Origin of the sequence: Kangiella sediminilitoris (genome assembly GCF_001708405.1) — a bacterium.
GTDB lineage: Bacteria > Pseudomonadota > Gammaproteobacteria > Enterobacterales > Kangiellaceae > Kangiella > Kangiella sediminilitoris.
Genome location: NZ_CP012418.1, coordinates 230,686 through 461,371, shown reverse-complemented (window position 1 = coordinate 461,371; position 230,686 = coordinate 230,686). Strand labels below are relative to the sequence as shown.

General features: G+C 43.8%; 217 protein-coding genes, 2 tRNA genes and 1 pseudogene. 100 read left to right on the top strand and 120 right to left on the bottom strand.

The window, feature by feature from the left end:
* Nucleotides 1-119 precede the first annotated feature (119 nt).
* Nucleotides 120-698: a Fe-S biogenesis protein NfuA gene (gene nfuA, locus KS2013_RS02225; RefSeq protein WP_068989096.1), complete on the top strand. Its 579-nt coding sequence runs from the start codon at nucleotides 120-122 to the stop codon at nucleotides 696-698.
* Nucleotides 699-775: 77 nt separating this feature from the next.
* Here the strand turns inward: nfuA and KS2013_RS02220 are convergent, their stop codons facing one another.
* The 3 genes from KS2013_RS02220 to glnE are packed head-to-tail and all read right to left on the bottom strand — an operon-like array spanning nucleotide 776 to nucleotide 5,308.
* Entirely contained in the window at nucleotides 776-2,164 is a 1,389-nt protein-coding gene (locus tag KS2013_RS02220; protein ID WP_068989091.1) for an aspartate kinase, read from the bottom strand.
* 18 nt (nucleotides 2,165-2,182) lie between these two features.
* Nucleotides 2,183-2,395, bottom strand: coding sequence for a zinc-finger domain-containing protein (locus KS2013_RS12040; RefSeq protein WP_228703704.1), 213 nt, complete (start codon nucleotides 2,393-2,395; stop codon nucleotides 2,183-2,185).
* Nucleotides 2,396-2,422: 27 nt separating this feature from the next.
* The gene (gene glnE, locus KS2013_RS02210; RefSeq protein WP_068989087.1) at nucleotides 2,423-5,308 is read right to left on the bottom strand and encodes a bifunctional [glutamate--ammonia ligase]-adenylyl-L-tyrosine phosphorylase/[glutamate--ammonia-ligase] adenylyltransferase; all 2,886 of its coding nucleotides are present in this window, start codon (nucleotides 5,306-5,308) and stop codon (nucleotides 2,423-2,425) included.
* 210 nt (nucleotides 5,309-5,518) lie between these two features.
* On the opposite strand from glnE, the gene KS2013_RS02205 reads away from it, so the two are divergent.
* Together KS2013_RS02205 and KS2013_RS02200 are read left to right on the top strand one after the other, a co-directional pair.
* Complete coding sequence (locus KS2013_RS02205) at nucleotides 5,519-6,106, top strand: LemA family protein (protein WP_068994309.1); 588 nt, start codon at nucleotides 5,519-5,521, stop codon at nucleotides 6,104-6,106.
* A gap of 22 nt (nucleotides 6,107-6,128) precedes the next feature.
* A complete protein-coding gene (locus tag KS2013_RS02200) occupies nucleotides 6,129-8,093 on the top strand; it encodes a M48 family metallopeptidase (RefSeq protein ID WP_068989084.1) in 1,965 nt (654 codons plus the stop codon).
* Nucleotides 8,094-8,120: 27 nt separating this feature from the next.
* Here KS2013_RS02200 and KS2013_RS02195 read toward each other — a convergent pair whose 3' ends face one another.
* A complete protein-coding gene (locus KS2013_RS02195) occupies nucleotides 8,121-9,650 on the bottom strand; it encodes a CYTH and CHAD domain-containing protein (RefSeq protein WP_068989082.1) in 1,530 nt (509 codons plus the stop codon).
* Nucleotides 9,651-9,873: 223 nt separating this feature from the next.
* Here KS2013_RS02195 and KS2013_RS02190 point away from each other — a divergent pair, with 223 nt between their 5' ends.
* The 5 genes from KS2013_RS02190 to rsmF all read left to right on the top strand — a co-directional run bounded on the left by KS2013_RS02190 (nucleotide 9,874) and on the right by rsmF (nucleotide 17,370).
* Nucleotides 9,874-10,548: a TIGR00153 family protein gene (locus KS2013_RS02190; protein ID WP_068989078.1), complete on the top strand. Its 675-nt coding sequence runs from the start codon at nucleotides 9,874-9,876 to the stop codon at nucleotides 10,546-10,548.
* 31 nt (nucleotides 10,549-10,579) lie between these two features.
* On the top strand, nucleotides 10,580-11,857 hold the full coding sequence (locus KS2013_RS02185; protein WP_068989074.1) for an inorganic phosphate transporter: 1,278 nt from the start codon (nucleotides 10,580-10,582) through the stop codon (nucleotides 11,855-11,857).
* Nucleotides 11,858-11,980: 123 nt separating this feature from the next.
* On the top strand, nucleotides 11,981-12,589 hold the full coding sequence (locus tag KS2013_RS02180) for a TIGR04211 family SH3 domain-containing protein (protein WP_068989069.1): 609 nt from the start codon (nucleotides 11,981-11,983) through the stop codon (nucleotides 12,587-12,589).
* A gap of 34 nt (nucleotides 12,590-12,623) precedes the next feature.
* A complete protein-coding gene (gene putA / locus KS2013_RS02175) occupies nucleotides 12,624-15,836 on the top strand; it encodes a bifunctional proline dehydrogenase/L-glutamate gamma-semialdehyde dehydrogenase PutA (protein ID WP_068989067.1) in 3,213 nt (1,070 codons plus the stop codon).
* An 88-nt stretch (nucleotides 15,837-15,924) separates the two neighbouring features.
* Complete coding sequence (gene rsmF / locus KS2013_RS02170; protein ID WP_068989063.1) at nucleotides 15,925-17,370, top strand: 16S rRNA (cytosine(1407)-C(5))-methyltransferase RsmF; 1,446 nt, start codon at nucleotides 15,925-15,927, stop codon at nucleotides 17,368-17,370.
* Here the strand turns inward: rsmF and KS2013_RS02165 are convergent.
* Both KS2013_RS02165 and KS2013_RS02160 read right to left on the bottom strand, forming a co-directional pair.
* Nucleotides 17,367-18,086: a general secretion pathway protein GspB gene (locus tag KS2013_RS02165; RefSeq protein WP_068989055.1), complete on the bottom strand. Its 720-nt coding sequence runs from the start codon at nucleotides 18,084-18,086 to the stop codon at nucleotides 17,367-17,369. The two genes, rsmF and KS2013_RS02165, sit on opposite strands and share 4 nt — an antisense overlap.
* A complete protein-coding gene (locus KS2013_RS02160; protein ID WP_068989051.1) occupies nucleotides 18,086-19,804 on the bottom strand; it encodes an ExeA family protein in 1,719 nt (572 codons plus the stop codon). The genes KS2013_RS02165 and KS2013_RS02160 overlap by 1 nt, the downstream gene beginning before the upstream one ends.
* Before the next feature lie 98 nt (nucleotides 19,805-19,902).
* Here KS2013_RS02160 and KS2013_RS02155 point away from each other — a divergent pair, with 98 nt between their 5' ends.
* Nucleotides 19,903-20,355, top strand: a complete 453-nt coding sequence (locus KS2013_RS02155; protein WP_068989046.1) for a DUF4124 domain-containing protein — start codon at nucleotides 19,903-19,905, stop codon at nucleotides 20,353-20,355.
* Nucleotides 20,356-20,358: 3 nt separating this feature from the next.
* Nucleotides 20,359-21,594: a multifunctional CCA addition/repair protein gene (locus KS2013_RS02150; RefSeq protein ID WP_068989043.1), complete on the top strand. Its 1,236-nt coding sequence runs from the start codon at nucleotides 20,359-20,361 to the stop codon at nucleotides 21,592-21,594.
* Nucleotides 21,595-21,603: 9 nt separating this feature from the next.
* Here KS2013_RS02150 and KS2013_RS02145 read toward each other — a convergent pair whose 3' ends face one another.
* The 6 genes from KS2013_RS02145 to folB all read right to left on the bottom strand — a co-directional run bounded on the left by KS2013_RS02145 (nucleotide 21,604) and on the right by folB (nucleotide 25,640).
* Nucleotides 21,604-22,425: an undecaprenyl-diphosphate phosphatase gene (locus tag KS2013_RS02145; protein ID WP_068989040.1), complete on the bottom strand. Its 822-nt coding sequence runs from the start codon at nucleotides 22,423-22,425 to the stop codon at nucleotides 21,604-21,606.
* 141 nt (nucleotides 22,426-22,566) lie between these two features.
* Nucleotides 22,567-22,824 (bottom strand): hypothetical protein, encoded by a 258-nt coding sequence (locus tag KS2013_RS02140; protein ID WP_068989037.1) that lies wholly within the window; start codon nucleotides 22,822-22,824, stop codon nucleotides 22,567-22,569.
* Complete coding sequence (locus KS2013_RS02135) at nucleotides 22,821-24,044, bottom strand: class I SAM-dependent methyltransferase (RefSeq protein ID WP_083217760.1); 1,224 nt, start codon at nucleotides 24,042-24,044, stop codon at nucleotides 22,821-22,823. Before KS2013_RS02135 ends, KS2013_RS02140 begins: the two co-directional genes overlap by 4 nt.
* Nucleotides 24,044-24,757 (bottom strand): SDR family oxidoreductase, encoded by a 714-nt coding sequence (locus tag KS2013_RS02130; protein ID WP_083217759.1) that lies wholly within the window; start codon nucleotides 24,755-24,757, stop codon nucleotides 24,044-24,046. Before KS2013_RS02130 ends, KS2013_RS02135 begins: the two co-directional genes overlap by 1 nt.
* A 1-nt stretch (nucleotide 24,758) precedes the next feature.
* Nucleotides 24,759-25,259, bottom strand: a complete 501-nt coding sequence (gene folK, locus KS2013_RS02125; protein WP_068989034.1) for a 2-amino-4-hydroxy-6-hydroxymethyldihydropteridine diphosphokinase — start codon at nucleotides 25,257-25,259, stop codon at nucleotides 24,759-24,761.
* Nucleotides 25,260-25,283: 24 nt separating this feature from the next.
* Nucleotides 25,284-25,640, bottom strand: coding sequence for a dihydroneopterin aldolase (gene folB, locus KS2013_RS02120; protein WP_068994303.1), 357 nt, complete (start codon nucleotides 25,638-25,640; stop codon nucleotides 25,284-25,286).
* Between the two features lie 246 nt (nucleotides 25,641-25,886).
* On the opposite strand from folB, the gene plsY reads away from it, so the two are divergent.
* On the top strand, nucleotides 25,887-26,501 hold the full coding sequence (gene plsY, locus KS2013_RS02115) for a glycerol-3-phosphate 1-O-acyltransferase PlsY (RefSeq protein ID WP_068989031.1): 615 nt from the start codon (nucleotides 25,887-25,889) through the stop codon (nucleotides 26,499-26,501).
* Nucleotides 26,498-27,685: a multidrug effflux MFS transporter gene (locus KS2013_RS02110; RefSeq protein WP_068989023.1), complete on the top strand. Its 1,188-nt coding sequence runs from the start codon at nucleotides 26,498-26,500 to the stop codon at nucleotides 27,683-27,685. Before plsY ends, KS2013_RS02110 begins: the two co-directional genes overlap by 4 nt.
* Nucleotide 27,686: 1 nt before the next feature.
* Here the strand turns inward: KS2013_RS02110 and tsaD are convergent, their stop codons facing one another.
* The gene (tsaD, locus tag KS2013_RS02105) at nucleotides 27,687-28,709 is read right to left on the bottom strand and encodes a tRNA (adenosine(37)-N6)-threonylcarbamoyltransferase complex transferase subunit TsaD (protein WP_068989019.1); all 1,023 of its coding nucleotides are present in this window, start codon (nucleotides 28,707-28,709) and stop codon (nucleotides 27,687-27,689) included.
* A gap of 203 nt (nucleotides 28,710-28,912) precedes the next feature.
* Between tsaD and KS2013_RS02100 the strand changes: the two genes are divergently transcribed.
* The 7 genes from KS2013_RS02100 (at nucleotide 28,913) to KS2013_RS02070 (ending at nucleotide 38,292) form a co-directional block, all read left to right on the top strand.
* On the top strand, nucleotides 28,913-31,465 hold the full coding sequence (locus KS2013_RS02100) for a TonB-dependent receptor plug domain-containing protein (RefSeq protein WP_068989015.1): 2,553 nt from the start codon (nucleotides 28,913-28,915) through the stop codon (nucleotides 31,463-31,465).
* 159 nt (nucleotides 31,466-31,624) lie between these two features.
* Nucleotides 31,625-31,840 carry a 30S ribosomal protein S21 gene (rpsU, locus tag KS2013_RS02095; protein ID WP_068989009.1) on the top strand — a complete coding sequence of 72 codons (216 nt, stop codon included), beginning with the start codon at nucleotides 31,625-31,627 and terminating at the stop codon, nucleotides 31,838-31,840.
* A 44-nt stretch (nucleotides 31,841-31,884) separates the two neighbouring features.
* Nucleotides 31,885-32,331, top strand: a complete 447-nt coding sequence (locus KS2013_RS02090) for a GatB/YqeY domain-containing protein (protein WP_068989006.1) — start codon at nucleotides 31,885-31,887, stop codon at nucleotides 32,329-32,331.
* A gap of 85 nt (nucleotides 32,332-32,416) precedes the next feature.
* On the top strand, nucleotides 32,417-34,195 hold the full coding sequence (gene dnaG, locus KS2013_RS02085) for a DNA primase (protein ID WP_068989002.1): 1,779 nt from the start codon (nucleotides 32,417-32,419) through the stop codon (nucleotides 34,193-34,195).
* Between the two features lie 139 nt (nucleotides 34,196-34,334).
* Entirely contained in the window at nucleotides 34,335-36,206 is a 1,872-nt protein-coding gene (gene rpoD / locus KS2013_RS02080) for an RNA polymerase sigma factor RpoD (RefSeq protein WP_068988999.1), read from the top strand.
* Nucleotides 36,207-36,327: 121 nt separating this feature from the next.
* Nucleotides 36,328-36,404: transfer RNA gene (locus KS2013_RS02075), tRNA-Ile, on the top strand.
* 118 nt (nucleotides 36,405-36,522) lie between these two features.
* Complete coding sequence (locus KS2013_RS02070; protein WP_068988996.1) at nucleotides 36,523-38,292, top strand: right-handed parallel beta-helix repeat-containing protein; 1,770 nt, start codon at nucleotides 36,523-36,525, stop codon at nucleotides 38,290-38,292.
* A 163-nt stretch (nucleotides 38,293-38,455) separates the two neighbouring features.
* Here KS2013_RS02070 and KS2013_RS02065 read toward each other — a convergent pair whose 3' ends face one another.
* From KS2013_RS02065 to KS2013_RS02050, 4 genes are read right to left on the bottom strand one after another with little or no spacing between them, the layout of a single operon-like run.
* Entirely contained in the window at nucleotides 38,456-38,815 is a 360-nt protein-coding gene (locus KS2013_RS02065) for a hypothetical protein (protein ID WP_068988993.1), read from the bottom strand.
* A gap of 39 nt (nucleotides 38,816-38,854) precedes the next feature.
* The gene (locus tag KS2013_RS02060) at nucleotides 38,855-39,232 is read right to left on the bottom strand and encodes a roadblock/LC7 domain-containing protein (protein WP_068988990.1); all 378 of its coding nucleotides are present in this window, start codon (nucleotides 39,230-39,232) and stop codon (nucleotides 38,855-38,857) included.
* Nucleotides 39,225-39,770, bottom strand: coding sequence for a GTP-binding protein (locus KS2013_RS02055; protein WP_068988987.1), 546 nt, complete (start codon nucleotides 39,768-39,770; stop codon nucleotides 39,225-39,227). The genes KS2013_RS02060 and KS2013_RS02055 overlap by 8 nt, the downstream gene beginning before the upstream one ends.
* Nucleotides 39,770-40,168 (bottom strand): hypothetical protein, encoded by a 399-nt coding sequence (locus KS2013_RS02050; protein WP_068988982.1) that lies wholly within the window; start codon nucleotides 40,166-40,168, stop codon nucleotides 39,770-39,772. The genes KS2013_RS02055 and KS2013_RS02050 overlap by 1 nt, the downstream gene beginning before the upstream one ends.
* 308 nt (nucleotides 40,169-40,476) lie before the next feature.
* On the opposite strand from KS2013_RS02050, the gene KS2013_RS02045 reads away from it, so the two are divergent.
* Nucleotides 40,477-41,313 (top strand): hypothetical protein, encoded by an 837-nt coding sequence (locus tag KS2013_RS02045; RefSeq protein ID WP_068988980.1) that lies wholly within the window; start codon nucleotides 40,477-40,479, stop codon nucleotides 41,311-41,313.
* A gap of 52 nt (nucleotides 41,314-41,365) precedes the next feature.
* Here the strand turns inward: KS2013_RS02045 and KS2013_RS02040 are convergent, their stop codons facing one another.
* Both KS2013_RS02040 and KS2013_RS02035 read right to left on the bottom strand, forming a co-directional pair.
* On the bottom strand, nucleotides 41,366-44,476 hold the full coding sequence (locus KS2013_RS02040; protein WP_068988977.1) for an efflux RND transporter permease subunit: 3,111 nt from the start codon (nucleotides 44,474-44,476) through the stop codon (nucleotides 41,366-41,368).
* A 4-nt stretch (nucleotides 44,477-44,480) separates the two neighbouring features.
* Entirely contained in the window at nucleotides 44,481-45,698 is a 1,218-nt protein-coding gene (locus KS2013_RS02035; protein WP_068988973.1) for an efflux RND transporter periplasmic adaptor subunit, read from the bottom strand.
* 219 nt (nucleotides 45,699-45,917) lie between these two features.
* On the opposite strand from KS2013_RS02035, the gene KS2013_RS02030 reads away from it, so the two are divergent.
* A complete protein-coding gene (locus KS2013_RS02030) occupies nucleotides 45,918-48,731 on the top strand; it encodes a M1 family metallopeptidase (protein WP_068988969.1) in 2,814 nt (937 codons plus the stop codon).
* A 49-nt stretch (nucleotides 48,732-48,780) separates the two neighbouring features.
* Here the strand turns inward: KS2013_RS02030 and KS2013_RS02025 are convergent, their stop codons facing one another.
* The 3 genes from KS2013_RS02025 to acnA form a co-directional block, all read right to left on the bottom strand.
* Entirely contained in the window at nucleotides 48,781-49,980 is a 1,200-nt protein-coding gene (locus KS2013_RS02025) for an MFS transporter (RefSeq protein ID WP_068988965.1), read from the bottom strand.
* Nucleotides 49,981-50,063: 83 nt separating this feature from the next.
* Entirely contained in the window at nucleotides 50,064-51,383 is a 1,320-nt protein-coding gene (locus KS2013_RS02020; RefSeq protein WP_068988963.1) for an MFS transporter, read from the bottom strand.
* A 9-nt stretch (nucleotides 51,384-51,392) separates the two neighbouring features.
* On the bottom strand, nucleotides 51,393-54,104 hold the full coding sequence (acnA, locus tag KS2013_RS02015; protein ID WP_068988959.1) for an aconitate hydratase AcnA: 2,712 nt from the start codon (nucleotides 54,102-54,104) through the stop codon (nucleotides 51,393-51,395).
* A 246-nt stretch (nucleotides 54,105-54,350) separates the two neighbouring features.
* On the opposite strand from acnA, the gene KS2013_RS02010 reads away from it, so the two are divergent.
* A complete protein-coding gene (locus tag KS2013_RS02010; RefSeq protein WP_068988956.1) occupies nucleotides 54,351-55,457 on the top strand; it encodes a phosphoribosylaminoimidazolesuccinocarboxamide synthase in 1,107 nt (368 codons plus the stop codon).
* Between the two features lie 46 nt (nucleotides 55,458-55,503).
* On the opposite strand, the gene KS2013_RS02005 is transcribed toward KS2013_RS02010, so the two are convergent.
* Nucleotides 55,504-56,679: a YncE family protein gene (locus KS2013_RS02005; RefSeq protein ID WP_068988953.1), complete on the bottom strand. Its 1,176-nt coding sequence runs from the start codon at nucleotides 56,677-56,679 to the stop codon at nucleotides 55,504-55,506.
* Nucleotides 56,680-56,794: 115 nt separating this feature from the next.
* On the opposite strand from KS2013_RS02005, the gene KS2013_RS02000 reads away from it, so the two are divergent.
* Nucleotides 56,795-57,166: a hypothetical protein gene (locus KS2013_RS02000; protein ID WP_068988950.1), complete on the top strand. Its 372-nt coding sequence runs from the start codon at nucleotides 56,795-56,797 to the stop codon at nucleotides 57,164-57,166.
* Nucleotides 57,167-57,288: 122 nt separating this feature from the next.
* Nucleotides 57,289-58,614: a hypothetical protein gene (locus KS2013_RS01995; protein ID WP_169816851.1), complete on the top strand. Its 1,326-nt coding sequence runs from the start codon at nucleotides 57,289-57,291 to the stop codon at nucleotides 58,612-58,614.
* Between the two features lie 117 nt (nucleotides 58,615-58,731).
* Here the strand turns inward: KS2013_RS01995 and KS2013_RS01990 are convergent, their stop codons facing one another.
* From KS2013_RS01990 to KS2013_RS01965, 6 genes are all read right to left on the bottom strand, one after another.
* Nucleotides 58,732-59,463: an SIR2 family NAD-dependent protein deacylase gene (locus KS2013_RS01990; RefSeq protein WP_068988944.1), complete on the bottom strand. Its 732-nt coding sequence runs from the start codon at nucleotides 59,461-59,463 to the stop codon at nucleotides 58,732-58,734.
* Between the two features lie 11 nt (nucleotides 59,464-59,474).
* Nucleotides 59,475-59,747: a hypothetical protein gene (locus tag KS2013_RS01985; RefSeq protein ID WP_068988941.1), complete on the bottom strand. Its 273-nt coding sequence runs from the start codon at nucleotides 59,745-59,747 to the stop codon at nucleotides 59,475-59,477.
* Nucleotides 59,748-59,761: 14 nt separating this feature from the next.
* Complete coding sequence (locus tag KS2013_RS01980) at nucleotides 59,762-60,394, bottom strand: dUTP diphosphatase (RefSeq protein ID WP_211267779.1); 633 nt, start codon at nucleotides 60,392-60,394, stop codon at nucleotides 59,762-59,764.
* Nucleotides 60,395-60,462: 68 nt separating this feature from the next.
* Nucleotides 60,463-61,296 carry a co-chaperone DjlA gene (gene djlA, locus KS2013_RS01975; RefSeq protein ID WP_068988938.1) on the bottom strand — a complete coding sequence of 278 codons (834 nt, stop codon included), beginning with the start codon at nucleotides 61,294-61,296 and terminating at the stop codon, nucleotides 60,463-60,465.
* Between the two features lie 2 nt (nucleotides 61,297-61,298).
* Nucleotides 61,299-61,997, bottom strand: coding sequence for an N-acetylmuramate alpha-1-phosphate uridylyltransferase MurU (murU, locus tag KS2013_RS01970; RefSeq protein ID WP_068988935.1), 699 nt, complete (start codon nucleotides 61,995-61,997; stop codon nucleotides 61,299-61,301).
* Nucleotides 61,994-63,037 carry an aminoglycoside phosphotransferase family protein gene (locus KS2013_RS01965; protein ID WP_068988930.1) on the bottom strand — a complete coding sequence of 348 codons (1,044 nt, stop codon included), beginning with the start codon at nucleotides 63,035-63,037 and terminating at the stop codon, nucleotides 61,994-61,996. Before KS2013_RS01965 ends, murU begins: the two co-directional genes overlap by 4 nt.
* Nucleotides 63,038-63,137: 100 nt before the next feature.
* Between KS2013_RS01965 and KS2013_RS01960 the strand changes: the two genes are divergently transcribed.
* The 7 genes from KS2013_RS01960 to KS2013_RS01930 all read left to right on the top strand — a co-directional run bounded on the left by KS2013_RS01960 (nucleotide 63,138) and on the right by KS2013_RS01930 (nucleotide 71,062).
* Nucleotides 63,138-65,543 (top strand): LPS-assembly protein LptD, encoded by a 2,406-nt coding sequence (locus KS2013_RS01960; RefSeq protein WP_228703700.1) that lies wholly within the window; start codon nucleotides 63,138-63,140, stop codon nucleotides 65,541-65,543.
* Nucleotide 65,544: 1 nt separating this feature from the next.
* The gene (locus KS2013_RS01955; RefSeq protein ID WP_068988928.1) at nucleotides 65,545-66,846 is read left to right on the top strand and encodes a peptidylprolyl isomerase; all 1,302 of its coding nucleotides are present in this window, start codon (nucleotides 65,545-65,547) and stop codon (nucleotides 66,844-66,846) included.
* Between the two features lie 34 nt (nucleotides 66,847-66,880).
* Nucleotides 66,881-67,885 (top strand): 4-hydroxythreonine-4-phosphate dehydrogenase PdxA, encoded by a 1,005-nt coding sequence (gene pdxA / locus KS2013_RS01950; RefSeq protein WP_068994293.1) that lies wholly within the window; start codon nucleotides 66,881-66,883, stop codon nucleotides 67,883-67,885.
* Nucleotides 67,872-68,681, top strand: a complete 810-nt coding sequence (rsmA, locus tag KS2013_RS01945) for a 16S rRNA (adenine(1518)-N(6)/adenine(1519)-N(6))-dimethyltransferase RsmA (protein ID WP_068988924.1) — start codon at nucleotides 67,872-67,874, stop codon at nucleotides 68,679-68,681. Before pdxA ends, rsmA begins: the two co-directional genes overlap by 14 nt.
* Nucleotides 68,682-68,758: 77 nt before the next feature.
* The gene (locus KS2013_RS01940) at nucleotides 68,759-69,091 is read left to right on the top strand and encodes a PilZ domain-containing protein (protein ID WP_083217758.1); all 333 of its coding nucleotides are present in this window, start codon (nucleotides 68,759-68,761) and stop codon (nucleotides 69,089-69,091) included.
* A gap of 348 nt (nucleotides 69,092-69,439) precedes the next feature.
* Nucleotides 69,440-70,084, top strand: coding sequence for an orotate phosphoribosyltransferase (pyrE, locus tag KS2013_RS01935; protein ID WP_068988923.1), 645 nt, complete (start codon nucleotides 69,440-69,442; stop codon nucleotides 70,082-70,084).
* Between the two features lie 15 nt (nucleotides 70,085-70,099).
* Complete coding sequence (locus KS2013_RS01930; RefSeq protein ID WP_068988919.1) at nucleotides 70,100-71,062, top strand: hypothetical protein; 963 nt, start codon at nucleotides 70,100-70,102, stop codon at nucleotides 71,060-71,062.
* A 1-nt stretch (nucleotide 71,063) separates the two neighbouring features.
* Here the strand turns inward: KS2013_RS01930 and slmA are convergent, their stop codons facing one another.
* From slmA to coaBC, 3 genes are read right to left on the bottom strand one after another with little or no spacing between them, the layout of a single operon-like run.
* A complete protein-coding gene (slmA, locus tag KS2013_RS01925) occupies nucleotides 71,064-71,660 on the bottom strand; it encodes a nucleoid occlusion factor SlmA (protein ID WP_068988914.1) in 597 nt (198 codons plus the stop codon).
* Nucleotides 71,661-71,680: 20 nt separating this feature from the next.
* Nucleotides 71,681-74,155 (bottom strand): phosphomannomutase/phosphoglucomutase, encoded by a 2,475-nt coding sequence (locus tag KS2013_RS01920; protein ID WP_068988910.1) that lies wholly within the window; start codon nucleotides 74,153-74,155, stop codon nucleotides 71,681-71,683.
* 39 nt (nucleotides 74,156-74,194) lie between these two features.
* On the bottom strand, nucleotides 74,195-75,406 hold the full coding sequence (coaBC, locus tag KS2013_RS01915; RefSeq protein WP_068988907.1) for a bifunctional phosphopantothenoylcysteine decarboxylase/phosphopantothenate--cysteine ligase CoaBC: 1,212 nt from the start codon (nucleotides 75,404-75,406) through the stop codon (nucleotides 74,195-74,197).
* Between the two features lie 160 nt (nucleotides 75,407-75,566).
* Here coaBC and radC point away from each other — a divergent pair, with 160 nt between their 5' ends.
* The 7 genes from radC (at nucleotide 75,567) to KS2013_RS01880 (ending at nucleotide 79,329) form a co-directional block, all read left to right on the top strand.
* Complete coding sequence (gene radC / locus KS2013_RS01910; RefSeq protein ID WP_068988905.1) at nucleotides 75,567-76,241, top strand: RadC family protein; 675 nt, start codon at nucleotides 75,567-75,569, stop codon at nucleotides 76,239-76,241.
* Nucleotides 76,242-76,406: 165 nt separating this feature from the next.
* On the top strand, nucleotides 76,407-76,643 hold the full coding sequence (rpmB, locus tag KS2013_RS01905; RefSeq protein ID WP_068988904.1) for a 50S ribosomal protein L28: 237 nt from the start codon (nucleotides 76,407-76,409) through the stop codon (nucleotides 76,641-76,643).
* A gap of 11 nt (nucleotides 76,644-76,654) precedes the next feature.
* Nucleotides 76,655-76,810, top strand: coding sequence for a 50S ribosomal protein L33 (gene rpmG / locus KS2013_RS01900; protein WP_068988900.1), 156 nt, complete (start codon nucleotides 76,655-76,657; stop codon nucleotides 76,808-76,810).
* 127 nt (nucleotides 76,811-76,937) lie between these two features.
* A complete protein-coding gene (gene mutM, locus KS2013_RS01895; protein WP_068988895.1) occupies nucleotides 76,938-77,747 on the top strand; it encodes a bifunctional DNA-formamidopyrimidine glycosylase/DNA-(apurinic or apyrimidinic site) lyase in 810 nt (269 codons plus the stop codon).
* 123 nt (nucleotides 77,748-77,870) lie between these two features.
* Nucleotides 77,871-78,284 carry an ExbD/TolR family protein gene (locus KS2013_RS01890; RefSeq protein ID WP_068988893.1) on the top strand — a complete coding sequence of 138 codons (414 nt, stop codon included), beginning with the start codon at nucleotides 77,871-77,873 and terminating at the stop codon, nucleotides 78,282-78,284.
* A 201-nt stretch (nucleotides 78,285-78,485) separates the two neighbouring features.
* Entirely contained in the window at nucleotides 78,486-78,902 is a 417-nt protein-coding gene (locus tag KS2013_RS01885) for an ExbD/TolR family protein (protein ID WP_068988890.1), read from the top strand.
* 127 nt (nucleotides 78,903-79,029) lie between these two features.
* Nucleotides 79,030-79,329, top strand: a complete 300-nt coding sequence (locus tag KS2013_RS01880; protein WP_068988887.1) for a DUF3301 domain-containing protein — start codon at nucleotides 79,030-79,032, stop codon at nucleotides 79,327-79,329.
* Here the strand turns inward: KS2013_RS01880 and KS2013_RS01875 are convergent.
* The 14 genes from KS2013_RS01875 to KS2013_RS01810 all read right to left on the bottom strand — a co-directional run bounded on the left by KS2013_RS01875 (nucleotide 79,304) and on the right by KS2013_RS01810 (nucleotide 92,762).
* Nucleotides 79,304-80,077, bottom strand: a complete 774-nt coding sequence (locus KS2013_RS01875) for a patatin-like phospholipase family protein (protein WP_068988886.1) — start codon at nucleotides 80,075-80,077, stop codon at nucleotides 79,304-79,306. The two genes, KS2013_RS01880 and KS2013_RS01875, sit on opposite strands and share 26 nt — an antisense overlap.
* A 47-nt stretch (nucleotides 80,078-80,124) precedes the next feature.
* Entirely contained in the window at nucleotides 80,125-80,388 is a 264-nt protein-coding gene (locus tag KS2013_RS01870) for a YfhL family 4Fe-4S dicluster ferredoxin (protein WP_068988885.1), read from the bottom strand.
* 67 nt (nucleotides 80,389-80,455) lie between these two features.
* Nucleotides 80,456-80,938, bottom strand: coding sequence for a pantetheine-phosphate adenylyltransferase (gene coaD / locus KS2013_RS01865; protein WP_068988881.1), 483 nt, complete (start codon nucleotides 80,936-80,938; stop codon nucleotides 80,456-80,458).
* A 92-nt stretch (nucleotides 80,939-81,030) separates the two neighbouring features.
* Nucleotides 81,031-82,431 (bottom strand): coniferyl aldehyde dehydrogenase, encoded by a 1,401-nt coding sequence (locus tag KS2013_RS01860; RefSeq protein WP_068988877.1) that lies wholly within the window; start codon nucleotides 82,429-82,431, stop codon nucleotides 81,031-81,033.
* Nucleotides 82,432-82,517: 86 nt separating this feature from the next.
* Complete coding sequence (locus KS2013_RS01855; RefSeq protein WP_068988875.1) at nucleotides 82,518-83,492, bottom strand: hydrolase; 975 nt, start codon at nucleotides 83,490-83,492, stop codon at nucleotides 82,518-82,520.
* 17 nt (nucleotides 83,493-83,509) lie between these two features.
* Nucleotides 83,510-84,580 (bottom strand): uroporphyrinogen decarboxylase, encoded by a 1,071-nt coding sequence (gene hemE, locus KS2013_RS01850; protein WP_068988872.1) that lies wholly within the window; start codon nucleotides 84,578-84,580, stop codon nucleotides 83,510-83,512.
* 84 nt (nucleotides 84,581-84,664) lie between these two features.
* On the bottom strand, nucleotides 84,665-85,912 hold the full coding sequence (locus KS2013_RS01845; RefSeq protein ID WP_228703699.1) for an SPOR domain-containing protein: 1,248 nt from the start codon (nucleotides 85,910-85,912) through the stop codon (nucleotides 84,665-84,667).
* 97 nt (nucleotides 85,913-86,009) lie between these two features.
* Nucleotides 86,010-87,104, bottom strand: a complete 1,095-nt coding sequence (gene aroB, locus KS2013_RS01840; protein WP_068988866.1) for a 3-dehydroquinate synthase — start codon at nucleotides 87,102-87,104, stop codon at nucleotides 86,010-86,012.
* A 10-nt stretch (nucleotides 87,105-87,114) separates the two neighbouring features.
* On the bottom strand, nucleotides 87,115-87,639 hold the full coding sequence (gene aroK / locus KS2013_RS01835) for a shikimate kinase AroK (protein ID WP_068988862.1): 525 nt from the start codon (nucleotides 87,637-87,639) through the stop codon (nucleotides 87,115-87,117).
* A gap of 94 nt (nucleotides 87,640-87,733) precedes the next feature.
* Complete coding sequence (gene pilQ, locus KS2013_RS01830) at nucleotides 87,734-89,908, bottom strand: type IV pilus secretin PilQ (RefSeq protein WP_228703698.1); 2,175 nt, start codon at nucleotides 89,906-89,908, stop codon at nucleotides 87,734-87,736.
* 7 nt (nucleotides 89,909-89,915) lie between these two features.
* On the bottom strand, nucleotides 89,916-90,473 hold the full coding sequence (locus tag KS2013_RS01825) for a pilus assembly protein PilP (RefSeq protein ID WP_068988858.1): 558 nt from the start codon (nucleotides 90,471-90,473) through the stop codon (nucleotides 89,916-89,918).
* A 2-nt stretch (nucleotides 90,474-90,475) separates the two neighbouring features.
* Complete coding sequence (locus tag KS2013_RS01820) at nucleotides 90,476-91,093, bottom strand: type IV pilus inner membrane component PilO (protein WP_068988855.1); 618 nt, start codon at nucleotides 91,091-91,093, stop codon at nucleotides 90,476-90,478.
* Nucleotides 91,093-91,695, bottom strand: a complete 603-nt coding sequence (locus tag KS2013_RS01815) for a PilN domain-containing protein (protein WP_068988853.1) — start codon at nucleotides 91,693-91,695, stop codon at nucleotides 91,093-91,095. The genes KS2013_RS01820 and KS2013_RS01815 overlap by 1 nt, the downstream gene beginning before the upstream one ends.
* On the bottom strand, nucleotides 91,695-92,762 hold the full coding sequence (locus KS2013_RS01810) for a pilus assembly protein PilM (RefSeq protein WP_068988849.1): 1,068 nt from the start codon (nucleotides 92,760-92,762) through the stop codon (nucleotides 91,695-91,697). The genes KS2013_RS01815 and KS2013_RS01810 overlap by 1 nt, the downstream gene beginning before the upstream one ends.
* A 291-nt stretch (nucleotides 92,763-93,053) precedes the next feature.
* Between KS2013_RS01810 and KS2013_RS01805 the strand changes: the two genes are divergently transcribed.
* Nucleotides 93,054-95,621, top strand: a complete 2,568-nt coding sequence (locus tag KS2013_RS01805) for a penicillin-binding protein 1A (RefSeq protein WP_228703697.1) — start codon at nucleotides 93,054-93,056, stop codon at nucleotides 95,619-95,621.
* Nucleotides 95,622-95,691: 70 nt separating this feature from the next.
* On the opposite strand, the gene rpmE is transcribed toward KS2013_RS01805, so the two are convergent.
* The 6 genes from rpmE to KS2013_RS01775 form a co-directional block, all read right to left on the bottom strand.
* On the bottom strand, nucleotides 95,692-95,901 hold the full coding sequence (gene rpmE / locus KS2013_RS01800) for a 50S ribosomal protein L31 (protein ID WP_068988843.1): 210 nt from the start codon (nucleotides 95,899-95,901) through the stop codon (nucleotides 95,692-95,694).
* Between the two features lie 155 nt (nucleotides 95,902-96,056).
* On the bottom strand, nucleotides 96,057-98,732 hold the full coding sequence (locus tag KS2013_RS01795) for a carboxypeptidase-like regulatory domain-containing protein (RefSeq protein WP_068988842.1): 2,676 nt from the start codon (nucleotides 98,730-98,732) through the stop codon (nucleotides 96,057-96,059).
* A gap of 5 nt (nucleotides 98,733-98,737) precedes the next feature.
* Nucleotides 98,738-99,583, bottom strand: coding sequence for a fimbrial biogenesis chaperone (locus KS2013_RS01790; RefSeq protein ID WP_228703696.1), 846 nt, complete (start codon nucleotides 99,581-99,583; stop codon nucleotides 98,738-98,740).
* Between the two features lie 8 nt (nucleotides 99,584-99,591).
* Complete coding sequence (locus KS2013_RS01785; protein ID WP_068988837.1) at nucleotides 99,592-100,158, bottom strand: hypothetical protein; 567 nt, start codon at nucleotides 100,156-100,158, stop codon at nucleotides 99,592-99,594.
* 66 nt (nucleotides 100,159-100,224) lie between these two features.
* The gene (locus tag KS2013_RS01780; RefSeq protein ID WP_068988835.1) at nucleotides 100,225-100,770 is read right to left on the bottom strand and encodes a hypothetical protein; all 546 of its coding nucleotides are present in this window, start codon (nucleotides 100,768-100,770) and stop codon (nucleotides 100,225-100,227) included.
* Nucleotides 100,771-101,253: 483 nt separating this feature from the next.
* A complete protein-coding gene (locus KS2013_RS01775) occupies nucleotides 101,254-101,586 on the bottom strand; it encodes a hypothetical protein (RefSeq protein WP_068988833.1) in 333 nt (110 codons plus the stop codon).
* A 235-nt stretch (nucleotides 101,587-101,821) separates the two neighbouring features.
* Between KS2013_RS01775 and KS2013_RS01770 the strand changes: the two genes are divergently transcribed.
* The 15 genes from KS2013_RS01770 (at nucleotide 101,822) to KS2013_RS01700 (ending at nucleotide 115,500) form a co-directional block, all read left to right on the top strand.
* Nucleotides 101,822-104,017 carry a primosomal protein N' gene (locus KS2013_RS01770; RefSeq protein ID WP_068988830.1) on the top strand — a complete coding sequence of 732 codons (2,196 nt, stop codon included), beginning with the start codon at nucleotides 101,822-101,824 and terminating at the stop codon, nucleotides 104,015-104,017.
* 150 nt (nucleotides 104,018-104,167) lie between these two features.
* Nucleotides 104,168-104,749, top strand: a complete 582-nt coding sequence (locus tag KS2013_RS01765) for an SPOR domain-containing protein (protein WP_068988826.1) — start codon at nucleotides 104,168-104,170, stop codon at nucleotides 104,747-104,749.
* A 27-nt stretch (nucleotides 104,750-104,776) separates the two neighbouring features.
* Nucleotides 104,777-105,364 carry a hypothetical protein gene (locus KS2013_RS01760; protein ID WP_068988824.1) on the top strand — a complete coding sequence of 196 codons (588 nt, stop codon included), beginning with the start codon at nucleotides 104,777-104,779 and terminating at the stop codon, nucleotides 105,362-105,364.
* A 164-nt stretch (nucleotides 105,365-105,528) separates the two neighbouring features.
* Nucleotides 105,529-106,071: an ATP-dependent protease subunit HslV gene (gene hslV, locus KS2013_RS01755; RefSeq protein ID WP_068988823.1), complete on the top strand. Its 543-nt coding sequence runs from the start codon at nucleotides 105,529-105,531 to the stop codon at nucleotides 106,069-106,071.
* A gap of 64 nt (nucleotides 106,072-106,135) precedes the next feature.
* Nucleotides 106,136-107,473 (top strand): ATP-dependent protease ATPase subunit HslU, encoded by a 1,338-nt coding sequence (gene hslU, locus KS2013_RS01750; protein WP_068988820.1) that lies wholly within the window; start codon nucleotides 106,136-106,138, stop codon nucleotides 107,471-107,473.
* Nucleotides 107,474-107,842: 369 nt separating this feature from the next.
* Entirely contained in the window at nucleotides 107,843-109,693 is a 1,851-nt protein-coding gene (locus KS2013_RS01745; protein WP_068988817.1) for a S8 family peptidase, read from the top strand.
* A gap of 142 nt (nucleotides 109,694-109,835) precedes the next feature.
* Nucleotides 109,836-110,225, top strand: a complete 390-nt coding sequence (locus tag KS2013_RS01740) for a gamma-butyrobetaine hydroxylase-like domain-containing protein (protein WP_068988815.1) — start codon at nucleotides 109,836-109,838, stop codon at nucleotides 110,223-110,225.
* A gap of 17 nt (nucleotides 110,226-110,242) precedes the next feature.
* Nucleotides 110,243-111,007, top strand: a complete 765-nt coding sequence (gene ubiE / locus KS2013_RS01735; protein WP_068988812.1) for a bifunctional demethylmenaquinone methyltransferase/2-methoxy-6-polyprenyl-1,4-benzoquinol methylase UbiE — start codon at nucleotides 110,243-110,245, stop codon at nucleotides 111,005-111,007.
* Entirely contained in the window at nucleotides 111,007-111,627 is a 621-nt protein-coding gene (locus KS2013_RS01730; protein ID WP_068988808.1) for a ubiquinone biosynthesis accessory factor UbiJ, read from the top strand. Before ubiE ends, KS2013_RS01730 begins: the two co-directional genes overlap by 1 nt.
* On the top strand, nucleotides 111,624-113,273 hold the full coding sequence (gene ubiB / locus KS2013_RS01725; protein ID WP_068988806.1) for a ubiquinone biosynthesis regulatory protein kinase UbiB: 1,650 nt from the start codon (nucleotides 111,624-111,626) through the stop codon (nucleotides 113,271-113,273). The genes KS2013_RS01730 and ubiB overlap by 4 nt, the downstream gene beginning before the upstream one ends.
* Nucleotides 113,274-113,302: 29 nt before the next feature.
* Nucleotides 113,303-113,641 (top strand): histidine triad nucleotide-binding protein, encoded by a 339-nt coding sequence (locus KS2013_RS01720; protein WP_068988803.1) that lies wholly within the window; start codon nucleotides 113,303-113,305, stop codon nucleotides 113,639-113,641.
* Nucleotides 113,642-113,663: 22 nt separating this feature from the next.
* Nucleotides 113,664-113,906 carry a twin-arginine translocase TatA/TatE family subunit gene (gene tatA / locus KS2013_RS01715; protein WP_068988800.1) on the top strand — a complete coding sequence of 81 codons (243 nt, stop codon included), beginning with the start codon at nucleotides 113,664-113,666 and terminating at the stop codon, nucleotides 113,904-113,906.
* A 10-nt stretch (nucleotides 113,907-113,916) separates the two neighbouring features.
* On the top strand, nucleotides 113,917-114,282 hold the full coding sequence (gene tatB, locus KS2013_RS01710; protein WP_068988797.1) for a Sec-independent protein translocase protein TatB: 366 nt from the start codon (nucleotides 113,917-113,919) through the stop codon (nucleotides 114,280-114,282).
* A gap of 8 nt (nucleotides 114,283-114,290) precedes the next feature.
* Nucleotides 114,291-115,064 carry a twin-arginine translocase subunit TatC gene (gene tatC / locus KS2013_RS01705; RefSeq protein WP_068988794.1) on the top strand — a complete coding sequence of 258 codons (774 nt, stop codon included), beginning with the start codon at nucleotides 114,291-114,293 and terminating at the stop codon, nucleotides 115,062-115,064.
* Nucleotides 115,036-115,500 (top strand): DUF4442 domain-containing protein, encoded by a 465-nt coding sequence (locus KS2013_RS01700; RefSeq protein WP_068988791.1) that lies wholly within the window; start codon nucleotides 115,036-115,038, stop codon nucleotides 115,498-115,500. The genes tatC and KS2013_RS01700 overlap by 29 nt, the downstream gene beginning before the upstream one ends.
* Before the next feature lie 26 nt (nucleotides 115,501-115,526).
* On the opposite strand, the gene KS2013_RS01695 is transcribed toward KS2013_RS01700, so the two are convergent.
* On the bottom strand, nucleotides 115,527-116,882 hold the full coding sequence (locus tag KS2013_RS01695) for a M24 family metallopeptidase (RefSeq protein ID WP_068988788.1): 1,356 nt from the start codon (nucleotides 116,880-116,882) through the stop codon (nucleotides 115,527-115,529).
* A gap of 233 nt (nucleotides 116,883-117,115) precedes the next feature.
* On the opposite strand from KS2013_RS01695, the gene KS2013_RS01690 reads away from it, so the two are divergent.
* Genes KS2013_RS01690 through KS2013_RS01675 form a run of 4 tightly spaced genes read left to right on the top strand, consistent with a single transcriptional unit; the run spans nucleotide 117,116 to nucleotide 123,451 of the window.
* A complete protein-coding gene (locus KS2013_RS01690) occupies nucleotides 117,116-117,694 on the top strand; it encodes a TetR/AcrR family transcriptional regulator (protein ID WP_068988783.1) in 579 nt (192 codons plus the stop codon).
* 4 nt (nucleotides 117,695-117,698) lie between these two features.
* Nucleotides 117,699-118,829 (top strand): efflux RND transporter periplasmic adaptor subunit, encoded by a 1,131-nt coding sequence (locus tag KS2013_RS01685; RefSeq protein WP_068988781.1) that lies wholly within the window; start codon nucleotides 117,699-117,701, stop codon nucleotides 118,827-118,829.
* A gap of 10 nt (nucleotides 118,830-118,839) precedes the next feature.
* A complete protein-coding gene (locus KS2013_RS01680) occupies nucleotides 118,840-121,980 on the top strand; it encodes a multidrug efflux RND transporter permease subunit (RefSeq protein ID WP_068988779.1) in 3,141 nt (1,046 codons plus the stop codon).
* Nucleotides 121,973-123,451 carry an efflux transporter outer membrane subunit gene (locus KS2013_RS01675; RefSeq protein ID WP_068988776.1) on the top strand — a complete coding sequence of 493 codons (1,479 nt, stop codon included), beginning with the start codon at nucleotides 121,973-121,975 and terminating at the stop codon, nucleotides 123,449-123,451. Before KS2013_RS01680 ends, KS2013_RS01675 begins: the two co-directional genes overlap by 8 nt.
* A 100-nt stretch (nucleotides 123,452-123,551) precedes the next feature.
* Here the strand turns inward: KS2013_RS01675 and KS2013_RS01670 are convergent, their stop codons facing one another.
* Nucleotides 123,552-124,598, bottom strand: coding sequence for an AI-2E family transporter (locus KS2013_RS01670; RefSeq protein ID WP_068988775.1), 1,047 nt, complete (start codon nucleotides 124,596-124,598; stop codon nucleotides 123,552-123,554).
* Nucleotides 124,599-124,694: 96 nt separating this feature from the next.
* Here KS2013_RS01670 and KS2013_RS01665 point away from each other — a divergent pair, with 96 nt between their 5' ends.
* From KS2013_RS01665 to KS2013_RS01655, 3 genes are read left to right on the top strand one after another with little or no spacing between them, the layout of a single operon-like run.
* Nucleotides 124,695-125,504: a TatD family hydrolase gene (locus tag KS2013_RS01665; protein ID WP_068988772.1), complete on the top strand. Its 810-nt coding sequence runs from the start codon at nucleotides 124,695-124,697 to the stop codon at nucleotides 125,502-125,504.
* 16 nt (nucleotides 125,505-125,520) lie between these two features.
* Complete coding sequence (locus tag KS2013_RS01660) at nucleotides 125,521-127,401, top strand: MFS transporter (protein ID WP_068988771.1); 1,881 nt, start codon at nucleotides 125,521-125,523, stop codon at nucleotides 127,399-127,401.
* A 7-nt stretch (nucleotides 127,402-127,408) separates the two neighbouring features.
* A complete protein-coding gene (locus KS2013_RS01655) occupies nucleotides 127,409-127,972 on the top strand; it encodes an SRPBCC family protein (protein WP_068988769.1) in 564 nt (187 codons plus the stop codon).
* On the opposite strand, the gene dtd is transcribed toward KS2013_RS01655, so the two are convergent.
* The 4 genes from dtd to KS2013_RS01635 all read right to left on the bottom strand — a co-directional run bounded on the left by dtd (nucleotide 127,956) and on the right by KS2013_RS01635 (nucleotide 132,721).
* Nucleotides 127,956-128,393 carry a D-aminoacyl-tRNA deacylase gene (gene dtd / locus KS2013_RS01650; protein ID WP_068988767.1) on the bottom strand — a complete coding sequence of 146 codons (438 nt, stop codon included), beginning with the start codon at nucleotides 128,391-128,393 and terminating at the stop codon, nucleotides 127,956-127,958. The genes KS2013_RS01655 and dtd overlap by 17 nt on opposite strands.
* 1 nt (nucleotide 128,394) lies before the next feature.
* The gene (locus tag KS2013_RS01645) at nucleotides 128,395-128,667 is read right to left on the bottom strand and encodes a hypothetical protein (protein WP_169816850.1); all 273 of its coding nucleotides are present in this window, start codon (nucleotides 128,665-128,667) and stop codon (nucleotides 128,395-128,397) included.
* A gap of 195 nt (nucleotides 128,668-128,862) precedes the next feature.
* On the bottom strand, nucleotides 128,863-130,683 hold the full coding sequence (typA, locus tag KS2013_RS01640; protein ID WP_068988762.1) for a translational GTPase TypA: 1,821 nt from the start codon (nucleotides 130,681-130,683) through the stop codon (nucleotides 128,863-128,865).
* 91 nt (nucleotides 130,684-130,774) lie between these two features.
* Nucleotides 130,775-132,721, bottom strand: coding sequence for a sensor domain-containing diguanylate cyclase (locus tag KS2013_RS01635; protein ID WP_169816849.1), 1,947 nt, complete (start codon nucleotides 132,719-132,721; stop codon nucleotides 130,775-130,777).
* A gap of 347 nt (nucleotides 132,722-133,068) precedes the next feature.
* Between KS2013_RS01635 and KS2013_RS01630 the strand changes: the two genes are divergently transcribed.
* A complete protein-coding gene (locus KS2013_RS01630) occupies nucleotides 133,069-134,154 on the top strand; it encodes a tRNA (5-methylaminomethyl-2-thiouridylate)-methyltransferase (RefSeq protein WP_068988759.1) in 1,086 nt (361 codons plus the stop codon).
* Entirely contained in the window at nucleotides 134,151-134,372 is a 222-nt protein-coding gene (locus KS2013_RS01625) for a sulfurtransferase TusA family protein (protein ID WP_068988758.1), read from the top strand. Before KS2013_RS01630 ends, KS2013_RS01625 begins: the two co-directional genes overlap by 4 nt.
* A 43-nt stretch (nucleotides 134,373-134,415) precedes the next feature.
* Here KS2013_RS01625 and KS2013_RS01620 read toward each other — a convergent pair whose 3' ends face one another.
* Complete coding sequence (locus KS2013_RS01620) at nucleotides 134,416-135,393, bottom strand: class I SAM-dependent methyltransferase (protein ID WP_068988757.1); 978 nt, start codon at nucleotides 135,391-135,393, stop codon at nucleotides 134,416-134,418.
* Nucleotides 135,394-135,463: 70 nt separating this feature from the next.
* Entirely contained in the window at nucleotides 135,464-138,061 is a 2,598-nt protein-coding gene (locus KS2013_RS01615) for a TonB-dependent receptor (protein ID WP_068988755.1), read from the bottom strand.
* A 435-nt stretch (nucleotides 138,062-138,496) separates the two neighbouring features.
* On the opposite strand from KS2013_RS01615, the gene glnA reads away from it, so the two are divergent.
* The 5 genes from glnA (at nucleotide 138,497) to trmL (ending at nucleotide 142,842) form a co-directional block, all read left to right on the top strand.
* Nucleotides 138,497-139,906, top strand: coding sequence for a glutamate--ammonia ligase (gene glnA / locus KS2013_RS01610; protein ID WP_068988753.1), 1,410 nt, complete (start codon nucleotides 138,497-138,499; stop codon nucleotides 139,904-139,906).
* 116 nt (nucleotides 139,907-140,022) lie between these two features.
* Nucleotides 140,023-140,562, top strand: a complete 540-nt coding sequence (locus KS2013_RS01605) for a DUF4124 domain-containing protein (RefSeq protein WP_068988750.1) — start codon at nucleotides 140,023-140,025, stop codon at nucleotides 140,560-140,562.
* A 79-nt stretch (nucleotides 140,563-140,641) separates the two neighbouring features.
* Nucleotides 140,642-141,748 carry a nitrogen regulation protein NR(II) gene (gene glnL, locus KS2013_RS01600; RefSeq protein WP_068988748.1) on the top strand — a complete coding sequence of 369 codons (1,107 nt, stop codon included), beginning with the start codon at nucleotides 140,642-140,644 and terminating at the stop codon, nucleotides 141,746-141,748.
* A complete protein-coding gene (locus KS2013_RS01595; protein ID WP_068988747.1) occupies nucleotides 141,745-142,377 on the top strand; it encodes a response regulator in 633 nt (210 codons plus the stop codon). Before glnL ends, KS2013_RS01595 begins: the two co-directional genes overlap by 4 nt.
* A 3-nt stretch (nucleotides 142,378-142,380) precedes the next feature.
* The gene (gene trmL / locus KS2013_RS01590) at nucleotides 142,381-142,842 is read left to right on the top strand and encodes a tRNA (uridine(34)/cytosine(34)/5-carboxymethylaminomethyluridine(34)-2'-O)-methyltransferase TrmL (RefSeq protein ID WP_068988745.1); all 462 of its coding nucleotides are present in this window, start codon (nucleotides 142,381-142,383) and stop codon (nucleotides 142,840-142,842) included.
* 22 nt (nucleotides 142,843-142,864) lie between these two features.
* Here the strand turns inward: trmL and gpsA are convergent, their stop codons facing one another.
* The 5 genes from gpsA to KS2013_RS01565 all read right to left on the bottom strand — a co-directional run bounded on the left by gpsA (nucleotide 142,865) and on the right by KS2013_RS01565 (nucleotide 146,145).
* The gene (gpsA, locus tag KS2013_RS01585) at nucleotides 142,865-143,869 is read right to left on the bottom strand and encodes an NAD(P)H-dependent glycerol-3-phosphate dehydrogenase (protein WP_068988743.1); all 1,005 of its coding nucleotides are present in this window, start codon (nucleotides 143,867-143,869) and stop codon (nucleotides 142,865-142,867) included.
* The gene (secB, locus tag KS2013_RS01580; RefSeq protein ID WP_071890098.1) at nucleotides 143,869-144,366 is read right to left on the bottom strand and encodes a protein-export chaperone SecB; all 498 of its coding nucleotides are present in this window, start codon (nucleotides 144,364-144,366) and stop codon (nucleotides 143,869-143,871) included. The genes gpsA and secB overlap by 1 nt, the downstream gene beginning before the upstream one ends.
* Before the next feature lie 59 nt (nucleotides 144,367-144,425).
* Entirely contained in the window at nucleotides 144,426-144,680 is a 255-nt protein-coding gene (gene grxC, locus KS2013_RS01575; protein WP_068988741.1) for a glutaredoxin 3, read from the bottom strand.
* A gap of 12 nt (nucleotides 144,681-144,692) precedes the next feature.
* Complete coding sequence (locus tag KS2013_RS01570) at nucleotides 144,693-145,118, bottom strand: rhodanese-like domain-containing protein (RefSeq protein WP_068988738.1); 426 nt, start codon at nucleotides 145,116-145,118, stop codon at nucleotides 144,693-144,695.
* A 130-nt stretch (nucleotides 145,119-145,248) separates the two neighbouring features.
* Nucleotides 145,249-146,145, bottom strand: coding sequence for a hydrogen peroxide-inducible genes activator (locus KS2013_RS01565; protein WP_068988737.1), 897 nt, complete (start codon nucleotides 146,143-146,145; stop codon nucleotides 145,249-145,251).
* A gap of 153 nt (nucleotides 146,146-146,298) precedes the next feature.
* Between KS2013_RS01565 and ahpC the strand changes: the two genes are divergently transcribed.
* Both ahpC and ahpF read left to right on the top strand, forming a co-directional pair.
* Nucleotides 146,299-146,862, top strand: coding sequence for an alkyl hydroperoxide reductase subunit C (gene ahpC, locus KS2013_RS01560; protein WP_068988735.1), 564 nt, complete (start codon nucleotides 146,299-146,301; stop codon nucleotides 146,860-146,862).
* Between the two features lie 122 nt (nucleotides 146,863-146,984).
* Nucleotides 146,985-148,601, top strand: coding sequence for an alkyl hydroperoxide reductase subunit F (gene ahpF, locus KS2013_RS01555; RefSeq protein WP_068988733.1), 1,617 nt, complete (start codon nucleotides 146,985-146,987; stop codon nucleotides 148,599-148,601).
* 57 nt (nucleotides 148,602-148,658) lie between these two features.
* On the opposite strand, the gene KS2013_RS01550 is transcribed toward ahpF, so the two are convergent.
* Both KS2013_RS01550 and KS2013_RS01545 read right to left on the bottom strand, forming a co-directional pair.
* Nucleotides 148,659-149,114 carry an NfeD family protein gene (locus KS2013_RS01550; RefSeq protein WP_068988731.1) on the bottom strand — a complete coding sequence of 152 codons (456 nt, stop codon included), beginning with the start codon at nucleotides 149,112-149,114 and terminating at the stop codon, nucleotides 148,659-148,661.
* A 12-nt stretch (nucleotides 149,115-149,126) separates the two neighbouring features.
* Nucleotides 149,127-150,032, bottom strand: a complete 906-nt coding sequence (locus KS2013_RS01545) for an SPFH domain-containing protein (RefSeq protein ID WP_068988729.1) — start codon at nucleotides 150,030-150,032, stop codon at nucleotides 149,127-149,129.
* A gap of 202 nt (nucleotides 150,033-150,234) precedes the next feature.
* Between KS2013_RS01545 and gpmI the strand changes: the two genes are divergently transcribed.
* From gpmI to KS2013_RS01515, 6 genes are all read left to right on the top strand, one after another.
* Nucleotides 150,235-151,767: a 2,3-bisphosphoglycerate-independent phosphoglycerate mutase gene (gene gpmI, locus KS2013_RS01540; RefSeq protein ID WP_068988727.1), complete on the top strand. Its 1,533-nt coding sequence runs from the start codon at nucleotides 150,235-150,237 to the stop codon at nucleotides 151,765-151,767.
* 60 nt (nucleotides 151,768-151,827) lie between these two features.
* On the top strand, nucleotides 151,828-152,952 hold the full coding sequence (locus tag KS2013_RS01535) for a murein hydrolase activator EnvC family protein (RefSeq protein ID WP_228703695.1): 1,125 nt from the start codon (nucleotides 151,828-151,830) through the stop codon (nucleotides 152,950-152,952).
* Nucleotides 152,953-152,992: 40 nt separating this feature from the next.
* Nucleotides 152,993-154,270 carry a S41 family peptidase gene (locus KS2013_RS01530; RefSeq protein WP_068988725.1) on the top strand — a complete coding sequence of 426 codons (1,278 nt, stop codon included), beginning with the start codon at nucleotides 152,993-152,995 and terminating at the stop codon, nucleotides 154,268-154,270.
* 114 nt (nucleotides 154,271-154,384) lie between these two features.
* On the top strand, nucleotides 154,385-155,923 hold the full coding sequence (locus KS2013_RS01525; RefSeq protein WP_156768946.1) for a hypothetical protein: 1,539 nt from the start codon (nucleotides 154,385-154,387) through the stop codon (nucleotides 155,921-155,923).
* A 28-nt stretch (nucleotides 155,924-155,951) separates the two neighbouring features.
* Nucleotides 155,952-157,559, top strand: a complete 1,608-nt coding sequence (locus KS2013_RS01520; protein WP_068988722.1) for a carboxypeptidase-like regulatory domain-containing protein — start codon at nucleotides 155,952-155,954, stop codon at nucleotides 157,557-157,559.
* Between the two features lie 21 nt (nucleotides 157,560-157,580).
* Nucleotides 157,581-158,087 carry a hypothetical protein gene (locus KS2013_RS01515; protein WP_068988721.1) on the top strand — a complete coding sequence of 169 codons (507 nt, stop codon included), beginning with the start codon at nucleotides 157,581-157,583 and terminating at the stop codon, nucleotides 158,085-158,087.
* 47 nt (nucleotides 158,088-158,134) lie between these two features.
* Here the strand turns inward: KS2013_RS01515 and nudE are convergent, their stop codons facing one another.
* From nudE to gspC, 14 genes are read right to left on the bottom strand one after another with little or no spacing between them, the layout of a single operon-like run.
* Nucleotides 158,135-158,680 carry an ADP compounds hydrolase NudE gene (gene nudE, locus KS2013_RS01510; RefSeq protein ID WP_068988718.1) on the bottom strand — a complete coding sequence of 182 codons (546 nt, stop codon included), beginning with the start codon at nucleotides 158,678-158,680 and terminating at the stop codon, nucleotides 158,135-158,137.
* Between the two features lie 3 nt (nucleotides 158,681-158,683).
* Nucleotides 158,684-159,358: a GMP/IMP nucleotidase gene (yrfG, locus tag KS2013_RS01505; RefSeq protein ID WP_068988716.1), complete on the bottom strand. Its 675-nt coding sequence runs from the start codon at nucleotides 159,356-159,358 to the stop codon at nucleotides 158,684-158,686.
* Nucleotides 159,337-160,089: a type II secretion system protein N gene (gspN, locus tag KS2013_RS01500; RefSeq protein WP_068988713.1), complete on the bottom strand. Its 753-nt coding sequence runs from the start codon at nucleotides 160,087-160,089 to the stop codon at nucleotides 159,337-159,339. The genes yrfG and gspN overlap by 22 nt, the downstream gene beginning before the upstream one ends.
* 20 nt (nucleotides 160,090-160,109) lie before the next feature.
* On the bottom strand, nucleotides 160,110-160,592 hold the full coding sequence (gene gspM / locus KS2013_RS01495) for a type II secretion system protein GspM (RefSeq protein WP_068988711.1): 483 nt from the start codon (nucleotides 160,590-160,592) through the stop codon (nucleotides 160,110-160,112).
* A complete protein-coding gene (gene gspL, locus KS2013_RS01490; protein ID WP_068988708.1) occupies nucleotides 160,589-161,812 on the bottom strand; it encodes a type II secretion system protein GspL in 1,224 nt (407 codons plus the stop codon). Before gspL ends, gspM begins: the two co-directional genes overlap by 4 nt.
* 3 nt (nucleotides 161,813-161,815) lie before the next feature.
* Entirely contained in the window at nucleotides 161,816-162,877 is a 1,062-nt protein-coding gene (gene gspK, locus KS2013_RS01485) for a type II secretion system minor pseudopilin GspK (protein ID WP_068988707.1), read from the bottom strand.
* 5 nt (nucleotides 162,878-162,882) lie between these two features.
* On the bottom strand, nucleotides 162,883-163,590 hold the full coding sequence (gene gspJ, locus KS2013_RS01480; RefSeq protein WP_083217754.1) for a type II secretion system minor pseudopilin GspJ: 708 nt from the start codon (nucleotides 163,588-163,590) through the stop codon (nucleotides 162,883-162,885).
* Nucleotides 163,591-163,592: 2 nt separating this feature from the next.
* Nucleotides 163,593-163,994, bottom strand: coding sequence for a type II secretion system minor pseudopilin GspI (gene gspI / locus KS2013_RS01475; protein ID WP_068988704.1), 402 nt, complete (start codon nucleotides 163,992-163,994; stop codon nucleotides 163,593-163,595).
* Nucleotides 163,984-164,634: a type II secretion system minor pseudopilin GspH gene (gene gspH, locus KS2013_RS01470; protein WP_068988702.1), complete on the bottom strand. Its 651-nt coding sequence runs from the start codon at nucleotides 164,632-164,634 to the stop codon at nucleotides 163,984-163,986. Before gspH ends, gspI begins: the two co-directional genes overlap by 11 nt.
* Nucleotides 164,603-165,088, bottom strand: a complete 486-nt coding sequence (gspG, locus tag KS2013_RS01465; RefSeq protein ID WP_083217753.1) for a type II secretion system major pseudopilin GspG — start codon at nucleotides 165,086-165,088, stop codon at nucleotides 164,603-164,605. Before gspG ends, gspH begins: the two co-directional genes overlap by 32 nt.
* 18 nt (nucleotides 165,089-165,106) lie before the next feature.
* The gene (gspF, locus tag KS2013_RS01460; protein WP_068988701.1) at nucleotides 165,107-166,327 is read right to left on the bottom strand and encodes a type II secretion system inner membrane protein GspF; all 1,221 of its coding nucleotides are present in this window, start codon (nucleotides 166,325-166,327) and stop codon (nucleotides 165,107-165,109) included.
* Nucleotides 166,327-167,859, bottom strand: coding sequence for a type II secretion system ATPase GspE (gspE, locus tag KS2013_RS01455; RefSeq protein ID WP_083217752.1), 1,533 nt, complete (start codon nucleotides 167,857-167,859; stop codon nucleotides 166,327-166,329). The genes gspF and gspE overlap by 1 nt, the downstream gene beginning before the upstream one ends.
* The gene (gspD, locus tag KS2013_RS01450; protein WP_083217850.1) at nucleotides 167,859-170,030 is read right to left on the bottom strand and encodes a type II secretion system secretin GspD; all 2,172 of its coding nucleotides are present in this window, start codon (nucleotides 170,028-170,030) and stop codon (nucleotides 167,859-167,861) included. The genes gspE and gspD overlap by 1 nt, the downstream gene beginning before the upstream one ends.
* Nucleotides 170,011-170,970, bottom strand: coding sequence for a type II secretion system protein GspC (gspC, locus tag KS2013_RS01445; protein WP_068988696.1), 960 nt, complete (start codon nucleotides 170,968-170,970; stop codon nucleotides 170,011-170,013). Before gspC ends, gspD begins: the two co-directional genes overlap by 20 nt.
* Nucleotides 170,971-171,120: 150 nt before the next feature.
* Here gspC and KS2013_RS01440 point away from each other — a divergent pair, with 150 nt between their 5' ends.
* Together KS2013_RS01440 and hslO are read left to right on the top strand one after the other, a co-directional pair.
* On the top strand, nucleotides 171,121-171,501 hold the full coding sequence (locus tag KS2013_RS01440) for an RNA-binding S4 domain-containing protein (protein WP_068988694.1): 381 nt from the start codon (nucleotides 171,121-171,123) through the stop codon (nucleotides 171,499-171,501).
* 30 nt (nucleotides 171,502-171,531) lie between these two features.
* Entirely contained in the window at nucleotides 171,532-172,416 is an 885-nt protein-coding gene (gene hslO, locus KS2013_RS01435) for an Hsp33 family molecular chaperone HslO (protein WP_068988692.1), read from the top strand.
* Between the two features lie 2 nt (nucleotides 172,417-172,418).
* Here the strand turns inward: hslO and envZ are convergent, their stop codons facing one another.
* Entirely contained in the window at nucleotides 172,419-173,726 is a 1,308-nt protein-coding gene (gene envZ / locus KS2013_RS01430) for a two-component system sensor histidine kinase EnvZ (protein WP_068988690.1), read from the bottom strand.
* A 22-nt stretch (nucleotides 173,727-173,748) separates the two neighbouring features.
* The gene (ompR, locus tag KS2013_RS01425; RefSeq protein ID WP_068988688.1) at nucleotides 173,749-174,471 is read right to left on the bottom strand and encodes an osmolarity response regulator transcription factor OmpR; all 723 of its coding nucleotides are present in this window, start codon (nucleotides 174,469-174,471) and stop codon (nucleotides 173,749-173,751) included.
* A gap of 158 nt (nucleotides 174,472-174,629) precedes the next feature.
* Between ompR and KS2013_RS01420 the strand changes: the two genes are divergently transcribed.
* The 5 genes from KS2013_RS01420 (at nucleotide 174,630) to KS2013_RS01400 (ending at nucleotide 178,773) form a co-directional block, all read left to right on the top strand.
* Nucleotides 174,630-176,954, top strand: a complete 2,325-nt coding sequence (locus KS2013_RS01420; protein ID WP_068988685.1) for a Tex family protein — start codon at nucleotides 174,630-174,632, stop codon at nucleotides 176,952-176,954.
* A 172-nt stretch (nucleotides 176,955-177,126) separates the two neighbouring features.
* Entirely contained in the window at nucleotides 177,127-177,639 is a 513-nt protein-coding gene (locus KS2013_RS01415; protein ID WP_068988681.1) for a disulfide bond formation protein B, read from the top strand.
* Nucleotides 177,640-177,663: 24 nt separating this feature from the next.
* A complete protein-coding gene (locus KS2013_RS01410) occupies nucleotides 177,664-177,963 on the top strand; it encodes an antibiotic biosynthesis monooxygenase family protein (protein WP_068988680.1) in 300 nt (99 codons plus the stop codon).
* A 142-nt stretch (nucleotides 177,964-178,105) separates the two neighbouring features.
* A complete protein-coding gene (locus KS2013_RS01405) occupies nucleotides 178,106-178,540 on the top strand; it encodes a hypothetical protein (RefSeq protein ID WP_068988677.1) in 435 nt (144 codons plus the stop codon).
* A gap of 2 nt (nucleotides 178,541-178,542) precedes the next feature.
* Entirely contained in the window at nucleotides 178,543-178,773 is a 231-nt protein-coding gene (locus KS2013_RS01400) for a helix-turn-helix transcriptional regulator (protein WP_068988675.1), read from the top strand.
* Here the strand turns inward: KS2013_RS01400 and KS2013_RS01395 are convergent.
* From KS2013_RS01395 to KS2013_RS01380, 4 genes are all read right to left on the bottom strand, one after another.
* Nucleotides 178,770-179,096: a DUF962 domain-containing protein gene (locus KS2013_RS01395; protein ID WP_068988673.1), complete on the bottom strand. Its 327-nt coding sequence runs from the start codon at nucleotides 179,094-179,096 to the stop codon at nucleotides 178,770-178,772. The genes KS2013_RS01400 and KS2013_RS01395 overlap by 4 nt on opposite strands.
* A 6-nt stretch (nucleotides 179,097-179,102) precedes the next feature.
* The gene (locus KS2013_RS01390) at nucleotides 179,103-180,209 is read right to left on the bottom strand and encodes an FKBP-type peptidyl-prolyl cis-trans isomerase (protein WP_068988672.1); all 1,107 of its coding nucleotides are present in this window, start codon (nucleotides 180,207-180,209) and stop codon (nucleotides 179,103-179,105) included.
* Between the two features lie 72 nt (nucleotides 180,210-180,281).
* Nucleotides 180,282-180,797: a TIGR02444 family protein gene (locus tag KS2013_RS01385; protein ID WP_068988669.1), complete on the bottom strand. Its 516-nt coding sequence runs from the start codon at nucleotides 180,795-180,797 to the stop codon at nucleotides 180,282-180,284.
* Nucleotides 180,790-181,176 (bottom strand): DUF423 domain-containing protein, encoded by a 387-nt coding sequence (locus tag KS2013_RS01380; protein ID WP_068988666.1) that lies wholly within the window; start codon nucleotides 181,174-181,176, stop codon nucleotides 180,790-180,792. The genes KS2013_RS01385 and KS2013_RS01380 overlap by 8 nt, the downstream gene beginning before the upstream one ends.
* A gap of 102 nt (nucleotides 181,177-181,278) precedes the next feature.
* On the opposite strand from KS2013_RS01380, the gene KS2013_RS01375 reads away from it, so the two are divergent.
* Nucleotides 181,279-182,829, top strand: a complete 1,551-nt coding sequence (locus KS2013_RS01375; protein WP_228703694.1) for a lysophospholipid acyltransferase family protein — start codon at nucleotides 181,279-181,281, stop codon at nucleotides 182,827-182,829.
* Here the strand turns inward: KS2013_RS01375 and KS2013_RS12035 are convergent.
* The 7 genes and pseudogenes from KS2013_RS12035 to KS2013_RS01335 form a co-directional block, all read right to left on the bottom strand.
* Nucleotides 182,783-183,802, bottom strand: a pseudogene (locus tag KS2013_RS12035) (glycosyltransferase family 9 protein). The gene KS2013_RS01375 and the pseudogene KS2013_RS12035 overlap by 47 nt on opposite strands.
* 9 nt (nucleotides 183,803-183,811) lie before the next feature.
* A complete protein-coding gene (locus KS2013_RS01360; protein WP_068988661.1) occupies nucleotides 183,812-185,188 on the bottom strand; it encodes an MATE family efflux transporter in 1,377 nt (458 codons plus the stop codon).
* Nucleotides 185,189-185,191: 3 nt separating this feature from the next.
* On the bottom strand, nucleotides 185,192-185,860 hold the full coding sequence (locus KS2013_RS01355; protein WP_068988654.1) for an SCO family protein: 669 nt from the start codon (nucleotides 185,858-185,860) through the stop codon (nucleotides 185,192-185,194).
* A 36-nt stretch (nucleotides 185,861-185,896) separates the two neighbouring features.
* Nucleotides 185,897-186,811 carry a heme o synthase gene (gene cyoE, locus KS2013_RS01350; protein ID WP_068988653.1) on the bottom strand — a complete coding sequence of 305 codons (915 nt, stop codon included), beginning with the start codon at nucleotides 186,809-186,811 and terminating at the stop codon, nucleotides 185,897-185,899.
* On the bottom strand, nucleotides 186,801-187,895 hold the full coding sequence (locus tag KS2013_RS01345) for a COX15/CtaA family protein (RefSeq protein WP_068988652.1): 1,095 nt from the start codon (nucleotides 187,893-187,895) through the stop codon (nucleotides 186,801-186,803). The genes cyoE and KS2013_RS01345 overlap by 11 nt, the downstream gene beginning before the upstream one ends.
* A 10-nt stretch (nucleotides 187,896-187,905) precedes the next feature.
* Nucleotides 187,906-188,508 carry a hypothetical protein gene (locus KS2013_RS01340; protein ID WP_068988651.1) on the bottom strand — a complete coding sequence of 201 codons (603 nt, stop codon included), beginning with the start codon at nucleotides 188,506-188,508 and terminating at the stop codon, nucleotides 187,906-187,908.
* Nucleotides 188,489-189,346 (bottom strand): SURF1 family protein, encoded by an 858-nt coding sequence (locus KS2013_RS01335; protein WP_228703693.1) that lies wholly within the window; start codon nucleotides 189,344-189,346, stop codon nucleotides 188,489-188,491. Before KS2013_RS01335 ends, KS2013_RS01340 begins: the two co-directional genes overlap by 20 nt.
* A 58-nt stretch (nucleotides 189,347-189,404) precedes the next feature.
* Here KS2013_RS01335 and KS2013_RS01330 point away from each other — a divergent pair, with 58 nt between their 5' ends.
* Both KS2013_RS01330 and KS2013_RS01325 read left to right on the top strand, forming a co-directional pair.
* On the top strand, nucleotides 189,405-189,665 hold the full coding sequence (locus KS2013_RS01330) for a twin transmembrane helix small protein (RefSeq protein WP_068988649.1): 261 nt from the start codon (nucleotides 189,405-189,407) through the stop codon (nucleotides 189,663-189,665).
* Entirely contained in the window at nucleotides 189,646-190,653 is a 1,008-nt protein-coding gene (locus KS2013_RS01325; protein ID WP_068988648.1) for a DUF3667 domain-containing protein, read from the top strand. Before KS2013_RS01330 ends, KS2013_RS01325 begins: the two co-directional genes overlap by 20 nt.
* A gap of 8 nt (nucleotides 190,654-190,661) precedes the next feature.
* On the opposite strand, the gene KS2013_RS01320 is transcribed toward KS2013_RS01325, so the two are convergent.
* Nucleotides 190,662-191,381 (bottom strand): 3-deoxy-D-manno-octulosonic acid kinase, encoded by a 720-nt coding sequence (locus KS2013_RS01320; protein ID WP_083217749.1) that lies wholly within the window; start codon nucleotides 191,379-191,381, stop codon nucleotides 190,662-190,664.
* Nucleotides 191,382-191,462: 81 nt separating this feature from the next.
* Here KS2013_RS01320 and KS2013_RS01315 point away from each other — a divergent pair, with 81 nt between their 5' ends.
* Nucleotides 191,463-192,542 carry a glycosyltransferase family 9 protein gene (locus KS2013_RS01315; protein WP_211267777.1) on the top strand — a complete coding sequence of 360 codons (1,080 nt, stop codon included), beginning with the start codon at nucleotides 191,463-191,465 and terminating at the stop codon, nucleotides 192,540-192,542.
* Here KS2013_RS01315 and KS2013_RS12100 read toward each other — a convergent pair.
* The 6 genes from KS2013_RS12100 to tpiA all read right to left on the bottom strand — a co-directional run bounded on the left by KS2013_RS12100 (nucleotide 192,539) and on the right by tpiA (nucleotide 196,977).
* A complete protein-coding gene (locus tag KS2013_RS12100) occupies nucleotides 192,539-192,670 on the bottom strand; it encodes a hypothetical protein (protein ID WP_267283743.1) in 132 nt (43 codons plus the stop codon). The two genes, KS2013_RS01315 and KS2013_RS12100, sit on opposite strands and share 4 nt — an antisense overlap.
* A gap of 200 nt (nucleotides 192,671-192,870) precedes the next feature.
* Nucleotides 192,871-194,460 carry a ShlB/FhaC/HecB family hemolysin secretion/activation protein gene (locus tag KS2013_RS01310; RefSeq protein ID WP_068988645.1) on the bottom strand — a complete coding sequence of 530 codons (1,590 nt, stop codon included), beginning with the start codon at nucleotides 194,458-194,460 and terminating at the stop codon, nucleotides 192,871-192,873.
* Between the two features lie 576 nt (nucleotides 194,461-195,036).
* Nucleotides 195,037-195,162, bottom strand: coding sequence for a hypothetical protein (locus tag KS2013_RS12095; protein WP_267283742.1), 126 nt, complete (start codon nucleotides 195,160-195,162; stop codon nucleotides 195,037-195,039).
* A gap of 430 nt (nucleotides 195,163-195,592) precedes the next feature.
* Nucleotides 195,593-195,678: transfer RNA gene (locus tag KS2013_RS01305), tRNA-Leu, on the bottom strand.
* An 11-nt stretch (nucleotides 195,679-195,689) separates the two neighbouring features.
* Nucleotides 195,690-196,205 (bottom strand): preprotein translocase subunit SecG, encoded by a 516-nt coding sequence (gene secG / locus KS2013_RS12130; RefSeq protein WP_068988643.1) that lies wholly within the window; start codon nucleotides 196,203-196,205, stop codon nucleotides 195,690-195,692.
* A gap of 4 nt (nucleotides 196,206-196,209) precedes the next feature.
* Nucleotides 196,210-196,977 (bottom strand): triose-phosphate isomerase, encoded by a 768-nt coding sequence (gene tpiA, locus KS2013_RS01295; protein WP_068988640.1) that lies wholly within the window; start codon nucleotides 196,975-196,977, stop codon nucleotides 196,210-196,212.
* A gap of 419 nt (nucleotides 196,978-197,396) precedes the next feature.
* Here tpiA and KS2013_RS01290 point away from each other — a divergent pair, with 419 nt between their 5' ends.
* The 8 genes from KS2013_RS01290 to nqrM all read left to right on the top strand — a co-directional run bounded on the left by KS2013_RS01290 (nucleotide 197,397) and on the right by nqrM (nucleotide 204,672).
* On the top strand, nucleotides 197,397-198,743 hold the full coding sequence (locus KS2013_RS01290) for a Na(+)-translocating NADH-quinone reductase subunit A (protein ID WP_068988638.1): 1,347 nt from the start codon (nucleotides 197,397-197,399) through the stop codon (nucleotides 198,741-198,743).
* A gap of 1 nt (nucleotide 198,744) precedes the next feature.
* Nucleotides 198,745-199,950: an NADH:ubiquinone reductase (Na(+)-transporting) subunit B gene (locus tag KS2013_RS01285; protein ID WP_068988637.1), complete on the top strand. Its 1,206-nt coding sequence runs from the start codon at nucleotides 198,745-198,747 to the stop codon at nucleotides 199,948-199,950.
* Nucleotides 199,943-200,704: a Na(+)-translocating NADH-quinone reductase subunit C gene (locus tag KS2013_RS01280; RefSeq protein ID WP_068988635.1), complete on the top strand. Its 762-nt coding sequence runs from the start codon at nucleotides 199,943-199,945 to the stop codon at nucleotides 200,702-200,704. The genes KS2013_RS01285 and KS2013_RS01280 overlap by 8 nt, the downstream gene beginning before the upstream one ends.
* 1 nt (nucleotide 200,705) lies before the next feature.
* Nucleotides 200,706-201,341, top strand: coding sequence for an NADH:ubiquinone reductase (Na(+)-transporting) subunit D (locus KS2013_RS01275; protein WP_068988633.1), 636 nt, complete (start codon nucleotides 200,706-200,708; stop codon nucleotides 201,339-201,341).
* Nucleotides 201,341-201,949, top strand: coding sequence for an NADH:ubiquinone reductase (Na(+)-transporting) subunit E (gene nqrE / locus KS2013_RS01270; protein WP_046560429.1), 609 nt, complete (start codon nucleotides 201,341-201,343; stop codon nucleotides 201,947-201,949). The genes KS2013_RS01275 and nqrE overlap by 1 nt, the downstream gene beginning before the upstream one ends.
* A gap of 18 nt (nucleotides 201,950-201,967) precedes the next feature.
* Nucleotides 201,968-203,194: an NADH:ubiquinone reductase (Na(+)-transporting) subunit F gene (nqrF, locus tag KS2013_RS01265; protein ID WP_068988628.1), complete on the top strand. Its 1,227-nt coding sequence runs from the start codon at nucleotides 201,968-201,970 to the stop codon at nucleotides 203,192-203,194.
* 74 nt (nucleotides 203,195-203,268) lie between these two features.
* Nucleotides 203,269-204,282 (top strand): FAD:protein FMN transferase, encoded by a 1,014-nt coding sequence (locus KS2013_RS01260; protein ID WP_068988627.1) that lies wholly within the window; start codon nucleotides 203,269-203,271, stop codon nucleotides 204,280-204,282.
* A gap of 165 nt (nucleotides 204,283-204,447) precedes the next feature.
* Nucleotides 204,448-204,672 (top strand): (Na+)-NQR maturation NqrM, encoded by a 225-nt coding sequence (gene nqrM, locus KS2013_RS11810; RefSeq protein WP_071890095.1) that lies wholly within the window; start codon nucleotides 204,448-204,450, stop codon nucleotides 204,670-204,672.
* A gap of 28 nt (nucleotides 204,673-204,700) precedes the next feature.
* On the opposite strand, the gene KS2013_RS01255 is transcribed toward nqrM, so the two are convergent.
* From KS2013_RS01255 to rlmE, 6 genes are all read right to left on the bottom strand, one after another.
* Nucleotides 204,701-205,096, bottom strand: a complete 396-nt coding sequence (locus KS2013_RS01255) for a CBS domain-containing protein (protein ID WP_068988623.1) — start codon at nucleotides 205,094-205,096, stop codon at nucleotides 204,701-204,703.
* 114 nt (nucleotides 205,097-205,210) lie between these two features.
* Nucleotides 205,211-206,347 (bottom strand): OmpA family protein, encoded by a 1,137-nt coding sequence (locus tag KS2013_RS01250; RefSeq protein ID WP_068988621.1) that lies wholly within the window; start codon nucleotides 206,345-206,347, stop codon nucleotides 205,211-205,213.
* A gap of 115 nt (nucleotides 206,348-206,462) precedes the next feature.
* Nucleotides 206,463-207,788, bottom strand: a complete 1,326-nt coding sequence (gene glmM, locus KS2013_RS01245; protein ID WP_068988620.1) for a phosphoglucosamine mutase — start codon at nucleotides 207,786-207,788, stop codon at nucleotides 206,463-206,465.
* 11 nt (nucleotides 207,789-207,799) lie between these two features.
* Nucleotides 207,800-208,618, bottom strand: coding sequence for a dihydropteroate synthase (folP, locus tag KS2013_RS01240; RefSeq protein ID WP_068988618.1), 819 nt, complete (start codon nucleotides 208,616-208,618; stop codon nucleotides 207,800-207,802).
* A 52-nt stretch (nucleotides 208,619-208,670) separates the two neighbouring features.
* Nucleotides 208,671-210,596, bottom strand: a complete 1,926-nt coding sequence (gene ftsH, locus KS2013_RS01235; RefSeq protein ID WP_068988617.1) for an ATP-dependent zinc metalloprotease FtsH — start codon at nucleotides 210,594-210,596, stop codon at nucleotides 208,671-208,673.
* A gap of 131 nt (nucleotides 210,597-210,727) precedes the next feature.
* Complete coding sequence (rlmE, locus tag KS2013_RS01230; protein WP_068988616.1) at nucleotides 210,728-211,351, bottom strand: 23S rRNA (uridine(2552)-2'-O)-methyltransferase RlmE; 624 nt, start codon at nucleotides 211,349-211,351, stop codon at nucleotides 210,728-210,730.
* A gap of 94 nt (nucleotides 211,352-211,445) precedes the next feature.
* On the opposite strand from rlmE, the gene yhbY reads away from it, so the two are divergent.
* Nucleotides 211,446-211,742, top strand: a complete 297-nt coding sequence (yhbY, locus tag KS2013_RS01225) for a ribosome assembly RNA-binding protein YhbY (RefSeq protein WP_068988613.1) — start codon at nucleotides 211,446-211,448, stop codon at nucleotides 211,740-211,742.
* A 16-nt stretch (nucleotides 211,743-211,758) separates the two neighbouring features.
* The gene (locus KS2013_RS01220) at nucleotides 211,759-212,451 is read left to right on the top strand and encodes a response regulator transcription factor (protein WP_068988610.1); all 693 of its coding nucleotides are present in this window, start codon (nucleotides 211,759-211,761) and stop codon (nucleotides 212,449-212,451) included.
* Here the strand turns inward: KS2013_RS01220 and KS2013_RS01215 are convergent.
* From KS2013_RS01215 to KS2013_RS01180, 8 genes are read right to left on the bottom strand one after another with little or no spacing between them, the layout of a single operon-like run.
* Nucleotides 212,448-213,725, bottom strand: a complete 1,278-nt coding sequence (locus tag KS2013_RS01215; protein ID WP_068988608.1) for a sensor histidine kinase — start codon at nucleotides 213,723-213,725, stop codon at nucleotides 212,448-212,450. The genes KS2013_RS01220 and KS2013_RS01215 overlap by 4 nt on opposite strands.
* A gap of 9 nt (nucleotides 213,726-213,734) precedes the next feature.
* A complete protein-coding gene (locus KS2013_RS01210) occupies nucleotides 213,735-214,748 on the bottom strand; it encodes an SAM-dependent methyltransferase (protein ID WP_068988607.1) in 1,014 nt (337 codons plus the stop codon).
* A 24-nt stretch (nucleotides 214,749-214,772) separates the two neighbouring features.
* On the bottom strand, nucleotides 214,773-215,561 hold the full coding sequence (locus KS2013_RS01205) for a DUF1295 domain-containing protein (RefSeq protein ID WP_068988606.1): 789 nt from the start codon (nucleotides 215,559-215,561) through the stop codon (nucleotides 214,773-214,775).
* The gene (locus tag KS2013_RS01200) at nucleotides 215,551-216,105 is read right to left on the bottom strand and encodes a DUF2878 domain-containing protein (RefSeq protein WP_068988604.1); all 555 of its coding nucleotides are present in this window, start codon (nucleotides 216,103-216,105) and stop codon (nucleotides 215,551-215,553) included. Before KS2013_RS01200 ends, KS2013_RS01205 begins: the two co-directional genes overlap by 11 nt.
* Entirely contained in the window at nucleotides 216,087-217,370 is a 1,284-nt protein-coding gene (locus tag KS2013_RS01195) for an SAM-dependent methyltransferase (RefSeq protein WP_228703692.1), read from the bottom strand. Before KS2013_RS01195 ends, KS2013_RS01200 begins: the two co-directional genes overlap by 19 nt.
* 9 nt (nucleotides 217,371-217,379) lie before the next feature.
* The gene (locus tag KS2013_RS01190) at nucleotides 217,380-218,174 is read right to left on the bottom strand and encodes a DUF1365 domain-containing protein (protein ID WP_068988603.1); all 795 of its coding nucleotides are present in this window, start codon (nucleotides 218,172-218,174) and stop codon (nucleotides 217,380-217,382) included.
* Nucleotides 218,161-219,423 carry an NAD(P)/FAD-dependent oxidoreductase gene (locus tag KS2013_RS01185; RefSeq protein WP_068988602.1) on the bottom strand — a complete coding sequence of 421 codons (1,263 nt, stop codon included), beginning with the start codon at nucleotides 219,421-219,423 and terminating at the stop codon, nucleotides 218,161-218,163. The genes KS2013_RS01190 and KS2013_RS01185 overlap by 14 nt, the downstream gene beginning before the upstream one ends.
* Before the next feature lie 2 nt (nucleotides 219,424-219,425).
* The gene (locus KS2013_RS01180) at nucleotides 219,426-220,271 is read right to left on the bottom strand and encodes an acyl-CoA desaturase (RefSeq protein ID WP_068994266.1); all 846 of its coding nucleotides are present in this window, start codon (nucleotides 220,269-220,271) and stop codon (nucleotides 219,426-219,428) included.
* A 173-nt stretch (nucleotides 220,272-220,444) separates the two neighbouring features.
* Between KS2013_RS01180 and KS2013_RS01175 the strand changes: the two genes are divergently transcribed.
* Nucleotides 220,445-221,008 carry a nuclear transport factor 2 family protein gene (locus KS2013_RS01175; protein WP_228703690.1) on the top strand — a complete coding sequence of 188 codons (564 nt, stop codon included), beginning with the start codon at nucleotides 220,445-220,447 and terminating at the stop codon, nucleotides 221,006-221,008.
* Complete coding sequence (locus tag KS2013_RS01170) at nucleotides 221,005-221,562, top strand: chalcone isomerase family protein (RefSeq protein ID WP_068988599.1); 558 nt, start codon at nucleotides 221,005-221,007, stop codon at nucleotides 221,560-221,562. The genes KS2013_RS01175 and KS2013_RS01170 overlap by 4 nt, the downstream gene beginning before the upstream one ends.
* Before the next feature lie 5 nt (nucleotides 221,563-221,567).
* On the opposite strand, the gene KS2013_RS01165 is transcribed toward KS2013_RS01170, so the two are convergent.
* Both KS2013_RS01165 and KS2013_RS01160 read right to left on the bottom strand, forming a co-directional pair.
* Complete coding sequence (locus KS2013_RS01165; RefSeq protein WP_068988598.1) at nucleotides 221,568-222,941, bottom strand: cryptochrome/photolyase family protein; 1,374 nt, start codon at nucleotides 222,939-222,941, stop codon at nucleotides 221,568-221,570.
* Nucleotides 222,938-223,885, bottom strand: a complete 948-nt coding sequence (locus KS2013_RS01160; protein ID WP_068988597.1) for a DUF523 and DUF1722 domain-containing protein — start codon at nucleotides 223,883-223,885, stop codon at nucleotides 222,938-222,940. Before KS2013_RS01160 ends, KS2013_RS01165 begins: the two co-directional genes overlap by 4 nt.
* A gap of 114 nt (nucleotides 223,886-223,999) precedes the next feature.
* Here KS2013_RS01160 and KS2013_RS01155 point away from each other — a divergent pair, with 114 nt between their 5' ends.
* A complete protein-coding gene (locus KS2013_RS01155) occupies nucleotides 224,000-225,358 on the top strand; it encodes a DUF4397 domain-containing protein (protein ID WP_068988594.1) in 1,359 nt (452 codons plus the stop codon).
* A gap of 58 nt (nucleotides 225,359-225,416) precedes the next feature.
* On the opposite strand, the gene greA is transcribed toward KS2013_RS01155, so the two are convergent.
* Genes greA through carA form a run of 3 tightly spaced genes read right to left on the bottom strand, consistent with a single transcriptional unit; the run spans nucleotide 225,417 to nucleotide 230,302 of the window.
* A complete protein-coding gene (gene greA, locus KS2013_RS01150; protein ID WP_068988591.1) occupies nucleotides 225,417-225,899 on the bottom strand; it encodes a transcription elongation factor GreA in 483 nt (160 codons plus the stop codon).
* Entirely contained in the window at nucleotides 225,896-229,126 is a 3,231-nt protein-coding gene (gene carB / locus KS2013_RS01145; RefSeq protein WP_068988588.1) for a carbamoyl-phosphate synthase large subunit, read from the bottom strand. Before carB ends, greA begins: the two co-directional genes overlap by 4 nt.
* A gap of 15 nt (nucleotides 229,127-229,141) precedes the next feature.
* A complete protein-coding gene (carA, locus tag KS2013_RS01140; protein WP_071890091.1) occupies nucleotides 229,142-230,302 on the bottom strand; it encodes a glutamine-hydrolyzing carbamoyl-phosphate synthase small subunit in 1,161 nt (386 codons plus the stop codon).
* Nucleotides 230,303-230,686: the final 384 nt, after the last annotated feature.

Sequence of the window (230,686 nt, the reverse complement as noted above, 5' to 3'; positions counted from 1 at the left end):
ACTGAAGTCATCGCCAATTGTTTTTTCGTCGTTTTCTCCATTCTAAGGCTTGTAAACTTCGCTGCAAGCCCTAACATCAGTTATAATAGTGATAACTGAACAGAAACGGTTTTATTTTTATGATTAGTATTTCAGACGCAGCACAAGAACACTTCCGCCGTCTATTGGCTGGGCAGGAAGAGCCAGACACCGGCATTCGCGTGTTTGTAGTCAATCCAGGTACCGCTCACGCTGAGTGTGGTGTATCTTATTGTCCGCCCGATGCCGTTGAAGAAAACGATACCGAGTTGGAGTTTGAAGGATTTTCGGCATTTATAGACGAAGATAGTGCTCCATACCTGGAAGAAGCCGAAATCGACTACCAGAAAGAACAAACAGGTGGCCAGCTTACGTTGAAGGCGCCAAACGCCAAAGCTCGTAAAGTTGATGACGATGCGCCGGCAGTTGATCGCATTCGCTACTACCTCGAGTCAGAAATTAATCCGGAGCTTGCCAACCATGGCGGTCAGGTAGCATTGATGGAGTTTACCGAAAAGGGTATTGCGGTTCTGCAGTTTGGCGGTGGTTGCCAAGGTTGCGGCATGGTCGACGTCACTTTGAAAGAAGGTATTGAGAAAACCTTAAAAGAGCGTGTACCAGAAGTTAACGGTGTTCAGGATGTTACCGAACACGCAGCTGGAGAGAATCCATACTACTAAGAACTACTTGCTAGTACTTTTATCAAAAAGGCGCTTTTTAGCGCCTTTTTTTACTCATACCATGACATTTGAATCTATTATTGAATTAGATGCTCATGAAGTAATTTCAAAATATCTAACGCATCGTCATCATTGACCAGGAAAGATAAATGGTGATCGCTTGAAGTGTGACTCAGTAATAGCCACTGCTCAGGCAGCTCGGCATCAATCTGCATCATGTGCCATAGCGCCTGGCTGGACTGGCAACCGACCAGCGTGATGATCGCGCTATGTGACAACAAAACACTTCGACAAGTTTCGGCTAACTTAACCGACAATTCATTGAGGATTTCATTGCTGTAAATACTGTTACTGGTTTCCACAGCAACGACTAAAGACTCCTTAGTCGACGCCAATAATTCACAGCCCAAAGCAAAATCATTAAAAATTCCAAAAACTTTCTGTAAGGTTTCTGGTTGTTGGCCACGCCTCCCGAGCAGCAAGGTCATGACCGGCACCTGTTGTTTCAGTGCAATGGCTTTAACCCACTTTGAATCACCGTCATCTTTGTTGATCAATGTGCCTGATTCTTGGGGCTGATGTGTGCTCTTAATTTCAATTGGAATGTTATAAGGCATTACGGTACTGAGACAACGCGGATGCAATATTTTTGCGCCAGCTTCAGCCATCTCGAACGCCTGGTCATAATTGATCTGTTGAATCTTTTTTGCTTCTGGCAATTTATTGGGATCCGTTGTGAACATGCCCGCAACGTCGGTCCATATTTCCAGTTTTTCCGCTTCCAGCAAAGCTGCCAGATAGGAAGCGGAGGTGTCTGACCCTTCTCTTCCCAGCAAAATCGTTTCGCCACTTTTATTGCTGGCGATAAACCCCTGAGTCAGCACAACATCAAATTGTTCTGCCCATTGGTTAGCGAGCTTCTCATCGGGTCTAGGATGACAAACTGCGTTCAAAAAACGATCATTGATATTGTTATGAACTTCATCTTCAGCAACAAATAATTGTCGGGCATCCAGCCACTCAACCCGTTGATGGTCTTTAAACAATTTTCTCAAGAAGGCAGCGCCAAGCGTCGATGATAATAACTCACCATGAGCAACCAGTCTGGCTCTTAACGGTGATGTCAGTTCACCACTTTGATGAATATTTTGCAGGACGCTCTGAACCGATTCAATCCATGGAGTCAACAAAGTATCATCAACCCCCATCTGTTGTGCCATGTCTAAATGGTAGGAGATTAACTCATTCAGTGGCTCCTGATAGTGGCCACTTACTGCGGTTTGAGCCAATGCTTCCAGCTGATTAGTGATATTCTTAAATGCTGAGTGCACAAGGGCAACTTTAAAGCCTTGTTGAAGATACTCAGATACAATGCTTCCGATGTTATTCCAGTCGTCCAGGCTAGAAACGCTGGAACCTCCAAACTTTAGTACGACCCAGGCCGGGTTATTATTTTTATTCGACATGCTCACTACTTGTTGATTTTAGGATTTAACAATAAAGTGATTACCACAATATGGGCAGTGGCCTTCACCGTTCTCTACTGGGATAAATACCCTTGGGTGCTGACTCCATAAGGTTTTCCCCGGCATAGGGCAACTTATGGGAAGATCATCAGCAGTAACTTCAATCCTTTGCTGAGGTGATGACTCAGCCTGGTTTGAATTCGCTTGCTGGTTAGATATTTTTTCACTCACTTTCAGCTCCCTTTAAGGTCTTTAAATTCATTGTACATTGACCGCTTCAAATGTCGAATCCCACAAATTCAAAACCTGTTCTCTTTCACTGTTGAGTTCTGCTTTATCAATTAACGATGGCTGATTCTGTAAAGCATTATGATTACTGATCTGGCGAAATACACGGTAGCAGTCAACCAGCAGATCTCTGCTCTTATTATCAATAAACCCAAACTTTGCCAAAAGTTGTAACCAGTCAACATTATTAAACGGCAGTTGATGAAAAGAGCTTAATTTATTAACCAGTTCTCTCGAATGTTTTAAAGCCCAGTACTGTACGAGGAACTCAATATCAACCAAGCCACCCAAGCCTTGTTTTATGTCCCATAATTTACTGTCAGTCTTATCCAGATTCTTACGCATTTTTTGTCTCATCTTAACCACGTCTTTCGCCAGGTCATCATGCTCAGACTGGGGTGGTTTAGATTTTGACAAAATATCTCCACGCAATTGCATATACTCATTCTTTAGAGGTTCATCCCCTGTTACAGGACGAGCTCGAACCAGAGCCTGATGTTCCCAGGTCCAGGCTTCATTATGCTGATATTTTTTGAAGGCATCGATATGACTGACCAGCATCCCAGAGCGGCCTGATGGACGCAATCGAGTGTCTACCTCATACATGATACCTTGCTGAGTTCTAGTACTGAGATAATGGACTAACCTTTGTGCCAGCCGCGTATAAAACTGATGCAGTTCAAGCGCCTTGTCTCCGCTGTTGTCTCTTCCTGAGGTCTGAGTTTGAGGGTCACCCTGATACAAAAACACCAAATCAAGATCAGAGCCATACCCCAGCTCATCACCGCCCAACTTGCCATAGCCCAGGACTAAAAAGCCTGAGGCAAAACCCTCCTCACAACCAGGAGGGGCTCCAAACTTCGCTACTGTTTCTCGCCAGGCTAACTGTAATAGATAGTCAACAATCACTTCCGCCAAGTCAGTTAACTGCTGGGAAACAGCACTGATATCAAAGCGACCAGTCAAGTCTCCCGCAGCGATTTTGAATTGGCTGGCTTGTTTAAACCCGCCGAGAGCTATCAACTGCTCCTCAATATCATCCAGCTCGATGCGAATTAGAGCCTGTCTCAACTGATTAGCCAGATCATCTTTGCTCAACTGCTTTCCCAGATTACTTGGAAATAAGAGTTCATCAAGCAAAGAAGGATAGATCGACATTTGCTTGGCAAGCCAACGCGACTGAGAAACCAGCTGAACCAGATATTCCAGCACAGGCAAATTTTCTGCAAGCATTTCAAAGTAGGCTGTACGGCGACCAATTCCTCTCAATAACTCGGTACAGCGCTGCAAAGTCATGTTAGGCTCTGGCTGACTAGCAGTCTCGATGAGAAGGTGGGGCAATAACTGATCCAGTCGAGTCAGTCCCCGGCTACCAATCTTTCGATCGGAAAATTCCGAGCGGAAACTTTTTATATCCTCAACCATATCTTCGGTGATCTTAAACTGCTCTAGCAAATCCTGTTTATCAGCATCTTTTACATCACCTTCTATCCAGCTAGACAGCTTTTCATATTCTGCATCCATTCCTTCTTCTTCGTGGGGGTCGTGAAACAGTCCTTTAAAGAATTGTGCAACCCTGCTTTGATGCTGCTCCAGCTCCTGAGTTAAATCGTCCCAGCTGGTTGCTCCCATCATTATACTGATCTGAGCTCTTACGTTCTTATCCACGGGTAATTCTTGTGTCTGCTTTTCATCATGTATTTGAAGAGCATTTTCCAACACACGCAAAAATTCATAAGCCTTTTTAAGATGGTGACTTTCTTTTACAGGCAGCAGCTCTTTAACCTTTAACACATCCAGACTATTCCACCAGTTTTTTGTCTGCAACACCGGGTAGCGTCCGCCACTGATGAGCTGTAACGACTGTACGATAAACTCCAGTTCGCGGATACCTCCATCACCCAGCTTGATATTTCCTTGTGTATCTTTACGAAGTAACTCACTTGCGATTTTCTGTTTTAGCTGACGAATGGATTCGAGCACACTGAAATCAATGTATCGACGATAACTGAATGGACGAATAATACTTTCTAACTCAGCTCGATTATCATCATGACCGTTCAAAACGCGCGCCTTGATCATAGCGAAGCGTTCCCATTCTCGGCCCTGCTCGACATAGTAATCCTGCAATGCATTGAAGTTTGCCACCAAAGCGCCGCTCTGACCGTATGGTCGTAGTCGCATATCTACCCGATATACAAAACCATCATAAGTGATATCCGATAGTAGACTGATTAGCTTCTGGCCCAGACGAACGAAAAATTTTTGATTTTCAATGGGTCGGCTCTCATGATCGGTTTCTCCATCCTCTGGAAAGGTGAAAATTAAATCAATGTCCGACGAAAAGTTCAACTCACGTCCACCCAGCTTCCCCATAGCCAGAATTAAAAGTTCCTGTTGTGCACCGCCTTTACCTCTAGGAACTCCATATTGCTGGTGAAGCTGATGCTCAGACCACCGATAAGCGGCCTGAATTAAAATATCGGCTAACGTTGACTGATAAAAGGTAATAGATTTGATATCTATTCGATCAAGAATATCCTGAACCGCAATAATCACTGACCAATAATGTCGCTTCTGTCGAAGCCGTTGTTTCATATCAAACTCTGTGAGTGACAGTTCAAACTCTTCCGGGAGCTTGCTCAATCCCTGCTCGATAGATACTGCTTCTATCGCATCCAACAGCCACTGCGGATATTTAATGGCCCACCGATATATATAATCACTGGCGGTTAATAACCAGGTCACCAGCACAGCATCATATAAACTGTCATCCGATACGGCTTGCTGCCACTCAGAAAAACGTTGTTCTGAGGTAGTCTCTAATTTTGCTGGTATTTTTAAATTCTTTTTCATAGAGCTTCAAGGCTTATCACATGTTCAAGGAACAAACAGTACGACCATACGTCGATACCATTCATAATTCAATCTGGCGATTCATTTTTGGCATTATAACTTATTGAAAATCAGATAATTACAGTTGTTTACAAAATCAATCTAGTTTAAATTATGGCACACTGCTAGGATTAAATAGCTAATTATTATAAGGAGTCAGTTGTTATGGGTATGGGCACCATCATCACATTAGTGATCATCGTAGCTTTAGTGCTGTTTTTTATCGGCATCTACAACAAACTGGTTACACTTCGTAACCGCTTCAAAAATGCCTTTGCACAAATCGATGTTCAACTAAACCGTCGCTACGATCTTATTCCTAACCTGGTCGAAACTGCGAAAGGTTACATGAAGCATGAAAAAGAAACTTTGGAAGCTGTAATCAGTGCGCGCAACAGTGCCGTATCTGCCAACCAGGAGGCAGCAGCCCACCCTGACGATCCAGATGCTATCAAGCACCTAAACCAGGCTGAAGGACAGTTAACCGGTGCGTTAGGACGTCTGTTCGCTCTATCCGAGTCTTATCCCGATCTCAAGGCGAATCAAACCATGGAACAGCTGATGGAAGAGCTGAGCACCACCGAGAACAAAATTGCTTTTGCACGCCAGGCCTATAACGATGCCGTGATGCAATACAACACCTACCGAGAACAGGTTCCTAATAACTTTATTGCTAACCCTTTTGGCTTTGTGGAAGCAGAGTTATTTGAAGTTGAAGACGAGCAGGTTCGCGAGTCGGTTAAAGTCTCTTTCGACTAAAATCTTGTAGCCACAATAAACTATGGATTTCTTTGAACATCAGGAAGCAGCTCGGCGTAAAACCAAGCTGCTTGTTTTCTACTTCCTGAGTGCCGTCATATTAATCGTCGTTGCACTGAACTTCGCGCTATGGGGATTGTTCAATCTCAGTGGTTTCAGCTCCAATGCCGAGGGCCAGGGTATCCCTCTCAGCCAATGGTTTACCGAAAGCTGGTTTTATATCATTACTTTTGGCTCCCTTGCGCTAATAATCCTGGGTAGCCTCTACCGTTGGATTACCTTGAGGGGCGGTGGTAGATCCGTAGCTCAGATGGTTAATGCCCGTGAAATTTTACCTGACACAAACGACCTCCAGGAAAGACAGCTACTGAACGTAGTTGAGGAAATGTCTATTGCATCAGGCACAGCTGTACCCACCGTTTATGTCATGGATCAGGAAGATGCCATCAATGCTTTTGTCGCTGGAATAGAGACTGCTGATACGGTCATGGTGGTGACTCGAGGGGCTTTGGAGCAACTCTCTCGACAGGAGCTCCAGGGTGTGGTCGCTCATGAGTTCAGTCATATTTTTAATGCTGATATGCGGATTAATGTTCGACTGATCAGCATACTCGCAGGCATATTAATTCTCGGTCAGGCCGGTTACTTCATCATGCGGGCCTTTCGCTATGGAGGAAGGACCCGTAGCAGCAAGGAAAGTGGCGGCATAGTAGTAGCCATAATCCTCATCGGTGTGTCGATTTACGCAATAGGATCAATCGGACTGTTTTTCGGTCGATTAATCAAGGCGGCTATCTCCCGACAGCGTGAATATCTGGCCGATGCTTCAGCCGTTCAATACTCCAGAGATAACGAAGGTCTAGCCGGGGCTTTTATCAAAATAAAACATCAGGGCTCGTTGCTCAGCAACTCGCATGCTGAAGAAACTAGCCACATGTGTATTTCAGAACCTATCAAGCTGAGCTTTAACAGTCTGGCCACACATCCGCCGATTGAAAACCGTCTGGAAGCTATTATGCCTGGATGGGAAAACATGGAAACACAATTTATAGAAGAACAGCAACGCAAGAAGGAGCAGGCGACAGCGCCGAAAGAAGAAGCTTCCAGTAATAACAAAAATGGCGTATTTGATATTGGAGGGTTAGCAGACACCATTGGCAAGCCGACTAATTTGCACATGCACGCAGCAGGTGCCTTACTACTGGCTCTTCCAGATCTAATTAAAAATGCTGCTCACGGCTCTCACTCAAGTAACAGCGCCATAAACCTGGTGTTCGCTTTACTTCTGAGTGATCACGGACAGGTTGAACAGAACTCTCTGGACTCAATATCACAGGTATATGGCGAACAAAGTAGCGATAAAATATTGGAGCTTGCCAGTTCGATCACCAGAGATCAGCGCCAACTCCGTCTCGCTATTCTCGATTTGGCGATGCCCAGCTTACGCAGACTGTCAAAAGCCGAGAGCCAGCAATTTTTCAGATTACTCAGAAAATTGATTCATCAGGATCAGCACGTCAGTCCTTTCGAGTATGTTCTTTACTGTCTCATCCACAAAAATTTAATCGGAAGAGAGCAGCAAGGCAGCAAATCCATCACCCGCTTTAATAAAGTTGATGAAGAGTTACAGGTATTACTATCAACCGTTATTCACTCAAGCGGCCAAGAAATGGAAAATAAAAAGGCCGTATTCCGTCAGGTCTTTGATGGTATGATTTCGAGCGAACGCGAACTTCTGGAAAAAGATTTTAACGCAGAACAGTTCCATCAGGCGTTGAACAAATTACGTCGCCTGTCCCCTATGCTGAAAAAACCTCTGCTTAATGGGCTTGAAGAAGCAATCAAACAGGATGGAGTGATTCGACATCAGGAACTAGAGCTACTTAGAGCGATTGCGGAATGTCTCGACTGCCCTATTCCACCGATTATTGAAGAAAGTCAAAAAGAGGCGATTGAGTCAGCAAATAAACATCTAAACAAAGCTTAAATGCGGGCACCGCCCGCTAATTACCGCCTAATTCCAGTACGGATTACGCGCTAACGCTTCTTCACGCATGCCCTTTAGCACGACCAAGGTTTCTGTTTCCGTCTCTTCCAACAATGGGTCTTCAACCCCTTCAGCTTCCAGTGCCTTTTCTAAATACACCAGCTGTTGCAATAGTTGAATATTAGCCACTATATCGGCCCAGCCTCGTCGATAATCTCTACGCGCGCGATCATCGAATAAGCTTCCAAAAAATAAGCCAATATCCAGCGTTCGTAACATTTTAGGAAGATAGTGAATATATTCTTTTTTACTGAGAGTGACCTTATCCGACAAATGACGTTTCAAGTCTCTCAGTAGGTGCTGCAATTGCTTGATTGCATATGGAAATACTTCTTTTTTAAGAATTTTTTTCTGCTCGCTATCACTCAAGGCTTCGCGCCACTCTTTCATATAAAGCCATCGAGAAAAGGTTAGAAGCTTCAGATTATAGGATGGCGTATTCAGATACTCTACAAAGTGCTTATGCTCTTCTATAAAAGACTTTTCAAGCCCCTCTTCCAGTGTCGCCAGTTCAGCATAATGAAAACCATACAGCTTACTGCTTTTCAACCAGTTAATTTCTTCTGCAATGGTGTAGAGCTTAGAAAACCTCTGTGTTATTTCACGCCAGTCACGACGCAAGTGAATCAAACTATGTCTTGGAATAACTGCAGCGAAAACCGAATACATGGTCTGCATAAACATCAGGGCTCTATTGAGCTGTAGCACGGCTTCAATACTCGGCTCACGCTTAATTCTTTTAATATAATGCTGCCAATGCCCCAGTCCTTTGTGAGCAATACTTTCAAAAGCACCTTCTGCCGAAGTTTTAGAGGTCAGGTTCACCAGATCGAGTCGTTTCGTATGCTCTGGAGCAGAACGACACATTCGATAGCCACGTTCGGCCTTGCTCTCGCTATCCAATACCAGGCCAAATTCACCGATCAGCTTCTCTCCAAGTTCGAATAAAATACTCGCATCTTCGCCTTCCTTTAGCTCAAGCTCAACCTCACACAGATCTCTTGGCTTTTCATCTATGCCCTCCACACAACTAATCTGCCCCTGATCCAGTGCAGCCTCGATAACAGCCCCATCAACATTTATGATGGCAACATCTCGATAAAAATTAGTGCTGAAGATGGGCGCCAATGGTCCGTCTTCTTCCTCTGCCTCTTCCAGCAGAATCATCAGGTAGGGTTCCGTTACCAGGTCAAGCTGTAGCTCATCATCCGGCAAGTCGTTCTCAGCTTCATTACGCTGATACAATCCGCCTACTACACGCCCAGCGGATTTCACGGATTGAATAAAGCGATCGCCATCCTTGCGAACACGTAAACCAATATTAGTCGCTCTTAGACGGTGATTTTTTGTATCATAATAGGTGTTATGGAGATATTTCTGCTCCCACTCAAGTTCAGCGGAACTTCCTTCTGAGGCTCCCATTTCCGCTAACCATCGCTTGACCAGCTGAATTGTCTCGGTGCTTGCTGATAGCTTTAATTCTATTTCGATCGACATTGTTTTTACTTGCTTTATAGCAAACTCATTTCTTCAGTTTACAGTGCGAAAAGTTTATTGCCAAACTCTAATTAGGTTGCATAACAGGCACCTTCCGCTTCCACCTCTTTCATCCACTAATAATTTCTGGATATACCTTAAACGGTAGTTGTAGCCAGCACGGCTCATCTAAACTATAATATTGCCCTAAAATTCATTCATTTTTAACCGTTCTGGGGTAGATATGGCCAATTCGATACTCGATATGTTTGCGTCATCACCGATCCGTCCAATGCAGGACCATATGGGCAAAGTACACGAGTGTGCTAAACAGCTTATACCGTTCTTCAAAGCGACGATCGCCAAAGACTGGCAGGAAGCCGAAAAAATCAAAGATAATATTCGCCAGCTAGAAAACGACGCTGATGATCTAAAGCATGACCTTCGTATGCACCTACCAAAGGGACTTTTCTTGCCAGTAGCAAGAACAGACCTGCTATCTCTACTGAGCAAGCAAGACAAAATCGCCAATATCTCTCGAGATATTGCGGGTGTTGTCTTCGCTCGAAAAATGGAATTTCCTGAAAATGTACACGCAGACCTTCTAGGATTACTGCAACGCTCCATAGACGCCTCTAAGCAGGCTTACAAGGCTATCAATGAGCTTGACGAGCTGCTTGCTACCGGTTTCCGTGGTCGTGAAGCAGCACTGGTTGAAGAGCTTATTGAACAGCTTGACCTCATTGAGAACGATACAGATGACCTACAGCGAGCTTTACTGTTCAAAATTTTCGAGCAGGAAGAAGAACTACCACCTGTCGCGGTGATGTTCATGTATAAGGTTATACGTTACATCGGCGATTTAGCGGACAGCGCACAAAGCGTTGGCTCTCGCCTTGAAATGACTATTGCACGTTAATTGATACACGAGTTCATCGTAGGGGGAACTTTTGGATTTTTTATTACAGAACGCAGACACCATAATCTGGATCGCAGTCGCTTTCGGCTTTCTAATGGCATTCGGTATTGGTGCAAACGACGTTGCAAACGCAATGGGTACATCAGTTGGTGCAAAGGCACTGACACTGAAGCAGGCTATTATCGTTGCAGCTATTTTTGAGTTCGCCGGTGCTTACCTTGCGGGTGGCGAAGTCACAAAAACCATTCGTAAAGGCATGATCGATGCCAATTACTTTACTGGACAGCCTGAGCTATTGGTCTATGGTATGATGGCCGCCCTTTTGGCTGCCGGCATATGGCTTCTGATAGCGTCACGACTGGGCTGGCCCGTGTCTACGACTCACTCTATCGTTGGTGCTATTGTTGGTTTCGCAGCCGTTGGTGTGACTACTCAGGCAGTTAACTGGGGTAAAGTTGGTTCAATCGTTGGTAGCTGGATCATCACACCAGTTCTAGCGGGCGTCATTGCATTCCTGATAGTTCTTAGCGTACAAAAATTGATTCTTAACGCTTCGGATCCATTCGAAAAAGCAAAACGCTATGTGCCTTTCTATATGTTCCTGGCTGGTTTCGTTATTGCTCTGGTAACGATCCTTAAAGGACTCAAGCACTTGTTTAAAGACAAGAGCATCGAGCTAAGCCTAGTCGAAGTTTATCTGATTGCAGCTGGTGTCGGCCTACTTATTGCCGTTATTGGTGCCATCTTTATCAGCCGTATCAAGGTTGATAAAAAAGAAAACAAAGAGTACCAGTTCGCCAGTGTTGAGAAGGTTTTCGCAGTATTAATGATTGTTACCGCCTGTGGTATGGCCTTTGCCCATGGCTCAAATGACGTTGCAAACGCAATTGGTCCTCTGGCAGCGGTCGTTAGCGTAATCCAGAACAGTGGTGAAATTGGCGCTAAAGCAGCCGTAGACCCACGAATTCTTCTGGTTGGTGCTATCGGTATCGTTATCGGTCTTATCGTACTTGGTAGCCGCGTAATGAAAACCATCGGTCAGAAAATCACTCACTTAACACCAAGCCGAGGCTTCGCAGCTGAATTAGCAGCAGCTTCAACGGTAATTATTGCCAGTGGTGCAGGTCTTCCAATCTCAACCACTCAAACATTGGTGGGTGCGGTACTGGGTGTGGGTATGGCCCGTGGTATTGCGGCACTGAATCTTGGTGTTGTTCGAAATATCTTTGTTTCCTGGGTAGTTACCCTACCTGCAGGCGCAATTCTTTCGATTATATTCTTCTATATTTTCAAGGCTATCTTCCAGTAATATAGCTACTGGTTCTAAAGCCTGTAAGAAAAGGTGGTCGCATCAGTCGATCACCTCTTCCCCCCCTCAAAAACCTACTATATACTTGCCCACTTAAACCGTTTCAATTTTACAGGATTTTACATGTTTCGTATCCTGACTATATGGGCTATCCTATTCACTTCTGGACTGTTTAGCAGCGCTGTGTTTGCTGCCGATGAAGCGTCCACTCCATCACCAGACTCTGAGTCACAGTATTACGTTTCAGACGATCTTGGCGTGATACTTAGAAGTGGCCCAACCAACCGCTACCGAGTTATCGGTAAAATTACTGCGGGCACCCCTATTACCATCCTGCAAAGCGATACCGCAAATGAAAGCTCTGAAGTGAGAGTGGCTAATGGCGACTCTGGCTGGATTCGCTCAGAGTACATTACTGTTCAACCCACCGTTCAGGCCAAGTATCAACAACTTATAACTGAAAATCAGCAGTTAAAACAGAAAGTTGCAGAGCTCACCCAAGAGATCGCTGACAAAGGTAACGTTATTCAGCTTAACGATAAGCTTCAACAGGAAGTGTCGCAGTTAGAAAATGAAGCAGCCACACTTCGACAACAAGCCGCCCTACAGAAAGATCGTTTCCATAAAGATGTTTTCTATGCCGGCGCTATAGTGTTATTGTTTGGTATGTTTTTAAGCTGGATTCTTTCAAGATTTAGCCAAAAGAAACGTCATCGCTCCGGCTGGCGTTAAGGTTTACAGGCATATGTTTTAGGTATTAAAAAGAATGTTACGAGCTAGTCAAATATTTTCAGATAATTACAAAGACCTGCCCTTGGATCAGTGGCAGACGTTGATCACCCAAAATTATGCAGTTGACGAGTCAGATTATCTGAATGAACTGCTGGCGCTAGCCACACCTGATAAGGACACCATTGAAAAAGTCACGCGCCAAGCCAGCGATCTGGTCGAAGCCATTCGACAGGATGAGCGCTCTAAAGAAGGTGTAGAAGCGTTTCTTCAGCAATACAGTCTGAGCACTAAAGAAGGCATTATTCTAATGTGCCTGGCTGAGGCATTGCTACGTATTCCCGATGCAAAAGTTGCCAACGATCTGATTCGTGACAAACTGACATCTGCTGACTGGGAAAAGCATACGGGGCAAAGTAGCTCGTATTTTGTTAATGCCTCTACCTGGGGCTTGATGCTAACTGGTAAAATCATTGATGTTGATCAGGATGGTGACGGTAAGCCCGACACCATGTTGCGTGGTTTAATCGCTAAATTCGGTGAGCCCGTGATCAGACAGGCAATGAACCAGGCGATGCGCATCATGGGCCGTCAGTTCGTTTTAGGACGTACAATCAAAGAAGCACTGAAGCGTGGTGCTAAAAGTGTCCAGAAGGGTTATACCCACTCTTTTGATATGCTTGGGGAAGCAGCTTATACCGCTAAGGACGCTCAGCGCTACTATGAAGCTTACAGTAATGCCATCGCTGAAATTGGTGCAGTTAAAGTTCAGGAAGGAAATGAAGCTCCCAGTATTTCAATTAAACTTTCCGCACTTCACCCACGTTATGAAGAAGGACAGCGAGATCGTATTCTGACTGAGATGGTGGGAACTGTCAGTAAACTGGTAAAACAGGCGCGAGATCTTGATGTGGCAGTTACGATTGATGCTGAAGAAGCCGACCGTCTGGAGATATCGCTGGATGTGTTTGAAGCTGTTTATGACTCAACAGTCTGTGATGATTGGGAAGGGTTCGGTATGGTGGTTCAAGCCTACTCAAAGCGCGCCTTACCGGTTCTCGGCTGGCTTAATGCCTTATCCAAAAAACACGGCCGCAGAATTCCTCTGCGACTGGTTAAAGGTGCTTACTGGGACTCAGAGATTAAATGGTCGCAACAAGGTGGTTACAGCAGCTACCCAGTATTTACTCGTAAGTGTGGTACTGACGTTTCCTATTTAGCTTGCGCTAATTACCTGCTAAACGCTGATGGTAAATTTTACCCTCAGTTTGCTACCCACAACGCACAAACCGTGTTCAGCATCATGAATATGGCTGGCACCAGTCGAGACTTTGAGTTCCAACGCCTGCACGGAATGGGCGAAGCATTATATGATATGGTACTTAACCAGTATCCTGATCTTCATTGCCGTATATATGCTCCAGTAGGTAACCATAAGGACCTGCTACCCTACTTAGTCCGACGACTGCTTGAGAATGGTGCTAATACATCATTCGTGCACCAGTTAGTTGATGAGAAGACTCCTGTTATGGAGTTGGCTGAACACCCATCTACTGTGCTTAAGAGTTTTGAAACCTTACACAATGATCGAATTCCATTACCGCCACATATTTATGAAGATTTTGGCGAGATGCGTTTGAATTCGAGTGGTACTAATTTACATATTCAAAGTGAGACAGAGCCGTTTATGAACCAGGTCAAACATTACTTAGATAACCAGTGGCACGCTAAGCCAATTATCGATGGTCAAGAATTTACCAGTGAAGAAGAGCAAGTGATTTGTCCTTACGACCATAGCCATACCGTAGGTACAGTTCATAAGGCAACTGAAGAACAAGCTCTTAAAGCGTTGGATGTGGCGCATCAGAACTTTATTGGGTGGGATGTTACTCCTGTTCAGCAACGTTCAGCATTACTGGATAAAGTTGCTGACACACTGGAGTCCCATAAGCATGAACTGATTGCTTTATGCAGTCGTGACGGCGGAAAAAGCATTCAGGATGGTATTGATGAGGTTCGCGAGGCCATCGATTTCTGCCGCTACTATGCCTACAACGCACGTAACCAGTTCGGCCATGAGATTCACCTGCCAGGTCCAACGGGCGAAAGTAATGACTTATATCTGCAGGGTCGCGGGGTCTTTGCCTGCATTAGCCCATGGAACTTCCCGCTGGCTATCTTCATCGGTCAGGTTGCGGCAGCATTGGTTGCTGGTAATACCGTTATCGCTAAACCAGCAGATCAAACCACATTAGTCGCATATCGCGCCGTGCAATTGATGCATGAGGCAGGCATTCCAACCAGCGTGCTACAGTTTGTACCAATCCGAGGCTCAGTCCTGGGTAAAGTTATTCTGTCCGACAACCGTATTGGCGGCGTCGCCTTCACCGGTTCAACCAGCACAGCTCATACGATTAACCGCACTTTGGCTTCTCGCGATGCCATGCTATCACCACTGATTGCTGAAACAGGTGGTCAGAATGCCATGATCGTAGACAGCTCGGCATTGCCAGAGCAGGTAGTTGAAGATGTGATCCACTCAGCCTTTACCAGTGCCGGTCAGCGTTGTTCAGCGCTACGTGTACTTTATTTACAGGAAGAAATCGCAGACAAAATTATTGAAGTTCTATCAGGTGCAATGCAGGAACTTCGCCTGGGCAATCCTACCGATTTATCGACAGATGTTGGCCCTGTAATTGATATGGCGGCGCGCGAAGAGCTGCAGGAACATATTGATGAACTTAAAGCGGCCGGTAAGTTAATTGCCGAGACACCAATGCCAGAAGGGTTGGAAGGACATGGTAGCTTCCTTTCTCCTGTTGCATTCGAAATCAACCATATCAACGATTTGGAACAAGAGTGGTTCGGCCCTATCGTACATATCGTGCGCTATAAAGCGAAAGACTTAGACAAAGTCATTGACCAGATTAACAATTACGGCTTTGGCCTGACGCTTGGCGTTCACTCACGTAACGAATCCACGGCTCTTTACATTGATAAACGCGCCCGAGTGGGTAACGTCTACATCAACCGTAACATGATCGGTGCAACCGTTGGTGTACAACCATTCGGTGGTCAGGGGCTGTCGGGCACAGGTCCAAAAGCAGGCGGTCCTTTTTACCTATATCGCTTTGCTACTGAGCATACACGTACCAATAACACTGCAGCCATTGGTGGTAACGCTTCATTGTTATCACTGGGTGATGAAGATGTTTCACCTGAGTTCCTGCAACAGGAACAGGACTCATAAAAAGACTTTTCATAAGCTGGGTGTTAAAATAAACAGCGAAAGGCACAGCACGTCTGTGCCTTTTCTGTATCAGCCACATAAATAAATCATGCCTAAAATTTCCGAAGACTTTATACAACATATGAGCGAGCAGCTACAGGATAGAGAGCAGCTTGATAATCTGCTGGTGTCCTGCCAGAAACCATTACGTAAAAGTATTCGCGCTAATCGGCTCAAAATCACACCTCAACACCTCCGACAGCTGCTTGAAAGCCAGGGATATCGGTTTAACCCTATTCCTTGGTGCGAAGAAGGCGTCTGGCTGGAAGACTCAGCTCAAACTAATGATCTTGGAAACTGGGTACCTCACTTGCAGGGACAGTTTTATATCCAGGAAGCTAGCTCAATGCTACCGGTAGTTGCGCTGCTACATGAACTGGAACTGGATAAACCCATCTCCGTATTGGACATGGCGGCAGCTCCTGGTTCTAAGACGACACAGTTAGCAGCAGCCTTAGGGAACAAAGGATTAATTGTCGCAAACGAGTTATCTTCTTCAAGGCTAAAAGGGCTCCACTACAATATCCAGCGCTGTGGTGTCAGCAATACCTGTTTAACGCATACTGACGGCAGAACCTTTGGCGTACAAACGCCACAATTCTTTGATGCTATTCTACTTGATGCTCCTTGCGGCGGAGAAGGGACTGTTCGTAAAGATGAACAGGCATTGGCTGACTGGAATATCAATAACGTGCGTTCAATGGCGACACTACAAAAAGAGTTAATTGTCAGTGCGTTCAAGGCACTGAAGCCTGGAGGCCGACTGGTTTACTCCACCTGCACCCTGTCCAAAGAAGAAAACCAGGAAGTTTGCCAGCACCTGTTGAGAGAATATCCGGAGTCAGCATCCCCATACTCTCTTAAAAATTTATTTGAACAAGCAGGAGCAGCTTTAACAAAAGAAGGTTATCTTCAGGTCTATCCAAATATTTTTGATAGTGAGGGCTTTTTTGTCGCCTGTTTTGAAAAAAGTTCCGATGTCCTTCCAATGGAATCTCTAAAATCGTCATCATTAAAACCTTTTAACTTTCAGCCGCTGAGCCGAAAACAGGTCCAGCAATTTATTGAATATGCCAACCTATTTGCCTGGGATATAGCTGATTTTGCAGATAGCCTCTGGCTGAAAGAAGGTAAGTCTCGTGGTCAGGAAATATGGTTGCTACCAAAGGGTTGTGAAGAGCTGGCTCAAAAAATGAAGCTCAACCGTTACGGTATTAAACTGGCAGAAGTTATTAAGCAGGGCTACAAGCTCCACCACCAGGCTGCCATTTGCTTCGGTCAACTCTTTAGTCGGCAAGTGATTGAATTAACTTCTGAACAAGCGCAGGACTACCTCAGAGGAAAAGATATCTATCTGGAAAATAGTAGCAAGCAGAAACACAAAGAATTCCTGGTTACATATCAGGATATCCCTTTGGGTCTGGTCAAACACCTGGGAAGCCGGTTAAAAAACTCTTTACCACGAGATCTTGTTAGAGATAATGCGTTCGCCTAAGGTGAGCTGACATTAACGTCTTCAAGACTTGGAAGAACAAACTCCTTGCCTTTATAAGTCACAACCAGATCGTTTTCCAAAATTTCTTTTACATATAAGTTATCATCAATCCTATCGCCTTGGGCATAGGGTCTACCGTTAAGCATGACAAAACGATCTTTGGGTAACGTTGCGTAGATATGAGTAGTGTAGATCAGTGAGGGTAAATCAGCCTTGGTTAAACCACTGCTGCTTGCTGTGCCTTTATTTTGTGTTGACCGTGGAGGTGATGAATAAGATGAGCCAGGCGGTCTTGCCACTACTTTTTTCTCAACTCGCTGAACCACCGGCGATGCAACTTCTAACGGTTTAGAAACTACCATCGAGTTTTTATCGACAGCTTGTTCTGTGTTCTCAAGTTTTGTTTCTGGTAGCGCCTCATTTTTCTCTGACAAGCTCTCACTGCTTTCTCTATTGTCTACATTCTGCTGCTGTAGCGGCTGCTGTTTCAAGTACTGAGCAAACTGCTGTGAAGAAGGATTAAACAACATAAAAAGCAGCACAAAAATGGTTAGCACCAGTACCATAACTACCAGTGGCCATAACCAGCGTGACAAAGGCTTCTCCTCTTCCAGCTCGTAGATAGCATGCTCGCTGGACAAGTCTGGGATATTGTCATGCTCCTTTGAGGAGTTATTATTCTTATCTTTTTTTAACGCATCAAGAATATAAGACATTAACGTCCCCCTGGCTGGCTGCCACCAGTTTCAGAGTCTATAAGTTTGGGAATGTTATCTACAACCTGATTATTAATCATAATTACAGAGTGCTTACCCAAAATTCCATCTGCAACCAGGCCATGTGCCTGTTGAAATCCCAATAACCAGTTCTTCACCTCTGCACTAAAACGATCGGCCGGAGTTATATTAATATTGTCTATGGTATAAATTGCATCCGTAAGCCATCTAACAACAGGGCCTGAGTCTCCCACCATAGTCTGCTCCACAAATCCGTCCGGGATCTTCCAGAATAACTGATACTCCCCGAGCCATAATGGATTGAGCTCTGCTTGCTTCATTCGAACTTCGTTATTACCAAACTGAAGAACAAAATTATCACCCTCTATGGATTTCAAAGTACCCCAGAAGATACCCGATGTTTCTGTACCAAACTTTAAGTTTATTGGGCGATTTAGCTGTTTAATGTAATTCCAGTCTGCCATTCCAGAGTCACAGCTTAAATTATAATTTGCTGCATACTCGCAAGGTCTACTTGATTGATATGGGTAATAGGTTACACCCCAAAGCGCAAACAAGTTACGTGCAGACGTAACCCCCGTTCTGTCCCAGCTTTGTTCTCCCCAGAACTCTTGAGCAACTTCACCATTGGATCGATAGTTGCTGGTTCCATTTTCCGAGATACTTTGAGCGTTTTTGTCTACTTGCTCTGTATTATTCTCATGACTACTATCCTGCGAGATTTGCGCCTGGTTTTGCGTTATGGACTGCTTGTTTTGTGACGACACTTTGTCTTGAAACAAATAGTAATAAGGAGCGATGAGATAATAACCGATAGCCAGTAGTAATACTCCTGCAACGGCATACCATAGGTATCTCCCCTTCCCTTTTGGTAGTTTTTCAGGCTCTTCTTCACCTAATACTTCTTTAATGGCACGCCTGACAACAGGAACCGTGACCATGCTCATTTTTTCAACGGATGCACCAAGCAGAGCCCTGTCAGAAATAACATTGATCAGTCTTGGTACACCACCGCTGGCTTTATGTATTTCTTTAATTGCAGCCGGTTTAAACAGTGATCGTTGAAGGCCAGCAACTCGCAAACGATGCTCGATATAGGAAGATGTTTCATTCAAATTAAGAGGTTTTAGGTGATATCGTGCTGTGACACGTTGAGCCAGCTGCCTTAACTCTTTTTTTGCAAGCAACTCCTGCAATTCGGGCTGACCAATTAAAATAATTTGAAGCAGTTTTTTTTCATTGGTTTCCAGGTTTGTCAGCAACCGGATTTGCTCCATGACTTCGACACTGAGATTTTGCGCCTCGTCAATCATCAGAACGGTATTCAGTCCCTGAGCATGATTGCTCAACAAGTAGTCGCGGAGCAAGTCAGTAAACGCTTTTAAGCTATTCTCTCCAGGCCGGTATTCGATCCCTAGCTCATCACACATCGTCGCCATCAACTCAATGGCGTTCAATTTAGGGTTAAGGATGTATGCCAGTCTGACGTTATCAGAGAGCTGTTCAAGAAGACAACGGCAAACTGTAGTCTTACCAGTCCCAACTTCTCCGGTCAGCATGACAAATCCACCACCAGAACCAATACCATATAATAGGTGTGCCAGTGCATCCCTATGCCGCTCGCTCATGAATAAAAAGCGAGGATCTGGTGCTATTGTAAAAGGAGTATTTTTAAACCCAAAAAAATCGTTATACATAACGCAGCTCACAACCCTGTTGAGCAGATATTGTCTAACTTATCCGCTTTGCATATTATGAACAATATAGAGCAAAAGTCCTCATTGGTGCAATTTTTATGTTTAAAGGAAGTCGCTTATTTCTATTATTGTTAGCAGCCAGCATTGTTTCATCAGCTGATGCAAAAATCTACAAGTGGGTTGATGAGCAAGGTAATACCCATTTTTCAGACAAGCCCCCAAAAAATAAAAATATTAAGGCCACAGAGCAGAGTCTGGATAATATGAATGTGACTAATATGCCTCGTCCCGTTAAAACCAATCCTCTAACCGATTCTGAGTGCCAAAAGGCAGTGGATAATTTTAATAACAGCTACCAGAATCACCGAAAAAAAATTGAACAGCAGCTTGAAAATAAGTCCATTAATGATGTCCAGTTTGCCGATAAACTGACCGAACTGGAGCAGCTCAAAAAACAAATCACGCTTGAAAACTGTGGTAAAGCTGATCCTAAGCTCAATACCCTGCTACACTGTATGGCAAAGAATCCAAATACGCAGGTTTGTAGTTAATCTATGCAAATATATCTTGTTGGGGGCGCCGTTCGCGATAAACTTCTAGGTTTGCCGGTCAAAGACCGAGATTATGTGGTTGTGGGCGCGACTCCTGAGGAGATAGAAGCAAAAGGTTTTAAAGCTGTAGGAAGGGATTTTCCAGTTTATTTGCACCCTGATACGGGGGAAGAGTATGCCCTTGCTCGAACTGAGCGTAAATCTGGCCGAGGTTACAAAGGCTTTAAGGTTGAGTTCTCAAAGGATATAACCCTTGAGGATGACCTGATTCGTCGCGACTTAACGATTAACGCGCTGGCCCAGTCGGAAGATGGCAGTATCATTGATCCTTTCGGTGGACAGGACGATATAAAACGAAAAAAACTACGGCATATTTCTCCCGCGTTTGCCGAAGATCCATTGCGAGTTCTTCGGGTGGCCCGCTTTGCGGCAAGATTTCATTACCTGGGATTTGAGGTTGCCCCGGACACTTTGGCCCTTATGACAGAGCTTATCAACCAAGGTGAAATGGAATATTTAACTCCAGAGCGAGTGTGGACAGAAACTCATAAAGCATTATCCACACCCTCACCCCAGCTATACTTTGAAGTTTTAAGAGAATGTGGCGCCCTAAAAGTCATCTTTCCTGAATTGGATTGCTTATGGGGTATCCCTAATCCCGAGAAGTGGCACCCTGAGATCGATACCGGTGTTCACACCATGATGGTGCTGGAACAGGCAGCAAAAAAAAGTGAGCAGCCTATGGTTCGCTTTGCTGCGGTATTGCATGATCTGGGTAAAGGCGTTACTCCCTCAGAGCAGTGGCCTCAGCATCGAGGGCATGAAGAGTCAGGCGTTCCTCTGATTAAATCTTTATGCCGACGAATAAAGGCACCCAAAGATTACGAGAACCTTGCAATACAAGTGTCTCGATTCCACCTGCACAGCCATAAAATGTTCGAGCTCAAGGCTAAGACCGTATATAAAGTCTTAAAGTCTATAGGCGCCTATAGACAGGGTACCATTCTGGAACAGTTTATTATTGCCTGTGAGGCGGACTTTAATGGCCGCCTGGGGCTTGAGCAGGATCCCTACCCCCAAGCTCAACTCCTTCGTCAAAGCTATGAAGCTTCAAAAAACATTGATGCAAAACCTTTAATGGATAAGGGCCTTGAAGGTGCCAAACTTGGACAGGCAATAGAACGTGAGAGGATCAGTCGAATAAAGGAAACGCTGGAATCCATTAAGGCCGCAAACTAATAGCCATGCTTAGCTGAAGACAAAAAACAGCAAAACGACTCCGAGTATCAGTCGATACCAGACGAATGGCATAAAACCAATTTTTTCCAGCCACTTTAGGAAAAAGTGAATACAGGTAAAAGCGCTGACGGCAGAAACGATAACGCCAAGTACCAAAAAGCTCCAATCAAATTTCGCTCCCTCTTCTACTAGCTGATATCCTTTCAACCCTCCTGGAAGCAGGATTGCCGGTATGGATAACAGGAAAGAATAACGGGCTGCTGCCGTTCGAGAAAAACCCAACATAGCCGCTGCGGTCATGGTAATGCCGGAACGAGAAGTGCCGGGTATCAAAGCCAGTGCCTGAGCAACACCAATGACGAGAATATCCTTCCAACGCAGTTCATGCTCATTTTTAAACTCGGTTCTCTTTTTCCCGTTGTATTGAGTTTCAGCAAAAGCCAGTAATAAACCAAATACAATAGTTGTGGCTGCAATAACGGATACTGAGCGCAAATAGGTATCAACAATATCAAAGGCTTCTAGAAAGAGTCCAAACAACCCTACCGGAATCGTACCCCAGATAACCGCCCAGGCTAACCTTGAATTAGGTGTTGAACCCTTTCCAGAAACAGAGCCGAACCAGGCAGTAATCATTTCAACTACTTCCCTTCGGAAATACACCAGCACGGCTGTTAGCGTACCGACATGCACAGCAACATCAAATGCCAGCCCCTGATCTTGCCAGCCCAGAACCTTTGATGTCAGAATCAAGTGTGCTGAGCTAGAAATTGGTAAGAATTCCGTTAGGCCCTGAATCAGGGCTAAAAATAATGCCTGTAACCAATCCATATTTTTCTCGTTTTATTGTTAACCGTAGCGCTGAAGCCTTATACGGTAGTTATATTAATTTTTTAATCGACTGCTTTTTCATATCTCATATCAGTACCAGATATGCAGATGTTGTGAGGGTAGCAGGTTGTATACGGTTCACTATTTTGTCAGGCCAACATAAAAGCCATAACACATCACTTCAATAAATATAATAAACCAGAACCAGGCACCAAAGCCGACAGCCTTCAAGGTAAAAGTATCAAGCTTCTTACTTCTCCATACCAAAAAGGTGGATAGGCCCGCAGATACCACAACTGCAAGAGCTAATAGCCAGTACCAACTATCATCTTTCCCTGCCGCAGCAAAGGACAGCGGTGGAAATAAAGTGATAAAACAAGCAAGCAAAACTTTTTTCATAGTGCTCTGAAACCAGTAAGTATTCCTGTAAAATTTTTAGATAGACCGAGAACCTTAATATTCTGGCCCATTTCAGTTGGCATCAGCAGCGTCTGTAACTGTTGCGCTACTGAGAAGGTGGTAATTGTACCAGAATCCTGCTCCTGAGCCACAAACTGCTCAATACCACTGAGCGTTAAAAACAACGATTGTGATGTAAACCCTAAAACATCAGCCCCCTGCTCCTTTGCCGCTTCCGCCAGCCGTGTAAAGTTTACCGAAGCAGTAATATCCTGCAGACCAACCAACGCCATTGGTGTCGAGTGTTTACGTTGGCGATAATAACACTGTAAGGTTCCCTGTGGCCGATAAGGAGAGTAAAGTTCTTCTTGTTCATAGCCATAGTCCAATAACAAAATACAGCCTTGCTCAAGGCAATCGAGTATAGCCCTTAACCAATCACTTCTTAACTCCGAGGTCTCTGCTAGATAACCTTCAGGCCACTGAGAGCAAAGTTCACTATGATTCTTGTGCCAGCCACGACTAAAGTCGGTCGGTTTGAAAACCAGCGAAAAACCCTCGTCATCCTGTTTGACGAATCCCTGAGCTAGCCCCTGTTCTGTTTTCATTAACAGCTCAAAAGGTATTGCATCAATGACTTCGTTACCCAGAATAACCCCATTAAAATTATCCGGTAATGAATCTAGCCACACGACTTTGCTGGTTAAATGCGGAAGTTCTTCCTGAAGGAGCAGTTGTTGCCGTTGTCGCAGTTCAGCTGAAACTTCCAATACGAAATAAGAATCGGGAAGTTTATTTTCTTTTTCCAGCTGCATTAAAAGATCACACATCAGCCGCCCTGAACCAGCACCAAGCTCTAGGATTGTTGCTTTAGTGTGCTCAAAAGCTTGACCAACACTCTTAGCTAAAGTTTTGCCAAAGAGTGTGGATACTTCAGGAGCTGTAACAAAGTCCCCTTCTGCCCCCAGCTTGTAACTTCCCGCACTGTAATAACCCAGTCCTGGTGCATAGAGTGCCTGCTGTACAAACTCAGCGAAACTGATTTCCTGTTTTAAGCTGATGAGTTCTGATATCTTCTGTGACAGCTCAAAGCTGGTATCAATAGCAAAAGGTTCGGGCTGCGGAACGTCTAACAATTGGCACTGCTTTTTTATCAGTTGCTGATAAGAGCTTCTATCACGACAGAAAGCTGGAAAACGGTAATTATCCACCATCGACATTATAAAAATTCACCACCATCAATGGGTAAAACAGTACCTGTAATAAAGTCCTGCCCAACCAGAAACTTAACGGCATCGCCAATTGCTTTAGGAGAGCCCGTTCTTGCCAGAGGGATATGCTCGGCCATCCGCTCGAAATGGTCCTGACTCGCTCCCGGTGGCGGCATGATTGCTCCTAGTGCCAGACCATTTACCTGAACGTTCGGTGCCAGCTCTCTGGCCAGAGATTCTGTCATATGCCATAGACCTGACTTAGAGAGTCGATAAACCATATGATCGCCTGCAGGGTGATTAATTCGAGCATCGAGAATGTTTATGATATGAGCTGAGACAGGAGCATGTTCAACGAAAGCTTGTGACAGTAATAAGGGTGCTCTTAGGTTCAATCCCATAATTGAGTCCCAGTCACCAAGCGACTCCATGATCGAGTCGGCTTCTGGAAAAATCGCCGCACTGTTGACCAGAACCGATAAATGATTATCAGCGAATACTCTATTAATCAGTTCATGACAATGCTCGGGGTCGATTAGATTGGCCTGATATAGTTTAACTTCTACACCGTATTTTTTAAGCTCTTCTGCTGTTTGCACAGCTGCCTGCGACGAATGGTTATAATGCAGCGCGATATCGTACCCCTGCTCAGCCAAAGAAAATGCAATTGCTTTACCAACACGAATCGCACCACCCGTCACTAATGCTGTTTTTCTTGTCATATTAATTCCCGTTACCCCAGTCAAAATCGATCGCCCACAATTTTTGCTCTTCTTTTTTACGGAATGCCTGCCATAACGTCTCGTACGTTTTACCTTCAACTGGATGCACTAAATTTGGCGCTATTTCCGCCAAAGGCTGCAAAACAAATGCGTGATACAACACTTCATCCCGTGGCAAACGAATGGGCTTCTCACAGACAATATCGTCATACAGCAACAAATCGATATCCAGAGTCCGATTACTGAATTTCTCACCACCGCGAACCCGGCCAGCCTGCTTTTCAATTCGCTTGAAGGCGTGGTCGACTTGAGAAATGGTCATTTGCGTTCTAGCTGATGCAACCAAGTTGAGAAAGTTGTCCCCCTCAAACCCAACGGCTTCACTCTCGTATACGTGCGAGACATGCAGGTCAGAAAAGAAATAACTCAACTGTTTCAGGCCATACCGAACCTGACGCTCTGCGTCCTGATTACTGCCAATGCTGATATAAATGGTAGGCATATAACTAACCTTTTAATGAGCCCGTTACGCTTTTTCACCACGCTCAATTAAAACACCGACGTTTTTTGAGCCCCGAACTGCTCCAGGCTTACTCAGTTTGAGCTTTAACCAAGGCACTCCAAATTCACTACGAATAATGTGAGCAATTTTTTCTGCCAGGGTTTCCACTAACTGAAACTCGGACTCCTCTACAAAGCTTATCACACGCTTAGCCACCGACTTATAGTCCAGACATTGATCAATAGTATCTTCCTGAGCGGCTGGGCGAATATCATGCGCCATTTCCAAATCGATACTAATGGTCTGGCGAATTTGCCTTTCCCAGTCATAAATACCAATCACTGTATCGACCTTTAAATCTTCAATAAAAACGATATCCACGGCTTTTCTCTGTTTATTCATGTTGTTAGTCCGATAGAATATCAAATTCCTGTCAATTTGTTATCAATCCTCGAATTTTTTGTATACACTAGACTCCACAAGAGCTGCGAAGCAGCCTATCTGTAAACTTAGAGATAATGACATGGTTAACAACAGTCGACATACGCGATTACTAACCAGCGCTAATTCCATGGCGCTACTGTGTCCTTCTCAAAGTCAGAACGCTGAGAGATAAGGAATTCGTTCATGGAATGGGAAGTCATTGGATTATGGATTTTAGCTTACCTAACTGGCTCTATATCCAGTGCGGTCATTGTATGTCGTATCATGCAATTGCCCGATCCTCGTGACTTCGGGTCTCACAACCCAGGCGCGACAAACGTTCTTCGTCTTGGCGGTAAAAAGGCCGCGCTATTCACTTTGCTCGGTGACATGCTCAAAGCAGTCATCCCTATCTTGATAGGCTACGCTCTTGAGCTGCATAATCGAAACCTGGGCTGGATTGGTTTCATGGCCTTTATAGGTCACCTTTATCCTCTGTACTTTAATTTTAAAGGTGGAAAGGGTATGGCAACCTACTTTGGCGCGCTGGTCGCTCTCTCGCCTTTACTGTTAGCCTACTGCATAGTCACCTGGCTTGTAACAGCTTTCTTTACCCGTTATTCATCTCTTGCATCACTGCTATCCAGCTTTGCTGTTGCAGCGTTTGGCTTTTACATGGATCATAAGTACTTCTTCCCGTTATTTGCTATGTTCCTGATCATGATGTGGCGTCATCGAAAAAATATCAAAAGTCTATGGCACGGTACTGAGAGTAAAATTACCGACAAAAAGTTTTCTAAACGTAAGAGCACTGAATGAGTCACCCGCACAACCCAAATCCTTTAAGACTGTTGCCACTTCTAGCCTCAATTGTTGCCATATCCCCGTTGGCTATTGATATGTACCTGCCAGCGATGCCAACTATTGCTGAAGACTTATCAACTACTACAACCGCCGTTCAAAACTCTTTGAGTATCTACCTTGCCGGGTACGCTGTCGGCATGCTGATTTTTGGCCCTTTGGCTGATCGAATTGGTCGACGAAAAGTTGTCATTATGGGACTGATTGGATTTGCTGCTTTTTCTATAGCCTTAGCCTTTGCTGAGAGTATAGAAAGTTTTTTAACGATGCGTTTTTTTCAGGCAGCCATTAGCAGCGGTGCGACGGTTGTCGTTCCCGGCGTAATCCGGGATATGTACGGCAGACATACAGCAAAGGGACTGTCTTACGTCAGCATGATTATGATGGTAGCCCCCATGATCGCTCCAAGCATTGGCAGTGGCATACTGCACTTCGCCAGCTGGCGTACAATTTTCGTCGTACTCGCAATATACAGCCTAATAATACTGGGCTTATCGTTGTGGAAACTCCCCAGCAGTATGCCATCAAAGAAAAACCGTCGCTGGTTACATGAGTTTGCACATAATTACAAAACCGTTTTTACTCACCGAACGGCACGCCTTGATATTTTTAGTGCCATGTTTGCTACGTTCGCTTTTTTCTGTTACCTAACGTCCATCTCATATGTCTACATCGAACATTTCGGTGCCAGTGAGACCCTTTTCAGTATACTGTTCGGTCTTAACGTCGTCAGCCTTTTAGCCAGCAACTTAATCAATAGCCGTCTGGTTGAGAAACTTGGCTCGCGTAAACTGCTTCGCTTCGGTACGGTCTACGCTCTATTTACAGGAAGTTTTTTCTTTGCCGTGATACAACTGGATTTGGGGATTTACTGGGTAGCAACCGCACTATTTTTCTTGCTGGGCTCCCTTGCTTTTATTGCTACCAATTCTGATGGTCTAGTGCTGAATACTTTCGCTGAGAAGAGTGGCACAGCGACCGCAGTTATTGGAACCTTACGCTTTGGCTCCGGTGCGGTAGCGGGCCCATTGCTCGCGCTACTTTTCGATGGTACGCCTCACAACTTTGCATGGCTGGTAATGACGGCTTTGGTCATGGTTTTTATTGTTCAGTTAATGAACCTAAGACGACCTGAACAATAATCTAATCCAGTTCGGCAATAGGCCAGCGAGGCTTTGCTCTTACAGCGGGCTCTTCAAACTCACCCTGTCCCTTCTTTATCGCTTGATATCGACAATAACCGGCGTAGGCAATCATAGCGCCATTGTCGGTACAGAACTTAGGTCGTGGGTAGTAAGCTTTGCCGCCTTTAGACTCGAGCAAGTCACTCAATTTAGCTCTCAGCGCGACATTTGCACTAACGCCTCCGGCTACAACTAATCGCTTATGACCCGTCTGCTCCAGCGAACGACGGCATTTAATAAAAATGGTGTCGACCACGGCCTCCTGAAAGGCATAGGCAATATCTGCCAACGACTGTTGCGACTTATCAGAATCCTTATATAAATTAGCAACTGCCGTTTTGAGGCCACTGAAACTGAAGTCTAGACCGGGGCGATCAGTCATGGGGCGTGGCAGCTTATAAATACTGGCTCGACCCTGCTCCGCCAACTTAGCCAGGGCTGGTCCTCCGGGATATCCTAAACCCATAATCTTAGCGGTTTTATCGAATGCTTCTCCGGCCGCATCATCAATCGACTCTCCTAAAATGTCATACTGTCCTAAGCCTTTAACATCCACTAACAGAGTATGCCCCCCTGATACTAACAATGCTACAAAGGGAAAATCAGGCTTATTGTCTTCCAACATAGGTGCCAGCAGATGTCCTTCCATGTGATGAACCCCAATCGCGGGAATATCCCAGGCGAAAGCGAGACTCCGACCAACACCAACCCCCACAAAAAGTGCACCAATCAGACCAGGGCCTTTGGTATAAGCAATAGCATCAATATCATCTTTTGTGCAATTTGCCTGCTGTAGTACTTCTTTGACCAGCGGAATGGTTTTTCTAACGTGATCACGAGAAGCAAGCTCGGGCACAACGCCACCATACTCTGCGTGCAATTTCACTTGACTGTAAAGAGCGTCACCAACAATCCCCTGTTCAGAGTCATAAATGGCAATACCCGTTTCATCGCAAGAGGTTTCAATTCCAAGAATCTTCAATGATTAGCCTCAACTTCATAAAAAATTTATCAGCCTTGAACTAGGCCGACTGGTTGCAGAAATTATATAGAAATCAATGTAATTTAGCGAGTACACTCGAGTCAGCAAAAGTTCGGCGATTACATAACAATAAATAGAACCAGTTCATAGCTATAAGTATCAGTTCTCGTTAACTTTAAACTACCAAAGGTAAGGGGGATGATATGAAAAAAACCATAATATACGCTGCTGTCGTTACTGCGATTGCCAGCACACACACACAACTTGCTAAAGCAGCTGAAAATAATTCAGCTGAAGATGCAGAAGCTAAGAAAATCATTGTAACTGGTACACGCGTGAGTGGCCGAACCATAGAAGATACGGCTGTACCCGTAGACATTATCACGAACGAAATAATCGAAGAATCAGGAGCCAGCGAAGTTGGCGAGCTATTACAAAAACTGGCACCATCCTTTAACTTTTCGCGTACCACAGTCAGTGATGGTACCGATATCATCCGCCCAGCAACACTGCGCGGTCTAGGTCCTGATCAGGTATTAATTCTGGTCAACGGAAAGCGCCGCCACAGTCAAGCATGGGTAAATATCCAACAAACTATTGGTCGCGGCTCTGCCGGTACCGATATCAACTCTATTCCAGTTTCCGCCATCGAACACATCGAAGTTTTGCGTGACGGCGCAGCGGCACAATATGGTTCTGATGCCATTGCAGGAGTAATTAATATTATCCTCAAAGGTGGTAGCGCTGGCACTAGCCTTTCTGGAAAATGGGGTAAAACCAAAGAAGGTGACGGTGAAGTAAAGCAAGTATCAGCGAACAGCACCGTCGAACTTGGTGACACGGGTTTTTTAAATTTAACAGCTGAGTTTCGTGATCGCGGTGCAACTAATCGAGCCGGAATCAGTAACCGTAAAGATCGTGTCATTATGCGTCTTGGCGACTCATCTTCAAAAAATAAATATTTATTCTTCAATGGCGAAGCCGGCTTGACCTATTTCTTTGGCGGCGTTTCCTCTCGTACAGGTGAGTCCGGGGGTTTCTATCGTTTTGAAGACCGCGCTGACCGTAACGTCCCCCAGGTTTATCCTGATGGCTTCCTTCCTCTGCAAAATACTGAGGTAGATGATACATCGCTAGCGTTTGGTGTGCGAGACTTCATAGGTGAGTCGTGGGAATACGATTTAAGCGCAGTCTATGGTAAAAATGAATTTGGCTTTGCCGCCTCAAACTCCATTAATGCCTCAATTGCAGCCGAGTACCTATTTAATAACCCAGGTGCTACTGATGCAGACATTGCAGCCAATTCTGGCCCTACTTCTGCAGACAGCGGCGGTATTAAATTTACTCAGCTTACCTATAACTTCGACCTCAGCAGCCCATTAGATTGGGGGCTATATAATGATGTGTATTTTTCAACAGGTCTTGAATATCGTGAAGAGGAATATGGCATTAATGCAGGTGAATTAGCTTCGTACTCTTGCGGGTATACAGGGAGCACCAACAACCCATTCCCATCAGTTATTGATCCTAGCGTTGCCGCCGCCTGCGGCATGCAGGGCTTTCCTGGCTACAGTCCAGAAATTGCAGCATCGAGTCAACGTGAACGAGATAACTATGCTTTTTACGTAGATCTGGAAACTAACTTGACCGATGATTTTCTACTAGGTATTGCTGCCAGGTATGAAGATTTTAGTGATGCTGGCGACACAACGACAGGAAAAATTTCTGCCCGCTGGGATATTACCGGTTCCTTCGGTCTGCGAGGTGCCGTGTCTACGGGTTTCCGTGCACCAAGCCTTGCTCAGCGTGCCTTTACTACCGTTTTTACCGATGTTGATGGCACAGAATTATCTCAAACCTTCCATGCCCCTGAAGGCAGTGAGTTTGCCGCAGCTTATGGTGTTGAACAACTTGAACATGAATCTTCTGAGAATGCCAGTATCGGTATGGTTTACAGCCCGGGAGATGGTTTAAGTATTTCACTGGACGCTTATCAAATTGATATTGAAGATCGGATTGTTCTCGGTGGTGGCCTGAACGGACAGGATCTTGATGCCAATGGCGACCCTGTTATCAACCAGACTGCTTTGGATTTTTTGAATGCCAACGGCTACAACAAAGGTCAGTTCTTCTCGAATGCGATCGATACAGAAACGTTTGGTGCGGATTTAGTGCTTACATATGATTGGGGCACCGATGCATGGGGTGACTTCACTTTCACTTGGTTAACACATTATAACCGAACCGAAATTAAGGAAATTAATGCTCCAGAAGGGGTACTACCGGAAACGCTCTTCTCACAGGCTCAGGTTGACAACGTTGAAACGGGGCAGCCACGGCAGCGATTGTTACTTGGTTTAGACTGGGATATCAATGACTGGTCGACCTCACTGAAGATAAACCGCTACGGTAAGGTAAAAACCTCTTTTTTTACCTGTCAGGGACTGGGTATCCCAACGGAAAACCCAGATGTCTGTAATGGTGACCTTGGCATAGACCCATCACCAGCGGTTCGTTCCAGCGCCAAATGGTTAGCCGATTTGGAATTCCGTTACAACTTTGATAACGGCGTAATGTTTACCATCGGTGGCAACAATATTACTGATGAGTATCCTGATAAACTGCCACAAAACTCCGCTCATCGTTTCATTAGTGATGCACCGGAATTTGGTAATTACATCTATCCATGGGAGTCAACGCCATTTGGCATTAATGGTGCTTTTTACTACATAAAACTGGATTACAGTCCTGAGTAAATAACAAAAATCAAAAAAAAAGGCCCCGAAAGGGGTCTTTTCTTTGCTTTTTCGGATGAAAATGTTTAAAATTTGCGCCCTTCTTGTGGTAATAGCTTGCCACAAGGAATATAACTTTCTGATTTTATTAACATTAACTTAAAGGTTAGGTGATTTTTAATGCCAAGCGTAAGAGTAAAAGATAACGAGCCATTTGACGTTGCATTGCGTCGCTTCAAGCGCTCATGCGAGAAAGCAGGTATTTTGGCTGAAGTTCGTAAGCGTGAACATTACGAGAAGCCAACAGCTGTTCGCAAGCGTCAAAAAGCAGCGGCAGTAAAGCGTGCAGCGAAAAAAGTAGCTCGCGAAAACGCTCGTCGCATTCGCTTGTATTAAGAGCTTATTTAAGCATTTAGCACTAAATAAGTGAGGGAATAGCCGTGTCTGAATTACATGAACGTCTTAAAGAGGCAATGAAAGACGCTATGCGTGCCAAAGAAAAGGAACGCCTTAGCACCATTCGCCTGGCTTTATCCGCTATTAAGCAGGTTGAAGTCGACACTCGTGAAACTCTTGATGACACGGCCATTCTTGCTATCTTAGACAAGCTGGTGAAACAGCGTAGAGATTCTATTAAGCAGTATGAAGATGCTGGCCGTCAGGAGCTGGCTGATGTCGAAAAAGCAGAAATCGACATTCTTCAAGAATTCCTCCCACAACCTCTGACTGATGACGAGATAGATGCACTTATCGAAGAAGCTGTTGCAAAAACAGGCGCTGAATCGATGAAAGACATGGGCAAAGTCATGGGTTCTCTAAAACCACAACTACAAGGCCGTGCCGATATGGGCGCTGTTAGTGGTAAAATTAAGGCACGTCTGTCTTAATCTGACTTTTCGTTTTACAAGCTAGGTAAAATTTCAGGGCTCTGCTATTATTGAGCTAACTGACTATATTCTATAATTAAAATTAATGGCACTAATTCCGCAGCAGTTTATTCAGGAACTACTGACTCGAGTCGATATTGTCGATTTGATTGATTCGCGTATTCCCCTAAAAAAAGCCGGAACCAATTTCAAAGCTTGCTGCCCGTTTCATGGTGAAAAGACCCCATCCTTTACTGTCAGTCAGGACAAACAGTTTTATCACTGCTTCGGATGTGGTGCTCACGGAAACGCCATCAGTTTCGTTATGGAGTATGACCGACTGGAATTTCCAGATGCTGTAGAAGAATTAGCGTCTAGTTTAGGCATGGAAGTACCACGCGATGAGAATGCTCCAAGCAGACCGAAGGTGGATGTTACACTTTATGACCTGATGGAGAAAATCGCAAAATTCTACCAGCGAAAACTAAGTTCTCCACAGGGAAAGCCTGCGGTTAACTATCTAAAGAAAAGAGGCCTCAGTGGGGAAATAGCAAAACGCTTCGCCATTGGATATGTCCCTGGAGAGTGGCGCAACCTGGAATCAATCTTTCCTCAGCTTAAAACTGATAAAAAGCTACAACAGCAACTCATCGACTGCGGGATGCTGATAAAGAAAGATAATTCGCTCTACGATCGCTTTCGCGATCGCATCATGTTCCCAATCAAGGACAAGCGTGGTCGGGTGATTGCCTTTGGTGGCAGAATTATTGATCAGGGCGAACCTAAATACCTAAACTCGCCTGAAACTCCAATCTTCCACAAGAGTAACGAACTCTATGGTTTATATCAGGCCCGTCAGGCAAACCGAAAATTGGAGCGCTTGCTGATTGTTGAGGGTTACATGGATGTCGTCGCTCTTGCTCAATTTAATATTAATAATGCAGTGGCAACATTGGGTACGGCTACAACCGAGAGTCATCTACAGCAACTGTTCCGCACTACTCGCGAGCTGGTGTTGTGTTTTGATGGTGACAGAGCCGGGCGTGATGCAGCGTTACGGGCTTTGGAGCATGGTCTTTCACAATTACGCGATGGTCGTGATATTAAATTGATGTTCCTGCCGGATGGTGAAGATCCTGACTCTATGGTCCGAAAAGTGGGTAAAGATGAGTTTCTGCGGCAGGTATCTGAGTCAACACCGCTATTTGAATTTTTATTGAAGCACCTGGCATCCCAGGTGGATTTAAATTCAGTTTCTGGTCGCGGCCAGTTAGTCCATCTGGCAAAACCTTACCTTGATAAAATCACTGACCCGATTTATCACGAATTTTTCAGTAACGCACTGGCCGACAAGGCCCAGCTCTCTGTAGAAAAGTTAGAAAAAATTATCGAGCAACCTCAACAAACCGCCAAACCCAGCAAACGCCCCAAGAAAGTGACTAATAATCAAAAGGTGGACAAAACAATCCAGCTTGCTCTGACCTTGCTCCTGCAAAAACCGCAGCTGGGGTTGACCGTGAACAACGTAACATGGTTGAAAACGCTACCCGAAAAGGGTCCGAAACTATTGCACCAACTCCTTGAAATTATTCACAGCAACCCCAATATCACTACAGGTACGTTGCTCGAATTCTGGCGCGACCACGAAAAACTATACAACCGCCTGGCCCAACTTGCGGTTACTGAGCGTGAAGAGCGAATGAAGGGTAATGAGCAAGCTGAGTTGAATGACTGTATAAAACGGTTGTTAAGGCAGGCCCAGACACAGCGTCTGGATTACTTGCGCTTGAAAGATGAACAATCCGGCCAGAAGTTAACAACGGCAGAAAAGTCTGAATACCAGCAATTACTATTGTTGGCCAAACAAAAGCCCGAAAAGCGATAGCGAAGCTAGCGCTTGCTGAAATGGGGGCTTATTCTGTATAATTTGCGGTTCGCCATGCGCTAACCGCATGGGATTTGTACGGTTGCAGATCCCTGGTTATTAATCGCTAAATGGTGTGATCACTACAAAGGTATTCTAGATGTCAGAGAATTCGCAACAATCACAGCAGTCACAATTAAAGTTACTCATCGCGCGAGGAAAAGAGCAAGGTTTCTTAACTTACGCAGAAGTTAACGATCACCTACCGCCAGATATCGTCGATCCTGAACAGATCGAAGATATTATTCGCATGATTAACGACATGGGTATCCAGGTTTATGAAACGACTCCTGATGCTGATGAACTGCTGATCAATGATGAATCCGTTACCGACGAGGAAGCTGCAGAAGAAGCTGCTGCTGCTCTTGCCAGCGTCGACGGAGAATTTGGCCGCACAACAGACCCTGTCCGTATGTACATGCGCGAAATGGGTAGCGTTGAGCTGCTAACACGTGAAGGCGAAATCGACATCGCTAAACGTATTGAAGAAGGTATTCGTCAGGTACTTACCGCCATAGGTAATTACCCAGATACTATCCGTATCCTGCTTGACGAATATGAGCAATATAAAAATGAATTTATTCGTTTAACTGACATCGTCACAGGTTTCCTTGATGGCGAAGAAGCTGAGTTCGTTCAAGAAGAGTCGGAAGCAGCCCAGATTGCAAACGCTAATGCAGACTCTGATGACGAAGATGAAGACATTGATTCGGATACTGACGACGATGAAGATGATGACGATTCAGAAGAAGTCGATACAGGTCCTGATCCTGAGGAAGCTGAGGAACGCTTCTCTGAATTAGCAAAACAGTACGATAAAACTGTTAAAGCAATCAAACGTTATGGCCGTGAACATAAGTCTGCACAAAAGCAGATCGAAGCCATGCGCGAGCACTTCATGAACCTGAAGTTGTCTCCACGTATGTTTGAATATCTGGTACAAAACCTACGTACCAAGATGGATGGTATCCGTGAGCAAGAGCGCTACATTATGCACCTTGCGGTACGTAAAGCTCGTATGCCACGTAAAACATTTATCACAACCTTCTCAGGTGCGGAGACCAATTCTGAGTGGTTGGACGGCCATTTAGCTAAGAAGAGTAAGTACTCAGAAGTACTAGCCGAGCACGCAGAAGAGATCCGTAAAGCCCAGCGTAAAATGCAGCTGGTCGAAGAAAGCTGCGATCTAAGCGTGCTGGAAATTAAAGAAGCCAACCGCGAAATGTCGATTGGTGAAGCAAAAGCACGTCGTGCGAAAAAAGAGATGGTTGAAGCAAACTTGCGTCTGGTTATCTCTATCGCCAAGAAATACACCAACCGAGGCTTACAGTTCCTGGATCTGATTCAGGAAGGTAATATCGGTTTGATGAAAGCTGTCGATAAGTTCGAATACCGCCGTGGTTATAAATTCTCGACCTATGCTACCTGGTGGATTCGTCAGGCGATTACTCGCTCCATCGCTGACCAGGCACGAACCATTCGTATTCCGGTTCACATGATCGAAACGATTAACAAGTTGAACCGGATTTCTCGCCAGATGCTTCAGGAAATGGGGCGTGAGCCGCAGCCGGAAGAATTGGCAGAACGTATGGACATGCCGGAAGATAAAATTCGTAAAGTTCTTAAGATTGCTAAAGAGCCGATCTCCATGGAGACGCCAATTGGCGATGATGAAGATTCGCATCTGGGCGACTTTATTGAGGACTCTACGATCGATTCACCGGTCGATGCGGCTACTGGCGAAAGCTTGAAAGAAGTAACCGATGAAATTCTGGCTGGCTTAACGGCTCGCGAGGCTAAAGTTCTACGGATGCGTTTCGGTATCGATATGAATACCGACCATACCCTGGAAGAAGTCGGTAAACAGTTTGATGTAACCCGTGAGCGTATTCGTCAGATCGAAGCTAAAGCGCTACGTAAACTACGTCATCCAAGTCGTTCTGAGAAGCTACGTACTTATATCGACGAGTAGTTATAAAACAAAAACTTATAATAGATCGGAATTTTCCAGATTTATTATTGCACGGGCAGGCGTTTTCTCGTAAACTCCTGCCCGTTAGTACTTTTAGCACTGCTTTAGTGCATCCTAATTAGGGCCCGTAGCTCAGTTGGTTAGAGCATCCGACTCATAATCGGCAGGTCCCCCGTTCAAGTCGGGGCGGGCCCACCATCTCATAACAATCAAATTAAAAGAATAGCCTCCAGAAAGCAGGAGTCGCGTCATTTGCTTGATGTGCGCCGGAATTTTCCGTACACTGATCTGTCCCGAATGGATTCAGGAGACAGTTATGAGAACCTTTACCACTTTATGCAGGACGCTTCATATAGGTTCCTATTATCTCAAGCACCGCCTCCTTAAGGCTTTTGCACCAACCATTATCTTACTCCTATTACTAACACCTTCGTTAGGTATAGCAGCAACTTTTGTCGTTAACTCAACCAGTAATGAACAGGAATCGTTCGACACCATTGGGGATGGAGAGTGCCTAACAACCTCTGGAGTTTGTACTTTCGTGGCAGCTATTGTTGAGGCCGAGTTTAGCCCAACATTCGACATCATTGATCTGACCAACATCAATGGCACCATAGAAGTCTCCTCATTTGAATTTGAACAACCGTTAGAGTTGCGCGGAGCAGGAGTAACCATTCAAAGTGGCAACGATAATCTTCGGTGGCGTGGGGATGGCTCCATCATTTCAGGGATTGAGTTTATTGGGTTCAGAAGTTTAGTACTTGAGGGAGAAAACCAGACGTTTAGCAATAACATAGTACGAGATGGGGCCGGTGTTAGCTCAAGAAATAGTTATAGCATTATTGAAGATAATAGGGTCTACAACACCTCATCCTTCGTTGCTATTGACGTAGCAGGATCATCTACAGGTGATACGAACATTGGAAGTATTGTTCGTAATAACATCATTGGCTTTGATGAGAATGATTCAGCGGCTACAGGGACAAGTAGCGTGGGAATTAGGGCTGCTGGCTCCGAAGTATTGGTTGAGGGTAATACCAGTCATGGCTTTTATGCAGGTTTCTATCTAGTTGCTCTCTCAGACTCTACCATCGCTAATAACCGTATTGGTGATTCGAATGGACAATCCGGAAATGGCGCAGTAGTTACTGGAGGAGTTGCCGGGCACGGAATATGGTCCATTAACGGTTCCAACAATATCTATTCGGCCAACGCCGTCAATGGACACGCAGTTAACGGCATCCTGCTTGAAGGAAGCACCGGCGCGCAGTTGCTTTTCAACGAATATAGCAATAATGGTAACGCTGGAATTACTGCGACCCAACCCGGCAATATTTTCGAACGTAACTCCTTAGTAGGGAATTCCGGTTTAGCTATCGACCTACTAAATGACGGAATTATCAATAACATCAATACAGATAACCTGCCCAACCCTCCTTCGGTTAGTGTCGTCAACGATAACGGCACCCAACTGTTGAAAGGTCAGTTTAACGATCCTGAATTTATCAACAATGAATTAAGCTACTGCCTTTCAGTATCAACAAGCTGTCCTTCCGGACTTTCTAATGCAGAGTTTAATCTACAATGTATTAACGGTAATAGTGACAACTCAGGCCAGGGTAACTTCTCAACACCAGCCTTAAACCTTATTCCAGAAGGCCGCTATATTACTGCCACAGTCACTACCTCTAGCGGCAGTTCAGAATTATCTTCATGCTCACAAGTTCCGCCACTTGAGCCGGTAACAGAACCACTGGAGTTTTATAGCCTTAACGCATGGGTTCTTAACCCAAGAAGCGCAAAACCACTACTGGGAGTTTTTCTTGGCTCAGGTACAAACGATGTGACAAGAATAGATATTAACTCACTGACACTGGGTAATGCACCGGGGTCGGTTATAACGACTTCAGACGTTAACGAAGATGGTTACATGGATTTACTTGTGAAGTTCTCTGGAAAACAAACCGGAGCTCGTTGTGGAGACTCCTTGCTAACACTAAATGGACAGATAGCAGGTGATAGTTTCGAAAAAGAACTTCAACTTCGCATGGTTGGCTGTAACGGAAAAGCAAAAGGTAGAGGCTAACAAGATACTTTTTGCAATTAGTAGTTAAAGTAATGGTTGTCCTGCCAGTTATCACTATACCCACCATTACTCTTATTCCGCTTCACCTTAATCAGCTACAACACCTATAAAAAAACCGCCGGCTATTCACCAGCGGCTTTTTTAGTGACCCTTGCAAAGTGCGTTAAATTTCCAAGGTGGTCTCTATAGACTGCACTTTGCGACGGGCCAGGGCAAGGTTTGATTTTGTTTTATCTAATACCAGATAAATAAATAATCCTTTCAAATTGAGGGTGGGACGAATGATATGTAACTGCGTATCCAGGGTAATTAATATATCCTCAATATCACCTTCAATTCCTAAAGATTCCATGGTTGCCATTTTAGCTTTTACTACTTCGGTATTACCTGCTCCTGCTAATTCAAGGTCAACACCACCACCTTGAGTCCCTAAAACCATACCAGACTCGTAATCGACTACAGCAGTACCAACAGCCCCATCGATTGACATTAGTGCATCTAAAGATTCGTTAATATTTGACATTTTTTTACCTCATATTTTCAAATTAATTTTCATCATGATTCAGAACGAAGCACTTAACCTTTTTTCGCACTGACCAATTAAGTAGTTAGCTTCACCTAACAACATTTTCTTACTAGTTACTATGGACAAAACTAACGGCTTGTCTGCCATAGTTATTTTTTTTATTAATAAATTACCGTTATCAGTTTCAACAATGGTTGAATTCAAGGCCCCCCCAATAACTTGGTTAGAGCTCGCATCGCCAAGAGATACCAGCGAGCTTGTAATAGCCGATAATCGATCCAACTCCACATCAGATTTGCCTTTTGATTTATGCAAAATTCCAAAGCCATCTGCTGTACATAGAGATATCATTTCTAGATCAAAATATTTGTTTATAAATACATCAAAGGTATTCTCTAAATGTTGTTTATTCATATTCAGCAGTATCACCTAAAGTGTGTTTAGCAGTATGCAAGCTCATCAGTGTATGGAGTAACAATAATGAGCTTTCTTTTTTGCGAGCATCGACTGAAAATATGGGTGGGTTTAGACCTCTTCTCGAGAACGCAGCCCTGATTTGATTAAAATCAACCGACATAATATCGCTGTGCGTAACTCCGATAACTAAGGGCAGGTCGGGCTTATTATTGATAAATACATTGAGTAGTCTGAACAACTTATCAGCGCTAGGTATAGACTTGCTGTTTAACAAAAGAGCGCAGCCCCAGACATCTTCTTTGACCATATCCCATATGAAGGAGTAACGCTCTTGTCCGGGTACACCATAGAGACCTATAGCCTCCTCTTTCCCCAGAGTTATACGGCCATAGTCAATACCAACCGTTGTAACAGGTTTACCAATATCCTGGCTCGTCTTAACATCTGTATCGACCGTTTCAATTTCGCTCAAGGTTCGAATTAAGGTACTTTTCCCTGCACCTACACCACCAATGACAACCAACTTACGGTACATTAAGAGCCCTCCCGTGCCAGGATCGCCTGACTGTCTTTAGCTTTGCGATAGGCTTTATGAATAAAACCCATTAGCTTACGCTGGAAGTCTGTCAGGGTTGTTTTCTGTTGAGTCAGCTCTACTTTGTCCGTATTACTCGCTAACAGTAATAAGCCTGATGCCTTTAGCGTATTGAGAGAGTGACTGAGCAGGTCATCATCAAATTGAGTCAAAGCTTTTAATTGCTCATAGGATAAATACGTGATTGATAACAAAGAACACAGATCGATGAGTTCGTGCATGTATTCAACTTTACCGAAGTCCGGCCAGTGATTTAGCTTGTAACTTACTCCTTTTAAATCCGGGTGGAGATCGGGCATGCAGACTGTTCGCCACATAAAATCTTTTACAGAAGACATTTAGCCTCTCTTAATTTGATAAATACTGTTAAGGGTGACAAGCGCCTTCCTGTGCACTGGATAATGTGAATTCTGTCACAAAAAACGTGAATGATTTGTGAAGCCTATAAATTTATTAAGCGTAATAGATATTTGTAATTTATAGATAGAGCATTGTTATGTGGTACATCTCTTACACTAGTATATTTCCATTAATAGCATTATCTCTTCATCACAAATTTATCTTTCATTGATTGTGTTTTTGTTTCTGTGCTAGCATTTCTCGGCTTTCACAGTTGGGACACAAAACAATAAATAAGGAGATAAAAATGAAGGCTATTCTGGCTTTTCTAACCACCATATTATTAATACTAGGCCAAACTACTCAGGCTGAAATCTCAGAGTATGAAACTTACTTCCCAATGAGCGGGTCTTCAGTCCCCTATCCAAACCTTGATCTTAATGGCATCGAAAAAATTAAGGTCAAAACATCTAGCTCAATTCACCAACCAGATCAAGAACTGGAAGAAATCGAGTTAGTTTTCCCAAATGCAACAAACTTAGTAGCTAAAAACTTTCAAAAAGTGGATGGCTCATACAGTTATAACGGTTCAGATGTATTTAAGACCATTGTTAACGATGCGTGGGTCTACAGTAAAGTTTTGGTCAAAGTAACCACTAATGGAAAAAAAATCGCTGGCGGTACGGATTTAAGTGTCGAACTTGAGGTCGTGGAAATGACTTTTGAGTTAAATGATCCAAATAACTCTATGGGACTAAATATATTTAATGCCAATGGTATTTTAAGGGATGTAACGCCAGTTACTATTGCTGATGTAGAATCACTTAACTATCAAGATGATGATATGACTCTGTCTCTATATCAAAGAGCTACATTCGACGAGTTTAACGGAGATGGCTTTAAAATCAAAACTAATTGGATGGGCCATGGAGAAAGAATCATTAATGTACCAGCGCCAATCCCCTCTGAAGATTATTCAATTTTTAAGGCCGCAGGATTAGAAATTCAAACTGAAACCTTCCCGGATGGCTTTACCGATCACCAGTTTAGAATTAAGTATGAGGATCCTATGGGTTATGCTCAATACACTCCGTTTGAGCCATTACAACCTTACATTGACCAAGCCTACCAGGCGAACCCATAATACTTCCCCAACTGTGAAAGCAAAAGCGGAGCTAATAGCTCCGCTTTTCTTATCATAACCTCAAACCCCGCTTAACGGCATGCTTCAGATTAGCGGCCTTGTAGTACATCAAAGGCACTAAGACCAACGTAATCACTGTCGACAATAAGATACCAAAGCCCAAAGAAACCGCCATAGGGATCAGGAATTGGGCCTGCGTTGATTTGTCGAAGATCAGAGGCATTAAACCTGCAAACGTAGTGAAAGATGTTAACATCACTGGGCGTAACCGTCTGACTCCTGCATGAAGTACAGCTTCTTTCAGAGTTTCGCCATGGATGCGTCGCTGCTGATTAATATAATCCACTAGAACCAGAGAGTCATTCACAACCACACCGGTCAGTGCCAACATACCCATCATACTCATGATGGAAAGTGGCATTCCCATTATCCAGTGTCCAATTGTTGCCATTGCCGCGCCAAATGGTATCACCACCATTACAACAAACGGCTGAGCGTAGGACTTAAACGGAATCGCCAACAAGATATAAATAGCAAACAAAACGAACGTCAAACTAACCATCAAGCTGTTGTTAGACTCTTCCTGTTCACGAGCCTCTCCTTCCAAACTAAAGGAGACACCTGGATAATTAGCAACCACATCCGTCGCATCGGCTATGATACGTCGTTTAATTGCTTCGATATCAGAATTTTCCTTATCAACATCCGCAGTAATATTAAGTGTACGCTGACGGTCAATTCGATAAATAGTCGCCGGGCTCTTGCCGAAGGATAATTCTGCCACTTGAGACAAAGGAATTTTCCCGCCAGAAGGTGTATTGATCAGCAAGCTGTTTAACCCTTCCAAACTACCGCGTTCTTCTTTTGCTAACCGCAGCATGACACGAACATCTTCTCGTCCACGCTGTATCCGCTGCACTTCAACACCAAAATAAGCGCTTCTAACCTGTCTCGCTAAGTCACTTAGACTAAGTCCGAGCGTTTCAGCCTGGGGCTTCAGTTTGAACTGGATTTCCTGCTTGCCTTTACTGAAGCTATCTGCGATGTCAAATACACCCGATACTTTTGAAAGCTTTTCTTTCACGTCATTTGCCGCTGCGTTCAGATTAGCAATGTTAGAGCCTCGAAGCTGTACATCAACAGGGTCACCGCTTCGACCAATTTCTGCCCTGAAAGTCAAGGTTTCAACTCCTGGCAGTGGCCCTATTAGCTCTCGCCACTCTCTTACCAGCTGTGTACTGGAAATGGTGCTTTCTCGTTGCTCAGGTGGCATGATCTCAAACATAACCCGCCCCTTGCTGGACGAAGCAGAGTCACTTCCCCACAGGGTTCCGCTTGAGGAGAAGATATGCTCGATAACTGATTCACCCTGCTCATTTCGATACTTATCCTGAAGTTTAATTGCAGCGTCGGTCATTCTCTCAATATATGAATCCGTCAGTTCGAAAGGCGTTCCTTCAGGCATTTGCAAAGTAGCCCGCGCTAACTCACTTTGAATTCTTGGGAAAAATACAAAGCGTGTGATGCCACTTTGAACTGTAGCAAGGACCAGTAATAGTATGCCGACAAAAATTGCCAGGCTTAGCTGCCAGCGCTCTAATACAAACGCCAGAATCGGTTTATAAAACTTGAGGATACCCTTCTCAAATCCCTTTGCGAACCTTTGCTGGTATTCCAGTACTTTGTTCGGTTTTTTGAGATCCTTTTTCGCCTTAGTGTGTCCGATGTGGGCTGGCAAAATTAACTTTGATTCTACCAATGAGAACAATAAAACAGGAATGACAATGTATGGAATTTGAGAATAAAAGGCCCCCCAGCCGCCTCCCATGAAAGCTAGTGGTAGAAAAGCCACCATGGTAGTAATAACACCAAAGGTTACAGGGACAGCTACTTCCTTAGTACCTTTTATTGCTGCATCTAAAGGAGCTTCTCCTCTATTGAGATGATTATAAATATTCTCACCGGTTACAATTGCATCATCGACTACGATACCCAGCACGAGAATAAAAGCAAAAAGGCTGATTAAGTTTACACTGATGCCAAGCTCGGGCATGAAAGCCATACCGCCAGCGAAAGCAATCGGAATACCCAGGCTAACCCACATAGCGATGCTCGGTCGAAGGAATAAAGCCAAAAGCAATATCACTAACAAGCTGCCCTGTAGTGCGCTGGTAACCAGAGTGTTAAGTCGAGCCTCTAAACTTTCTGAGCGATCTCGCCATACGGAAAGGTTGACTCCTGCCGGTAACGAGTCTTGTTTGGCTTCTACAAATGCTTTAACTCGTTCTGATACATCAATCGTACTCTGCGTGCCAGTACGGTATATCTCAAGTTCAATAGATGGCTCACCATCAAATCTTGTATTAATGCTCTCTTCTTCAAATCCGTCGCGGATTGTTGCCAGATCTCCCAGCTCCAGAATTGTTCCATCTTCTTTGGTTAAAACAGGAATCCTCGTAAAGTCTTCTCTAGTGTAAGACTGGCCTTTAAGTCGCAGCAAAATCTCGCCACGATCAGAGCGAACCTGCCCTGCAGATAAATCCAGAGAGCGGTTATTAACGGCATTGGCGATATCCTGTAGAGTCAGATTATACTCATTAAGTTGATCTTGTCGGAACTCAATAGCAATCTCATAAGCTCTGACACCGGATGTCTCTATCTGAGAAAGACCCGGTTGAGAAGCGATTTCCTGCTCTATAATCTCGGCATAACGACGTAATTCCTTTTCAGGTAGCTCACCACTGATAACTACACTGATTGCTTCACGGCGTCTAATTGACTGCGAAATAATCGGCTTTTCAGCCTCCAGGGGTAAAGTGTTTAAAGCATCGACTCGACTTTTTACCTGGTCTAAAACATCTTTGACGTTGTAGCCCTCATCTACCTCAATGCTAACGCGGCCTGCACCTTCCGATGAGGTAGAGGAAAGTTCCTTTATCCCCTCAAGATCGTATACGGCTTCCTCAATCCGGGTAGAAACTGTTTGCTCAACTTCTTCTGGTGTCGCTCCGCGAAATGGAACCACAACGTTAATGTAGTCATACTCAATACTAGGGAAACGCTCCACAGTAACTCGCTGCCACATTGTAAAAGCACCAGCGATTAGGATAACTATCATCAACAAATTAGCGGCGACAGGGTTTCGTGCAAACCAACTAATCATGTTATTACTCCACTACTGCGGCTGAAGAAACAAACGGTTTATCCGTTGCTATTTCTTTTGATTCAGCCACTGGCTCTTTTAATTTTGCTTTAGCTCCATCCGCGACAAAAGTCAGCTTTGAAGTCACTAGTAACTGCCCTTGATCGAGACCAGGGTCAGACGCCAGAGGAGCAACAATGGTATTTTTATCATCTTGCCATAATATTTTTATATCACGACGATATACTGCGTCATCTTTGTAAATAAATACTTTATCGTCAGCTGTTAAAACCCGTGAAGGGACTAGCACTATATCCTTAAGTAAACGGCCTTCAATTTCTGCACTAACGAATTGACCCACTTTGACCCTGGGATTTTTTTCTAGGAAGTCAGCCGGGAGTTTAGCGGTGATGTACCACTGGCGGGTTTGCTCATCAATCACACTGTCGCTTCTATCAACCGGAACAATCCAGGTTTTGTTACTTCCAGCAAAGTCGGCTTGCAGCTTGACCTGAGCTTTACCATCTGGTTCTTTCAAAAACTGTACTTTATTGCTCGGTACCGGCAACCTTACCTCAAGTGAATTACTGGCAAATATTCTTGCCACAGGCGTGTTTGTATTTACTGACTCGCCTTGGCTAACCATGCGACGAACGATATAACCATCATATGGTGCAATTACCGTTGTCCGCTCCAGCTCAAGCTTTGCTTTTTCCAGCCTTGCAATAGCAGCATCCAGTTTTGCTTGTGCCGATGCTAATTGGGGCTCTCTCAATACCAATGCGTTAGCTTTTTTATCAGGATTGATTTTTTTCCAATCCTTAAGTGCCTGCTCAGCCATGGCCCTTTCTTCATTGAGTGTCAAACGGGCATTCGCAACTTCAGCCCTGGCGATACGTACTTCAATCTGAAAATCTCTATCATCGATCTTTAGAAGCTCCTGCCCTTTTTCGATGGGCAGACCAGTTTCAAAGTTTTCCGCCACGGAAACAACTTGGCCAGATACTTGAGCCACCAGCTCACTCGAAGTTGATGCTTCAATATTACCGTAGGAGTCTATAAATACCTGATAATCAGTATATTTAATGGCATCTACATCTACAGTCTCAACCCGCTCTGGAGGCTTACGGTTGAAAGCTTTTGGCTTATTGCTAAGCATAATATTTATCGTCACGATGACAACAATCAGTATTGCTAAGGGCAAAATCATAGATAGCCAAAGATTTTTCTTTTTACTGCTCATAATTAAGTCGCATCTAACCTGTTGATATTAAAAAATAATTCTATACTTATGGAAATCTTATAGAATTTTAGCGCACACAGTGTAAATATTTCGTCGAGGTATCACTCTAAATTCTATCTTTATAAATGTAACAGGATATTTCTCCCCCCCTCCATCCCTATTAATAATTCACCTTAAACCGTGTATGCTATGTTCAACTTAGGAGGAAAAGGCAATAATATGAAGAAAATAGCACTGACCAGTACCTTACTATTACTCGCGTTGGTAGCCTGTGAACAAAATGATAACAAGAAAGAAAATGATGAAGGTTCCAACACAAAGGTTATCCAGTCACTAGCGCAGCAACAGTCAGAAAATCAGCATGTAATTGATCAAGAAACTGAACAGGCGCTTGCAGAGTCAGACTACCCTGAAAAGGCTCCAACAGGCCGCTTACCTGAAAGTATTGCCCCTACGGAATATGATGTTCAACTCAAAGTTGATCCTGACAAACCAACTTTTTCGGGTACTGTTACCATCAAACTTAAGCTGAACATGCCAACGAAGCATATTTGGCTGCATGGTAAGGATATAAAACCAATTAATGTCACTGTCACCCCCTTTGAGCAACCGCCTATCCAAGGTCAGTATGAGCAAGTGGATGATACCGGCGTGGTTAAGCTTAGCTTTGACAGAGTAATAACAACTGCCAGTGCTGTATTAAGGATCGAGTATGAGGCCCCATTCAACGAGGCGCTGGAAGGATTGTATCGAGTAAAGGACGGAGAATTAAATTATGCCTTTACTCAGTTCGAAGCCACCGCGGCCCGGTTAGCTTTTCCAAGTTTTGATGAACCGGCGTTTAAAGTTCCATTTTCCTACACCATGACAGTACGTAACGATCATAAAGCCTTTACCAGCACTCCTGCTATTTCAGAAACAGACCTGGGTAATGGGTGGAAAAAAATTGTCTTTGCAAAATCAAAGCCACTACCAACCTATCTCGTTGCTTTCGCAGTTGGTGATTTTGATGTAGTTGAGTGGCAAGACATTCCAGAAACTGAAGTTAGAAAGAGAACAATCCCTCTACGTGGTATCGCAACAAAAGGAAAGGGGCACCGTTTAACCTATGCCCTAAAAAATACAAAGGACATTTTAAACTCACTGGAAGAATACTTTCAGATCCCATACCCGTATAAAAAGCTGGATATTGTCGCTGTGCCAGACTTTAATGCAGGGGCTATGGAAAATGCGGGCCTAATTACTTACCGGGAGCAATTGCTATTATTTGATAATACTATCTCACTAAGCCAGAAGCGTGCTTATATGAATGTCCACGCTCATGAGTTAGCTCACCAGTGGTTTGGTAATCTGGTCACCCCAGTATGGTGGGATGATATTTGGTTAAACGAAGCCTTTGCTACATGGATGGCGCATGTTTCCAATAACAATATTTATCCAGAACAAAAGTTTAGACAGGCTTTACTGGAACGCTCTCTTGGAGTAATGAGCTCGGATAGCTTAATCAGTGCACGCCAAATTCGTCAGCCAATTAAAAGTAACCACGACATTCAATCTGCATTCGATGGTATCACTTATTCTAAGGGTGGCGGTGTTTTAAGCATGCTAGAAGCTTTTTTAGGTGCAGAAAACTTCCGTGCAGGCATACAGCACTATATGCGTAAGTTCGAATTTGGTAATGCTACAGCACAAGACTTTATCACGGCCATCGGCGAAAAATCACCAAAGGTACCTTTGAACACGATTAAGGATGCTTTTAACAGTTTCCTTGAGCAGCCTGGGATCCCACATTTAAACGTTGAGCTATCCTGCAACGATGATAAGCAGGCTAGTCTGACCATCGCTCAGTCGCGTTACCTACCGCTTGGCTCGAAAGGAACCACTGAACAAACATGGAAAGTGCCAGCATGTTTTAAATACACTATTGATGATAGCCAACACCAACTTTGTGAAGTGTTGGAAGACAAACAGGAGATCATTGATCTTCCAGAAAAAGGCTGTCCTGAATACATCATGCCAAACGCTAATGGTGCTGGTTATTATCGCTTCAGCATGTCGCATGACGGCTGGCAGTCATTACTGAATAATAAAAATGAGCTTAATACTCGTGAGTTGATGTCGATGAACAATAGCCTGCAGGGTGCGATAAATGCAGGTAAATTAACCTTTAGTGATTTGGTAGAAATAGCGCCCAAAATTATTGCTTCTGAATCAGCTGCCACAGTTATGGGCCCAAGTAAATTATTTAGCTTTGTCTATCATGAAGTTACTCAAAGCGATGGGGAAAAAGAAAAGCTGGCAAAGTTAAACAGAGATCTTTATGGTCAGCGCCTGACAGAGTTGGGGCTAGAAAATAGTAAAGGTGATGCGGTGAATACCATCAAACTTCGAAATGATCTTATTAACTTTCTAGCTAACGAGGGTGAAGACAAAGCAGTAAGACAGTATCTAACGGATATGGCTGTGGCTTACACGGGATACCAGAAAGACGGTAATATTCACCCAGAGCTTGCTGACAGCAACGTTATTGGTACTGCACTTCAAGTCGCCACTGAAGACTTGGGTACACCGTTTGCTAAGCATTTAAGAATGCTTCTTGAATCATCCAATGATGGTACGGTTCGAGGCCGACTTCTTGGTGGTCTCGGTGCGGTTAAAGATCCGAAATATGCCGAAGAGTTAAGGGAGCTGATCCTATCAGAATCCTTAAGAGATAATGAAATCTACTCTATTATGATGGGTCAGTTGAAAGACGAAGATCTTCAACCGGCTATGTGGCAATGGTTTAAAAATAATATAGAGGGAGTTAAGTCTCGCATCCCCCCATTTGGGCAAAACCGTTTACCGGTTGTAGGTCAGTATTTCTGCTCACAACCCATGAAACGGGACTTCAAAAAGTTCTTTAAGCCTATAGTTGATAATTTGGCTGGAGCGCCACGTACTTATAAGCAAAGTATTGAATCCATCGAGCTTTGTATTGCGCAGGTAAACTTTCATAAGGAAAATGTTCATAAGTTCCTGTCTCAGCAATAAAATGCGGATGCGAAATATAAAAGCGCTCTCCTGAGCGCTTTTTTTATGTCTAAGATTTTTCAGCCAATAACTTTTTCTGGATTATCAACGAAGCAATTACTCCATACCCTATGGCGAATGTTAAAAAACTTCCAATCGTATCGAATAAAGAGAACAGATAAGGAGCTACACCTGTTGAGATGATCATAGTTGCAGACACCAGGGCCCTGATCGCACCTAAGTGCGTACTACCAAAAACATCTGCATAAAAAGAGTTTATCACTGGGCCACTGGAAGCTACTGTTAATCCTGCAAGAAACATAAAAGCCAACAGCCAAGTTTCTGTTTGACCCACATAGAGACAAATCATGCCTAACACCAACGGTAACAGATACCATCTCATGTAGACTCTGGGGTGAGATTTGTCGACTAATGGGCCAGTTAGAACAGCCCCTAAAAAATGTATGAACCCATATAGCATGAGTCCATAAGACAACCACTCCATACTCCAGCCCTTTCCATCAATTAACAATGTTTGATGAAAAAATATGCCGGTAATTAAAAATGCTGGGCCTATAATAGCAGGCAATATTAACCAGAAACGCCAGTCAGACATCACCTGCGAGCGTGACCAGTCCTTAGTCATACTTTCTTCATCAGCGCCCCCCGAGGTCTTATGTACAGGTACTAGATCAGCTTTCTTGAGAAGCCACATCATCAGAGGAAACACCAGCAACAAGGCGAAAAGTGCATAGCCGTGCCAGCTCGCAGTATGGCCATGATTTTTGAGTAGATTGACTGCGATGGCCGGCATGACCATCTCACCGAATGCCATCCCCTGAAGTGCAAGACTAACTGCCTTACCTCGGTGTTGAGGGATATAGCGCATCAATGTTGTGACTGCGATATGCGTCATCAAACCCTGGCCGCATAATCGAATGCCTAAATACGAAAAGAACAGCATGAAGAGGGTATTGCTGTTGGCAAACAGCAGGCAAGATGCAATCAAGCCTGTGATAACGATGATGGTAAATTTTTTGACCTCAATGTCATCGATTTTGGCACCGACAAAGAAGATGGTAAAACCACTGATGAGGGTTGCGATAGAATAGACTAGGCTTAAATTATCCTTTTCCAGCAGAAGGTTGCTGATCAAATCCTTATTGAACAGTGAAATAAAGAAAGTCTGCCCTAGGTTTCCAATAAATACGCAGAGAAATCCGAACAAAAGCAAGTACTTGTTACTTTTGACGAAATTGAGATAATTCATGGCATAAGCCGTGGAGCTAGGAGTTTGCAGCGCATTATACTCTCAGCGATAACAAGTTACAGCCCCTCCCTGCTACTATGGGATTATGGGACTTGCTGCACTTCCCTAAGGCCAGTTGCCAATATGCCTGCCAGCAGACACATGACAGCCATTACAGCCAGAACGGCTACATTACCAAAGTATTGTGCAATGGCGCTAAAGCCAACTCCGGTTAATAAAATAATTCCGATGATAGTGTTGGAGAGTGCTGTATAGGCTGCGCGATTCTCCGCGGTAGCCATATCAACAAGATGAGTAGATCGGCCTAGACGAACGCCATGATATGCAATCATCAGTACAAACAATAAAGCAGGCAATAATAAGCCTTGACCAATAAGTTCAAGTTGACCTAATAAAGCAGTAGCTCCAAGCGCTAACATCGCGACAAACGAAGAGAGTAGCAGTACTTTACGACTGGATTTGTCGGCCAGCCAGCCCCATACATAGCTACTGAGAAAGCTCGCCAGAGCAGACGCAAGAACTAGTGCTCCCAACCCACCCAGTATAGAGTCCAGTTTCGATAAGTCATCGCTGCCATTTAAGGTAACCATAAACGGCGGTGCCAATGCAGTCGCTATTAACAGAGCGCGAACAATTATAAATCGAACCAGTTGTCTGTCCTTGATCAGCAACGTTAAGTTCTCCTTTGCCACCGTCAATGGATTGCCACCCCCTTCCGTTGAACCGGGAGTCTCTTCCAACTGGGTAAACATGATACTGGCGAAGATCCACAATGTCGCAGCTAAACCCAGGGCGATAAGAACAATATCCATTCGTTCAAAAAAACCAGAAGCCAGGGCCACACCAAAAAGAATTACTGCTGCAGAAGCAATAGAAGCAGCCATCCCGGTAACTTTGCCACGCATTGATTTTGAAACAGTCTTACCTAAAACATCTTTATAGGAGACAGAGCAGACACTTCGAGCGATGGCGAGTACTCCCAGTAAAACCAGGATACTGATACCAGCCGAAGTGCCCTCCATAAATAGAGCGCTCAGCACCATTCCAACAACAGAGATGCCCTGTACCAGACTGCCCAGAGCCCAGGCCCATTTACGTTGAGGCAGTTGTCGTAAAGCCCCGGCTGTAAAGAGCTGTGGTAGCAAAGCACCAGCCTCTCGAATCGGAACTAACAAACCAACCAGAAAAGTTGAGGCGCCTAAAGTAGAAAGTAACCAACTGAGAATCAGCTTTGGATCGATAAGCCCATCCGCCACCTTGGTAGATGCCAGAGAGACGATATGGGTTGTAACGTTTTTGGGCTGATGGTCGCAGGCCTGCTCAGGAATATCTTTGCAGACCCGACCATCGTCACCACTGTTGATTGCCTCGTAGACCTGCTCAACAGTAGATTGTTTTGACATTACGCTAGATTACCCTTTGTTAATAAAGTTTCTCAGTACGTAATGCAAAATACCGCCGTTTTTGTAGTACTCCAGCTCAACCTTGGAGTCTAGACGGGAGCGAACCTTAAAGTTAGTTGTCTTGCCGCTACTATCCTTGGCTTCTACATCCAACATCTGATTCACTTCGAGGCCATCTGAAATGCCTTTGATGGTAAAGCTTTCATCACCGCTCAATCCCAGTGACTCAGCATCCTGACCATCAACAAACTCCAGTGGCATGACGCCCATACCCACGAGGTTACTGCGGTGAATACGCTCATAGCTTTCAGCGATAACTGCTTTGATGCCTAACAGAGTCGTACCTTTGGCCGCCCAATCTCGAGATGAACCACTACCATATTCTTTACCCGCCAGAACAATCAGTGGCGTACCTTCTGCCTGATACTTTTGAGAAGCATCAAAAACAGTCATGGTATCGCCAGTTGGGATATAGCGGGTATAGCCACCCTCTTTATCGACCAACTGGTTTTTAATACGGACGTTCGCGAAAGTACCACGCACCATGACTTCATCGTTACCACGGCGAGAACCGTATGAGTTGAACATGCGTGGCTCGATTCCGCGTCCGGTAAGATACTTACCTGCAGGGCTATCTTCGGAGAATCCACCCGCAGGTGAAATGTGGTCGGTGGTTATCGAGTCTCCCAGTTTCAGCAACACATTCGCGTCCTCGATATCCTTTGGCTGCTCAACTTCCGGTTTTAATCCCTGGAAGAAGGGCGCCTGCTTGATATAAGTTGAGGAGTCATCCCATTGATAAACTTTATCTGTAGATACCTCCATGTCACGCCACTGCTCATTACCATCAAAAATTTTGCCATAGTTCTTAGCGAAATCAGCAGGAGTCAGAACCTTATTCATAACCTCTTCGATCTCTTCATTACTTGGCCACAGATCTTTAAAGTAAATCGCTTTACCATCAGGCGTATGAGCTACCGGTTCGTTATCAAAGTCGATATCAACACGGCCAGCCAGCGCATAAACCACCACCAGCATTGGTGACATTAAGAAATTCATCTTTACGTCAGGGTGAACCCGAGCTTCGAAGTTTCGGTTGCCCGATAGGACTGATGCAACGACCAGGTCGTTTTCTTTTACCGCTTTACCCACGGCATCCGGCAAAGGACCAGAGTTACCAATACATGAGGTACAGCCATAACCCACCAGGAAGAAATCCAACGCTTCCAGATCATCCAGCAGACCCGAGTGTTCCAGATAATCGGTCACGACTTTTGAGCCTGGAGCCAAAGATGTTTTAACCCAGGGCTTAACCGTCAGACCCAACTCGTTCGCTTTTTTAGCTACTAAACCAGCACCTATCATCACACTTGGGTTCGAAGTATTGGTACAAGATGTGATAGCCGCGATCGAGATTGAACCATCGTGCAACTCATAATCTTGATTGCTGTCTTTATCATCAACCTTAATCGTTTTTATTAGTCCATTATCATTATCATCAGGACTGCGGTCTTCCAATGGCTGGTAACCTCGGCCATAGTTCAGCTCCATCAGCGACTTAAACTGTGCCTTCATGTTGCTGACAGCAATTTTATCCTGTGGGCGCTTTGGACCTGAGGCAGTTGGAACCACTGTGCCTAGGTCCAGCTCAACCACACTGCTGTATTCAATATCACCTTCATTTTCACGCCATAGCATGTTGTTTTTAGTATAGGCCTCAACACGCTTAATCGTTTCTTCGCTGCGATTCGTATCGCGCATGTAGTCCAGCGTACGGTCGTCAATCGGGAAATAAGTTACGGTACAACCAAACTCAGGCGACATGTTTGAAATTGTCGCACGGTCAGTTACCGTTAAATTATCTAAACCTTCACCAAAGACCTCTACAAACTTGCCAACAACCCCATGCTTACGCAGCAGTTCGGTAATGGTTAATACCATATCTGTAGCAGTAGTGCCTATTGGTAACTTACCCGTAAGTTTTAAACCAACAACCTCTGGTAATAGGAAGAAGATAGGCTGACCTAAAATCGCCGCCTCGGCTTCAATACCACCAACACCCCAGCCCACAACACCAATACCATTAACCATTGGTGTATGTGAGTCCGTACCAACCAAAGTATCCGGGAATAAAGCACCATCACGCTCAACGACACCTTGTGCTAGGTATTCCAAGTTCACCTGGTGGCAAATTCCCATGCCCGGAGGAACAACGGTAAAGTTATTGAAAGCCGTCTGAGCCCACTTCAGGAACTGATAGCGCTCCTGGTTACGCTCATATTCAATTTTAATATTCTTATCCAGTGACTCTTTGTCACCGTAAAAGTCGACCTGAACCGAGTGGTCAATAACCAGGTCTACTGGAATCAGTGGGTTAACCTTCTGTCCGTCGACACCATGGTTGCTTGCCTCAGCTCGAACCGAAGCCAAATCAACGACCGCAGGTACACCTGTAAAGTCCTGCATTAGCACCCGAGCAGGCTTGTATGGAACTTCTTTCTTCTCTGGGTTCGGCTTCCACTGTAAAAGAGTATCAACATGATCGCTGTTTACCGCCAGCCCATCATGATTTCTCAGTGCATTCTCAAGTAAAATCCGAATCGAAAAAGGCATTTTTTTAATATCATGGCCTTGTGCCTCTAGATCTTTCAGGCTCCAAATGTCGAAGTCCTTTCCACCAACGGATAATGACTTCTTACAATCTATAACCTTGTCGCTCATCATGGGCTCCCATTTCTATAAAAAGAATATGAATCAATAAATTAATGATTTTTCACGCTTTTAACACTATACATCAGAAATTCTGCAACTTAAAATTTAGACCCATAAGATCCCGTAAAATTGCGCAAAACATATACAATACGTGGTCAAATTCACGAATTCTGGTATCATTGCGCTCCTAGATCCGGTGTTATAGATGGCACCGTCACTCTTTGAGTTTAATTGCATGAGATAATAGGATAATTCATGAGCATTGCTGATAAAGTTTTAGCCGTAAATGATGACCTGCCGATCCGAACAAACCAACCGGTCCACAGCGGTAAAGTTCGCTCTGTTTACTGGTTAACAGAAGAAGATAGCGCCCGCTTGATCAGGGAGCGTGGTTATGACGTAGCAGCCAATGCGCCGCTAGCTATATTGGTCATTAGTGACCGTATTTCTGCTTTTGATGCTATCTGGCACGGTGAAGATGGTATGGACGGCGTCCCTGGCAAAGGTGCTGCATTGAATGCTATCTCAAACCACTGGTTTAAACTCTTCCGTGAGAACGGTCTGGCGGACAGTCATATACTGGAGATCCCACATCCGTTCGTGTGGATTGTACAAAAGGCAAAACCAGTAAAAATTGAGGCAATTGCACGACAATACATTACAGGATCAATGTGGCGTGCCTACGAAAAAGGTGAGCGCGAGTTCTGCGGCATTCGCCTTCCTGATGGTTTAGAAAAAAACCAAAAGCTGGATGAACTATTAATCACACCTTCCACCAAAGGGATATTGAAAGGCATACCTGGAGTTCCTGAAGCAGATGACGTCAACATCACTCGTCAGAATATAGAAGAAAACTACGAAGCTTTCCAGTTCCGTAGCAAGGAACACATAGACCTGTATGAAAAGCTATTAAAAGACGGCTTCAAGGTAATTAGTTCAGAGTTAGAAAAGCTGGACCAAATGTTTGTCGATACGAAATTTGAGTTTGGCTATGTGAAAGACAAATCAGGTAAAGAGAAGCTCATTTACATGGATGAAGTCGGTACACCTGACTCATCACGCATCTGGGACGGACCAGCATTTCGTAAAAACGGCACCGTAGTGGAAAACTCAAAAGAAGGTTTTCGTCAGTTCCTATTGAATCACTTCGAAGACCCAGACATTCTGCTAAATAAAGATCGTATGGACGAACGACAGGCACTCGCTCGCGATAATGCACTACCTACAGAAGCTTTGATGGGTGTATCTAAAACTTACATTGGCATTGCTGAAAAAATTACTGGCCAGAAAATAGAGCTGTCAGACAACCCGAAAGCAGAAATCATCCAAATACTAAAAGACGAATTCAACTTGGTTGATTAAAGCCATTTCTGAAAACAAGGCGGCTCTTATGAGCCGCCAGTTTACTCTAATGTCCTGCCAAATGATTCCACTCAGGTAGCAACACTATACAGTTTGGATTAAAGCCTTTTTCTTTAAATGTGTCGATGCGATGCGTCACTATGTTGTTTTCCATATCGACGACCGTAATTTCACCATCACTCATTCCTGGCAAGTTCAGTAAAGAGTTCTGAACGAATCCCAACTTACCATCCTTAGTAAACGCGATGTGGTGAGCACCTTCAGCAGTACTGTAAGTTTTTAAGAGCTTTGGCTCATTAACCTTCCCGGCAATATCAAACACATGCACCTTGCCCGGTTTTGCCGTGGTTACATACATCTTCTTTGCATCATCGCTGAAATAAATTTCAAGGGGCATGGCCGCTTCTTCTGAGGCAAAATCAAAAACTTCAGCCGCATCAAAGTCTTGCTTATCTTCATTCCAGGTTAAGGTCCATAAAGTCCCTCCCTGCATGTTAGTAACATAAGCAACGGCAGGTTTGCTCTTTGGCACAAACAACACTTCTACCGGAGCTTCACCGGCTGGGGATTCCTTGTTCGAAACCTTAATTGCTCCCAAGGGTTGATTTGTACTCGCCTCAAATACAGAAATATGGTCTCCCGCTTTTGTCATATCAGGACTAACAGTACTCGTCACTAATATGCGGTCTATATCATTATTGATTGCGATACCATGCGGGTAAGGTTCTGGCGTTCTTAACTCAGCCATCACTTCATCAGATTTCACATCACCAACATAGACGCGATCCGATCCCATACAGGTTAGATACCACCGACTATTATCGTCTGAGAAAACAACATCCTCTCCGACTTTGCAATTATCCACATTGATAACCTTCAGGCGATATGGAAACTCTTTAAGATTCATAACTCTTAATTCATTTCCTCTACCCAGCGCGGTAATGTAGGCTTTACTCATTGTTTTATCGTAGAAGATATGATGCGCAACCAGATCTGGTGGCAGTGGTATATCCATCAAAATTTGTCCAAAAGCGTCAGAGTCAGGATCCACGTCCACGACCGCAATTCCTTCCTCCCTTTGTTGTGGACCAGTAAGTTTTAGAGATTTTAGAGAATCTGCAGGCTTACTTTCGTAATTAACCAGAGCTAAAATTTCTCCTCGGCTCGACGTTGCTACTAAGCCGAAAAATACCATGAAGAATAGCGTAACAAACCGTGACATAACTTCCTCCTTGTTAACCCACTTCAAATCGGTTAATAATTGTACAACGCTTTGCTAGAATGAAAGTTGATTATGTATACATTTTAACCATTATGTTCAATGGAGAATGACATAAATGAAACAGTCAATTTTTTTTACAGGACGTCTAATCGCTCTGCTATTTCTGTTTGGTTTAACAGCATTTAAAGCTTATGCCGAAAGCCATAAAACTACAGTCCAGCAAGTCATCATAACGAACGGAGAAGTTGAAGGCGGAACTACGTTAAGGTTTGATCAAGGGGGCACAGTTGCTGTTGACATTAAGTCGGATCAAGCCATGGAGATTCACCTACATGGCTACGACATAAAACTATCCCTTGAAGCGGGCGTACCCAGCCGGCTCGCTTTCGATGCTAAAGTTGCCGGTCGCTTTTCAGTGACACGACACGACACTCACGGAAATGACAGTCATGGCGCGCTGTTTTACATAGAGATTTATCCACAATGAAACACCTGAGTGCTATACGGAATAGCACATTTTTACTTCTCATATGCTGCTGCTTTGCAATCATTAATTCCGTACAGGCTCATTCATTCGGGGAGCGTTACGACCTACCGCTACCGTTGACTATGTATTTAACTTCAGCCGCTGTAGTCGTGTTTGTCTCTTTTGTAATTGCCGCACTGTTTATTCGCCAGTCGGCACGGACAAAACTATCTCCTCGGACAGAATTAAAATGGCTTCTTCCCCGCGGCTCTTTAAGTCGAAAGATTACTAAATATATTCTCCAATTAATGGGTGTTTTTTTATTTGCAGTCACTTTAATCACGGCCTACTTTGGCAAAAACAATACCTTCGAAAACTTCTCACCAACTTTCGTCTGGGTAATATGGTGGGTTGGACTAACCTTTATCGTGGCGCTGGTCGCTAACTTATGGCCAGCTCTTAATCCGTGGAGAACGCTGGCTCTATGGAGTCATTTCTTTGATAAGGATACCCGTCGTCCCTACCCAAAACAGTTAGGCGCCTGGCCTGTCGTTATTGCTTTTATTATTTTTGCCTGGTTAGAGCTGATTGCACAGGGCCCGGAAACTCCGCAGGTACTCTTCTGGCTCATTCTGATGTATAGCTTTTATAGTTGGCTTGGCATGGCGATTTTCGGAGTTGGTAACTGGCTACGTCATGGAGACCTGTTTACCCATTTTTATAAATTATTCGGCAGGTTTTCTTTGCTAAATACTGAAAGTAACAAAGTGCAATTAAGACTACCAGGCGCAGGTTTAACGCATGATAAACCATTGCATTTATCCGAAACGTGCTTTGTAGTTTTACTGCTTTCAACAGTATCTTTTGATGGAATTTTAGAGACGCCGTTATGGAAAGACTTGCTAAACTTTATTGCTGAGAATCAACTTTTAAGACCGTTACTTATAGAGTTACAAGCAAGTGGTATAGACATTATTATGCTGGTCAAAAGCTTGGCACTGCTCACTTTACCGTGTGTACTATTAGGAGTGTTCTTACTATTTTGTTTTATCAGCGTTAAAGCTGGTGGAGAGAGGATGCCTTTATCCATAGCAGCCGGACATTATGTACTATCACTAGTTCCGATTGCTCTGGCATACCACATTGCCCATTATATTTTTTATTTGATGATTGCAGGACAGCAAATCATCCCTCTCATATCAGATCCTTTCGGTTATGGCTGGGATATTTTCGGCACCGCAAATTATGCTATGGATATTGGAGTGATCAACGCTAAAACAGTATGGTTCATTTCTATTTATGCCATCATAATTGGTCATGTTATCGCTGTTGTATTGGCTCATTATTCAGCAATAAAGATATATCAAAACCACAAGCAAACACTTATGAGTCAAATCCCAATGCTATTTCTAATGATTGGATATACCATGCTCAGTCTCTGGATATTATCTCAACCGATAGTTGAATAAGGAATTCCAAACTTAAGAGAATTTCATCTTAAAATATGAAGTTAACTTGATTAAACTTTATTGTTTTTTTTTACTTTATAAGTGTTACGCACTTGTCAGAATTAATAACTTTTATCATCAACACATATGCTCGAAGAACTCAGAAGATATCCCTTTAAAGTAGTAATCCACCACAGAACTCTCAGTTGGGTCTGGGTTTATTTCTATTACCGTCGCTCCCTGACTTTTAGCCATAGTGGCGAGACCAGCCGCAGGATAGACTTGACTCGATGTTCCTACAGATAAAAAAACATCACAGGAATACGTAGCCCTTTCTGCATCACGCCAAGCTTTCTCAGGTAAGGCTTCGCCAAACCAGACTACGGAAGGACGAATTTGTCCCCCACACTCGGGGCACTCAATGACTTGCTCAATGCCTTCGACGTCTTCTTTGTAGCGAACACGGCACTGGAGGCAATGGTTACCCCAGATATTGCCATGCAGTTCAGTAACCTCTTTTGAACCACCAGCCTGATGTAAACCGTCAACATTTTGGGTTATCAGAGTAACGTTTTGCGAATTGCTTTGCTGCCACTTGGCAATTGCTGTGTGCGCGGCGTTTGGTTCTTTAGTTTTAAGTTCACTGCGGCGCCATTGATACCACTGCCACACGCGATTTGGATTTTCCAGAAAGCCTTCAATACTGGCCATCTTTTGTGGATCGTATTGGCTCCATAAACTTTCTTTCGTTTCATCTTTGTAGGCTCTAAAAGTTGCAACGCCGGATTCTGCAGAGACTCCGGCGCCAGTAAGAATGGTCACGCACTTGGCGTTTTTTATTTGCTTAAATATATCCGTATCAATTTCCATAAAAGAATATATTACTCAAGCGATAAATGACTAAAGTCAAAACGGGTATCAAGCACTTCTCCTTCAGCACCCGTAGCCTTTAGGGCCTTTAAATAGCGCTCTGCAGTTTCGCTGTTAACGTTAACTTTGACATCACGTGGCGACTTACTTGAAACTTCTAGCAGCTTTTTAGCCACTTTCTGATCGATATTAAACAACTCTGCTAGCTTTTGTTCAATATTGAGCTTTCCTTCATCCGCATTACCGTAACCCTTTAATACAACTTTATAACCGCCTTCAGACATACGAACCTCTTTTATTATTCTGGTCGAGGATAATTATCCGCCAAACCTTGATAGACCAGATGCTTAAAGTCATCCTCTTCCGCATCCAGTTTATGTAAAATTTCAACTAAGACTTCATTATCTTCTTTGCCATACCATTCTTTAATATAAGTGCCTTCTTTATAGCCCATATCCTGACGAAAAAAGTTTAATGTATTTTTCCCAACATAACTTTTAAATAAGTCATCAAATGGCATCTCGATTTGCTGCATACAGCCGGCAAAGCTGGCTCCATCAAAATGCTGATACATAACGGCCTGTCCTGCCAGTACTTCTAGCGTTTGCTTGAAGTCATCTTTTACCTGTGGCTCTGACATCTCATTCGCCAGCTCCTCAGCGATTTCATAAAATGACAGCTTACCGTCAATTCGAGAGCTTAATCCAAAATGGAAGATATCGACTAGCTCCATTTTCACCTGGTCAACGTCTGGCTTCTGGCTTTTCCACCACTTCCAGCCGTAATGCTCCAACATTTCCGCACACTCAATCCAAATGGCTCTATACCATTCATAATTTTGCTCAAACCAATCGTCATGAACCTTAGTATTCATGGCATTTTGCATTTCCAGCATTGTTTCAATCTGTTTGACCATTACTGATTTATTCATAACTCCACCCAAACCCTAAAATAAATTGTCCTGTTGACACTTCCATCATAGCAAAAATCATAATGAAACTACCAACCACGGCTTTTCTTAATTAACTCGTATGCGGCCTTAATTTCCTGTGTCTTTTCGTTGGCCATTTTAATCATTTCTTCAGGCAAACCCTTCGCTACCAGTTTGTCCGGATGATGTTGCGACATCAGGCGTCGATAAGCCCGTTTTATCGTTTTTTGGTCATCACTGCCTTTAACACCAAGAACTTCGTACGCCTGATCAACACTGGGTGCATCCGGAGCCTGCTGATAGGTTCCACCATGCCCTCCTCCAGCGTGTCCTTGCTGCTGTGAGTAGCTGTAAAAGCGTTGTTGTGCCTGGACCATCTTGATCAGCTGGTCAATCATAAAGTTAGCGAACCCGAGGTGCTTACCAACTCGATGTAATACCGCTCGCTCATGCTCATGCATCGAGCCATCGGCCAGCGCCATGGTTATCTGAACTTCAAGAAACATTTGCATCAAGTTACGACGACGGTGACATTCTTTCTTAAACTGATCGACCACCGACTCTAAATCAAAGTCACTGCTTTTTCCTTGATGAAATAAATCAATCGCAAATTTTCTGGCCTCACTGTCCAGCCCCATACGCTGCATCACATTTTCAGCATGACGAATTTCATTCTGTGTGACCTGACCATCAGCTTTAGCAATGTGACCCATCACAGAGAAAGTTGCTGTAAAAAAGGCCGCCTGAACTCTCTCCTGATCGCCCGGAGCATATCGCTCTTGATAATCATCGCTCTTTTTATCAAGCTGATGACCCAACACGGCCCCAATTATAGCGCCTAAAGGACCGCCACCTAGAGAAAAGCCGAGGACACCACCAATTACTTTTCCAAACCAACTCATTGTTATAGTTTTCCGTCGTATTCAATCGTTTTAATTCGTCGCTGAAAACTCTCGTTCAGCTTTTTCAAGCGCTCTGGGGTACCAACGTCGTGCCAGCGCCCTTCCATCAATTCACCAGTCACTTCTGCTTCCACCATAAGCTCACGTAATAAAGGAGCTAGAGGATAAGGCTCACCTAAAGGGACATCAGCAAATACTTTAGGATGATAAACACCAATTCCCGAAAACGTATACTTATCATCGCCTTCCGCTATAACCAGATTATCATCTCTTAATTGAAAATCCCCTTCAGGGTGATGTTCTGGGTTAGGAGCAAGAACAATATGTGCGCTTTTAGTGGGTTGTGACAGTAACTGCTCGTAATTATATTCAGACCAGACGTCACCGCTTACGACAATAAAGGGCTCGTCGTCAAAAAAATCCAGCGCTTTGCGAATACCTCCCGCGGTTTCAAGAGCATTTGGTTCATGAGAAAAAGTTAAGTTGACTCCCCAGTACCCGCCATCTCCTAAATACTCAGGAATCTGATCACCCAGCCACGAAGTGTTGATCAGAATCTCATTAATTCCTGCTTCTTTTAATGCTTCTATATGCCACTCGATCAATGCTCGACCGTCAACTTTTAATAATGGCTTGGGGTGACGGTCAGTTAGTGGACGCATCCGCTCGCCACGGCCGGCCGCTAGGATCATCGCCTTCATGATAGACTACTCTGCCTTTCCTGAAAAAGTGGAATGACCTTATCTCTTAGCCATAAATAGAACTCTGACATTTCTGGATATTTTTCTGCCTGCTGTTTGATATAAGTGAGGGTTAGAGGGATATCTTTCAAGTAACCTTCCTTGCCATCCCTATAATTCAGGCGACAAAAGATTCCTGCCACTTTGATGTGTCGCTGTAGTCCCATCCAGTCAAACCATTGGATAAACTGCTCTTTCTCAAGTATAGCTGGTGAGTGCTTCAGGTAATAATCTACCCACTTACCCACCTGTTCCGGGGACCACTGAATATAGCAATCTCTTAGTAGTGATAATAAATCGTAAGTTAAGGGTCCTCTCACGGCATCCTGAAAATCTATGATGCCCGGAGCCTCCGTACCCTCACACTGCATGATATTTCGGGAATGATAGTCTCGATGAACAAAGACCTGAGGCTGAGAGTGAGCGCTTTCTATCAGGTGTTCAAACGTGGTGTCCAAAAGCCTGTGTTCTGCTGGACTTAAATCCATATCTAAATGCTCTTTCAGGAACCAGTCTCGGAAAAGTTCCATCTCTGTTCGCAGTAGCGCTTCATCGTAATCAGGTAGACTGCCAGCAGAGATCTTTTGCATTTCAATCAAACTATCAATAGCTCGATGATATAGTTCGTTGGCAGTTTCTTCATCGTCAGATGCTTTTGCTTGCTGTAACAGAGGTAAATACAATTGGTTACCCAAATCCGTTAACAGCATGAATCCTTGCTCGAGATCCTGAGCTAATACCCTGGGAGCATTGACCGTTTCAAGTAAATTAGCAACTTTTATAAATTGACGGCTGTTTTCATGCTCCGGTGGAGCATCTACCGCAATCCAGCTATGGCCTGTGTGTGTGTTTTGCCAGCGAAAGTAACGTCGAAAACTGGCATCACCTGACACCATACTCCATTCAAGCTTATCCTGCTCAAGTTCAGAATTATCCATTAGTCGAGCCAATTGCTGCTGCGACCATTCCCTTAATTTTGTTTGTCGGCTATCTTTTGTCATTATTGATTTTCAATCTGTCCCGTAAGCGTTTATCATTAGGCCTTTATAACTGATCATAGTTACAAAGCATAAGCCCCTGAAATAATGGGCTGTCTATTTTGTGACCGACCCGAAAAAACACGAAAAGTACATGGTAAGCAAGAAAGTTCGCTGGGTAAAATCTTTTTTGGCTTCTGCTATCAGCACTGTGTTGGCTTGTTCAACTACAGTAAGTGCTGCCGCAGAACCAGAGCAAGAACAAAGTACGACCAAGTCATCGATCTCATCATCGTCCCCTGATGGTATTGAGAGAACGACCAACGAAAATCATCAGGCTTATCAGTTTCCTGAGTTTAAAACCTGTCCGACGGGTTCTATACAGCCTGAGCGATACCAACCTGGTATCACAGATCCCAATGAACCGATTCGAGTCTATTCCAACCAAGCTTATCGAGAAGGTACCAAGGCATATCTCACTGGCGATGTTAAAGTTACCCAGGCCAGGCAGACCTTAACTGCTGACACTCTAACCGCAGATAACATTACGAAATCTTATCGAGCGGAAGGCGATCTTTTATTTACCAACGATAACTTCGTGGTAGGCGCCGATAGCCTCGACTATTACTCGCTTCAAGGCTCAACTGAAATACAAAATACACAATTCCACTTATACAGTAACAATGGTAACGGTAGAGCGAAAGAGATCCGTGTCGATAATAAGCAGTTACTCACACTTACAGACACTGATTTTTCAACCTGCCCACAGGATCAGAGAAGCTGGGTTTTCGAATCAGAAGAAATCATTATTGACCGTCAGAGCGGATGGGGTAAAGCATACAACAGTGTGGTGAAAATTGCGGATATACCCGTTTTTTACTTGCCATACATAACGTTTCCAGTAGATGACCGACGTAAAACAGGTTTGCTTCCGCCTTCGTTTAGCAACTCCAATCGAAATGGCCGTGATATCAGTATTCCATATTATCTGAATTTGGCCCCAAACTATGATCTGACCCTTACGCCACGTTACATGACATCCCGAGGCTCAATGTTAGGTACTGAATTCCGCTACCTTACAGAGTCAAACGCAGGAGAGCTCTTTTTCGAGTATTTACCAAACGATAAAGCCGCCAGCGCAGATAGTCCGGAAAACTTGCCAGAGAAGCGCTGGCAATACAATGTTAACCATTTAACCCAACTTTCCGAGAATTGGACCAGCGGAATAGTAGCAAGAAAGGTTAGTGACGATAGCTTTTATCAAGATTTTGGCGGCAGTATTCAGGACAGCAACCAGGATATTCTAAGTCAGAACCTATATGTCCAGTACCTGACTAAAGGCTGGTTTATGAGAACTGAATACAAGGATTGGCAGCTACTGAATAGCCCAGTAGAGCGTTACACTATCGAGCCTAAAATTCAGCTCACTCGCTTTTTTGAGCCCAATGATAATGAGTTTGAGGCGAAAATTAGTAGCGAACTTACTCGTTTTACCAAGGATAACGCTGACAGCGCGGAACGCTATCATATTGAGCCCTCAATTGGCTGGAGCCATGAGACTTTATACAGTTTCTTTCGCCCAGAACTTAGCTTCGCATATACACACTACAAACAAACCGATGTAACCAACAACCTTGAGACCGTTGACCGAAGCCTGCCAACTTTATCTATTGATACAGGGTTGTTTTTCGAACGTTCGCTCAACTTCAATGACGAGGAGCTGACGCAGACGCTTGAGCCACGCGTATTTTACCTTTATACCCCTTACCAGGATCAAAGTGAGATTGGTATTTTTGATACCAGCTTACCGACATTTAACTTTACTCAGTTATTCAGCCGCAACCGATTCAGTGGCATTGATCGCATAGGAGACGCCAACCAGATCAGTGGCGCACTGACCAGCCGAATTCTAGATGATGAAGGACGTGAAAAAGCTTCTGTTTCTATTGGTAGAACCGTTTATCTCAAAGATCGCAAGGTTACCCTGCTCAACATGCCTGTTGAAACAAATAAACAATCCGGTCTATTAGCTGAGGTTAACTGGCGTTGGACAGAGAATATTGAAGTGAAGTCAGCTATTGAATGGGACGATCAGGAAAGTGAAACGACCCACGGCTTGGTTAATATGCATTATGAACCCAAGACAAATCATATTATCAATCTTGGCCACCGATATAGAAAAACACTAACACGCACACAAGAAGAGGCAGAGCTTGCATTTGCCTGGCCATTGGCCCAAGATTGGCGTCTTTTAGGCCGTTACAACCAAGATCTGACAGAGAATCGAACTAACGACTCTTTTCTTGGTCTAGAATATGAGTCTTGCTGCTGGGCTGTGAGAGTCGTCGGTAGACGGTATATCAATATCCAACTAGACAGCCAAGGTGCGTTACTACCAAACCAACCAGACGAACATAGTTCTGGCGTATATGTACAATTTGTTTTGAAAGGAATTGGTAGTCTTCAAGGCAGCACAACACAATTTTTAGAAGACAGTATTTACGGATACGAAGATTTATTAGGCAAATAATATGACATTAAAACATTTGATTTCGGCTTGCTTGTTAGTTACTTCATTTAGCGTACTAATGGCTCCTGCTGCAAAAGGCGCAGAGACTATTGATAAAGTAATAGCTCAGGTTGATCAAGACGTTATCCTACAAAGTGAACTTAACCGCAAAATATTACAGGCCAAAGGTCAAATCCTCTCACGTGGTGGACAGCTACCTCCAGAAAACGTTTTAGAGAAAGAACTGTTAGAACAGTTAATTATTCAAAGCCTACAGTATCAGATGGCGGCACGCTCTGGAATGCAGGTTCAGCCAGCAGAGCTACAGCAAATTGCAGCCAGTGTAGCAAAGCAGGAAGGCATGACATTGGATGAATTCCGGCTCAATATGGAGCAGCAAGGCATAGCCTATGAGCTATTCCTTGATGACCTCCGTAAAGAGATATTAACTTCTCGCTTCCGAGAAGCCTTCGTATCTCGTCGCATAAAAATCAGCGAAAAAGAAATCAATTCACTGGTTAAAGCGATGGACGCAAAAAGCAACATTGAATACCAGTTAGGCCATATTCTGGTTGCTGTCGATGAAGATGCCAGCGATAGCGAGGTCGCTTCTGCAAAGGAAGAGGCGCTAGGTTTAAAGCAACAGATTGAACAAGGTGCGGAGTTTGAAGAGATAGCAAAGAAGCACTCGGACGCTTCAGATGCCAGTAAAGGCGGTGATTTTGGCTGGAGTACGGAAGAGAACCTACCAGAACTATTTCGATCACCTGTTTATTATATGGATCAAGGCGATATTTCACGTCTAATTCGCAGTCCAGCGGGCTTTCATATACTTAAGCTTCGCGACAAACGCGGTGATATGGAGCACGTCGTTCAACAGACAAAAGCTCGCCATATACTGATACGCCCGGACGCTATTACTACGACAAAAGATGCCAAAGATTTGTTACATCATATACGTAAAGAGGTTATAGCAGGTAAATCCGATTTCGGGGATATGGCAAAAAAATATTCAGACGATCCAGGCTCTGCTAATTTAGGTGGTGAACTTGGTTGGAATAACGCTGGTGTTTATGACCCAGTGTTCGAAGAAACACTCTCAAACCTTGAGGTCAATGAAATTAGCCAACCCTTCCAAACTAGTTTTGGCTGGCATATTGTGCAGCTGACAGGCAAACGTCAAGATGATCAAACAGATGATATGAAGCGTCAGCAGGCAGCAAAAATTCTTCGCCAGCGTAAATTTTCAGAAGAAGTAGAAAACTGGATTCGAGAAATTCGAGATGAAGCCTATGTTAAAAAAGTTGTTGAGGAAGACGCCTAGTCTATCAACACTTACCTAAGGAAAAGGTGTGGACATTTCAAGAATTTTAATTACGGCTGGCGAACCCGCTGGTATTGGACCAGAAATCATGGTCAAGATGGCGCAGCACTCCTGCGCTGATCAGCTTATCATTTGTGCCTCACCTTCTCTTTTAACAGCAGCAGCAAAGAAACTTCAATTACCTCTAGAGCTTTCCGAGTTTACCCCAGACACACGACTAGAGTCTCATCGTACAGGGCATTTATGGATTATTCCTTGCGAACTTGATGCCACAGAGGTGAATCCGGGGCAACTAAATGTCGCTCATGCTGCATACGTGCTGGACACACTCAAAATTGCTCATGAACATGCTATTAGCGGGCAGGTGGATGCCATACTAACTGGCCCTGTGCATAAAGGCATCATCAATGAGTCTGGTTTGTCTTTTTCAGGTCATACAGAATTTTTCGCTGAACAAAGTCAATCCGAAAAAGTTGTTATGATGTTAGCAACTGAGGGGCTTAGAGTAGCTCTGGCTACTACCCATTTATCGCTGAGAGAGGTTCCCGATGCGATCACACCTGAGTTGCTAACCCAGATCATAACGATCCTGGTCGAAGAATTAAAAAGTAAATTTTCTATACAACATCCACGCGTCCTTGTCTGTGGATTAAATCCACATGCAGGTGAAAATGGCCACCTGGGAACAGAAGAGATACGTGTGATTGAGCCAACTTTAGAAACCCTGAGACAAAATTTGAACGCTGACATTATCGGACCGCTACCGGCGGATACTGCATTCCAGCCAAATAAATTAGCTGAAGTAGATACTGTACTGGCAATGTATCATGACCAAGGACTTCCAACCCTGAAGTACAAAGGGTTTGGCAAGGCTGTAAACGTAACCTTAGGGCTGCCTTATATACGGACATCTGTCGATCACGGAACCGGGCTTGATATCGCTGATAAAGGTATTGCTGATATCGGTAGCATGCAATATGCGTTACAATTTACCCAAGATCTCATTCAGCGACATAAACAATCCCATGGCTCACTCTAAGGTTGTGCAAGGCCACCAGGCAAGAAAACGCTTCGGCCAAAACTTTTTATCAGATGATTTTTATATCTCAAAAATTATTGAATCAATTGCTCCCCAGCCAGATCAACATCTTGTAGAAATCGGGCCAGGACTGGGTGCGATAACAGAGCACCTGATAAAAAAAGCGGGAAAGCTCGATGTTGTTGAACTCGACAGGGATTTAATTCCCCGTCTTGAGTCAAAATTTGGTCACTATGAGAACTTTAGCATTCACCAGAGCGATGCACTCAAGTTTAATTTTAGTGAACTGCGACAAGAGTCGGAGGAACCACTCAGAATAGTCGGTAATCTTCCCTACAATATATCAACACCATTAATTTTTCACTTACTCAAGCAGCGAGAAGACATAGAAGATATGTACTTTATGCTGCAAAAGGAAGTTGTGGAGCGCCTGTGCGCACACCCAGGGACAAAGCAGTACGGACGCTTAAGCGTTATGGCGCAGTACTATTGCCATGCGAGCATGTTATTTACCGTTCCTGCAGGTGCATTCTCACCACCTCCAAAGGTTGAATCAGCAATTGTCTGCCTTCAACCCTATAAATCGTTACCGCAGTCAGTCAATGACGCTGATTTATTAGCTAAAATCGTGACTGCGGCTTTCAACCAGCGCAGAAAAACTATTAGAAATAGTTTAAAGCAATGGTTAGAGAGCGAAGACTTTGATTCTATTGGGTTAGCCGGCTCGGAAAGAGCTGAACGCTTGTCATTAGAAGATTTTATTAAAATCTGTCAATATATAGAGCAATCCTCTTAACTCAAAAAATGTGGACTTTTTCACATTTTTTGCTAATCTAGAATAAGTTCAGGGATGCAACTTATGAGGAGCTGTTTATGAGAATAGAGCAAGATGGCCAGCATAAACTTCGTGATAGCGAAGCTAAATTTAAGCAGTTAAAGGGCGATGCTCGTCGCTTTTTCCGCGTGTCTATACACTTACCAGTAGCAATTAGACAACAAAACTCTGATGTATTAATTTCAGAAAGCCTCGATATTTCAGAAGGCGGTATCCTGGTAAAAAATGCTGAAGGTCATGGTTTACAGAAAGGCGACACAGTTAAAGTACATATTGAAGGTATTCTTGGTGAGGATCAGGAACAAATGGTACTTCACCCAATGAGAGTACTGCGGGTAGAAGAGACCACCATAGCTTTGGAATTTGTCTAATACTAGCGTTGCTTTGTTATCAGCCAGTCATTATTATTTCTAATGCAAAATAAAATCGTTTGCATTACAGTCTTTTGCATCCGACGAAAATAAAACTCTTGATACAATGTATCATTGTGATTTTAATCACACTTTAAACTCTCCCTCTCGGCTATTCTCTATATCGCTTAATCAAGCATAAGCAAGAATTTACTGTTGAGAAACAGTGATGGGGGTAGTAACAAGAATAATACAATTAGAATAAGACTCTGGCGGCAATTAAGTCGCCTTTTTATTGGCTGTTGTTTTTTTTGCCAATGAATGGGGTTATCATAGATCACTGATTCCTTGAGATTAATTCTATAAAACATGTACGATTATCAAAAACAATTTATCGAACTGGCGCTGGCAAAAGAAGTTTTAAAGTTTGGGGAGTTCACTTTGAAAAGTGGGCGCATCAGTCCCTATTTTTTCAATACGGGTCTTTTCGATAATGGTCAGGATCTTGCGCAGCTTGGTAGCTGCTATGCCCAGACCATCGTACAGCAGAAAATCCCTTTCGATATTATCTTTGGCCCAGCGTATAAGGGGATCCCGCTGGTAAGCTGCACTACAGTAGCCTTGGCCGAGCACCACAATATAGCCGCTCCCTATAGTTTCAACAGGAAAGAGAAAAAAGATCATGGTGAAGGGGGAAATATTGTAGGAAGTCCGCTAAAGGGCGATATTTTGATTATCGATGATGTCATCAGCGCTGGGACTGCTATCAGGGAGTCTATCGATATCATTAAACAGCAGGGAGCAACGCCCAAAGCTGTTCTGATTGCACTGGATCGCCAGGAAAAAGGTACCGGTGAGCTATCTGCGGTTCAAGAAGTTGAACAAGATTACGGAATTCCTGTATTTTCTATAATAAAGTTAGCTGACTTACTAACTTACTTGAAAGATCATCCTAAATTCAGCAGCTACTACCCTAAAGTACTCAATTACCGAGAAACTTACGGTGTTGAATAAGAGGCTATAACAACTATGAACCTTAAGCGCTTAATTACCTTTGCTATTCTTTGTCTGGCAGCCGTTGGAGTTGATGCCAAAAACTTTTATCGATTTAAAGACAGCAATGGTCGGTTAGTGGTTAAGGATTATCTGCCCAATTCAGCCCTAAAGTCAGGCTATGATATTATCAATGAAGATGGCCGTCTCATTGAACGTGTCGAACCAGCTTTGACCCCCGAGCAAGTAGCGGCAAAACGAAAAAGAGAACAGCAAGAAGCAGAACAAAGAGAGAAGGAGCTTGAAGCTCGACGTCACGATCAACTGTTGCTAAGACAGTACCGGACCATAGATGATATTAAGCGTACGGAGAAAAACCAGTTAGCCTCTTTACAGATTAATATTTCTATAATTGAAGGACATAATAAGTCATTAAACAGAAAACTCACCGAGTTGCAGTCAGAAGCAGCTGATTATGAGCGACAAGGAAAAACAGTTCCAAGTAGTACTTTAAAACAAATTAAGGCAACCAAAGAGCAGATTCAGGAAAATAATGAATCTAAAGAGGGCTATCAAAATCAAGTAAAAGCCATCAAACAGCAGTTTAGAAATGACCTGGTTCGTTTTAAAGAGTTAAAGGCACGAAACGTTGTACAAGGCTATAGTCGTCAGGAAGAACTGGACGCAGCCACACAAGTAATATGTACTACTGAGAAATCTTGCGAGCGATCTTGGAAACTGGCACAGATTTTCGCTCACGAGAATGCTTCCAATAAACTCGAGATTGTAACTGACAGTTTAATCATATCAAGCAAGCCACAACAGTCGGACCAGCTTGGTATGTCCATCACCAGAATTCCAGATGACAACGACCAGATGCAAATAGTAATGCAAGTACTATGTTTCGACTCTGAAGCTGGGCAAAAGCTTTGCTCCAGCAAAGAAGTGACCCAGCTCAAAGAAGATTTTATTCAGTACATTTCACAGAATGAAAGCTAGGCTAGGAACTTAAGCCGGTTATAGGTGATAATAGTTGCCACTGGTTATCCCAGCTTGCCAAAGGCGATTGTGTGAAATCCGTTCTGACGTATTGCTGAATTCGTCCCTCAACAACAGCCACCAGTAAGTTTGCACGACTGCCAACCTCAGGACTATATTTACCTTTCACCGCTACCTCATGCTGTCTGAAAAGTTGCTTTATTTGCGTTTCAACACGATTAAACAATTGACTGATACGCCCTCTTAAGCGCTCATGCTCTCCGGACAAAGCTTCCCCTGTTAATAAACGACAAATTCCTGGGTTACGGCTGGCAAAGGTCAAAATTAAGCTCAATGTCTGCTGACATTGAGTACCCAAATCACTTTGCTCTTTAGCAATGATGTTCATGCGAGAAAATATTGCTTCTTCGGTGAACTCTATTAACCCCTCAAACATCCTTGCCTTACTTGGAAAGTGACGATACAAAGCAGCTTCAGAGACTCCCACCTCTTTCGCTAATTTTGCTGTAGTGATTCGTTCCCCGGGATCTTTTTCCAGCATCAATGCTAGCGCCTGCAATATTTCATTCTTTCTCTTTGACGAATTTTTTGTTGCCATGTTTCTCTCAAATTATGTTTTTAGAAATTCAACTTTAGTTTTGGTGCGATCTTTAATAACTCTTGTCGCAATACATCTTTAACGGCTTCCAATGCTACCTCACTTTCAGCCTCAAATTTCACCACAATGCTCGGGGTAGTATTTGAAGCTCTGGCCAGAAACCATCGATCCTCGTAATCGACCCTCAGTCCATCAATGGTACTAACCTTACCCTGTCCAAAGTCACCTTTTACCACCAGGGCCTTTATCAACTTAAATTTAATTTTATCCGGGATAGGCACATTTATTTCCTCAGAGGACACTCCTTCAGGTAGTTCGCTGAACATTTCCGAGGATGTTTTGCCGGACAAGTCAAGCAGCTGTAATAAACGTGCTGCTGCATATAAAGCATCGTCAAAACCGAACCATCGTTCATTAAAATAAATATGACCACTACCCTCGCCACCTAGAGGGGCTTCTGTCTCTCGCATCTTGGCTTTCATCAACGAGTGCCCGGTTTTCCACATCAAAGGCTGCCCCCCCGACTGCTCAATGACATCCCTCAATAAGCGTGTACATTTGACATCGTATATAATTTCCGCTTCAGGATTTCTTGACAGGACGTCCTTCGCAAACAACATCATCAAACGGTCGGTCCAGATAACTTTTCCTTGATTATCAATTACACCCAGACGATCACCGTCCCCATCAAAGGCGATTCCTATATCCGCTTTTTCCGACACCACCATTTCTATTAGTGCCTGAAGGTTATCAGCATGATTTGGGTCCGGGTGATGGTTAGGAAAATTACCATCAACCTCTGTGTATAGTCCTATGACATCACAGCCGAGAGCCTGTAGAAGTTTAGGTGCAAACTCTCCGGCTACCCCATTGCCACAGTCAACAGCAACTTTAAGAGGCTTTTCCAGCTGGATATCGGCAGTAATCTTCTGCATATAATCCTGCTCTACGGATACTTGCGAAACCTGACCATTGCCACTGAAAAATTCCTGGGTCTGTATTCGATTTAACAGCTCCTGAATTTGCTCACCATGCAGTGTTTCTCCAGCTAATACAACTTTCAGCCCATTATGCCTGGCTGGATTATGGCTGCCCGTTAACATAACACCTGAGCGAGAGTTCAAAGTATGTGTCGCAAAGTAGACCAGAGGTGTAGTCACCATACCTAAATCTAATACATCACGGCCGCTCGCTTGTAACCCTTCAATTAAAGCTGCATGCAACTCAGGACTAGAAAGGCGACCATCCCGCCCAACCACAATACTTTGCTCACCTCTGGAATAAGCTTCGCTTCCTATAGCCTTGCCAATCACATAGACAACCTCAGCATTCAGATTGTCCCCAACAACCCCTCTGATGTCATACTCCCTGAATATTTCTGGGCTAATAGTTTTGGATATATCTTCTTCATCTACAACAAATAAACTTGATGCCTCTGAATCAGAGCCAGACTCAAATAAAATTTCGGCTCTGTCCATCTCATTTAAAGACCCTGCTGGCTGCTCCTGAGGCGACTCGGCCTGTTCCGCGATTTCCAAAGCATCATCACCACCCTCGACTTCCGGCGACGATTCTGACTCTTCTCCTCGCCCTGGTCTTCCTGCAACTCTCGAGTAACCGGCAGCCAGTTCATTGAAGTAGCTCAACTGATATTTCTTTTCAGAGGCAGCTCCTTCTTTTACCCCCTGAATGAAGTTTCTTGCATCACTTTTAAACAAACGGTTCATGCTCATCAATGGTAGTAAGCCCACAATAAAAAAGGCCGCCAGAGCAGCAATAAACATTAATAATGGTAGCTTGCCGGCATCTGTACTGAACCTGCTAATTTTCTGCCATAAAGCCAGTGTCCAGTTTGCACCAAAACTAGGTGAAATAAGCAACGGCTTGCCTTCCGCCTCGGCTGTCCCCACCGAAGCCACTGTATGCGATACATCTCCGAAGTTCTGCCTTAACTCAATCCTGCTGTGATTATCAGCGTCACCCAATAAATTCCCTACTTCGTTCAGGTTTAAAGTAGCAAGCAACAAACGCTCGTCAGCTAACTTATCAACAAAGGCAACATAGCTAGGCTGACCATTGTCCAATATCAGTTCCGGAGGAACTGTATTGCCTTTATCCGCCTGACGCAATAAATCAATGATGACATGGGTAATGGCAGGCTCGGTATCTTTTGAGGGCTGGATAGTAGTGGAATCAAACAAGACAACATTATCAAGCTGAGGGACCTGCTTTTTGATTTTTTGACTGACGCTTTTATCGTCCTCTCCAAAAACAGAATCTGCAGAAAGGGTTAAAGCGTTTTGAATTTGCCCAAAGCGTTGCTGGATAAGATTTGCTCGCTCCGCGAGCCGTGTTTCTAATAACTGCTTCGCCTGAGTTTCCAAAGGCTTTTCAATTCCTAAGTAATATAGGCTGGCTGATATGCCAACTAAAATAACGAGCCCTATTACTAACGGAATGATAAAAAAGCTGGCTAAACTTTTACCCTTTCTCATCCAATACTCCCCTTTTGGTCCCCTAAAACAATTTTATTTTTATTGATTCGAGTGTCGAACCTTCTCAATAACCTTGATTAATTCCTCTGCCACCTGCGACTTGCTGGCTGGGCCAATTTGCCTTTCCTCGATGTTGCCATTATCGATATAAAAAACCTGTAACTCATTATCATCACACGAAAAACCAATGTCACACCGGCTAACATCATTTGCGCAGATCATGCTGATACCTTTACGCTGCATTTTAGATTTTGCATAGTCACTGACGTTTTGCGTTTCAGCTGCAAACCCAACACAAAACGCACTACTATTTTTAGCGACCCACCTCAAAATATCAGGGTTTTGCATCAACTCTATACTTAAACCTTCATCACCGCTTTTTTTCATTTTCTGATTCGCGGTTTCCGTTGGTCGATAATCAGCAACGGCCGCGCAGGACACAAATACACTATCAGCTCCCAGATTATTCTGGACAGCCTCTAACATTGCCTGGGCACTCTCTACTTTGATTCTTTTAACGCCCGTAGGCGCTTCTAAGCATACTGGGCCACTGACTAAAGTCACCTTGGCACCCGCTTTTGCGGCCATGTCAGCCACAGCGTACCCCATTTTCCCGGAACTTCGATTAGCAAGATAACGTACCGGGTCAATGGCTTCGACCGTAGGGCCGGCCGTGATAACCCAATGTTGCCCTTTCAGAGTTTGTTTAACAAAAGAACGCTCTACATGCTTAACCAGCTCAGCAGGTTCTAACATCCGGCCTGGCCCGACATCGCCACAGGCCTGATCCCCTGACTCAGGTCCCCATAGAGGAATACCTCGCTCAACAAGCGTTCTCACATTATTCTGGGTTGCAGCATTTGCCCACATCTGCTGGTTCATAGCAGGCGCAACAGCCACAGGAGCTGCAGTAGCCAGGCATAACGTAGTTAGCAGGTCATCAGCCGCGCCGACTGTTAGTTTAGACAGGATGTCTGCGGTAGCGGGAGCAATAAGTACTAAATCAGCCCAACGTGCTAATTCGATATGCCCCATGGCAGCTTCAGCTTCTGAGTCAAGCAAATGTTCGTGCACAGGGTTCCCCGTTAAAGCCTGAAATGTCATCGGCGTAATAAAGGCCTTCGCACCCTGTGTCATCACACAACGAACTTCGGCGCCAGCTTTTATTAGCAGACGGCTTAGCTCCGCACTTTTATACGCAGCAATACCGCCCGTTATGCCTAACAGGATTTTTTTACCTTGCAAACTCATGCTAACCAATTGATTTAACTTATAATGGCTTACAAGTTTACGCTTTTACGCACAAAAATTATAGTGAAATTCTTAATTACAAAGGGACTGTGCAAACCTATACTCGGGCAAACTGGAGACTGAGAGCTCCATTTCACCGTAACGATACAGGGAAGTCATCATGAAAATCATGGAGTGGCCACAGCAGGAACGTCCAAGGGAACGTCTTTTGCGCGATGGCGCCAACAGCTTATCCGACGCAGAACTGCTCGCTATATTTCTTCGAACTGGAACGCGAGGATACAATGTTGTGGAATTATCACGACATCTACTCAATCACTTTGGTGGACTACGGCAATTGCTGGAAGTCAATCTAAAAGAATTTTCCAATCTGCCGGGAATGGGCGTTGCCAAATTTTGTCAGTTACAGGCAAGTCTTGAACTATCCAAACGCTATCTACAACAAAGCCTGAATCTTGAACAAACCTTTTCAAACCCCGATCAGGTGAAGCAATTGTTAAGCATGGAGCTCAGCCACCTCAAACGAGAGCAGTTTATGGTCCTTTTTCTAAACAACCAGCACCAGCTTCTGGCCCAGGAAACACTCTTCCAGGGGACAATTAATAGCTCCGAAGTACACCCCAGGGTTGTGGTTGAGAAGGCATTAGGCTATCATGCCGCCGCAGTGATTTTGGCGCACAACCACCCCAGTGGCTGTATCGATCCAAGCCCCTCGGACAGGCATATCACAGAGAAACTCAGACAAGCTCTGGAGCTCATGGATATTAGGACGTTGGATCACATTATCATCGCCCACAATAAAAGCTATTCTTTTGCAGAACACGGCCTTCTTTAGTTTTTTATCCAATTTTGATGAAAACTGGAGATAAATATGTCTTTTATTGGCTGTTTAGTTGTCAAAGGCCCGGCTTTCTGGTATAAAGTGCGCCCTATTTGAAGAGTAGCGACGAGCTGATTTTGCATCGTCGTAATGTAAAGATTATTTTTTGGAGGCTATATCATGGCTAAAGTTTGTCAGGTAACGGGTAAGCGTCCAGTGACAGGCAACAACGTGTCACACGCCAAAAACCGTACAAAGCGTCGTTTTTTACCAAATCTACATTCTCACCGTTTCTGGGTTGAGTCTGAGAAGCGTTTCGTGAAACTACGCGTATCAGCAAAAGGTATGCGCATCATCGATAAGAAAGGTATCGAGACTGTGCTAACTGAACTGCGTGCTCGTGGCGAAAAAGTATAAGGAGCGATAAGATGCGCGATAAAATTCGTTTAGTTTCTAGTGCTGGTACAGGTCATTTCTATACCACAGACAAGAACAAGAAAAACATGCCTGGTAAAATGGAGATCAAGAAATTCGATCCAACCATTCGCAAGCATGTTATGTATAAAGAAGCGAAAATTAAGTAATAGCAAGAGCTTATAAGCTTCAATAGTTTTCTGCCTCCAAGAAAACGAACGAAAAAGCCCAGTTTTTACTGGGCTTTTTTATATTCTGGATTACAATTACATCTAAAGTTTCACTCCCAAAGTCATCATGCCGGAATTACCTGAAGTAGAAACCACGACCCGCGGATTATCGCCACACATTTGTGGGCAAAAGATTCTTCAAGTTAATATTTATCAACCACAGTTACGCTGGCCAGTACCTGAAGTGTTGCAACAGCTTGAGGGTCAGGTTAGCCATGATATAGAGCGTAGAGCAAAATATATGTTGTGGCGTTTCGCTAAAGGTACCGTGGTAATGCACCTTGGAATGTCAGGAGCCATGCGTGTAGTAGACGCCGATACACCATTAAGAAAACATGATCACTTCGAAGTGGTATTTGATAATGGCAAAGCCCTACGCCTTAATGACCCTCGTCGATTTGGAGCTATCTTGTGGCAACCCAAAGGGCAGTCTCTTGAGATTATTGACTCTCTGGGTCCAGAACCATTATCAGAAGAGTTTAATGGCAAATACCTTCACCAGAAGCTCTCTAAGCGCAAAGGGGCCATCAAAAACGCTATCATGACCAATGCCGTTGTGGTCGGCGTGGGTAATATCTATGCCAGCGAGTCTCTTTTTTTAAGTGGAATTCATCCCAAACGAGCGGCTAACCGAATAAGCTTAAAACGTTGCCGTTTACTCGCATTCAATATTAAGGAAGTGCTAGCAAAGGCCATTAAGCAAGGTGGCACCACACTAAAGGACTTCACTCAAACAGACGGCTCACCGGGTTATTTTTCTCAAGAACTCAATGTTTACGGCCGCGAGGGGCAAGCCTGCAATAAGTGCCAGACACCTATCAAAAATATAGTTCTAGGACAACGCTCCAGCTTTTACTGCCCACGTTGTCAACGGTAACTAAAAATAGCCATCTAGATTGCCAAAGATGCAGATCTCTGCTATTTTTGTTGTTAAGTGCTGGTTAACTAACTGAGTACTCAGCCATTACCAGCCCTTCCAACAGCATCAGGGAGTATTGATATGGCAAGATTAAATAAAAAGCACCACAACTATTCAGCAGATTCACAAACCGATATGACGCCGATGCTAGATATCGTATTTATTTTACTACTTTTCTTTGTTGTGACTACTAGCTTCGTCAATACCCAGTCTATAGATATTACCCAGCCAAGCAGGGAGTGTCAGCAAGACTGTGACGCCAAAGTTATTCCTTTAGTAGTTACCATAGATGAGCAAAACCAAGTGTCTTTTGATAATAGAATCATCGACATAGAAGCCATTCAGGCTAATCTTGAAAGCCAACTGGTAAAAGATCGGCAAGCCCCAGTCATTGTAAAAATTCATGGCGATGCACAGAATGTCAGTATGGTATCTGCAGTTGATCAGGCCAATAAAGCAGGTGCTCTAGAGGTTAGCGTTGCTGCCTGGCATTAACTATTTGATACTATAGTGCATGGGCCACAGTATGTTCAGTTTTGCGTAAAATAAACTAGACATTTTATGCTGGATCACATTTAATGTGGCGGTTATACTTAGAAGACTTAACTAAACCAAATGCCGCCTTTGTGGGCCAAGTGCTTTAACGGCTAAGTTTACGCCCTAATAAGCAACAAAAGTGCGACAGGATAAAGATTTATGCGTAGAAAACATAGAAGCGAAGAAGACGAAACTGGGATTGACATGACACCGATGCTAGACATCGTATTCATCATGTTGATTTTCTTTATCGTTACAACATCATTTGTAAAAGAAGACACTGTTGAAATTGCTCGTCCAAGTACGAACCAAGATTCAACACCTCCTAAAAATCCACCACCGCTGATTGTGGTGTCGATTGATAATCAGAGCAATGTTTTTATGGAAGAGCGCTCTATCGATCCAGAAGCGATTCGTGCGAATATTGAGACTCAACTGGCCGTTGACCCTCGTTCTCCTGTGCTAGTTCGTGTGCATGAAGACGCCATCAATGACGTGTTGGTAACTGCAGTTGACCAGGCGAACGCTGCAGGTGTATCGAAAGTAAACGTTGCTCGCTGGATCACAGCAGACTAGCTGTAATTACTTTTTCAAAAGGCGGCCAGAGGTCGCCTTTTTTGTTGCCCATATGTTTATAGATGATTAATTTCGCATAACTTGAAACGATAACAAGACACCCTAGGCAAAACGGTAAAACTCCATCATGTCGAATTTATTAGTTATACTTTTCATCGCCCTAATCATTGGTTTTTGGGTTTATAATCGCCGTATACAAGAGAATGCCTTTAAAGCCGCACAGAAAGCCTGCCAGGATGCTTATGTGCAAAATCTAGACGGATATGTTGCCCTAAAGAAAATTTACTTTGATAGAGACTCTGAAGGTAAAATTCGTTTCTTAAGGCGTTATCAATTTGAGTTTGCCACTGATGGGGCACAGCGCTATGTTGGGTTTGTGGTAATGCAGGGAAAATGGCCGGTTATTGTTGAGATGGAGTCAACTTAGAGCTCATACTGATCTGACTCTCTATCAATTCAGTATTCAGCGCTTTTTTAGTTGTTTCGTAAGCTGCAAAAAAGGCTTCAGCCCCATTTTCCAAACGGGTTGGCCCTACCCTAGGTAAATCATGTATTGCTAATGTCGACATATTATCATTTTGAGGAACCTTTAAAGCTTCAGAGCCCTTTGCTCGCCAGGGTGATACCGACACAATATGGTGATAGAAAACCCTCTCCCCAGGCCTTATCGCTGCCATTGCCGGACGATCCTTTATACCACCATCCAACAAGTTGTAACCATTATATTTAAGAGGCTGGAACATGACTGGAATAGCACATGAAGCGTATATGGCTGGCACCAGTTCACCACTGTCCAGCACTATGGTTGATTTACTTTTAGTGTCATAAGCAGACAAAGCCAGTTTGGTTCGACACTCTTCAAAGCTTTTTACCGGCAAGATATCTTCAAGCATGCCCCGAAACTTCTTACCCTTTAACAACCCCCATCCAAAACCCGGGTCCCAGAAATCCTCTCTTTTTAAATCAAATAATATGTCTTTTAAAGAATCGGCAGTTACTCCTGATGCCCAACATGACGCAACTAGGGCACCAGCACTTGAGCCAGTCAGTTTTCTGGGCAACACACCATTTTCTTCCAGTGCCTTAAGCACACCTGTATGGGCATAAAAACTGAAGAAACCAGATGATAAAGATAGAGTGAAGGGTTCTTCGTGTAACCAATCGATAAGGTGCATGGGTATAGCAGCAGTAGTTGAAAGCCGCAGGATTGCGACTTTATGAATTATACTTCAACGTAATCTTCGCCAGTAAGCTGTTCATATTTAGCGATTAACTGTTCCTTCGTTTCGGGATTGTCATCATCTAAAGGAATACAGTCAACAGGACACACCTGCTGGCATTGAGGTTCATCATAATGACCTACGCATTCTGTGCACTTGTCTGGATCAATCTCATAGATCTCCTCTCCCTGATAAATGGCCTCATTAGGACACTCAGGTTCACAAACATCACAGTTAATACATTCGTCAGTAATTTTTAATGACATAGCAATTGATACCACTATTATTAAAAGACAACAGTATTATCGCTTATATCGTATGCAACTTCGAGAGTTATCTTGTAAATTTCTTTTCAAGTGCGTTTTGCACAATAGGATCCACAAATGCTGTTATGTCACCGCCTAGAGACGCAACTTCTCTGACTAAGGATGAAGAAATATAAGAATACTTCTCAGAAGGGGTTAGAAAAATAGATTCTAATTCTGGATCAAGGTGGCGGTTCATATTGGCTAGCTGAAACTCAAACTCAAAATCCGAAACCGCCCTTATACCGCGGAGTACTGCAAGCGCATTTTTTTCTTTGGCAAAATGGGCCAACAAACCATTAAAACCTTCAACCTGGACCTGGGTGTTTCCTTTAAACACTTCTCGCACCATATCTACCCGCTCCTCAAGGCCGAACATTGGCTTTTTAGAAGGGCTTTCAGCAATGGCAATAATTACGGTATCAAACAAACGACATGCTCGCTTTACTAAATCCATGTGCCCCTTTGTTATCGGGTCGAATGTTCCCGGATATAATACGATTTTTTTCATAAAATATGATTCGGTACCTTTTACTTGTTATCGCTATCTTACTGGATGCCCCGTTAAATGCCTAGAGGACCTAAAAAACGCTTAAACTGATATCAACGTTTCATCAGTTTAAGTAGTAACCTTGATAGTTTATTAGCTGGCGGGTACATTAAGTTCGTACCAGCAAACCGACTTTGTTTAAAAATACTTTTTGCCTTTGAGAAGGTCTTAAACCCTTCAACACCATGATACTGACCCATTCCACTGGCTCCTATACCACCGAAAGGTAGCTCCTCCTGACTGACATGCAAAATAGTATCATTGAGTGTCACTCCGCCAGAAATAGTATTTAACATGTAATTTTTAATGACTGACTGCTTATTGCTGAACAGGTATAGCGCTAAGGGACGAGGTTGACTATTAATGTAGCGTATAACATCCTGGTGATCTCCATAGGGAACAACAGGGAGCATAGGTCCAAAAATTTCTTGCTGACGAACCTGCATATCCTCGGTAGTATCCATTATCAGCAAAGGAGTAGCTTTACCATTCTTAATATGGCTTTCGCTTGCTCCATCAGCTTCCCAAAGAGGGATAATAGTTGCGCCTTTAGCCTTTGCATCCGCCAGCATGTATTGATATCGCTCAACCTGCTTATTTGAAGCAAGACTGGTATACCCTTTATTTTCCCACTCAGGATAAAACTTTTTAGCGACCTTCTTCGCCTTCTCTATAAACTGGTCTATATCTTCATTCGATATAAAGGCATAGTCCGGTGCAAGGCAGGTTTGGCCACCATTTAGCAGCTTTCCAAAGAGTAATCGCTCCGTTGCTGTTTTAATCGGAAAGCTTTTATCAATAATTGTCGGCGACTTTCCACCAAGTTCTAAAGTCACTGGAGTCAGGTTATCACTGGCTGCTTTCATAACTTTTTTACCGATCTCTCCCGAGCCAGTAAATAAAAGATGGTCAAAAGCTAAGCCAGAAAACTCAGCACCTACATCCGGGCCACCGTAAACCACCTTCACCCAGTCAGGACCAAGATACTGCTCACATAAACGAGTAAATAATAAACTAAACTGTGGGGTAAACTCTGATACTTTCAGCATTACCCGGTTTCCGGCAGCAAGAGCACTCACTAGCGGTCCAAGGGCCAGATATAGAGGGTAATTCCAGGGAACAATGATGCCTACCACTCCAACGGGCTGATACATAATTCGGGCTCTGGCTGGCTTGAACCAGAGGCTTACACCTCTTTTTTCGCTTTCCATCCATCCAGACAATTGCTTTTTGGTATGGCTTATTGCTTTTAACGAAGGGTATATTTCAGCAAGCTCAGTTTCAAAAGGTGAGCGATAACCAAAATCCTTACAAACTGCCTCGGTAATTGCCGACTCATTCTCGGTCAACATCGCTCTTAAGGAATCTAGTAATTTTAGCCGACGCTTAAGATCAGGGTATGGTTCTAGCTTATACTGCTGTTGTAAATGTTCTAAGTACGCTTGAATGCCCATTTGAAATTAATTTAAATAACAGTGAGTTAGAGTTATGCCAGCATAGCACAAAAGTGGTTGCTCACTAACTTATTCATGGGCAAGAATCAGAGAAACCGGTCAAAGTAATCCAAAATAGTTTGCTCCAGATAGAAGCTCACACCACGATTAGTCGGAGACGTAACAAAGCCTACATGCCCACCACGTTCACTGATTAGCAACTCCACACTATTCGATAACTGATCTTCACTGGGAATAATTTCAGGGGACATAAAGGGGTCATCTGCTGCATGTATGATCAGTGCTGGTCGCTCAACCCCCCCAAGATAATAAATACTGGAAGCTTGGCGATAATAATCATCGGCATCTTCAAAGTTATTCAAATAAGAAGTGATGCGATTATCAAACTCTCTAAAGGAATTGATAGCCATTACATCCCTGGGCGAAAGGTTTAATAGTTCTAATAAGCGTTCTGGAGAAAATTTTCGAACAATACGCTTCTTCATCGAGTTTAGAAGATAAAATTTGTATATTTTGGAAAAGCCCTGCTCGATGGAATCAGCGCAAATAGCAAGATCGAAAGGGGTAGACACAGCACAGCCCGCATCAATTGTAGCGTCATGCCCATTCTCACCCATCCATTTTAAAAGAACGTTTGCGCCCAATGAATAACCAGCCACGAATAGTCTATCGGGTGATTTTTCATGCTGTATATTTTGGATGATTTCTGCAAGATCATCGCTCCGACCAGAGTGATATGTCTTATCAAGGCGATTCATATCCTCACTGCAACCCCGCCAATAGACAAGAACTCCCCGCCACCGTCGTTGCTGTATCTGATAGATCATCCTTCTTAAATAGGGTGAATTAACATCACCCTCGAGACCATGCAGTAGAACTACAGTTGGGGCATCTCTATCTGGATTAACCCAGTCCATGTCAATAAAGTCGCCATCACTAAGTTCTAAGCGCTGCCGAGATAATTGCGGCAATGGGAGCCTGGTTGTCAATGGCCCCCAAAAGGTTTGTAAATGTCTGTTCCTTAACCACCAAGGTGGATCAAAATGGCTTTCCTTAAGCATAGCACCCGTCGTGTCGTTTATTGTATATGATATTTCTTACTCAACTCATGCACAGCGTTAACAAAAACACCTGCTTTTTCAGGATCCACGGTTTGGTGTATCCCATGTCCTAAATTAAACACATGACCGCTACCATGTCCATAGCTAGCAAGTATAGTTTCAACTTCTTGACGAATTCTTTCGTCGGATCCGTACAATATAGATGGATCCATATTGCCCTGTAGAGCAACTTTTCCATCCACTATCTGTCTAGCTTCCGAAAGGTTCGTTGTCCAGTCAACTCCGAGACAGTCACATCCCGTAGCGGCCATTAGATCGAGCCATTTCCCACCGCCTTTCGTAAATAAAGTAACAGGAATCTGTTGACCATCCTTTTCTCTAACCAGTCCTTGTACTATTTTTGACATATATCGTAAGGAGAACTCTTGATAGTCACGAGGTATCAAAACGCCACCCCAGGTATCAAAAATCATCAGCGCCTGAGCTCCCGCCTCAACCTGTGCATTTAAATAAGTAATTATAGAGTCAGCTAACTTATCCAATAACTGATGTAGAACCTGTGGCTGCTCATACATTAAGCCTTTAACTTGAGAGAAGTTCTTCGTAGTCCCCCCCTCTACCATGTAAGTTGCCAGTGTCCATGGGCTACCAGAAAAGCCAATTAATGGCACTTCACCTTTAAGCTCATGGCGAATGGTTGATACTGCATCGGTCACATATTTAAGCTCCTGGTTTGGATCAGGAATAGGCAAAGCCGCAATTTCCTTAGCGTTTCGAACTGGATTCTTAAAAGCCGGCCCCTCGCCAGGAGTGAAGTATAAGCCTAGCCCCATAGCATCTGGGATTGTTAGAATATCCGAAAATAGAATCGCAGCATCCAGAGGGTAACGTCTTAAAGGCTGCAATGTAACCTCGCAAGCAAGCTCAGGGTTAGTACATAAATCCATAAAACTTCCTGCTTCAGCTCGCAACTCTCGATACTCAGGTAGGTAGCGCCCTGCCTGACGCATCATCCAAACCGGCGTACGGTCTGTGGGTTGTTGTAAGGCAGCTTTTATATATCGATCGTTTAGTAAAGGTTGGTTCATAATCTGCGACTGGTGTATCAATAATGGTCGCTATTATAAATGGAAGCTGGTTTGAAAACAGCCTAAATCTTAAAGAAAAGAGCTTTATTGGCCGTCCTTTCCACTCCCAGCTAACTCATTAACGACTGAAGATAACTGACGAATCCAGGGTTTTTGGGCCAATATTTCCGGCGGCAAGGATTCTATTGCCTGTTGGGCTTCTGCTCTCGTTGGGAATGCTCCCCACAGCACCCGGTAGCGTTTCTCTCCCTTTAACTCGGTTGAGTAGACATAACTATCAGCCAGATCTACTGAGGTCTGAAAGTCTCTTGCAGCAATTTCATCAGAGTGTGAAAATAACTGTAAGCTATAAGCGTCTTGAGACTGACTAGAAAGCCATTGCTTAAAGGTTTGTTTTTCCCCCGTAGTCACTTTTTGAGGTGATGGCTCCTTAGCGACTTCAAGCGCAATATCTTCAATAGGATCGTTTAAGTCACTACTTTCCTTACCCTTCTCGTCACGCTCTAAAGTCATTTCAGGTGGAGCACTGTCATTAGTGACAGTTACCTCGGGCTCGGCACCTTTTGCTTGTTCGGGAGTGTTTTGAATCGTATTGTCAGAGAGTAGGCTTTCTTCTTTTTGTTCTGGACCATATTCTTCATCAACTTCGAGCACCAACTCGTTTGAGGTTGACTGCTCCTCTGATTCATCACCAGTGAGTAAATTAATGACAACTATCACCAAAAATATTATTGCTGCGGCTGCAAGCGCGGCAGTCATGTACCAGCTTTTGTTCGCCTTATCAAAATTCTCATTACTTTCCTGTCCGGAAAATAAAGTGCTAAAGTTCTTTTTGGCACCCTCAATAATATCCTTCGGCAAACCCTGACTTGAATACCAGATAGTGTCACTTTGCATTTGTGACATTTGAGCGTATTTAGGCTGGTCCTGTAATTGTCTCTGAAGAAATTCAAAACATTCTTCTTTCGTTAGTAGAGGCAAGTCTACAGACCGATCTGAAAATGCTTCCACTCGTTCGCTTAAACCAGGCTCGGCTAGTAATAACCAGTATATGTTTTCGGCTGGATCAGTTAATTTTTGTAATAACAAGGTAGATGCCTCATGAGCATCATCAATAATTACCAATAATGGCTTATCTGGAACCTTTGGCAACTGAGCCCTGATTTGCTGGATAGTACTTAATGGATGAACCTGAATAATCTGGCAATCAATACTGTCATCTAGAACGAGCTTCTTCTCGAAGATTTTTCCGAATGCAGACTTACCCGCTCCGAACTCACCTTCCATTACTGCAAAACCACCGTTAGGAACCTGATACTTAATCAAACTCATCAAACGCTTCCAACTAGCGGGCAAATATAAAACACGATTGTGCTTTTCAAATGCATTTGGATTTAGTGATTGAGAAAAAGCCATTTAAAGCAATACCTTATGCTACATACTGCCTAAGAAATTGACGGACACTCTTAGGCTCCACTTTGTGATTTATAGTAACCTCACCAATTGATTTTGGCAAAATAAGAGTGAGACATTGGTCAACATTTTTCTTGTCCATCATCATAGCATCAACCAAACCGTCTGCTGTTAATAGTCTTTTGAATGGCTTCATGTTGACTGGCAGACTAAATTTAATCAATAACTGTTTAATTTTACCTGCTTTGCTTTTTGTAATTAACTTTTCTGATGATGCATACTCGGCTGCCAAAACCATTCCAATGGAAACTGCTTCACCGTGTAATAACTGGCCATACCCAAGGCTATTCTCTATAGCATGCCCAAAAGTATGTCCATAATTAAGCCAAGCTCTTATACCTTGCTCTTTTTCATCCTGTCTTACCACATTAGCTTTAATTTCACACGCCCTATTAATCATATATATCAGGGCCTGCTCCTCACCACTTAATATGGAATCGACATTGAGCTCTAACCAATTAAAGAAGTCCTCATCACAAACAACTGCTACTTTTACTATTTCTGCCAACCCAGCCTTAAACTCGTTTTCCGGTAACGTATGCAGTGTGCTGATATCAGTCACCACACGTTTCGGCTGATGAAATGCACCTATCATGTTTTTGCCCTTTGGATGATTGACAGCCGTTTTGCCACCAACAGATGAGTCCACCTGAGACAACAGTGTTGTAGGAACTTGAATAAAATCAATTCCCCTTTGGTAGGTGGCAGCGGCAAAGCCTGCCATATCCCCCACAACACCACCACCTAAGGCAATCAAGGTTGAGTTTCTTCTTAACCCGCTGTCAAGCATTACGTTGATTATTCGGCTGTAGTTTTCGAAGGACTTATGAACCTCGCCATCTGGCAATATATATTCAAATATCTGGTACTGGTTTAAAGAAGAACGAAGGGTATCTAGATATAGAGGGGCAACCGTTTCATTGCTGACAATAAATACCTGCTGCCCTCTTATGACTTCTGAAATAGTTTTACTGTCGGACAGTAGTCCTTTGCCGATAACTATTTGATAACTGGATTCTTTTGATATTAATCTTAAATCAAGAGTTTTCAAAGTTTTTTGCTTACGCTATAGGTTGTTCCATCAACTCAACAATTTCTTTTGCCACGGATTTCACTGAACTAATATTGGTAGCAACCGTCAGGTCGGCAATCTCAGTATACAAGGGTTCCCTTTCAGCCATTAAATCTTCTAGCGTAGCTTTAGGGTTTCCATTTTGGATTAACGGCCTGCGTTTATCCCGGCGTGTTCTCTCAAGCTGCTGCTCTATTGAAGTTTCTAGATAAACTACCACGCCTCTGGCTGCCAGGTGATTACGACTCTTATCGGACACAATTGCTCCGCCACCTGTTGCCAGGACAATCCCCTGCCGTTCTGTTAACTCTTCAATAATTTTCTCTTCGCGCTTTCGGAAGCCCTCTTCACCCTCGATATCAAATATCCAATCGATAGGCGCACCGGTTCTTTCTTCAAGCTCGTGGTCGCTATCTACAAACTCAAGCTTCAAGATTTCGGCTAACTGCTTTCCAATGGTGGTTTTACCCGCTCCCATTGGTCCTACTAGGAAGATATTGCGCTTACCTTTCATTATTAATATTGAACTCTTTTAATTAACCAAATTTAAAAACCAAAAACCCAGGCACGCGATTATACCCGGGTTTTTAGTATTTGGGTATGAAAGACTAGTTTTTCAAGCCTTGCTTAAGAATTTTTGGTGTTACGAATATCAGCAATTCTTCTTTTGAGTTTTCTCTAGAAGTATTTCTGAATAACCAGCCCAGTAGTGGGATATCGCCTAGTAAAGGCACTTTCGTCTCGTCATATTTGGTTCTGTGTTGGAAAATACCACCTAATACAATGGTTTCTCCATTATCAACCAATACCTGAGTTCCTATCTCCTGAGTATTAATAGCAGGAGCACCACCTGAAACACCGTCGAATACCAGTTCTTCACCACGCGTATCTTGTGTAATGGCCAAGTCAAGAATAACACGACCATCAGGAGTGATTTGTGGCGTCACTTTCAACTCAAGAACAGCTTCTTTGAATTGGATGGTTGTCGCACCACCACCAGCGGCTGCACCACCGGCACTTTGCTGGTATGGAATTTCTTCACCCGCTTTGATAAATGCTTCTTTCTGGTTTGCAGTGATTACCTTCGGGCTGGCCACTACTTCACCGCGGTTTTCAGCTTCTAACGCTGAAAGTTCCAAGTCGACAATAATACCATCAGCCAATCGAGCAAAGGTAAGGCCTAGCGACCCTGCTGCATTGCTCACTGGTAGATTCACATTCATGCGGTCATCAAGAGTTGCCTGACCATCAAGTAAGCCGAGTCTAAAGTTGGTATCCGTTAAGCTACCTGATGTAGCTGCTTCTTGTGAATTGAAGGTATCAGAAACCCCAAATCGAGCTCCAAGGTCACGGACGAAACCATCACTGGCGGTCACGATACGGGCCTCAATAAGTACCTGCTCTACTGGAATGTCGAGCTGTGTTATTAGTCGACGGACATCTTCTAATTTTGATGATACGTCTCTTACGATTAGAGTATTGGTTCTAGCGTCTACAGATACAGCGCCTCTCTCGGAAAGCACACCTACTTTTGAACTATCCCCTTCACCTCCAGCCGTTGCTAGCAAGGCTGCGACTTCTGACGCCTTAGCATAATTTACCTGGATAAGCTCCGTTCTCAAAGGCGCTAACTCTTCTTGCTGTTTGTTAGCTTCTAGTTCCTGTTGCTCACGAGCAGCGATAACATCCGCAGGAGCAACCATCATCACGTTGCCTTCTTTGCGCTTGTCCAAGCCTTTAGATTTCAAGATGATATCTAAAGCCTGATCCCATGGAACATTAACTAGGTTTAAAGCCATAGAGCCTTGAACATCATCACTGATAACGATGTTTATACCGGCAAAATCGCCCAGAGTATGTAAGATTGCTTTTAAGTCCATATCCTGGAACTGCAATGTCAGGCGCTCACCTGTGTACTTAGGCTTTTCACGCTCACGTCGCTCTATTTCTTGCTTTGATAAAGGCTTGAGTTCAATAGTGTAAAGATCATCCGCTTGATAAGCTAAATAATCAAAACGGTCATTACCACGAACTGACAAGCGAACAGTATCGCCACGACGTGACGTTTCAACAAGCTGGGCGGGCGTGCCAAAATCAATCACATCCAGTCTACGAATGAAGTCAGGATCAATATCACTACCGATGAAGTCAGCAATAACTGTGCGGCCTTCTTGGCGTAAATCTACGTTGACATTAGGTGAACCTAGCGTGACTAAAACACGTCCTTCACCAGCAGTTCCTCTACGGAAATCAACGCCTGTAATATCAAACTCAGAGCTAGCAGTATAACTTGAGCTTGTTCCCGGCTTGCTTGCCGCAGCCGAACCTGCTCCAGAACCAGCGTCAAGTGTCACAACGTACGCATTGCCTTGTATTTCACTATTAAACGATACAAGTTCTGATAAATTGATGACAACGCGAGTTCTGTCTCCTGCCTCAATAGCAGTAACAGAGCCCACAGCTCCTACACCAATATCTTTCGTCTTGTAGTCCAAGCCGGAGTCTACGCCAGCAAAGTCCATCGAAATTCTAGCTGGGCTATTCGTTGTAAACTCTTGTGGTGTGGGTGGCATATCCGAATAACTCAGTCGCACCATGACCTTATCACCTGGTAATACGTTATAGTCTATAGACTGTAACGTACTGGCGTGGACACCCCATGAAAACAGCATTGCACCCGCTAACACTGAACAATTCTTTATTAACTTCTTCATCTTTATCAACATAGTCGTTTTACCCAATTTTGACTTGTTCATCCGTTCTTCATTTTTAATTCGCATCATTCAGCCCTCACTGTCCCAAGACCAGGTACTGTGTTCGATTTTCCCAACAGCCTCGGCCATTCGGAATTATCGCTTCAATGGTGATTTGATTACTATCAATTTTACTGATTCGCCCATCATTCAGGCCGATATACTCACCTTCATGTACGGGTTGAATAACGCCTGCGCTGTCACCACTTAAGATTTTCACTAACCCTCTTAACTCTTTCTTGTTAGCAATCATGCCCATATATTGAAGGGCATCCAGACCAAATTTTTCCATTTCATTCTTTTGACGATTAGGATCAGGTCTAACATCAGTCTCACAATTTCCATCAACCACCATGGTACGAGATTCTATTTCAGGATCCAGGCGCGCAAATGGACTCCGCATATCTGAAGCAGAGTAAGTAAAAGGTTCATAAGCCGCTACTTTTGGTAATGGCTCAACACTTTGCTTGGTTTCACTCTTAATTTTAGCAATCTTTTGGTCCAAGCTTTCCATTCCCTCATCTTCACAACCACTTAGAAATAGGATTGAAAAGGCTGCTCCGAGAAGGATGCTGGTCTTATTTAAATACTTCACTGTTACCCCTCCTCAGACTCATAACGGTATGTTTTTGCTAAGACACTGAAACTTAAATTCTCAGTACCTCCCTGCTCTTCAGTACCTGCGCGTCGACCAGTATTTGATGCCCGCTGAATTTTAAAGTTATGCAGCGTTACAATACGAGGTAGCTTTGAAATCCGACTCACGAAGTCAGCTATCTGGTGATAGCTTCCTGTCGCAACGATTTCAATCGGCTTTTCAATATAGAATTCTTTCTTCGTTTCATTAAGATACTTATGAGATAGTAGCTCCACTCCAGAACCAGAAGCTGCATAGGAGATCTCATCCAGCAAACCAGGAATTTCCGTGTTTTTTGGTAATTGCTCCAGAAGTCCCTTAAAGGTTTCTTTCATCTCAGCCATTTGCTTTCTGTAAGCATCTAAATTTACGGCCTTCTCGTACTCTCTTTTATAGTCATCCAGTAACTGGGTCTCTTTGCGCTGCTTTGACTCAAGCTCACTTATCTGTTCGCTTGTGTGGAAGTAATAACCCAACCCTAAGACAACAACCATCGCAATAGCAATAAAAACGATTTTCCCTGGGAGAGGCCATGAACCAATATTATTAAAATCTTGATACTGACTTAAATCGGCCATTATTTGCCCTCCTCAACCGTTTCTTTACCAGGAACAACCTGCTTTGCTTCCAAAGTAAAGTTTTGCGCAGGCAAGCCTTTAGTTTGTTTATTAACATCTTTCAAAGAACTGGTTTGCAAACGCTCAGAAGAGTCCATCTTACGCATAAACTCAGAAATACGGGGGTTTGTTTCACCCTGTCCAGTAAATACCAGTTTATGCTGTAGAATTCGCTCGTTCTTATTTCCAACGCTTGTTTCTACACGCTGCCAGGTAGTCAAGTTGATCCCCTCAGGAGTTACGCGAGTTAACTCGTCAAACATTCGCACCACTTCTGGACGACTACGTTGTAGATCCGTGATTAGGTTCATGCGCTTTATGAGCTCTTCTTTTTCCTTCTTAAGCTTCTCAATTTCTTTTGTTTGCTGTTTTAAAATACCAATCTCCGTATTGAGTTTGTTAATACGTTGATCTTGGTTATCGATCCTGGACTGCATAACAAAATGTACCAATACAAAAATCAGAGCTGCCAAAACCAGCATTAGACCAAAGGTAATCCAAAACTCTTTATTTCTCTCCTGACGTAATTCTCCACGCCAGTCTAGTAAGTTAATACGTGCCATTAGTCAAAACTCCTTAATGCTAGTCCACAGCTTATCATCATTGCTGGCGCATCAGCACTTAATGCTTGTGTATTCACATGTGATGATATTGACATATCCGCGAAAGGATTTGCGACTCGAGTTGGAGTACCTAAATGTTCCTGAATCATACCATCCAGGCCATCAATCGAAGCACAGCCACCCGCGAGAATCACTTCATTAACGGAGCTAAACTCACTGGCAGAGAAGAAGAACTGAAGTGCTCGACCAACCTGCTGTGTGATGATTTCTGCAAATGGCATTAACACTTCTGATTCATAATCATCTGGTAAGCTCCCCTGCTTCTTTGCAAGACCAGCTTCCTGATAGGACAGACCGTATCGACTTTGAATTTCTTCTGTTAACTGATTCCCACCGAATAATTGTTCACGGTTGTAAATAACCTGACCATTTTGCAGTACGTTAAGACTCGTCATTGTTGCACCGATATCAACGATGGCGACTACTGAGTCTTCCATATGTTCTATGGTCTTTTTCTTGGTCAATTGATACGCTCGCTCTATGGCGTAGGCCTCAATATCTACAATTTTTGGTGTCAGACCCGCTATTTCCAGCGCATCAATTCGCGTATCAACATTGATACTTCGTGAAGCAGCTAATAATACATCCACCATATTGTCATCATTCGGAGAATCACCTAGAACCTCAAAGTCCAGGTTAACCTCTTCTAACGGATAAGGGATGTACTGATCGGCTTCTACCTTAATGGTATCTTCCATCTCTTGGTCAGTAAGGCCTTTCTCCATTTGGATTGAGCGTGTAATGACCGCCGAGCCAGATACAGCGACTGCTGCATCCTTGGTTTTAGCCTGCGCTTTCTGCACCGCTTTTTTAATTGCATTACCCACGGCCTCGGTATCACGAATATCACGCTCTACAACAGCACCTTGCGGTAATGGTTCGACGGCATATCTATCAACGCGGAAACGACCACCAGATTTTCCTAACTGCAGGACTTTGACAGCGGTCGAGCTGATATCAATACCGATTACTGGTACTTGTTTCTTTTTGAATAACCCCAGAACCATAAATCCTATGCCTCATTTAGTTGGTTCAACAATGTCCCTAACTTCTTAATTAATCTTTAGTTGAGTGCTTAAGACACGTCCCCAAAAGTGAATCCAATTTCACTCAAAAGTTAAACTTTTTTATTAACTAACACTTCTAAGATACTATATTTACACTGATTTACAAAAAAATTCAGCCTTTTTTTTTAGAAAAGGTATACTGGTACACAATTAATAAACCAGCAATATCGCTTCACCATAAATCTTTCAAAAAAAATGACCATCAATATATTGAAGAAATTAGGCTTATTTGTGAGTTTTATCACAATATTTGTGATCATGACGGTAATCGGGGCTTTCCTGTACGCAACGCCCCAAGTGCCGGAAATCGACTCATTAAAAAATGTAAAGCTTCAGACCCCTATGCGCATTTTTAGTGCTGATGGCAAGATCATTGGCGAGTTTGGCGACGTTAGGCGTGAACCTGTGGAGTTCGCCCAGATCCCAAAAAACTTTATCAATGCCCTGGTTGCAACCGAAGACCAACGCTTCTACGAACATAGCGGTGTAGACTTAAAAGGTCTCTTGAGAGTAATGAAAGTTGCAGCAACTACTGGTGAGTTTTCTGAAGGCGCCAGTACCTTAACCATGCAGACTGCGCGAAATATGTTTTTAACACGTGATCAGCGTCTTAAAAGAAAGCTGATTGAGATGTTTCTTGCCATCAGTATGGAGCAAGAGCTGTCAAAAGAAGAGATACTGGAGCTGTATACGAATAAAGTACATTTCAGTCATCGCGCCTACGGTCTGGCCGCAGCAGCGGAAGTGTATTATGGCAAACAACTTAATGAGCTGACCCTATCGGAAGCAGCAATGATGGCAGGCTTACTTAAAGGTGAGTCAGCATATAACCCTATCTCTCATCCTGACAGGGCTATAGGCCGTCGAAATCTGGTTCTTAGTCGCATGCTGGATGAAGGTTACATCGAAGAGGAAGCTTATGAGCTGGCGGTAGAGACTCCCCTGACGGCAAAAAAGCACAGTGCAGATCTTGATGTAGAAGCTCCATATGTTGCTGAAATGGTTCGTCTAGACGTAATAAATCGTTTTGGAAGAGACATTGCCTATAACCATGGACTGGATATTGTCACTACCATTGATTCAGAGCACCAGCGATATGCCAATGAGGCATTGCGTGAGGGATTAATCACTTACGATAAACGACACGGCTACAAAGGCCCTGAGGCTCAGATCGGTGATTTTGCACAGAAGAATACCCGCGAACTGCTGCAGTTGCTTGAATCTACCCCTGAAATTGGGGGTCTTGAGCCAGCCATCGTTATGCAGGTCAATGAAAAAAGCCTTAAGGTTCTCAATTCAAAGGGACAGGAAATTACTATTGAATGGGAAGGCCTTGAGTGGGCGGCCAAGTTTATCACCGACACCAGTGTCGGCGAAAAACCCAACTCGGCAGGTGAGGTTGCCGCCCCCGGTGATGTCATTCGCATAAGGCCTATCGGAGAGAACAAATGGGCTCTAAGTCAGCTGCCAGAAGCTTCTGCGGCCTTCGTATCATTGCACTCAAAGGATGGAGGAATAACCTCTTTAGTCGGTGGCTTTGATTACCTGTCCAATAAGTTCAACCTTGTAACACAGGCTCGGAGACAGCCAGGCTCTAACATTAAACCTTTTATTTATGCAGCCGCATTTTCCAAAGGTTTCACGCCTGCGAGTCTGGTCAATGACGCTCCTTATGTAAAGGTGAATAATGAAATTGACGAAGTATGGCGTCCCCAGAATGATAACCTGAAATACAATGGCCCAACACGTCTTCGGGTTGGGTTAAAGCGCTCGATTAACACCATATCCACTCGCTTGATTAACAGCATCACTCCAGCCTACGCTGAAAAGTTTTTAGTCAATATCGGCTTACCTGATGAGCATATGGATCCATACCAGTCTCTGGCTTTGGGTACTGCAAGTTTTACACCGATGGAAATGGCCACAGCCTACGCGGTTCTGGCGAATGGTGGCTATCAGGTTGAGCCTTACTATATTGAGAAGATCACAACTTCTTACGGAGACATCTTGTATGAAGCTACCCCTAAGGTAGTCTGTGATGAATGCGAACAGATCAAGATTAATAATCAGATCCGAGAAGCAAAGTACTCTCCGGAAATTCGTAATTATCCACAATTACCGCTACCGGAAAATAAGATTGCACAGCAAGTAATTGATCCCCGTGATGCCTTTATCCTCTACGATATGATGAAGGATGTTATCCATAGTGGTACGGCTACCACGCAACTTCGTCGACGAAATAGTCCTCTTCTGGAGCGTAACGACCTTGCTGGCAAAACAGGAACAGCCAACGACTATAAGGATGCCTGGTTTTCGGGTTTCAATGATCGACTGGTCGCCAGTGCCTGGATGGGTTTTTCCGATCATCGGCGCAGCTTAGGTCGCTATGAGTATGGCGGTAAGGCAGCTCTGCCTATCTGGGCTGAATTCATGGAAAAAGCTCTGAACGGTGTTCCGGAACAAGAAATTATTCAGCCGCCGGGCGTCGTTTCGGCAAAAATCGACCCTGAAACTGGTAAATTAGCAGCTCTTGGCCAGCAAAACGCCATTTTTGAATATTTCAGAGATGACAATGTACCTTCTGAGGTAAGCCAGGCAAGCGATGATTTTGGTCAACTTTATACCGAGGGACTTGATAACTCTGAACAAGAGCAGTCGGCGCCGGAGCAATTAGAGCAGGAAGAGCTTGATCAGCTGATACAGTCGCTACAAGATGATCCTGAAAACCTCGAAATGGAACAGGAACCCATTGAAAGGGAAGAGCAAGAAGAACCGCCTGAGCCAGGTTCGATTTTCTAACCCCAGCAAAAATGTACAGTCATAAAAAAAGCACCTCAAAGGTGCTTTTTTTTGGCTTCGTAATAAATAATTATTTAAGTTTACGAGTACCGAAACGCTTACGGAAGCGATCAACACGGCCGCCTGAATCAACCATTTTCTGTTTACCAGTGTAAAATGGGTGACAAGCTGAACATACGTCCAGGCTGATATCAGAACCAGCTGAACCTACTTCAATAACATTACCGCAACTGCATGTTGCTTTAATGGCTTTATATTCTGGGTGAATACCTTGTTTCATAATATATCTCTCGTCATTGGAGTCGCCATTTGGGCTATAACCTTAAAGTTGCTACGCCAAACACCACTCGAATATTTAGGAAGCGCGATCATACGCTTAGACAGCGATAAGATCAAGCCAAAGGCGGCTCAACCCTAGTAAAAACCTACGCTGACCTATTTTAATGGAAGCGTCGCTGGAAGCTGTATATCCGCACCAAAAACAAAATCATTACTGATCAAGAGCTTTCTCTCGGCTAATACCTGTCCCTTATTACCTTTTACCTGAATTGAGTAACGTCCATTTGATAAGCTATCGACCCTGAAATAACCAAATTGATCAGTAAGAGTCTGCATAACCACTTCACCAGAGCTATTCAGCAAGGTCACCCGAGCATTGGGCACTACTTTACCGCTAGACAAGGTGACCTGACCTGACGCGCTGTACTCTGTGTTCAGAGCAAAATCAATTCGGGTTACTGAGGAAGGCGTGACTTGCGCAACATATTCTTTCGTATCCGGTACGACTTCAATGGGTAGATACTCTCCGTCCAATGCAATAGTGTGGATACCCGGAGTTACTTTTTCTAAATAGAAAGTACATCCGCTCACAGGCACTTTACGGTTTGCGCCATCGACTAAAACACTGACATGTTCTATATCGCAATCATCAGTATCCATGTTCAATGTGCCCGCAATGGTGCCATGAGTATTGTAGCTTCTGCGTTGCGTGGCCGGTATAAAACGATCCCCTGCAACTGCAAAATCTAGGGATATACGGGCAAATGCTGAAAAGCCACCATCGAAACGAGGATCCGCATCTCTTAACCTCAGATCGAAATAAAGGCCAGCAGCCAATTGTGTTCGATACTCCGCAAACATACCCATGCCGAATTCTCTTGAGTGGTTCAGCTCGACTCGGAGACGATCATAACGGGTCCAGTCACGTGGTTGCCAATAAAACCCAACGGCCTCCTCGAACACGGTATTCTCATAGCTACGCTCTAAGATGGTATCTTCATACATACGGCCAGACATATAGCCCTGCAGGTCATCGTTGACATCGTAATCAAATCGAATAGTTTGCTCGTCGGGTCGATGCGTTACCCTGAAACGTTTGCCTAGATAAGGCCTATAATAGAGTTCCGTACGGTAGGCACCGTCATAGTCGGGCCTCATCGCCACCGAAAAATTATCCGTTGGACTATAGAAAACACCCGGTTTTACGTAACTGACATCATTCTGGCTCCCACCCCGCTCCTGATAACGACCTATCATCTCTAGTCGTAAATTTGCGTCCGGGGTGTAGTAGAAATACGAATTAGCGGTTGTAGCATCTTCAGTTTGTCCCTCTACAAAACCTGCTTCCTGCTTTTTTACAAAAGTCGATAGCCGCCAATTTTGGCCAGTACCGTCCAGTTCCAGCTGTTGTGAGTTCACATCATTCCGCTTTGCTACGCGGTATGCACCCACGAAATTAGAACCCAAGGCAGATGCAACACCAGCGGTCATAGTGTCATCATCGTCCAGTAAATACCCTGTTTCAACGGTAGTAGAATCGCTAACACCATAGCGATATAAAAGCATCCCCGCCTCGCCCTGATCATCAAAGTCAGGATCCAGCCAGTTGCCTTTTTTACCAAAAGCTACACTGGTTACCATTTGCCCTTCATTCAACAGGTTATCTGAGCTCAGTCTGGTTTTATCCTGTCGCTCAATCTCTGTACGTGTGAGTGAGTCAATAATCACCACTTCAATTTCATTGTATAGCCCTGACTCAGAGCGAACCTCACCAAAATCGTAACTGCCATCAAGGTCTACGAACACCTCATCGACCAGCTGCTGATTGACGTATAACTGTGCTATCGCACCAGGCTCACCATTACCACGAATGGTTTGTACCGAAGAACCCAGCTCTCTAAAAAAACGCGACTGACTGATATCTTGGTAGGGATCGAACGGAATACTCTGATTACTATAAAAGTATTGTGCCCCGGTTAGCGTGACACTCGGTGCTACCACCGAAGGCGTCACCACCTGTTTGCCCAAAAGCCATTGCTGATGGTCGTCTCTCTTTAACCAAAAATACTCATCAGGTCGCCAGCTTTGACCGCCCACTTTATTGGCTTCAAACAGCCATGAACCATCCCAGGCAGCACCACTGGTCAGTAAGTCACTTCGCTCAGAATCGATATCAAAATCGAAAGGTCCACCATCTTTATGAGCTTCAACCTGATGTGATATGCGAAACTGACGTAAACTAAATGCATCAGGGTAATACTCCGGCTTTAGGGTCTTGGCTTGCTCCCCAGATTCCCCTTTATCACTCCTTCGCCACGGAGGCAGGAAGTTAATGGCATAAGTAGTAGGATCAAAACTTGCATTTAATTTTAGATACCTGTTTAGGGTTCCCAGCGAAGCCCATAGATCGCCATCAATACGGTAGGTCACTCTGGATGAGATCTCAACATCACTGCCTGGCACCTGGATTGTCATAATCCCATGTTCCAGACTATAGCTTGCACCGATTGCCGGAAATACCTCTTTTATTGGGACAAGGTAATCACTTGGTGTTTTAATAATATCCAGCACCAGAACTTCTTCATCATTAACTTCCAATCCCACTAAAATCTTCTGGAAGCCATAGGAAGATCCTGAGGCGGTAGCCATATTAAAAGTAGGCTCGAATAGCCTGTCGTCTAATTCCTGTGGACGATGATAAGCGAGGTAATTATCTTCCGATTCGAACTGTGCACGTGGCTCTGGTTTAGGTACTGCCTGTGTAATAGGAATAAAAGCTAGACCCGCCAGCAATAACCCTATGCCAATATTTATCCTTAAGTGAGCTTTCAATTGAGTTACTTATCTTTGGCTATTGAGTACACTTTCTCGTAAAGCTCGCCAGCAATATCAGCCTTTACCACCAGCTTATAATTATCTGGCAGTTCACCTTCGGTTGATATTGATACTTGTAACTGACGACGCTCTCCCGCAAAGACAGGTTTAGATGCAATTTTGCCAGTTGCTAGCGGCCTGACGCCTTCCACTTCCCCGGACTTAGCGCTCAGGCGACTTAACAGCCCTTCATTGCTTTCTTTAGTAGCCCCGTCGACCAGCATGTAATATCCTTCCGGACGAACATAGGCATTACCTGTGTTGGTAATATCAAACTCTAGAATTGAGCTCTTTGGGTTAAAATTCACGTGGTGCAGCGATGCTTCACGTTTCACATCACCAAAGAAAGCATAAATCGGAACACCCACATTAAACCTGACATTAACTCCTTTTTCATCGCCGCCGTTCAATTGCTTAAAAAAGACCATAGCCCGGTGCTCACCATCTTCTGGTTTTGCTCTAGGTCTTACTGCCATTCTTACCGTTTGCTGACCCTTTGGAGGTACCTCAAGCTGTACTGGATTAATAATTAACCACTGGTCTAAACTTTGCTCATTAGGAGGTAGCGGGCGATAGTTATTATTATGGTCAAAATCCCAGTTCTGGACAGAAACCTGAACACGCATAGGCGTATTTCCCAGATTTAATACCGTCACGCTCTTGGTACTTTTACCTTCATCTGGCGAGATCTCAATTCGTGATGGAGAGATAGCTAACTGAGGCTGTAAACCTTTAGGAGCCTCTGCGGCTTCTACGCAGTTAAAAACAACTAAGCTAAACAAAATAAAAGGAGTCAAAAACTTCAACACAAAATACCTCAATTACTGCATGCGAGTGATATGCCGTCATGGTACAAGTCTATCAATACTTGCGCAGAATAATTACCTGCATTTTGTATCCTTGAAAGATCCAGTGTTAAACGGACACCTTCCGAGCGCTGGAGTATACTCCCTCTGTTGGCTCCCTGGGTTTTGCGTGTTTCAAATTCAGCAATTGGTTCAACTGCAACTACCGTCATACATGAGTTTACATTAACGTCACTACATATCTGGTTATTGCTTCCAGCTACTGATAAGAAGCTATACTCAGCGGTTATATTTCCATTCAACCTCTCAGAGGGGGTAGCGTCCACAAACCACACCCAATCTGCACTTTCTACAGTTACCTGAGTATTGATTAAGCTTTCAAGGTCTAAAGCAATATTTAAATCTATAGCACCATTGACGAGCGAACCCACTTTTCTGCCCGTTAAACTGGTGGACTGATCCGAAGCTGAACTTCCTGTAATATCGCTTCGCGTTACTGAGTCAGAAAAACTTTGTCCGTAACAGTTTATTTTTGCCTGAGACGTCTGAGGCAATAAAATGGCAGCTGTTAGAGTCAAAAAAGCCGAACACTTTAGGCTCGGCTTTATAGTCCTGATAAACATAATCCGACGAAAAACGATAGATTAAGAACCAGTTACAGTGATAGTGTAGTTCGCTTCAATCAAACCATCATCAAGGTCGCTTGAAGTAAGATCGATATCGAACGATACATCACCCGTGGTAGCTGTCATTGATGGAGTACCAGTAGTAGGGGCAACAGTAAGACCTGAAACAGCCGTTTCACTTCCGTTATCAGCAACTGATGCTGTAAAAGTACCATAACCTAACGCGCGTACCGCCCAACTGTTTTGAATTGTAATTGATGCTGTTGTGCCCGTTGCTGCTAAGTCAGTAGCGATATCCAAGTCAGTAACACCACCAGTGATAGTCCCTGCTTCAGCTGCAGAAATTGCAGAACCACAATCTTCAGACGTACAGCTTCCATCCAATAAAGCAGCAAACTCACCTGCACCGAAGCTCAAATCGATGTCAGTGTAAGCATAAAGAATTAGCACGTCAGGAACAGTAACGTCTGTATCTACGTTCAAACTCGCTGATTTCGCTGGTGATACCACTAAAAGTCCTGCAGCAATACCTGCAGCAATCATTGATTTCTTCAATAAGTTCACAAAAACCCCCTAAGGAATCGGACTCGGTGTTTAACAGGGTGTGAACTGTATCACATAAATTTGCAGATTAACGAGTCATTTTTGCATTATTTGTTCACTTTTTGCACATTCAAATGCTATCCATGCTAATAAAACCTATATATAACAACAGGTTATAAAGAAAGCACGGCCCAATCTTCGTGCCTAAACAAAAGAGTTGTAAAATTATTCAACATTTACAGGAGTTAAAAACTGGCTAAATAGTGACATAAAGTGACAATATTTGTCACTTTATTCGTATTTTTCCATTAATTTAAAATAAACTCAAACAATCGCAATGCAAATCTGACTTCAAAACTGTCCTAACATCCATAGCGCCCTGTACTGGAACCTGCATGAGAATTTTAGGAGTATAATGTATTTAGGGTGCCTAATATAAAAAAAGCAGCCCGGAGGCTGCTGAATCAGTTTAATCTATTATTATTATTATTGATTTTATTCTTGTTAGTCTTTTGCCATCTCAAAAAGCGCTTTAATGGCGACAATTAAGGTCGCTGCGCCAACCATGTAGCCTATGTTATACATGATCATGCTGACAACAGTCCCCAAACTGCTGAAATTGTTCAGTGCATCCTCCAATGGTGCAATTGCTGTAGTTGCCATAAGAAAAGCAATGCAGGCAATTAAAAAGCCTTTTGTCTCACTGCCAGAAATATTTAGCAGACCAACAATCAAGCCTATTATTACAAGCAACAATGGGAACCAGCTGAAATCAACTACCCCACCAACTACCGCAACGATCAGTCCGACAATGAACGCTATATTGCCAATTTTCATAGACACTCCCCCTTTCGAATTAAAAGCATTATTATTTGTATATCTAAAGCCAATCCATTATTAGTTTTACTTATTGACCGCATTACACTATCAGATTTTTTTACAACTACAAGTCCGACCAGATTGACTGTTTTTCTTTTCCCAACCTTAGTCTTTCCACTTCAATGTAAATATGTGTTGCCATAATTAGCGAGCCTTCCTATCCTTGTAGGCTCAATAATCTCAGTCAGACAAAATGCCAAAACAACCTTTAGTCACTCTCGCTGTACCAACACCACTGCGAAAAACTTTTGACTACCGATACAAGGGCACGCCCCCAATGGTAGGTAGCAGAGTCACGGTTCCTTTTGGACGTCAGACATTGGTAGCTACAGTTATCGCACACCCAGAATCAACATCTGTCCCTGACAAAAAAATAAGGTATATAAAAGAGATAATTGATAGTGAGCCTTTACTTCCAGAGGCTCTTTTTAAACTGATAACCTTTGCGTCTCAGTACTATCAGCACCCGATTGGTGAAGTATTCTCAAGCTGTTTGCCCGGATTGCTCAACCAGGGAGCCAAAGCGCAACTTGAACCCGAATGGATTTGGACCATAACTAAACAGGGAGAGCAAGCTTTAGACTCACTCCGTAAGAATGCTGTAAAACAAAGGCAGCTCCTTACCCTCTGTCTAAACAACAACGGAGTTTTCACCGAGCAGTTTTTATCGCTAAACGATCTGATACCTTCCAACCTTAAAACTCTGGTTGATAAAGGATGGCTCGTCAAAGAGGAAGTTAAATCAGTGTCGCCTCCTCAGGTTGACATAAATGCTAACTCATCAGAACTTGTGCTTAACGATGAGCAAAAGGACGCAATCGACGCCATTGCTCCTCACTTGGGTAGCTTTCAAGGCTTCTTGCTGGATGGAATTACAGGAAGTGGTAAAACAGAAGTTTACCTCCAACTTATGCATCTGGTCCTGGCACGTGAGGAGCAGGTATTAATGCTGGTACCGGAGATTGGTCTAACGCCGCAAACATTGAAACGGTTACAACGGCGATTTAATGTGGAGGTCGCCATGCTTCACTCGGGGCTGACCGATAAACAACGACTCAATATTTGGCTCAAGGCCCGCGAAGGCCTAATATCAATTATCGTCGGCACTCGCTCAGCACTATTCACTCCACTTGCGAAGCCGGGTCTCATTATCGTTGATGAAGAGCATGACCTATCCTATAAACAGCAAGAGGGCTTCAGATATTCTGCCAGGGACCTTGCCCTTGTTAGGGCTAGATACGAAAAAACACCGATCATTCTTGGTAGCGCAACTCCCTCAATGGAGTCACTACATAACGTTCAACAGGACAAACTGCTCGCACTTAAGCTGAGCAAACGAGCCGGAGATGCCAGTCCTCCTCATATTAAGGTGCTAGATGTCAGACAGCGCTATTTAAATCAAGGACTATCCCAGCCCTTGATTGATAATATGCGCCAGCACTTATCTAAAGGACAGCAGTGCCTGCTTTTTCTGAACCGAAGGGGCTTTGCTCCAACATTAATGTGTCATGAATGTGGCTGGATAGCTGATTGCGAGCGATGCGATCGACACATGACCTACCACCAACATTTTAAACGCATGCACTGTCATCATTGTGATAAGCAGCATTTTATCCCCAAGGCCTGTCCACAATGCCAGTCACCCCAGCTCAATCCAGTTGGGCTAGGGACTGAGCGTCTGGAGCATGTGCTATCTGAGCTATTTCCGGATAAAGTCGTGATGCGTATTGATAGAGACAGCACGCGCCGAAAAGATGCGATGAAAAATTATATAAAAGCTATCAGGAACGATGAGGTTGATATTCTTGTTGGTACGCAAATGCTCGCTAAAGGTCACCACTTCCCTAACCTCTCTCTTGTCGGCGTGATTGACACTGATGGTTGCCTATTTAGTGCTGACTTCCGCGCAACAGAGCGTACCGCACAGCTACTGACACAGGTCGCTGGACGCGCTGGGCGATCAAAAGATGTTAAAGGGGAGGTCGTCATTCAATCTCACCACCCGGATCACCCACTATTGGTAAACTTATTTACTCAGGACTATCAGACCCTGAGTGAAAAAATCTTAGCCGAACGACGTGAAGGAGACTTCCCACCCTTCACAGCAATGGCTATATTCAGGGCAGAAGCTAGCCAGTTACAGCTACCCATGACGTTCCTTAATGAAGTAAAGCAGAGACTGAACGATACCGGTCTGACTGTATTTGGTCCTTTCCCAGCGCCTATGACAAAACGTGCAGGCAAAATGCGAGCACAGCTTATTGTCCAACATCAACAACGAAAAGTTTTACAAAGCCGATTATCTCCTATCACCCCGGGTCTTGACCAGCTGGCCAGCGGAAGAAAAGTCAGATGGTCTCTGGATATTGACCCACAGGAGGTTTTTTAGTCGCCTGGAGCACAAACTGAAGCCTTTATGTCTTATCAGAGTCACATTTTTTCTATTTCTTACTGATGTCAGTTGGACATAACTCATTTACTGCTTACAATACTGCGTAAGTCTTCACTACCCTGCGATATCAGGCAAACAGAGCTAATAATGACCAAGGACTATGCTAAACGTAAGCGTTCAAGAACAAAAACAAATACTCGGACACCGCGTAACAGCACTCCCCAAAAAACGCTATCGCCGATTCTCATTTTCATCAGCGGGATTTTAATTACCCTGTTCGCGGTATTTTTATGGGCCATTGTTAAAAAGCCCGAACTATTGAAAGATGAGTCGAAGGTAGCTCAGACAGACACTCAAAAACAGGCTGCGGCTGAGGTTGAGACTGAATCAGAGCCTGAGGTTGAAGGCAATACTGAAAAAACCAAATCTGATGATCCTGAGTTTACCTACCATGAAGCTTTAACCAATAAAAAGGTCGAAGTGGAAGTAACCAAGCCCAAAGTGGCTGATGCAGACAAAACTTATATCATGCAATGCGGTGCATTCAAAACATTGAGCGATGCAGAAAAGATGAAAGCAGAGTTAGCCTTTATCGGTTTTCAGGCAAGTATCCTAAGTAAAGGGGAGTGGCACCGCGTAAGACTTGGCCCATATAACAGTAAACGGACCGCAGAAAGTGAGCGCCACAGGCTACAAGACAATAATTATTTGAACTGCCAAATCTGGTAACACAGAAAAACAAAAAGAGCGCAAGGAATGAATAATAAGCGTACATTATTAGTACTAACAGTTTTAACCATCGTAGCTGGTACAGGGTTTGCGATTGGCTTTCATTTAGGAAAGCAGACGAAATACCCTAAAATAACCTCGGGTAAAGAAATGCAGGGGTCTCAAGATCTGGGCGTTACAGAAAGGCTGGTGACATTATCGGATGAGCTATCCAGGCAGAAGCTTAATCAAAAACGTCTTAATGAAGAGTTAACCGAAAAAAATACAGAAATCAAAAGGCTCAAGCAGGTTCTGGGTACCACCACTTCTCCGGCACCAGAGCCCGAAAGAGTCCTTCCAGTTACCACTTACGAAAGAAAAAGTTTCGTCACCAACCTTGTCCATCAGTTCAATGCTGACAATGCTTCAACTGATATTGTTGATGTCGACTGTAAGGATGACCATTGTTTTCTCACGGCCAATGTGTCAGCCGGTTCAAAGACAAATCCCGAAATTTCAAATCTGATGAAGTTTATGGATGACAAACAACTGCCTTCCTTTTACCAACAAGTGAAACTGCTATCCGTAACCAAAAAAGATAAATACAGTGAAATTGTACTCTCTCTCGACCTGTAGTTTTAATACTTAGGGCATTAAGTCAAAGCAGTTCCGCGATAAAGCCGCCGTTGTTAATATATTGCAACATTTTAGCCCCTCAATAATGTCCAAAACTCCTTGAATTCATTCGTCTAGCCCCCATCTAGCCGTTAACTGATAGAAAAATATCTCTGGAGTATAGTTTGGAACAGTATCGTGGAACCACAATATTATCCGTTCGTCGTAACGGCAAAGTTGTTATTGGCGGTGATGGTCAGGTCTCACTAGGCAACACCATCATGAAAGGAAACGCCCGCAAAGTTCGTCGCTTATATAACGATCAGGTTATTGCCGGGTTTGCTGGCGGCACCGCTGATGCCTTTACCCTTTTTGAGCGCTTTGAAACTAAACTCGAAGCACATGGCGGAAAGCTGATGCGAGCGGCTGTCGAACTTGCCAAAGATTGGCGTACTGACCGTGCGCTGCGCAAACTTGAGGCCCTATTGGCCGTTGCTGATAAAGAACACTCTCTGATTATCACTGGTAACGGTGATGTTATTCAGCCAGAGGATGATTTAATAGCCATCGGCTCTGGTGGTGCTTTCGCACAGTCTGCAGCAAAAGCCCTACTCCAAAAAACCAAGCTTGATGCACGCGAAATCGTTGAAACCGGATTGACCATTGCTGGTGATATTTGTATCTACACAAACCACAGCCAGACAATCGAAGAATTAACCTACGAATAGTCACTTTCTTACTCTAGTAAGCTACTTAGTGGGAAATGACAATACAAAGTAAAGAGAACAGATTATGTCTATGACACCTCGTGAAATTGTCCATGAACTAGACAAACACATTATTGGCCAGAGTGGGGCTAAACGCTCTGTAGCTATCGCGCTACGTAACCGCTGGCGTCGTATGCAAGTAGACGAAAGCTTGCGCAATGAAATAACTCCTAAAAATATCCTGATGATTGGCCCTACCGGTGTCGGTAAAACCGAAATCGCTCGTCGTCTGGCGAAGTTAGCTAACGCTCCCTTCATTAAAATTGAAGCTACCAAATTTACCGAGGTAGGTTACGTTGGTCGTGACGTGGAATCGATCATCCGAGATCTGGTTGATGCCGCCTTCAAGATGTTACGTGAGCAGGAAATGGCAAAGGTAGAAAACCGGGCCCAGGACGCTGCCGAAGAAAAAGTCCTTGATGCCCTGCTTCCGCCAGCCAGAAAGTCTGAATCAGCATGGGATCAGGAAGAAGAACCAAAGTCCGAAGATTCCTCCGCACGTCAGGTATTTCGAAAAAAGTTACGTCAAGGTGAACTCGACGACAAAGAAATAGAAATTGATGTCGCCCAGATGGCTGTAGGTATTGATATTATGGCTCCACCCGGCATGGAAGATATGACCAGCCAGCTCCAGTCCATGTTCCAGAATATGAGCCCAGGGAAAAGCAAAAAGCGTAAAGTCAAAGTCAAAGATGCGATGAAAATGCTGACCGAAGAAGAAGCTGCCAAAATGATTGATCAGGAAGAGCTGAAAATTAAAGCAGTGGAATCAGTTGAACAGCACGGCATAGTATTCCTTGATGAGATCGACAAGGTAACAAAGCGCAGTGAAAATAATGACGGAGGCGTTTCACGTGAGGGCGTACAACGTGATCTACTTCCTCTTGTTGAAGGATGCACAGTAAATACCAAGTACGGGATGATCAAAACTGATCATATTCTGTTTATTGCGTCTGGAGCATTCCATCTGTCAAAACCTTCGGACTTAATTCCTGAACTCCAGGGTCGTTTACCTATTCGTGTAGAGCTGCGAGCTCTAACCCCTGAAGATTTTAAACGAATTCTAACTGAGCCAGACGCTGCTTTGACCAAACAATATCAGGCTCTATTAGCGACTGAAGGAAAGAAAGTAGAGTTCACAGATAGTGGTATTGAAAAGGTTGCGGAGTATTCTTTCCAGGTTAACGAAACCACGGAAAATATTGGTGCACGCCGTCTGCATACGGTTATGGAGCGACTGCTGGATGAAGTATCTTTTGAAGCCAGTGAGAGTGATGCTCCTCTGATCATCGATGCAGACTATGTCAACAAGCAGCTTTCTGAGCTAGCAGACAATGAAGACCTGAGCCGCTTTATTCTTTAAGAGCAACCGATGAGAGTCACATACCGTGGCTCTCACTCCTATCAGCCATTAGTAACATTTATGGCGAAAATAATACCCCAGATAAAACCAGTGTGCTACTCCCTCTCTGACGACCAATAAAATCAATAAGTTACAAAAGCAATAGTATATTCTCTTTACCCCATATTCCATCTAACGTAAGCGTACACTTACTTTTTAGGTTAATAAAATTTGTAACGCCTTGTACAAAGTTGACTAACCTCTAGATTCTCAAATCAAAGCCTCAATGATGCAGAAATGAAATTGTTTTGAGCGATCAATTTTTATACAGTCCAAGAGCTTTTTAAAAAAGAGCATAAAAAAAACATTAACACTAAGGGGTTAAAAACTATGAAACTAACTAAAGTAGTTACAGGGGTACTACTTGCGACGGGAGCTGCTGGCGCATACGCTGGTCAGTTCAAAACCGCGCATGACCCAGCAAATGCTGTTGAAGGTCAATATATCGTTGTACTTAAAGATGATGCCGTTCAAGAGCATCAAGGTCTGTTCAGCTCACAAGCAAACTTAAAAGCTGTACAAATGGTCAACGATCGCTTGAGCATGAAGTATAACGCTCGTGTCAGCCGTACTTATAAAAACGTCGTAAAAGGCGGTGTTTATAACATGACAGCTGCACAGGCTAAAAAGCTTGCACAGGATCCTACGGTAGAAATAGTTGAAGAAGATCAAATCATGTCTATCGACGCAACTCAAAGTAACCCAACCTGGGGTATTGACCGCGTTGATCAGCGTAACCTGCCTTTAAGCAATTCTTACACTTACAACACGACAGCTTCTAACGTGAACGCTTACATCATTGATACTGGTATCTTAAACAGTCACAGTGAGTTTGGCGGACGTTCTACAAGCGGTATTGATACGGTTGATAACGATGGTGACGCTACCGACTGTAACGGTCACGGTACTCACGTAGCTGGTACCGTTGGTGGTAGCACTTATGGTGTTGCTAAAAACGTTAACCTGATTGGTGTTCGAGTATTGAACTGTCAGGGTAGCGGTACTAACTCTGGCGTTATCGCTGGTATGGACTGGGTTGCAGACAACCACACTAAACCAGCTGTTGCTAACATGAGTTTAGGTGGTGGCGCATCATCTACTACTGATAACGCTGTACAAGGTATGGTAGACGCAGGTGTAACTGTTGTTGTTGCTGCAGGTAACGATAACTCTAACGCCTGTAACTACTCGCCAGCTCGTGCAGCTAATGCAATCACTGTAGGCTCTACAACTTCAAGTGATTCACGTTCTAGCTTCTCGAACTACGGTTCATGCCTAGACATTTATGCTCCAGGTTCAAGCATTACATCAGCATGGTCAAACGGCGGTACTAACACTATCAGTGGTACGTCAATGGCATCTCCTCACGTTGCTGGTATCGCAGCTCTATACTTAGCTGACAACCCAACAGCTTCAGTAAGCCAGGTAACTCAGGCTATAGTAGATGCAGCAACTCCGGGTGTTGTAAGCGACGCTAAATCAGGTTCTCCAAACCTACTGGCTTACAGCCTGTTTGATGGCTCTACGCCACCACCACCACCACCAGGCGGTGATACGCTTGAAAACGGTGTAGCGGTAACAATTTCAGGCGCTCAAGGTTCTGAAACTGATTACACATTTGAAGTGCCATCTGATGCTTCTAACGTAAGCTTCGATATGAACGGTGGTTCTGGTGATGCTGACCTTTACGTTAAGTTTGGTAGCGCGCCAACAACTTCAAGCTATGACTGTCGTCCATACCGTAATGGTAACACTGAGTCTTGTGACTTCACGGCTCAAGCGGGTACTTATTATGTAATGGTACGTGGTTACACTAGCTACTCTAACGCTAGCCTGGTTGCTACTCACGATGGTGGCGGTACAAATCCTCCTCCAGGCGGTGGCGGTAGTGAAACTATCGATAACATTTCTGGCGCATCAGGCAGCTGGAACCACTACTACCTAGACGTACCAGCAGGTATGAGCACGCTGACAGCGACTATCAGTGGCGGTTCAGGTGATGCTGACCTCTATGTTCGTCGTGGTGCTCAGCCGACTACTTCTGCGTACGATTGTCGCCCATACAAATGGGGCAACGAGGAAACTTGCAACATCAGCAGCCCTGCTGAAGATCGTTACTACATCAGTATTCGTGGCTACCAGTCATACTCAGGTGTGACTCTAGACGTAGTCTGGGAATAATTGATACCGATATCATTTTAGATGATAGGAAAGCCGGCCTTGTGCCGGCTTTTTTCATTGATGATGTACCTGTTCTAAGTTTTTTTATTAGCGATCATCTCTGCTACAATAGCTTCAGTTTAAACAACCGTGATCTCTAACCATGAGCGAAGCACCCAGTGCCATCAAGCTTCATCAAAAATCCAGACAACTCGAAGTATGCTTTTCAGGAAATACCTATTTTTTACCCTATGAGTACCTTCGCGTGTTTTCGCCCTCAGCGGAAGTCAGAGGGCATGGTAATCAAGAGCTAACCCTGGTTGGAGGTAAGAAAAACATTCAGGTTACAGATATTGAACCTGTCGGTCAGTATGCAATTAAGCTCAGCTTTGATGACGGACACGACAGTGGCCTGTATACTTGGCAAACATTATATGAATTAGGTCGCGACTACGCAGAAAACTGGGAAACCTATCTTAAAAGATTAAAGCAAGCCGGTTTGGAGCGCTCCGCGGATCCAAGTGTTGGGGTTTATAACCCTCCAACAAATTAAAATGAAGAACTACAGTCATGACACAAAACGATAAGCACAACGAAGACACTACCCATTTCGGTTATCAAACCGTTTCGAAAGAAGAAAAAGCGGGCAAGGTTGCAGAGGTGTTCCACTCTGTTGCTGGAAAATATGACGTCATGAACGACCTTATGTCTTTCGGAGTTCATCGCTTATGGAAACGCTACACTATAGAACGGGCCGCCGCTCGCCCAGGTCAGAAAATTCTTGATATCGCCGGTGGCACGGGTGACTTAACAGCCAAGTTCTCTAAAATCGTTGGTTCAGAAGGTCAAGTCACTTTAGCTGACATTAACGACTCAATGATAAAAGTTGGACGATCGAAACTGGTGGATTCTGGGGTTGTTGGCAACGTTGATTTCGTTCAGGCCAATGCTGAGTCGCTGCCTTTCCCCGACAATTACTTTGATAGAATAACCATCGCTTTTGGTCTTAGAAATGTAACTGACAAAGATAAAGCACTTCGCTCAATGTACCGCATCCTTAAGCCAGGCGGTCGATTACTTGTATTGGAGTTCTCCAAGCCAATTCTTCCACTACTTTCGAAAGCATACGATATTTATTCATTTTCATTGTTACCAGCAATGGGAAAAGTTGTGGCCAATGACTCAGAGAGTTACAAGTATCTGGCAGAATCTATCCGTATGCATCCAGATCAAGAAACGTTAAAGGGTATGATGTCGGATGCAGGTTTTGATGAGGTTGAATATACTAACCTTACAGGTGGCGTTGTAGCATTACATATAGGGAAGAAGTTCTAATGCTGACTGAGCTATTAGCTCCGACCATTGAAACGGTCATTAATAAAGTTATTAAGCTTGACCCTGAGGTCTCCAAAAAACTAATCAAGCTTGACCAAAAGGTTATCGCCTTTCATTTTACAGATATAGACCAGCGTTTGTATTTCTTAATAGACCAGGAGTACATCGTAGTCAAAAGTCATTTAGATACAGCGCCCCATGCCGAGCTTTCAGGAAATCTGCTATCATTTTTTAATCTAGCCTCAAGCGATAGTGGCGATCAAATTTTTAAAGGCGAAGTACATTTTTCCGGAGAAATTGGTACTGCTCAGGCTTTTCAAAGTTTCTTCTCTGAGCTGGATATCGATTGGGAAGAACATTTATCACTATACTTTGGAGATATCCCTGCATACCACTTGGTCAAAGCAGGAGAATCATTAAAAGGCTGGCTCACCAGAACAGCACTCACGGCTCAAAACAATCTGAGCGAATATTTAAGGTATGAAGCACGTTCTACCCCTGCTTCAATAGAGCTGGAGAACTTTTATGACGATATTGCAGATCTTAAGTCCGATGTCGAAAGGCTGGCCATGCGGATTGAACGCCTCCACAATATAAAACAACAAACTAAAGAGTCATGAATATTATTCGACAGCTTCACCATGCTCTAAAAATAAACCGTACACTGGTACGTTATGGTCTTGATGAATTCCTTGCCCCAACCCCATTGGCTATTTTACGCCCAATTGCCAGGCTGTTTTCATTCAGTTTCTCAAGAAAAGAGCAGGATAAATCCAGAGGGCAACGGTTACGTTTAGCCTTAGTCGAACTGGGACCGATTTACGTCAAGTTGGGACAAATGTTATCCACTCGTCGCGATCTCATCCCGCCTGATATTGCTGATGAGCTGGCTTTATTACAGGATCAGGTTGAGCCTTTCCCATCCAGTGATGCGCTCACCCTTATTGAACAACAACTTGGTACCTCTGTATCGGCCGTTTTTAGTCATTTTAATCCGCAGCCTCTTGCTTCAGCATCCATTGCTCAGGTTCATGAAGCAACACTGAAAAACGGTGAGCAGGTCGTAGTAAAAGTGTTACGCCCAAGCATCCGACAGAAAATTCGTCGTGATTTAAACATGATGCATGAACTTGCTAGCTGGGCGGAGAAGTACTCCAGTGAAGCGCGCCGACTCCGTGTTAAAGAGGTAGTTAAGGAATATGACGCCACTTTGGAGCGTGAAATTGACTTACGTATTGAGGCAGCGAATACATCTCACTTACGCCATAACTTTAAACAGTCAGAGCTATTGTACGTTCCAAAAATATATTGGGACTTTACTCGAACCAAAGTTATGGTTGTCGAAAAAATTTCAGGTACTCCGATAGGTCAGGTTCAAAGTCTTAAAGAGCAAGGTGTTAACATGAAAGCTTTGGCAGATCGTGGTGTAGAAATTTTCTTTACGCAAGTTTTTCGTGACAGCTTTTTCCATGCGGATATGCACCCTGGCAATATCTTCGTTGATACAACCAACCCCGACAAGCCACAGTATATTGCCATTGACTGCGGTATCATGGGTACACTTGATGAAGACGATAAACGCTATTTGGCACAGAACTTCCTGGCCTTTTTTGATCGCGACTATCGACGTATAGCTGAGCTACACGTCGAATCAGGATGGATTGATGAAGACGTATCAATTCCTGAATTTGAATCTGCAATTCGAGCTGCCTGTGAGCCCATCTTCGGTAAAGCTTTAGCCGAAATCTCGTTTGGCCATTTCCTAATTCAACTATTCCAGACTGCCAGGCGTTTTAATATGAAAGTCCAGCCGCAGCTGGTTCTTCTCCAGAAAACACTGCTTTATATCGAAGGTTTGGGCAGACAACTTTATCCAGAACTTGATTTGTGGGAAACGGCACAACCCTACCTTAAACGCTGGCTAAGAGAGCAGATAGGTCCGAAAGCAGTTTTCGGTGAAGTGAAAGAGCAATTACCGGACTGGCTACACAAAGCCCCGAAAATTCCAGGCATGCTTTTTGATAATATCCAGCGCCTGAGTCATGAGTTTGAAAAATTTGAAGAACTTAAGAAGGATATTACTCAGCTGGAGCAATACAAACTAAAACAAAATATAGCTCAGCGCGATGCCATTATAGGCATTGGCTTTGGTTTATTGGGCGGAATGTTTTATCTAAGCCAGGAGCTTTCAGTAATAACCATTGGCACAGCATCAATTTCACTATTCTTCCTGGCCAAGAGCTTATGGCCAAAAAAGGTTAAGTAAACTGAATATCAAGGAGTTACAACTTTACTATGAGCGACTGCATATTCTGTAAAATTATCGATGGTGATATTCCGTCGGATAAGGTGTACGAAGACGACAAGATTTTTGTCTTCAAAGATATTGCCCCAAAGGCTCCTGTCCACCTTCTGGTGATTCCAAAGCAACACGTTCCAAGCTTGGCGGACGTTAACCAGGATCACCAGGAGCTGCTTGGATACATGATGACTAAAGTTCCCCAGCTTGCTCATGAAGCTGGTTGCGAAAAAGGTTTCCGCACCATCATTAATACAGGTGATGAAGGCGGTCAAGAAGTGTATCATATACATATTCATATTTTAGGTGGCGGCGGACGCTTGCCGTTTGCCTGATCCAACAGACTGAGGTAGAAAAATGAAGTTTGGTGTGTGGGAGCTGGTGATAATATTAGTCATCATTTTATTATTATTTGGTACAAAAAAATTACGAAACGCTGGTGGCGATATTGGCTCTGCCATGAAAAACTTTAAAAAAGCGTTCAAAGACGAAGAAAGTAAAGACAACGAAGAGAACAAAGAGCAGTTAAACGATAAGTCCCCAAAAGCTGATGCTGAGTTCTCAGAAAAGAAAGAGTCCGACACAAACTCTAAATCGTGATATAAACCTCATGCCCTTTGATATTGGTTTTTCCGAATTATTGCTAGTTATGGTGCTGGCCCTGCTTGTTTTGGGGCCAGAACGCTTACCTAGAGCAATGCAGACTTTTGGTCGCTGGGCTGGGAAGGCCAAAAAGACTGTCAGTAATTTTAATCATCAAGTCAACCGTGAGCTTGAACTTGATCAAATGAAAAAAAAATTGGCTGAACATGAAGAGATGATTAAACGACAGGCTGAAGGGTCGGATCTCCAAAAGCTTCGTGATGAAGCCGAGCAAAAAATCAAGGCTGCCGAAGAAGCCCAGGCAAAAGCGAAAGAACAAGCTAAAGACTTAATCAATAGCGAAAGTCCCGCTAACCAAGATAAACCGTCATAACGAATATTATGAGCGATTCCAATTCAACAGAAATGCCCTTATTGTCGCATCTGATCGAGCTTAGAACGCGCTTACTTCGTTCTGTTTTGGTTATTGTTATCATATTCATTGCCTTGGCCGCTTTCGCAAACGAGCTCTATCAATGGCTTTCCCAGCCGCTGGTGGAACAGCTTCCCGAAAACTCCACACTGATTGCTACTGATGTAACGGCACCATTATTTGCACCATTTAAATTAGCTTTCGTTGCTTCGGTGTTTATCGCCATGCCTTTTGTACTCCATCAGGCTTGGCTATTTATATCTCCGGGGTTGTATAAGCACGAAAAAAGTTTTGCCATACCCCTGCTCATCAGCAGCATAATTCTGTTCTATGCCGGTATTGCTTTCGCCTACTTTATTATTTTTCCAATAATCTTTGGCTTCCTATCCAGCATCGGGCCTGAAGGCGTTAACTATTTACCCGATATCAATAGCGTTCTATCTATAGCATTGAAGCTATTTTTTGCTTTTGGTTTAGCCTTTGAAATACCGATCGCTACCATGCTACTAATATGGTCAGGCCTGGTTAGTCACGAAAAATTAGCCAACACCCGCCCTTATATGGTGGTTGGTATTTTCATATTTGCCATGCTACTGACACCACCTGATATGATTTCGCAAATCTTGCTGGCAATACCCATGTGGATTTTGTTTGAGCTTGGACTTATCTTTGCCAAGGCCTATTCCCCTAAGAAAGCTAACGATTCAGAATACAATGAAGACACTGAAACCGAAAACTCTTAAGCTTGTATTGAACTTATGGCCCCCTTTTTGGGCCGCTGGCATCCGTGTCATAGAATTATCCGACGACTGGTCTTTTGCTAAAGTAAGACTCCGTAAACGCTGGTATAACCGAAATTACGTTAACACCCATTATGGAGGTTCGTTATTCTCAATGACCGACCCATTTTACATGCTGCTTTTTTTGCATCAAATGGGACGTAATTATGTCGTCTGGGACAAAAAGTCTGAAATAAAATTTATTAAGCCGGGACGTAAGGATGTTTTCGCAGAGTTTAATATCGAAGAACAGCAGCTGGATGAGTTTAAAAAGCAGTTAGAAACTCAGAGTAAAATAGAGCCTGTTTTTGAAGTGGACATTATTGATGCTGATGGCACTTTAATTGCTAAAGTCTGGAAAACACTCCATATTGCCAAAAAAAAGAAGGCAGCATCCTGACTGCCTTCTAAAAGCATATTCTATGTTTATCGAATAAAATGCCACTCAGTCTGGCGACCGCCTAGATAGATGACTCGTTCCCCATCATATAGAGCTGATTGCTCGAGCATAATCTGTATCAGCTGGTTATCCCACTCTGGAAGTTCGACTTTGACGTTTCCCTCGATGGCATAAGCCGTATTTTTATACAGTGGCCAATCGCCCTTTATTGGCGTGGGCCCCTGATTGTCCCACATACCAATGGTTGGCCCTACCGCATGCCCGACAAAACCTAACGGATGAGTGTAGGTGCTGGAAAATATACCTTGCTGATTTGACTCTTCCTGGGTAGCTTTTAAAATCTCATTACCGCTCCTACCCAGCTTAAATTGTCCAGTAAGAATGTCTTGCCACTGATTACCCTCCGCTAAGGCTTTGGTCAAACCTTGTGGAACGGAATACTCGCCAAACCTGGCAACATATCCCATTTCCTGAGTATCCGTGCAAAGCTTTAAATAACAGATTCCAACATCGGTATGAATGATGTCACCGGGTTGGATGGTGCGGTCACTTTTTCCAAAAAAAGGAGAGTCTTTTCTGTTGTCATCGCCCTGTCGCTGTACAGTTACATACGGCTGGAACCATGGCTTTAGCCCCAGCTCCTCGAATCGTTCTCTTATATACCAGGATACATCCTGATCGGTCGTTACACCTGGGGTAATCACTTGATCTGAAAACGCTTCAGCAATAACGCCTCGTGCAACTTTCACAATCTGCGGATAGACCTTTAGCTCTGGCTTTGTTCGCGTTTCAAACCAGCGGATAACTAAATCCTCAGCACTGACTAATCTTTGCTGATACTTTTGCGGTAACGCCCGATTCAACCTCTTATAGAGTCCTTGTGTTAAACCATCTGCGACAGCCCACTCTTGACTCACATTAATACCAATCTTCTCAGGATCATAGTCCTCGATAATCTCTGCCAACCTTCCCCATTGCTCTTCGACTGTACCCCCTTTCCAGCGAGTTTCATAAAACCCCTTTATGGGGTAGCGACTGACACTGAAACGCTCGACGGAATCACCCTCTTTTACAAAAACTAATAAAGTGGTTCTTCGTGCAGCGAATGTGGGTTCTGGAACTAAAGTATAAAACAAGGCGTCCTCACCATACTCACGGTTAATCACCAGCCACATATCCAGATCGGACTCCTGCATTAGCTTAGGCAGCAAATGATCCAGACGGTATTTTAGAATTTTATTAATGGGTTCGACTCTTTCCCTCGGTGATAACACTCCCGGCACCTTTTCAATCACGACGCCTTGCTTAACAGTGCTAGCCGAAACTGCCTCCAAGCTACAGACAGATACAAGCAGTAGTATATAAATTATAAATTTGGTCATTGAGGCCCTCTATTGATATCGCACAGTTGAATACTTTAAATCGCCACTCACAACTGAGATGAGTCGTTTATTTTCAGTACGTTAACGATACTACCACGACCATTGTGTCTGTCTATTGATTCCTTTTCATCCAGCATGAGATCAGCGAAAGCCGAATACTTTACAATTATTAACTTGCGTAAAATCAGTGCACCACTTAAAATGAATGAACGTTCATTTTATTGCATCTTAATATGTCCAAGAAACATCAAATTCTTGAGGCAGCTGTTCGTTTATTCGTTGAGCGCGGCCTTCAAGGCTCTTCTATGGCTCTCGTGGCAAAAGAGGCAGAAGTGGCCACAGGTAGCGTTTATAACTATTTTGAGGGGAAGGAACACCTGATTAACGAATGCTTCCTCTACGTTAAGCAACAAGAGGTAGAGTTTCTGCTTAAACACCATGATCGTGAAGCCGATTACGAACAGCGTTTTCGTAATGTTTACGGCAATACTATACGATTCATGCTGGATAACTGTCCCTACTTCCGATTTATTCACCTGTACGCGTTTTCTCCGGTTATTCTCCAGGAAACCCGCGACAAGCTTCACCCACTTTATGAACCCTTCGTCAAACTATACGAAGAAGCCTATGCCGCTGGCGCTACACGCTCTCCGGATATTCTAGAGCAGCACTTGGCCATCTATGGTGGCATCAGCTATTTGATGCATTACTTCTATGTTCACGAAGAAGCTATTACTGAAGAAAGAATTCAATCAATGGTCGACTTTGCGTGGTCAGCACTGCGTAATCCAAAGCTTCCGCTTAAAGGTTAACATCATGAAAAAGACACTATTTATTAGCTCGTTACTCCTAAGCATCTATACCAGCGCTGCTTTTGCTGCACAACAGGGACAGCAACAGGCTGTGCCGGTTCAGGTTGCTGAAGTAACAGCGGACACTACTACAATTACTCAAAACCTGCCGGGGCGTGTCGTTGCGTTTAGAACATCAGAAGTTCGCGCCCGGGTCGATGGCATTCTTGAAAAACGTCTCTTTTCCGAAGGTGTTGACGTTAAGCAAGGCCAGGCATTATTTCAAATCGATGACCGAGTTATGAAAGCTAATGTGGCTGCCGCAAGAGCTGACCTGAACACAGCCATAGCTCAACAGAAATTAAACAGACAGACCTTAAAGCGTTACTCTGAACTACTCAAGCAAGGCGCTGTTAGCCAACAGGAATATGATACTTATTTAGCCCAGAGCCAACAGGCTGATGCCAAGGTTGAACAGGCCAAAGCCCAGCTGGCTAAAGCTCAGATTAACCTTGATTATGCTACGGTTGATGCGCCAATTTCAGGTCGAATTGGTCGGGCGCTAGTAACAGAAGGAGCCCTGGTCAGCGCCTCAAGTGCTACCCATTTAGCAACCATCGAGCAACTGGATAACGTATATGTTGATTTTACTCGCTCAGCGACAGAGCTTAATAAAATGCGTGAATTGTTTTCTAGCTCAGATGCTACAGATTCAGACTCTCAGCAGATTGAAATTCTATTCAACGACGGTACTCCCTACGAGCACCCGGGAACACTGGAGTTTTCCAGCCTGTCTGTAGAGCGTGATACTGGGTCAGTAATGCTTCGTGCAACGGTAAAAAACCCTGATCATAAGCTATTGCCCGGTATGTTTGTCCGTGTAAAAGCTCCGGTGGCAGACTCGAAGACATTACTGCAGGTTCCCCAGAAAGCAGTTCAGGTCACGGCGAAAGGCGCGGTGGTTAAAGTTGTGAAAGATGGCAAGCTTGCCATCCAATCTGTTGAGCTCGGCCCTATGGTGGGAAAAAGCTGGGTCATTAAAAGTGGTTTGAAAGCAGGCGATAAAGTCATCGTCAGCAATACTCAATTCCTACAGCCCGGAACGCCGGTACAAATCATGCCAAATCAACCACAAGTCTCGCACGCGCAGAAATAGGTAACTTTATATGGCACAGTTTTTTATCAACAGACCCATTTTTGCCTGGGTAATTTCTTTATTGATTCTGCTTGGCGGTGCGCTGGCAGTGCAAAACCTGCCGGTAATGGCCTATCCAGATATTTCACCACCCCAGGTGACGGTTACCGCTAACTACCCCGGCGCTTCAGCAAAAGTTATCGAGGACACGGTAACCAGCATTATAGAAGAAGAGATGAACGGAATCGAAGGCTTACGTTATATAAAGTCTGACAGTTCCCGTACAGGCACCTCAACAATTGTTCTAACCTTTGCCACTGGTACCGACACGGACATTGCAGGTGTAGAGGTCCAGAACCGTCTGAAGCGTGTCGAAGCCAGACTTCCTGCTTCGGTTAGAACTCAAGGTGTAAACATTGATAAAACCCGCCCAGACTTTCTAATGGTGGTTTCCCTGTACTCTCCTAACGGTTCGCTTGATGCAGTGGATCTAGGGGACTATGTAGATCGCGCAATACTTGGCGAAATGCGTCGTATTGACGGTATCGGCAGTGCTCAGCTATTCAGCTCTACATATGCCATGCGTGTATGGGTTGATCCTAAGAAGATGGCTTCATATGCCATAACACCTGAAGAAATTTCTCAGGCTATACGTGATCAAAATGCTCAGCTGGCAACGGGTGAACTGGGCTCGCTACCATCACCTGATAACCAACAGATTAACGCCACGATTCTGGTTCCTTCACGCCTTTCAACACCTGACGAGTTTGGCAACATCATTCTTCGCTCATCAAGCGATGGTGCCGTCGTTCGACTTAAGGATGTTGCTGAAGTTGAGCGTGGAGCGAATAACTATGGTTCCGCGGCAATGTTAAATGGTCAGGATTCGGCCGCTTTTGCTTTAAAGCTCAGCAACAACGGCAACGCTTTAGAGGCAGCCGACGCTGTTAAAGCAAAAATGGAGGAACTGGAGCAATACTTTCCTGATGACGTTGAGTGGGTTATTCCATACGACACCTCGATCTTTGTTGAAGGCTCCATCAGCCAGGTTGTACAAACCTTAATAGAAGCCGTGTTTCTGGTAACGCTGGTGATGTTCCTCTTTCTGCAAAGCTGGCGCACGACCATCATTCCATTAATCGTGGTTCCTGTATCTCTTATTGGTACAGGTATGGGTCTTTATTTGCTTGGATTCTCCATAAACATGCTAACCATGTTCGCCATGGTACTGGCTATTGGTATTGTGGTGGATGATGCCATTATCGTTGTTGAAAATATTAAACGTATTCTCGATGAAGAAGATATTGGGCCTTATCACGCCACCAAAAAGGCGATGAAACAAATATCCGGTGCCATTATTGGTACAACAGCAGTACTGGTTGCCGTATTTATCCCAATGGCATTTTTCTCTGGCTCCGTTGGCAGAATCTATCAGCAATTTTCCCTAACCATTGTATTAAGCGTATCCATATCAGCCTTCCTATCGCTTTCATTGAGTCCGGCAATTGCGCAGGGGTTATTAAAGGCTGAAAAAGAAGGCAAAAAAGAGTGGGCCCCTTTCCGCTGGTTCAACATAGGTTTCAATAAGTTTACTGAAACCTATATGACCTACGTCAAAAAGCTGTTCAGTAAAACTGGTTTACTGATCACCATGGGTGTTTTTGCTTTGATTACAGCATTTGTTGGATGGCGTTTCGCTAGCATGCCGACAGGCTTTGTTCCATCAGAAGACCAGGGGTTTATTGTAGCATCATCATTAATGCCTTCGGGTTCAACCCGGCAGCGCACACTCGAGTTGACGAAAAAAACCGACGCCTGGTTCCTCAATCAACCTGAAGTCGAGCGTATTATTACGGTTGCAGGCTTTAGCTTCTTCGGTACCGGTCAAAACACTTCAATTACCTTCGTTAACCTGAAGCCGTGGGAAGCTCGGGAAGAAATGCGCAATGCCGACCAATTGGCAGCGGCAGCTACTGCTGAATTTGCCAAGTACACTGAGGGAAATACTTTCGCGTTCAATATGCCTTCTATTCCAGGCCTGGGTAACAGCAGCGGTTTTGACTTCCAGCTTCAGGATAAGTCTGGAGTAGGAGTACAACAGCTCATGGGCGCAGCTTACCAGCTCATTGGAATGGCTGGGCAGTCTGGCAAATTTGCTGAAATTCGCCCGGATACCCTGCCACCAGCACCACTACTAACTTTTGAGGTAGATCGGATTAAAGCCCGCTCACTGGGTGTCGATATTGGTGATCTAAACAGCACCTTACAGATTGCGCTGGGCTCTTCCTATATCAATGATTATGTTGAAGGTCAGAAAGTGCGGCAGGTATGGATTCAGTCAGACGCAGAAACGCGCTCTACCCCTGAAGAAATACTCAGCATGCAGGTTCGAAATGCTCAAGGAGACCTGGTCACATTATCCGAGGTCGCAACGGCAGAATGGACCGAAGCTCCGGCGAAACTAACTCGTTATAACGGTTCACCATCTATACCTCTTACTGGCAGCGGAGCTGCTGGGGTAAGTTCCGGTGAAGTAATGATGCTGATGGAGCAGTTTGCGCAAAACCTGCCTAAAGGCATTGGCTACGAATGGTCAGGACAATCATTAGAAGAAAAAGTCGCTGGAAACCAGACAGCTTTACTATTCAGCCTTTCATTTCTGGTGATATTTCTTGTGCTGGCAGCATTATATGAAAGCTGGTCCGTTCCATTAGCTGTCGTTCTGGTTGTTCCGCTGGGTATCCTCGGCTCGATATTGTTTGCCTGGATTGGCTCAATGCCAAATGATATCTACTTTAAAGTTGGACTGATCACTATCATCGGTCTCTCAGCAAAGAACGCAATTCTAATCGTCGAATTTGCACGTGAAGCTCAGGGCGAAGGTAAAAGTGCTCTTGAGGCTGTTACCGAAGCCTGTCGCCTACGCTTGCGGCCTATTCTTATGACTTCCCTAGCTTTCATTATGGGTGTACTGCCACTTGTCATAGCTACAGGCGCGGGATCCGCCAGCCGCCAGGCCATAGGTACCAGCGTCATGGGTGGCATGATATCAGCCGCGATATTGGCAATATTCTTTGTACCGGTATTCTACCTGCTGGTTCGTAAGATTTTCCCAAGAAAACTAAAACACTACGAACTCGCCGCCAAAGGCATGGAGATTAAAGATGACTAAAAGCATAGTAACCAGCTTTACAGCGTTGGCCGCCAGTTTTGTTTTATCCGGATGCCTTACCATGGCACCCGATAACGAACGTCCACAGGTGGCAATAGAAAAGAACTTCGGGCAACAGCCCGAAGCTCCACATGCATCGCTGACACTGGAGGCATGGCAGGACTTTTTCCCTGATGATAATGCCCGCCGAGTAATACAGGAAGCATTACAATCCAATACTGATCTTCGGATTGCCCTTGCTCGCATGTCTGAAGTTGAGGGCCGTTATCAAATTCAACGTGAAGCTCTCTTCCCTTCAGTCCAGAGTGAAGTGAGTCAGACACGAACTAAAAATTCGGCCAATGTTTTCACCATCCCCGGAGTAGACAGCATCCAGGACGTCTATAGTGCAAGCGTCGGTTTAACCTCTTATGAGCTGGACTTGTTTGGGCGTGTTCGATCCTTGAGTGACTCTGCCCTGGCACAATACTTATCCAGTACAGAAGCTGCTCGTTCGGTACGCTTAAGCGTCATCAGCCAAACGGCCAATGCCTATTACAGCTGGGTTTCAGCCAACCGTAGCTTAAACCTTGCTGAAAAAACACTGCATAGTCGCCAGGAGAGCCTCGACTTAATTCAGAAGCGTCTGGATACAGGTATCGCCAGCGAACTGGACCTTGCCCAGGCACAGGCTTCTCTGGCCACTGTCAGAGCTCAGAAAGCTCAGTTTGAACGTGCTCATGCCGCTGCAAAAAGTGCTCTGGAGCTATTGATTGGAAAACCTCTGTCTCAAGTCAGGTTAGATCAACAGCAACTTCAGTTGAATGAAATGGCATTGGATCTACCTGATAGTATCAGCTCTGAAGTTTTACTCAGCAGGCCCGATGTACTTTCTGCTGAGCAAAGCCTGTATGCTGCTAATGCTAATATCGGTGCTGCCCGCGCCGCTTTCTTCCCATCGATTAGCATTACCGGACAATATGGCTACTCCAGTACGGAATTTGACAATCTGTTTGATAGCGAATCGAACACCTGGAGCTTTATTCCATCCATTCGGATCCCCATCTTTAATAATGGGTTACAGGCTAACCTCGATATTGCACAAGCTCAGCAGGAACGTTTGATTGCTGAGTATGAAAAAGCTGTTCAACAGGCTTTCGCCGAGGTCTATCAGTTGATGACCAATAGAACCACCTATAGCGGAGAATTAGAGGCAAACCGCTCATTGGTGAAGGCACAAAGCAAGCGTCTTAAACTTGCAGAAGCAAAATATAAAGCCGGGCTTGCCAGCTATCTTGAGGTACTAAATGCACAGCAGGATAAATTTACAGCCGAACAGGCCTTGCTGGAAACCGAGAGAGCGCAACTGGCGAATGTCATTTCATTGTACAAGGCTCTTGGCGGCGGTGATAAGGCGGTCGTTTTGTCCCAACAACCGCATAATGACGAGCCACAAGGTGACAGTGAAGGCAGCTCTGGAGAAACCGAATAACAGTCTGCTGGATTTGAGTTATAAAGCTCCTTTGCTCTAAGCCCTGCCTTGCGCAGGGCTTTATATAGGTAGCTAAAACTCATTGGTTAAAGTGGCTTTGTTACTTATCTCCCAGCATAATCCCAATCCACTGGGTTTCCTTATTACTATCCAGAACAATTTTCACGATAATGGTTAATGGTACAGACAATAGCATTCCAACGGGTCCTAAAACCCAACCCCAGAACAGTAACGATAAAAAGACTATCAAAGTGGACAGTCCAAGCCCTTTCCCCATAAACTTTGGTTCCACCAAGTTACCAACCACAAAGTTCACCATTAAATAACCGGCAGCTACCAGCAAAGGCGTAGTGATAGCGTCCTCTGTGAGCCACGACATCAGGACAGCGGGAATTGCAGCGATAATCGAACCGATATTGGGCACAAAGTTAAACATGAAAGCCACAAGCCCCCATAGGAAAGGATACTCGACATCCAGAATGACTAACCAGGTACTGATCAGAACACCGGTTAATAAGCTAACAATAGACTTAATGGTGGCGTACCGCTTAATCTTCTGAATCACCTGATTTAAACCTAAGTGGGCTTTACTTTCTGCGTTAGGAAAGGCTCTTTGCATCTTCTCACCAAAGACACTGGCTTCCATCAATAAGAAGATCGAAGTCAGCACTATCAAGAAAACATTACTGACCATCCCTCCTAGACCATTCAGAACCGATGCCGAAAGACTCATCACAGTACTTGGGGAAAATCGCTCAGCTAGTGACTGCTCTGGGATATTAAATCCAAGTCCTTCAAGCCAAATCAGTATGCCCTCAAATTTTTCCCTGAGCATCTTTTCATACTCAGGTAAGTTTGATGAAAACTGTTCGACTGAGTTACCAATAAAACGCCCCATCAGAAAGAAGAGTCCCGACATAAAAAGAACGACTAAAATCATAGCCAACCAGTCCGGCACCGTTTTTTGGGTCTTAGGAATTTCAAAATTAGCTATCGCAAAATATAACGGACCAATAATGATCGAAACGAACAGCGATAAGATAACTGGAACAACGAAACTGCTGGCAGCCTTGAGTCCAGCAATAATAATAAATGTTGCAGCAATGGACAGAAGCACATTGGTGACACGACTTGTCTCAATTGTCATACGACTCCCTGAGTGAATAGGTATAATTTCTCGTCAAAATAGTTTATAACAAGAACTCAAAAGCACAAACCGCAAACCAATAATTAGTCCAAACTTATGCTGTTTATCGATATCGGGGTCAATCTGACTAACAACCGCTTTAATGACGACCGTGATGACGTTCTAGCAAAAGCAGAGAGCGTCGGCGTCAGCACTCAGATCATTACTGGCACTTCTCCGGAAGAAAGTGAAGCAGCTTTCAAACTAACGGAACACTATCCGTCATTATTTTCAACGGCTGGCTGTCACCCCCATGATGCTAAGAACTTTAAAACTGGAGACCTATCTCGGCTTAAACATCTTCTAGAGCAAGATAAAGTGGTTGCGGTTGGAGAATGTGGCCTGGACTTTAACCGTAATTTTTCGCCTCAGGATGTGCAAATAAACGTATTTAAACAGCAACTTGAACTCGCCTGCGAAGTACAGAAGCCTTTATTTATTCACGAGCGTGACGCTGGTGATACTATGGTGCACCTGCTACAAGAGTACAGCGAACACCTGCCTGACGCAGTTATCCACTGTTTCACTGGTTCACGTGAAAACCTTGAGCAATATATCGAGATGGGACTCTATATCGGCATTACCGGATGGATTTGTGATGAACGCCGTGGGATTGAATTAGCTAATATGGTCGATTTAATTCCTGATAATCGACTGATGCTGGAGACTGATGCTCCCTATTTGACTCCCAGGGACCTGACCAAAGTGCAAAAATCTGAGCTCAAAGGCAACCGTAACGAGCCATTTCTACTCCCTCAGGTGGCACAAAAAGTAGCTCAATGTCGACGGCAGCCTCTGGAAGAGTTAGCTGACAACTGTTACAACAATGCGGTTCGCTTTTTCAATTTACCAATGACACAATTATAAAAGCCAAGGAATTTGAATGGCCCAAAATCAGTTTTCATTATTTAAACAAAAGTTTTTTTCATCATTTTTTATCACTCAGGCACTTGGCGCACTGAACGATAATATTTATAAAAGTGCTTTACTTATATTTATTGCATTTAGAGCGGGCGACGAACTAGGGCTTAGCTCAGACTTGCTCAATAATATAGCGGCAGGATTGTTTATTTTGCCTTTTTTCATATTTTCAGCCACGGCTGGGCAGGTCGCAGAAAAGTACGAAAAATCCGCTTTGATAAGAAAAATTAAGCTCTTGGAAATCACTATCATGAGCTTAGCTGTTCTAGGGTTCTTTATAAATAATATTTGGTTTCTACTAGGCATTCTTTTTTTAATGGGTTTCCAGTCAAGCCTTTTTGGTCCCATTAAATACAGTATTCTGCCTCAGCACTTAAGTGATAAAGAGCTGCTTGGTGGTAACGGCATGGTAGAAATGGGAACCTTTTTATCTATCATTATAGGAACCGTAATTGGCGGTATGCTCATTGGTTTCGGTGATACAGGGATCCAGATCTTATGCGTTCTTTTACTTGTTGTTTCTATAACTGGATATTTATCCAGTCGTCATATTCCTCAAACACCTTCGGCCCAGGCAGACTTAAAAATTAACTGGAATCCAATTTCTGAAACTTGGAAAACATTCCATTATGCCCGTACCAACAGAGTCGTTTTCCTCTCAATCCTTGGTATTTCATGGTTCTGGTTTTATGGAGCAGTGTTTCTCACTCAAATACCAAACTTCACCAAGGTCAGTCTTAACGGCAATGAAAATGTGGCAACAATGATCCTTGCAACTTTTTCCATAGGAATTGGCCTCGGCTCAGCTTTATGTGAATTTTTATCTGGCCGCAAGGTTGAATTAGGCCTCGTACCTTTCGGTGCAATTGGTATGACTTGGTTTGCTCTCGATATTTATTTTGCAAACCCTTATAGCGAGTTTACTGGCGACTTAGGTGCTCTCAATTTTCTCATCCAAGAAGGAGCCATTCGGACATTAGTCAACTGTGCTTTTGTTGGTATCTTTGGCGGTTTTTATATAGTTCCTCTATATGCACTGGTACAGGAACGATGCGAGAAGAATCATTTATCCAGGGTCATTGCGGGAAATAATATCCTCAATGCTTTCTTTATGGTTATTGCTGCTTTATTGGCAGCAGTCTGCCTCGGCAATGGCATGACGATACCTCAGTTCTTCATGCTTACGGCCATACTCAATGCTGTAGTCGCACTTTATATCTTCACCCTCATCCCAGAATTCTTAATGCGATTCCTGATTTGGATTTTGATCAATACCATCTACCGCGTTAAAAAAAGTGGCATAGAGAATATCCCTGAAGAAGGCCCCTGTGTTGTCGTATCAAATCATGTCAGTTACGTCGATGCTTTAATTATCGGTGGCACGGTACGTCGTCCTATTAGATTTGTCATGTACCATAAAATTTTTAAGATCCCAGTTTTAAGTTTTATTTTCAGAACAGCCAAAGCGATTCCAATCGCTGGACACAAAGAAAATCCAGAACTTTTAAACAAAGCCATGTACCAAATTTCAGAAGCTCTAGATCAAGGAGAGGTAGTTTGTATATTCCCTGAGGGGAAATTAACGTCTGACGGCGAAATGAATGATTTTAAATCTGGTATAGAGCGCATTCTGAAAGAAACCCCGGTCCCTGTAGTTCCAATGGCCTTACAGGGCCTTTGGCAAAGTTTATTCAGTCGTAAAACGGTCAATAAGTTAGTCGATCGGGTTAAACGCCTGAGAACTAAAGTTCGTTTAGTCGTAGGGAAGCCAATACCAGCTGATGAAGCAACTAAAGAACAGCTGTATACTATTGTCAGTAAATTACGAAATAACAAACCGTGAGAATAATATGAATATCATTAAATACGTTTTTATTTTTATTGGCGTCTTACTATTAAGTCTGGTCGCTGTTGGAATTTTTAAAACGGATTACCATAGCCAGGCTTCAGTAATGATCGACGCTCCCCAAAAACAGGTTTTCGCTGTATATAACAACCCATTACTTTATAAACAGTGGATGAGTAACTTCCATTCTTACGAGCAGCTGGAAGGAAAGCCGAATGAGATTGGTAACAAGCAGCGCCTTACCTTTACTACCGGCACAGAAGAAGTAACTACGCTGGAGCAAACTCTTACGGCAATGACTCAGGATGAGTTACTCAGCTACAACTACTCTAACCAATGGTTAGAAGGTCAAAGTACCGCTAGTTTTCAGCAGACAGAAAATGGTCAGACACAAGTTAGCTTAACTCTCGACTACTCAGGCAAAGGTATCGTCCAGAATGCACTATTATTTTTAATGAGTTCATCAGTGGACAAAGGTCATCAGCAAAATTTGGAAAAGCTGAAATCAATGATTGAAAACTCTGCCCCCGATAAACTTAATGGAGAATGGACTAAACCTGCAAAGTAAAAGTCACCGGTCCATCGTTTATCAGATGGACCTTCATATCGGCGCCAAACTCTCCTGTCTCTACAGTTTCATGCTGCTGCCTCGCCTGCTCAGCAAGATAGCTGAATATCTCCTCTCCTATCGCAGGTGATGCGGCACTGGAAAAACTCGGCCTCATACCGCTTTTGGTATTAGCTGCCAGTGTAAACTGAGGAACTAATAACAATCCTCCGCCGACATCGGCAACTGAAAGATTCATTTTGTCTTCTTCATCGGCAAATATTCTGTAACCCAGTATTTTTTTTAGAAGCCTGTCGGCAACCTGCTTTGTATCGTTTTTTTCGACACCAATCAGTGCCATTATACCGCCATTGATTGAGCCAATCGTTTGTCCGCTGACCACTACTTTTGATTCAGTAACTCGTTGAATTAATGCAATCATATTACTGTTCGTCACCTGTACTTTTTTGTTGTTCTTCGTTGATGGCATCGCTCTCATCCACTTCCTCGATGATGACTCTGCCGCCCTCAGGTCGCTCGCCAATTCCCTTCTCTTCAATAATTTGCTCGTACGCTTCTCTCACACAGAGACTCATCTCTTCTGTGTGTTCTTCGTACTCACTTTTACAAATTCGATATTGATACTCGAGCTCTTCTTTAACCGTAGAATCCTTGAAGACTTCTTTGTCCGGCTGACCGCCCAACAACTGACTCATTGTTTTAAAGAAACCGTTTCCATTAGTTGAGCTACATGCAGACAAAATAAACGCACAAATTAAGGCGCCTAAAATAAGCCTTACCTGGGCCATAAAGATTTCCTGTTTTTTTATTGGTAACAAGAGTAACTATATCATAGCAATACTTGCATTCATTACAAAAAAGCCGCTGACAGGCAGCGGCTTTTTTCATGGTTATCCCTTCGGTGGACGTGATGCTCGCTTACGCTCACTTTCCGTCAGGAATTTCTTGCGCAATCGAATATTTTCGGGCGTCACCTCAACCAGTTCGTCGTCATTGATGAACTCTAAGGCCTGTTCCAATGTAAGCCTAACAGGAGGAGTTAACACCTGGGCGTCATCCGTTCCAGCAGCTCGAACGTTGGTTAACTGCTTACCCTTAAGGCAGTTAACCGTTAAGTCATTTGCTCGACTGTGAATACCAACGATCTGGCCTTCGTAAACTTCATCACCATGCTTGGTAAATAATCGACCACGCTCCTGCAGGTTAAACAAGGCGTTGGTTAACGCTTTACCCTGTGAGTTAGATATCAGAACACCATTGACACGCTGACCAATTTCGCCACCCTTGTGTGGACCATAGTGGTCAAATGTATGGTACATCAGACCGCTACCTGAAGTTAACGTCAGGAACTCTGTCTGGAAGCCGATAAGACCTCGACTTGGCATCATAAAGTCCATACGGATACGGCCTTTACCATCAGGTGACATATTAGTCATTTCGGCTTTACGTTCGCCGAGACGCTCCATGACGCTTCCCTGATGTTCTTCATGTACGTCAATAGTGACTGTTTCATATGGCTCTTCAAGCTGACCGTCTTTCTCATGGATAATTACTTCAGGTCTGGATACAGCCAGCTCATAGCCTTCGCGTCGCATATTCTCAATAAGAATACCCAGATGTAATTCACCACGACCAGAGACACGGTATTTATCCGGATCATCGGTCTCTTCGACGCGTAAAGCTACGTTATGCACCAACTCCTGCTCTAAACGCTCCAGGATATTACGTGATGTCACATATTTACCTTCTTTACCCGCAAAAGGAGATGTATTGACCTGGAATGTCATGGTAACCGTCGGCTCATCAACGCTTAGCGCAGGAAGTGCCTCCACAGCATTTGGATCACAGATGGTGTCAGAAATCTTTAAGTCACCTAAACCCGATACCGCGATAATATCTCCCGCATGAGCCTCGGTAACTTCATGTCGATCCAGACCTAAATAGCCAAGAACCTGACCAACTTTACCGTTACGTTTTGTACCATCGGCCGAGATCACTGTAACCTGCTGATTGACTTTAGCGGTACCGCGCTTGATACGTCCTACTCCAATAACTCCTACATACGAGTTATAATCCAGTTGAGAGACCTGCATCTGGAAGCCACCCTCTGAATTTGCCGGAGGTGGTGATACACACTCAACAATAGTTTCAAATAATGGTGTCATGTCAGAGCCTTCCTGCTCGGCATCCATACTAGCCCAACCATTAATGGCAGAAGCATAAACTATATCAAAGTCTAGTTGCTCATCAGTTGCACCAAGATTATCAAACAAATCAAATACCTGGTCGATAACCCAGTCTGGACGAGCTCCTGGCTTATCAACCTTATTGATAACAACAATAGGCTTTAATCCCTGAGCGAACGCTTTTTGTGTCACAAAGCGTGTTTGCGGCATAGGGCCTTCCTGAGCATCAACCAGCAATAGTACCGAATCCACCATCGACATAACTCGTTCAACCTCGCCACCAAAGTCGGCGTGTCCGGGAGTGTCTACGATGTTAATGCGGTAATCGTTCCATTTAATAGCTGTATTCTTAGCTAAAATAGTGATTCCACGCTCTTTTTCCAGATCGTTGGAATCCATTACGCGATCCTGCTCACCAGCTCGCTCACCAAGTGTTCCGGACTGTTCCAGTAGCTTATCTACCAGTGTCGTTTTACCATGGTCAACGTGGGCAATAATCGCGATGTTTCTTAACTTATCAATCATAAATATCTTCTGCGCAAAAAAATTGGCGCCATTCTATACCAGATGGCGCCATTCGCACAGAAAATAATCAAATATTTCTAGATATGGCTGTTTACTGCGACTCGCTTGTGATACGGTTGCGCCCGCCCTTTTTACTGGCGTAGAGCAAACTGTCCGCCTTAGAAACCATTTCCTGATAACTTAGACTAAATTCTTCTGTCTGATTGTAAGCCCCAATACTGATTGTTAACTCTATTTGTTGACCGCTGTGATTCACTTCCAGCGCAGCGACTTCTTGTCTCAACTTTTCAAGTAACTTCAGATGGTTATCAACATCATCCCCCAGAATAAGAACAATGAACTCCTCTCCTCCATAACGTGCAACAAAGTCTGTTTCTCGTTGAAATACGCTGTGCAGGACCTTACCCACTTCGATAAGGCACTGATCACCCGCCTCATGGCCATAGGTATCATTAATGTTTTTAAACTTGTCCAAATCCATAATGGCGATGGTCACCGTTGTCTTATTTCTACAGGCAAGCTGGTAAACCTTATCGACCTCGTTCTCAAAACCCCTGCGGTTTAGCACGCCTGTCAGAGGATCGTGACTACTAAGGTTTTCCAGCTGCTTATTTAATTTTCTCAATTCCTTAGTTTTTTCCTCTACCTGCTCCTCTAATTCATGCTGGAAGTCCATCATCAGTCTTTGAGAGTCCTGTAACTGCTCTCTAACAGACTCGACTTCCTGGCTGGAAAACAAAGTAGCGGCTTTTCGTGGAACTGGACGTTGCATCGCAAAGTAAGTTACCAACCGTTCTAACGGACGTGTAACCTGAGATGCAAACCGACGGGCGACTTCTAGGGCGAGTACTGAAATCACCACTAAAGCAATGATCAGACCAAAAAAGTCATTCTTGTAGGATTCAATCAAACCATCAAATGGTGTCAGAACGTAAATTGTCCAGCCATGCTCAGTTGTTGCCTGCTTATAATTATATGAGCTTCCGTTTACTTCTATCGCAGCGAGGCTATTAGTGTAAGGTTGGCTTGTTTCATTCAATTCCAAAGTGTCCAGAGCGCTCAAGCCTAACTCTTGTGATGCGTAAATCACAGTATTTGACTCATCCAAAACCATTACTGAGCTCTCATCTCCAGAATGATCTATCGCTTCGAAATCAGGTAAATTTAACGAACCTTCAACAACCCCCTGAAATTCACCATTAATCAGCAATGGGGTACTTATAGCAATAATCGGATCGTTACCAAAACCGCGCCCTTTAAATACCTTAGATACAAAATACTGCTTCGTCTTTTTAACCTCTATGAAATAGTCTCTATCACTGACATCTCGTTCCGCAACTGGCTTTTCTAATAGTACCTGGAACGTTTCGTAAGGACTGCCCTGTGTCACTATTCCCTTTTCATCGGCTACTATCATGGTAGTAAACCCGGGGTATTTTTTATTCCAGGACTCGAGTAAACTCTGCTTCAGGTCTTCACTATGTCCTTTATGGTTAAGCACGTCTGATAAATTTTGAATAGCTTTTAGATGGAATTCAGTATGATCCTGCGCCAATTCGCTTAGATGGCCTACCCTAATTTCCAATTGTCTCGAAAGCTGCTCTTCAAACCTGTCAGCAGTGCTATCACTCAGCATGAAAGTAATTATCAGAGAGGGTAAAGCAATGCTGATTAACGAGAGCTCAAATATTCTACTGGATAATCTCGGTAGTGGAATATGATGACTCAGAGAATACCAGCGAATTGGAATAAAAGCGCGGAATATAGAAGCTATAGATACGTTCAACAGACCATTTAACGCCTGTTTAATTAATACAACCTGCATGAAGTCCTGGGAGGTAATGTCAGAGAAGAGAATAATGATACCTAGAACAACAGGGATACCAATCAACAACCAGAAGAAGAGATCTGCAAGAATCAGTATGACCCCTTTACGGTACATAATGACTAGTGCAGTGGATTCCAATAAGGTTAATGCAAGCAGTGGTATGCTATTTGTGGATAAATACAGGCCAGTGGCTGATATTGCCGCTGCCATTAAAGCCGGCAAGGTACCTCTCGTGATTAAACATGTAACTACAAAGAGCAATCCCAGGTGAATATTCATATTCCCGTAGACTGGAATCAGAGCAGCATAATTGATAAGGAATGCTAACCCTCCAAAAATCAGGATATACTTCCAATCCTGCTTTATAATTTTTTTATCTGAATTCTGTTGCAGAGTATCCCCCTTCTCTTTTTACAAACCTAATATCCCAGTTTATTCAAAAACTTACAAGCCCCTGAAAAATTTTATCAGATGCCTTTGCCACAGGCGCCTAGCTAATATATAATCGCTGTCCATTTTTTGAGCGCTTGTTCTCTATAAGTTATTGTTTTTCCGTTATGTCTAATCTAGAAACTCTACAAAATACTGCACCCAAGTCAAAGCAACCGAAAGCTGTGGCTTTAATTTCAGGCGGCCTCGACTCTTTGCTTGCTGCCAAAGTTGTTCAGGAGCAAGGAGTCCATGTTGAAGGTATTAACTTTTATACTGGGTTCTGCGTTGAAGGGCATACCCATGCTATTCGCAAAAAAGACAAGGAAAAGGAAAAGCGGAATAATGCGTTATGGGTTGCTGAGCAACTGGGCATAAAACTTCATATCATTGATATTTCAGAAGAATATAAAGACATTGTCCTTAACCCCAAACATGGTTACGGTGCAAACTTAAACCCTTGCCTCGACTGTAAAATCTTCATGGTCAATCAAGCTCAGGCCTGGGCATGGGCTGAAGAGAACGGTTTTGATTTTATCATCACTGGCGAAGTTATCGGTCAGCGTCCTAAATCACAGCGCAAGGAAACCATGCCGATTATTGCCCGTGAGTCAGGAGCAGATGACAGACTTCTGCGTCCACTTTGTGCAAAAAACCTAATCCCAACGTTACCTGAGCGTGAAGGTTGGGTTAACCGTGAAGAGCTTTATGACTTTTCTGGGCGCAGTCGCAAACCTCAGTTTGAACTTGCCAAGAAGTTTGGTTTTGAGGACTTTGCTCAGCCCGCCGGTGGTTGCTGCTTCCTTACAGATGCTAACTACTCCAAAAAGTTAGCTGATTTATGGGAAGCTCGCGGTGAACGTCGCTATGAGCTTGATGATATTATGCTTTTAAAAGTAGGCAGACACATTCGTCCTAAAAAGAACTTTAAGCTTATCGTTAGCCGAGAAGAAGGTGAAAACAACTTCCTCCGAGGCTATAAGAGACAATTTACTAGTATTCATACCGTTAGCCATGGTGGGCCACTGACATTACTTGACGGTGAGTTTGATAAAGACGATATCAAACTGGCGGCAAGAATTGCTGCAAGGTACTCTGGTGGTAAACATGCAGACAAAGTTACTGTCCAGGTTGAAAACTATCAAGGTAGTTCGTTTGTACTGGACGTTGAGCCAATGACTGCCGATGCAGTAAAACAAGAGTGGCATGTATGAGCCAACATCAATTAGACTGCCGGAACCTACTTTGCCCGATGCCGGTTATCCGTACTCAAAATGCTCTCAAGGATATTGCTGAAGGTGAAACACTTGAAGTTGTTTGTACCGATCCGGGAACCCTAAACGACATACCTACCTGGTGTCGTATTAATGGCCATACTGTTCTTTCAACAGAAGAACAGGGGCATGAAATTATTTTCCAAATCAAAAAGTAAATTGATGACCCAGAGCAGGGTCATCAAACTATACGGCACAAGATTAGGATATTTCCAAGCCCCAGGCAACAATGTAACTTTTACTGGTTAACTCGGACGTCTTAACTATCTTATGACCTAACTGGTTAACTTGTTGTTCGAGCCCCTTGATATCTTCTTCAGTAAAAGCACAATCAATGAGTTCTTGCATTCGAACCTTACTTTGCTTTAATTCGTCAATGTATTTTGAAAGCTCATCTTTTGCCGGTTTTACACCCTGCTCTCGAGCAACACGGAAAAGACCTTCCGTGAAACTTAAGACTTCTTTTAACGCATCAGGATGGTTACTTTTAGCTGCTCTATCAAGTATCCCTTTGCTGGCATTGTTAAAGAGGCTTCTCAAGCTAATTGCCTCCTGATCTTTATTCAGTTTTTCAGCATTGGCAGGATTACGTAGTTTCGCAAATACTGGAATTAACTTTTGTGCTAAATCAAAAAAGTTTGACTCATCAATAAGGTATTCAATATGTGACCGCTCTTCCTTTGCTACTTTTGTCAGGATTGAATTTTGATGATGAATAACTAACCTTAGCTTACCTTCATTTTTTAAAACTCTGAAAATCTCAATTAGCGAATCTTTACTGACAGCGTATTCGATACCGAATTGGCTTGTTACTAGGTCAAATTTATTGTCATCATAAGGCAATGCCGCTACTGATGTACCATAATTTAAATTCACGCGTTGGGCATGACTTTTAAAACGACTCATGGCTAATTCAGATGGTATTTCTGAGAGATCGACACCCGTATAATGAGAAATGTCTTTACCGGCACTTTCTTGCGCCGAGATCATTTTATCAACGACGTCGCCTCTACCAGTGCATAGATCCAGCACTTGACTATCTTTATTCAGAGATTTGGCAGTATCTTTCCAAAACGTATCGATTTCTGAGTCAGTTGACTTTACACCCTGGCTACAAGAGTCAATTGAGTTGCTCTTCCAATAATTAGACCAGTTCTTTTTTCGTTCTTTAATATTCATTACTTTACTTTTCAAAACCTTAAAAAAAAGGCGAGGAAAACCTCGCCTTCTTCGTACTTACAGTACAATCTTAGAAAGATTGAGTATAGCGTAAGTATGTTACACGACCATAACCGTTGTATAGGTTGAAGTCGTAGTCACGTACACCTACGTTACCCAAACCGATTGGTGGTTCTTTCTCACCAACGTTCTGAGCACCTAGAGTGATGCGACCATCCCATGGAGTGTCATAGTTGAACTGAACATCATGAGTTACCCAAGTAGGTACACGGTTGTCACCAGAGCCGTTCTCACCGATTAAGTTCAAGTTATAACCGAATGTGAAGTCGCTGATTGCGTAACGATTCCAAAGAACCAAACGGTCTTTTGGTAGACCAGCGTTACGAACGATGCTTGGGTTATCGTCAAATGCGTAACCTAGAACACGTGACCATTGAGTCTGTGAAGTCAAACGACCACCAGCAATCTCAAAGTTCAAACGCATGTTGAAGTCAAACTGGTCAACTTCAAGTTTACCTTGGTTACCGAAACCAGTGAAACACTCAACGATTGCGCCACTTGGAGCACGGTCACAGCCTAGACCTGCTGGTACTGGTACACCAGTAAGCTCAGCGTTGATGATTTCTTGTGCTGTGATTTGGTCGATTTGGTTAGTGATTTCGATGTTGCTGTAATCAACTGTGAAGTTCAACCAATCTGTTGGCTCGTATGCAGCACCTACAGAGTACTGATCAGACTCTTCCGCACCTAACTCAGGGTTAGACTGGATAGTGTCGTTGATCTGTACAGAACAGTCTGCTGGCTGACCTTGCGCGATACACGTCTGAGGGTCAGAAACAGAAGTTGCACTGAACGATGGCTTCTGAGTTAACTCAGGAAGCGATGGTGCACGGAAACCTTGACCATAAGAAGCACGTAGAGTCAATTCATCCATTGGCTGGTAACGGAAAGAAACTTTTGGAGAAGTTTTGTTACCGAAATCTGAGTAATCATCGTAACGAGCCGCTAGGTTCATTTCTAGATTATCAGTGAATGGGAAGATTGATTCGAATGCGAACGCTCTTACGTCACGAGTACCGCCAGCTGTGTTACCAGCAGAACCACCGATTTGGCCAGCTTCTGATAGCGGATCATAGATGTCAGCGTAGATTTCTTTTCTGTACTCAACGTTTAATAACATTGAAGACGTACCGCCGCCCATTTCGAACAAGTCGAACTGTGCAGTTGCGTAAGCTTCTTCTTGGTCGAAGACACTTTCACGGTAAACAGTAACCTTCATTGAGTTAAGAACGTCTTCTGGGTTCGCGTAAGGGTTAGATAGATCGTACGCACCAGACTCGATTAGGTTAGACGCAGCTGAACGTAGCAAGTAGTTACGACCTACATCGTCAGTTTTGTTGTCTGTACGACGGTAACCTACGTCAACTTCAACATTACCGATATAACCTGTTGTACCGAATAGTACGTCAGTCATGTTATTAGTAATAGTGTTGTCACGATTACCTAATGCGTCAAAACGGTGCCACCAGTTAACTTCTTGCTGAGCTAAACCAAGGTTAGGATCGTAAACGTTACCATTAGGGTTCGTTGGGTTGTTCGGGCTGTCTGCCGATAATGGCGTAGAGAAGAAGCTCGAATCAGGTACTGGAGCGTAACGACCGAAAGATTCAGTACGAGTTACACGAGTATCCATGTAAAGTGACCAGTCATCGTTGATCTGATAGTCAGCTTTAACGAACAAACCTTTGTTTTTGATTGACGCTTCGTCAGCACTTACTAGAGTGAAGTCGTATGCACAACGCTCACCAGTGATTGACGATGGGCTTGCTAATGTATAGAAACCTGTACCAGCGAAGTCACACGCTGTACCGCCTTGACCATCTGGGATTGAAGTCCAGTTGAAGTTATCGAATCCGCCAGTAAGAGTTGTGAAGCTGTTACCGTAGATTGAGCCGCCTGGAGTGTTCCAAGGGAAGTCGCGAGCAAAAATGATGTCGCGGTCGTTCCAAGAAACGCCAGCCATGATGTTACCACGGTCACCCGCAGCGCCGAATACGATAGAACCTTCTTCACGGTCACCGCCGTCAGCTGGTAGGCTAACGTCTTGCTGACCATACATTAGTTCAACGCCTTCGAAATCAGAACGTGTGATGATGTTTACAACACCACCGATTGCATCAGAACCGTATACAGCTGATGCACCGTCTGTTAGTACTTCGATACGCTCGATTGCAGCCATTGGGATAGTGTTAAGATCCTGAGTAGAACCTGTAGAACCCGACTTAGGCAAACGACGACCGTCGATAAGTACTAGAGTACGGTCAGAACCAATACCTCTTAAGCTGATAGAAGCAGTACCTTGAGCTGAGCTACCAGATTGAGGACGGAAAGAACCCGCACTGTTGAATGTTAAGCTACGTAAAAAGTCCGCAGCATTACTCTCACCGCTTAAATCGATTTGTTCACGGTCGATTACTGTTACAGGAAGAGCGCCTTCAACGTCTGTTCTTTTTAGACGTGAACCCGTAACAACAATTCGTTCTGCTTCTTCGTCAGCGCCTTCTTCATCAGCAGCAAAAGTTGCTGGGGCACTAACAGCTAGCGAAGCAGCAAAACCGCTATACAAAGCGACTTTTACAGCTTTAGCTATCATTGTCTTGTTAGTCATAAAATTCCTACCTATAGATAAGTTGGTAAATTTTCTTTGTTGTCCCAAAACCACTTTCGCCTCCCACAAAAAAGGGGCCATGGCAAAATATAGCCTTGGAGTATGCTATAGGTACCATATTAAAATTCCTTGGTCAACAAAATTTACAAGCAACAATTCAGTGATGCATTGCTCTAACAAGCTTTCAAGGCTTTGATTTAATTAGGCTTGGCGCTGATATACTTTTAATAAATTAAAGCGTACACCTGTACATTTTATAACCTATATAAATTTAATTTATGACAGCCATCATATTAACTATTCTTCAAATTCTGCTTGCACCAATTTAGTGCAATACATTCTTGTTTTTAATTACTTCTAAATAGTTTTGTTTTTCACCGTTGGTATAATACTGCCATATTTATTTCAATCTTCTAGAAATCGGAGTGTTTAACTATGTCAGTAGACAATGTTTTAAAAATGATTGAAGAGTATGACGTTAAGTTTGTTGACTTACGTTTTACTGATACCAAAGGTAAAGAGCAGCACGTCACTATCCCTGCCCGCGTGGTGGATGAAGATCTTCTGAGCGAAGGTAAAATGTTCGACGGTTCTTCAATCGCAGGCTGGAAAGGAATCAACGAGTCTGACATGGTTCTAATGCCAAACACGGACTCTGCAGTCATGGATCCTTTTTATGAAGACGCAACATTACAATTACGCTGCGATATTCTTGAACCCGCTACCATGAGCGGTTATGACCGCGACCCACGCTCAGTTGCTAAGCGCGCAGAAGAATACCTAAAATCAACAGGCCTTGCTGATTCAGCATTTTTCGGTCCAGAGCCAGAGTTTTTCGTATTTGAAGATGTTAAGTTTAAAACTGACATGGGTGGCTCTTTTTACAAAATTGACGATCCAGAGTCTGCCTGGAACTCTGACAAAAGTTACGAAGGTGGTAACATCGGTCACCGCCCTCGTGTAAAAGGTGGTTACTTCCCAGTTCCTCCGGTTGACTCTTCACAAGACCTTCGCTCTCAAATGTGTCTTGTCCTAGAAAGCATGGGGCAAGTGATTGAAGCTCACCACCACGAAGTTGGTACCGCTGGACAGAATGAGATCGCAACTCAATTTAACTCTTTAGTTAAAAAAGCTGATGAGATCCAAACATATAAATATGTTGTTCATAACGTTGCTCATGCCTATGGTAAAACCGCGACCTTTATGCCAAAACCTGTTTTTGGTGATAACGGTTCTGGTATGCATGTACACATGTCATTAGCCAAAGAAGGCAACAACATCTTTGCAGGTGACAAATATGCAGGTCTGTCTGAGGAAGCACTGTATTACATTGGCGGCATCATCAAGCACGCACGCGCATTGAATGCTCTAACTAACCCATCGACGAACTCTTACAAACGTTTGGTTCCTGGCTTCGAAGCACCGGTCATGTTGGCTTACTCAGCTAAAAACCGTTCAGCGTCTATTCGCGTTCCACACGTAGGAAGTGCTAAGGCCCGTCGTATTGAGGTTCGCTTCCCAGATCCAATGGCTAACCCTTACCTAGCTTTTGCAGCGTTGATGATGGCTGGTTTAGACGGTATCCAAAATAAAATTCACCCAGGTGATGCAATGGATAAAGACCTATATGATCTTCCTGCAGAAGAAGCTAAGGCTATCCCACAGGTTGCCGGTTCTTTAGAAGAAGCGTTAGACGCTTTAGACAAAGATCGTGAGTTCTTAACTCGCGGCGGCGTGTTCTCAGATGACATGTTAGATGCATACATCGCTCTTAAGAAAGAAGATGTTGAGCGCTTGAAACTAACACCATCTCCGGTTGAGTTCGATCTATACTACAGCCTGTAGTCGAGAACCTACTTACCCATACAAAAGCCCGGTATCACCGGGCTTTTTTTTTGACAGAAACAAGTCAGTCTTAGATACTAAAACTAACAATAGTTACACAGGGAGCCAGACTTAAGATGAAGTATCTTGACTACCTACCTGCCATTTTTCTCATGCTAGCACCTGCTGCATATGCTGCCGACGAAGTAGTGCTATACAAAAAAGTTGATAAGGATGGAAAAGTCACCTTCACAGATAAGCCAATTCCCGGTTCGCAGGAAGTCAAAATTAACACTGGCATAAATGTCGTCGAAACACCCAAAGTTAAGCCACAAGAGAAAAAGCAACCCGAGGAGCCTGCTCCAGAAGAGCCGGTATACAGTGTGTTTTCTATTGATAGCCCTAAACAAGGTGATGAGGTCATAAATGCCGATGGTAATGTCACGCTTATTATTGGTATCACCCCTAGATTGAAACCGGAGCACCAACTTCAGCTCAGACTGAATGGAAAGAACCACGGCTCCCCGCAAAACTCCCCTTATTTCAATGTGAGGCAATTAGATGCTGGTAGACATAAGGCAGAAGTAGTCGTCATAGATAAAGAAAGCGGTCAGCAGCTACAGACAACTTCAGCTGTTAGCTTTAGCTTTACTAAGCCTTCAACGGGCAACCAATAACTACCCTCGCACCAAAACGGTGCATTTAACTCATGAACTGTTATACTACCTTCTCTGTCAACGTTTAAGAATTATTTTAATGCAGTTCGACCGCCTTCTGGACAACCTCTCAACATCTATTATCGTATTTGATGCACACGGGCGTTTTACCTACCTTAATCAAGCAGCAGAAAAAGCTTTCTCAACCAGCAGCAAAGTCCTTCAAGGCAAACGTTACAGTTACTTCATTGCCAGCGACAGTCTCCCCTTGCATGATATAATTGAAGGATTACGCCAAAATGGACAGTTCATCCTGGACGGCGTCAGTCTGGAACTCCTCAATGGCAAGCAACTGACGGTAGACCTCACCGGGCACTGGTTTACAGCAGAAGAACCCTACCTCATTGTGGAGTGGCAAAACCCCCAGCACTTTCCCCACAGGGGCCTTGCTCGCGGGTTATCACAACAGAACCAGGTCAGCGAACGCTTACTCCAGAAACTGGCGCACGAAATAAAAAATCCGCTCAGTGGTATTCGTGGTGCCGCTCAGTTGTTGCAGCACGAGTCTGCATCTTCTTCAAGCCCTGAAGAATCCATTGGTGAACTTACCGATATCATTGAACAGGAAAGTAACCGTTTAACAGAGCTGGTTAATAGGATGTTGCTCTCCACCAACAAGCCCACTCTTGTTGAAATGAACATCCATGAAACCACCGAGAAGGTATTGGAACTTTCTAGAATCAACCTGCCTGACAAGATTGAACTCATCCGAGACTACGACCCCAGCCTCCCCGACTTTTATGGTGCACCTGACTCGGTCTATCAGGCAGTACTGAACCTTACTCAAAACGCAATTGAGGCAGTAGAAACTCAGCAACAGGGACAGGTAACGATACGAACTCGTGCACTACCCCGGCATACAATTGGTGATACCCAGTACCCTATCACTGTCTGCGTTCAGGTCGAAGACAATGGACCGGGCATCCCAGCTGAACTTCAGCCAAACATATTCTTTCCCTTAATCAGTGGGAAAAATAGCAGTGGACTTGGCCTTGGAATCGCCCAGAGTCTAATTCAGCAACAGAAAGGAATTATAGAATTCAGCACAAATGCTGAAAAAACCTGCTTTAGTATTTACTTACCCATACTCAAAGACGAAGAACTTAAACCTTTAAAAGCAACCAGCGAGCTGGAGAATAACCCGTGACTCAGACTAACGAGTTAACCCATACCATTCTAGTAGTTGATGATGATAGTTCCATACGCTGGGTGCTGGCACGAGCGCTAAACAATGCCCAATTTAAGGTATTGGCCTGCGACAGTGGACAACAGGCTTTAAGTCTTATCGAAGAAGAGTCACCTGACCTCGTCATTACAGACATCCAGATGAGCGGCATGACAGGCCTTGAGTTACTCGAAGCCATTAACCAGCAGTGGCCACATATCCCTGTTATTATGATCACGGCCTATGCCGATACCGATCTTGGCAGCAAGACCCACGAGCTGGGAGCATTTGACTATTTACCGAAACCTTTTGATATCAATCACGTTATTAAACTCTGTCAGCGCGCTTTGGATAGCCAGAGGAGCAGTAGTGAAATTCCACTGTGGCTACAGCAAATAGAAAAAAAGATTGATAGCGATTATCATCAGGGTAACGGTGAAGTACTGATAGAAATGCAGCAGGAGTTTGAACAGTTCATCACAGAGTCTGCTTTAAGGCTCAGCCAGGGACACAAACAAAAGGCTGCAAAAATACTAGGCTGGGGTCGTAATACACTGACCCGTAAACTACAATACTGGGACCAGCAGAGCGACCCAAACAAAGAAGACTAGTCAATGCTCCATATCGTATTATTTGAACCTGAAATACCGCCTAATACTGGCAATATTATTCGCCTTTGTGCGAATACAGGAATGCAGCTTCACCTGATTAAGCCTCTGGGTTTTGAGTTGGAAGACAAGCGCATGCGCCGAGCCGGCCTCGATTACCTCGAGTGGGCTAACGTAATTATTCATGACAATTACGAAAAATTTAAATCAAAGCAGAAACCAAATCGATTATTCGCCCTGAGCACTAAGGGATCCAAACATTACCATCAAATCAGCTATCAGGACGGCGACTATTTTATTTTTGGCCCTGAGACCCGTGGGTTACCCGATCACATCCTGGAGGAGCTCTCAGAGACTTTGCTGCGCATTCCAATGAAGCAAGGCAGCCGAAGCTTAAACTTATCTAACACTGTGGCCATAATGGCTTTTGAAGCATTAAGACAACTTAACTTTACAGACTGCCAATAGGAAAAGTAAGGCTATGGAATTACTAAGACTCGGCTTTTAGATCTCGAGTTAGAAGTTCATGTGCGGCAACTTTAGGATCTTCACCTTCGTAGATGATTCTATAGATAGCTTCGCAGATTGGCATTTCCACACCTACGCGCTCTGACAGCATATGAATTTCATGGGCATTGCGAACACCCTCAACAACTTGCCCGATAGCCTCTTCAGCACCATCTCTGTCACCACCCTGCCCTAGTGCCAAACCAAAGCGACGATTACGAGACTGGTCGTCAGTACAGGTCAACACCAGGTCACCCATGCCAGCCATGCCATTAAAAGTCTCAGGCTTGCCTCCCAAAGCCACACCAAGACGTTTCATCTCAGCTAAGCCACGAGTAATCAAAGCAGTTCGAGCATTAGAACCAAATCCTAAACCATCAGCTATACCTGCGCCGATTGCGACAACATTCTTAACAGCACCACCAATTTGCAAACCGATGACATCAGTACTGATATACACTCTGAATCGGTCATTATGAAAGTCGATAGCCAACTCTTTTGCCAGCTCACTTTTGCTGGATGCCAGACTTATAGCGGTAGGCATACCTCTTGCCATTTCTTTGGCGAAACTGGGCCCGGACAAAATTGCATGAGGTTGACTAGCTCCCAACTCCTCAACCAGAACATTACCCAATAAATCACCAGTATCAGGATCAAGCCCTTTGCTTGCCCAGATAATCGGTGTTTTTTCATTTAAATAAGGTTTTATCGTTTGAAGAGCCGCACGAAAGGCATGGCTTGGTACAGCGACCAAAACCATCGTTGGTTCTTTCATGACCTCACTGATATCGTTTGATACCTGCAAAGTTTCAGGGAAGCTTACGTCGGGCAAATACCTGCTGTTGGTACGATCGCTTTGCATTGCTTCTGCCTGCTCCGCGTCTCGTGCCCACATTTTTACCTGATGGCCATTGCTAGCTAAAACAATAGCTAATGCGGTTCCGTAAGAGCCTGCTCCCAGAACCGCAAAGGTCTTTGACTCAGACATTAAGCGTTAGCTTCACCCTGTTGCTGAGCAGCTTGTTGCTGAGCTTGCTCATATAAAGCATTAAAGTTGATTGGCTGCAATACGAAGCGAGGGAAACCACCTCGAGAGATTGACTCAGAGATTGCCTCACGAACGTATGGGAATAATTGTTCGCAGCAGAAAGTTCTTAATAAACGATTACGTACTTCGTCTTCCATGCCTTTGATGCCAAATACTGCGCCATACTTTACTTCTGCTATATAAGCTGTTTTATCTTCAACTTTAGAAGTAACCGTTACTTGAAGCTCGACTTCATAGCTATCATTTTCAAGATCTTCAACACGGTTATTTAAATTGACGCTAATGTCCGGCTTGTACTGTTCAAGAAAAATACTAGGAGAATTTGGTGCTTCAAAAGAAACGTCCTTGGCATAGATAGTCTGAACTACTAACTGCATGCCTTCTGGAGTTTCAACGTTCTGTTCACCTGGATTTGTTGTGTTTTCATTCTCTGCCATAACTGTTCTCTCTTATAAATCTGATGCTTTGATTGTTTTAATATTATGAATTTACCCTGCTACTTCTCTAGCATGGTTTGTAATTTGCCTGCTGCATGCAGCGCATGTAGATCGTCACAGCCGCCAATTGCCTCATCGTTGATCAGGATTTGGGGGACCGTATGCCCTCCGGTCAGTTCAATCATATGCTGACGTAACTCACTGTCACCATCAATAGGGATTTCTTTATATTCCACATCCAGTTTTTCCAATAGATGTTTTGCTCGAACACAAAAAGGGCAGTAGCCTTTCGTGTACATCTCAACTTTAGCCATGATGCACCCCTACTATTTTTTCGCTAACGGTAAGTTGTCTCCGCTCCAAGACTGAATCCCGCCTTTGAGCTTATGAACCTGCTCAAAACCATGCTTACGCAATAGAATAGTTGCACTACCCGCCTGCATGCCAGTGTTGCAGACCATAATAATGGGGTTCTGCTTATATTTTTCAAGGTCTTTAACACTATCTTTTAGCTTGGTAAAAGGAATGTTAACAGACCCATGGATGTGACCTTTATTAAAGTCAGCAACAGCCCTTAGATCAACCACCTGAGCGTCTTCTTTATTAATTAGCTGAGTCGCCATGAGCGGAGTAAGAGCCTTGCTGCCACTGGTCGCCGTCTTTAAGATACTGACCAAAAGCAGTAATGCAAATGCTAACCACGCTGTGCCTAAAAAAGGGTGATTACCAAAAAATTCGAATAACTGTTCCATTTGCTAGAAAACCTAGGATTGATACTGGAAATTAAAACACAGCATTATACACAAAACCAAGGCTGAGCCTATAGCCGACAAGGCTAAATAATATTTGAAATCCCATCATAAGCTTCGATTTCCGCTAAACTCAGCTCGCCTTCAGTGCAACCTGACACACGTCCTTTAAGGCTTCCACGCTCGAAAGTCGTGTAAAGTTGGGACGAATCAGGAACGCTATTTTCCTATGAGGCCCCGGCTCGTTAAGGTGAACGGCAGACAATGCTTTATTTTGAGAGATTAGCTGCTCCATTGCCATTTCAGGAATCAGGGTAGTACCAAGCCTACCAAGAACCATCTGTATTAAAGTGTTTAAACTGGTCGCTCCAAAACCATGTTCCGTTGCCTCTTCCCCCAGCTTGCATGCATCAAGAATGTGATCCTTTAAACAATGTCCATCCTTAAGTAGCATCAGATTGCTCTGAGTTAATTCATCGCTGGTGATTTCTTTTTGCTGACTATGCCTGTCACCCTTAAGCGTCACCCAATAAAAATCTTCCTGCCAGAACTCCAGCGCTAACAACCCATCATGGGGAAATGGTAAGGCCAGAATCGCCGTATCAAGCTCGCCTTTTCTAACCTGATCCACCAATACGTGAGACTGCTCTTCAACAATACAAAGCTCAGCATCGGGGTACTTTTCATTAAGTAAAGGGAACATTCTGGGTAACAAATACGGTGCGATGGTCGGTATCACGCCAACCGATAAAGGAAAGCTCAACGGATCTTTCAGTCCCTCAGCGAGATGCTGTAAGGAGTTGACCTGCATGACAATATCTCTGGCTCGGTTCAGTACTTCCTGACCAATGGGGGTGACCAGAACCTTTTTATTATCCCGTTCGAATACCTGCACCCCAAGTTGTTCTTCTAACTGTGTCAATGACGTACTGAGAGCCGATTGACTGATGTTGCATTTCTCCGCCGCCTTCTTGAAATGTAGAGTTTCTCCTGCTGCCAAGGCGTAGGTGAGCTGTTTAAAAGAGATCATGATAACTCCAGCAAAGCGTTTTAACTTACTCTATGTTCAATATTTTAGAACATAAACATCAATATATTCAAATTTACTAAACAAACACTGTTCTTTAAAGTAGTCCCCGAAATCAATTGAAACCAATGATATTTATTAACAGGAGGCCAAATCATGGCACTTATCAACACTGAAATTAAGCCGTTTAACGCAACAGCATTCAAAGACGGCGAGTTTGTCGAAGTATCTAACAAGGATATCGAAGGCAAGTGGGCTGTGTTCTTTTTCTATCCAGCAGACTTTACTTTCGTATGCCCGACAGAGCTTGGCGACTTGGCTGATCATTATGAAGAGTTGCAAAAGCGCGGTGTAGAAGTGTTCTCAGTATCAACGGACACCCACTTCACGCACAAAGCATGGCATGAAACGTCAGACACTATCGGCAAAATCAAATACGGCATGATCGGTGACCCGACTGGTGAAATTACGCGTAATTTTGATGTTATGCGTGAAGGACAGGGTTTAGCTGACCGCGGTACTTTCGTAGTAGACCCTGACGGCGTAATCCAAGTAATGGAAATCACTGCTGAAGGTGTTGGCCGTGATGCAGAAGAGCTGGTACGCAAAATTAAAGCGGCTCAGTACGTACGTGACAACCCAGGTCAGGTATGCCCAGCAGCATGGAAAGAAGGCGAAGATACTCTAGCTCCTTCACTAGACTTAGTAGGCAAAATCTAATCATCGCGTCTGATTAGTTAATCCTATAGATAGCCTGGTGAGTCTATAAAGGCTCACCAGGCACCTAACAAATTAAGTTTTACTGAGAATTCATTTAAAATTGCAAGACAAGGTGAGCGACAATGTTAAACAATCAAATCTTAGAAGCTTTGAAAGGCTATACCGCAGATATGCAAAAGACGGTGACTTTCGTCTTGCAAACCGGTGAACATTCAAAGCGCAACGAATTAATAGAATTCTTAAAAGGCTTTGCCAGCGTCAGCAATAAAGTTCAATTTGAAGAACGCGACCTTAACGGCAAAGTACGTAGTCCGATCAGCTTCCTGCTAGAAGTTGATGGGCAAGATACAGGCCTTCAGTTTTCGGGCATCCCTTCAGGCCATGAATTTAACTCATTGGTGCTGGCTGTACTTCAATCAGCGGGAACCCCCATTAAACTGGACAGCTCACTGCAAAACATGGTCAAGAACGTTGATCACGAAATGAAGTTTGAGGTGTTTGTCAGCCTTAGCTGTCACAACTGCCCTGATGTCGTACAGGCCCTGAACCAATTTGCCGTGCTCAATCCAAACATTTCAGCTGAGATGATCGATGGCGGCCTGTTCCAAGACGTTATTGAAGAGCGTGATATTCAAGGTGTACCAAGTGTTTATCTGAATGGCGAACTATTCGCTAACGGTAAAATCACCGCAGCAGAGCTGATTGATAAATTACTGGAGAAAGATCCGTCCATCGCAAAAGCTGACTCTAATGAAAAGCTTCCACTACAGGACGTAGTAGTCATTGGTGGTGGCCCAGCCGGCGTTAGCAGTGCAATTTATAGTGCACGAAAAGGCTTAAAAGTGACCTTGATTGCCGACCGTATTGGTGGTCAGGTTAAAGACACCATGGGCATCGAAAACTTAATTTCTGTTCCTAAAACAACAGGGCCAGAATTAGTCGGCGCGCTGCAGACACATATGGATGAATATGACATCACCATTAAAGAACATCTGCGAGTGACGGAAGTAAACCAAGGTGACATTAAAAGCATCGCACTATCATCAGGCGAAGTCATTGACACCAAGACAGTGATCATTGCTACGGGTGCCAAATGGAGAGAACTAGGCATTCCTGGTGAGAAAGAAAATGTTGGTAATGGTGTTGCCTACTGTCCGCACTGTGACGGTCCATTCTTTAAAGGAAAAGACGTAGCAGTAATCGGTGGCGGTAACTCGGGTATCGAAGCGGCACTGGACTTGGCGGGTATTGTAAAATCGGTAACGGTTTTTGAATTTATGCCTGAGCTGAAGGCTGACCAAGTGTTAGTCGACCAGGCAGAAGGCAAAGACAATATCACCATTTTGAAAAATGTAGCCACTCAGGAAATTCACGCTGACGGAGGAAAGGTTTCATCGATTTCTTATCAGGATCGTGCGACTGAAACTACCCACAGCATCGACCTTGACGGTGTATTTGTACAAATTGGATTAGTACCGAACACCAGCTTCCTGGGTGATGTGGTCGAAACCACGAAGTTCGGCGAAATCGTGATTAACGAAAAGTGCGAAACTTCACAGCCGGGAATCTATGCCGCCGGTGACGTTACGACAGTACCGTATAAACAAATTGTGGTGTCCATGGGCGAAGGCTCTAAAGCTTCACTTGCCTCTTTCGAATACTTACTGGCTAACTCCAGTAAACTCGAAAACATGTACGAAGACCATCAGTCTTCACAGCAAGCAAGAGACGCTGCATAACGTCAAAAAAAGCCCCGATAATCGGGGCTTTTTGATATTCCAATACTCATATAGACGTTAGTTAGCTTTATCAACTTTAAGTGTCGCACCTTCAAAACCAATCACTTTTACTTTCTCCCCTTGTGGTAAATCAGGTCCCGTCACGCGCCAGTAAGTATCGCCAACTTTGGCTTTGCCTACGCCATCTTCTATCGCGGTAGCCAGAGTATAAGTTTGTCCGATCAAAGCCTTGCCACGCTGATTCAATGACTCTTCTTCTTCAGGGTGTTCACGTTGTCGTTTTTTGCTGAAACCCCGCCAGACTAAAATACTGACGACGGAAAAAACAGAAAATATGAGCCATTGCCACTGCGGGTCTAAGACCTCTCCCAGGAACAGCATTAAGCTGCCGACAATTAAGGCTGCGATACCAAACCATAAAAGGATCGCACCCGGTGCGAACATTTCAAGAATTAGTAATAGTAAACCAAGTACCAGCCAGTGCCAGTAATCAAGTCCTGAGAAAAACTCCATAGAGCCTCCTAATTATTTTTTACCAAATGCTTCTTTGGCGATTTCAGCCACACCTGCGACCGAGCCGATCACTGACGATGCCTCCAGCGGTAGCATCAACACTTTCTGATTATCCGAGGTGGCAATCTCGCCTAAAGCCTCAACGTATTTTTGTGCCACGAAATAGTTAATAGCCTGCACGTTACCTTCGGCGATTGCTTTCGATACCATGGTCGTTGCATTAGCTTCGGCTTCGGCCAGACGCTCACGTGCTTCTGCTTCACGGAACGCCGCTTCTCGTTCACCTTCAGCCTTTAAAATTTGTGCCTGCTTCTCACCTTCTGCTTCCAGCACTTCAGAACGCTTGCTGCCTTCAGCTTCTAAAATTTGCGCACGCTTTAAACGCTCCGCCTTCATCTGCTGTGCCATGGCATCCACCAAATCACGCGGTGGCAGAATATCTTTGATCTCTATACGAGTAACTTTTACGCCCCATGGATTAGTTGCCTCATCCACAATCGTCAAAATTCGTGCATTAATTTCATCACGCTTTGATAGCATCCAATCCAGGTCCATACTACCCAATACGGTACGGATATTCGTCATTACCAGGTTCTGCATAGCACGATGAAGTTGATTGACTTCATACGTCGCTTTGACCGGATCCACCACCTGATAAAAACAGACAGCATCGATCGTGACGGTAGCGTTGTCCTGTGAAATAACCTGTTGCGCAGGAATGTCCAGAACCTGCTCCATCATATTCACTTTAGCACCGATGCGATCGATAATTGGGATAATAATATGCAAGCCTGGCGAGAGAGTTTTGCGGTACTTCCCGAAACGTTCGACCGTATACTGACTTCCCTGGGAAACCGTTTTGACCCCTAAGAAAATGCCAATCACGACCAGGGCAACTAAAGCAATAATAAATTCCATTCAAATATTCCTCTAAAATTTTTGTTTTTTAAGATTATTATTGGCTCAACAATATAGAATGTTTCCGGTTAGCAATTCAATGACTTTTAGTGAAAAGCACTTTCCCAATATTTAAACTGATTAAAGATTAGACTCGATCACTGGTTAAGGCACCACTGGCACGCTACAATAGCGCCCAAGTTTGTCATTTTATTCAATACTCATGAGCAAAAGTCCAAAACCTGTGGCTCTGATCATCTTGGATGGTTGGGGATATAGCGAAGATCCGAAAGATAATGCCATCATGGCGGCCAATACGCCTAATTGGGATAAGTACTGGAACCAATACAGTCATACCCTGATTTCAGGCTCTGGTACCGACGTAGGTTTACCCGAAGGTCAAATGGGCAACTCAGAAGTGGGTCATCTTAATCTTGGTGCTGGTCGAGTGGTCTATCAGGATTACACCCGCATCAGTAAGGCGATTGAAACTGGTGAGTTTTTCGACAACCAAGCTCTTGTAACAGCAGTAGATAAAGCTGTATCCCAAGGTAAAGCGGTTCATCTCATGGGCTTACTATCTCCTGGCGGTGTGCATAGTCATGAAGACCATATTCATGCTGCAATACAGTTGTGCCAGAAACGTGGCGCGGAAAAAGTCTATATTCATGCCTTCCTCGATGGACGTGATATGCCTCCTCGTAGCGCCGAAGCGAGTCTTGTGAAGCTCGATAATGTTTGCCAGCAAGTTGGCGTAGGCCGACTGGCCACAATGGTTGGCCGCTACTACGCCATGGATCGAGACAACCGCTGGGACCGTATCGAACTAGCTTACAACACGCTGACTCAGTCGACCGCCGACTATCGCTTTGACACTGGCGTTGATGCGCTAAGCGCGGCTTACTCGCGTGATGAAAACGATGAATTTGTTAAACCAACCGTTATTGGAGAAACTGCCCCCATAGAAGATGGCGACAGCGTTATTTTTATGAACTATCGTGCAGACCGCGCACGACAGCTGAGCAAAGCTTTTGCTAATGACGACTTTGAAGGCTTTGAGCGTAAAGCTCGTCCGCAGTTATCAGATTTCGTTATGTTGACGCAGTATGCATCAGATATAGATGCCAGCATTGCCTACCCCCCTATTTCGATGGATAACGTTTTAGGCGAACATTTGATGAAACTTGGTAAGAAACAGCTTCGAATCGCCGAAACCGAAAAATACGCCCATGTCACTTTCTTCTTTAATGGTGGACTAGAAACACCCTTTGAGGGGGAAGATCGTGAGCTGATCCCATCGCCTGATGTAGCGACTTATGATTTACAGCCTGAGATGAACGCCAAACTGGTGACGGATCATTTGGTAAAAGTGATCGAAGACCAGAAATACGATGCCATTATCTGTAATTTCGCCAACCCTGACATGGTTGGTCATACCGGTAACTTCGAAGCGACAGTCAAAGCAATCGAAGCTCTGGATGAATGTATTGGTCGAATCGTTGAAGCTCTTGAAAAAGTGGGTGGCGAAGCATTAATTACAGCGGATCATGGTAATGCCGAAAAGATGGCTGACGACACAACCGGTCAGGCACACACGGCTCATACTAGCGAACCAGTGCCCTTGCTTTATATAGGCAGAAAAGCAGCTCCCACAGTCACTGACGGTGTTCTTTCCGATCTCGCTCCGACCATGCTGACTCTGATGGGGTTACCAATCCCTGAAGAGATGACTGGCCGACCGATATTTAAAATTTAACGTTTGTTGATACGAATGATGCCACCAAGCCGAACGATACAACGCCAAGCCATATACTTGGTGGCTTCTATTTTTTTGCTTTTACTCTATAGTTTTGCTACGCCCGCTGCTCAGGATAAAGCACAAGCTGAAAAAGAGTTAAAGATATTAAAAGCCGCCATATCAGAAATCCAGGAAGAGCTTGAGGATAATCTTGCGCAGCAAAGTCAGGCCCAGCAGAAAATTAAAAGTATCGATAAAAAGCTGGCAGAAGTTACCTCGCAATTACGCCAGACAAAAAAACGGATTACTCAAGCAAATAACAAACTGCAGTCGCTTGAAGTTGAACAAACTGAAAAAATTGCTTTAAGAGAAAAGCAGCGACAAAGACTAGCTTCGCAGTTACGAAGTGCTTACATAGCTGGTCGTCAGGAATACGTTAAGCTACTTCTTAACCAGGAAGACCCTGCAAAAGTTTCCCGGATGCTGGAATATTACCGATACCTCAATCAGGCCAGAATAGATGATATTGAAGAGCTGCAACAAACGTTACAGCGTTTGCAGACTATCGAGCAGGATATCCAGAGTACGTTGATCACACTATCTGATCTCGAAGAAGCGCAAGTGGTTCAACAAAAAGAACAGCAAGAACTAAAGAAAGAACAACAGGTTGCTCTGAATCAATTGAAAGAAAGTTACAGTAGCCAAAATTCACGTCTTGAAAAATTACGCAAAGACGAGCAGGAACTTGCTAAAGTTATCCGCTCCATTGAGAAAACACTACGTCAGTTTGCGCCAAAGCAATCATTGGCGGGTCTGAGTAAATTCAAAAATAAACTGCAATGGCCCGTAAAAGGCTCTGTTCTTCATCGTTATGGTAGCAACAAACTTGGCAACAGATTGAAATGGAATGGAATTTTAATCGGTTCAAAGGAAGGCGATCCCGTTCACGCCATACACCATGGACAAGTCGTTTTTGCAGACTGGTTGCGCGGATATGGCTTAGTAGTTATTGTGGATCATGGTAAAGGGTATCTGTCCTTATACGGACAGAATCAAACCCTTATGAAATCTCCGGGAGACTGGGTTGAGGCCGGAGAACCTGTCGCTACCTCTGGGGGGAGTGGCGGCAGTGGTCAATCAGGCCTTTATTTTGAAATTCGATATAACGGCCGACCACAGAATCCAGTTGCCTGGATTCGCTAAAACAATAATCATAGTAGGATAATCAGAGGGATATACTCCGATGTTAAACAAGTTAGCCACAGTGCTATTGCTGTGCCTTTTCATTACAGGTGTTGCTTTTGCAGATCATCCTGAAAAGGAACAATCGCTGCAAGAGCCAACCATTGAAGAGCAAGAATCCGGCACATCAGACACTGTCGAGACATTACCGTTAGACGAGTTAGCGGCATTGGCTGACGCCTACGCGCAAATCAAACAGTCCTACGTCAAAGAGCTGACTGACAAAGAGATTCTTGATGCGGCAATTCGTGGCATGTTGAGCAACCTTGACCCCTACTCAACCTATCTCACCGCCGAACAATTTGCGGCTTTACAGGAAAGCGCGACTGGTGATTATGCGGGCATTGGCATTGAAGCAAACCACATAGAAGAAGGTATTGAGGTCGTTAACGTTTTTAAGGACTCTCCAGCTGAACGATCAGGCCTTAAGCCCGGGGATCTGATTACCCACATAAATGATATCTCTGCGGCCGGTCTTCCCGCTGAGGAAGGCTCCGAGCTTATGCGTGGAAGTCCTGGTAGTAAAGTCGAACTAACTTATATTAATAGTGATGAAGAAGAAGTAACGGTTGTCGTAACTCGACAGGTTATCCATACCACCAGTGTGACCTACCAATTACTGGAGGATAATATAGGTTTCGCCAGAATCACTGAATTCCAATTAAGAACGGCTAACGATCTCAGTCAGGCCATCAGTAATATGGAATATTTAAATAAAAAGCCGTTGGCAGGCCTCATTCTTGACCTCAGAAACAATCCCGGCGGACTGCTCGATGGCGCCACAGAGGTCAGTGACTTATTCCTAAATAGCGGTGTTATTGTCAAAACTAAAGGCCGCCAAGAGGAGACCAACGAGGTTCACAATGCCAGTTCAGGTGATATTCTACGAGGTAAACCCCTGGTCGTCCTTATCAACGGGCGCTCTGCTTCAGCTTCAGAAATTGTCTCCGGTGCGTTACAGGATCATAAGCGAGCGACTATCATTGGTACCCAGTCATTTGGCAAGGCAATGGTTCAGACAATTTTACCTATACATGGTGGCAATGCCATCAAGTTGACCACGTCTCTCTACTACACGCCTAATGATCGCTCTATTCAGGATTCTGGTATCACACCGGATATAACAGTTGAGTTTGAGCCTGTGGACGATAATAACGACGCAAAAATACAAACTGATACAAAAAAGTCAGGAGAATCAAAAGGTTCCGTAACCCAAAGTTATAAAAGGGATAATCAGGTCATGGCCGCTTTAAAACACATCAAAAATAGCCAAAACTGATTCTCCCCTGCTCGATCCCCTGTGGTTCTTGTATTAGACTGAGCCGGTTAACTCGTCAGAGAGCATAATAAACTGGGGTAGAGAATGATTTCTTGGAGAGTAATTTGCGCACTTTTGTCGATCTTAATGGTCGCCGGCTGTGATGTACCCAATGCCGAAATTAAAGGGACCATCACTTACGAAAAGGTCCCTCACAGTGACATATCAAATGGATTGGAGTACACCAAGTCTTTTGAAGCACCTGCACGTGGTGTTCTTGTAGAACTAATAGAGAATGACAAGGTCATTGACTCTGTCATCACGGATGACACAGGGGAATACAAATTTTTGAAGAAGATGGACACCTATGTTCAGATTCGTGTTAAAGCCCAACTCTCCAATCCCGCCGATGATGAAGATGATCATAGCTGGCAAGTTCAAGTGGTTGATAATACCAATGAAAATGCTTTATATACGATGGTAACGGATACCTTCAAAGTTAATAATGAGACCTTGAGTAAAAACCTTCATGCTCCATCGGGTTGGGTTGAAGGCAAGGGTTATGACAATACCCGTACCGCCGCGCCTTTTCACATCCTCGATAAGGTTTACGACATTATCGTTAAACTTAAAACAGTTGGCATTGTTGAACTTCAGCCGCTCACCATTAACTGGAGTCCTAACAATATTCCACAGTTTGGAGATATTGAATCTGGCCAAATCGGCACATCTTACTATCAGGAAGGTCAAATATTTCTGCTTGGCGCTGAAAATGTCGATACGGATGAATATGATCAGCATGTCATCATTCACGAATGGGGGCACTTTTTTGAAGATAGTCTAGCCCGGTCAGATAGTATCGGTGGCGCCCATGCAGGCGGAGATTACCTTGATTTACGAGTTGCTTTTGGAGAAGGGTTTGGCAATGCATGGTCCGCTATGATTACCGATCAGCCGCTGTATAAGGACTCCTTCGATCAAGCTCAGGCTAACGGTTTCTCTATAGCTATTGAGGATAATAACGTTATTAACCCCGGCTGGTTCAGTGAGGGTTCAGTGCAATCCCTGTTATATGACATTTATGATGAAGCATCGGATGGACAGGACTTCATACAGCTGGGTTTACAACCGATTATTGAGGTGTTGCAAGGGCAGCAGAAAGAGACCCCAGCTTTAACGAGCATTTTCTCTTTTATGACTTATCTAAATCAGCAATATCCAGCATATACAAATGATTTTAGTCAACTGCTGGAGGCCCAAAGCATTACCTCTGATATTGATATATGGGGTAGTAACGCCAGTAACAACGGTACTTTGGCTGAGGCCTTGCCAGTCTATATCATAATGAATCCTGGAGATGTAAAACGCGTCTGCACCAGTACCACTCAAGGCGCAGACTGGAATAAACTGGCTAATCACCGCTTTTTGAAGCTGAATGCTCCATCAGCAGGGAGTTATACCTTAACTCTGACTCCATCACGAAATAATGACATTGATGGGTATATACTGAACAACGGAGAAGAAATTGCTAAAGACGAGGCACCGGGGATAGACCCCGTTGTGATGACAATAGAGTTACCAAAAGGTGTCAGTATCGCAGATACTGTTGCATATGATGAGGCAGGAACAAGTGTTGTTGCGACCTGTTTCGATGCTGAGCTTGTTATGAATTAGCAATGCAAATTGTTTATGAGGATATGATATGAAGCAATTAAAAGTCGTTTTAATCACAGCGTTCAGCATACTTCTTTATGCCTGTGGGGGCGGCAGTGACTCCAACGACAATTCAACACCGCCACCTTCCGGGGGTAGTGGTCAAGCTGCAACTATTTCAGGAACAGCGACCTATGATAATGTGCCACATAACACAAGCACGAGCGGTCTTAACTACAATGCAACCACTCAAGACCCCATTCGAGGGGCTACAGTGCAACTCCTTGAGGGCAGCAGTGGTAGCACGGTCATTGATACTACGGTCAGCGACGCTAATGGACGCTACTCTCTGCAGGGCGAAACAGGTGCAACTTATCGTATCCGTATACGAGCGGAGCTGAAAAAAACAGGTACTCCTGCCTGGGATGTCGAAGTTGTCGACAATACCAACAGCGGTGCTTTATATGTCCTCGACTCAGAAAGCTTTAGCCCATCATCGACCAGCACTACACGTAATTTAAACGCGGCCTCTGGCTGGGGTGGAAGCTCCTACATCTCCACCCGTGCCGCAGCACCCTTTCATATTCTTGATCGTGCATATGAGATAATAGCTAAATTGCAGACCGTCGATGCAGATATACAACTTCCATCTCTTGTTATCAACTGGAGTCCAAACAATATTCCTGAGCCTGGCGACACTTCAACGGGTAAAATTAATACCTCTTTTTACAGTAATGGCAAAATATTCTTACTGGGCGCGGAAGATACGGATACGGATGAATATGATGGTCATGTCATCATCCATGAGTGGGGGCATTATTTTGAAGATACCAATGCCCGTTCTGACAGTATCGGAGGACGCCATGCAGGAGGTGACCGCCTAGATATGCGAGTGGCATTCGGCGAGGGCTTTGGTAATGCCTGGTCAGGCATCATAACCGATGATCCACTTTACAGAGATTCTTTTGGGCCTAATCAGGCAAGCGGCTTTGTGATTAATGTTGAAAATAATAACGTTTCAAACCCTGGCTGGTTCAGCGAAGGTTCCGTGCAGTCGATTCTATATGACATCTATGATTCGAATAATGAAGACCCATCAAGCCTAGGGTTACAACCAATCTATGATGTTTTGACGGGGTCTCAGCGAGATACTCAGGCATTTACCAGTATCTTCAGCTTCATGACATATATGAAAGCTAATAATCCTGGCGACACTGCATCTCTGGATCTGTTATTGATAGATCAGAACATCCAAACGAATGTGGATATCTGGGGGAGTAATGAGACTGACAGCGAAGGTCAGCCCGAAGTTCTTCCTGTATATGAAACATTCTCCGCTGGAGACAGCCGACAGCTCTGCACAATCAGTACTTTTGGTGGGTTCTCATCAAATGAGAACCGCAACAAACTCGGTAACCGAAAGTTTTTACGCTTAAACATACAAACGAATGGCAGTTACACTCTACGCCTGACACCTTCTGGAAGTCGCGATCTGGATGGGTATATCTATAGTCGAGGTACCATTGTCGCGGCCGATGATTCATTTACATCGTCAACTGTTAATATTACACAGAATTTTTCAGCGGGTACTTACGTTGCGGATGTCCTGGTTTGGGATCAGGCAGATTGCTTTGATGTATCCCTTATTCAGAATTAATAATTTACTGAGGTCAGTTTCATGAAAAAAATTATATTATTATCATGTGTGGGTTTAGCGTTTATTGCTGGTAGCCATCAGGTAATTGCGAAGGAAACTTCTTCTGGTAGCCAATACAAAAGCCCGGGCAAGCCTGCAGCGAAAATTGAAATGGATTATAGCGTTTCTAAGGAACGAGTTGCCGTGGGTGAGACAGTCAACATTACTCTGGCTCTCAAAGGCGCAGAAAGTCCAAAACTTGCCGACTTAACAACAAGCAAGCAGCTGGTGCTTCACGGTGAGAAACAGATTTCATTACAGAAGCAAGGTAACGAAGTGAGTCATCTATTTAGTGTTACCCCTATGACGGAAGGCATCCACTTAATTACCGTTGTAGCAGAGGATGCATCTAAATCTCATAGGAAGCCTTTCGCTATACGAATAGTTGCTGGAGATAAACCTATCGAGTCTTACCTTAAAACAAACGGTACTCTGACACAGGATGACAATGGCAAAAAAATCATTTCAATGTCGGCCGAAGAGCGCTAGAAAAAACGCTCCTATCAAAACAGCCGCTTAAATAAGCGGCTGTCTTTTTATTGCCTCAATGCATGCTGTAGTAAGTGCAGAGCAGCAATGCTCCTGGCCTCACTAAATTCATCCAGTTCCAACAAAGCGTCTAGTTCATCGACTTTCCACTCAACAACCTCGATGGGTTCAGGCTCATCTCCTTCAAGCTTGCTTGGGTATAGATCTCGCGCTAAAACAACATCCATTTTGTGGCTTAGATAACCGGGTGCCAATGTAATCCGTTTCATCTGAGTTAACTCCCTTGCAGCATAGCCAACTTCCTCCTGTAACTCACGATTTGCCGCATCCAGTGCTATTTCACCAGGATCAACCAACCCTTTAGGAAAGGCCAACTCATAGCGCTCTACCCCTGCCGCATACTCTTTTATTAGTAGAAGAGTGTTATCATCGAGCATGGGGATGATTAGTACGGCACCATATTTACCAGCTTTTAATCGCTCATATATGCGATAAACACCGTTGGAAAACTCTAACTCCAACTCTTCAACCGCGAAGATGCGTGTTTCGGCTATAATTTTCTGGTTTTTAATTCTGGGTAGTTTCTTAGACATAATTTATTTTAATAACTCGGTTAATCGGTTCAGGGTTGGGAAGTGTTTACTGCCTCTGGCAGGTCGAGTCATATCGGGCTGTTCAACCATTACCACATATTTAACACCGGATTGTTTCGCTCGCATTAAAATATTTTCTGTGTCATCAATAAATAAACATCTATGCAAAGGAATGGTTAAGTCCTGCTCTAATTGCTGCCAAAATCCAGCTGACTCCTTCGGTTGATTAAACTGATGTGACGAATATAGCCGATCAAAATATTGGTCTATCGAAGTCTTCTCCAGTTTAACCCGTAATGTTTCCGGATGGGCGTTAGTTACCAGTACAATTTGTTTTTGCAAAGATGATACCTTTTCCAGGAACTCTTTGGTTCCAGGTCTTAGGCTTATGTGATGAGCCATGCCTGACTTATGCTGAATGATATCAATCCCAAGTTTCTCAGACCAGAAGTCAGTACAGTACCAATTTAGAGTACCACTGAACTCATCGTAACACTCTCCTAAATATTGATGTGAGTCTTCCAGACTGATACCTTTTTCCTCGGCATATAGCTCCGGGACTGCTGTTTGCCAAAAGTGGTTATCAAAAGATAGATCGAGCAAAGTGCCATCCATATCCAATAGGATGGCATCGATATTTTCCCAGTCCTGTCTGCTTAAGGTATTCGGCCTTGCCATTGTAAATAGATCCGATTGTTTTCAGTTCTTCCCCAGCGGGATAACCATGACTTTAGGTTTTGCGGTACGTCTGTTGTCGTACTTAAGTTCATATTAAAACGCTTATCCAGAGAAGCATCAATGTATCCTTTTAAATCAAGCACTCCCTGATTGTCAGTGATTTCTACTCTAATCGTGTTATCACTATCTGCTAGCTTTGATAGGGTAAAATGGATTGTTCCTAATTCCAAATTACTTCCGGGATATTGGATAACTGCATTGCTCCAAGTCCCGCCACCATTTAACTCAAGTAACTCTTGCTGTGTCATTTCTAGCTCAGTGATGTTTCCATTAACAGGGCCAATTAAACCCTCAATGGGTAATTGTACAACTGATGTTACATAGGCAGTATCGATTGTGAAGTCTGTGTGCTTTAGTCTATAACGCCCCTCTCTAAGGTCCATCTCTGAGTTCAACTTAAGTTTAGGATCGTTCACTTTCACTGAAGACTGTAATTTACCTAGAAGAAGCCCCAGCAAGCTTGTCTCTAACTGCAGATCTCTCAATTCGTATTGTTTATAGTTGATCCGGCCGACCTTAGTTGACCATAAAGTTCCATTTACCTGCTTTAAGGTCAGACCCGGAACCTTTTCTGCTAACAGCGAGCTGATGGTATTTGCTGGCGCTAATATGACTAACATCGCCACAAAAAGAATAAGGGCCAAAACAGCCCCCATAATAATTTTTTTCATAAAACTTTTATTCTCAGGGATTAAGTTGGTTTTATAAATTTGATTGATGCGTCTACCATTCCTACCACATCAGTATCTGATACTCTTAATGTATCAATCACTAATCCCTGTTGCTGCTCTAGTTGAGTTGCCCAACGTAACAACTGATCGAACTCTACATCATCTAGCCGTACCTGGATCTCCTCATTGCGTTTGCGCTCCTCAATTCTGGAGAACTTTAATCCATAGCGTTTACTACTCGTGGTTATTAACTGATTAAGTGAGCGCGAGGCATTGACCTGTTTGCCACCACTTCGACTTTTTAGAGCCTGCACCTTTGAGGCAATCTCAGGCAGCTCACTCTGAGCTCTCTCAACACTATCACTTAGCTCAGCCATATAAGAACGAATCGGCATAACTATGGCGATAAATAGAATCAATATGATCATCATGATTCCTAATACTGTGACCATATTACGTTCGCGACCATTTAAGCCGCTATACCAAGTTTGTATAGCATTCATTGGTTTAACCCCACTGAAATTCTTGCCGTCCAGACACCGCCATTTTCAGATGCATTTCGCATATCTACCTTTAGACCTGCGGCTTCAAGATTTCGTTGCGATTGCGTCAGGATCTCATAGCTTTGTGCGCTTACATCCATACTTAACTGACCACGGCTATCGATATACTCCAGCTGTGAAAACTGTATATTTTTGGCATCCATAGCTCGAACAGACTTATCGATCAAACCCGCAAAACTACTGCTGCTACCATCATCCCCACCAATATTACGATAGCTGTTGTTGATTTGAATGCGAGCTGTGGTCAAAGGTAAGCTCGGATAGAGCTTTTGTGTTTCAGCTAACGTTCTCTCTTCAAGAGTGCTCAGCTTATTATTCAGGGAAATAATATGGCTTACTAAATAAACTATACCCAGTATAACTAAAGCTAAAGCCGCAATCGCCGGCAACTTGAATTGCCCATAATTTCTTTGTGTTTTCTTTTGTGACGCAAACTCCTGCTGTAACAGGTTTATCCCGCCTTCTCTGTAATTCTTAGCCAAGCATAAAAATAAACTTTCGATTGATTCCTGCTGCGTTGCCAGTCCTGGAATACCTTCAAGGTTTAGTTGCTGGCCATCCTCTGCAAATATACGTATCGCTTGAGACATTCCCAAATCGTCACTTTGAATTTCAAGCTTCAACAACTCCTTCACTAAGTCCTTATCAGCAGACCAAAACAAGTTTGGTTCTTGCCGCAATAATACCTGCTCACCGACCACGGCGCTCCAGGCATCTTCAAAGTAAGGAACACAGGCAGCCTCAGATACCACTACATCAGGCTCAACTCCCGCTTCCTTCAATAAGTCCAAGAGCTGGCGCAGATACCCTTTATCAATCACATTGACCGAAATTCTTCCTTCTGCGTCAAAGCTACCTAGAGCAAACAGCTGTGTTTCGACATTATCAATGACTTGCTCTTCCAGCTGGTAGGGAATTGCTTTTTCTAACTGTTTACGATTTTTTGTCGGCGGTTCAACATTGAAACACTTAACTCGGTGCGCCGGTAACATCAGTATAATCTGCTCTTCAGAAACGACTTCCCCTAAAGTTTCGGCATCCTCCATTAGCAACTGTCCCTGATCAACGAAACCATCGCTACCGTGCTCATCGTCTGATAAGCGCCCCCACTGCAATGACTTTTCGTCACTACTGACTTTTATAAATAACCGCTGCTTCATTATTTATTCTCCAATGTGTCGTGCTATTACATTGAACTCAGAATCTTGCTTTAGCATCAATGAGCTCACGACCGCTTTACCTGTGTTAACGCTTGCTTCGGCTGTTAACAACATATACTTACTGTCAAAAACTAAACGTCCCTTTCCCTGTTTAGATACTTTACCACTTCCTAGCGCTTCAAAAAAACCAGCCTCGTCATAACCTTCATCGGGTAAATTTTCTAATGCTTGTCTGACCTGCCCAAGATCAACATCCTGAAGTAACATCCACACTAGTTCAGCATTCTCAGGTTCAACTGTATTAACGTTGATAGTACCCTCTTTTGTCGGCAAGACACAGACTAAGTCTTTTATTTGATCATAGATTTCCGGTGTAAAACCTTTAATAACCAATAATTCACTACTGTGCGCCATAAAAGAATCTGCCGTACGGTAAGGTATCTTCATACCTGTATAAGTATAATCTTCAGCCCCATCGATACCCGTCGGTTCCTGATCCTCATCAATCCAATCTTTTGTCGCAACTGCCAGGGCCTGTGGTGATACTGAGCTATCCTCGAGACGTGACTCAATCAATTTTGCAAATATATCCACTCCCGGCATTCCACTACCTTCAGAGCCATCATTCACTCGCCCCTCGCTAACAGGCTGGAGTCCATTGCCACCGCTACCAATTTCACGACCTTCTTCGCCTCCATCTCCTGCTGCCTGCTGCTCCATAATGATGCTATTTATATTGAAGCAACTGTGCATATCTTTTATCGAACCTTGTAATTGACCCAAGCCCTGCTCGATTTCAAAAGCCAGCCCGCTTTCTGACCATGGTTGCAATCGATGCACTCGCTCAGCTTTACTTTCTTCAAAGAATTTTTTTAACTGGCTGGTCGCAAATACTTCTGCTCCATACATATACTGATAAGCACGAGATCCATTAATAATATTTGCTGTCCGTTGTACCTGCATCTGCTGGCTATTTAAAATTTGAATTGCCATGATGCTAAGAACAGAAAAAATCACCAATACAGTGATTAGGGCAACGCCTTGATTTCGTTGGAAGCTAACCATAAAACCTATCGGTAACCGCCCCCTCTTGTATTATTGCTCCTGCCATTATTGTCAGTTCCCCCAGAGGTTGGATCCTCCCGCTCTGCATTTTCTTCTTGTTGCTCCATCGCGGTATAACGTGGCATGGGGAAAAGCCGATATAATTCTCCATAGTCTTCTAATTTGATGGTAACTTTAATGGCTTCTGGTAAGGACAAAAGCTGCTGTCCATCAACCAACCAAGATTTTTTCCAGATATCATCGCTTAAGAATTCCAACTTAAAATCTTCAACTCGGGTTAACATATCACGTGTTAGCTCCTGCCCCTCCCGAGCACTATCTACGTAGAGCCAATGATGGCGCACCACTCGATCATCTAAAAACTCATACTTTACATGCTGCAAACTACTACGCTTTAGTTTTGCAGGATTACGCCAACCGGCTCTCGTAAACTCAATGTAGCTGTTAGCACTTTCAGAGTCAGCTTTTAACAACGGTGCTTTATCACCAAAAACGTTTCGGCGGTCACGTGGAACCAGGTACCGAATATCTTCTTCTAGCTGCCTGAATGCTAACTGTACCTCTCTCAAACGCTCAATTTGTTTATCTGCTGATTGAGACGTTATCTGTACAAAGTTGAAAACCTGTAGTGCACCAGCAACTACGATGCTAAAAATAAATAGAGCTATCAGTACCTCGGTTAGGGTAAAACCTTTTGCTCTGTTCAGCTTCATATTCATCGCCTTGGCGCATCCCTATCGTCGGATTTTTTTCCTACAAAGCCAGTCATCGTATAAATTCCGCTCTCGCCATATAAGATCGATAATGTAACCCTACGCATATCCTCCACTTCTGTACCGACAACATTCTGCTCCCATTCCCAGATGCGGCCTGCGTATTCGGTTTCACCCCGTCTTTTACCAACAGAGGGCCAGTCATCATCTAACTGCAGTTCAGCAAAATGATTCTGGGCGACAAAATTTGCTAGAGTCTTATCTTTTGAGTTTCCAAGGGCAATGATGCTGGAAGAAAATAAACCGGAGAGCATGGGTATAATAAAGATCGAGAATACAGCTAGAGCAATTAAAAGCTCCAGTAAACTTAAACCACTCTGCTTACGGTTCAACCTACTCATCATCTTCTAAATCTTTATCCCAGTCATGGCTGTAATGCCCCTCAAGGGCAGAAGACAGTTCTATATTACCGACATAATCGCCAGTTATTCTATAGAAAACAGGTTCATCTCGGTCTAACCCAATTGTCACCACAAACTGATTGCTCTCACCGCTGGATAACATATAGATTTGTGGCGTTTCAGGCTCTTTCTTCTTTTGCTCCGCTTCCTGCCCTCTTTTATCACTGGTCACTTCCTCTTCCTGAGGTTCATTTTGTAATAGGGACTCCTGTCCTTCTACATTGACGTAAGTGTGGACAGGCTCATCCAGCTTTATTGGGCGAAGTAATCGATGATCTTGCAGTGGCTGCCACTTCCCTCCGTTATAGACCATGAAGGAGTAGCCATCAGACTCAACCCTCACCCCCATCTCAACACCACGAATAATGGATTCTTCCTGAGCTATTTGTAATAGGCCGTAGAACTGACGAGATTTATTTTTTAACTTGGCAAGATCGTTATCACCGAAGGCAATAGTTGCGACAGAGATCATTAGAGCCGCGATAGTCATCGCAATCAGCACCTCAAGCAGGGTGAATCCTGCCTGATGTGCGGATCTAAAGAAATTAAGTTTATTGGTTCTCTGTATTGAAATTGGCTTCATGTAAATTCCAAGTACCAATATCCATATTTTCACCTTCGCCGCCTTCACGACCATCGTTGCCTAAAGTATATAGGTCGAAGTCCCCATGACGGCCCGGATATATATAAATATAATCACGCTTCCAAGGATCTTTTGGCACAGCTGAAGAGCCTAAATAACCGCTACTTGGGTAGTTTTGAGGTACCGGTTCGCTGGTAGGGCGTCTGATTAAAGCTTCTAACCCCTGCTCCGTAGTAGGGTAAGTACCATTATCCACTTTGTAACTGGTTAAGGCTGTTTTTAGCGTATTAATGTCACCTTTGAGTTTCTCAAGGTTTGCCTTATTGACGTTACCAATCAAGCTTAAAGTTACAACGGTTCCCATGATCGCTACAATGGCTAACGCGATTAAAATCTCGGTTAAGGTGAAACCTTTTGCGCGCTTATTCATTTTCGATTTATTAATACCTTTCATATACCTATCTCTTTAAAATTAACCTGTAATGGAGTTAGTTAACTGGAATATCGGCAGCATCATTGCTGCAACAATAAACATTACCATCGCCCCTAACCCTAAAATAATCAGTGGCCCCATGATATTCAGAGCCACATCAATACTATTTTCGAACAATCCTTCCTGGTTGTCAGACACCTGTTCCAGCATATGCTCCAACTCACCGGATGCCTCACCACTACCAATCATATGAATCATCATTGGTGGGAATTGTCCGGTTTGCTGTAAAGCCATCTTAAGACTGCCACCCTCGCGAACTTTAACAGCCGCCTCCTGAATAGCTTTTCGCATCTTTAAATTAGACAGAACCTTACCACCAATGTTCATCGCCTCAAGTAAAGGTACGCCACTGGAGTGAAGGATATTCAGTGTGCTGGAGAACTGAGCGGTATTCAAATTACTGGATAACCGACCTATAACCGGCATTCGAAGTATTACCCGGTGCCATTTAAGCTTATTCTCTTCTTTTCGTAACCACATCTTGGCACCAATAAAGCCTAATATCAGCAGTACCAATACATACAGTCCGTAGGAAATTGTAAAGTCACTAATACCAATCAAAACTTTAGTTATGGTAGGTAATTCTTCCCCCATATTCTGGAACTGTTCTACTACTTTAGGAACTGCAAAAACCATCAGGCCTGCGACAACACCAATAGCAACCAAGATCAAAACAATGGGGTAAACCATGGCAGCTGAAACTTTGCTACTGATCTTCTGACGACGCTCAGTATAGTCCGCCAGTCGATTTAATACTTTATCCAGATGACCTGCTCGCTCGCCCGCTGCAACCATAGAACGGTAAAGCTCATTGAATACACTGGGAAAATCTGACAAACCATCAGCCAGAGTATGACCTTCCATTACTTTGGAACGGACACCGAGAATGATGGTTTTTACTTTTGACTTATCCGTTTGATCAGCAACCGCTTTAAGCGCCTCTTCAATTGGTAAAGCAGCTTTGACTAATGTTGCAAGCTGACGGGTAATCAGCGCTAAATCAGATACACTGATTTTTGGCCCGAAAAATCCACCACCTTTTTCTTTGCGGCTGACGCTATCTCCAACATGATTAACTTCCAGCGGGGTTAAACTTTTCTCACGGAGTTGTTGGCGGATCTGCCGAGCTGTATCGCCTTCAAGCACACCTTTTTTTTGTTTGCCCTTGGGATCAAGCGCAACGAATTCAAAAGCAGCCATTAGTCCTCCCGAGTAACGCGTAGGACTTCTTCGACTGTGGTTATACCGTCAACCACACGCTGACGGCCATCAGCGCGAATACTTGGCGTAGACTGGCGAGCATGACGCTCCATTTCCTGTTCACTACTATTATTATGGATCATGGTTCTCATCTGATCGTCGATCAGAACCAGTTCATATATACCTTGACGCCCACGAAATCCTTGCTGGTTACAATGTTCACATCCAACCGGGTGAAAAATTGTTGGAGGTTCCTGTGGATCAAAACCCATCAACTCACACTCTTTTTCATTAGCAATGGCAGGTTGTTTACACTCATTACAAAGTTTACGAACCAGACGCTGAGCTAGCACACCCAATATACTTGAAGATAATAAAAACGGCTCAACCCCCATGTCCTGCATACGGGTTACCGCACCAATCGCAGTATTGGTGTGTAAGGTAGACAGCACCAGGTGACCGGTTAAACTTGCCTGAACGGCAATTTGAGCCGTTTCCAGATCACGAATCTCACCTATCATCACCACGTCCGGATCCTGGCGCAAGATTGCTCGCAAACCACGAGCAAAAGTCATATCAACCTTTGGATTGACCTGAGTCTGGCCAATACCATCGATTAAGTACTCAATAGGGTCTTCCACCGTTAAAATATTTCTGGATGTGTTGTTAAGCAGTGATAAACCAGCATACAGGGTGGTTGTTTTACCGGAACCGGTGGGGCCGGTAACCAGGATAATTCCATGAGGCTTGTGCAGTATATCTTTCATCAACTCTCTGATGTCATGCTGCATTCCCAGATGTTCGAACTCCAGCCGCCCCGCTTCCTTATCCAAAAGACGTAATACCACTCGCTCACCAAAACTGGAGGGCATCGTTGATACACGCACATCTACCGCACGATTTGCAATTCTCAGTGCAATTCGTCCATCCTGTGGAATTCGCTTTTCAGCAATATCCAGCTTGCCCATAACTTTAATACGTGAAACCAGCAATGGCGCCAATTTTCGGCTAGGTTGCAATACCTCACGCAACACCCCATCAATACGGAAACGTACAGACAGGCTTTTCTCAAAGGTTTCAATATGAATATCGGAAGCATTTTCTTTAATTGCCTCCGTCAATAATGCGTTGATTAACTTAATAATTGGAGCATCATCTTCAGCTTCTAAAAGATCTTCCGTTTCGGGTAACTCTTCGGCCAAACGAAACAGATCCATTTCATCACCAAGGTCTTCCATGGTCTGACGTGCGTCTGTGGTTCCTGATTGATAGTAAGCACTCAGTTCTTTTTCAAATGATTCTGCGTCTAAACGCTCTAAGTTGAAGGACAGCGGGTAATGACGGCGAACTTCCAGGAGCGCCTGAGGTGAAGCATCATCTCGCATGAAGCATTTTATTCCATCATCACTCTCTGTTAAAAATACACCATGTCTCTTGGCAAAGCTAAACGGCATGGCACGGAAGCGTCCAGCCTCTACCGTTGGCTTAACTTCAGACTCTAAGGCTGTATTATTTTCAACTAGCTCAGACATTAGTCTTCACCTTCCTCTGAGGTAGACTCGGTATTTTCTTCACCATTTTCCAGTAGCTTCTCATTATCGAGATACTCTTCGAAACTTGGGGGTAACACCAAAGCCTCATCGTATGTTGGCATGATTGGCGACTCAGCGCTTGGCATTAAACTAATACCACGGTTCGCCTGCTCAATCTGTTGAGCTCTCATATAACTATATTTAGCATTACTAATTTCGCGTAAATCTTTATCATCTTTCAACACTCGCGGATGGATAAACACCATCAGGTTACGCTTAATCTTTTGAGTTCGCTGCGACTTAAAGGCATGACCAATAATGGGTATGTCACCTAATAGAGGCACTTTCTGCGAGCTTTCCTGTATATCATCATCAATCAATCCACCCAAAACCACCATGCCGCCATCTGGTACCAGAACGGATGTTTTCACTTCACGTTTGTTAGTGACAACGTCTACCGCCGTAGTACCAGCAAGTGATGATACTTCCTGTTCAATATCCAGACGAACGTAATTGCCTTCATTAATTTGCGGTGTAATTTTCAACATCACACCCACATCTTTACGATCAACACTCTGGAAAGGGTTCGTATTACCACTGCCTAAGGTTGAGCCAGTAATAATCGGTATTTCCTGACCAGCTTTAAATATAGCCTCGACATTATCCAAGGTAGTGATACTCGGACGAGCCAAGGTATTAGAGTCGGTTACACCTTCAAGCGCCTTAATAAAGGCTGCCCAGCTGACACCCGTCTGACTCATGCGTGCAATACCTAAACCGGCACCCTGCAATCCGCCGAGAACCTCAGCCAATGCTGCACCATTATCACCACCAGTTGTGATAGTTTCAGTCCCTGTAATGGCTCCGGTTTCAGGATCACGAGTAAAGACTTCCTCTTCCTGGCCACGTGCTGCAATAGCACCTCCAGCTACCTGGCCAATCGAGGTTCCTGTATTATCGAAGTTGATAATACCTGCTGGTTGCGTACCCGAGCCACTCGGAGAAAACAGCCACTGGATGCCCAGCTCTTTTGCCTTGGTATCTGAAATCTCGACAATGATTGCTTCGACATGAACTTGTTTACGGCGAATATCCAGACTGCGGATAATCGACTCAAACTCACGCATGATATCGGGTGGAGCAGTTAGTACTAAGGAATTCGTTTCTTCATGGAACTGTACCGAGTACAACGCTTTCTTAGCAGCCGTGCCTGAAGCAGCCCCGGCACCTGCTCGTCCAGCATTAGCCGCCTCTTCTTTTTTCTTTATTTCACCAACACCTTGTAAAACGTCGGCCACCTGCTCAGCCTTAGCGTATTTGAGGAACACTGTTTTTGTGTTACCGGTACTGTCCAGCTGACGGTCAAGGCTATGAATTAAAGCACGAAGTCGGACACGCTGACGCTGACCAGCACTTAATAAAATACTGTTTGTCCGCTCATCCGCTACATAGCGCGGCGCTTTAACCTGATTAACTCTCTCTTGCTGTCCCGCGCGATCCAGACTTTCCAGAATACGGACAATTTCACTGGCCGAAGCGTGTTGTAACGGTATTACTTCTATCTCTTCATCGTTCGCCTTATCCGTGCGCTCAATAATCTGGGTAATACGCTCTACGTTCGAAGCAGAATCATGCAGAATTAAAGTGTTAGTACCCTGTACCGCAAATAGATGCCCCGACTGTGGCGAAACTAACGGACGCAGTACATTCATAATCTGCTGCGCGTCAACATTTTGCACAGGGATAACCTGTGTAATAGCTCTGTCACCATAACTTTGTGGATTTTTGACATTAACCGGAGAGGCCTCATAACGTGCCTTTTGATCCTGAACGATCTTAATCACACCGTTATTTTCGATTGCCTGAAATCCATGAATCTGCAGCGTTGATACGAACTGGTTATAAATTTCTTCCTTACTGAAATCATTATTTGAAATGATAGTAACTTTTAACCCTTTGACTCGCGGGTCTACAATCATGGTCTTGCCCGTGATTCGAGCTACCGTTTCGACGACCTCCCGAATATCAGCATCACGTACATTCAAACGCTCTGCTTTGACCATGGCAGAAGACAGAAGTAACGACAAGGCACATAATCCCATAGTCACTCCGTGTCTCCACTGGGTTCTTTGTTGCTTGTTATGATCCTGACTACCTAATTTGTCTAGCATTGCCATCTCTCTCATTTAAGTTCGGCTGTGGGCGTTGATTACTTAAATCTGAAAAGCCCAGTAATAATGTTACAGGCTGCCCATTACGCTCAATAGTAACCTCTACAGATTGAGCGCTATTTAACTCGGTTAACATTCCCATTAAATCTTTATCGTTTAGCGGTTGTCCATTGACTGATGTAATCACATCGTTTCGGCGTAACCCGAGACGGGTAAACATTCTAGGGTCTTTCCCAGGAGCCACTTTATAACCGCTTACCTGACCATCAGCCCCTATGACTCGCTCTACACGCGCCACATCCATGAAGGACTGAGGATTTTCATACAGTTTCTGTTTCATCTCGGACAATTCACGGCTTAACCTGACGTCACGTCGTTTATCAATCGTCCGTTCCTGACTTTCTGACAGCTCAGGCTTTTTTGCTGTCGATAATACTTGTTTATTTAGTTGCTCTAGTAGCGTTAGAGTCTCAAACTTACCACCATTCTTAATAATAACTTTCAAGGTCTCTACTTGGTGCAGGGTCACATTACCTCGTACCTTTAGCTTATCACCTATAAAGTACACATCCTCTTGGCTACCATTGGACTGAATTATAGCGCTACTGACATTGTCATCATCAGATACATAAGTACCCAATAGTTTAAGGTTCAGCTTGGTTTCTTCCGCTTCAACCTGTTGCTCGACGGGTGCGTTAGCTTCGCCAAATAAATGCATGGCCGCAATCCGCTCAATATTGACGGTAGGCTGCTTATCAGGAATAGGAGCTGTATTAACAGGGGTGACCGCTGGCATTGGCTGGAAATAATCCACCCATAACCAGACTAATTTCGCTAAGACATAGAGGCAGATCACCCCTAGTACTAGAGCAACAATTCGTGCAATTAACCTACCCCGCTGTTGCACAAACTGTGTAAAGTTTTTCGACGTTACGTTCATGGTATTATATGTGCCCGTTTCCGTACTCCCAACAAAAGTCCCAAGTCATTTGTTTAGCTATCTTTCTTTGAGATAGCTTATAATAAGCATATTCCCACTGAAACTGTGGAAAAGCAAGCTAAGATACTGTAAAGATTAGTAAGGTTCAAGATGACAGCTGACAATTTTGTGAGGTTAGACAAGTGGTTATGGGCTGCCCGTTTTTTTAAAACGCGCTCCATTGCCAAAGAAGCGATCGATGGAGGTAAAGTCCATTGTGACGGAGTAAAAGGCAAAGCCAGTCGCGCCGTCACCGTCGGAATGACACTTAAAATCCGACAGGGTTTTAATGAAAAAACCGTCATAGTAAAAGACTTGTCTTCACAGCGTGGACCAGCGAAAATTGCGCAGACTCTTTACGAAGAAACCGACGAAAGTATCAAGAAGCGAGAAGCCCTCGCGGTACAGAGACAATCTATGCCAAAAACCGAAGGCAAGCCTGACAAACGACAAAGGCGTCAAATACATCGATTCAAACGCGATCAAAATTAACAAACAGCTACAGAGTTAACCGGATAATATATGTCAGATACAATTCAACGATTCACATTTGCAAAACTCCCAATCCGTGGCGAAGTCATTACTCTCGAACAGAGCTATCAAACTATAGTTGAGCAACACCAGTACCCTAAGGCTGAACGTCAGTTACTAGGGCAAGCTCTTGCGGCCAATGCTTTAATGGCTGAGATCATTAAGATAAAAGGAAAAATAGCCCTTCAATTGCAGAGCCCGTCGACCGTTAAGTTATTACTCACAGAGTGTGATCATCAGGGTCATATTCGTGGCTTGATGCACACCAATGAAAGTAACGATGGTTCCGAACTTAACTTCCCAAACTGGACCCAGAATGGTCAAATGGCTATTACCATCGAGCCAGAAGAAGGCCAGCGCTATCAAGGTGTTGTGCCCTTAGAAAACCAAAACCTGGCTGAATGTCTTGAAGACTACTTTGCTCGCTCAGAACAGTTGCCAACTTCAATCCAGCTTTATGTGAATGATAATAAGGTGACCGGCTTATTTTTACAGGCTCTGCCAGCAAACTCGCAACAGGATATATCACCCGAAGATAAGGCTGGTGCCTTTGAGCACGTAAAAACCTTAGCTGAAACGCTGGAAGCTAACGAAGCGCTTAACCTAAGCCATCAGGAAATACTGTACCGGCTGTTCCATCAGGATGAGGTAACGCTCTACCCAGAGAAGAGCATTGAGTTTCAGTGTAGCTGTTCCCGCCAACGCAATGAAAGAGCGCTAAGTACCATTGAGCCTTCCGAGTTAGTCAATATGGTTAAGGAAAGTGGTGGACAACTGGAACTGATATGTGACTTTTGCAGCAGTAAAGAAGTTTTCAGTGAGGATGACATCATGACGCTGTTAAGTAGCAACGCTCCGAGTGACAGCGTCAACTGATATTAACGATTGGCTGGGAACTCTAGCCGAGCTTCCAGCCCGCCTTCAGGGCGATTAATTAATCTAACATGTCCTTTATGCAGTTCTGCAATTCTCTGTACGATAGCTAAACCCAGACCTGAGCCACCACCACTACGAGCACTGTTACCTCGAGAGAAAGGCTGGAATAAGCGCTCGATTTCCTTTTCATCAATACCCGGCCCCTCATCAAAGACCGATACTCTGACCATATTATCCACCAGCTTGGTTTCTACATGAAGCGGAGCTCCTGCGTATTTTAATCCATTCATGATAAGGTTAGTGACCAAACGTTTCATCGCCATTGGCTTGAAGGATACAGCAGGCATATCAGCAAGGTTATAGCTAATATCCTGAGTCTGTAGACGAACAGATTTAACACAATCTTCAACCAGAGCATTGATATCACCAACCTGGTCCCGTTCATCACGGCCATCCCGCACGAAAGAAATAAACTGATCGATAATCTGATCCATATCCTCTGTATCACGGATAATGCCTTCTCGCACCTCTTCCTCATCATCGCTCATAAATTCAGTCGACAGGCGAATACGGGTTAAGGGTGTTCTCAGATCATGGGACACACCTGCCAAGAGCATGGTTCGATCTTCTTCAAGCTGCTGGACGTTTCGCGCCATCTGATTAAAAGCTCGGGTCACCGTCACCATTTCTTCCAGTCCCTCTTCCTTTAATTGCCCTGGATTGTCACCGCGGCCAATTTCTCGGGCAGCGAACTCCAAGCGACGTAATGGGCGACTGATTTGCTTGGTGAATATCCATCCACCCAACAAACTAAGCAATAGGATTGCAGTAAAATAAACCAGCGGCGGATGAATATAGAAGCCTTCAAAAGGCTCCATGGCGATGCGGAACCAAACGTTGCTGTGTCGGGGTGACTTGATCCAGTAATAAATTTGATCTGACTCTTCGACCCGCATCTCGGTGCTGTCTTCTGCCACCCCGAGGCTTTCGGCTAGCTGAGATGTTAACACGGTATATAAGCGCGCCTCACGAAGCTGCTTTGGCTCGCCCATACGAGTAGAAATCATCTGAATACGCTGGTCAGCCATGATTTCAACTCGTACCTCATTCGACATTTTGCCCTCCAGCTCCAAGTCTTGCATTGTAAGAGCTGTTTTGACATCAGACGAAATTAACTGCACCAACTGCTTCATAGAAGGCTGTGCCACGTACCATGAAATTGTCAGGTAAGATACCCACTGATTGATGAGCAGAAGTACGCCGACCAGAAAGGCAATACGTCCAAACGCAGTTTTCGGTAAAATTCGCATTAGCTGGATCTTATATTAAGGATCAGGCTTCACCACCGTCTGGTACAAAGACATAACCAACACCCCAGACTGTCTGTATATAACGCGGATGGGCCGGATCTTCTTCGATCAAACGTCGTAAACGGGACACCTGAACATCAATACTTCGCTCAAGTGCTGAATAGTCTCGACCACGAGCTAGATTCATTAATTTATCCCGAGACAGGGGCTGTCGTGCATGTTCAACTAACGACTTAAGGACTGCGAACTCACCACTGGTTAAGGAAATAGACTTTCCGTCATCGGTCATTTCACGAGTTGCCAGGTTTAAAGTAAATCGTCCAAAGCTGATAACTGACTCGGAGTTACTCGGGGCACCGGGTATATGCTTTGCCTGTCGACGGAGAACGGCTCGAATTCGAGCAAGCAACTCTCTTGGGTTAAATGGCTTCGCCAAATAATCATCAGCGCCGACCTCTAAACCCACAATGCGATCCACTTCATCACCCTTAGCGGTAAGCATGATAATCGGGATTGGATTGTTCTGTGAGCGTAGGCGACGACAGATAGACAAACCATCTTCACCGGGCAGCATCAGATCCAATACCATTAAATGGTAGTTTTCTCGCTCTAAAAAGCGATCCATTTGTTCCGCATTTTCTACCGTGCGAACGATGAAATCCTGCTCCTTGAGGTAACGCTCAAGTAAGCTTCTTAAACGCACATCATCATCAACTACTAATACTTTTGGTGTTTCTTCAGTCATGGCCTAGTTCCTACACTTCCCCAAAAACCCTTAAAATTATATCTCTAAATGTGATACCTGCGCATAGAAGCTCCACAGAATACCCAATTTAGGCTTTTTTCAATTATCCACAAGCACTATACTATGCCGTCATATTTTTCCCAATACTCACAAATAAGATGTTACAAATTAACCAGCAAATAGCTCAAGAGCTAAATATTCGTCCTCAGCAAGTCGAAGCAACGGTCAAACTTCTTGATGAAGGCTCAACCGTTCCATTTATCGCGCGTTACCGTAAAGAAGTAACCGGTGCTCTGGATGATACCCAGCTGAGGGATCTGGAACAGAGATTGGGCTACCTCAGAGAACTGGAAGAACGTCGCAGCGCTATCCTTAAAAGCATAGAGGAACAGGAAAAGCTGACACCTGAACTCGAAGCATCCATTAAAAGCGCAGATACCAAGAGTGAGCTGGAGGACTTATACCTTCCCTATAAACCTAAGCGTCGTACCAAAGCGCAAATTGCGCGCGAGGCAGGATTGGAGCCTCTTGCTCATGCTTTATGGCAAGATCCCACACTCAATCCTGAAAAAGAAGCCGAGAAATATCTACAGGAAAGCGATGAAAAAGATAAGAACATCGCTACCACCAAAGATGCCTTGGATGGTGCGCGTCAAATTCTGATGGAAGAGTTTGCAGAAAATGCAGACTTGCTAAAACAGCTTCGCGAGTATTTATGGGAAAATGCTTATATACAGGCAAAGGTCATTGAAGGAAAAGAAAAAGAAGGCATCAAATTTTCTGATTACTTCGATCACAATGAAGCATTCAATGCCATTCCATCACACCGCATTCTAGCCTTGTTGAGGGGTCGTAACGAAAATATTCTATCGCTACAAATGGTTTCAAACCAACGCCTGGTCAAGGATGAAGACGCTGCAGATCCTTGCATCGGCATGATAGCTCAGCATTTCAATATTCACGACCAGGGCCGCGCAGCAGACAAATGGCTACAGCAAGTAGTTCTATGGACCTGGAAGATTAAACTCCACCTTTATATGGAGACGGAGCTATTGACCAAAGTTCGTGAATTAGGGGAAACTGAAGCGATCCGAATTTTCGCTAAAAACCTTAATGATTTATTAATGGCCGCTCCTGCTGGTGCCAAAACTACTATGGGGTTAGACCCCGGCCTGCGTACTGGCGTTAAAGCCGTGATTGTGGATGATACGGGTAAACTTCTTGCTCACAGCACCATTTTCCCTCATGCCCCGCAGAAACAGTGGGATCAGTCTCTACGTAAGCTTGAAACCATGTGCGAAATGCATAAGGTGGAATTAGTCAGTATCGGAAACGGAACGGCTTCCAGAGAAACCGACAAGCTGGTTGCTGAGTTAATGAAGAAGGCTCCTCAGCTTAAGCTACAAAAAATTATGGTCAGTGAAGCAGGCGCTTCAGTTTATTCCGCATCTGAACTAGCGGCTAAAGAGTTCCCCGATCTGGATGTTAGCTATCGTGGTGCGGTTTCAATTGCTCGTCGACTACAGGATCCTCTAGCTGAACTGGTGAAAATTGAGCCAAAGTCTATTGGCGTAGGTCAATATCAGCATGATGTCAGCCAAAGCCAGTTAGCTAGAAGCCTTGAAGGGGTTGTTGAAGACTGTGTGAATGCCGTCGGTGTCGATCTTAACATGGCCTCAGTTCCGCTATTGACTCGTGTATCAGGTCTTAGCAAAACTCTGGCACAAAATATTTACAACTGGCGCAATGAGCACGGCCGCTTCAATTCTCGTCAGCAGTTACTGGAAGTCGAACGTATGGGTCCAAAAACCTTCGAACAGGCAGCTGGCTTCTTACGTATCACCGATGGTGACAACGCACTGGATAGCTCAGGTGTTCACCCTGAAACGTATCCTATCGTTGAGAAAATCATTAAGGATTTACAACTTCAGGATATCCACCAACTGATTGGCAACGACAAACAATTAAAACAGATTACAGCAAAAGACTACACTGACGATAAGTTTGGTGAGCACACAATCAACGATATTCTAAAAGAGCTGGATAAGCCTGGGCGCGACCCTCGCCCTGAGTTCCGCATGGTTCAATATAAAGATGGAGTAGAAACGCTCAATGATTTAAAACCAAAGATGGAGCTTGAAGGGGTTGTTACTAACGTTACTGCTTTTGGTGCTTTTGTCGATGTCGGAGTTCATCAGGATGGTCTGGTACACCTATCTGCAATGGCTAACAAATTCATTAAAGACCCTAGTGAAGTAGTTAAGGCTGGTGATATTGTGCGGGTCTGGGTACTGGACGTTGACAAGCAGCGCAAACGTATCAGCTTATCCATGGTAGGACCTGACACCCAGGGACAGGCTCAGCCAAAAACTAACAGGTCCAGCAACAAGACTAAGGCTATGTCCGGCCGCAAAAAGCAAAACAAACAGCCCCAGGGCGCTTTTGCAGATGCCCTCACAGCGGCACTGAAGAAGGATAAATAATAAGTATTGAATCTAAGCTATTGAAATTATAGCAGGATTTATCAAAGCTTGGCCTGATGAGGGTTATAGCGTAATGAGCGATAGGCGCATAACTACTTGAACTTTATTCAAAGTCCATGTACTGTGCGCTAAATCGTTTGCTCAAATAAGAGTCTAACAAAGAGTCAAACTCATGAATCTGAATGGTCGAGGCTGGAATTTTCTGGGCGCATTTATATGCTACCAGCTCATCGTAACAGCCCTATATTTTCAATATGTTGATGGCTTAGAGCCTTGCCCTTTATGTATTTTTCAGCGCGTCATGGTCATAGCCCTGGGTGCTGTCTTATTAATAAATGCAATTCACAATCCGAAGCGTCATTCATGGGCCAATCGGACTTATCAAATCCTCGCGCTATTACCCTCAATTGGCGGTATAATTATTTCAGGTCGACATGTATATTTACAACACTTACCTGAAGATGAGGTTCCGGCCTGCGGTGCCCCGTTAGAAAACCTGATGGATATGCTACCTTTCATGGAAGTAATCCAAACCGTATTGGCGGGTGACGGTGAATGCGCTAAGATCAGTTGGAACTTTATTGGATTATCCATGCCTGAGTGGATGCTGATTATATTTATTATTGCAACCTTGGTAATTGGCTTAAGACTGTTTCAGTCACTCCAAAAACCAAAACCCTTCTAACCAACACAATAGTTAGGTGTCCTAATGGTTCGTATTATTATTGAGCGCAACATTCTCGATGGTAAGCTCGACGACTATCATACACTGATTCGCCAAGCAAAAAACAAAGCCAGCAATATGCCGGGCTTTTTATCCGGAGAAATTTTTCACGTCAAAGAACACCCCAACCAGGTCATAGTCATGTCCTGCTGGGATTCTTTCGACACCTGGGAAGTTTGGGCTGATTCAGAAGAACGCCTGGACCTTCTTGAAGAAATACGTCCCTTATTAGAGAAGGATGAAAAAATCATGGTATTGGAAGCCACCAATTTAAAGAAAGATTGATTTGTTAGTTATTATCAAAACCGCCAGCCCTTTTGCTGGCGTTTTTTTTGCCCCTAAAAACCCTTCATGGAAAATATATTTGACATAATGTTAAATATAGCTAACACTACATTATCTATATTTTGTACAAGGAGTTTTGATAATGTTCTTCAAAGAGTTATCTTTCAGAGAGAAAAGTGCCGCCATTCATATTGGCGCGTTGGCTCTACTTCTGGCGTATACCCTGATAATAATCTGGCCCTTTTTTAGTGGTTTTGAGGAATCTATATTAGAGGTGAAACCCCTTTGGTTCGCTATTCTTATCTTTATACTGATTGAAGTGATTGGCCATACCTGGGTAGCGTTACACAATCGCAGGGAGGCCAATACCAAATCTGATGAGAGAGAAAAACTCATTACGCTAAAATCCAGCTACTATTCGAGTCACGTGCTGGGCTTTATCCTAATCGGTTACCTTGCCCTTAGTATTATTTTCCAGATTCCATTCTTAAGCGTTTACTTTGTCTTTATTATTTTTGTTGTTGCTGAAATTATTAATTATAGCTGTCAGCTGGTTCTTTTTCGTCGCGGAGTTTAGTTATGACGAGACCCGCTTTGCTTAACAATAATATTAAGACGCTACGTTTTTTACATGGCGAGATGACACAGCAGCAATTGGCTGAACGCCTTGAATTAACTCGACAAACAGTGGCAGCTATAGAAAAAGGAAAATACTCCCCATCACTGGAAGTAGCTTTTAGGATATCCCGTATATTCGATAAACCAATTGAAGAAATCTTTCAGTTTGACCAGCCAGATATGGGAGACTAAAAATATTTAGGCCACTCATTCTTTAATCGCCCGGTTAAGGCGAAATAAAACATTTTATAGTCAGCGGCTAACGACCATAAAGGATAGGTAAATGTCGCTGGCCGGTTCCTTTCAAGGAAAAAGTGTCCAATCCAGGCTGGACCATAACCAGCAACTAAAATTAGTGGTAATAGCCACCAGATTTGAAAAGCCAGCATAGTAATGATCAATACACTGGATAAAACGGTACCGATGTAATGAAGGGCACGATTTCTGGGCAAGCGATGCTCGCCCAGATAATAAGGCCAGAATTCAGAAAATGTTTTTATTTCTTTTTCTGCCATATAACCTTACTGGTTATCGCCATTTACTTCATTTTTAGCATCTTCAGCAGTTTTTTCAACCGCGTCACCAGCATCTTCAGCTGTAGTTTCAATAGCATCAAGGCTCTTTTGCTTTGACTCTTCTACACTGTCTTCCAGCGCTGTGCCTTTAACATCTTGCTTTAATTCTTCAGCAGTTTCTTCGGCTATTTGTTTTGCTTCTTCAGCAGTTTCTTTAACCACATCACCAGCTTCTTCCGCCGCTTCATCTATAGTTTCAACAGCTTCTTCTGCCTGCTCTTCAATAGTTTCTTCAGGAGCAACATAAGGCTCGGTAGGATTAACAGCCAGTAGCTCAACTTCAAAAACAAGGGTTGAATTACCTGGAATGTTTCCACGGTCATTTTCGCCATAAGCTAAATCAGCAGGGATCACAAACTCGTATTTATCACCGACGGTCATATATTGCAGACCTTCTGTCCAGCCAGGAATGACGCCATTCAAATTGAAATCAATTGGCTGGTTACGCTTATAGGAGCTATCAAACTCTTCACCGTCAATAAAAGTACCACGATAGTGTACGCGGACTGCATCTTCAGCGGTTGGAGACTCACCACCTTCAACTTCTGTAATAGCACGGTATAGCAAACCAGACTCTGTTTTTGTAACGCCATCTTTTTCAGCGTAATCTGCCTGGAACGCCTGCCCTGCTTTCAGGTTCTCTTCAGCGCGCTCTTTAGCTTCAGCAGCAAGCTCAGCCTGACGCTCTTTCATTTTTTCGTTTAAGGCGGTTTGGAATTCATTGATATTCGCCATAACTTCTTCTTCGCTCATCTTGGCATCGCCAGCGAAACCATCGCGCATACCTTGTACAACCAAGTCTTTGTTAATCTCAATATCGTATTCTTTAAGAGAGTCAAAGTTTTTAGTCATCTGTGTCGAGAAGTTAACGCCCATTGCGTAAGCGGCTTTCTCATACTGGTCTTTAAATTCAACAGTCTGATTTTCGCCTGCAGCTACCGGCTGCTCTTCAGAGGCAGAGTTAGCTACCTTATCGTTACCTGAATCACAAGCCACTAATACGCCTGTTAGCGCCAGAGCTACAGCTGTTTTTTTAATTGAAATATGTGTCATTGAGGTTTCCCCAAATAGTTAATTTATAGTTAGAAAGATAACATTTTGCATACATATAACCAAAATGCGAGCCTAATCGCTCAACTTTTGAACCAAAGCACCCAATTCCTTTGCAGCACTTTCTACTTCATCACCGCTTCGGGTGGCCTGGACGTAGGATATTAGATTGGGCTCGACTGTTACTTCTTCAAGGATAGAGGGGTTACACTCGAGCAAAGTCTCCAGTGCCTTGGCCTGAACCAGGTTCTCACCCTTCAGCTCAAGATCGAGTAATTCCTCGTATTTCTCACGGTCTTTGAGCTTTAACTGACGTCGCTTCTGTCTCAGCTTTCTGACCCCTGCTCTTAACTTTTCAGTACGTTTAATTAACAAAACCCAGCCTGTTTTGGGGATTAGGTAGTTACGCTGACCAAGCCAGATAGCCAGCAACAGAAAGTTCACATTACAATTAAAACGGTTTTGCATCGCTAAACACTGAGTCTGTACATCACCATTAGCATAAACAGTACAAGTCCAGTCCCAGAACTCATCAGCCCAGTCAGCGGCAGAAATATCTCTTTCTTCTAAAACAATATCCAGGTTAGTCATAGGTTTTTGTTGGCTTTGTGAAAATTGCCAGTATTAAAACCAGCCAGCTGCTTATTAGCAAGAGCCCGCCCACCGGGATGATACTTCTTACCCACTCTGAGAGTGTTAATGCATAAAAATACAGACCGCCACTAAAGCCAATGATACCCACAAACATCAGCCAGCCAGAGATAACTGTTTTGCGATTAGGGTATTGGTCAAAGATCATGCCAATAGCCAGTAGTCCTAACGCATGGTAAATCTGATAATTAACTCCAAGGGTGAACAGACGCAAAGAGTTTTCCGTTAGCTTTGCGGATAAAACATGGGACCCCGCAGCTCCTAAAGCTACTGCGAGAGCCATAAACATAGCTCCATGTAATAAAAAATTTCTCTTCATATTTTGTCTCTTTGTTGACCCATTGCATTATGACAAAGATAGCAATGATTGTAATTGGTCTTTTACACGGTAAAATGTCGAAAACACCAACTTTTTGTTATTTTGTCTAAAGCTAAAGCGTCACTACTTTCCCGACTTGGACTTGGTTTTGCCTTCGGGCTTCTAAAGTTATTTGCCAAACTCCCTTACCCGGTCGTTGTAGCCAGCGGCCGTTTACTCGGCAGGCTGCTGTATCGTATTAAAAGTCGTCGCTTAATTGTGGAGGCGAATTTGCGCTACTGCTTCCCAAATCAGTCATTCGATCAGCGGCAGACAATGGCAAAAAAGCACTTCCTTGCACTTGGGGAAGGTTTTGCCGAGCTCGCTCTTGCCTGGTACAAACCATTTAACAAATTAAAAAAGTATCACCGGGTTAAAGGCCTGGAACACTATGAAAAAGCCAGAGAATCAGGGCAAGGAATACTTTTTTTAGGCTATCACACCACTAGTCTTGAGCTTGCAGGCGCAGTCATGGCACATTACCTGGACTTTGCAGCCTTCTATCGGCCCAATAAGAACCCGGTACTGGACAAGCATATCCAGCAAGGCCGAAATAACCGTAGCAAAACCATGGGGCGAAACGATATTCGTTCTATTGGTAAATGGTTAAAAAGTGGTGAAGGGTTATGGCTGATGCCTGATCAGGATATGGGAAGACACAGTACCGTATTCGCGCCATTTTTTGGGAAACCTGCCTGTACCTTAAATTCACCTCCTCGAATTGCAAAACTGGGTAAAGCCAAGGTTTTACCAGTTTGTTATTATAAAGACACCAAAGGTGTCATGACTATCGAAGTACTCCCGGAGATTGAATTTACCGGAGATGATCAAATCGACTGCACCATGATCAATAAAATCCTTGAGGCCTGTATCATGCAGGCCCCCGAGCAGTATTATTGGGTTCACCGTCGGTTTAAGACTCTGCCCGAAGGTCAGAGAAATATTTATTTCCAAAAGCCTCCTGGGCTTAAAAAGATTGACTCCAAACTTCATGATGGAGCATTGTATTCAGGTAAGATACTGTCCCAGTCTGCGGGAATGCCCAAGCTAGTACGCACCATCGATGAGCAGTTGCTTAATGTATTCCACCGACAGACCAGCCTGGGAGTAGACCTTACTCGAAGAGAGCTTGAGCACATGCTGGATAATTGTGCAAAGTTTACCTATCGAGGCTTCTATACCATTACACCACAGGAGTTTACCTACTGTGCAGAACGCCAGGCCTATATGCTTCGATATCAAGAAGTGCCTGGGGTTGCGTTACATCATATACCAGCCAGTAGACGTCAGCCCACAGCCATAATACTCGGGAGTTGGTTAGCTCAGCTTCATAATGAAGGGATAAGGCTGAGTTCCATTCGCGAGAGCAATATTCAATTATTGCCCAACGGTAGCCCTATTTTACTTAATCCCAGAGAGTGCAAGTTTTATGACTCGGGCTTGAAGGAAAGGCTAAGAAAGAAAGATATCGACATGTTTATTAATTCAATGGGTTTTTTAAATGCTGACGATAGTAGCCGTAAGTTGTTCCATGAACAGTACAGACTTAATCGCTTGAACCATTTACCTACTCAGGACTCTGATCAGCCATCAACCGATCAATCATCTTCATAACGTCCTCTTTTCTTATCAATGCCATGGCTTTTCGATCGTGAACTCGGGTTCGCCATGGTATTTGTTCTGGATCCTTCTTAAGGATATCTTTTACTGCATGCTCAAAACGATCTATCACATACTTTTTATACAGGTACGGTCCAGATAACTGACTGGAGACCACTCCATAAAGTCCGATAACGGGTGTATTCATTGCATTGGCAATATGCGCGGGGCCAGTATCAGGTGCCAGACAGAACTCTGCTTTTGATAGAATTGCAGCCAAGGTCAGGAGACTTGTCTTGCCTACCAGGTTAATGACTGAAGACGTTACTAATTCCTCAACTCTAGAAGCAAGCTCTATCTCAAAACCTGCCTCACCTCCTGTTATCACTACTTGAATCCCATACCTCTCAGCACAATAGTCAATAACAGCGGCATAATCTTCAGCAAACCAGCAACGCTCTAACTTGCTCGCGGCTGGATTCACTACACAGAACTTTTCAGGTAATTCCGGATAAGTGCCCCCTTGTGGCAAATCAACATGCCAGTCCAGCTAATTTGTATTAACCCCAATCCTATGGGCAAACTGACAAAAGCTATCATGTAAGTGTTCGAGATTGAATTTAATAACCTCATTAGTGAAAAGCCACTGCAGCTCCCTGGCTCTAACCTTATCAAAGCCGATTCTTCTTTTCGCTTTGACCATAGGGTAAATAAAATTAGCCCGGGAACTTGCCTGCATGGCCATCAGAATATCGTATTGACTGCCTAACTTTTTCTTTAATCGGTAATAGTCGGCGATAGACCTTGGTTTGTCAGTTGCAATATATGTCAAACGTGGATGCGTGCAGTGCTTCAGCAACTCATAGGCCGCTGTGCCGATTAGCCATGTCACCTTGGCCTCTGACTTTTGCTCCAAAATAGCACGAATAACAGGCAGTACGAGTGTACAATCCCCAATTGCCGACAACCTGACTACTAATATATTCATCATCAAAACCTATATTTGATGAGCTTTAATTCTTTCTAAACTGATGTAACGCCCCTCAAGAATACCTTTATACAACAACCAGAATGAAGTTAGTGCACGCATTCCAAGGAAAGCGAAGAAGGCCCACCATAATCCATGATTCCCATAATCCTTGGTCAAAAAATATAACGGAATAAAACCGATAACGACGGCTAATATCATTGAGTTTCGCATGGTCGTAATTGCAGAGGCTCCAACAAAAACCCCATCCAGCCAGAAACCCCAGATAGCCACCAGAGGGATGAGTATAATATAGATATGGTATGGTTCAGCCTGATTTCGCACTGATTCTATATCCGTAATCCAGCCAATAAACGTATCAACAAACAACAAAAATATCAGACAAAAAAGCAGACTGGTGATGATTGACCAGAATCCACCAACATTAATGCTTGCCCTGAATTCACGCCAGCTATCACGTCCCAGAGCACGCCCAACCTGCGCCTCTACTGCGTTGGCAAAACCGTCAAGACCGTTAGATATCACTAACAGGAAATTCAACAGTACCGCATTAACCGCCATCACTTCATTTCCCAGTTCGGCGCCTCGTGAATGGATAGTAAAAAATACCAGCTCAAGTGATAAGGTACGGAGCAATAAGTCCCCATTAAGTCGTAACAAACGCTTTAATTTCAGTAATGCTAGCTGAAGCTTTTCTTTTATCGGATATTTTTTTAGCAATGAGCGTAAGCAGATAGCGGCGTAAATAAAACCCAGAATCTCCGATATGACGCTTGCAATAGCTACCCCATCTACTGCCATGCCAAACCCCTGAACGAACAAGAAGTCCAGCCCAGCATTACAGAGATTGATGATAAGCAGCATGACAAATGGCACTCTGGCATTTTGCATACCGATAAACCAACCAATCATAACGGCGTTCAACAGTGTAAATGGCAAGCCCCAGATTCGGGTATTCCAATAAAGCAGTACGCTCTGCTCTACCTCATTCGACCCCTCAACCCACCATAGTATCAGGTCAATAATCCATGGATTGAGTAATAGGGTAAACAGAGCAACTGACAAAGCCAGGATGGATGATAGATAGAGCCATTGCCGGATATCATAATGATTACCAGCGCCATAGGCCTGAGCTACGAGACCCGTGGTGATCATGCGCAGAAATCCCATGGTCCACACAATGAAGGTAAATAATGCTGCGCCAAGACCTACCGCAGCCAGATGATAGGGTTCGGGAAGGTGCCCCATGACAGCCGAGTCAACCAACCCAACCAATGGTACCGTCATATTTGACAGCAACATCGGGGCTGCAATACGCCAGGTACTGCGATGTTGCTGCCTATCGCTTAAATCTTCCCTGACGTCTGCAATTGACCAGATAGCCAAAAATTATTGTCCGTTAGAGTGCAGCTCACCTGCTTTTTCACGCAATATATTATAATCACTGGCAACCACCTGAATCAGATCTTTACCTCGCTGAACCTGATTAGGCGAAATATAGGCATACCGACGACCAAGTGGGTCAATAACGAACCAGCGAGCAGTATGGTCAATGGTGTAATCATCAGGTCGACCTTCAACAGGCACCTTATAGAAACTTACTCCAACAGACTTTGCAACTTTCTGTGTTTCATCCCAGCCAGCATTAACGCCTATAAATTCGGGGTTAAAGGCCGGAACATATTTTGCAAGCTTATCCAGGGTATCTCTTTCAGGATCAACTGACATCATTACCACTTGAGTGTCTTTCTTGAACTCAGGATCGATATTCTTCATGACTCCATTAATATTGGTCATAGCCGTAGGGCAGATATCCGGGCAAGTAGTAAATCCAAAAAAGACAATGCTCCACTGTCCCAGGAAATCACTTTCTGTATAAGTGTCTCCATTATGAGATTTGCCCTCGAAAGCGACTATAGAACGGGGCTGGTCAAAATTACGGATCAACTCCATTTTCTTTTCAGCAAATAATACCTGATAGCCGACGACACCAATAACGATAGATAACAACGCCACCAAAATTATAATTAAGCGCGCTGAACCGTGTTGTTTTGTCATAATCACTCTCACTTAAAACCAGTCAATAATTCTTTTCTATATAAAAGGATCGACATAATGATCGATTAAAAGAACCGCAAAGAGAATAGTCAGGTAACCAATGGAGACCCCAAATGTCTTCATGGCTATACCTTCCTTCTCACGATATTTAAGAACCATAGTGTAATACAGGAACCAAATACCCAGCGCTACGGCACCAATCAAATAGATGATGCCGCTCATATGCGTTAAATACGGCAGTAGTGTTGATAAAATCAGTAGTACCGTATAAAGCACGATCGAGGTTTTGGTAAAGTCTTCACCATGCGTCACCGGGAGCATCGGAATTTCTGCTTTAGCGTAATCTTCAATTCGATGTATCGACAGTGCCCAGAAATGTGGCGGGGTCCAGGTAAAGATAATTAACACTAATAGCCAGGCATGGGGATCGGCACTGCCCGTTACAGACGTCCATCCTAATAATGGTGGAATGGCTCCTGAAAGCCCTCCGATAACAATATTCTGTGGCGTAGCACGCTTCAGGAACATCGTGTAAATAAAGGCATAGCCAACTAAACCACCTAGCGTCAGGATAGCCGTGAGCGGGTTAACCAGAAACCACAACATTACCATGGCAATAGTGGCCAGCACGGCTGAAAAAGCAATAGCCTTGCCCGAGCTAACCCGACCCTGTGCAACAGGTCGCTGCTGTGTCCGAGCCATCATAGTGTCTATTCGTGCATCGACCACATGATTTACGACAGCAGCAGCTCCGGAAGCAAGCGCAATACCAATAGTACCGAAAATCAAGGCATTCAGAGGAGGAAACCAGTTTTGAGTAACATCATTCGCCAGGAACATCCCCACAACTGCTGTAAAAACCAGCAGATAAACAACTTTTGGTTTGGTCAGCTCGTAGTAATCTCGCCAAGTAATTGGTCGAGGATTCCGGTATTTAGTTTCAGCCGACATTCTTCCCCCTAAACTGCCAGTTAACGACAAAATTGATAGCAATCAGAGTTAGTAGCAGAATCGCACCACCACCATTATGAGCAACTGCAACATACAGCGGTAAACCAAATACCACATTACTAATACCCAAAAGCATCTGTGCCAATAGAACGACCGTGAGTGCGCGCCCTAGATGACGTAATAGTACGCTGTCTCTCTCACGCATCAATAACAAGGCTAATAGCCCAATAACAACAAAAACAATGTAAGCACCGATTCTGTGCGTCACGTGGATAGCTACTTTAGCATCATGCGGTAACACACCACCTTCATAATTAATGAAAGCTTCACCGCGCGCGTGCGCCAAATCCGCTTGCATTTTTTCTAATTCATGGAGCTTAAACTCGTCAAACTCAAATCCTTTCTGCCATAAATCAAATGCGCCAGCAAAATCTGCATTATCAGTCCATCCGGTATTACATAAAGGCATCTCAGTACAAGCCGTAGCAGCATAATTAGAAGCAGTCCAGCCCCCCAGTGCTATTTGAGCCACTACCAGCACTAGACCAATCATTGCAAATTTCTTAAATTTCTTTGCCACAACCTGAGATAGAGAAACTATCTTCGGTCTCAACTGAAGCACATAAAGGAATAGCAAGGTGGCAATAGAGAAACCTCCCAGCAAATGTGCCATCACGATAAATGGATGAACTTTTAAAGTTACTGTCCACATTCCCAGCATTCCCTGGAATATAACCAAAGGCAATAGAATACTCGGCAGAACAATCGGTATGCTCGGATCTTTACGTCGACCTGTTATAGCCCCGATGAAAAGTATGACAATCAATAAACCAATTCCAGAAGCGAAATAACGATGGATCATTTCTGGCCAAGCTTTTTCTGCTTCAAACTTCTGGTTATATTTTAGTTCTGCAGCGTTGATAAACTCTGCATCATCTGGAACAAGGTAATGGCCATAGCAGCCTGGCCAATCAGGACACCCTAAACCAGCATCGCTTAAGCGGGTCCAGGCACCCAGTAATATGACACACAAAGCCAAAAAACAGCCAAAAATTGCTAATCGATGTAATGTTCTTTTTTGCATGAGATACTCGCTATAGTCCAGTTACTTTCATTGCCTTACGGACATCGTCACGAATTCCTTTACTACTTGCTTTAGCTTCTTCCTGAGTGCTAACAGAATCATACTGCATAAAAATATTGCCATGAGGGTCCATCAAATAGACTTTACCGCGTTCAAGCTCAGTCTCGCTGTTTTTTGCTGAGCCACGGGCCAATACGATCTTATCGGCATCTTCAACTTTATCCTGGTAGTTAACCTCGGATGGGAATACAACCAACCGCTTTAACTTTTCAGCTTCTTTACCTAAAGTCACATGCGTTCTGGTCAGCCACTTAATTGTCATTTCGCAGGTATTGCCACAGTCATCAGATTGAGGGATATATACCCACCACCATAAGGTTTCAAAATCGCGGAAGTGGAGCGGATCACCACTGGCGGACGACCACTCGAACTGCTCAAAATGAGGATAAGGAGACTCTAGTAATTTCCCGTTATTCTGAGTGGCAATATTAAACCAGCCCATATAATGAGCGATATAAGCTAAGATAACAGGAGCAGCAAAAAGCAATACCAGCGCTGAAACTACACGACGATTACTTTTTCTCTGTTTAGGATCAACCGTTTGTTGACTCATTGTGTTTTACTCGCTTCAGATTGAGAATAATAAACAACACCAGCAAAGCCAGTGCCATGGCAAACCATTGAATCGCATACGCGATGTGTTTTTCGGGCGGGCTGGCGACAACCTCCCACTGCCGAACGAATTCACTGTCAGCATCAGGTTCGAGCCTGATGATAAACGGGGCGCTATCATACCCCATTTGCTTTATTTTTTCTGCAAGAGTTTGAAAATCGAACTGTCCAATCAACCATATTCCGTTGAACTCCTGCCAGACCGCATTATCAGCCACTACCGTATTTGCTCCTTTAGAATAATACAGGGTCCCTTTTATTTGCTCAGCGTCAAAGGAAGGTACTTCAGGAACTTTTTGGTAGAAATCCTTTCGAGGAAGCCAACCTCGGCTCACGATAATAGGTTTTGTCATTTCTGATGGCTGCCAAAGGCTATAGATCTCATAGCCCAGACGCCCGTTTTGGGTTTGATTATCGGTGACCAGGGTAACTTCTGAAATCGGACTGCCCTGTGAAATCACAGCCATCATATCAGGGGACTCAGTTTCTAGAGCCGTTGACAGGGGTATCGGAGCGGCCGCAGACTTTTGCTCCAGCTCACTTATGATATTGGCTTTTTCCTCAGCACGGTCAATTTGCCACACCCCCAGCCTCAACAATAGAGGCATCAATATTAAGAAACCCAATGTTGGAATTAAGCGAGGTTGGAATACCCTGCTACCAAGCGGAAGCCTGAACAAGGGTCTTTGCCAGAACTTTGGTTTTATAGGAAGCTCACTCAAAATAATACCTGTGACATTGGCTCGCTCACGATAATCTCTTAGCGCTGGTGCTTTCACTCCTCAACTTTTCTCGTATAATGACTGACAAAAGTCGAAAATTACCGTTGAGCACACTATGTGGGTTAAAGTTGTCGTTATTATATTGATGCTGGCTATATTATTCAGCCTTTTTCGAGGTTTATTCTTTCTGACTAAGGGGGGAGAGGAGAATAGTAAACAGTTATTAAGGTCACTAATGTGGCGGATTGGCCTCAGTCTTGCTTTGTTTATTATCGTCATACTGCTTGATTACTTCGGCGTCATCAATATGAGAGAAGGCGTTTTACCCGTAGATCCAGCACAGGAAGCTGTCACTGATGAGCGAAACAACAACTAAGGAAGTTGCACCCAAACCCAAAAAATATTGCTCTCAATGTGGGCAGAAAACTTTTCGCCCGCACCGCAGCGTTAAAGAATTGCTGTGGGAATTTGTTGAGAACTGGTTTGGCTATGACTCAAAAGCTTATAAAACGGCGGCAGCACTTGCCAAACCCGCCGCTTTAAGCCTTGATTACTTTAGAAACTCTCATCACAACAACCACTACGTCACCCCGATACGGCTCTATATATTCCTCTCGATTATATTCTTTTTATTAACCAGCTTCGGCGGTTTCAGCCTGACTGAAATGGAAATTGACGTAAAAACTGCTTTAGATGATAAGGAGGTTCAACAGGAAATTGAGGCAATACAAAAAGAAAAAAATCTTACTCCAGAACAGTTAGAAGCAGTCGACCATGTCGCGATTAATGACACAACAGTTATCTTTGGGGGTGGATGCGATCATACCCAGGATATAATCCAACTTTGGCCCCAGTGGCTTGATAACTATTTTGATAAAAAAACAGCCGCTGTCTGCGATGCCTACGATGATATCCAGTATCTGCCTGAAGAAAAGCAGACTAAAGCCAAAATCAACTTCTGGCTATCTCTCGGGCAAAGCGCGATAGAAGCCCTGCCTCAGACTTTTCTCTTTACCATGCCACTTTTGGCAGTCATTTTACAGCTACTATATTTCATGAAGCGCCATTTGTACGTAGAGCACCTGGTTCTACTGCTACATTCTCACAGCTACATGTTCGCTATAATCCTACTGTATCTCGGATGGTATCAATTACAAAAGGTGTTTAGCTGGCTGAGTTATGTCCCGCTGGGATCGATATTGCTGATATGGGTGGTCATCTATCTGTTTCTTTCCATGAAGCGCTTCTACGGTCAAGGCTTCTGGCCTACGAGTCTTAAATTTATTGTTTTCAGCATCGTTTACCTGATCGTTTTCGCTTTTATTACCGTTTTCGCTATGATGGCAGCTCTGTTCTCCGTATAGCTTAAAGGCTACTGATGTTCATCATGGTAGCCTTTCAATAACAACTCCCAGTCAGGCTGTCGCCAATGAAATTCTTGCCATTTTTTACTCTCTTTTTCCAATGAACGCTTTAGGCGTCCAAGATTAGTCTCCAGGTTAGAGGCATTCGGTTCAACAAAACGACCTCGATCAAAGTCAATTAGCCACATTTCACCGTCCCGGCTCAGCAATATATTATGGATATTTAAATCAGCATGGTAGACGCCTTTATTGTGAAAATTCCTAATGAGCCTACCTACCGCTAACCATTCTTTTTCAGTTAATGCTCGCTCACGCAGGATGTGAAACAGATCTCTAGAATTACCGATCAATCGAATGATGATAGATGCGCGGTAAGTTAGTCCTTTTCTACTGACCATTAGCGCCACTGGCTCTGGCACAGGGAGATTACGTTTACGCATCTCTTTCAGTAGTTTCATCTCACGGAAAGCCCGGGTTTTTCTTAAGCCAAGAAACAGATAACTATCTTCAACCCATTTAGCGATCAAACCACCGCGGTAGTAACGTCTTAATACAAAACGTTTACCGTCTTTCTCGAAGAAATAAGTCGTATTTCGTCCTACTGACTGACCAATAATTTCATCATTTTTCTTGAGTTGTTCAGGGTCAAACCAATCCTTTGTTACCTTCTCTCGGTATTTTTTGACAGCCACCATAAAGCGGTTTTTATCAATTTGTTGGATTTTCACTCAAGCTCAACTAATTGCGCGGTTGGTTTATGTCATACTATACATTAAAATCTGAACTATCCATAACATTTGAGCGCCGCTTTGACCTCCACAAACATTGCTACACCAAAATCAATCTGCATCCTGCGCCTCTCAGCGATCGGAGATGTATGCCACGCAGTATCCTCAGTTCAAGCGCTTCAGAGAGCTTATCCTGAGGCAACCATCACCTGGGTAATTGGAAAAGTTGAAGAGAAACTTATCGGTGACCTTCCCGGCGTAGATTTCGTGGTCTTTGATAAAAGTAAGGGATGGAAGGCTTACCGTGAACTTCAGCACTCCATGAAGGGGCGTCACTTCGATATCCTTCTTCATATGCAGCTGGCCTTTCGGGCCAACCTGGCTGCTTTTTTTATTCCTGCTGATCGAAAAATTGGCTTTGCCAAAGAACGCAGCAAAGAACTTCACTCTTTGTTTGTAGGAGAGCATATTCAAGATAGTCGTGGATTTCATGTCCTGGATGGTTTCAGGGATTTTGTAAGAGCCATTGGTGTTGAAGATGAGCTACCCTCCTGGCGAATACCCATCCCACATGAGGCTAAAGCCTGGGCAGCAAACTACCTTCCGAAAGAACCTTTTGTTGTTATTTCCCCCGCGGCCAGTAAAGCCGAACGTAACTGGTTAACTGAGCGCTATGCAGCCATTGCAGATTATTGTCACCAATTAGGTTATACCGTGCTCCTGACAGGTGGCCCTTCAGAGTCTGAAAAAACGATCTGTCGCAGCATCGCTCAGGAAACTAAAGCTGTTACTATAAATTTGGCAGGCAAAACAAACCTTAAACAATTATTACTCACTCTTCAGCAGGCTCAGCTTGTAATCGCTCCTGATTCAGGGCCAGCCCATATGGCTGTGACTCAAAGCACCCCCGTTATTGGTCTTTATGCTCACAGCAACCCAAAGCGTACGGGCCCATATCTTTATCAACGTTTTATCGCTGATGCCTACACACGAAAAGCGTCAGAGGAGCTAGGTTGCTCCTCTGACATGATTCCTTGGGGGTATCGCTTAAAGGGGAGCGATCTCATGCAGAATATAAGTGTGCAGGAAGTCAAAGAGCTTATTACCAGGGCTATTGACTTTTATGGTCTAGAACAGCCGCTGAATGAACAAGCTAACTAGACTATTGCAAATAACACCATTCCGATTAACACCAAGGCTACTACTACCGTACAGGCGTCAAAAAATAAGTCCTGAGCATCATATGCATCATCGTCAAAGTGTGCTGGAACTTTAGTTGTATTTTTCATGGTCATATCCTCCGTTAAGTATTCAAACCACTTACTGCGTTAAGCTATAAGTCTATGTAATACTATTTTTGAGGAAATGTGTGTTTATAAATGTAAACAACTATTGCTTTGCAAATAATCCAGTCATAATTACAGTGAGTTAGATACTATATATGTCTAAATATTTCATACCTAACATAGTTTTTTACGCGATATATTTATTAAAAACTAGCCTTTAGTGTGATGCTGACTTCAACGCCACTTAAAAACTCTGAATTCACCGGAGAGGCAAAATCTATATTGATCACCTTACGTCCGCTGGAACGAGCAATAAAAAGCCTTAAGCCAACTCCAGCGCTTGCAAGCGTCCCTGTTTCTTGGTTAGTGTAGGGGGTGTAACCACTTACTCTACCCGCATCAACAAATGCGGCATACCCAACGTTTAATAACTTAAACCAGGTGTTGCCCGGATAAAAACGTCTCTCCACATTCAGAAGGTAACTTTCCTCGCCATGCAGATACTCCAAAGGATACCCCCTCAGCCCAGATTCACCACCCAGGGAAATTGGCTGATCAACATAAGGGTTATCCGCTGCGCGATAATGAAGGCGGGTATACCAGATATGTTCTTTACTGGAATGATAGAAGTATTCGGTACCTATACCGTAATAAGCAGTTACGCCCAATGGATTCCCTGAACGATCAATGCTTTCACCCTCAGAGCTCAAACTGGCGAAAGCATGTACCAGATGGCTGTCATCAGGCTTATTCACGTAACGCCCCCTCCAGTAGCCAACAAGTCCTTCCTCCTTGCCCAGTTCTGAAGTGTTATAACCAAGTTTTAAATTGTGATACCAGCCGAGCTGGATGTCCTCGGTTCTATCTATAAGGTATAGGTTCTTCGTTTTTATGAAGTTATCCTGCTGATACTCAAGACCAGCCCAAAAGTATTCTAAGCCACGATCATCAGGTAAAACACTGGTATCAAGCAGAGGGTCAAAACGGTGCTCTTCCTGGTTATACCCGACCAGGAATCTCCAAACATCATTATTTACGATTCCCTGTGACAGGCCTGTAGAAAATCCGAATTCATCAATTTCCTGCTCGAAGACATTGACTGTTTCATCATTACTGTAAATAGTGTCCTGTAAACGCTGGGTATTGAAGTTAGCACCAGCTGCCCAGGTATCTTCTAAGGTATAAAAAGGCCTTATTAGCGAGAAGGAGTACTGCTCTCCATCTGAGTTATTCGATAATGCTACAGCACTCTGAATGTGGTGATTGGTTGATACATCCGATGCCATAATAAAAGTGTAGCCGGAGCGCTCTTCTTCCTTAAAATACTCCAGTGTTGCACGAATGCCATGCCCAAGCAGGTTGTCATCCTCAATACCATAAGCATATTCATTAGCACCGCCCTCTCGGCTTATATCCACGGTGGGGATTAAAGTCCAGGTTTCCCATGTTTCTACCAAAACATCAATACCGCCATCAGCTTGCTTCCAGCTTACTCTCGCTTCCCGCAAAAAACCCTGACCACGCAAAATACGGCCAGCTTCGATCAGCAAGCGCTCATTAACTGTGTCACCGACTTTAAATGGAAGTAAACGCTCAATAACGTAGGGCTTGGTATCAATATGCAGATCATCAGCAGTTTCATAAAGCCAGCTGGTTCGCTCATCCTCGCTAAAGATAGGATGAGTGACTATCTGAATACTTTTTATAGTATGTTGATTATTATTTTCTGCCCCAGCAGCTATATTAGCAGCCAGCAGTACCAGTAATACCACTATGCCGAATAATTTTCGCATATAGTTATTGTCTTATATTGTTAATCTTGCCCATCATAGGTGATACGTAATATTTACCCTAGTAACTGTCACACAATCCAGCAAATACATCAAATTGCCTAAGCAGCACTAGGAGCCCCACCAAATACTAATTTAATGCTAATGATTAGGTGTGGTCAATTACATAACTTACCTTCAAAACTAAACTACCTTCTATTAGAAATAGCTCCTGAGTATCTGACTCACTTTTAAGTAGTCTTGAGTGGAGCCTTCGAAAGGTTTCTACACTCAATACCACTCATTGCACCTAAACCTGCCTGGCATGAGCTATTATGGATGTTTTGAGATATGCGACTTCCAGACCTGAAGGTTCAGGCAGCCTATATGTGAATTTTAGTGTTAATTTTTCAGCTGCCTTAGGAAAAGGATCGTTCGAAAATTAGAGAAGTAAGAATTCTGGTTTTTAACTACTTATGTTCTGATTGAACTGTAAGCTGAAATGCAGGATCCCCCCTCATCCCACCAAGATGATTCAAAAAATAGGACATATTCGGTATCACAACTCCCCAACGGTAAGCTGCGATACCTCATATGTATTTATAAGAAGAATGAAAATCCAAGCGCTCCTATGAGCAGTAAAGCCACAATCACTTTACAGGTATCGAGAAAGATTTCTTCCGCATCATGCTGATGCACTTTTTTCGGGGTAATAGTCTGTTTCATGAGCAAATCCTCTTGCAAAAAACCAAACACAAGCGCGACCCTCGTTGACGCGCAACATACTGGAGATTTATATTCTAGCAAAAGAAAATACCCGATTCTCTAGGCCCACCACCTGATTCTTCTTGAGTTGGGACTCACTATCCAAACAAGCAATAATAAATAAAAAATTCGGATTTTTTTCATAAATTATGTAAAAGAAATCAACGTCTATTAAACAAATTTTTGTCAGATTTTATAACATTTTTATCTTTTTATATTAAAACACCAGAGGTTAAAAGGAGTAGACTATATTCCTGTTTACGGGGCCAAATTCTAAACTTTCAACGACCTTTCTAAAGCCTATCCATTAATGTTCTTCCAATAACCCTTACCCCTGCTGGAATCAAGCAAAAAAAAACGACCGCTACTTACGCAACAGTCGTTTTATGTTTGGTGCTCAGAGCGGGACTTGAACCCGCACGGCCTACGGCCACTACCCCCTCAAGATAGCGTGTCTACCAATTCCACCACCTGAGCTTTTTCAGAATTTACTGCTTGTCGTCGCCTTTATCTTCGTCTTTGGCGCCCTCTTCTGCGTCATCCTTTACTTCATCGGCAGAAGCTGCTGCTTCAGCGGCAGCATCAATGGACTCAGCAATTTCATCAGAAGCTTGTTCTTCTGTAGGGATTTCCGCGCTAATTTCATCATTGGCTTCGGCTGGAATTTCAGTGCTAATAGCTTCGTTTGTTTCCGCTGGGATTTCTGAAGACTCTACCGCTGCGCCTTGTTCAGTCTGATCAACATCATCCAGTAAACTCGACTTATTTGCTGTCTCATGCGAGTTCAGAGCACCAATCGCCAAAGCAATAGCAAAAAATACAATCGCAAGCACGGTTGTACTTTTAGTCAAAAAGTTACCCGAGCCCGGAGCACCAAACAAGGTATTTGAAGCACCAGCACCAAATGAAGCGCCCATTTCAGCACCTTTACCTTGTTGGATTAAGATAACACCAATCAGTAGTAATGCGACTACTAACAAGCTAATCATTAAAAATAATTCCATAGTCTTAACCTGCTTTTTTGCAAATTGCGATAAACTCGTCGGCTTTCAGGGAAGCTCCCCCAATCAGTCCGCCATCGATATCTCGTTGAGCCAGTAGCTGTTCAGCGTTTGACGCCTTCATGCTACCACCATATAAAATTTGTATTTTGTCAGCTGTATCCTGACTTGTTTCAGCCAGATAGTTGCGAATAGACGAATGAACGTCCTGCGCCTGCTCTGGCGTTGCTGTCATTCCAGTACCAATTGCCCAAACCGGTTCATAAGCTATAACGGCCTGGCTAATCTTATCTAAAGCAACGTCGCGATCACCATAAAAATCAATCACCGCATCAATCTGCTGCTTTATAACAGCCATAGTGGTGCCATTTTCTCGCTGTTCAAGTGTTTCGCCGATACAAAGAACAGGTTTTATCCCATGCTCTAGAGCCTTCGCGAACTTCTTAGCAACGATTTCGTCAGACTCATTAAATAGACTGCGGCGTTCGGAATGGCCAACAAGCACATATTCCACGCCAAAATCCCTGAGCATGTCACCACTGACCTCGCCAGTGAAAGCGCCCTGGTCCTGCTCAGATACATTCTGTGCACCAACTGCAACGGGAGCATTCTCCAGCTGTTTTTTAACGCTATCTATATAAATAGTAGGAGGACACACTAAAATATCGCTGTCCATTGATGCATCCAGCTGGCCTGTAATACCGTTAAGTAAGTCCTTAATGGAATCTTGGCTGCCATGCATTTTCCAGTTTCCAGCTATCAGTGTTTTTCGCACACCCCACCTCTAAATCTTTACTTTATGTCCAGGGCCCCCTGATACCATTAACTAAGATGTCTTCGACACTTACGTCAGGCAACAGCGCACCCCTCCTTTTTACAAAAGGGCGCAAATATTAACTGAGGCTTGGCTTGAACACAAGCTTTGATGCACAAGAACCGTGCATTTTCAGTGGATTAATGTGTTTTATCCCGAAAAGCATGGATCTTACGGGGGTGATCCAAGTATAATACGCGCCGTTTAAGGTCATTGATTATTTTTTGACCTTTATTTAGAGCGATTGTAATGGAAGAATACCAAAAAACAAATAGTTAGACTGGTTGCAGTACACTGCACACCAGGTTTTTGTTTTTGGGAAATTCACATATTGCAATTATTGAAGTGACAACCACTAGGTAAATGTAAAGTAGCGACCTATGATTAAGATTAAAAAAGGCCTGGATCTTCCTTTAGAAGGAAAGCCAGAGCAAACGATCTCAACTGGTGCTACGGTCAAAACCGTCGCCATCTTAGGCGAAGATTATGTTGGCATGAAACCGACGATGCACGTACAGGTCGGTGATGTTGTAAAAAAAGGCCAGCTCATCTTCGAGGATAAGAAAACACCGGGAGTGAAATATACCGCTCCAGCAGCCGGTACTGTTTCCGCAATCAACCGTGGGGCAAAGCGAAAATTACTCTCAGTCGTCGTAGAAATCGCCGACCAGGAGGAATCGGTAGAGTTTAATAAATACCCAGCCGATCAGCTTGCACAACTGGATCGACAAGCCGTTGTTGATCAGATGGTTGACTCTGGTATGTGGACAGGACTGCGCACTCGTCCATATTCAAAAGTTCCTGCCATTGACTCCACAACCAAAGCTATTTTTGTTAGCGCCATGGATACGAATCCACTAGCCGCTGACCCTGAAGTAGTTATCCAGGAGCATAACGCAGACTTTAATAATGGCTTGGCTATTTTAAGTACGCTAGCCGAAGAGAAGGTCTTCGTAGGTACTAAGGTAGACTCAGCTATTGAGCAGTCTTCTAACTCGAAAGTGAGCTATGAAAGTTTTACAGGCCCACATCCAGCGGGGCTTGTTGGAACTCACATCCACCATCTATATCCAGCTGCGGCAGATAACTTCGTCTGGCATATGGGGTATCAGGACGTCATCGCTCTAGGACGCCTGTTCACCGATGGTGAATTATTTGTTAACCGAGTCATCGCGCTTAGCGGGACTGAAGTTAAAAATCCTCGTCTTGTTCGCACTCGTATGGGCGCTAACGTTGATGAACTTTTAACAAATGAGATTGTTGACTCTGACAGCCGTCAAATTTCAGGCTCAGTACTGAATGGTACTCATGCAGTCGACTCTCGCGCATTTATCGGTCGTTATGATAATCAGGTTACGGTTATCCTCGAAGGTCGTGACAAAGAGTTCTTCGGCTGGGCTATGCCTGGTAGCGACAAGTTCTCTGTTACACGTGCTTTCTTGGGCCATATCTTCCCAAGCAAAAAATTCAAAATGACCACATCAACAGGTGGTTCAGCTCGTGCCATTATGCCTATCGGTAACTATGAGCGCGTTTTACCTTTGGATATTTTGCCAACTCAGCTTATTCGTGCACTGGTTTCTGGTGACACAGATACAGCACAAGCACTTGGCTGTCTTGAGCTGGACGAGGAAGACCTTGCATTGTGTACTTTCGTTTGCCCGGGCAAATACGAGTACGGCTCAATTCTCCGAGAAAATCTGACTAAGATTGAGAAGGATGGCTAAGATGGGTTTAAAGAATTTTATCGAAAAAATCGAGCCGCATTTTGAGAAAGGCGGTAAGTGGGAAAAGTGGTATGCGCTATATGAAGCTGCAGCGACTATTTTCTACACACCAGGTCATGTCACTAAGGGCACAACCCACATAAGAGACAACATTGATCTGAAACGAATCATGATCATGGTTTGGTTTGCTACTTTCCCAGCCATGTTCTGGGGTATGTGGAACGTTGGCTACCAGGCTCAAGTTGCCCTACAGGCTGGCATGAGCTTACCTGACATGTGGCAGGTTGATTTCTTCCAATTTATGGGGGGAGCTATTACTCCTGAAACGGGTGTTTTAGGTCTGATGTTCTACGGTGCCTGTTTCTTCCTCCCGATTTATGCCGTTACTTTCATCGTCGGCGGCTTCTGGGAAGTATTGTTCGCATCGGTTCGTGGTCATGAGATCAACGAGGGATTCTTCGTCACTTCGATCCTGTTCGCTTTGATCCTTCCTGCGAAAATACCATTGTGGCAAGTAGCCATTGGTATTTCTTTCGGTGTGGTAGTAGCAAAAGAAATTTTTGGTGGAACTGGCAAGAACTTCATGAACCCAGCTCTAGCGGGTCGTGCATTCCTGTTCTTCGCTTACCCAGCAGATATCTCTGGTGAAACCGTATGGGCAGCTGTAGATAGCTTCTCAGGCGCAACTCCACTAGCAGCTGCTGCGGCGGGTTCTATTACTGACTACAGCATTAATGCAAACTGGTGGGATGCTTTCATGGGCCGTATCCCTGGCTCAATCGGTGAAGTATCGACACTGATGATTATCCTTGGTGGTCTATTCATTATCTACATGAGAATAGCTTCATGGCGTATTGTTCTGGGTGTACTGCTGGGTATGATTGCAACAAGCTATATCCTTAACGGTATCGGTAGTGAGTCTAACTCTATGTTTGCAATGCCTTGGTACTGGCACCTAGTAACAGGTGGTTTTGCGTTCGGTATGTTCTTCATGGCTACTGATCCGGTATCAGCAGCTCTTACCAACAAAGGTAAGTGGATCTTCGGTGCTTTGATTGGCTTCATGGTCGTAATGATTCGTGTTGTTAATCCAGCATTCCCAGAAGGTATGATGCTGGCTATTTTATTCGCAAATCTTTTTGCGCCACTAATCGACCACTTCGTGGTTCAAGCGAACATCAAACGGAGGGCTCGTCGTCATGTCTAAGAAAGAAAGTCCTATTAAAACCATTATAGTTGCCGTGGTTTTGAGCTTGGTCTGCTCAGTAGTTGTATCGTTCGCTGCAATTCAGCTGAAACCTCAGCAGGAACTCAACAAAGAGCTTGACCGCAAACGTAACATCTTGATTGCAGCTGGTCTGCTTGAACAAGGCGGTACCCAGGCTGAAGTTGAAGAGCTATTTAAACAAGTCGAAACTCACGTTGTTGACCTATCTGAAGGTGAAATTGTTGAAGCACCAAAAGATTTCAACCAACGTAAGTTCGCCAAAGATCCGGATACAAACAAAGTGCTAACCGGTAAAGAAGATATTGCTGGTATTAAAAAGCGTTCTCAACTGGCTAATGTTTATTTCGTTAAAGATGGCGACAAGCTAGACACTGTCATTCTTCCTGTTCATGGATACGGTCTCTGGTCAACCATGTATGGTTTCCTGGCATTAGAGCCAGATACGACCACTGTCGTTGGTTTCAAGTACTACGAGCAGGGCGAGACCGCCGGTCTTGGTGGCGAGATTGAAAACCCATCATGGCGTGCCCTTTGGCCTGATAAGAAAGTTCTTAATGAGCAAGGTGAGCCAATCATTAAACTTGTAAAAGGTTCGGCACAAAATGAGCACCAGGTTGATGGCCTTTCCGGAGCAACGCTAACCAGTAATGGTGTTGAGAATACACTCCACTATTGGTTAGGTGAGGATGGCTTTGGCCCATTCTTAGCAAAAGTAAGAGCGGGAGAAATTTAAGATGGCATTTGATAAACATGAAGCCAAATCGGTCTTATTTTCACCGATTTTTAATAACAACCCAATCGCACTTCAGGTACTGGGTATCTGCTCTGCGCTTGCGGTAACCAGTAAACTGGAAACAGCTTTGGTTATGAGCTTAGCTTTAACCACTGTTGTAGCACTTTCGAACTTTCTAATCAGTTTGATTCGAAAACAAATACCTTCCAGCATTCGTATTATCGTTCAGATGACCATCATTGCCTCACTGGTAATTCTGGTTGACCAGGTACTTAAGGCTTACGCCTATGAAGTATCTAAGCAGTTATCGGTTTTCGTTGGCTTGATTATTACCAACTGTATCGTGATGGGTCGAGCGGAAGCCTATGCCATGAAAAATGGTCCAGTAATGAGCTTCCTGGATGGTTTGGGTAATGGTCTTGGTTACTCGGTACTGCTTATCGTTGTTGGTATTATTCGTGAACTATTTGGTTCTGGCGAGCTACTGGGTTACACCATTTTGCCGTCAACAGCTAACGGTGGCTGGTACGAAACAAACGGCATGTTGGTTCTTCCAGCGAGTTCATTCTTTATTATTGGCTTATTAATCTGGGCGCTTCGCACCTGGAAAAAAGACCAAGTGGAGGATAGCGAATAATGGAACATTATCTATCATTATTTATCCGCTCTGTTTTCGTAGAAAATATGGCGTTAGCATTCCTTCTGGGAATGTGTACTTTCTTGGCAGTGTCGAAGAAAGTTCAGACATCGATTGGTCTTGGTATTGCGGTTATTATCGTACAAACCATCACAGTTCCAGTGAACAACCTACTGGTTCATTACTTACTTGCTGATGGTGCCTTGGCTTGGGCGGGCTTCCCCGAAGCAGACTTAAGTTTCCTTGGTTTAATCGTTTATATCGGTGTTATCGCTGCCTTGGTTCAGATACTGGAAATGACTTTGGATAAGTTTTTCCCCGCGCTTTATCAATCACTGGGTATTTTCCTACCCTTGATTACCGTGAACTGTGCCATCATGGGTGGCTCACTATTCATGGTCGAGCGAGATTATAACTTCCCTGAGTCGGTTGTCTTTGGTTTGGGCTCTGGCTTCGGTTGGGCCTTAGCGATCGCCGCGCTAGCCGGTATTCGTGAGAAAATGAAGTATTCAGACGTACCAGATGGTCTTCGAGGCCTTGGCATAACCTTTATTACGGTTGGCTTAATGGCAATCGGCTTCATGTCGTTCTCTGGTATTAAATTGTAATTTATAAGGAAACAACTAATGAGTGAAATTATTCTAGGCGTTGCCTTATTTACCGTAGTTATCCTTGCATTGGTGATGGTGATTTTGTTCGCCCGTAAGCAATTGGTAGCTACTGGTGACGTTACAATCGAAATCAACGAGGATCCTGAAAAGTCGATCACTACAGAAGCTGGTGGTAAATTGCTCGGTGCTTTAGCTAATAACGGTATCTTTGTATCCTCTGCTTGTGGTGGCGGTGGTACTTGCGGTCAGTGTATCTGTAAAGTTACTGAGGGTGGTGGCTCAATCCTTCCAACTGAGGAAGGCCATATTACCAAGCGTGAAGCAGCCGAGGGTTATCGCTTATCGTGCCAGGTGGCAGTTAAACAGGATTTGAAGATCGAAGTGCCAGAAGAAGTATTTGGCACTAAGAAATGGGAGTGCGAGGTTATCTCTAATGATAACAAAGCTACTTTCATTAAAGAGCTTGTACTTCGTATTCCTGATGGTGAGAGTGTTCCATTTAAAGCTGGTGGTTATATTCAGATTGAGTGCCCACCATATAAACTTAAGTATAGCGAGTTCGATATTCCTGAAGAGTATCGCTCGGATTGGGAACAGTTCAACCTATTTGACGTTGAGGCTGAGTCAAAAGAAGAAGTGATTCGTGCCTACTCAATGGCCAACTACCCAGAAGAGGAAGGCATTATTATGCTTAACGTACGTATCGCAACGCCTCCGCCTCGCGATATGTCTTTGCCAGCAGGTAAAATGTCCTCTTATATCTGGAACCTTAAAGAAGGTGATAAAGTAACTATTTCTGGTCCATACGGTGAGTTTTTCGCGAAGGATACCGACGCAGAGATGGTGTTTATCGGCGGTGGTGCAGGTATGGCTCCAATGCGTTCGCATATCTTCGATCAGCTTCGCCGTATCAAGACTGATCGTAAGATAACATTCTGGTATGGTGCCCGTAGTAAGCGCGAAATGTTCTATGAAGAAGATTTCGACATGCTTGCGGCAGAAAACGAAAACTTCGAATGGCACGTTGCCCTTTCAGATCCACTTCCTGAAGACAACTGGGAAGGTTACACGGGCTTTATCCATAATGTCCTGTATGACAACTATCTGAAAGATCATCCAGCTCCTGAAGATTGCGAGTTCTACATGTGCGGACCTCCAATGATGAACGCAGCTTGTATTAAAATGCTGGAAGATCTAGGTGTTGAGCCTGAAAACATCTTGCTAGATGACTTTGGTGGCTAATCACCAGCAACTCTTCTAAAATAGGCGGCCTTGAGCCGCCTTTTTTATATTCGTTAACTATCAAGGTTATACCTATGCGTTTATCGATATTATCCTTCCTTTTACTGCTCCTCATCTCCTGCGCGGAAGAGCCTGAATATACCAAAATTACCGGCAGTACGATGGGGACCACTTATAGCGTTATAGTGCAGTCAGAAGGCGTTAACACCAAGAGTCTGTACCAAGATATTGAGCAGGAATTGAAGGATATAAACCAGCTGATGTCTACCTATATCCCTGATAGTGAAATCAATACCTTTAATCAACTTAAGGACAGCTCCTGTTTTAAGTTTTCTGATAGGACGTGGGAAGTTCTAGTTGCTGCCAAACAGATTTATCTTGAAACCAACGGTGCATTCGATATTACTCTTGGACCACTGATATCCCGCTGGGGATTTAATGTAGAGGAATATGACATAAAAGTTCCATCGGACAGTGAAATCCAGCAACTGTTACAGCAGGTAGGTACCGATAAACTCGACTACAATCATAACAGTCAGTGTATAAGTAAACAGACTCCAGCTATTACTATCAATTTATCTGCCATTGCCAAAGGTTATGGTGTTGACCAGGTTGCAACTATAGTAGAGCAATATGGTGTTTATAATTACCTGGTTGAAATAGGTGGTGAAACGGTAGCCAAGGGAGTGAATCCTGCAGGCGCTGTGTGGCGAATTGCTATTGAGAAGCCAGTTGACCTGAAACAACAGCAAATGCTGATTATTGGTCTTGCTGATACTTCGATAGCTACTTCTGGTGACTACCGTAACTATTTTGAAGTCGATGGCTTACGCTTTTCACACACTATCGATCCCAAAACCGGTCACCCTGTTACTCATAACCTAACCTCTGTTTCCGTTATCCATGAAAGCAATATGTATGCCGATGCCTATGCCACTGCTCTAACGGTTATGGGAAAAGAAAAGGCTATAGCTTTTGCTAATAAGCATCGTCTGCCAATTTTCCTTATCAATCACTTGGGTGACGAACTCCAGACTGATGAGACGGAATGGTTTACACCATTTATCATAAACGGTGCGTTAAATTAGTTTAAAGAAAATGGATAAAAGTGGATAAGCTCATGGCGCAAAACTGTAGTCGTTTTAAGCTCCCTATCTTTCTAACCTGACAATAAATTGTCCACTTTTTACCCTATAAATAATCCCTGAAGCTGTGATAAAATATCTTTCAATTAGTCCTTAATCCTTTTCAATATGACAAGTAGTACATTCATACTCGCATTCATCCTGTTTGTTGCCGTAATCGTAATTATGGCTATAGGATATATCTTTCAGCAAAAACGCATCAGTGGCAGCTGTGGTGGCCTTGACGCGTTAGGAATTGAGAAGGCCTGTGACTGTGAGAAGCCTTGTGCCAAGAAAAGGGCCCGCCTAAGAAATAACGAGCACAGACTTGATGTAACTGTAGTGGAAGAGTAACCAAACCTCTTCCACCTTCTTGTAACAATTAAGAAAAGTGCTGAAAAGCTTTTAGAATACTCTGACGGGAGATCATTCCCACAAGCTGACTTTTTTCTACTACAGGATACATTCTACAATTATCTTGTAAGTAGCGCTCTGCGACATCAGCAATACTGTCATCAGGGTGAACAGTTTTAACGCTTTTACTCATACGATCCATTACTCGGTCGCCAAGATCACCGTGATATATAGCACTCAGTACTGTGTGTAAACAATCTTTTTCTGATAAAAAACCAACTAAGCGATTGTGATTATCGAGAACAGGAGCACCGGTTAATCTGTACTCCATCATAGTTTGCGCTGCTTCAACAACGTCTGTTTCTGGCTTTAAAGTAATCATTGCCGAAGTCATGTAATCACGGACTGTAACCGATTTAAGCATTGGCAACTCCTTTTAAGTAATTTTATTATTGCTCACTTTGATAGTAGCTTATTTGCCTAAAAAAACAAAGCCCGGCATACGCCGGGCTTTGTTCATTTCGATATCAACCAATAATTACTTCATTGCTTGAGCACTGGCTTCAACGCGACGGTTCAAAGCACGACCTTCTTCTGTCGAGTTATCACCGATCGGGCGCTCTTCACCGTATCCTACGGCTGTTAAGCGAGTCGCTTCAATACCAAAGTTATCGATTAAATAATCTTTAACAGAGTTTGCTCGACGCTCAGAAAGACCCTGGTTATATTGATTAGAACCAACGCTATCCGTGTGTCCCTGTATTTCTGCATTCACGTCAGGATATTGACGTAGGAACTCTGCTACTTTAGCTATTTCAGAAACCATCTCTGGCTTGATTGCGTATTTATTTGTATCGAAGTTCAAACGCATATCGACAACAACTTCTTCTTTTGGCTGAATCTTGCAACCTTTTTCGTCGACTTGTGCGCCAGCTTCAGTATTAGGACATGCATCTTTGTAATCTGCTACTCCATCGCCATCGCTGTCTAGAGCGCACCCATATGCATCAACTGCAGCTCCTGCAGGGGTGCCCGGGCAGCGATCATCTGCATCCAATACACCATCGCCGTCAGAATCTTTGGCTTCAACCATTGGGGTTTCTTCTACCTTTGGTGCAGCAGCTGCTCTAACAGTTTCACCAAAAAAGTAACCAATATTGAAATAAGCATAATGATCATCGCCACGCTCGCCTGAATCCATAAAGTCGAAACCAACTCGCATGAATACGTTGTCATTAGCAAAATGCTGCATACCTAAACCAACTTTGTAGAACTCATCTTCAAAGTCTGGGTGATAAACACCGTACTTATCATCATGTTGTCCATAACCTACTTTCAGGAAGGGATGAGTTTCTGCACTACCAATCCAGCCCGTATCGTTGTAAAGAACATCTAAGCTGTAAGTTAATACATCTGTGCGGCTGCCCAGAGTATTGTTGTACATGTCATCAGTATATTGGTACAAACCTTCGATCTGCCAGTTCTTATTAAAAGCCCAACCTAGACCAAAATCTCCACCGATCCTTTCACTCGTATCTCTATGAACATCCAAATCTAGATCATGCAGACCTATATAACCATAAAATCCATGGCGGTCCTTCACGTCACCTTCTTCTGCAAATGCCGTTGAACCTAGTGCCAACATGCATGCTGCTACTATTAGCTTTTTCTTCATAGTGTTACCCTCTTTTCCTTTTCCTATTTGTTTCAAGAGTGATGATATTATACATGAAACAATGAGTTACAATGAAAATATACTCAAGTTTGTATAATTTTACAATTTTCTATACCTATGCTTTTACAACGTTCGCAATCTTTTCTGCGAAATTTTTTGCCTTACTTTCGTCCTCAGCTTCAACCATTACACGTATTAATGGTTCCGTCCCAGACTTCCGAATTAAAACTCTCCCGGAATCTGACAAGTCACTTTCGACTTCAGCAATTACCTTTTTAAGCTTGTCGCTAGATAGAATTTTTTCAGCATTTTCTACCCTGACATTAATCAGTGTCTGAGGGAACAATGGATGCTCATCCACAAACTGCTCTAGGCTGAAACCCATTCCATCGATTGCTTTTAATACCTGTAATGCAGCTATAATCCCATCTCCGGTGGAGTTATAATCAAGACATATTACATGCCCAGACGATTCGCCTCCTAATTTCCAATCATGCTTCTTTAAAGCCTGCATCACGTAGCGATCACCAACGTTTGTTCTAATGAATGGCACTTTCATTTTCTCAAGATCTACTTGAACTGCCATATTTGTCATCAGCGTTCCTGCAACACCGCCTTTAAGCTCATCATTGTTTTGCAAATACTTTGCCAGTAACCAGATGAGCTGGTCGCCATTGACCAGACGTCCCTGACTATCTACCATCATGACGCGGTCGCCGTCTCCATCGAAAGCAATGCCTAGATCGGCTTTCTCTGCTATAACCTTCTCTGCAAGTTTCCCTGTTGCTGTAGCCCCACAATTAAGATTAATATTTAAACCATCCGGCTTATTACCAATCTCAATTACATCAGCACCTAACTCTCTAAATACAAATGGTGCGATGTGATAAGTGGCTCCATGTGCACAATCTACCACTACTTTCTGTCCTTTTAATGACAAATCATTGGGAAAACTGGCTTTACAAAATTCAATGTATCGAGCGGGGGCATCATTGATTCGAAAAGCCTTCCCTAAGTTTTTACTGTCCAGGGTCTGCATCTCTTCATCAAGCAGGGTTTCAATTTTCAGTTCAACTTCGTCTGGGAACTTAGTACCATCAGCAGAGAAAAACTTAATACCGTTATCATGATAAGGATTATGAGAAGCGCTGATGACGATACCTGCATCAGCTCTTAATGTACGAGTTAAGTAGGCAACTGCTGGTGTTGGCATTGGCCCTACTAATAAGCTGTCGACCCCTGCCGCAGTTAAACCTGCTTCAAGAACCGACTCAAACATATATCCAGAGATACGAGTATCTTTACCAATAACAACTTTTCCACTATTACCTAAAACTTGTCCTAAAGCCCAGCCAAGCTTTAATACAAATTCAGGGGTAATTGGAAACTCTCCAACCGTTCCACGTATTCCATCTGTTCCAAAATATTTTCTTTCACTCATTACCTTTCCTATTATTGTTTTTCGAATGCTTGAACAATTTTGATTGCTTGTACCGTTTCGTCAACATCATGTACTCGTAAAATCTTTGCACCTTTTTGTGCCGCATAAGCCGCAGCTACTACGCTTCCAATGATTCTATCATCTACTTCTCTATCAAGAATGTCGCCTATCATCCTCTTTCTTGATACCCCTACAAGAATCGGACACTCAAGTTCCTTTAACTCATCCAGTAAGTGCATTAATTGGCAATTATGCTGTAACGTTTTGCCGAAGCCAAAACCCGGATCAATGATGATTCTTTTCGCCTCTATTCCGTGTTTAGTACATACTGCAATTCGTTGCCTTAACATATCCTTAACTTCGTTTGTAACATCTTCATAAGTCGGATTTTGTTGCATCGTCCTTGGACTTCCCTGCATATGCATCAGGCATACATGGGCACGGCTGTTTGCAACTACCTCTATCGCTCCTTCTTCCTGTAGCGCTCGGACGTCATTTATTAGCTCAACACCCTGAGCTAAGGCTTCTTTCATAACACTTGCTTTACTAGTGTCTACAGAGACCACTGCCCCCATTTTATTTGCAGCTTCAACCAACGGCATTACCCGCTCAATCTCCTCCTGCTCCGGGACTTCAGCCGCGCCAGGGCGGGTTGACTCCCCTCCAATGTCAATGATGTCAGCGCCACATTTTAGCATCCTTTCAATCTGCTTTATGGCGTCACCTTGCTTTAGAAATTTGCCACCGTCAGAAAAGGAATCGGGTGTTGTATTAAGAATCCCCATAACTAGAGGACGGTTTTGTGACAATAATAATTCTAATGTCTTCATTGAAAAGTTAAGGCTCCATGAAAAAAGGGCCTCGAGGGGCCCTTATTTTGATTTAATCCTCTGTTTTCTCGGGAGTGTCACTCTCAGGCTCTTCCTGCTCTAAGGTATTGTTCCCTTCTTTGCTCGCTTTAACATTTTTATCAGACCAGTCAGCTGGTGGTCGAGGATCCTCACCCTTCATGATGTCATCAATCTGCTGTGCATCAATAGTCTCGTACTTCATTAATGCTTCCGCCATAGCATGCAGCTTATCAATATCATCATTCAATATTTTCTTAGCCCGCTCGTAATTACGGTCGATAATTTCTCTAATCTCTGCATCGATCAGACGAGCTGTATCATCAGAAATATTCTTGTGCTGAGTTACTGAACGACCCAAGAAAACTTCATCTTCATCTTCAGCATAAGATAAAGGCCCTAATTTTTCTGAAAGACCCCACTTCGTAACCATATTGCGGGCGATATCCGTTGCTCTTTCGATATCGTTTGAAGCACCTGTTGTTACCTTATCGGGTCCATTCAATAACTCCTCTGCAATTCGACCACCAAAAAGCGATGAAAGCTGGCTTTCTAAAGCTTCTTTTGAAAGTGAATACTTGTCTTGCTCCGGTAAGTACATGGTAACACCAAGAGCGCGCCCTCTCGGTATGATACTAACCTTATAGACAGGGTCGTGGCTTGGAACTCGAATACCTACGATTGCGTGACCAGCCTCATGATAGGCAGTGTTACGCTTCTCTTCTTCCGTCATGACCATCGAGCGACGTTCCGCTCCCATCAATATTTTATCCTTGGCTTTCTCGAACTGCTCCATACCCACTGTGCGCTTGTTATCTCGCGCTGCAAATAGTGCAGCCTCGTTAACAAGGTTGGCTAAATCCGCGCCTGAGAAACCCGGTGTACCACGCGCAATCAAGCTTGGCTCAACATCGTCGTCAATCGGTATTTTACGCATGTGCACTTTGATAATTTGCTCTCGGCCCTTAATGTCTGGAAGGCCAACAATAACCTGTCGGTCAAAACGTCCAGGGCGTAAAAGTGCAGGGTCAAGAACATCTGGTCGGTTGGTTGCAGCAATGACGATGACGCCTTCACCACCCTCGAAACCATCCATTTCTACCAATAATTGGTTCAATGTTTGCTCGCGCTCATCATGACCACCACCAAGGCCCGCACCACGATGGCGACCTACCGCATCAATCTCATCAATAAAGATAATGCAAGGCGCATGCTTCTTGGCCTGCTCGAACATATCCCGCACACGTGACGCACCAACACCAACAAACATTTCTACAAAATCAGAGCCTGAGATGGTGAAGAAAGGAACTTTCGCCTCGCCTGCGATTGCTCTTGCCAATAATGTCTTACCAGTACCGGGAGGACCAACCATTAGAACACCGCGAGGAATTTTCCCGCCCAGTCGCTGAAATTTACGAGGATCACGCAAGAAGTCTACTAGCTCTCCAACTTCTTCTTTTGCTTCCTCAACACCGGCAACGTCGGCAAAAGTGGTTTTTACCTGGTCTTCACTCAGCATACGAGCCTTACTTTTACCAAATGACAAGGCTCCGCCACCTTTACCGCCGCCCTGCATCTGTCTCATGAAATAGATCCACACGGCTATTAGCAGAAGGATGGGGCCGAAACTCAGTAGGAATGTTCCAAAACCGCCGCTCTCGCGTTTTTTACCTGAATACTTTACTTTATTATCTAATAAAATTTCGTTGAGCTTCTCAGAGCCACCCGCAGGTATTTCAGCTCTAACCTGGCTATTTGAGCCCGAGTCTCTGCCTGACACCACGGCACTGTTAGGGTCAATGACAACATCCTCAACTTCTTGTGCTTCAATCTTTTCTACAAACTCAGAAAAAGCAATTTTACTATCATCGAGCTGTTTTTCCTGAATAGCGTCAATCACGACAAATAAAATTACTGCCGCTATTACCCAAAATAGAATATTTTTCACTAAATCGCTCAAAATTAGAACCTCAACTTTGACAGCGTGCTGTCTTTAAATTCTGACTCAACATTATGCCACGCTTAAAGAAATTGATAAGCCCAATATCTTAACAAAACGTAACATCATCTATCATAATTATTTTAGCCAGTCTAAAAGCCTTTAAAACCCTGGCCTATAACGTAAACTTCACGAGATCTATCACGTGATGCATCTGGCTTTCTAATCATCACTTTACTGAAACTTGCCCTGCACTCTCGAATATATTCGTCAAAGCCCTCTCCCTGAAAAACCTTGACCACATAACTTCCACCCTGACTTAAAACATCTCTCGCCAGCTCCAGTGCCAATTCAGCCAGGTACATGGCCTTTGGCTGATCAATGGCATCCATCCCACTCATATTGGGGGCCATATCCGATAAAACAAGGGTTGCTTTCTGCTCACCGATTGCACTCATAAGCTGATTTAATACTGCTTCTTCTCGAAAATCACCCTTAATAAAGTCAACATCAGGCAGCGGATCCATTTGGAGTATGTCCAAAGCGAATATTTTCCCTTTATCACCGACCTTATAGGCGGCATACTGTGACCAGCCCCCCGGAGCAGCCCCCAAGTCCACAATAGTACACCCTGGCTTTATCAATTTATACTTCTTATCCAGCTCTTCCAGCTTATACACCGCACGAGAACGATATCCCTCTTTCTGCGATCGCTTAACGTAGGGATCGTCAAAATGCTCCTTCATCCAACGCTGGCTGCTTTTACTGCGAGACATAACCTAGAAATTTACTTGTATTCAATAAAATAAGGTCTCTATTGTACCTTTTTTACGTTAAAATAACTTCAATTCTCACTATTAAGTTAATTAAATGTCTCAACTTAGCAAATCACAGATTAAATTCTTACGCAGTAAAGCACACAAGTTAAAACCCGTTGTTATGGTTGGTGATAAAGGCTTAACGGAAAACGTTATCGAAGAGATCAATAACGCCTTAAATCACCACGAACTCATCAAAGTACGCATCCGTACCGAAGAGCGTGATGATAAAAAGGCAATGATTGAAGCCATCTGCAAGCAATGTAATGCACATCAAGTGCAGGTCATTGGGCACATTTTAGCCTTGTACCGTCGCTCAGATGATGTAAAAATCGTTCTACCCAAATAACGAATAAGGTCTTTTTGTGGCATACAGCATACTCCTGGTAGAAGATCATGCCGAGCTGGCAGCAACCACAGGCGAGTTTTTAGAACTGTGCGGTTATATTGTTGATTATGCCAGCGATGGTCCCTCTGGACTGAACCTGGCCAAATCGAACGATTACGATGCCTTGATTCTGGACATCATGCTACCGGGTCTGAATGGCTATGAAATATGCCGCAAAATAAGAGAAGAAGAAGAGTCTGATATCCCAATTCTCATGCTGACTGCTAGAGATCAATTGAAAGATAAGCTGGAAGGTTTTGACACCGGGGCCGATGACTATCTGGTTAAGCCCTTTGACTTCGAAGAGCTTAACGCCCGGCTGCAGTCGATTATAAAGCGCCATAAAGGTGAGTTCAGCAGTAAGCCTCTCAAAATACACGATTTAGAACTAAACCCTAAAACCATGCAGGTTACCCGGGCTGGTCAGAAGCTAAAGCTGTCGCCTACAGGGTTACAAATTCTCAAGATGCTTATGCGTCGCTCTCCTGAGCTGGTTACTCGAGAAGAGCTTGAGCGGGAATTGTGGGGTGATATCGTTCCGAACAGCGACGTTTTACGTAGCCACCTTTATAATCTAAGGAAAGTCATTGATAAACCTTTTGACTGCTCTTTACTAGAAACTGTGCCCAGTATAGGAATCAAAATAGTAGCGCCCGAGGAACAAAGCTAAAGCACCAAACTAACCTTAGTACCTTCCTCCGGCACACTTTCGATTGTCAGCTTCCAGTCCATCTGCTCACAAATTCGGTAGACAATCGAAAGCCCCAGACCGAAACCCTTCACTTTACTGCTGTCGCGATTGACTCTATAAAAAGGCTCATAGATCCGCTTCAGTGCTGTGGAAGGTATGCCACAGCCAGTGTCTTCGATGATGATAGAACTGTCCTCTATGGTAATTTTAATAGTACCGTTTTCAGTATAGTTAAAGGCATTACTGATAATATTATTAATGCAAATACAGAATAAACGTTCGGGTAATACTCGCTCAATACTATTCTTATAGTCAGTCAATACCGTAATCTGTTTGTGTGCATTGAGTTTTTGAATTTGTCTTACCTGCTGGCTAACCAATTCATTCAAAACAATGGGTTCCTTTGATACCTCAGGCTTCTGCTCCCGTGAAAGTAGCAACAGTGCTTCCAGCAAATCTTCCATTTCTTTAATCATAGGCCGCATTCTATCTACCACAGCCTGCTGCCTGGACTCTAATGATTGACGGTCTAATACAGCTAAAGATCCCTTTAAGACGGCAAGAGGTGTTCTCAGTTCATGACTGGCGTAGCGAGTAAAGTTTTTCTCTCTTTCAATGTACTCTGAGACTTTATGAGCATATTGCCTGAATGCGTCCAACAATACTTTTACTTCTGCGTCCGCGTTTTCTTCAATATCAGAAAAGTCTATTTCAAAACCATGATCACCATCGACCGTTTCCATTTTACGCGATAACTTAATTACTGGAGACACAGCTCTTTTTGCCATCAGGTAGCTTATCCATGCTGGCAAATAAATGATCATTAAAACTAAAGCCAACGGTGTTATACCAAAAAAGAGGGCTAATCTAGCAACCTGCCCTTCTTCAAATACAAGATATAATCTTTTGCCATATTTTTCGGATACATGAACCAGCGGTCTCTTTTCTCTGGTTTCAAGCCGCTGATACCCTATCGGTAACCGGGCGATATCTTCTGGGACTGAGTCAGGGTTGTCAGCACTCTCCATATATCCTGTTAAATTCAGTGTGCTGGGCAAATTAAAATCTGGATTTTCCTTGTAGTGACTCCAGTAAAACTCAGCTTCACCGTCCAGCGCTTCTTTTATCAGCACCTTTTCAACAACCTTACCTGCTCCATATACACTCAACAAAGTAACTCCGCTAATCAGAACCAGCTGAATCGCCATAGCTCTAATCAGTTTATGATGTATACCTCGTTGCTTTTTTCCCATAATGGCCTACTATTTTTTTACAAATCGATAATGTGCGATCAACCACTCATTACCATTACGATAACCAAATAACTCAGCGCACGCCATAAAGAAAATACGCCATCTCTGCAACCAAATTTTTGCCTCACTTTCACCGTACACTGTTTTAAATAACGTGATTATCTCAGCGGTGTGTTTATCCATATTTTCAAGCCATGCATTTGAGGTTTTTTCGTAGTGCTGACCACTCAAAAGCCACCGTTCATCAAGACACAAGCTTTGCTGAAAATTCAAAAACGTATCAGCAGCCGGCATTTGGCCCCCACTGAAAAAGTACTTACCCATCCAGTTATCGTCCCCTTCCTCTTCGAACGGGTACATTAAATAACGATGACAGAATATATGTATAAACACCTTCCCAGAGTCTTTCAGCCATTTTGATACATTATCAAAGAGGTGCTGATAGTTTCTGATGTGTTCGAACATTTCTATCGAAACAATCCGATCAAACCGCTCTTCTGTGTCAAAATCATTGATATCGACAGTAATAACGGTAATGTTATTTAAACCTCGTTCTTTCGCAGTAGCCTCAATGTACTCTCTCTGGGAGTTAGAGTTCGAGAGCGTCGTGATTTTACTTTCCGGATACTTTGCGGCCAAATATAATGTCAGAGAACCCCATCCACATCCAAGTTCTAAAATCTCCTGACCGTCTTCAAACTCTCCGCGCTGAGTGTAAAGCTCCAGCATTTCAGCTTCGGCTTCATCCAGATTTTTTGTCTGTTCCGTCCATAAGCAACCACTGTATTTCAGGTGCTTACCAAGAGCTTTCAGATAAAACTCAGCGGGCACCTCATAATGTTGCTCATTGGCTTTATCCGTTTTGATCGCCAGTTGGCTTTTCCGTAACTCAGTTAAGAATCTTTGATATTGCTCACTTTGTTTTTCAATATCGTTAACATGCTCTTCATCTAACCGCTGTTCGCACAGCTTTCTGATTCCCGCTCTTATTATTGAATCCGGAAGCTTCCCTGATTCCATCATTTTTATTAACGTTTTTATCACTTCTTACTCCTTATCAGAGTTCTTAACTGGCATTGGAAAAAACATACTCGTCTCTTTTTGGTATTGACGATAGTCTTCACCTTTGCTGCGTAAATTTTGTTGTTCATTAAATGGAATACCTGTGAGCTTGATTAAAAACCACAGCATTAAGAACGGGTAAATCCAAAGTAACCATACCCAGTCACTATTCAAGGCAAACAATGGATATGCAAACCAATGCAGCCATTCAAAAAAGTAATTTGGGTGTCGCGAATATCGCCATAGACCCTTGCGACAAACTGTCTCACTTTCCGCTTTATTTTTTTTAAACTCCGCTAGTTGTTTATCTGATAGCCACACCCCAAGATATGAAATAGCCACCAGGGCTATCCCAATAACATCAAAAGTATCAAAAGGTGCATTCTCATAAGATAGCGCCCATGCCGGAATACTGAACAAGCTAATCAGTAATCCCTGTCCAATAAAGAAACCCAGAAATTTTACCTGTGTATTTTCATTCCAGTGGCTTCTTAAATGCTGATAGCGTCCGTCCTCATGCTGCAAGTCATAACGGGACACTAAGTGAAAGAAGAGTCTCAGATACCAGGCAACGGGAATCACTAACAAGGCATATCGGTGGATAGCATTGGCATCACTCAGTATAAAAAAGACTATACCGTTAAAAGCCAACATCCCTGACCATACTATATCGGCAATATCAGCATGCCTTGTTTTTACCTGCCACATCCATGCTAAGAGCTGTGCGACAATATTGATGCCAAGCATCAGCCATAGTAACTCACTACCAGACATCGGCCAGCCCCCTGCTTTTTGTGGAGGGGTCCGCTAAAGCAACTTTCATCAAAATAAAAACAGCCACAAACCAGACTACCGACATCAAACCTAGTGTGAACCAAAAATTGTTAATTTCTATAGCTCCCAACCGATTCGCTGCTGCATATGAAGTTGGCCCACCTATAGCTCCAAAAATAGCTGCTAGCCAAGGTGTTTTCTGTAGCCAGGAAAGAGAATGATTTAATGCGGCTCCAAAAGAAGCCCACAGTGCAATAATCCACCAAGGAGATAAATAGTCTATTGGCCAGTGACTCTTAAAATCAATCAGGCCGGTCACGGACCAGATAGTACCTGTAACAGTGCCTGCGGCCATGCTGGTAAGAATAAGTTTAATATCGTTGTCAGCTCGTCTCGACGGCCATAGCTGCCACAACAGCATGCCCGTCAGCACAATAACTCCCCACCAAATCATGTCATGGGATCCACCAACAACAAAGCCCACCCAAACTGCCTGAAACAGTACAAAGTTAACCAGATTGTTAGTTAGTTTAATGCGAGCCATTGCTGCCTCATGTTCTTACTCTTGGCGAATAACATATGAGTGTCACTGATCGATTTTTCGATAAAGCCACCCTCACAATAGCAAAGGTAAAAATCCCACATACGAATAAACTCTTCACTAAAACCCTGCTCTCGAACTGAATCTAGAGAATGTAAGAATCGCTCTCGCCAATGATTTAAAGTTTTAGCATAACTTTCGCCAAAATCTTCCAAATTGATTAAACGCAAGTCAGTATTTTTTGCTGCACTTGATACCACCGCTGATACGCATGGAATAAAACTACCAGGAAAAATGTATCGTTTGATAAAGTCGACTGATTTCAATGCTTGTTCATAACGCTCATCCTGAATAGTAATAGCCTGAATTAATGCTATTCCATCAGGTTTTAACAGCCTGCTGCATTGCTGGGTATAAGTATCTAAATATTGATGACCAACCGCCTCAATCATTTCAATCGATACCAGCTTATCGTAATGACCTTTTAAATCACGGTAATCTTGTTTAATAACAGTGACCTTATCAGTTAGTCCTTCTTCCTCGACACGAGCCTTAGCATATTGAAACTGCTCTTCAGAAATCGTTGTAGTGGTCACGCTACAGCCATAATTTTTGGCAGCGTAAATAGCCATGCCGCCCCAGCCGGTCCCTATTTCAATCAGGTGGTCTTCTGGCTTCAATGCTAATTTTTCACATATGGTTTTAAGCTTCAGATCTGAAGCTTCTTCCAGGCTAGCAGTATTGTCAGAGAAGATAGCTGAGGAGTACATCATATGGCTATCCAGAAATAACTTAAAAAAGTCATTACCCAGGTCATAATGCGCAGCAATATTATTTTTACTGCCCTCTTTACTGTTCTTGTTGAAGTAATGCCAAATTTTCAGAATGCTGTTTTTCAGCCAGGCCAGTCCGCCTTCCATATCATCTAGTACCTCGATGTTGCGAACCAGTATTCGTACCAGGGAAGTTAGATCATCGACCGTCCATTTTCCATCAATGTAGGCCTGAGCAGCACCATTGCTACCTTCTAGCGCTACCGCACGGTAGAAATCCATGTCTCGGATAGAAATATTAACTGATAAATCAGCCTGCTGTGCTCCACAAGCGTAAGTCTCAAGCGGATCGGTTATTGTCAGGAAGCCATCTTCAATGTTATTTAAATGGCTTTTAACCTGCTTTCGAATGGTTTTAAGCATGCCGGTCAGCTCTGGCTTGCCAGTCTTACCAGCCACTGATGTCATTTTCTTTGCGCGAGATGCTTCAGGCATCGCTTACTCCTATTGCTCATTATGTTTCGGATGATCGTAAAACTTCACTCGTTTCAGCCATAATTTCATTGCTTGCCAATAAATCGCTAAGCTCATTTTTAAAGGCTGTAGCGCATATCGAGTTGCCAATTTGTTCATAGTTTTCTTGTTTAAAGATACAAACTTTCCTGTGAAGGTGGCGTCAAAGTATTTTGCTTTTGCCTGATTAAGAACCACCATATGAACTCTTAGCCCACTTTTATTAATTTTAAAAGTCCAACGGTAAAGCATATCCATACTGATATACGGTGACACATGGAATTGCTTATCAAATTCAAATTGATAAAGATCCCTTACGTGTCCACGCTTACTCTTTTCACAATCTAAGACATAGCTATGACGCTCTCCCCAAGGGGTATTGGTTATTTCGCAAATAATAAACTTCAGTGTTTCCTCTTCATAACAAAAATAAAAGCACGCTGAATTGAAGTTATAGCCATAACTTCTCAGGTGGGACAGCATGTACACTTTGCCTGAAAAAGTTTTTCCAGTTTTCTTTTTGATGCTGTTATAAACGGCCAGCTTATTGGCTATTGGTTCTTTTACCGCGGGGGCAGCTTCTTTTGATAGTCCGTAATGAAAATCTCCGGCTCGGTAAGACACTAGATTAAAGCGCTCCACTGACCATAATGCCGAATTTTTGAACTGCTCCTGTACTGTATCCAGATCCAGTAATGTCCAATGCATACCGTAATTAAATTCGTGACGCTTTGGCTGATATCGCCTATGTCGAATCCAACCTTCGACTAAACTATTCTGTAACATGATTAATGCTGCTCAATAGCTCCTTTGCAGCCTCCAGTCCACTTCTAGCCCCATCCTCATGGAAACCCCATCCCCAGTAAGCACCACAGAAATAGGTGTTATTTTGACCCTGAATCAAACTTCTTTTACGTTGTGCATCAATGGTCGCCTGTGTATAAACGGGGTGGTCATACTCAATATATTTCCAAACCTTTGAAGGATCTATATCTTCATTCATATTCAAACTGACAATGACTGGTATTTCTGTAGGCAAAGACTGTAATAGATTCATGTAATAGCTGACCGTACACTTATCTGTATGCTTACCGTCTTTGATCACATTCCAGCTTGCCCAGGCTTGTCTATTTTTTGGTAGACACCTCTCATCCCAGTGCAGACAAATCTCATTTTTCTGGTAGCGAATGGCCGACAATACTTCATCTTCCAACGTGCTCGGCTGCTCCAGTAATTTGAGTGCCTGATCGCTGTGACAAGCCAAAATAACTGCATCAAAACGTTCTTCACTGCTATCAAGGACAAGCGTTACAGTATCGTCTTTACGTTTTATCGTTTTTATTACGGCTCCTAGCCTTACTTTGAAAGCAGCCTGCTTGGTAATAGCTTTTAGATACTGCTTAGAGCCACCGGTGATGGTTTTCCATACCGGACGTTCACTGACCTGCATCATCTTGTGATTATTCATAAAAGAAACAAGATATTTTGCTGGAAACTCCATGATTAAATCTGCTTCACCAGACCAGAGGGCACTAGCCATAGGAATAATATGTTCATGAATAAAATAATCACCGTAATGATTTTGAGCCAGATAATCACCAAGGCTTATTTCTGGTGTTGGATATTCCGGCTTGAGTAACTCGCCTGCCTCGCGATAAAACCGAGTAATATCCATAATCATTCGATAGAACTTTGGGTTAAGCAGATTCTTTTTCTGACAAAAAAGTTGTTTTATGCTGGTAGCGTTATACTCCAGCCCTGATAGTCTGTTGCTGACAGCGAAGCTCATATCGCTATCTTGATAGTTCACATTGTACTTATTGATTAGTTCATAGAAACGGGGGTAATTCTCTGGGTTAAATACAATGAAACCAGTATCAACATTGATAGTATCCCCATCTATCTCAATGGTCTGGGTATCGGCGTGGCCGCCCACTCGGTCTTCTTTATCGAACAGGGTTACTTCACAGTGTTCACTCAAGTATTCTGCGGCTGATATCCCAGAGATACCAGCGCCTATAACTGCAACCTTCAATGCTATGACTCCTGAGAGAGTTTTTTATTTGTTTTCTTTAAGTCCCATACCAAACCAAGCTTCTCCATACTTAACAGGATGTAATAACTGATGTCTATTTCCCACCATTTGAGGCCTTGTCGTGCTAACGCCGGAAATTTGTGGTGATTGTTATGCCACCCTTCTCCTAATGTCAGTAATGCCAGCAAAGGATTGTTACGACTATCATCTTCAGTTTCATAACTCCTATAGCCCCACCTGTGCGCCAGGGAATTAATTAAAAACGTCACATGTGATAATAAAACGGTAGAAATGAAGTAACCCCAAATTAAAATTTGCCATTTAGTAGCACCCAGCTCGGGATAAACGCTCTCAACAATAGCGCCCAGACCTAAAATCAACGCTGCATAGATAACAGGGGGCAATACATCAAACCGATCTAACCACCTCAGTTCCTTAAACTTCAGTAAATCCTTTACCCGTTCTTCTCTGGTAGGAAAGTTTTTCTTTGTTAAGAACCACAGTGTATGGCTCCTGAGAAAGCCATGCTTCGGTGAGTGGGCGTCTTCTTCAGTATCTGCATGCTTGTGGTGATGGCGGTGATGAGCTGCCCACCAAAGAGGTCCTCGCTGCGTGGCTGTAGCTCCTAGAAACCCGAATACAGCCTGCATTAGCCTGCTGGTTTTAAAGCTTTTGTGGGAAAAATATCGATGGTAAAACGCTGTTATAGCAAACATTCGGATAAAGTAGCTTGCCAAACAAATGACTACAGCAATCCAGCTTACTCCCACTACGAACACAAGTAGACAGGATAAGTGTAAAAGGATGTAAGGTATTACTCGAGGCCAGTCGACGACGTCTTCAGACATCCCCTGGAAAGCACTGTTATCAAACCACTGTTTCAATTGTTTTAACACTTGTTGAACCTTCCCTATAGACTAAGACTGGAATTGTGAATTTACTGTGAAAAGCTGACTTCACAAATATTTGACATAGTCCCTTTTATATTATTTGTAACATCATAAACTGATTATGGTTCAATATGAAAGCAATACATATTACAGTAGTCGTCATATTTTCGTTGTTTCTAGCCAGTTGCTCAACAACCGAGGAGCGTATGTATAACGATCGCGTTAATAATTTTCTAGATGTTATTAAGACCATTCCTGCCACCTCAGATCACAAGGATCCAGCAGAACATTTCGGTCATCTTTTCAAAAATTTTCATAAAGATGCCAGAGAAGAAGTGATTAGGGATGTATACGCCAAAGAGTTTTACTTTAACGACACCTTTAAAACTTTTACTGATATTGAAGAGCTCATTCCTTACATGGAAGAAACTGCAGAAAATGTAGAAACTACCACTGTGGAAATACTGGATGTCAGTAAAAGTGATACCGATTACTACCTTCGTTGGAAAATGGTTATGAAATTTACCGCGAAAGGTCGTGATATCAACTCAGTTTCGATCGGCATGACCCAGTTACGTTTTAATGAAGATGGCAAGATCATCCTTCACCAAGACTATTGGGACGGTGCAGAAGGCTTTTACCAGCACCTGCCTTACATTGGCTATTTCGTCCGTAAGGTTAGAGACAGTCTATGATTTATAAGCTTTTTATAGTAACTGGTTTACTCTTCAGCTCTGCTGTGTTCGCAGAGCTGCCCGCCAGCATTAATCACAATAATCAAACCTTTGAACTGTGCGCCCAAGAAAAAGTAACCAAAGGCATTTTCTTCGACATAGTCAATGTCGGTATCTATTACAAAAACTGTGGTTCAGTGGGCGGTATATTTGACGATGAAACCAAGCTGCTCAGATTTGCTTACCTTCGAGAGGTCGAAGGACAGCAGTTTACCGAGGGTGCGATTGAATACCTTGAAGAAAACCTGAGCCCGGAAGAGAAGCAGCGCTGCTTTGACCGTTATAGTCAACTCAACAATTCCTACAAAGACGTTAGTGATGGTGATTATTACGACCTGTACCTGATTAAGGATGAAGGGTTAAAGCTTTATCTAAATAATCAGTACATCACAGAAATGACCGATACCAGCTGTGATTCAGAGTATCTGAAAGTCTGGTTTGGCAAGGAATCAATGGATAGCCAGTTCCAGGAACTACACGAAAAATTAAAATCTAATCAGTCTTTAACTGACTAATACTCTTAGCTTAGTAGCTCCAGTGCCCTCTTCCTGGACTCTTTATAATCGATAACTGGTGCTGGGTAATCCAATTCAGTTCGTTGCTCGTCACTTGGCTCATGTATCGAGTGTTTATCCAATGACTCTAGTTCCGGTACGAATTTTCGGATAAAGTCTCCCTCGGGATCAAACCGCTTTGACTGTGACAACGGGCTCATTATTCTGAAATAAGGAGCACCATCAGCTCCTGTCGATGAACACCACTGCCATCCACCATTATTCGATGCAAAGTCCCCATCAATTAGCTGCTGCATAAAGTACTTCTCACCCCAGCGCCAATCGACAAGACATAGCTTATTGAGGAACATGGCAGCATTCATTCTTAATCGATTATGCATCCATCCGGTCTGATTGAGCTGCCTCATGGCTGCATCAATAATAGGAAAACCCGTTTTGCCTTTCTTCCACGCCTCAAAGGCCTCCTGATTATCGACCCATACTTCCTTTGCATCTGGATTAAACGGTTTATGCCTTGTTATTTCAGGTTGATCGATCAATATCTGCCGATAAAATTCTCTCCACACTAACTCCGACAGCCATTTGTCACCGTAGAGTTTTCCCTCATCCTGATTATAATGCTGGTACAGTTCAAAGATGCACTGACGGACAGATATTGCCCCGATCGCCAGGTAAGGTGATAATAAACTTGTTCCAGATAGCGACGGTATATCCCTGTTGGCTTTATACTCTTCAACTTTACCCAGAAATCTCTGCAATCTTTCCATAGCTGCAATCGGACCAGGATGCCAAATATCATCCCGATAGTTTTTGGAAAAGTCATCGGTTACCTGTTTTTCTATTGAATACTGTTGCTTTTGTGGGGCATCCAGTGGTTTCAAACGGCTTGTTTTATGCTGCTCGACCCACGCTTTTTTATAAGGTGTAAATACTTTATAGGGTTCACCCTGCTTATTTTTGATGACGCTGGGCTCGACTGCTAGATCGCCATCATAACGCTCCACCCGGCACCCTTTTTTTGTAATCCTAGATTCGACGTCGTTATCTCGTTTTTTTTCATTCAAGGGGTACTCATTATTAAAATACAGGCCCTCAGCAGAAACTTCGTCTACCCAATTCTCTAAGGTTTTTATTTGATCTTTAAAGGTCTCTACTTTGACAATATGCAGTGGAATATTGAGCTTATTCAACTGCTCTCTTAGCTTCAGTAGAGAATCATAGATTAAGCCCACTTTGGCATCGGACTCATCATGTTCCTTACGTTGTTCTTCCGCTTCTATATATAGCCCGATTACATTCCCATTTTTGGCTGCGTAATGTAATGCAGGATTATCTTCTACTCTTATATCTTGTCTAAACCATACAATTGAAACCGTCATATATAATTTCTTAATCCTAACTCAATGGGATGGGGGTCCAGATAAGCCTGACTAGCTATATAATCATTTCCGAACTGTTTTATGTAATGGTTGATTAAAGTAACCGGGGCTATCAACGTCACCATTCCTTTACGATACTGTTCTATCACGTTAACCAGCTCCTGCTTGGCCTCACTGGTCAGGCTGTCCTTTAAATAACCCATAATGTGATACAGAACATTACTATGGGACTTTGGATTAGCGATTTTTTTTAAACTCGTCATCAGGCCTAGTTCATACTTATCAATTATTTCAGCGGTAGCTAACCCATCCTGGTTTGCTACCAGTCGACCTAGTTCCTTGTAATCCTCATAACAATGAGCCATTACCAGATATTTATAACGACTATGAAATTTAACCAGCTTATCGATGGTTGGATTAGCCTTAACATTCTCTTGGAAATCTTCGTAAGCAAATACTCGAGTAATAAAGTTTTCTCTTAACTTGGGATCCTGTAGGCGCCCCTCTTCCTCGACAGGTAGCTCAGGGCGTTGCTTCATTATCTCTCCGATATAAACCCCACGCGTAGATTTTCCCGCCGGATTGCCGTTTTCATGATAAACCTTGACTCTTTCCATGCCACAACTTGGAGAGTTCCTTATCACTATATAGCCGCTGATCCGGTCCAGTTCTGGGATCCGCTTGCGCGCAAAACCTTTCAGTTCTTCCGTAACATCAACATCGTGATCATCAACTTGAACGACGCGAATGCTATCCCCTTTTTCGACCAGGTGAATTGGAGGGCGTGGCGAAGGCATACCTATGCCCATTTCAGGACAAATAGGTTTGTAATCAAACCAGTCGCTCAATGTATTTAGGCAGTATTTCGATTGTTTGTGCCCACCATCATAGCGGACTTCGTTACCAAGCAGGCACGAGCTAATAGCTATAGGTATCTTTTTCATATGGTAATTATTGTGACATCGTCGTGAAAAGTGCGTGAATTTCTAACTACACCTCAACGTTTTGTTCACAAAGTTCTCCGTAAATTAATATCTTCCATTTATAAGGAGGTTATCATGAAATACAAGTTACCTGTATTAGGTCTTCTCTCACTTTCGCTACTTTCGGCTTGTGATGATGATGACAATGAGTTCACTCTCGAACCGAGGGCACAAAACTTTAAGCTTCAAGTAGTACATGCTTCTCAAGACTCACCCAATGTTAATGTTTCAGTTAACGGCAATGTTGCAGTTTCTGACGTAGCCTACAAACAAGGCAGTGGACGTCTGACTCTTGATGAAGACACCTATACGATCTCCGTCGATGGTCTTACTCCAGATGGTGAAGTCACCGTGATTGGCCCTACCGATATTGGCTTCTCCTCAGATCAAATTTATACCATCATTGCAGCAAACCAAACTGCATCCATCGAGCCTATTATAGTAACTCAATCTGACATAGAGCCCCCAGCTGGAGAGTTAACTATTAACGCAATACATGCGGCATCAGAAGCACCTACCGTTGATATTTATCTAACCGCTCCGGGCGATGATATTTCTTCGATATCACCGACTGTCACCCTGGCTTATACTGACTCTCTGGGCGCTACTGATATTTTGAGTGGCGATTATCAAATCCGTGTAACCCCAACCGGCAGTAAAGATGTCGTTTACGATAGCGGTACTCTCTCGCTGGACGCAGGGGCGATACTGAACCTTGCTGCGGTTACAAACACAACCGGAACAGGTGACAGTCCTATCAGTCTATTGGCTATTGGACCTGATGGCGCAACTGAAATTCTGGATGCTGACACTCCTAGCAACCTCCGTGTCTTTCACTTATCGCCAGATGCTCCCAATGTTGACGTTGTAATTAATGATAACTTTGCCACTCCTGCAGTTATTGACTTAGCCTACCCTGATTTTACAGGGTACCTGTCTGTAACGGCTGATCTTTACAATGCCAAGGTAGTGCCCACAGGTGCAAATAGTCCTGTCGTTATTGATGCCGATCTTGATTTAGCAGCTGGTGTTTCATACTCGGTTTTAGCAGTAGATAATCTTGCTAACATTGAACCCCTGGTACTAGAAAACAACAGACGCTCTATTTCCACAGAAGCGCAGCTTCGTATTATCCATGGTTCACCAGCAGCAGGTCCGGTAGATCTATATCTGGTAGCTCCCGGCACTGATATTTCTACTGTTGAGCCAAATCTTTCTAATGTCGCCTTTAAGGCTGAAACTGGTTACTTATCAGTAGCAGAAGGATCTTATGATGTTGTGGTTACACCTGCCGGCTCAAATACACCGGCTATTGGTCCGGCAGCAATCTCATTAAGCAATGGTGGTATTTACACTATTATTGCCAGAGATAATGCCGGAGGCGGAACTCCACTTGGAGTTGTCCTTGCCGATGACTTTATTCAACCGCAATAGTTAACCCCCTATAAAAAAGGCTCCGTAAAGGAGCCTTTTTTATTACCATAGATAGCAATTAGATATAAAGTACTTCACCTACTTCATATTCAACCTTACCGCCTGGTGTTTGAATATCAGCAATATCGCCTTCTTCTTTACCAATCAGGCCTCGAGCAATCGGTGAGTTAATTGAGATCTTATTTTGCTTAATGTCGGCTTCATCATCACCCACAATCTGGTAACGAACTTCAGTATCTTTACCGTCTTCCAGGTTAATCAACACAACTGTCGCGCCAAAGATAACTTTACCAGTATTGGTAATTTTTGTGATATCGACAATTTGTGCATTTGAAAGTTTTGCTTCAATTTCTTGAATACGACCTTCAATAAAGCCCTGCTGCTCTCGAGCCGCGTGGTACTCTGCATTTTCTTTCAAGTCACCATGCTCACGAGCTTCAGCAATAGCAGCGACCACTTTGGGACGCTGTACTTTTTTTAAGTCATTCAATTCTTCCTGCAGCTGCTCTGCGCCAGCCGCAGTCATTGGAACTCTACTCATACTGCTTTTACCTGTTTATGTAATTCCTGAACAGAATTAATTGTGCTACGAGTATGCTCTTTCATTGCCGCGCAAGATGCCACAGCGCCAGCCAAGGTTGTAGTATATGAAACCTTGTGTTGAAGAGCACTACGACGAATCAGGTAAGAATCGGCAATCGCCTGCTTACCTTCTGTCGTATTAATAATGTAGTCTACCTCACCATTCTTGATGTAGTCCACAATATGTGGGCGACCTTCAAACATTTTATTAATACGCTGACACGGAATCCCGGCTTCGCGAATAGCGCGTGCTGTACCACTGGTGGCCATCAGTTCGAAACCTTGATCTACTAATTTTTTGGCAACATCGACCAAGCCGGCTCGATCCGCTTCGCGGACACTGATAATGGCTCGTCCGCCTAATGGCACGATCTGACCGCTGGCACCACCGAGCTTCGCTTTATAGAAAGCATCACCAAACGTTTTACCAACGCCCATCGCTTCACCCGTAGACTTCATTTCTGGCCCTAGAATCGGGTCAGAGCCTGGGAACTTATTGAACGGGAAGACTGGCTCTTTAACCGAGAAATAAGTTGGGATAACTTCTTGGGTATAACCAATCTCTTTTAACGTTTTTCCTGCCATTACCGAGGCAGCAACTTTTGCCAGTGGTGTTCCCGTAGCCTTAGATACAAATGGTACCGTACGTGAAGCACGTGGGTTGACCTCAAGAATGAATATTTTGTCGCCCTGGATTGCGAACTGTGTATTCATTAATCCACGTACCTGAAGTTCTTTCGCCATCTTCAGCATCTGATGACGCATTTCATCCTGAACTTCTTTGCTCAGACTGAATGGAGGAATAGAGCACGCCGAGTCACCTGAGTGAACACCCGCTTGCTCAATGTGCTCCATGACACCGCCAATCAGAATTTGCTCTCCATCAAAGATAGCATCCACATCGACCTCAATCGCATCGTCAAGGAACCGGTCCAGCAGTACTGGCGACTCATTCGATACGCTAACCGCATCATTCATGTAACGACGAAGCTCGTCCTCGTTATAGACAATCTCCATAGCGCGACCACCCAGTACATAAGATGGGCGAACCACCAGCGGATAACCGATTTCTTCAGCCAGACGTACTCCTTCTTCAAGGTTACGTGCAGTACGGTTAGGTGGCTGCAACAGACCTAGACGATCAATCGCACGCTGGAATCGTTCACGATCTTCCGCACGGTCAATCGCATCCGGTGACGTACCGATAATAGGTACACCAGCGGCTTCCAGATCACGCGCTAGCTTCAGTGGCGTTTGACCACCATAGTGCACAATGACGCCCTTTGGTTGTTCGGTGTCTACAATTGCCAGCACATCTTCCAGAGTTAATGGCTCGAAGTACAAGCGATCCGAGGTATCGAAGTCTGTTGATACAGTTTCAGGGTTGCAATTAACCATGATCGTTTCATAGCCATCATCACGCATCGCAAAAGCAGCATGTACACAGCAATAATCAAACTCAATACCCTGTCCAATGCGGTTTGGTCCGCCACCCAGGATCATGATTTTTTCACGATCAGACGGATCGGCTTCACACTCTTCTTCATAGGTCGAGTACATATAGGCTGTGCTGGTAGCGAATTCCGCAGCGCATGTATCAACGCGTTTAAAGACAGGCAACACACCCAGCTTCTTGCGTAATTTGCGAATTTCTTTCTCACGGCAGGCAAAGATTTCTGCTAAACGTTCATCAGAGAAACCTTTTCGCTTTACCTGACGCAGTAGATGCTCATCCAAGTCTGACAATGATTTGCCATGTAGCATTTGCTCTATCTTGATGATTTCTTCGATCTGAATCAGGAACCAGCGATCAATGCCGGTAAGATCAAATACATCGTCAATCGTCCATCCCTTACGGAAAGCATCGCCGATATACCAGATTCGATCCGTACCCGGCACACGTAAATTCTGACGTAAAGTGTCGACCCATTCCTCGTTATCTTCCTCAAGCTTTGGCTCAAAACCGCTTGAGCCGACTTCAAGACCTCGTAACGCTTTTTGCATTGATTCCTGGAAAGTTCGGCCAATCGCCATAACCTCACCAACAGACTTCATCTGTGTAGTTAGTGTCGCGTCAGTATTAGGGAACTTTTCGAAGTTAAAACGAGGTATTTTTGTTACAACGTAATCGATGCTTGGCTCGAAAGAAGCTGGTGTTTTTCCACCCGTTATTTCATTCTGCAGCTCATCCAGGGTATAACCCACAGCTAATTTTGCAGCAACCTTTGCAATCGGGAAACCCGTTGCTTTAGATGCTAATGCCGAAGAGCGAGATACACGTGGGTTCATCTCAATAATGGTCATACGGCCATTGTCCGGATTAATTGCGAACTGTACGTTCGAGCCACCGGTTTCAACACCAATCTCACGCAATACTGCAAGTGATGCATCACGCATGCGCTGGTATTCTTTATCCGTCAGTGTCTGTGCTGGTGCAACTGTAATCGAGTCACCAGTGTGGACCCCCATTGGGTCAAAGTTTTCAATCGAACAGATGATAATGCAGTTATCGTTTTTATCACGAACAACTTCCATCTCATATTCTTTCCAGCCGATTAAAGACTCATCGATTAGAAGCTCATTTGTGGGCGATAAATCAAGACCACGATAACAAAGCTCTTCAAATTCTTCTTTGTTATAGGCAATACCACCACCGGTTCCGCCCATAGTAAAAGATGGACGAATAATACATGGGAATCCAACTTCTTTTTGCACTCTCCAGGCATCTTCTAAACTACGAGCAATATCTTGACGGGGCTGGTCGAGCCCGATTTTAGCCATGGCCTTAGCAAATAACTCTCGGTCCTCCGCTTTATCAATTGCTTCGCGGTTGGCGCCAATCATTTCAACACCGTGAATTTCCAGCACACCTCGAGAAGCCAGATCCAGCGCACAGTTCAATGCTGTCTGACCACCCATGGTAGGAAGAATCGCGTCAGGCTTTTCTTTTTCAATAATCTTAGAGACGACTTCCCATTCGATCGGTTCGATATAGGTTGCATCGGCCATGTTGGGGTCGGTCATAATGGTTGCCGGGTTTGAGTTAACTAAAATAACCCGATAACCCTCTTCTTTTAGCGCTTTACACGCTTGAGCACCTGAGTAATCGAACTCACAAGCCTGACCGATAATAATTGGGCCAGCGCCTAAAATTAAGATGCTTTCTATGTCATTACGTTTTGGCATATTCTGTTTTCTCTCCTAGGCTTTTGCTTGTTCCATTAGCTCAATAAAATGATCAAATAGTGGTGCAGCATCATTCGGACCCGGGCTGGCTTCAGGATGTCCCTGGAAGCTGAACGCAGGTTTATCCGTATGATGGATACCTTGTAGAGAATCATCAAACAACGAGCGATGCGTTGCTTTCAAATTATCAGGCAGCGTACTCTCGTCTACTGCAAAACCGTGGTTTTGACTGGTAATCATAACGTGTCCGTCTTCCAGTATTTGCACTGGATGGTTTGCACCATGATGACCAAATTTCATTTTGATACTCTTGGCACCACTAGCCAGAGCAAGTAGCTGGTGCCCCAAGCATATACCAAAGACTGGAATCTCAGTTTCTAGCAGTTCCTGAATAGCCTTAATAGCATAATCACATGGCTCCGGATCACCTGGGCCATTAGATAAGAAGACACCATCAGGATTCATCGCCAACACATCCTTAGCTGGTGTCTGAGCCGGCACTACGGTTAAATCACAACCGCGATCTGCCAACATTCTCAAAATATTCTTCTTAACGCCATAGTCATAAGCCACAACTTTGAACTTATTTTCCTGGCGCTCGCCATAACCTTCAACGACATCCCAGGTTGTTTGGTTCCACGTATATTTTTCTTTGGTAGAAACTTCCTTGGCCAGGTCCATGCCTTTCAAGCCAGGGAATTCTTTTGCTAGTTCTAGCGCTTTAGTCTCATCAATATCACCCGCAATGATGCAGCCATTCTGCGCACCTTTATCGCGCAAGATACGAGTAAGACGACGAGTGTCGATATCGGCAATTGCGACACGGTTGGTACGCTTAAGGTAATCAGTCAGTGACTCCTCACTACGCCAATTACTATGAAGCAATGGTAAGTCTCGAATAATAAGACCTTCAGCCCAAACCTGATCGGCTTCGACGTCTTCGCTATTAACTCCAGTATTACCAATGTGGGGGTAGGTCAGCGTGACCAGTTGTTTAGCGTATGAAGGGTCAGTTAATATCTCTTGGTAGCCAGTCATGGCTGTGTTAAAAACTACCTCTCCGACAGCATGACCATCATAACCAATTGATGAACCATGAAAGACACTACCGTCTTCGAGAACTAAAATGGCGGGTTGCAGACTTGAAAGTAGCTGCTGAGACTCTTGTGTTGGCAAAGAAACCTCCGTTTTTTGAGCGCAAAAAAATCGGACTCATGCTTATGATTCCGCACATTTTTTACAAGATAGACAAAAATTTGGCAAATTCCGTGTATTGTAAGGGATCACTAAATTCATGTCCACGAAGAGTTGCTTTGCGGACATCATTTTAGCTTCGCATTCTTAAAAATATTTTGCTGAAAAAACAAAACGGTAGGTATAAAAAGAAAAAGGGCGGTAATCCCGCCCATTTTCGAGTGGCCTCATGCCCTAATTAACGTGCTCCCTGCTACTTCCTTGTTTCACCAAGTCCCTCGGCTAGTTTTCCTTGTGTGCGTCCCTTGCACAACTTTTAATCTACTCCTTTGCTGTGGTTTAGCAAGCACATTGTGTGCTTAACAC

Bases quoted from the DNA above. Each gene is read 5' to 3' on its own strand.
- nfuA (WP_068989096.1), top strand. From the start codon at position 120: ATGATTAGTATTTCAGACGCAGCACAAGAACACTTCCGCCGTCTATTG.
- KS2013_RS02220 (WP_068989091.1), bottom strand. From the start codon at position 2,164: ATGTCGAATAAAAATAATAACCCGGCCTGGGTCGTACTAAAGTTTGGA.
- glnE (WP_068989087.1), bottom strand. From the start codon at position 5,308: ATGAAAAAGAATTTAAAAATACCAGCAAAATTAGAGACTACCTCAGAA.
- KS2013_RS02205 (WP_068994309.1), top strand. From the start codon at position 5,519: ATGGGCACCATCATCACATTAGTGATCATCGTAGCTTTAGTGCTGTTT.
- KS2013_RS02200 (WP_068989084.1), top strand. From the start codon at position 6,129: ATGGATTTCTTTGAACATCAGGAAGCAGCTCGGCGTAAAACCAAGCTG.
- KS2013_RS02195 (WP_068989082.1), bottom strand. From the start codon at position 9,650: ATGTCGATCGAAATAGAATTAAAGCTATCAGCAAGCACCGAGACAATT.
- KS2013_RS02190 (WP_068989078.1), top strand. From the start codon at position 9,874: ATGGCCAATTCGATACTCGATATGTTTGCGTCATCACCGATCCGTCCA.
- KS2013_RS02180 (WP_068989069.1), top strand. From the start codon at position 11,981: ATGTTTCGTATCCTGACTATATGGGCTATCCTATTCACTTCTGGACTG.
- putA (WP_068989067.1), top strand. From the start codon at position 12,624: ATGTTACGAGCTAGTCAAATATTTTCAGATAATTACAAAGACCTGCCC.
- rsmF (WP_068989063.1), top strand. From the start codon at position 15,925: ATGCCTAAAATTTCCGAAGACTTTATACAACATATGAGCGAGCAGCTA.
- KS2013_RS02165 (WP_068989055.1), bottom strand. From the start codon at position 18,086: ATGTCTTATATTCTTGATGCGTTAAAAAAAGATAAGAATAATAACTCC.
- KS2013_RS02160 (WP_068989051.1), bottom strand. From the start codon at position 19,804: ATGTATAACGATTTTTTTGGGTTTAAAAATACTCCTTTTACAATAGCA.
- KS2013_RS02155 (WP_068989046.1), top strand. From the start codon at position 19,903: ATGTTTAAAGGAAGTCGCTTATTTCTATTATTGTTAGCAGCCAGCATT.
- KS2013_RS02150 (WP_068989043.1), top strand. From the start codon at position 20,359: ATGCAAATATATCTTGTTGGGGGCGCCGTTCGCGATAAACTTCTAGGT.
- KS2013_RS02145 (WP_068989040.1), bottom strand. From the start codon at position 22,425: ATGGATTGGTTACAGGCATTATTTTTAGCCCTGATTCAGGGCCTAACG.
- KS2013_RS02140 (WP_068989037.1), bottom strand. From the start codon at position 22,824: ATGAAAAAAGTTTTGCTTGCTTGTTTTATCACTTTATTTCCACCGCTG.
- KS2013_RS02135 (WP_083217760.1), bottom strand. From the start codon at position 24,044: ATGTCGATGGTGGATAATTACCGTTTTCCAGCTTTCTGTCGTGATAGA.
- KS2013_RS02130 (WP_083217759.1), bottom strand. From the start codon at position 24,757: ATGACAAGAAAAACAGCATTAGTGACGGGTGGTGCGATTCGTGTTGGT.
- folK (WP_068989034.1), bottom strand. From the start codon at position 25,259: ATGCCTACCATTTATATCAGCATTGGCAGTAATCAGGACGCAGAGCGT.
- plsY (WP_068989031.1), top strand. From the start codon at position 25,887: ATGGAATGGGAAGTCATTGGATTATGGATTTTAGCTTACCTAACTGGC.
- KS2013_RS02110 (WP_068989023.1), top strand. From the start codon at position 26,498: ATGAGTCACCCGCACAACCCAAATCCTTTAAGACTGTTGCCACTTCTA.
- KS2013_RS02100 (WP_068989015.1), top strand. From the start codon at position 28,913: ATGAAAAAAACCATAATATACGCTGCTGTCGTTACTGCGATTGCCAGC.
- rpsU (WP_068989009.1), top strand. From the start codon at position 31,625: ATGCCAAGCGTAAGAGTAAAAGATAACGAGCCATTTGACGTTGCATTG.
- dnaG (WP_068989002.1), top strand. From the start codon at position 32,417: ATGGCACTAATTCCGCAGCAGTTTATTCAGGAACTACTGACTCGAGTC.
- rpoD (WP_068988999.1), top strand. From the start codon at position 34,335: ATGTCAGAGAATTCGCAACAATCACAGCAGTCACAATTAAAGTTACTC.
- KS2013_RS02070 (WP_068988996.1), top strand. From the start codon at position 36,523: ATGAGAACCTTTACCACTTTATGCAGGACGCTTCATATAGGTTCCTAT.
- KS2013_RS02065 (WP_068988993.1), bottom strand. From the start codon at position 38,815: ATGTCAAATATTAACGAATCTTTAGATGCACTAATGTCAATCGATGGG.
- KS2013_RS02060 (WP_068988990.1), bottom strand. From the start codon at position 39,232: ATGAATAAACAACATTTAGAGAATACCTTTGATGTATTTATAAACAAA.
- KS2013_RS02055 (WP_068988987.1), bottom strand. From the start codon at position 39,770: ATGTACCGTAAGTTGGTTGTCATTGGTGGTGTAGGTGCAGGGAAAAGT.
- KS2013_RS02050 (WP_068988982.1), bottom strand. From the start codon at position 40,168: ATGTCTTCTGTAAAAGATTTTATGTGGCGAACAGTCTGCATGCCCGAT.
- KS2013_RS02045 (WP_068988980.1), top strand. From the start codon at position 40,477: ATGAAGGCTATTCTGGCTTTTCTAACCACCATATTATTAATACTAGGC.
- KS2013_RS02040 (WP_068988977.1), bottom strand. From the start codon at position 44,476: ATGATTAGTTGGTTTGCACGAAACCCTGTCGCCGCTAATTTGTTGATG.
- KS2013_RS02035 (WP_068988973.1), bottom strand. From the start codon at position 45,698: ATGAGCAGTAAAAAGAAAAATCTTTGGCTATCTATGATTTTGCCCTTA.
- KS2013_RS02030 (WP_068988969.1), top strand. From the start codon at position 45,918: ATGAAGAAAATAGCACTGACCAGTACCTTACTATTACTCGCGTTGGTA.
- KS2013_RS02025 (WP_068988965.1), bottom strand. From the start codon at position 49,980: ATGAATTATCTCAATTTCGTCAAAAGTAACAAGTACTTGCTTTTGTTC.
- KS2013_RS02020 (WP_068988963.1), bottom strand. From the start codon at position 51,383: ATGTCAAAACAATCTACTGTTGAGCAGGTCTACGAGGCAATCAACAGT.
- acnA (WP_068988959.1), bottom strand. From the start codon at position 54,104: ATGAGCGACAAGGTTATAGATTGTAAGAAGTCATTATCCGTTGGTGGA.
- KS2013_RS02010 (WP_068988956.1), top strand. From the start codon at position 54,351: ATGAGCATTGCTGATAAAGTTTTAGCCGTAAATGATGACCTGCCGATC.
- KS2013_RS02005 (WP_068988953.1), bottom strand. From the start codon at position 56,679: ATGTCACGGTTTGTTACGCTATTCTTCATGGTATTTTTCGGCTTAGTA.
- KS2013_RS02000 (WP_068988950.1), top strand. From the start codon at position 56,795: ATGAAACAGTCAATTTTTTTTACAGGACGTCTAATCGCTCTGCTATTT.
- KS2013_RS01995 (WP_169816851.1), top strand. From the start codon at position 57,289: ATGTATTTAACTTCAGCCGCTGTAGTCGTGTTTGTCTCTTTTGTAATT.
- KS2013_RS01990 (WP_068988944.1), bottom strand. From the start codon at position 59,463: ATGGAAATTGATACGGATATATTTAAGCAAATAAAAAACGCCAAGTGC.
- KS2013_RS01985 (WP_068988941.1), bottom strand. From the start codon at position 59,747: ATGTCTGAAGGCGGTTATAAAGTTGTATTAAAGGGTTACGGTAATGCG.
- KS2013_RS01980 (WP_211267779.1), bottom strand. From the start codon at position 60,394: ATGAATAAATCAGTAATGGTCAAACAGATTGAAACAATGCTGGAAATG.
- djlA (WP_068988938.1), bottom strand. From the start codon at position 61,296: ATGAGTTGGTTTGGAAAAGTAATTGGTGGTGTCCTCGGCTTTTCTCTA.
- murU (WP_068988935.1), bottom strand. From the start codon at position 61,997: ATGAAGGCGATGATCCTAGCGGCCGGCCGTGGCGAGCGGATGCGTCCA.
- KS2013_RS01965 (WP_068988930.1), bottom strand. From the start codon at position 63,037: ATGACAAAAGATAGCCGACAAACAAAATTAAGGGAATGGTCGCAGCAG.
- KS2013_RS01955 (WP_068988928.1), top strand. From the start codon at position 65,545: ATGACATTAAAACATTTGATTTCGGCTTGCTTGTTAGTTACTTCATTT.
- rsmA (WP_068988924.1), top strand. From the start codon at position 67,872: ATGGCTCACTCTAAGGTTGTGCAAGGCCACCAGGCAAGAAAACGCTTC.
- KS2013_RS01940 (WP_083217758.1), top strand. From the start codon at position 68,759: ATGAGAATAGAGCAAGATGGCCAGCATAAACTTCGTGATAGCGAAGCT.
- pyrE (WP_068988923.1), top strand. From the start codon at position 69,440: ATGTACGATTATCAAAAACAATTTATCGAACTGGCGCTGGCAAAAGAA.
- KS2013_RS01930 (WP_068988919.1), top strand. From the start codon at position 70,100: ATGAACCTTAAGCGCTTAATTACCTTTGCTATTCTTTGTCTGGCAGCC.
- slmA (WP_068988914.1), bottom strand. From the start codon at position 71,660: ATGGCAACAAAAAATTCGTCAAAGAGAAAGAATGAAATATTGCAGGCG.
- KS2013_RS01920 (WP_068988910.1), bottom strand. From the start codon at position 74,155: ATGAGAAAGGGTAAAAGTTTAGCCAGCTTTTTTATCATTCCGTTAGTA.
- coaBC (WP_068988907.1), bottom strand. From the start codon at position 75,406: ATGAGTTTGCAAGGTAAAAAAATCCTGTTAGGCATAACGGGCGGTATT.
- radC (WP_068988905.1), top strand. From the start codon at position 75,567: ATGAAAATCATGGAGTGGCCACAGCAGGAACGTCCAAGGGAACGTCTT.
- rpmB (WP_068988904.1), top strand. From the start codon at position 76,407: ATGGCTAAAGTTTGTCAGGTAACGGGTAAGCGTCCAGTGACAGGCAAC.
- rpmG (WP_068988900.1), top strand. From the start codon at position 76,655: ATGCGCGATAAAATTCGTTTAGTTTCTAGTGCTGGTACAGGTCATTTC.
- mutM (WP_068988895.1), top strand. From the start codon at position 76,938: ATGCCGGAATTACCTGAAGTAGAAACCACGACCCGCGGATTATCGCCA.
- KS2013_RS01890 (WP_068988893.1), top strand. From the start codon at position 77,871: ATGGCAAGATTAAATAAAAAGCACCACAACTATTCAGCAGATTCACAA.
- KS2013_RS01885 (WP_068988890.1), top strand. From the start codon at position 78,486: ATGCGTAGAAAACATAGAAGCGAAGAAGACGAAACTGGGATTGACATG.
- KS2013_RS01880 (WP_068988887.1), top strand. From the start codon at position 79,030: ATGTCGAATTTATTAGTTATACTTTTCATCGCCCTAATCATTGGTTTT.
- KS2013_RS01875 (WP_068988886.1), bottom strand. From the start codon at position 80,077: ATGCACCTTATCGATTGGTTACACGAAGAACCCTTCACTCTATCTTTA.
- KS2013_RS01870 (WP_068988885.1), bottom strand. From the start codon at position 80,388: ATGTCATTAAAAATTACTGACGAATGTATTAACTGTGATGTTTGTGAA.
- coaD (WP_068988881.1), bottom strand. From the start codon at position 80,938: ATGAAAAAAATCGTATTATATCCGGGAACATTCGACCCGATAACAAAG.
- KS2013_RS01860 (WP_068988877.1), bottom strand. From the start codon at position 82,431: ATGGGCATTCAAGCGTACTTAGAACATTTACAACAGCAGTATAAGCTA.
- KS2013_RS01855 (WP_068988875.1), bottom strand. From the start codon at position 83,492: ATGCTTAAGGAAAGCCATTTTGATCCACCTTGGTGGTTAAGGAACAGA.
- hemE (WP_068988872.1), bottom strand. From the start codon at position 84,580: ATGAACCAACCTTTACTAAACGATCGATATATAAAAGCTGCCTTACAA.
- KS2013_RS01845 (WP_228703699.1), bottom strand. From the start codon at position 85,912: ATGAGTTTGATTAAGTATCAGGTTCCTAACGGTGGTTTTGCAGTAATG.
- aroK (WP_068988862.1), bottom strand. From the start codon at position 87,639: ATGAAAGGTAAGCGCAATATCTTCCTAGTAGGACCAATGGGAGCGGGT.
- pilQ (WP_228703698.1), bottom strand. From the start codon at position 89,908: ATGATGCGAATTAAAAATGAAGAACGGATGAACAAGTCAAAATTGGGT.
- KS2013_RS01820 (WP_068988855.1), bottom strand. From the start codon at position 91,093: ATGGCCGATTTAAGTCAGTATCAAGATTTTAATAATATTGGTTCATGG.
- KS2013_RS01815 (WP_068988853.1), bottom strand. From the start codon at position 91,695: ATGGCACGTATTAACTTACTAGACTGGCGTGGAGAATTACGTCAGGAG.
- KS2013_RS01810 (WP_068988849.1), bottom strand. From the start codon at position 92,762: ATGGTTCTGGGGTTATTCAAAAAGAAACAAGTACCAGTAATCGGTATT.
- rpmE (WP_068988843.1), bottom strand. From the start codon at position 95,901: ATGAAACAAGGTATTCACCCAGAATATAAAGCCATTAAAGCAACATGC.
- KS2013_RS01775 (WP_068988833.1), bottom strand. From the start codon at position 101,586: ATGAAAATTGGCAATATAGCGTTCATTGTCGGACTGATCGTTGCGGTA.
- KS2013_RS01770 (WP_068988830.1), top strand. From the start codon at position 101,822: ATGCCAAAACAACCTTTAGTCACTCTCGCTGTACCAACACCACTGCGA.
- KS2013_RS01765 (WP_068988826.1), top strand. From the start codon at position 104,168: ATGACCAAGGACTATGCTAAACGTAAGCGTTCAAGAACAAAAACAAAT.
- KS2013_RS01760 (WP_068988824.1), top strand. From the start codon at position 104,777: ATGAATAATAAGCGTACATTATTAGTACTAACAGTTTTAACCATCGTA.
- hslU (WP_068988820.1), top strand. From the start codon at position 106,136: ATGTCTATGACACCTCGTGAAATTGTCCATGAACTAGACAAACACATT.
- KS2013_RS01745 (WP_068988817.1), top strand. From the start codon at position 107,843: ATGAAACTAACTAAAGTAGTTACAGGGGTACTACTTGCGACGGGAGCT.
- KS2013_RS01740 (WP_068988815.1), top strand. From the start codon at position 109,836: ATGAGCGAAGCACCCAGTGCCATCAAGCTTCATCAAAAATCCAGACAA.
- ubiE (WP_068988812.1), top strand. From the start codon at position 110,243: ATGACACAAAACGATAAGCACAACGAAGACACTACCCATTTCGGTTAT.
- KS2013_RS01730 (WP_068988808.1), top strand. From the start codon at position 111,007: ATGCTGACTGAGCTATTAGCTCCGACCATTGAAACGGTCATTAATAAA.
- ubiB (WP_068988806.1), top strand. From the start codon at position 111,624: ATGAATATTATTCGACAGCTTCACCATGCTCTAAAAATAAACCGTACA.
- KS2013_RS01720 (WP_068988803.1), top strand. From the start codon at position 113,303: ATGAGCGACTGCATATTCTGTAAAATTATCGATGGTGATATTCCGTCG.
- tatA (WP_068988800.1), top strand. From the start codon at position 113,664: ATGAAGTTTGGTGTGTGGGAGCTGGTGATAATATTAGTCATCATTTTA.
- tatB (WP_068988797.1), top strand. From the start codon at position 113,917: ATGCCCTTTGATATTGGTTTTTCCGAATTATTGCTAGTTATGGTGCTG.
- tatC (WP_068988794.1), top strand. From the start codon at position 114,291: ATGAGCGATTCCAATTCAACAGAAATGCCCTTATTGTCGCATCTGATC.
- KS2013_RS01700 (WP_068988791.1), top strand. From the start codon at position 115,036: ATGAAGACACTGAAACCGAAAACTCTTAAGCTTGTATTGAACTTATGG.
- KS2013_RS01695 (WP_068988788.1), bottom strand. From the start codon at position 116,882: ATGACCAAATTTATAATTTATATACTACTGCTTGTATCTGTCTGTAGC.
- KS2013_RS01690 (WP_068988783.1), top strand. From the start codon at position 117,116: ATGTCCAAGAAACATCAAATTCTTGAGGCAGCTGTTCGTTTATTCGTT.
- KS2013_RS01685 (WP_068988781.1), top strand. From the start codon at position 117,699: ATGAAAAAGACACTATTTATTAGCTCGTTACTCCTAAGCATCTATACC.
- KS2013_RS01680 (WP_068988779.1), top strand. From the start codon at position 118,840: ATGGCACAGTTTTTTATCAACAGACCCATTTTTGCCTGGGTAATTTCT.
- KS2013_RS01675 (WP_068988776.1), top strand. From the start codon at position 121,973: ATGACTAAAAGCATAGTAACCAGCTTTACAGCGTTGGCCGCCAGTTTT.
- KS2013_RS01670 (WP_068988775.1), bottom strand. From the start codon at position 124,598: ATGACAATTGAGACAAGTCGTGTCACCAATGTGCTTCTGTCCATTGCT.
- KS2013_RS01665 (WP_068988772.1), top strand. From the start codon at position 124,695: ATGCTGTTTATCGATATCGGGGTCAATCTGACTAACAACCGCTTTAAT.
- KS2013_RS01660 (WP_068988771.1), top strand. From the start codon at position 125,521: ATGGCCCAAAATCAGTTTTCATTATTTAAACAAAAGTTTTTTTCATCA.
- KS2013_RS01655 (WP_068988769.1), top strand. From the start codon at position 127,409: ATGAATATCATTAAATACGTTTTTATTTTTATTGGCGTCTTACTATTA.
- dtd (WP_068988767.1), bottom strand. From the start codon at position 128,393: ATGATTGCATTAATTCAACGAGTTACTGAATCAAAAGTAGTGGTCAGC.
- KS2013_RS01645 (WP_169816850.1), bottom strand. From the start codon at position 128,667: ATGAGTCAGTTGTTGGGCGGTCAGCCGGACAAAGAAGTCTTCAAGGAT.
- typA (WP_068988762.1), bottom strand. From the start codon at position 130,683: ATGATTGATAAGTTAAGAAACATCGCGATTATTGCCCACGTTGACCAT.
- KS2013_RS01635 (WP_169816849.1), bottom strand. From the start codon at position 132,721: ATGGCAGCGGCAATATCAGCCACTGGCCTGTATTTATCCACAAATAGC.
- KS2013_RS01630 (WP_068988759.1), top strand. From the start codon at position 133,069: ATGTCTAATCTAGAAACTCTACAAAATACTGCACCCAAGTCAAAGCAA.
- KS2013_RS01625 (WP_068988758.1), top strand. From the start codon at position 134,151: ATGAGCCAACATCAATTAGACTGCCGGAACCTACTTTGCCCGATGCCG.
- KS2013_RS01620 (WP_068988757.1), bottom strand. From the start codon at position 135,393: ATGAATATTAAAGAACGAAAAAAGAACTGGTCTAATTATTGGAAGAGC.
- KS2013_RS01615 (WP_068988755.1), bottom strand. From the start codon at position 138,061: ATGACTAACAAGACAATGATAGCTAAAGCTGTAAAAGTCGCTTTGTAT.
- glnA (WP_068988753.1), top strand. From the start codon at position 138,497: ATGTCAGTAGACAATGTTTTAAAAATGATTGAAGAGTATGACGTTAAG.
- KS2013_RS01605 (WP_068988750.1), top strand. From the start codon at position 140,023: ATGAAGTATCTTGACTACCTACCTGCCATTTTTCTCATGCTAGCACCT.
- glnL (WP_068988748.1), top strand. From the start codon at position 140,642: ATGCAGTTCGACCGCCTTCTGGACAACCTCTCAACATCTATTATCGTA.
- trmL (WP_068988745.1), top strand. From the start codon at position 142,381: ATGCTCCATATCGTATTATTTGAACCTGAAATACCGCCTAATACTGGC.
- gpsA (WP_068988743.1), bottom strand. From the start codon at position 143,869: ATGTCTGAGTCAAAGACCTTTGCGGTTCTGGGAGCAGGCTCTTACGGA.
- secB (WP_071890098.1), bottom strand. From the start codon at position 144,366: ATGGCAGAGAATGAAAACACAACAAATCCAGGTGAACAGAACGTTGAA.
- grxC (WP_068988741.1), bottom strand. From the start codon at position 144,680: ATGGCTAAAGTTGAGATGTACACGAAAGGCTACTGCCCTTTTTGTGTT.
- KS2013_RS01570 (WP_068988738.1), bottom strand. From the start codon at position 145,118: ATGGAACAGTTATTCGAATTTTTTGGTAATCACCCTTTTTTAGGCACA.
- KS2013_RS01565 (WP_068988737.1), bottom strand. From the start codon at position 146,145: ATGATCTCTTTTAAACAGCTCACCTACGCCTTGGCAGCAGGAGAAACT.
- ahpC (WP_068988735.1), top strand. From the start codon at position 146,299: ATGGCACTTATCAACACTGAAATTAAGCCGTTTAACGCAACAGCATTC.
- ahpF (WP_068988733.1), top strand. From the start codon at position 146,985: ATGTTAAACAATCAAATCTTAGAAGCTTTGAAAGGCTATACCGCAGAT.
- KS2013_RS01550 (WP_068988731.1), bottom strand. From the start codon at position 149,114: ATGGAGTTTTTCTCAGGACTTGATTACTGGCACTGGCTGGTACTTGGT.
- KS2013_RS01545 (WP_068988729.1), bottom strand. From the start codon at position 150,032: ATGGAATTTATTATTGCTTTAGTTGCCCTGGTCGTGATTGGCATTTTC.
- gpmI (WP_068988727.1), top strand. From the start codon at position 150,235: ATGAGCAAAAGTCCAAAACCTGTGGCTCTGATCATCTTGGATGGTTGG.
- KS2013_RS01530 (WP_068988725.1), top strand. From the start codon at position 152,993: ATGTTAAACAAGTTAGCCACAGTGCTATTGCTGTGCCTTTTCATTACA.
- KS2013_RS01520 (WP_068988722.1), top strand. From the start codon at position 155,952: ATGAAGCAATTAAAAGTCGTTTTAATCACAGCGTTCAGCATACTTCTT.
- KS2013_RS01515 (WP_068988721.1), top strand. From the start codon at position 157,581: ATGAAAAAAATTATATTATTATCATGTGTGGGTTTAGCGTTTATTGCT.
- nudE (WP_068988718.1), bottom strand. From the start codon at position 158,680: ATGTCTAAGAAACTACCCAGAATTAAAAACCAGAAAATTATAGCCGAA.
- yrfG (WP_068988716.1), bottom strand. From the start codon at position 159,358: ATGGCAAGGCCGAATACCTTAAGCAGACAGGACTGGGAAAATATCGAT.
- gspN (WP_068988713.1), bottom strand. From the start codon at position 160,089: ATGAAAAAAATTATTATGGGGGCTGTTTTGGCCCTTATTCTTTTTGTG.
- gspM (WP_068988711.1), bottom strand. From the start codon at position 160,592: ATGAATGCTATACAAACTTGGTATAGCGGCTTAAATGGTCGCGAACGT.
- gspL (WP_068988708.1), bottom strand. From the start codon at position 161,812: ATGAAGCAGCGGTTATTTATAAAAGTCAGTAGTGACGAAAAGTCATTG.
- gspK (WP_068988707.1), bottom strand. From the start codon at position 162,877: ATGGTTAGCTTCCAACGAAATCAAGGCGTTGCCCTAATCACTGTATTG.
- gspJ (WP_083217754.1), bottom strand. From the start codon at position 163,590: ATGAAGCTGAACAGAGCAAAAGGTTTTACCCTAACCGAGGTACTGATA.
- gspI (WP_068988704.1), bottom strand. From the start codon at position 163,994: ATGATGAGTAGGTTGAACCGTAAGCAGAGTGGTTTAAGTTTACTGGAG.
- gspH (WP_068988702.1), bottom strand. From the start codon at position 164,634: ATGAAGCCAATTTCAATACAGAGAACCAATAAACTTAATTTCTTTAGA.
- gspG (WP_083217753.1), bottom strand. From the start codon at position 165,088: ATGAAAGGTATTAATAAATCGAAAATGAATAAGCGCGCAAAAGGTTTC.
- gspF (WP_068988701.1), bottom strand. From the start codon at position 166,327: ATGGCTGCTTTTGAATTCGTTGCGCTTGATCCCAAGGGCAAACAAAAA.
- gspE (WP_083217752.1), bottom strand. From the start codon at position 167,859: ATGTCTGAGCTAGTTGAAAATAATACAGCCTTAGAGTCTGAAGTTAAG.
- gspD (WP_083217850.1), bottom strand. From the start codon at position 170,030: ATGCTAGACAAATTAGGTAGTCAGGATCATAACAAGCAACAAAGAACC.
- gspC (WP_068988696.1), bottom strand. From the start codon at position 170,970: ATGAACGTAACGTCGAAAAACTTTACACAGTTTGTGCAACAGCGGGGT.
- KS2013_RS01440 (WP_068988694.1), top strand. From the start codon at position 171,121: ATGACAGCTGACAATTTTGTGAGGTTAGACAAGTGGTTATGGGCTGCC.
- hslO (WP_068988692.1), top strand. From the start codon at position 171,532: ATGTCAGATACAATTCAACGATTCACATTTGCAAAACTCCCAATCCGT.
- envZ (WP_068988690.1), bottom strand. From the start codon at position 173,726: ATGCGAATTTTACCGAAAACTGCGTTTGGACGTATTGCCTTTCTGGTC.
- ompR (WP_068988688.1), bottom strand. From the start codon at position 174,471: ATGACTGAAGAAACACCAAAAGTATTAGTAGTTGATGATGATGTGCGT.
- KS2013_RS01420 (WP_068988685.1), top strand. From the start codon at position 174,630: ATGTTACAAATTAACCAGCAAATAGCTCAAGAGCTAAATATTCGTCCT.
- KS2013_RS01415 (WP_068988681.1), top strand. From the start codon at position 177,127: ATGAATCTGAATGGTCGAGGCTGGAATTTTCTGGGCGCATTTATATGC.
- KS2013_RS01410 (WP_068988680.1), top strand. From the start codon at position 177,664: ATGGTTCGTATTATTATTGAGCGCAACATTCTCGATGGTAAGCTCGAC.
- KS2013_RS01405 (WP_068988677.1), top strand. From the start codon at position 178,106: ATGTTCTTCAAAGAGTTATCTTTCAGAGAGAAAAGTGCCGCCATTCAT.
- KS2013_RS01400 (WP_068988675.1), top strand. From the start codon at position 178,543: ATGACGAGACCCGCTTTGCTTAACAATAATATTAAGACGCTACGTTTT.
- KS2013_RS01395 (WP_068988673.1), bottom strand. From the start codon at position 179,096: ATGGCAGAAAAAGAAATAAAAACATTTTCTGAATTCTGGCCTTATTAT.
- KS2013_RS01390 (WP_068988672.1), bottom strand. From the start codon at position 180,209: ATGACACATATTTCAATTAAAAAAACAGCTGTAGCTCTGGCGCTAACA.
- KS2013_RS01385 (WP_068988669.1), bottom strand. From the start codon at position 180,797: ATGACTAACCTGGATATTGTTTTAGAAGAAAGAGATATTTCTGCCGCT.
- KS2013_RS01380 (WP_068988666.1), bottom strand. From the start codon at position 181,176: ATGAAGAGAAATTTTTTATTACATGGAGCTATGTTTATGGCTCTCGCA.
- KS2013_RS01355 (WP_068988654.1), bottom strand. From the start codon at position 185,860: ATGACAAAACAACACGGTTCAGCGCGCTTAATTATAATTTTGGTGGCG.
- cyoE (WP_068988653.1), bottom strand. From the start codon at position 186,811: ATGTCGGCTGAAACTAAATACCGGAATCCTCGACCAATTACTTGGCGA.
- KS2013_RS01345 (WP_068988652.1), bottom strand. From the start codon at position 187,895: ATGCAAAAAAGAACATTACATCGATTAGCAATTTTTGGCTGTTTTTTG.
- KS2013_RS01340 (WP_068988651.1), bottom strand. From the start codon at position 188,508: ATGAGTCAACAAACGGTTGATCCTAAACAGAGAAAAAGTAATCGTCGT.
- KS2013_RS01330 (WP_068988649.1), top strand. From the start codon at position 189,405: ATGTGGGTTAAAGTTGTCGTTATTATATTGATGCTGGCTATATTATTC.
- KS2013_RS01325 (WP_068988648.1), top strand. From the start codon at position 189,646: ATGAGCGAAACAACAACTAAGGAAGTTGCACCCAAACCCAAAAAATAT.
- KS2013_RS12100 (WP_267283743.1), bottom strand. From the start codon at position 192,670: ATGAAAAATACAACTAAAGTTCCAGCACACTTTGACGATGATGCATAT.
- KS2013_RS01310 (WP_068988645.1), bottom strand. From the start codon at position 194,460: ATGCGAAAATTATTCGGCATAGTGGTATTACTGGTACTGCTGGCTGCT.
- KS2013_RS12095 (WP_267283742.1), bottom strand. From the start codon at position 195,162: ATGAAACAGACTATTACCCCGAAAAAAGTGCATCAGCATGATGCGGAA.
- secG (WP_068988643.1), bottom strand. From the start codon at position 196,205: ATGGAATTATTTTTAATGATTAGCTTGTTAGTAGTCGCATTACTACTG.
- KS2013_RS01290 (WP_068988638.1), top strand. From the start codon at position 197,397: ATGATTAAGATTAAAAAAGGCCTGGATCTTCCTTTAGAAGGAAAGCCA.
- KS2013_RS01285 (WP_068988637.1), top strand. From the start codon at position 198,745: ATGGGTTTAAAGAATTTTATCGAAAAAATCGAGCCGCATTTTGAGAAA.
- KS2013_RS01280 (WP_068988635.1), top strand. From the start codon at position 199,943: ATGTCTAAGAAAGAAAGTCCTATTAAAACCATTATAGTTGCCGTGGTT.
- KS2013_RS01275 (WP_068988633.1), top strand. From the start codon at position 200,706: ATGGCATTTGATAAACATGAAGCCAAATCGGTCTTATTTTCACCGATT.
- nqrE (WP_046560429.1), top strand. From the start codon at position 201,341: ATGGAACATTATCTATCATTATTTATCCGCTCTGTTTTCGTAGAAAAT.
- nqrF (WP_068988628.1), top strand. From the start codon at position 201,968: ATGAGTGAAATTATTCTAGGCGTTGCCTTATTTACCGTAGTTATCCTT.
- KS2013_RS01260 (WP_068988627.1), top strand. From the start codon at position 203,269: ATGCGTTTATCGATATTATCCTTCCTTTTACTGCTCCTCATCTCCTGC.
- nqrM (WP_071890095.1), top strand. From the start codon at position 204,448: ATGACAAGTAGTACATTCATACTCGCATTCATCCTGTTTGTTGCCGTA.
- KS2013_RS01255 (WP_068988623.1), bottom strand. From the start codon at position 205,096: ATGCTTAAATCGGTTACAGTCCGTGATTACATGACTTCGGCAATGATT.
- KS2013_RS01250 (WP_068988621.1), bottom strand. From the start codon at position 206,347: ATGAAGAAAAAGCTAATAGTAGCAGCATGCATGTTGGCACTAGGTTCA.
- glmM (WP_068988620.1), bottom strand. From the start codon at position 207,788: ATGAGTGAAAGAAAATATTTTGGAACAGATGGAATACGTGGAACGGTT.
- folP (WP_068988618.1), bottom strand. From the start codon at position 208,618: ATGAAGACATTAGAATTATTATTGTCACAAAACCGTCCTCTAGTTATG.
- rlmE (WP_068988616.1), bottom strand. From the start codon at position 211,351: ATGTCTCGCAGTAAAAGCAGCCAGCGTTGGATGAAGGAGCATTTTGAC.
- yhbY (WP_068988613.1), top strand. From the start codon at position 211,446: ATGTCTCAACTTAGCAAATCACAGATTAAATTCTTACGCAGTAAAGCA.
- KS2013_RS01215 (WP_068988608.1), bottom strand. From the start codon at position 213,725: ATGGGAAAAAAGCAACGAGGTATACATCATAAACTGATTAGAGCTATG.
- KS2013_RS01210 (WP_068988607.1), bottom strand. From the start codon at position 214,748: ATGATGGAATCAGGGAAGCTTCCGGATTCAATAATAAGAGCGGGAATC.
- KS2013_RS01205 (WP_068988606.1), bottom strand. From the start codon at position 215,561: ATGTCTGGTAGTGAGTTACTATGGCTGATGCTTGGCATCAATATTGTC.
- KS2013_RS01200 (WP_068988604.1), bottom strand. From the start codon at position 216,105: ATGGCTCGCATTAAACTAACTAACAATCTGGTTAACTTTGTACTGTTT.
- KS2013_RS01195 (WP_228703692.1), bottom strand. From the start codon at position 217,370: ATGCCTGAAGCATCTCGCGCAAAGAAAATGACATCAGTGGCTGGTAAG.
- KS2013_RS01190 (WP_068988603.1), bottom strand. From the start codon at position 218,174: ATGTTACAGAATAGTTTAGTCGAAGGTTGGATTCGACATAGGCGATAT.
- KS2013_RS01180 (WP_068994266.1), bottom strand. From the start codon at position 220,271: ATGTCTGAAGACGTCGTCGACTGGCCTCGAGTAATACCTTACATCCTT.
- KS2013_RS01175 (WP_228703690.1), top strand. From the start codon at position 220,445: ATGAAAGCAATACATATTACAGTAGTCGTCATATTTTCGTTGTTTCTA.
- KS2013_RS01170 (WP_068988599.1), top strand. From the start codon at position 221,005: ATGATTTATAAGCTTTTTATAGTAACTGGTTTACTCTTCAGCTCTGCT.
- KS2013_RS01165 (WP_068988598.1), bottom strand. From the start codon at position 222,941: ATGACGGTTTCAATTGTATGGTTTAGACAAGATATAAGAGTAGAAGAT.
- KS2013_RS01160 (WP_068988597.1), bottom strand. From the start codon at position 223,885: ATGAAAAAGATACCTATAGCTATTAGCTCGTGCCTGCTTGGTAACGAA.
- KS2013_RS01155 (WP_068988594.1), top strand. From the start codon at position 224,000: ATGAAATACAAGTTACCTGTATTAGGTCTTCTCTCACTTTCGCTACTT.
- greA (WP_068988591.1), bottom strand. From the start codon at position 225,899: ATGAGTAGAGTTCCAATGACTGCGGCTGGCGCAGAGCAGCTGCAGGAA.
- carB (WP_068988588.1), bottom strand. From the start codon at position 229,126: ATGCCAAAACGTAATGACATAGAAAGCATCTTAATTTTAGGCGCTGGC.